The organism is Nocardia sp. CA-135953 (assembly GCF_050955735.1).
Lineage (GTDB): Bacteria > Actinomycetota > Actinomycetes > Mycobacteriales > Mycobacteriaceae > Nocardia.
Window position 1 is genome coordinate 800,189 of record NZ_CP192082.1, and the last position, 226,728, is coordinate 1,026,916.

Sequence of the window (226,728 nt, forward strand, 5' to 3'; positions counted from 1 at the left end):
CGATTATCAAGCGCCTCAACTGGAAGAAGCAGGGGCCGGCACCGCGCGCCGAGGTGATCGAGCCGCGGTACGACCAGGAGGATCTGCTCGGCATCGTCCCGTCCGATCTGAAGATTCCGTTCGATCCGCGCGAGGTGATCGCCCGCGTCGTCGACGGCTCCGATTTCGACGAATTCAAACCGCTGTATGGCAGCAGCCTGGTCACCGGATGGGCGGAGCTACACGGCTATCCGGTCGGCATTCTGGCCAATGCGCGCGGCGTGTTGTTCTCGGAGGAGTCGCAGAAGGCGACCCAGTTCATCCAGCTGGCCAACCGGTCGAATACGCCACTGCTGTTCCTGCACAACACCACCGGCTACATGGTCGGCAAGGAGTTCGAGCAGAAGGGCATCATCAAGCACGGCGCGATGATGATCAACGCGGTCTCGAATTCGAAGGTGCCGCATATTTCGCTGCTGATGGGCGCGTCCTACGGTGCGGGCCATTACGGCATGTGCGGTCGCGCATACGATCCACGGTTCGTCTTCGCTTGGCCAAGTGCCAAATCCGCCGTCATGGGCGGCGCGCAGTTGGCCGGTGTGATCTCGATCGTGGGCCGGGCGGCCGCCGAGTCCAAGGGCATTCCGTTCGACGAGGAGGCCGATGCCGGGATGCGCGCAATGGTGGAGGCGCAGATCGAGGCCGAATCGCTGCCGATGTTCATGTCGGGGCGGCTGTACGACGACGGTGTGATCGATCCCCGTGATACCCGCACGGTATTGGGAATGGCGTTGTCGGCCATTCACAATGCCCCCGTCGAGGGCGCCGATGGCTTCGGCGTCTTCCGGATGTGAGGGCCATGTCTTTCACGAATGTTCTAGTGGCCAACCGTGGTGAGATTGCCCGCCGGGTATTCGCCACCTGTCGTCGCATGGGTATCGGCACGGTCGCGGTCTACTCCGATGCGGATGCCGCGGCACCGCATGTCGCCGAAGCCGATGCGGCGGTGCGTCTTCCGGGCAATACCCCGGCCGAGACCTACCTGCGCGGCGAACTGATAATCGAGGCGGCCTTGGCCACCGGTGCCGACGCCATCCATCCGGGTTACGGATTCCTTTCCGAGAATGCGGAATTCGCACAGGCTGTGCTGGCGGCCGGACTGGTGTGGATCGGCCCGCCCGTCGAGGCCATCGAGCAGATGGGCTCGAAGGTCGCTGCCAAGAAGATGATGGACGCGGCCGGCGTCCCGGTACTCGCCGAACTCGATCCCGACGAGGTCACCGCGGCGCAGCTGCCGGTGCTGATCAAGGCTTCCGCCGGTGGTGGCGGACGCGGCATGCGAGTGGTGCGCGAACTCGACGATCTGGAACCGCAGATCGCCGCCGCGCGCCGGGAAGCCGAATCGGCATTCGGTGATCCGACGGTGTTCTGCGAGCGGTACCTGGAGACCGGCAGACATATCGAGGTCCAGGTCATGGCCGATACCCACGGCACCATCTGGGCCGTCGGCGAACGGGAATGCTCCATTCAGCGCCGCCATCAGAAGGTGGTCGAGGAGGCGCCGTCGCCGCTGGTCGAGCGGATCGACGCCATGCGCACGTCAGGCGCGGAGGCGGTAGCGGAGCGTGACCACGTAGGACCCGCGCGCGTGGCCGATGGATCGAGCATGCGCGAGCGGCTGTTCGAGGCGGCCAGGCTGGCGGCCGGTGCGATCGGCTACACCGGTGCCGGGACCGTGGAATTCCTCGCCGACGAGGCGGGCGACTTCTTCTTCCTGGAGATGAATACCCGCCTGCAGGTGGAACATCCGGTCACCGAATGCACCACCGGACTCGATCTGGTGCGGACGCAGCTGGAGGTCGCGGCGGGCGTCGAGTTGGCTGCCGCGCCGCCGCCGCTGCGTGGGCACTCGATCGAGGTACGGCTGTATGCCGAGGATCCCGCGAACGAGTGGCAGCCGCAGAGCGGGACGGTGCATCGTCTCGATATCCCTTCGGTGGCAACCGAATTCGATATTCTCGATCGACCGGGCGTGCGTCTGGATACCGGTGTGGTGGACGGTTCGGTCGTCGGTGTGCACTACGACCCGATGCTCGCGAAGGTCATCTGCTACGCCGAGACGCGCGGCGATGCGGCACGGCTGTTGGCAACGGCCTTGCAGCGGGCCAAGATTCACGGTCTGGTGACCAACCGCGATCTACTGGTGCGAGTGCTGCGGCATCCGGCATTCCTGGCCGGAGACACCGATACCGCATTCTTCGAAACGCACGGATTGGATTCGCTCTCCGCACCTTTGGCAACCGAAGCCGATGAGGCATTGTCCATCGTCGCCGCCGCGCTCGCGGATGCCGCGGCGAACCGGAAGGCGGCCAGGGTCGGCGGCGGGCTGCCCGCGGGTTGGCGGAATCTGCCGTCGCAGGCACAGCACAAGTCGTACGAAAGCCACACCAGCGGAACACATGACATCGGTTACCGCTTCACCCGAACCGGTGTCGCGGTGGACGGTCACGATGGACTCGAATTGGTGCAGGCCGAGCCCGAGCATGTCGTATTCACGGTTCCGGGCGAACGCGGCCCGGTGCGCAGACAATTCGACATCGCCCGCTACGGCGAACTGGTCTGCGTCGATTCGCCACTCGGACCCGTATCGGTGCGTAGACTGCCGCGCTTCAGCGATCCGGCCGATCAGGTCGCGCACGGTTCACTGCTCGCACCCATGCCGGGCACCGTGATTCGCATCGGTGCCGAGGTCGGCAGTGCCGTCGAACAGGGCCAGCCGATTCTGTGGCTGGAGGCCATGAAGATGGAGCACACCATCTCCGCGCCCGCCGCCGGCGTGCTCAGCGCCCTCAATGTCACCGTCGGCCAGCAGGTCGATGTCGGAGCCGTGCTCGCCGTCGTCGATCCCACCGAATCCCAGGAGTTCTGATGAGTTTTATCGAAACCGAAGAGCAGAAGGCGCTACGGGCCGCGGTCGCCGGGCTCGCCGCGAAGTACAGCTTCCGCGATTACGTGCTGCCGAAGGCGCGCAAGAACGAACCGCTCACCGAATTATGGGATGAGGCAGGCAAACTCGGGTTTCTCGGCGTGAATCTGCCCGAAGAGTACGGCGGTGGTGGCGCGGGCATGTACGAGCTCGCGCTGGTCATGGAGGAGCTGTCCGCACAGGGCGCGGGCCTGCTGCTGATGGTGGTCTCACCGGCCATCTGCGGCACCATCATCACCAAATACGGTACCGATGAGCAGAAGCGGCAGTGGCTGCCCGAACTCGCCGACGGCACCGCCAAGATGGTCTTCGGCATCACCGAACCCGACGCGGGCTCGAACTCGCACCAGATCACCACCACCGCGCGCCGCGACGGCGACGACTGGATCCTCAACGGCCGCAAGATCTTCATTTCCGGTGTGGACCAAGCCGAGGCCGTGCTCATCGTGTCGCGCACCGAGGACCACAAGACCGGCAAGCTCGTCCCCGCGCTGTTCATCGTGCCCACCGATGCCCCCGGCTTCGTCAAGACGCCGCAGGAAATGGACATCATCGAGCCGGACCATCAGTTCACACTGTTCCTCGATGACGTGCGCCTGCCGTCGGATGCCTTGGTGGGCAAGGAAGACGCCGCGCTCATGCAGCTGTTCGCAGGCCTCAACCCGGAGCGCATCATGGGCGCGGCCATGGCCGTCGGCATGGGCCGGTACGCCATCGATCGTGCCGTCGAATACGCCAAGGAACGCACGGTGTGGAAGACGCCGATCGGTGCGCACCAAGGCATTTCGCATCCGCTCGCCGCGGTGAAGGTCGAGGTGGAGCTGGCCAGGCTGATGATGCAGAAGGCCGCGACGCTCTACGACGCGGGCGATGAGATGGGTGCGGCCGAGGCCGCGAACATGGCGAAATACGCTGCGGCGGAAGCCAGTATCAAGGCGCTCGATCAGGCCATCCAGACGCACGGTGGCGCGGGCCTCACCAAGGAATACGGCCTCGCCGCTATGCTCGCCGCGGCCCGCATCGGCCGCATCGCCCCGGTCAGCCGGGAGATGGTCCTGAATTTCGTCGCCCAATACTCGCTGGGCCTGCCGAAGTCCTACTGACACCCCGCCCTCGTCGCCCGATGCCTGGTCGACGAAGGATCGGGTCCAATGCCGCTACCGGAGGGACGATGACCGAGACATCAACCGCACCATACGTGCGTTACGACATCAGCAATGGATTCGCCACGCTGACCCTGGATTCGCCGCACAACCGCAACGCGCTGTCGTCGCGGTTGGTAGCCGAGTTGCTGCAGGGCCTCGACGACGCCGCGGCGGATCCCGCCGTCCGCGGCATCGTGCTCGCGCACACCGGCAATACCTTCTGCGCGGGCGCGGACCTCACCGAGGCCAGCAATGCCGATCCGGCGGTGGCCGCCGATGAGCGCACCCGGATGATGATCGGCGTACTGCGCAGACTCGTCGAAACGCCGAAGCCGATCATTGCGCGGATCGACGGCAATGTGCGCGCGGGCGGTATGGGCATCGTCGCGGCCTGTGACATCGTCGTCGCCGGTCCCGGCAGCAGTTTCGCACTCACCGAGGTGCGAATCGGGTTGGCGCCGTTCATGATTTCGCTGACCCTGTTGCCCCGGCTCAGCCCGCGCGCCGCGAGTCGCTACTACCTCACCGGCGAGAAGTTCGGCGCGGATATCGCCGAGCTGATCGGCCTGGTCACCATCACCGCCGACGATCCGGCGGCCGAGGTGACCCGGCTGTGCGCGGAACTGCGCAAGGGGTCCCCGCAAGGGCTCGCCGAGGCCAAACGATTGGTCAACGCGGGCATACTGGCGGAGTTCGACAGCTCCGCCGAGGAACTCGCCAGCCGCTCGGCGAGCTTCTTCGGCACACCCGAGGTGCACGAGGGCATGCTGTCCTTTTTGCAGCGCCGTGCACCGAGCTGGGCAGAATAGCGCCATGGCAGCGATCTCCAAGCCCCCAGTGCCGCCGCACGAACCCAAGCAGGACCGCAGCCGGGCCACCCGGCAGCGCTTGCTCGAGGCGACCATCGATTGCCTGGCCGGAATGGGCTGGGCGGCGGCCACGGTCTCGGTCGTCGCGGAACGCGCCGGGGTGTCACGGGGCGCTGCCCAGCACCACTTCCCGACCAGGGAAGACCTGATCACCGCCGCACTCGAGTACATGTTCGACACCCGCACGCAGCAGGCCAAGGACGAGGCGAAGTCGGTGGCCGCGCTGGCCGAGGGAGTCGAGCGCACCGAGGCGGTGGTGGCGGGGTTGGTCGAATCCTTCACCAGCCCGCTGTTCAAGGCGGCGCTGCAGGTGTGGACGCATGCGGCCGCCGATCCCGCGCTGCGGGAGCGAATTGTGCCGCTGGAAGCCAAATTCGGGCGCAGATCGCATCGGCGGGCAGTGGAGGCGCTCGGCGTCGACGACGCTGATCCGGTTGCCCATCACCTCGTTCAGGCAACGCTCGATATGGCGCGCGGACTCGGGCTGGCCGATATCCTGACCGATGACTCGGCGCGCCGCAAGCAGATCGTCTCCCAATGGGCGGCCACGCTGCACGCCGCCCTGCATGCACCTAGGCCGTGAGCCGCCAGTCCTCGTCGAATCCTTCGCCGGTGACACATGCCGGAATCAGGCGGCCGTCTCGTCCGCGGTAAGCACCCGCGCCAGCTCATACCCGCGCGCTAACAGCTTGCCACTAAAGGGAATTCGCTGTCAGCAGAGCCCTGCCTGCTGCATGTGGCTTTCGTCGATCGCGTAGGAGGTGGAACCGATGAGGACACCGAGCAGCCCACCGATGACAAGTCCAGGAATAGCGCCGACGAGGAAAAGGGGCAGACCCGCGATGCCGCCGATGGTGGCGCCGACCAGACCGCCGACCAGTGTCCTGACCTCGATGGTGTCGCCGGGTGCCACGCACTGCCCGATGAGGTCGGCCTGCGGGGTCGGTTCGACCGCCGCAGCGATCGGCGCGGTCGCGACCGGTGCGGTCGGCTGGGGCGCTTCACCCGGTGCGGCCGATGCGGTCGAGGCGAAGCCGACGGTGAGCGCGATGGCGACGAGCGCGCCGATGACGGTTAGGACGAATCTCGAAATGCTTCTCACGTTTTTCCTGATGGTCGGAGTTGGCAACTGGATCATCATTCCCGGAGTTCGCGGCGTGCGAAAGGGTTTCGAATGAATGCCGCATTAAGAGGATTTCGAGGAAGCGGGTGGATCAGCGGGCGGCGGTCAGATCGTAGAGGGTGATGCCATCGACTTCGGTCGCGGTGAAGTGCTCTTCCACCCACTTGCTGATCTCACTGCTGGTGCCGGAGCGACCGAAACCGAAACCGCCGTCCTCACCGCCGCGATTGCCACTGCCGATGAAGTAGTGGATCTTTCCGTCGGCGACATACTGCTCGAACTGATCCAAGGTCGGCGACGGATCGCTGCCGTTGAAGCCGCCGACCGGCATGACCGGCAGTTCGGTGGCCAGCTGGAATCCGGCGGCACTGTTGGAGCCGGTGGCCGCGGCGACCCAGGTGTAGTCGGAGCCATTGTTTTCCAGCAGTGCGATGACTTTCTCGCTCGGCCTGCTCGCGCCGAGCAGACCGCCGGCGGGACCGCCCATCATCGGATTGCCCGCGGCCTCGTTGCCACCTGGCATGTTGGCTTGTCGACCCGGAGCGCCATTCGTATTGCGGCCGTCAGTGTTTCGTCCACCGGGCATTCCGCCGCCGGGACGGCCTGGGTTACCGAAGCCGCCCGACCCGCCGAAGCCGCCTGGCCCACCGAAGCCGCCTGGCCCACCGAAGCCGCCCTCGTCGCCGGGACGATGGCCGAACATCCCGAACATCCCGACGTTCGGTCCCGCCGACGGGATCCCGCCCTCGTGTCCGGTCGAAATGGTCTGGACGGAATACGCGACGGGCCCGGCGAATCCGGTGAATGCGGCGGCCAATGCCGCGACCAGCGCCACCTTCCTCGGTGCGGGCAGCAGTACCGCGATGGTCGCGCACACACCGACCACCAGCACCGCCCAGCGCAACCACGGCACGAAGCTCGAGCTGCGCGACAACAACATCCATGACGTCGCGGTGGTCAGGCCGACCGCGAGCCCCGCGAACAACCGGACCCACAGCCGGTGCCGATCCCGCCACAGCTGAACTGCGCCGATACCGACCAATGCGGCGACCGCCGGAGCCAGCGCCACCGTGTAGTACTGGTGGAAGATGCCCGCCATGAAGCTGAAGGTCAACCCGGTCACCAGCAGCCAACCGCCCCACAGGATCAGCGCCGCGCGCCTGCCATCGGTGCGAGCAGCCTTGCCGCGCAACAGAATTCCCGCTACCAGCGCGACCGATGCGGCGGGGATGAGCCAGGCGATCTGACCGCCCTGCGCCGGTTCGAACATCCGGGTGATGCCGGTGCTGCCCCACATGCCACCGCCACCGCCACCGCCACCGCGCGGCATATCGCCACCGCCCGGGGTGACGCTGCCGTGTTCATTGCCGTTCAAGCGACCGAGACCGTTGTAGCCGAGAGTGAGCTCGACGATCGAATTGTTTTGCGACCCACCGATCCACGGTCGCGAAGATGCGGGCCACAGCTCGACCGTGAGCAGCCACCAGCCGGCCGCGACGATCATCGCCAAACCCGCCGCGAGTAGCTGCAGGATCCGCTTGCCGAGTTTGGGCGGACCGGCGAACAGATAGGTCAGCGCCAGTGTCGGCACTACCAGCAGCACCTGCAATTGCTTGGTGAGGAATCCGAATCCGATGAAGACACCGGTGAGTACCAGCCAGCGGGTGCGCCCGTCCTCGACCGCCCTGGTCATCGCCCAGGCCGCCGCGATCATCAGGAATACCAGCAGCGCATCCGGGTTGTCGAACCGGAACATCAGTGCGGCGACGGGCGTCACCGCGAGCGCCAGGCCGGCGATGAGTCCGGCCGCCGGGCCGAAGGGCCTGCGCACCGTCGCCCACACCAGTGCCACCGAGGCGACGCCGAGCAGCACTTCCGGAACCAGAATGGTCCAGGAATTCAGTCCGAATGCCCGCACCGACAATTCCATAAGCCACAGCGAGGCCGGTGGTTTGTCGACGGTGATCGAGTTCGCGGCATCCGAGGAGCCGAAGAAGAAGGCCTTCCAGGACTTCGAACCCGCCTGTACCGCGGCGGAATAGAAGGAATTCGCCCACCCGCTGGCACTGAGGTTGCACAGGTAGGCGATTCCGGTGCCGAGCAGCAATACCGCCAATGCGGGGTATTCCCAGCCGATCTTGCGCTCGGGGCGCGATTGAGGCGGCACCGCGGTCGATGGTGGCGTGAGTGTAGCCGTCACTGCTGTCCGCCCTCGGTGACCAGCGCCGCGCGGATGGCGGTCGGGTTACGGAAGACCCAGCGCAGGCCGACGAATCGGATCAGCGTGGCAATGAGATTGGCGACCACGAGTACCAACAATTCCAGATGAACGGCGGCGTCGGGTGCCCAACGGTGCAGGGCGAACAACGATCCGCTGGTGACCGATAAGCCGAAGCCGAAGATCAGCAGACCTTGGAATTGGTGTGACACAACGTCATTCGACCCACGCACCCCGAAGGTGAAGGCGCGGTTGGCGGCGGTATTGCCGACCGCGGTGATCAGCAGCGCGACGAAGTTCGCCACCTGCGCACTGGTCATGGGCTGCAACACCAGGTACAGCAGCATATAGGCGAGGGTGGAGATGACGCCGACTATCGCGAACCGCACCACCTGCCCGACCATCCCCAACGGCACACCGGGAACCAGTGGTTCACGGCCGACGGAGCGACGCAGCTCGTCCAATGGCAGCGCACCGGTCGTCAGCCCGCGCAGCAGTCGCCACACGCCGAGCAGATCTTTGCGCGCGGTATCGATGATGTCGACCCGGCTGTCCGGATCATCGATCCAGTCGACCGGCACCTCGTGAATGCGCAGCCCGGCCCGCTCGGCGAGCACCAAGAGCTCGGTGTCGAAGAACCATTCACCGTCCTGCACCAGCGGCAGCAGCCGCCGCGCCACATCGGTGCGCATCGCCTTGAACCCGCACTGCGCATCCGAAAAGCGTGCCTGCAGTGAGGCTTTCAGAATCAGGTTGTAGCAGCGCGAGATGATTTCGCGCTTGGGTCCGCGCACGACTCGCGACGCCGCGTCGAGTCGGGTGCCGATGGCCAGATCGGAGTGGCCCGAGATCAGCGGCGCGACCAGGGGCAGCAGCGCATTGAGGTCGGTGGACAGATCCACGTCCATGTAGGCGACCACCTCGGCGTCGGAGTGCTCCCACACCGCGCGCAGCGCGCGGCCACGGCCCTTGGCGTCGAGGTGCACGACGCGCACGTCATCGAGTTCATCGGCGAGCAACTGCGCGACCTGCATGGTGTCGTCGGTGCTCGCATTGTCGGCTACAGTGATCCGCGCCGGGAACGGGAACCCGTCGCGCAAGTAGGCGTGCAGCCGCCGCACGCAGACACCCAGGTCGGCCTCTTCGTTGTAGACGGGGATCACGACGTCCAGCACGGGCGTGATCACCGTTTCGGTCATTTCCGCCCGGTGCGCGGCGGTCGTCGATTCGGTCATGGTGACTACCCTCGCGAACCGCGCTGGACCCTAGCTGGGCTCTACCTGTGAGGTTCCTGGGGACCGCGGCTACCGCACTCGCCGAATCCGCAACACAGTGTCGGTACGCATCCCCACCTGGCCCTCCGGCCACGTGACTTCCCGCTCGACCGCATCCTTGGTCTCCACGTTCCAGTCCGGCCCGAGAGCCAGGCCGTCGAGCACCTCATCCATCGTCGGAAAGTGCACGTCATGCCGATCCTCGACAAACGACGGCCATCCCGCATGCCCCGCGATCAACAAGACCCCGCCGACGCCCACGGCCTCGGCGGCCCGCCGCAGAACCTTCGTCCGCTCCTGGTCCCGCGCCACCGGCGAATGAAAGAACTGCGCCGAAACCAGATCGAACTCTCCCTCCGGAAACGATTGCGCCAGATCATGTTCCGCGAACGCAATGCGCTCCCCGACGCCCGCCTCGTCGGCATGCGCAGCCGCACGCCGCAGCGCTGTCGGGGACACATCGACCGCGGTCACGCGCCACCCACGCCGCGCGAGCCAAACAGCGTCCGCACCCTCACCACATCCGAGGTCCAATGCGGTCCCCGGCTCGAGCCCCACGGCCTCCCGCACCAACAATGGATTGGGATTCCCGGTCCACACCTGATCCCGGTCCTGATAGAACCCCTCCCAGAACTCCTGGGTGTTGCCAGAAGTGGTGCTCTCGGTCATGCGTCGTTCTCCCATCGAAATCACGTATCTCGGTCCATCGACCCTGTTCGCATGATGTACGCAGGGTCCGCGACGGCGCCAACTTTGTTGCCGTTTCGGCAACCGCGTCTACCTGGGTCGGGTGCAGGTATTGGTACGGTCGGATTTGTGATGCGCAGTGGGCGGGGAGTGGATGCGGGGACGCCCAGGCGGGTCGATGCTCGGACCGAGCGGTGGCGGGAGCATCGGGTGCAGGTTCGGGCGGAATTCGTCGATGCGGCGTTTCGGGCGCTGGACAAGTTCGGACCCGAGGTGAGCATGGGCGATATCGCGAAGGAAGCCGGGGCGGCCAAGCCCAAACTTTATCGGCACTTCGAGGATAAGACCGATCTGTACAACGCGATCGTCGACCGGGTTCGCGACATGCTGTGGGAGCGAATCGTTTCCAGTGCCGATCTGACGAATGATTCCGCGCGGGAGTTGATTCGGCGTGGCGCGGCCGAATATGTGCTCGTGGTTTCCCAGCACCCCAATGTTTTCCGGTTCATGCTGCACAGCCACTTCACGCGGCGGGCCGATGAATCCGAGCGGGCGCTGCAGTCGGCTCGGCAATCGGCCAAGCGGGCCGCGGATCTGTTCACCGGACTGCTCGCCGACAAATCCGTCGAAGTATCCAGCGTCGAACTCGTCAACTATTCGGTATTCGGTGCGGTGGCCTCGGCCACCGACTGGTGGCTCGGCGCGAACCGGCTACAGGCACACACCATGCCGATCGAAAAGTTCGTCGCCTACCTGGCCGAGATCATCTCCGCACTGGCCGAGGCCAATGCGCGACTGAACGGCATCCGCATGGACTCGGCCCAACCGCTGCACCTCGCGTTCTCCAGCGACTGACTTGTGCGCACCGACCGCGAGCGCGCCATCAGCGGTCGGCTCCCGCATCCACTTCGAACCCCATCGTTCTCGTCAACCGCATCATCGAGGCCAACGGTGTCTGCGATGCCCACAGTATGACCCCACCCACCGACAAGTTTCGGAACCCACTGGCACCACTGAAGCCCATGGCAAGTGACGGCGGCACACCTGGTACAGCGGTGCGCCGGGGTCAGGAGGCGGACAGCCGCCATAGCGGGGAAACGGGGCCGTGACCTGCGCCGAGGTCGTAGGAGGCGGCCAGGCAGCGGTAGGTCCAGTCCTTGGCGAATTCGACGGCATCGGGGACCGAGTAACCATTGGCGAGTGCGCACGCGATGGCCGCGGCCAAGGTGTCGCCGCCGCCGTGGTCGTTGCCGGTGGTGATGCGTGGCGCGGTGAACTCGAGGAAGCGATCGCCGTCGAAGAGCAGGTCGGTGCTCACCGTCGAGGACCGCAGATGGCCGCCCTTGACGATGGCCCACTGCGCTCCGAGCTTGTGCAGCGCCTCCGCCGCCTTCCGCGCCGAGGCATCGTCGATAACCTCGATCCCGGTGATCAGCCGCACCTCGTCGAGATTCGGCGTCACCACCGTGGCCAGCGGAATCAGCGTGTGCCGCACCGCGTCCAGGGCCTCCTCGTGCAGCAGCGGATCGCCGTGCATGGATGCCGCGACCGGATCGACCACCAGTGGCGTCCGATCCCGTCCGATCCCGACTTCCTGACATGCCGCCGCGACCGACTCGATGATCGCGGTCGAGGCCAGCATTCCGGTCTTGGCCGCTCCGACCCCGATATCCCCGACGACCGCGCGTACCTGATCGGCCACGACCTGCGGCGGAATCTCGTGGAACCCGCTCACCCCGACCGAGTTCTGCACCGTAACTGCGGCCACCGCCACGCATGCGTGCACCCCGCACATGGCCATGGTCCGGGAATCGGCCTGAATACCCGCGCCGCCACCGGAATCGGTCCCAGCGATAGTGAGGACGCGAACTGGAGTCTGCCCGTCGGGCACGAGCGGCAGGAATTTCACATCCCAGACCCTACCCAGCGTCGCCCGAAGGTGACCCTGCTCGCTCCGGCACCGCCGGCGGCGGTGATCGCCACCACGACGGCGGTGGCGGCCGCGCCGATCCGGAAATCGTCTTCATCGGCATAAAACTCGACACCACCCACATCCGCGCCCTCCTCGACGGCGCCCTCCTCACCGACGACGAACTCAGCGCAGGCCCCACCACCTGGACCACCTACCCCGACCCCTTCCCCACCTGGGGCACTCTCGACCAGCACTGACCTGGACGACCGATCACCACGCATCCACGCAGGCAAACGTCGAGAGCACCCCTCCACCACCGGATTCTCGGTCGCTAGTTGGAGATGCCGGGGGCCTGGTGGGTGTAGGTGGGGTCGGTGAGTTGGGTGAGCATGAAGGCGGCTATGTCGGCGCGGGCGATTTTGAGGGAGAGGCCCTTGGCGTCGGCGGGGAAGCCCTGGCGGTAGGCGTCGGTGCGGGGGCCGTCGGTGAAGGCGCTCGGGCGGACGATGGTCCAGTCGAGGTTGCTTGCCCGGACGTATTCTTCCTGCTTGACGTGGTCGGCGTAGGCCTCGCGCAGCAGCATCCCGAACATCACGTACTTCCAGAGGAAGTTCAGGTTGCCGCGGCTGTCGCCGACACCCAGGGTGGTCTGGCAGATCAACCGCTTGACGCCGGTCCGGTCCATCGCCTCGAGCACCGCTCGGGTGCCTTCGGCCCGGATGACGCCCTTGCGGCCCGCACCCAGCGAGATCAGCACCGCATCCTGCCCGGCAACGGCCCGCTCCACCGAATTCGTGTCGAGCACATCGCCCTCGACGATGTGCAACCGCTCGTGCCGCTGCCCGACGCCGGCCGCATCGCGCGTGAACGCGGTGACCTCGTGCCCCTGCTCGAGCGCCTGCTCGACGACCAGCCGACCGACGGTGCTGGTGGCTCCGAAAACTGCGATACGCATGATGTTCTCCTGTGTTGAATTCGCGGTGCTGCCGGGCCCTACGTGATTACGCAGGCTGCCGCCTCCGGGCCTGACGCTCGCACCGCGGGGGTTGAAAACTGTTGAGCTGTTGGTGAATCCAGTACATCAACGGAGAACGAGACGAACCATGGCCGTCCGTCTCGAAGACATACGACAGGGTCTCTGCCGGGAAACGCGCAACGGCCCGCGTCCGAAAACGGATGCGGGCCGTTGCGCTGTGTGCGCTCAGCCGAGCTTGGCGAAGAACTGCCGGATATCGGCGACGATCACCTGCGGTGCCTCATGCGCGGCGTAGTGTCCTGCCGCATCGTTCGGGCCACTTTGGACGGAGCCGACGTCGTAAGAATTCCAGCTGACGATGTTGCTGTGATCGCGCTCGGCGAACCGGCGAATCGACTGGAAATCACCCTTGAACATCGCCAATCCGGTCGGCACCGTGGTCGGTCCACTCGGCTGCTGCGCGGTGTGCGCGTCCTCGTAGTAGAACCGCAGCGACGACCCGGCCGTTCCGGTCAGCCAGTAGATGGCCACATTGCCGATCACGAACTCCTCGTCGAGGCTTTCGCCGAACAGTTGCGCATTCCAGCCGAGCAACCCGACCGGCGAATCGGCCAGCGCGAACGCGAGCGTCTGCGGCTGCTGGCTGTGCAAGGCGTTGAAGGCCATCTTGTTCTCGTGGAACCACTGCAGGTGCTGCAGCGCCGCCATATCCTCCTCGGACAGCCCCTCGAACTCCGATGGATCACCGGACGGGAACGAAAACAGCTGCGTCACATGCACTCCGACGACATGATCGGAAGCCAGCCGTCCGATCTCCGGTGAGACCATCGAGCCACCGTCGTTGCCGATCGCGCCGTAGCGGGTGTAGCCCAGTCGGCCCATCAGCTCCGCCCAGGCCGCGGCGGTGCGGACCGTGCCCCATCCGGTGCTGCGGGTCGGCCCGGAGAATCCGAATCCCGGCAGCGACGGGATGACCAGGTGGAAGGCGGGCTCATCGGCCGATTCCGGCTCGGTCAGCGGCGCGATGACATCGAGGTATTCGAGCACCGAACCCGGCCAGCCGTGGGTCAGGACCACCGGCAGCGCATCCGGCCGGGAGGACCTGATGTGCATGAAGTGGATATCTTCGCCGTCGATCTCGGTGGTGAACTGCGGGTAGGAGTTCAGCTTCGCCTCCAGCGCGCGCCAGTCGAAGCGTTCCAGCCAGTACTCGGCGAGATCCCGCACCCGCTCGTTCGGAACGCCGTAGGCATCGCCGACGCCGGGCAATTCGTTCGGGTAGAGGGCCCGGGACAGCCGGTCGGCCAGGTCGTCGAGCTTTGCCTGCGGGACGTCGATGCGGAAGGGGGTGATTGCGGTCATCGCTACTCCTTTTGAAACGGAATGCTTCGTTCTGTTTAAACTTTACCAGAACGGATCATTCCGTTTCAAGTGCTAGTCTGAACCTATGCCGAAAACATCCGATGCCCCAGCTCAGAAGGGTCTGCCCGGACGCAAGGCGCAGGCCGCCCGCAACGACGGGCTCATCCTCGAGGCGGCCCGCGCGGTCTTCCTCGCCGACGCCAACGCCCCCATCGCCGCCGTCGCCGAGCGAGCCGGAGTGGGCATCAGCGCCCTCTACCGCCGCTACCCGAGCAAAGACATGCTGTTGCGCACCCTCTGCCACGAGGGCCTACGCCGCTACAACGCCGAAGCCGATGCCGCACTGGAGGATTCGGACGGGTGGCGTGGTCTGGTGGGATTTCTGGAACGCGTGGTCGACGCGGATGTGCACTCGTTGACCGTGCATTTGGCGGGCACCTTCACTCCGGACGAGTCGATGCTGCCGGACGTCACGCATTCGGGTGAGGTCACCGAGGAACTGGTCCGGCGGGCGCACGCCTCCGGTCGGCTGCGCGCGGATGCCAATGCCAACGACCTCGGTCTCGTCCTGGAAGCATGTGCGGCCGTTGCCATGCCGGACCAGGTCCGAACCGCTGAACTGCGCCGACGCGTGCTCGCCATGCTGATCGCTGGGCTCTCGGGAAAAGGTGAACTGCCCGGTCCGCCGCCGGAGGCGGGTGAATTCGCGTGGCGGTGGGAACCGCGCAGTCAGCGATGATTTCCACCGCGACGCGACGTCTGCACGTTCAGGCATACCCATGTCCACAGCAGCGAAGGGAATCGCCATGAACTGGACACTCGAGGTTGTGATCGTGCCGGTGTCGGATAGTCCCGTGATCTCGCGACCGGGGCCTCAGACGTGCCTGTAGCCGGTGGATATCCAGGGTGCACCGGGCCGGGCGAGGGGGTGGATCGCGCGGCCGTCGACCCATGCGGTCCAGCCGTTGTCGCAGGCGATATGCGCCCAGTCCCCGGCGCGGCCGAGGATCTGGAGCTCGACGCCGGGATCGATGCTGGTGATGGGGCCGAGGCTCGGATCGGGCGCGGCCCATGCGTCCAATCCGCCCTCGGGTACCAGGTGGGTCGGGTACCAAAGGGCGGCAAGGGGTTCGATGGCGCGGCCGTCGACCCATGCGGTCCAGCCGTTGTTGCAGGCGATATGCGCCCAGTCGCCGGAGCGATCGAGGATCTGGAGTTCGACGCGCGGTTCGATGCGGGCGACAGGCGGCCGGGTCGAGTCGGGAGTGGCCCATGCGGGCATGCCGTTGGCGGGCACCTGGTGGGTCGGATGAAATGCCGGAGTGCGGCCGCGCTCTACCGCCGGCACCGCTTCCGTGGGTGCGGCAGACGCGTCGAATGCCGGTATGCCACCGGCGAACGGCTTGACCACGGCGGGATCCAGCACATCGCGCACCAGCCGGAGCGCGACTTCGGTTGTGGTCTCCAATAATTCGGCACGCGGATTGCGCGCCGCGAGTTCGCGCCAGCATGCGAACCGGGTCGAGAACGTCGAACGGAACACCGTGAAATGGGCGAGCGCGTCCTGTTTCTTTGTCGCACCGTTCATTACGGCAATGCTCCCGGTCGTCAACAGTTGACCGAATGACCGTGCCACCGCGGTCCCGGCATCGGTGAATCGGTAGCTGCCGAGCGCCTCGAGTCGAACAAGGCTCAGCGACGCCAGCCGCGCCAGTCCCTCCGTCATCCGGCCGGCCGCCGCCGCGAGTGAGACCGGTGTGGCGCCCTGGGCGGCGGACAAGGCCCAACGAGTGTCGCCCGCGGCCAGCCCCTTGGCGAGTTGCTCCTCCAGCTCGAGCGCTCGCAGCTCGAGCGGTCCGGCCGCCACGTTTCGCCGCAGGACCCCGGCCAGGCGGGCCTCTTGTGCCGCATCGGCGGCGGCGAGAAGTGCGGCGAATGCGATGAGATCGAGGTCGATCGGGGGTGATGCGAATCCGGGGCCGTAGGAAGTGAGATCGAGCAGTTGGTCGACCAGCATGGTCGCCTGGTCGAGCGTCGGCACGACGGTGAAATCGAAGCCGTCCTCGCCGGTCCCGGCCTGCATGACGAAGGTGCCTTCTTCGTCTCCGCGCAGTAGCAGCGCCGCTGTCCGGTTGTGTTGCCCGACGCGGTCGGCGGTGACGGCGGTGGTGTCGGAGGGATCGGCGGCGATCCGCAATGCTCCGGTCGCCGGTCCGGTGAGTCGATCGTCCGCTTCGAGCAGTCCGGTGTCCCGCAGCGCCGCCGCCGGGTCGGACGGCGGGGTCGTCAGCGGCAGCGCGGAGCGTGGTCCCGGCTTCAGCCCGGCGATGGACATGGCCGCGGCGAGTTGGTCCGGGTCCAGTCGGAAACGCATCAACATCGTCGACTCCTTCCCACATCCGGATCGGCCGCGCGAAGGCGGCTCGGTGGGCGTCTCGGGTCGACCGAATCACTTTTATGTTTTCACATGCGGCGATTGCTCAGCAACAGGCCGAGCGGCGGTCTCGACCTGCGAAGTTCGGACCGCTCGCGACATCGATGCGGTCTGCCGGTCAACCCGATCCGACGGCATGCACCAGGCGTACGCACGGCCTCGATCTTCGACCGCGCAGATTGCAGCCGAGCTAGCGCGGGCCGAGGAACAGCGTTTGGGTGCTGCGGCCGAGCGGGCCCTTCTCGTCGAAGAGCGCGGACTCGGCCAAGCCGATGCCGTGCGGTTGCGGATAGGTGGCGGCGTCCAGGCAGACCCATTCGCCGACCGGCTGTCGGTGCAGCGTGACGGTGAGATCGGTATTGATGAACAGGTATCGGTTCCAATCCAGCACTCGGCTGACGCCGTTGCCCGAATCCGCCGCGGCGAGTGTGCGTTCCAGCGGACTCGGCGTGGTACCGGCGACGATCGGATACTTCAGCCGGATCCAGCAGATCGCCGGGCCGGGATCGGCGAAAGAACCGGACACGAAGCGGTAGTCGATGCCGGTGTGGAAACCGATGGGCTGGGTCGACGGAAAGTGGGACGGCACCGCCTGATCCGGTCCGGGACGGGCGCCGGTCGGCAGGAACTGTTCGGGCAGTTCGAGCTCCGGCTCGGCGAGTTTGAAGCGCCAGGCGTTCGCCCGCATGACGGGTCCGCGATCGGTGGACAGCGTCGCTTCGATCAACTCCACACTGCGTCCGGGCCGTGCCACCCGCGTCTGCACCGTCAGCGGCTCCAAGGGAACCGGGCCGAGGATTTCCACCGCGACCCGGCCGACCTGGAATCCGGCCCGCGGCTCACAGCGTTCGATCGCGTGCCCGAGCAGCGCGGATGGTGGTCCGGCGTGCTGAGCGTCGGGTGACCACGGCCCGCGGGTCAGTTCGGTCGAGACGAACCGGCTCGGGTTCGCCGGATCTGTAGTGTAGAAGGCGTCGGCCACGTCGTTGTCCCGTTCCGCTGGATTGTTCGTACGGTTAACGATTCTGCTACGACGCTACCCCGCGGCAACGAGCAGCCACCGAACCCGTCGCGATCCCGGTCGAATGGTCGCGCTGCTCGCTCCGGTTCGTTATTGCGCGTGCTTATCGCCCGCATCATGGCGAAACTCGCGATCGGCACCGCATCAGCGAAAACCCTGTGTCGGCCGCACCTGCAAGGTGTGGCCGACACAGGGTTTCGATGGGATGCGTCAGGCGAGGGCGATCGCGGCGCAGAGCGCGGCGATGGCGGTGAACTGCAGGGCCACCCGGCCGTTGATCACGCTGTTCCACTTGTCTTGCAGCGCACGGGCATTCGTCGGAATGACGCCGGAGTGCGCCGCGGCGGTCTGCTGGGTGTTCACCGGCTTCGCGACGCGAACGTAGATGCCGAGCCAGGTCACCAGCGCCACGACGGCGATACCCGCCGTGATCGCCGCTGCCGCGTGGCCGCCGATCGCCGCGAGAGCCGTTGCCACAACGGCGGTTACCACACCGCTGATCCCGACGATCGGCATCCGGCGGTCGCCGTAGTAGTGCCCCCAGCCCGCCGAGATGGTCACGGTCCGGTCGTCCAGCTTGTCGTACACCGACCGCGTGATCAGTGCGAAGCAGGCGTCGGTGCCGTAGACGACGGCGTTCGCGAGGACCGAGACGATGGCGACGACCTGGATGAGTGTGGTGCTCATGAGTTCCTCCGTTCTGTGCATGTAGCGTTGATAGAGAATCTAGCAACGCTAGAACTCGTAGTCAACCGATACCGGGATTCCGTATGCCGTCGGATTGATCGGCCCGGTTGTCGTCAGTTACCGACCCCAGCCGTTGTCGAGCAGGTCGAACAACTCGTGGAACGCGCTCGCCGGATCTTCCCAAGTACTCGCGACTTCGGCGGCTTCCAGTGCGAAGTGAGCGAGTCCCGCGGCCGCGAGATCACCCGCCGGTGCGCCGGTCGCTTCGGCGATCGCCGCCGCCATCTGCGCAATCGGCTTCCTGGTTCATCGAAGAAGTTCCGTTGCGCGGCAAGGCTCCCGAGCCGGTTGCCATCGACAAGCCCGAATGCAAGGCCGTTGCCTGATGCGGTACGGCGTCTGCTCAGGAGCGCAGGCGCCACGCCGCGATCTCGGTTCGATTCTGAAATCCCAACTTGGCCAGGATGCTGCGGACATGCGTCTCCACTGTGCGCTCGGAAAGTACCAGCCGAGTGGCGATTTCGCGGTTGGCGAGGCCATCCGCGACCAGGTCCGCGACCTCGGTTTCGCGGGCGGTCAGCGGGTTCGCGGTGCGGCCCGCTCGGTCGATCTCGGCGAGCAGCGCATCGGCGGCCCGCAGTCGGTGCGTCATATCGAGTCGCCGAAATTCCTGTGCCGCTTCGGTTATCGCCGACCGGGCGGCGCGCAGATCCCCGGGCGCGCCCCGGGTGCGCAGTGCGTCGGCCAGCCCGAGGCGGCTCAGCGCCAGAAATGGGCGCGCGCCGATCCGGCTGTCCATCGCGATCGCACGCTGGTAGTGCTCGATCGCGGCGTCGACTCGTCCGGCAGTGAACGCGAGGTCGGCGATCGGGCGGGCGATCGAACCGGAGCACAGCACAGCGCCGCCGTCGCCGAGGTAGTAGCCGTCGTCGGGGCCGAACGCCTGGTAGGTGCGCTCCGCGGTTTCCTTGTCGCGCAACAGCACCGCGGTGAAACCGAGGTTGTAGAGCAGCCCGAGCCAATGCGGTCCGATCTGGAAGGTGCCGGGCAATTCCCGGAACTCCTGGAACAGCGCGCGTGCCTCGTCCAGATCGCCGGCCAGGGCGCGTGTCATCGGCAGGAAGATCCGGATCAACGGTATCTGCGGCGCATGGCGCATCGCCGCCAATCGCTCGGCGGCTTCGGTTTCGGACACATATCCCTGCACCATGTTCATCAGCCCGCGGAACGCGTGGTGCAAACCGAGCAGCGACTCGTCGCCCATCCGGATGGCGAGTTCGAATGCGGCGTTATTGCTTTCGTCGGCCGTGACAAAGTCTCCGGTCAGTGCTGCGCGGGTGGCATCGAGTCGATGCAGATGCCAGCGGGCGATCGGCAGGCGTCCCCGCTCGGCGACCTGCTCCAGCTCGATGATCGCTCGGTCGACCAGGCCGAGATCACCGAGTTGGAAGGCGGCCGAGGCCTGCCATAGATAGCCCCACAGCCGGGCCAGCGGCTGACGCGCCCGGTCGCCGATTTCGATGGCGCGTTCGACGAGGTCCATCCGCTCGGCGAGGAACTGCGGCGCCGAAAGGGCGAGGTGGCGGGCGTGGATGGCATCGAGCAGAGTGTCGGGGTCGCCGCTGCGTTCGGCGGTCGCCATGGCCGTCGCGGAAAGCTCTCTGGCACGGTCGCATTCGCCGATCTGTGCGGCTGCCATGGCACGATGCGCGGTGAGCCGGGCGATCGACGCGCCGTCGGTGTCGGCCGATAAGCCGCGTAATGCGCTGCGGCACAGTTGATCCACAGTGGCGACTACCCTCGGGGTACCGATACCGTGCACTACCAGCGCGGCCGCCGCCACGAGGTCGGGGCGGGTCGCCTGCTCCGCGATCGCCCCGGCCCGTGCGCAATGGCCGATGCTGTCGTCGATGCGACCGGCCTCGAATTCGCTGCGCGCGAGTTCGATCAACAACTCGGCCCGCAACGGGCCGGGTGCGCTCGGTCCGGTCGCCTCGATCGCCCATTCGTGGAAGCGGATCGCGTCGTCGTAGGCGGTCGTCGCGCGGGCGGATTCGGCGGCAATGCGAGCCCAATGTGCGCAGTCGGCGTCGGTGTCCTGGCCGCTCGCTCTTCGCAGGTGGGTAGCGATCGGTCCGGCCGCGGAAGGATCGCCGTCGGCGCGGGCGGCGAGCAACTCGGCGGCGCTGCGGTGCAATGACAATCGCTCCGACGGCGACAATTCGGCGTAGATCGCATCGCGGATCAGCGCGTGCACGAATGCGACTGCGCCGTTGTCGGGGTGCCGGACCACACCGGCGGTCACTGCCGTATCGAGCGCCGTTTCGACATCGGCGCCCGTGAGCTGTTCGAGTAATTCCGGTTCGATCCGCTCGCCCAGCACGCTCGCGGCCCGCAGCACGGTCCGGGTCACCGCGTCGAGCCGATCCACCTGCGCCAATGCCAGCCGTCGAAAACCCGGACGGGACAATGGATCCGGATCGGATTCGCCGGACGATTCGACGACGAGCCGAACGTAGAGCGGGTTGCCTCCGGTGCGTTCGTGTAGTCGGTCGGCGGCCGCGGTATCCAGGGTGGGCGCGGTGTGGCGCAACCAATGCCGGACCTCCTCGACCGATAGTCCGGTCAGCGGCATCGTCTGGGTGTGCGGCATCCGTACCAGGTCCGGCAATTGTTCGAGATAGGGCCCGTCGGCGGTGTCGCGTGCGGTGGCGACCAGGAGCAACCGCTGGTGCGGGAGTTCGGCGGCGATGTGCCGCAGCAGCAGTAGTGAGGTCCGGTCGGCCCAGTGCAGATCCTCCAGCACCACCGCGAGTCCGGCCGGGGCCGCTGCCGCTTCGAGCGCGGCGGCGAAGACGGTGAACATCCGAAACCGTTGCGAGGCCGAATCTTCCCACCGCACGGCGTCGCCACCCGCCAGTGCTTCGGCCAACTCCGGAAGGTCGCGGCCGAGCCGATGCCACGGCCACAGCGGCGGCATCCCCGCATCGTCTACCGCGAAGCCACGGCCGACGCGCAGCCCGCACTCGGCGGCCAGCGCCGCGGTGTGCTCGGCCAGCCGGGTCTTGCCGATTCCGGCCGGTCCGTCGATCAGGACCAAGCGCCCCGGTCCCGCGGCGGCCGCGAGCACATCGGCCCGCAGGCGGGCGAGTTCGCGATGACGACCGATCAGCGGGTCCTGCATAGCCAGCAGTATCCACGGGCTCGGCGGGCCGCGCGCGAGGTTCAGTACCGCGCATACGTGGTGACACTGATTCGCACTGCTGCCGTTCCACCGAAGCTGAGTACATCATTCCCGCAGATCAGGAGCGTTTCGGATGTATGCACAACTCGTCTATTTCGATGGACCACGCGGCACCGACCAATTGGTCGCGGCGGACTTCGCGTCCCGGCACCGCATCGAACCGGCGCTCGCCGGTGTCCCAGGACTGCTCACCACTTACGAGCTGCGCCGCCACGACGGGTCCGGGATGATCGTGGTGTTCGCCGAATCCGAGGATGTGCTGCTCGCCGCGCAGCGCGCGATCCTCGCCACCGAACTGCTGCCCGGCGAGGATATGGCACTGCTGCCCGGCCCCGACCGGGTGGAGACCTATCCGGTGATCGCCCATCGAGGCTCCGCCGACATCTATGCGGATCGGGGCTAGCCATGACGTGGACACTGCTCGTCGAGCCACAGCTGCAACGCGGCCAACGACACTGGGTGGTCGATCCGGCGCACAGCCGAGCCGAATTCACTGTCGCCAACTTCGGCCGCACCGTCTACGGCCGGGCGCCGATCCGGGACGGTCGGTTGACCGCCGGACCCGGCGGTAGGCCCGAAACCGTCACCGGCACGGTCGATCTGGGTGCGATCGACACCGGGCATGCCCGGCGCGACCGGGATCTGCGTGCCCGCCGCCTGCTCGATCTGGACCGTTATCCGCTGATGACGTTCACCGCCGACCACATCACTGAGCCGGCTGGTGAGTGGCGAGTCGCCGGGACGGCACAGGTGCGCGGACGACGGGTCGAACTCGTCTGCACCGTAACCAGATTCGTCCTCGGTCCCAACGACACCGTCCGGCTGTCCGCTCATGCCGTGCTGGACCGGCGGGAAATCGGTATCCGGGCACCGGAGTTGATGATCGGACGGTATATCGCGATCGACCTGAATGTGCTTTTGCGCCCGGAGGCCGAGTCGGACTGACGGATCTCCGGCGCGGGCCGACGAGGGGTCAGTCCGCGCCGGAGTTCGGGTGCGTGTGCTCGAACAACCGAAGCAACATGTCCGACAGCGCAATTCGCTCCTCTTCACCGAGTGGCGCGAGGATCTCCTCACGCACCTGCCGCGCCTCCCTCTCGAGTGCCCGCAGCAGGGCCCGGCCGGTCCTGGTGATCCGCACCGACATTCGACGGCGATCGGCGGGATCGCGGGTGCGCTCGACCTGACCGGAACTTGCCAATTCGTCGACGATCTTCGCCACATCGCTCGGATCGATATCGAGCCGAATGCCTAGATCGCGCTGCGCATGCGGCCCGAAATCGGCGAGCGCGGCGAGTACCGCCACATGCCACAGCCGAAGCCCGTGCGCCGCGAGCCGATCGGCGAACCGACCCCGCGCGACCTTGCCCACCCGCGACAGCAGGTAGGTCTCGAGGCCGAGCAGGCTCGGCGGAAGTGCACGCGGCGAGTCCATGCGACAAATTATAGGGTGGGACCTACGATAGGTTCACACCTACTAATAAGGAGACGCGTGGACGCCCTGTACCAGAGACTGCTCGTCACCCGTTTCGCCGAATGCTTCGACTTCTACCACGCCGTCCTCCCGGAGCTCATCGGCGCGAAGCTGATCAAAGGCACCGCGGCGGGGCCCTATGCGAACTGGGATGTCGACGACCAAGCGGTACTCGTGCTCTTCGATCGCGGCGCGATGTCCGAAGTCGTCGGCACCGCCGATCTACCCGTCACCGCCGCACCCGCGCAAGATGCCGTGATGTTCGTCTGCCGAGTGCCCGACGTCGACACGGGCCTCGACCTGTGCCTGCGCAACGGCGCGACGCTGGCCGCCGCCGCGACCGATCGACCGAACTGGGGTCCGAACCTGCGCACAGCCCACTTGCGCGACCCAGCGGGTACCCTGATCGAGCTCCAGTCCTACTGACGGGCGATGAATTCCGTCCGCCAGCACCGTCGGCACTAATACAGGCACACCGATCGGGAGGACCACCACCATGCAGAAAATCGTCACGAACCTCTGGTACGACACCCAGGCCGAGGAGGCCGCCGAGTTCTACTGTTCGTTGTTCGAGGATTCGAAGATCACCAATGTCGTGCCCTACTCCGAGGTGGGTCCGCGCGAGGCCGGGCTGACGATGCTCGTCGATTTCGAACTCAACGGACAGAAGTTCACCGCCATCAACGGCGGCGGCGATTACCACTACACCCACGCCATGTCGCTGCTGGTGAATTGCGACAGCCAGGACGAGGTGGACCGACTCTGGACGGCACTGCTCGCCGACGGCGGCCAGCCGATCGAATGTGGTTGGCTCAACGATAAATACGGTATTCCCTGGCAGATCTGGCCCGTCGAAGCCGACACCCTGTTGGCGAGTACCAACCGCGCGGCCGCGAACCGCGCCATGCAGGCGATGCTCGGTATGCAGAAGATCGACCTGCAAGGCATGCGGGACGCCTACGAGGGCAAGATCAGCTGATCTGCCAGGAGCCGACCTCGCGGTATCCGGAGTTGTAGATCGCGGAGCTGTCACCCTCGGTGATCTGGTAGTGCTTCATATTAGGTTATCGTCGGGCGGGAAAATTTCACACACCAACGGGGGCTCGCACCAGCGGGCTGAGAGGACGGCTAGCCCAATTCGGGCGTTCAGGGCCGTCGACCGTATGAACCTGACCGGGTAATGCCGGCGTAGGGAGGATATTCATGGGCACACCTGTAGATTCCGTGACCACCGGTCCGATCGAAGGCAGCGTCAAGCACTACCGGCAGGTCGATGACCTGCGCATTCCGGTGCGTCGGATCAATCTGACCAATGGCGAGCACTTCGACGTCTACGACACCTCGGGCCCGTACACCGATGACACGGCGTCCATCGATCTCGAGGCCGGGCTACCCGAGCTGCGCGATGGCTGGACCAAGCCCGACGTCGACGGTCCGCTGACCCAGCTGGCCTGGGCGCGGCAGGGCATCGTCACCCCCGAGATGCGCTTCATCGCCGCGCGCGAGGGCGTCACGCCGGAAATGGTGCGCGACGAGGTCGCCGCCGGTCGCGCGGTCATCCCGGCCAACCACAGGCATCCGGAGCTGGAGCCGACCATTATCGGCAAGAAGTTCCTGGTGAAGATCAATGCCAATATCGGCAATTCGGCCGTGTCCTCCTCGATCGCGGAGGAGGTGGAGAAGATGGTATGGGCCACCCGCTGGGGTGCGGACACCATCATGGATCTGTCCACCGGCAAGAATATTCACGAGACGCGCGAATGGATCATGCGCAACTCGCCCGTCCCGGTCGGCACCGTGCCGATCTATCAGGCGCTGGAGAAGGTGAACGGCGATCCGACCGCGCTCACCTGGGAGATCTACCGCGACACCGTGATCGAGCAGTGCGAGCAGGGCGTCGACTATATGACCGTGCACGCCGGTGTGCTGCTGCGCTATGTGCCGCTGACCGCCAAGCGGGTCACCGGCATCGTCTCGCGCGGCGGATCCATCATGGCCGCATGGTGTCTGGCGCATCATCAGGAGTCGTTCCTGTACACCAACTTCGCCGAACTCTGCGAGATCCTGGCGCGCTACGACGTGACCTTCTCCCTCGGTGACGGCCTGCGTCCCGGCTCCATCGCCGATGCCAATGACGAGGCCCAGTTCGCCGAGCTGCGTACCCTCGGTGAGCTGACCAAGATCGCGAAATCGCATGGCGTGCAGGTCATGATCGAGGGCCCGGGTCACGTGCCGATGCACAAGATCGTGGAGAACGTGCGGCTGGAGGAGGAGTTGTGCGAGGAGGCGCCGTTCTACACCCTCGGCCCGCTCGCCACCGATATCGCACCCGCCTACGACCACATCACCTCGGCCATCGGCGCGGCCATCATCGCCCAGGCGGGCACCGCGATGCTCTGCTACGTCACGCCCAAGGAGCACCTCGGCCTGCCCGACCGCGACGACGTGAAGGTCGGCGTGATCACCTACAAGATCGCCGCGCACGCCGCTGACCTCGCCAAAGGCCATCCGCACGCCCAGGACCGGGATAACGAGCTGTCCAAGGCACGGTTCGAATTCCGCTGGCGCGACCAGTTCGCCCTCTCCCTCGATCCGGATACCGCCCGCGAGTATCACGACGAAACCCTCCCCGCCGAACCCGCCAAGACCGCTCACTTCTGCTCCATGTGCGGACCGAAGTTCTGCTCCATGCGCATCTCCGCCGACGTGCGGGAATACGCCGCGCGGCAGGGGCTTTCGGATACCGAGGCGCTGCAAGCCGGTATGGCGGAGAAGTCCGCCGAGTTCGCCGACCACGGGGCACAGGTGTATCTGCCGGTCGTGTCGTAAAGATGGCGATAGCCCCGGACCAACGAGTGGTCCGGGGCTTCTCTCTGGAAGGTACACGAAGAATCCGCCGCTCAGGTGTGGATTCGCACAAAAAATCAGCTTCTCGGCCTTGAAGGGCCGAGCTGGCAGCTCTTACCCGCGCCTGGCTGGGGTGGGTTCGGCCGCCCCGGGGGTCTTGCGGATGCAATACAGCGTCTCCCTTGCGTTGAACCTCATTCGCGCGCATGCCAGATGCGCCCGCGGACCTCGCCGAGGCCGATGCGCCGCGAACTCGCACCCCGGGCCGATGCCGTGATTACCACCTCGTCGCCGTCCTCCAGGAAGGTCCGGTGCAGCCCGTTCACTGTGACGGGTTCGGTTCCGCCCCAGGATAATTCGATGAACGAACCGCGTTGGTCCGGTTCCGATCCGGAGATGGTGCCGGATGCGTAGAGGTCGCCGGTGCGCGTGGCAGCGCCGTTCGCGGTGAGATGCGCCAGCATCTGCGCCGGCGACCAGTACATCCGGGAATACGGTGGATGCGAGACGGTTTGGCCGTTCCAGTGCACGGCCAGGTCGATGTCGAGGCCCCACCGCTGGCTGCCGCGCAGATAGGGCAGTGGTTCGGGTTCTTGCTTCGGCAGTCGAATGCGGGCGCTTTCCAAGGCGGCCAGCGGCGTTATCCACGCCGAGAGCGAGGTCGCGAAGGACTTGCCGAGGAACGGTCCGAGCGGCTGATACTCCCAGGCCTGGATATCGCGCGCGGACCAATCGTTCACCAGCGCGACGCCGAAGACGTGCTCGGCGAACTGGTCGATCTCGATCGGTGTGCCTAGTTCGGATCCGACGCCGACTACGAATCCGAGCTCGGCTTCTACATCGAGTCGTTGCGAAGGCCCGAAATCCGGTGTGCCGGAGGTGGTTCGGAGTTGGCCGTGCGGCCGCACGACCTCGGTCCCCGAGACGACGACGGTGCCCGCGCGCCCGTGATATCCGATCGGCAGATGCCGCCAATTGGGCAGCAGCGGTTCGGCATCGGGACGGAACAGCCTGCCCAGGTTGGTCGCGTGGTCGATGCTGGCGTAGAAATCGACATAGTCACCGATCTCCACTGGCAGTTTGGTACGCACATCGTGCAGTAGATGTACTGCCTCCCTGGGGATTTCGTCGGCGATCAGCCTGCGGATCCGCTCGCGCACCTCGCGCCATCGACGTGGCCCCGCCGCCATGAAGGCATTGAGAGTCGGCTCGGCGAATACCGGATCCTCCAGTGCCGCAGCCAGATCGATGACTTGCTCGCCGAGTCGCACACCCACTCGGAAGTCGCGGCCCTCCGGCGCGAAGACGCCGTAGGGAAGATTGTTCGGACCGAAGAGGGTGTTGTCGGGAACCTCGATGCGGGTCTTCATGCTGGCCCATGGCGCTGATTCGCGTGCGGGCGCTGATTCGGTTGCCGGACATCGACGGACTGCGGTGCGCGACCGGACCAGGTCCACGCATATCCGGGATCCTCGCACGCCAGCGCGCCTTCGCCGAGTTCGAGCGGTCGGAAAGTATCGACCATGACCGCGAGTTCATCGAAGAAGTCGATGCCGATGCTGCGCTCATACGCGCCCGGCTGCGGACCGTGCGCATAACCGCCGGGATGTACCGATACCGAACCCTGCCCGATGCCGGAACCCCTGCGCGCCTCGTAGTTTCCGCCGCAGTAGAACATGATCTCGTCGCTGTCGACATTGGAGTGGTAGTACGGCACCGGAATCGATAGCGGGTGATAGTCGACCTTGCGCGGTACGAAATTGCACACCACGAAATTGATTCCCTCGAATGCCTGATGGGCGGGCGGCGGCTGGTGCACCCGGCCGGTGAGCGGTTCGAAATCGGCGATATTGAAGGTGAGCGGATAAAGGCAGCCGTCCCAGCCGACCACATCGAACGGGTGCGTCGCGTAGATCATCCGTGTGCCGACCACCTGACCGCCGGGTCGATGCTTCACCAGCACCTCGATATCGGTTCCGGTGGCGACCAGCGGTTCCCCAGGCCCGTGCAGATCCCGCTCGCAGTACGGCGAATGTTCCAGCAGCTGACCGAATTTCGAGAGATAGCGTTTCGGCGAGGTGATGTGGCTGGATGCTTCGATCACGTACGCGCGCAGCGGTTCCGGGCCGCTCGGTAGCCAGCGGTGCGTGGTCGCGCGCGGAATCAGCACCTGGTCGCCCTGCCGGGCCGGGATGGTACCGAAGACCGTTTCGACAACGGCCGCACCGGATTCCACATACACCAGCTCGTCGCCGATCGCATTGCGGTACAGCGGTGACGCACCCTTGGCCACCACATACGAGATCCGCACATCCGCGTTGCCGAGTAGCAGTCGACGGCCGGTAACCGGATCGGCTCCGGCCGGGGTATCGCCGGGGAAGAGTTCGTGCAGGCGCAGATGTCGATGGCGCAGTGGATGATTAGGGGTGAGTGTCTGGTCCGGCAGCTCCCATATCGTCGAATCGACAATGGCGGGCGGCAGGCCGCGGTGATACAGCAGCGAGGAATCGCCGGAGAAGCCCTCTTCGCCCATCAGCTCTTCGTAATAAAGCCGTCCCCGGTCGTCTCGATGCTGGGTGTGTCGCTTCGGCGGCACCGCTCCCACCTGCCGATAGAACGCCATGACCGCACCTCCGGCTGTAGCGCTGGATTTGCTTCCATCGTAGTGCTGGAACGCACGGTCCGGTGGACATTTTGTCAGTCCTCTGCCATCTTCTGCGGCATTTCGCCTAGCGACGGGGTGAAGTGCTGAACAATTGTCAGGCGTGACGCAATGCGCGGTACACGGCCGGCCCGACAAAGGCTCCGAGGCTCCGCGGATCCCATCCGTCCTTGTCCGCAAGCAGCGTGCGCACCGCGCCCTCACCGGCGGACACCCACAGCTCGACCAGCACCGGCAACTTGCGCTCGGCGTCCTCGGTGCCCCACGCGCGCAGCGTCGTTACGAGCAGATCGTTACGGTGCCGTGGTGAAACTGCCCGAGCCAGTCGACGTCGAGCTGAAGACGGAACCGTTGAAGAACTGGGTCCGCTGACCTTCAGTCGGTGAATTCGGCGATCACCGGGGCGTGGTCGCTGGGGCTCTTGCCTTTTCGTTCCTCGCGGTCGACCATCGCGTCCTTGGTGCGGGCGGCGAGGGTGGGGGAGGCGAGGATGAAATCGATGCGCATGCCTTCTTTTCGGGGAAAGCGCAGTTGGGTGTAGTCCCAGTAGGTGTAGACGCCGGGGCCAGGGGCATAGGGACGCACGACGTCGGCGAAGCCGGTTTCGACGATGGCGTCGAAGGCGTCGCGTTCGGGTTGGGAGGTGTGGGTTTTGTCGGCGAAGAATTCGACGGACCAGACGTCGTCGTCGGTCGGGGCGATATTCCAGTCGCCGACCAGGGCGATCTGCGCCTCCGGATTCTCGGCGAGCCACTGGGCGCCGTTGGCGCGCAGGGCGGCAAGCCATTCCAGTTTGTAGGTGTAGTGCGGGTCGTGCAGGGTGCGGCCGTTGGGGATGTACAGGCTCCACACTCGCACTCCGCCGCAGCTCGCACCGAGTGCGCGCGATTCCACGATCGGGGCGCTGATCAGCGATTCGGCCGCATCCTTGTCGAAGCCGGGCTGGTCCGGGAATGCGGCTTCCACATCGTCGAGGCCGATGCGAGAGGCGATGGCGACACCGTTCCACTGGTTCAACCCGATATGGGCGACCTCATAGCCGAGTTCGTCGAAGCGCTCGAACGGGAACTGGTCGTCGCGGCATTTGGTTTCCTGCATCGCGAGCACATCGATGTCCTGGCGGTCGAGAAAGTCCGCGACCCGGTCGAGGCGGGAGCGGATCGAATTGACGTTCCAGGTCGCGAGACGCACGGATGCCTTCCTTCGCAATGGGCTATAGGTCTGTTGTACCGCAGGTTCAGCGCGAGCCGTCCGGCACGGCATAGCGGTAGGTGTGGTGGTCGAGGAAGCCCAATTCGTGATACATCGCGATGGCCCCGGTATTTTCGGCCTCGACCTGGAGATAGGCGTGGGTGGCGCCGCGGTCGGCGCCCCAGCGGATCAGCTCCGCGCAGATCAGCGAACCCAATCCGTGCCTACGGTGTTCGGCCGTCACCGCGACGCAGGTCAGGCCGATCCAGCGGCGGCCGTCCGGTGCGCTGGTGAGCGCGCCGCGGCCGATCGCGATGGGCCGCGGCAATCCGAGCGAGGCGAAACCCACTTCGCCGTCGTGCACGGCCGTGAGTACCTGCACCACCGGCGGCGGCGAAACAGGCTGTGTCGCAGGATCTTCGCCGCTGTAGCGGTGCATCGACAACCAGGCGTCATCGGGTGCGGGCACGATGCGCACCATCCGCGGCCCCTGCGGCAGTACGAAATTGTCGATATCGATCGCCAGCAGCTGGGTTTCCCGCCAACTGCGCCAGCCCGGTGGCAGCGCCGCCAGCCGATCCGGCAGCGCGAGCTGCACCGGCAGTCCGTGCGCGGTGTACCACTCACCGATCCGCTGCAGCGTATCCGCGCCCAGCCTCGCCGGACCGTCCGAGCTGCCGAGCGGCACAGCGGAATTGGCGCGGTTGGTATAGCCGTTTCCGGCCCGCAGCAGCCAGCCGTCGATCCAACCCTGTTCGATACCTGGCCAGCCGTAGGCCGCCGCGGCCTCCAGCGCCCGAATCTCCCTGGTGCGAATCGGCCTCGGCCCCAACGCTTTCATCGCGACCACGCGATCCACCGCGACCGCGACGACCTGCCCGTCCGCGGCCCGCACGGTAGGCGGATCCAGCGAAACCAGTTCGCCGATCACATCTGTGAGTGGTTGTGGATAACCAGCAGGCAAGCGGTACCGCAGCACCACGCGCCGACCCAACTGGATATCGGGCGATGGCGAATCACCCGCAGGATCAGTCATCGTGGCCGAACGGGTCGGGCACGGTGCCCGGAATCCAGCTGAGTCCCGGTGTGCCCCAACCGTTCCGCTTGATCGCCTTCTTGGCCGCACGGGCATTGCGGCCGATCAGCACGTCCACATAGAGGAATCCGTCGAGATGTCCGACCTCGTGCTGCAGCATGCGGGCGAAGAAACCCTTGCCTTCGATCTCGACCGGTTCCCCGTGCTCATCGGTTCCGGTGACGCGGGCCCATTCGGCGCGACCGGTGGGGAACTGCTCACCGGGCACCGACAGGCAGCCCTCGTCATTGTCATCGGGATCCGGCATGGTCTCCGGAATCTCGGAGGTCTCCAGCACCGGATTGATCACCGCGCCCTTGCGTCGCACGGCCGAACCATGGGGACCGACATCGGGGCAGTCGTAGACGAACAGCCGCAGCGGCACGCCGACCTGGTTCGCGGCCAGTCCGACGCCGTTGGCGGCATCGAGCGTCTCGTACATATTCGCGATCAGCTCGGCCAGTTCCTCCGGCGTCCGAGTGACCTGCTCGGTCGGATTGTGCAGAACCGGGTCACCGACGATCACGATGGGGAGGATTGCCATGGGGGCAATTATTGCCGATCGGCTCGCACGGGTCGCAGCCGCCGCGATCGCGGGTGGTCGCGACTCGCTACCGACCGGTAGCGAACACGCCGGTACGGTGCTGGGGCAATCCCGCGGCCCGTGGTTCAATGATCCGCGACGTACAAGCATCATTTTCCTCTGGTGGTCACTCGGCGAGGGAGCAAGATGGACGGCGCAGCGGCGCGGAATCTTTCCGGGATCCAGGACGGCCCTTCTGCGAGCGAAGATGTCACGGCAGCCCAGCAGGTCGATGGTGACGGTGACGGTCTCAGCCGTCGCGAACACGACATCCTGGCCTTCGAACGGCAATGGTGGAAATACGCCGGGGCTAAAGAAGAGGCCATTCGTGAACTGTTCGGCATGTCGCCGACCAGGTACTACCAGGTACTCAATGCGGTAGTGGATCGGCCGGAGGCACTTGCGGCAGATCCCATGCTGGTGAAGCGGTTGCGTCGACTGCGAGCGAGCAGGCAGAAGGCGCGAGCCGCTCGGAGGCTCGGCTTCCAGGTATGACGCGCCGCCGTAAAAGCGGACCCTGCGCAGAGACCACAGGGGCCGGTTTGCGGATAGGGTCGATAGCGTGAGCGAGCGTCAGCGAGTGAACCAAAGACCCAGCGCGTCGTGGCGCACGGTGGAGCCGAGCGCCAGCGAGGCGCAGCCGTGAACTACCCGAATCCCACCTCCGGCGGGCCGCCGTTGCGCGCGCTGGCGATGGTGTTGATCGCGCTGGCCATCGTTTTCGCGGGGCTCGGCGCGATGTCGTTATCGAGTTCGGATTCCGACACCTCGGGGGCGGGTGATGCCTCGAGCACAACGAGTCGGGCCGCCGCCACCACGGCGGTCGCGACGACCAACGCGCCGGTGCAGACCACGAGTGCGGCACTGACCAGTTCGGCGCCGGCCACCACGAAGCCGTCGACCACGACGACGTCGCCGACGACAACCACGGCGAATCGTGCTGTCCCGGTACATGTTCTGAACAACAGCACCATCGCCGGACTGGCCTCGCGCACCGCGGGCGAGCTCACCGCCAACGGCTGGACGGTCGCCGAGGTCGGCAACTATCCCGGCCCCAATCTCGCGAATACGACTGTGTACTACGGCAATAACCCCGGCGAGAAAGAAGCCGCACTGGCCATAGCCGATGAACTGGGCGCGACCGCGGAGCCGCGCTCCGGTGGGTCGGGTTCAGGCGTGACGGTAGTTGTCACGGGCAACTGACCAGTCCGGGGGCTCGCGACACGGCCCGGTCACGGGTGCGACACGGCGGGCGTGGCATCATCTTGTCCGGTAACGAACGTGTCCACCCAGCTTTACTCGTAAACTCGGTACTCGTAAAGGAGTTCCCCCGATGGCCCCGTCCACAACTCGTCGCCCGTCCTGGCGCACTGTGACCCCGGTGCTCGCTGTCGCGGTCTTCGGCCTCGCCGCCTGCTCGAACAGTCAGGAGTCGAGCGACGTCCAGGGAACTACGCCGCCCGTGTGGACCGGTGCGTCCGCCCCGCCGGCCGGCGAATCCGGCACCGTGACCGGCGCCCCGAATGCCAACACCGGGGTGAAGGTCGACCTCGAGGACCCCGCGGGTTCCTCGGTCGCCGTCGCGAACATCACCAAGGACGGCAACCACCTCCAGGTCAGCATCGAGGCGCACGGCCTGCGTCCCGGCTTCCACGGCCTGCACATCCACCAGGTCGGCAAGTGCGAGCCCAACTCGGTCGCGCCGACCGGCGGACCCGCGGGTGACTTCCTGTCGGCCGGCGGCCACCTGCAGGTCGGCAGCGCCAACGCTCATCCGGCCAGCGGCGACCTGACCTCGCTCGAGGTCCGTGCCGACGGTTCGGCCAAACTGGTCACCACCACCGATGCGGTGACGCTGGACGACATCAAGGGCAAGGCCCTGATGATCCACGCCGATGCCGATAACTTCGGCAATATCCCCAACCGTTATGTCCGCGCCGACGGCGTTGCCGGCCCGGACGACACCACACTGGCGACGGGCGACGCTGGCGGTCGCATCGCCTGCGGTGTAATCCAGTAGCAAGGTCACCGATATGGCCGGGACAGCAATCGCGCGGGTTCCCTTCCCCGGGTCGCCCCGGCCGACCATCGGTATCGAATGGGAGATCGCGCTCGTCGACAAGGTGACCCGCGATCTGTCGAATACCGCTGCGGCCGTATTCGATTCGCTCGGTGACCTACACGCCTACGACGGAACCCCGCAGGTCACCAAGGAGTTACTTCGCAATACCGTCGAGCTCGTCACCGGTGTGCACAACACCGTGGGCGAGGCGGTCGACGATCTGCGCGGCACCATGGATACCGTGCGCCGTGCCGCCGATCCGCTCGGCGTCGATCTGTTCTGCGCGGGCACCCATCCGTTCGCCCAGTGGTCGGCCCAACAATTGACGCGCTCAACGCATTACGACGAACTGATCGATCGCACCCAGTGGTGGGGCCGCCAGATGATGATCTGGGGCGTCCATGTGCATGTCGGAGTTTCACACGGCGAGAAAGTTTTTCCGATCCTCAACTCCCTGCTGCTGTCGTATCCGCATCTGCTGTCGCTGTCCGCGTCTTCGCCGATGTGGGCGGGTTCGGACACCGGTTATGCGAGCAACCGGACGTTGATGTTCCAGCAACTGCCCACCGCAGGTCTGCCGTTCCAATTCGAAAACTGGACCCAGTTCGAGCATTTCGTGCACGACGAGATGAAGACCGGGGTCTTCGAACAGCTCGGCGGAATGCACTGGGATATCCGGCCCGCACCGAAATGGGGCACCATCGAGGTGCGCGTCTGCGATGGGATCTCGACCCATGCGGAGCTGGCGGCCATGGCCGCGCTCATCCACTGCCTGATCGTCGATCTCGATCAGCGCCTCGACAATGGCGAGACGCTGCCGACCATCCCGCCGTGGCATGTCCAGGAGAACAAATGGCGCGCGGCCCGCTACGGCCTCGACGCGATCGTCATCGTGGACGACGACAGCAACGAGCGGTTGGTCACCGATGATCTGATGGATCTGCTGCAGCGGTTGGAGCCGACCGCCAAGCGGCTCGGTTGTGCGGACGAACTCGCACTGGTGGCGGAGATCCCACGGCGCGGCGCGTCGTATCAGCGGCAGCGCAAAGTGGCCGCGAGCACCCAGGGCGATCTGGTCGCGGTGGTCGATGCCCTGGTCAAGGAGTTGGACCCGTAGTTCTGCCTGGTCGAAAAGTCGGCTGACGTTCAGCTGGCCAGGGGTATGGCGTTCATCCGCCGTTTACTATGGTCGACGTGCTTGTCGAAGATCCGAGTCAAAAGGCTGGCAGCGTCTCCGCGGCGCGAGCGACGGGCCCGGAGGCGGTGGCGGTAGCGGAGCGTAACCACGGAGGGATCCGGGAGCGCCGCAAATCGAATACCGAGTGGGTGCGCGTGCCGCGCTCGCGGATCTGGACGGCGGCCGCGATCGCGGCGGTGCCGGTGCTGCTCATCGCCCTACAGGTGGGTTCGATCGGGCACGATTTCGAGGGGCCGCTCGGCAGTCTGTGGCACGACTACGTCGGCACACCCAAGTCCATGTCGGTGCCGTGGGCCGGACTCGTTCTGGCCCTGGTCGGAATCTCCAAGCGCCGCAGGATGATCGCGGTCGGCATCGCGGCGGGTATCGACGTGGTGTGGGCGAGTATTCGACTGCTGAGCGGCGAGTCGTTCGCCATCGGCAATGGGCCGACGCTCGTGCTCACCGGTCTGGCGCTGGTCGCCGGATTCCGCTGGAGCGGAGCCGAGCGACGCAATGCGCTGCACGCCGCCGCGCTGGGTGCGTTGCTGGTGCTGGCCACCAAGGTCGGTGATGTGTGGCTGCACATTACGGTCGTCGGCCGGCCGCAGGTCTACGACGTCTATGTGGCGCTGGCCGACCATGCGCTCGGCGATCCGTCCTGGGTGATGGGCCGCGTGGTGGATGCGCTCGGGCCGGTGGTCTGCGCGGTGCTGCACTGGGTCTATATCGAACTGCCGGTGGCGGCGATCGTCGTCGCGGTGTGGCAGCTGCGCCGGGTGGTATCGAGCGGGGTGTGGCCGACCCACTATCTGGTGCGAACCTTCCTGGTGCTCGGACTGATCGGTCCGGTCGGCTATGTGATCTTCCCGGTGGTCGGCCCGATGTTCGGCTATGGCGCCGACGGCCACGGCATGCAGGTGGGCAACTTCTGGCCCGATTTCGTCCCGCCGATCGATCGCAATCCGACGCCGCTGTCCTTCGACGCCTTCACGCCACGCAACTGCATGCCCTCCATGCACACGGCTTGGGCGCTTTCGGTCTTCGTGCACACCCGCCGGGATACGGACGGCTCGCAGGCTCCGCTGTGGCTGCGCTGCCTCGGCGCGTTCTGGTTGGCCGCCACACTGACCGCGACGCTGGGCTTCGGCTACCACTACGGCGTCGATCTGGTCGCCGGTGCGGTGCTGTGCCTGACCGTCGAATCGGCATTGCGCGATCCCGAGCGTGGTTGGGGTTGGTTCCGGGTGCGCCTGGTGCTGTTCGGTGTGGTGATCCTCGGCGCGCTGTTGCTCTCGTTCCGCTATCTGGCGGTTTCGATGGCCGAATATCCGGTGCTGGCCGGGACAGTCGTGCTCGCGCTGCTGGCCGCGATGGCCGCGGCATTCCACGCGACGTGGTTTGCCGACGCTCCGGTGGTCGAGGCGGAAGAGGTTCCGGTCGGCGCTGCTCGATAGCTCTGAGCGCTATCTCGCTTACAACGTGTCGTCCCGCAGTTCGTTCACCCGCAACAGCCCGTCACGGTAGCGCTGCTCGCGATACGCCGTCCGCCCGATCAGATGCGCGATGACCGGCGCGGTGAGCAGCGTGAACAACCCGACCAGCGCCAGCAGCCAGATATTGCCGTGCCCGCGCAACTGGATCGCCGCACCTTCCAGAACCAGGATCAGGCCGACGACCTGGGGTTTGGTGGCGGCGTGCATGCGCGAGAGCGTGTCAGGAAAGCGCACGATGGCGATCGATGCGGTCAGCGCGAGCGCCGCGCCGCTCAGGATGAGGACGCCGGCGGCCAAGTGCCACAGATTCATACATTATCCCGAACGCGGAATCGGGATACCGCCGCGGAGCCGAGGAAGCCGACCAGCGCCAGCGCGACGATCGCGGGAACGACCGTGGTGTCGTCGCTGTAGGCGGCCCAGACCGCCAGGCCGGAGGCGGCGATGGCCATCAGCGAATCGATGCCGACAACGCGGTCCAGGGTGCTCGGACCGGCCAGGATGCGGTAACTGACGATCACCGCCGCGGCCATCAGCATGATGCCCGCCACAATCGCGACAACATTCACGACTCCACCTCCGGAGTTGTTCGGGCCGAACGCCATTCGGTGGGGCGTTCGAACGACGAGATGAGCAGCCGCTCCAGCCGCCGGGTGATCCGATAGAACGTATCGACCGCCTTTTCGCTGCTCACGTCCAGGACGTGCACATAGAAGACACAGCGCTGCCGGTCGATCTCCAGCACCATGGTGCCCGGAATCAGATTGAGCACATCGGCGCACAGCACCAACACCAGATCGGATCGCACACTCAGATTCACCCGCAGCACACCGGAGACCGGCGGCGGCGCCGGACGGATCGCGAACCAGGCCACCTGCAGACTGGATTCCAGTGCGTAATACGAACTGACGACGATCAATTCGATCAGCGACAGCGGATGTAGGCGGCCGGATACCGGCACGCGCGGCAGCGGCAAGGTCAACATGATCAACGCACCGACAACGAGACCGGCAAGCAGATTGCCCACAGTGAGATCGCCCCAGAGCGTCAACCACACCGCCGTCAGCCACCACAGCACGCCTATGCGCACGACCGTCGATCGATTCGGGACACGGCGACGGGCGCTGCTCACCGGCTCGTTCCCTTCGCCTCGGCATGCGAATTGCCGAGCACCGCACCGACATACACCGCCGGATTGCTCAGATCATCGGCGGCGCGGTCGGCGATGCGCAGGATCGGACCGGCGAATACGGTCAGGCACAGACCGACCACCACGAGTGCCGCCGTCGAGCCGACCATCAGCAACGGCATCCGCCCCGGATCGGTGCGCTCGTCATAGCGCACGTCGGTCGAATCCTCCACCAGCGTAGGCGGTTTCGCCGCGGTGAGATGTCCCTCCGGCGCCTCGGCGCGCGGTCGCCAGAACGCCTTGCTCCACACCCGCGCCATGGCATACAGCGTCAGCAGGCTGGTCAGCACCGACCCCGCGACCAGCACCCAGGCCAGTATGCTGCCGGCCGCCGCACCCGCCTGCAGTAATGCCACCTTGCCGATGAATCCCGAGAACGGCGGTATACCACCGAGATTCAAGGCGGGCACCAGGAACAGGATCGCCAGCAGCGGACTTGCCACGGCCAGACCACCCAGTCGTCGCAGCGATACCGATCCCGCCTGCCGCTCGATCAGTCCGACCACCAGGAATAGCGCCGTCTGCACCAGAATGTGGTGCGCCACATAGAACACCGCGCCGGAAAGACCTGCGGCGGTGGAGAGTCCGATGCCGAATACCATGTAGCCGATGTGGCTCACCAGGGTGAACGACAGCAGGCGCCGGATATCGCTCTGCGCGATGGCGCCGAAAATACCGACCACCATGGTGAGCAGGCCGCAGACCAGCAGCACATCGTCGAATCCACCGTTCGGGAACAGCAGAGAGTGCGTCCGGATGATCGCGTACACACCGACCTTCGTCAGCAGGCCCGCGAAAACGGCGGTCACCGGTGCGGGTGCGGTGGGGTAGGAGTCGGGCAGCCAGTTCGAGAGCGGGAAGACCGCCGCCTTGATACCGAAGGAAACCAATAGCACCGCGTAGACGGCCATTCGAATGCCGTCGGGCACCTGGCCCATTCGCACCGCCAGCTGGGCCAGGTTCAGTGTTCCGGTGGCGGCGTAGGCCAGCGCGATGCCGGTCAGGAAGATGAGCGACGACACCATCGAGACCATCACATACGCGACACCGGCGCGGATCCGGTCCGCGGTCGCGCCGACGGTGAGCAGCACGAACGATGCGGCGAGCAGGATTTCGAAGCCGACGAACAGGTTGAACAGATCACCGGCCAGGAATGCGGCCGAAACACCCGCGGTGAGTACGAGATACGTCGGTCGATAGATCGAGGTCGGCTGGCGCTCGTCACCGTCGCGGATGTTCTGGCCCGCACCGTAGACCGAAACCGCGAGCAGCACGATCGCGGAGACGAGCAGCATGGCCGCGGATAGTCGATCGACCACCAGCGTGATGCCGATCGGCGTGCCCCAGCCGCCGACCTGCAACGCGGTGGTCCCGTCGCGATCTACCAGATACAGCAGCACCCCGCAGATGCCCAGCACGATCGACAGCACGAAAATCATGACGAAGCGCTGGATGCGCGGCCGCCGCCCGAACACCAGCGTGCCCGCCGCCCCGAGCAGGGGCACCAGGACCGGGAGCGGCGCGAGCGTGGTCAGCGGACTCAATGCTCCGGATCCTCTGCCTCGCGCCGGGCCGCGACCTCGGCGTCCTCCGGGTCGTTCTGCACGGTGTCGGTGGTGGTGAGGATGTAGGAGCGATAGGCGAGGGCGAGCACGAAGGCCGCCAGACCCATGGTGATCACGATCGCGGTGAGCACCATGGCCTGGGCCAGCGGATCGGCCGTATCCTCGCCCGCACCACGGATCGGTGGCCGACCGTCCCGCCCGCCTGCGGTCAGGATCAGCAAATTTACCGCGTTGCCGAACAGGATCATGCCGAGCAGCATTTTCGAGACCGCGCGTTCGAGGATCAGATAGACACCGCACGCGACGAGAATCCCGATCAGGATCAGCAGGGTCAGATTCGCACTCACTGGAAACGTCCTTGCGCCGAAGCGGATTCGTCCTCATCGGTGGCCAGCTCACTGTCCAGGCGCGCGCCGAGGCTGCGCAGCACGTCCAGGACCAGACCGACCACGATGAGATAGACGCCGAGATCGAAGAACAATGCGGTGACCACCTTGACGTGCCCGATCACCGGCAGCGTCACCTCCACGATCGCCGACGACAGCGGTGGCGCGCCGAGCAGCAGTGAGGTGCTCGCGGTTCCCGCGGCCAGCGCAAGCCCGCCGCCGAGTAGATGACCCGCATCGACGGGCAGTGCCTCGCCGAGTTCGTAGCGGCCGCCCGCGAGATAGCGCAGCGTCAGTGCCAGTCCGGCGGTCAGTCCGCCCGCGAAACCGCCGCCCGGCGCATTGTGGCCGGAGAAGAAGAAATACACCGACAGCACCATGACGGTGGGGAAGACCAGTCGGGTGGTGACCTGCAGGACCATCGATCGTTCGCGACGATCCACCAGCCGCCCCGCGGGCAACCAGCTGATCAGGTCCGGATCGTAGTCCGGGGAGTCCGCCGCGCGCGGCGCGCTGCCGAAACGTCTGCTGCGGAACACCAGCGATGCCACACCGGTCGCGGCCACGACGAGCACCGAGATCTCGCCGAGGGTATCCCAGGCCCGGATATCGACGAGCAGAACATTGACGGCGTTCTTACCGCCGCCGAATGTGTATGCGGCATCGGGGATCAGGCGCCAGATGGGTTCGGCGGAGCGGGCCGCGACCGCGAAGGCGGCCAGCACCGCGACCGACGCACCGACCAGTGCCGACAGGATCGCCCGACGCACTTTGAATGCGGCCGTGCGGCTTTCATCGATGTCGGCCGGGAAGGCCCGCAGCACCAGTACGAAGATCACCAAAGTCAACGTCTCGACCAGGAATTGGGTCAACGCCAGATCGGGCGCACCGTGCAGCGCGAAGATCACACCGCAGCCGTAACCGGTGACGCCGACGACGAGCACGGCGGCCAACCGGTTGCGCAGCACCGTCGCGGCCAGCGCCATGACGGCCATGATCGCGCCGATGGCGACCTGGAACGGCGAATCCCAGAGGCGTAGCCGAACTCCGGTGCGCGTGCCGAGCGCGAGCAGCACCGTCGGCAGCAGGATCAAGGTCACCAGGATCGCCGCCTGACTCAGCGGCAGCGAACCACGCTGCACCGCACCGGTCATCCGCAGCGACAGCCGGTCCATGGCGCGCAGGGTGGCGTCGTAGGCGCGATCGGCATTGCCGAGCATGGTCGCGGATTCGCCGATGCGGCCACGCAGCCGGAACACCACGAAGCCCGCGCAGATGATCAGTATTGTCAGTGCCAGTGGAACATTGAAGCCGTGCCAGAGTGCGAGATGCGAATCGAGCACGCCGGGAAGGGTTTTCGCGTAGGGGCTGAGCAGTTCGTCCATCCGTGGCGCGCAGAGTCCCGCTGCCAGGCCCGCAACCGCGAGCACGGCGGGCGCAGCTGTGAACTGCGCGCCCGGCGCATGCCAGTGACCAGTTTCCGAATAACCCTGCCCCGCAAGGCGCACGTCCCCGTGCAGATCTCCACCCTCGGGCTCGCGGGACGGCAACTCCCGGTCCGCAAAAGCTCCCCAAATGAACCGCATGCTGTAGCCGACGGTCAGCATGGATCCCAGCACCACCCCGACCGCCAACGCGACCCTGGCCGGTTCGGCAAACACATCCGCATCCAACACCGCGGCCAGTGCACTTTCCTTGCCCACGAATCCGAGCAGCGGCGGAATCCCGGCCATACTGAGCGCCGCCAACACCGCAACCCCGCACAGCACCGGCGCACGCCGCCCCAGCCCCGACAACTCGCGCAGATCCCGCGTACCGGCCCCGTGATCGATGATCCCGACCACCATGAACAAACACGCCTTGAACAACGCATGCGCCACGATCAAGGCCGCACCGGCCAGTGCGGCATCCGGCGTCCCCAGCCCGACCAGCATGATCAGGAACCCCAATTGGCTCACCGTCCCGAAGGCGAGCACCAGCTTCAGATCCGTCACCTGCAATGACCGCAATCCTGCCAGCACCGTCGACGCCACGCCGAGGGTGAGGATCAGCGGATGCCAGGCCGGGCTTTCGGCGAATGCCGGGGCCAACCGCGCCACCAGATAGACGCCCGCCTTCACCATGGCCGCCGCATGCAGATACGCGCTCACCGGTGTCGGCGCCGCCATCGCACCCGGCAGCCAGAAGTGCAACGGCACGATCGCCGACTTGCTCAATGCCCCGACCAGCAGCAGCACCACCGCGACATCCACCGCGATGCCGGAAGGCGGTCCGGCGAGCAGATCCGACAGCAGATAACTGCCGCTCACTTGACCGAGGATGACGATCCCGACCAGCATCGCCAGCCCGCCCGCCCCGGTCACCAAGAGCGCCTGGATCGCGGCCCGCCTGCTCACCGCCTGTTCGGCATGGTGGCCGACCAACAGGAACGACAACACCGTCGTCATTTCCCAGAAGACGAAGAGCAGCAACATATTATCGCTGGTGACCAGGCCGAACATGGCCCCGGCGAAGGCGACCAACTGGGCCGCGAACACCTGCAGCCGCGGTTCGTCGTCCTCGAAATATCGTGCGCAATAGGCCAGAATCAGCGCACCGATGCCGAGCACCAGCGCGGACATGATGGCGGCCAGCGAATCGAAGCGCAGCTCGATATTCATCCCGATGCTCGGCGCCCAACCGACCCGAACCCGCTGCGTCCTATCCCAATTCGCGACCACCCAGCCGAGACAGCCGAACGGTACGAGCGCGAGTACGTAGAAACCGTTGCGCCCCAATGCCCGCACGCACAACGGTGCCGCAAGTGCGGCTGTCACGAGCGCGAGCAGGATTCCGAGCAAACTGCACTCCGTCGGGTAGTTGCGGCGGGGTGATACCGAATGATCCTACTTGGAGCCTGGGGGGTCGGCCGAGCGAATATGGCGTATGCCATCTCCTGCCGGTGGGCTATATATCCGCTAATGTTTCGTCGTCGACGGATCGCCCCGGCCTCGGTCGGCTGCGCGGCCGGAATCGGCGCAGCACCAACAACCCGACAGCCGAACCGAGGGCGATCGCGAGCGCGATCCGGCCGCCCAGCGCTTGATGGTCTGCGCCCCCGTTCAGCGGCCATTCGGCGCTGTCGTGTGGCAGCGCCGTGATGATCGACGGCAGATACAGCGCGGAAATGGCGAGCACCCCGCTCGGTGCGTAGCGAGGACGCGCGGTGCCGCAGCAATAGCCGGCCGTGAGTGCCAGGACCGCGCTGCCCGCCGCGGTCACATAGCGATGGGCGTCGGCGGATTTCACCAGGGCGAATACCGCGAGTCCGGTGATCAGCAGGATGGCGATGAAGGTCGAGGGCAGGCGGACCCCGATCAGCAGTCCGACGGCGGTGGCAGCGATCAGCGCGGCGACGCTCCACCCGGGTCGCGGATTGCCGCCGATCGCCTCGGCGGTGGCCACCAGACTCACCGCGAGATACACCCCGGTGCCGTCGCGCCCGGGTAGCAGCATGGCCGCGGCGGTGGCGGCGATGATCGTCGCGGCCACCGCCATCCCGATTTCGACCGCATGGCTGACGTTCGGCGCATGTTGATACTGCCGCGCCAGCCATTCGGTAATGGCCAGGATGACCAGTGCCAGCACCATCGAGGCCAGGATCGGCGTGACCGGAAGCTCGACGTCGATCCGCGGCGGCTTCGATCTCTCGGGCTGGGACCGATTGCGCAGCGTACTGATGATCAGCAGGACCACCGCGACGCTGACGAGCCAGCGTGGCGGTGTCTCGAGCACCGCGTATGGATTGTTGTCGGCGATCTCCAGCAGTTCCGCGAGGTCACCGAAGACGAAGAACCCGGCGGCGCCGATGGCGAAGCCGGCCGCGGGACCCGGTCGGCGCAGCACCGCCGCGCCCAATGCACCGAGCAGCACACCGGCCAGAATCGAATCCAGATAGTTCTGGGTGGTCAGCAGGTCGGCCGAGGAAACATGGTGTCCGGCGAAGTGATTGATGTCCATGGCGATCGCGCCGAACAGTGCTGCCGCCCATGCCACCAGCGGCTTGTGGAAGGTGATCACCAGGACCGAGACGGCCACCGCGACGATCACCCCGATCGCGGCGCCGCGCGGGACGCTGTTGTTCAGGCTGGCCAACCGATACGGCGAAGTGTCGGCGCTCCAACTGAAAGTGATCGGCAGGAACATTGCGACGCCCGCGACCGCGGCCCCGAAGAAGGCCGTGATCGTGTCGATCGCATTGCCGATCTTGCGCACCTGGTCGAACTTACCCGCGCTCGACGCGGGAACCGGTGATTGCGCCCATATTGCCCGAATATGTCGGATATGCGTAAAGCGCAGGAAGGCGGCAATTACCAGGAGATTGCGCCGATCGCCTATCGACGGTTGTCCGCGTACCGGCGCAACGACTCGACCTGCTCGGCATCGAGCGACGGACGCACCACCGCCCTGGCCGCCGCGACATCCCCGGCGGTGACATCGGCGGCGTTCACATCCCGGCGCATCGCGGCCAATGCGGCTTCGCGCAGCAGCGCACTGCAATCGGCCGCGGAATAGCCGTCCAGATCGGCGGCGAGCGCGGCCAGGTCGACATCGGCGGCCAGCGGCACCGATTTCCCGGCGGCCCGCAGGATCTCCAGTCGGGCATCGCCATCCGGCGGCGGCACGAAGATCAGCCGTTCCAATCGGCCGGGGCGCAGCAGTGCGGGATCGATCAGTTCCGGACGGTTCGTCGCGCCGAGCACCACCACATCACGCAGCGGTTCCACACCGTCGAGTTCGGTGAGCAGTGCCGCGACCACGCGGTCACCGACGCCGGAGTCGCTGTTCTGACCGCGCCGCGGCGCGAGTGCGTCCACCTCGTCCAGGAAGATCAGCGATGGCGCGGAATCGCGTGCGCGCTGGAACAATTCGCGCACCGCACGCTCGGAAGCGCCGACCCATTTGTCCATCAACTCGGCGCCCTTGACCGCGTGCACGCTGAGCTGACCGGTCCCGGCCAGTGCACGGATCAGGAAGGTCTTGCCGCAGCCCGGCGGGCCGTAGAGCAGGACGCCGCGCGGCGGACGAATACCGAGGCGGGCGAACGAATCCGGGTGGCGCAGTGGCCAGAGCACGGTTTCGGTGAGCGCCTCTTTGGTTTCGACCATGTCCCCGACGTCGTCCAGGCTGAGGCTGCCGATCGCGAGTTCCTCGGTCCCGGAACGTGATAGCGGCCGGATCACCTCGGTGGCGCCGAGCAGGTCGGGTTGGGTCAGCTCCGGTTCCGACTGTTGTTTGCTGGCCCGCGAGGCCGCGCGCAGTGCCGCCTCCCGGCACAGGGCGGCCAGATCGGAGACCACGAATCCGGGTGTGCGCGAGGCGATTTCGTCGAGCTTCAGATCCTTGGTCGGTACCTTGCGCAACAGCTGCTCGAGCAGTGCCTTGCGTACGGCCGCGGTCGGCAGCGCGAGTGCGAGTTCACGATCGCAGAGATCGGGTGCGCGCAGCCGCGGATCGGCACCGGCCGGATGCGCGGTGGTAGCCAGCAGTGCCACGCAGGGCTCGGCGATCGCCGCGCGCAACTGGTCCAGGATCAGCGTGGCGACCGGTTCGGCGGGTGTGGGCAGCAGTGCGTCGATATCGGTGACGAGCAGGATTCCGCCTCGCCCGGAACCGATTTCGGCGACCGCGGCCGCGACCTCGCGCAACCGTGCACCGCTTTCCGCAGCGCCGACCGTCGGACCATCCAGTTCGACAATGCGTCGTGGCGCTGCCACCGCACGCGCCAGCGTGGCCTTGCCGACCCCGGCCGGGCCGGTGATCAATACCCCGAGATGCGGTGTGGCGCCTAGGGCCTTCAGCAGTTCCGGTTCGTCGAGCGCGAGGCTGAGCCACTCCTGGAGTTTCGCCGCCTGCCCGTGCGCACCGGCCAGGTCCTCGACCGGAATGGCCGACTCGCCGACGGTCGCGTTCCAACCCGCGCCCGCCCCATTGGTCGCGGCCAGCGCCGCGGCATCGGTGGCCCAGTGTGCACCCACCCCGCCGGCTCCGCCTCCTTGCCATCCCCCACGCGCGGCCTCACCCGCCGGTACCGGCAGCCCGGCCGCCGCCCGATCGGCGGAATCCCGGGCCGCCACCGCACTCGCGCCCCAGACCACCGCGGTATTCGGCTGCACACTCACCGGAGCACGGCCGGGATCGGTCGCGGTGACGGTCAGCAGCTCGGTGGTCCACGCGATGCCGAAGGTGCGCGAAAGTGCCTGGGTGGCAGCCGAAGAACTGATGTCCGGACCGAGGTCGCGGGGCAGTAGCGATACCGCGTCGCCGACCGTGACCACCTTGCCGAGCAGCGCCTGCCGCAGCGTCGCCGCCGGAATGGTCCTGGTGGCATGCACCGAACCGCTCACCGAGATCTGCTTGGCCCCGTACACCGTCGCGGGCGAGACAACCACATTCGCGTCCTCACGCAGTCCCGCGTTGGACAGCGTGACGTCGTCGAGCAGCGCGACCCCGGCCGGTGTGCCTGACGGGGCCACCCCGACCACCGCGGCGGTGCGCCGTGCCCCGATCAGCGCGATACCGTCCCATTCCCGCAGGCCGAGCGCGGTCAGCGCCTCCGGATGTAACCGGACCACCCCGCGTCTGGCATCCGCGGCGGAGGGATTCAGTCGAGCGGTGAGCGCGAGTTCTGCCACCGTGCCATTCTGCCCGCGTCCGGCTCCGGTTGGTCGGCGGTCCGTCGGATAGATCCGAGATTGTGCGGGAAATCGTCGATGACGAGTGCCCCGCTAATGCGCCCTGAATCAATGCGCCCTGAATCAATGCGCCCTGAATCCGAAATTGTGAATGTACTCACGGAACCGAAAACGTCCGCGAAACGTCGTCGATATTGCCGATCGGACCTGCAGTCGCGGCAGTGCGCTCTGACCAGTGATTTCGCCCCGGAGACTGGTACATGTGTCCGAGTTGAGCTCATTGGACTCGGCTAATCACGCCGCCTCGCCGTGGATCGACCGGTATCTACGGCCTACTCGCGATATGACGGGCGACCGTTGCCGAGCTAGCACTTCGGCTCGAGCAAATGTGAAACGTCACTCACGTTGCCTGACCGCATCTCAAATCGAACCGCGGAACTGCGGACAGCTAAAGTTCGGCAATTGTCACGATTTCATGATTTACGAACCCCGATGTGCGACAACGAATTCCGCGCGCTAACGTTCTGGTCCCGCCCCATGTTCGGGCGGGACGACAAAGTGGAGGGAATTCAAGAAATGAAGTTCGGAAAGATCACTACTGCTGTCTTCATGGCCGTCACCGCGGTGGGGATTACCGCGGCTACCGCCAATGGGCAGCCCGCCGTGGCGACCGACCAGCCGGCGGCAGTGACGCGGGGGGACGTGACTTCTGGTGTTGTACACGGAATCAACTACCACACAACGGTTTCCCCAACCGATAAGACCATCACCTGGGCCGTTGACAGCGGCCGGTTCGAGCTCGCCTCGGACGGTGCCGCGGTGTTGCTGAAGTCCGACGACGGCGCGACGGTGGACCAGGTGCCGCTGCACTCCGAGGTCGCGGGCCTCCCGATCGCGGTGAGCCAGCAGATCAGCGCGGACGGCCGCACCGTCGCGCTGGCTTCGACGATGACCCCGGCGGACACCGCGAAGCTGAACGACATTGCCGGGCTGAAGGACATCAGCTCCTACGACCGGCTGATGGAGCAGGTCAACAAGAACCTGCCGGGCATCGTCATCGGTGCCGTCATCGGGGCTTTCATCCCCTTCCTGTGGATCATCAGCATCCCGGCCGGTGCGCTGATCGGCGGATACGTCATGGGCGGCCAGGAGTTCCTCGACGCCGTGATCGCGTTCGCCACCGGTCAGCCCTGATCGTCGCGCCATGAGTAGAACGCGCGTACACAGCGCCTGCCCGCTGTGTACGCGCGTTCTGTGTGTGCCGTCGATGCCGCCACCGAGCAGCGCGGCCCTACTTGTCCTTTGCGACGATTCCGGCGGCCACCGCGACCGGGGTATCGGCGTAGGTGGGGGCCAGGCAGACGAGTTTGGCGGTGCCGAGTGCGACGTTCGGACTGCCCTCGAACTCACTGCCCGGATTCTCCGCGACCACCTTCTCGATCAACTCCTTCTCCTCGGTGCTGTCCAACTTCTTGAACTCACCGCAGGTGGTGCTCGACGCGGGGCCGAGCGAGGGGTAGCTCGCTGTGGTCTTGGTGGTGGTGGTCGGTGCGGCGGCGGCCGTGGTCGGCGCCGCACCGGTCGCGGACGTGGTGCCGGCGGGCGTGCTGGTGCCCGTCGCGCCCTGGCGCAGACCGTTCGCGTCGGAGCTGGAATCGTCCGAACTGCCACATCCGGCCAGCGCCACGGCCACCGCCCCGGTGGCCAGGACGATGGCGGTAACTCGCTTGATCACGTGCGTTCCCCGGTGAGTCGCGGCGCCGGAGTCTCCGGCGCGTCCGGAGCAGGGTACCGGGCGGGAGCGTGATCAGTGGACGCGACTCTGCCAATCGGCGGGCACCCGGCCGCGCGGCCCCGGGGCGGGCTGGTCCACCGGATGATGTGTCGGCGGTGCCAGTTCCGGTCCGCCGCTGTACATCTCGTCGGAGCGGAAGTCGAAGAACCAATCCTCGCCCGGCTCATAGCTCTGGATGAACGGATGTCCGGTGTCCTTGGCGTGTTTGGAGGCGTGCTGCTCCGGCGAGGTGTCGCAGCAGCCGATATGGCCGCACTGCGCACAGCGCCGCAGGTGCACCCACCAGCCCTGGGCCGCTTCACATTCCATACACCCCGGACCGCTCGGCGCGACCGCGGGATCGATACCCTCCAAGTCCTGCGTCATCACTGACCTCCTGCATCGGCTTCGGAACGGTCGCCGGGGTCCGGCGTTTCCTCGGGACGGCTCAGCGGGAGCCAGACCGTGAATCGGGTATTGCCCGGCTCGGAATCGAGCTGGATATCGCCGTGGTGCTTGTTCACCACGATCCGGAACGAAATGTCCAGGCCGAGACCGGTTCCCTCGCCCACCGGCTTGGTAGTGAAGAACGGTTCGAAGATACGGCTGCGCACGTCGGCCGGAACGCCGGGCCCGGTATCGCCGATCTCGATCACGGCGCAGTCGTTTTCGTGCCTGGTGCCGATGGTGAGCGTGCCCTCGCCGTTCATCGCGTACACCGCGTTATCGATCAGGTTGGTCCACACCTGATTCAATTCCGCCGCGTAGCAGGGCACTTCGGGCAGTGTCCGGTCGTACTCCTTGACCACGGTGATGCCGTCGCCGATCTTGCGACTCAGCATCACCAGCGTGCTGTCGAGCAGTTCGTGGATGTCGACGACCTGGAACGGCGCCCGGTCCATCTGCGAATACTGTCTGGCCGCGCCGATCAGGGTGGAGATGCGCGTGGTCGAATCGGCGATCTCGTTCATCAGCAGTTCGGTCTCGATGGTGTAGTTCAGCCAGCGGATCGCGCCATGGAAGACCTGTTCGGGGCAGTCCTCCAGGGTGGCCGAAACCCGTTCCAGCCAGTCCACATCGAAGCCGGCCTGCACGAAATTCGGGGCCAGGTTCCAGCCGTCGTCGATGCCGTGGTCCTCCAGCCATTCGCTGAGGATGTCCTCGCGCTCGGAGGCCTCCAGCGTCGTCAGCTCCGGGGCCTTCGCGACCTGGGCCGCGGCGTCCTCCTGCAGGCGCACCAGCGCCTCCAGGGATGCGGTGTCGAATTTGCCCTGCGCGATCATGGCCAACTTGTGCCGCATGCCCGTGATCCGGTCGCGCAGGCCGGAGGTGGCGCGCACCGCGGCGGCGGCCGGGTTGTTCAGCTCATGGGTCAGTCCCGCCGACAGCGAGCCCAATGCGAGCAGGCGCTCGCGCTGGGCGATCCGCTCGGCGGAGTTGCGGTTACCGAAGAACGCGCCCTCGAGCAGGTGCACGGCCATCGGGAACCAGTCGTGCATCATCCGCGCGAACGTGCCCGCATCCAGTACGAAGAACCGCGAGCGACGGGTTACATACATCGAGCCGGTGTAGACCTGGTCGACCTTGTCGCCGAGATAGGCCGTCCACGCCCCCGCGTACGCACCGCGATAGTCGGTGCGCGCTGTCTCGATCTCGGCGCCGCCGGACAGCTTGGTGAGCTGCACCTCGCCCTCGATCATCACATAGAAGCAGGTGGCCGGATCGCCTTCGCGGAATACCAGTCCCGGTTCGACGATCTCGATGCGGCCGTCGGCGCACAGCAGATTCAGCTGTTCGTCGGTGAGCTTCTCGAAGAGAAAGAGGCTGCGCAGCTCCGCCGGATCGCAGGCCAGATGACTGCCGCGATCCGCTGTCTCGTTCGAATTCATGGTCCAGCCTCCTATCACGCCAGGTACCGATGCACGAGCATGACCGCCATCGCACCCTCGCCGACCGCCGAGGCGACCCGCTTCGCCGAATCGGCGTGCACGTCACCCGCGACGAAAACCCCGGGCACGCTGGTCTCCAGGTGATGCGGCGGTCTGGGTAGCTCCCAGCCCGCGGGTCTGGTTCCGTCGACGAGCAGATCGGGACCGGCCAGCACATAGCCCGCCTCGTCCCGCTTGACCACGCCGTCGAGCCAGTCGGTCTGCGGTGCGGCACCGATGAACAGGAACAACCGTTCGGCCTCGGCTTTTTCTTCCGCGCCGGTCCGGTTGTTGCGCACCACGATCTGCCGCAGGTGGTCGTCGCCGTCGGCGGCGATCACTTCGGCATCGGTATGCACGCGGATATTCGGTATCTGCGCGATCTGCTGGATCAGGTAGTGCGACATGGACTTCTCCAGCGAATCCGCGCGGACCACCAGATGCACCGTGCGCGCGTTGCGGGACAGGAATACCGCCGCCTGCCCCGCCGAATTCGCCCCGCCGACGATGTAGACATCGTGGTCGGCGCATTCGGAGGCCTCGGTCATGGCCGAGCCGTAATAGACACCGCGCCCGGTGAAATCGTCCACACCCGGGGCGGGATGACGCCGGTAGTCCACACCCGTCGCGATGATCACCGTGTGCGCGCACAGCCGCCCGCCGTCGGCGAACCGCACGGTGCGCGCGGATCCGTTGACCTCGAGTCCGACCACCTCGCGTGTGGTGATCACCTCGGCGCCGAACTTCGCGGCCTGCCGCCGCGCCCGATCGGCCAGCTGCGCACCGGACAGCCCGTCCGGGAAGCCCAAATAGTTCTCGATGCGCGAACTCTGACCGGCCTGGCCGCCGGTCGCGGTGCGCTCGACGAGCACCGTGCGCAGTCCCTCGGAGGCGCCGTACACCGCCGCGCCGAGTCCGGCGGGTCCGCCGCCGACCACGATGAGGTCGTAGAAGTCACCGGTCGGATTGGTGTTCAGCCCGACACTTTCGGCGAGTTCGCCATCGCTCGGTTGCACCAGCGCCTGACCACCCGGAGTGATCACCACCGGACAGATATCGGGATCGGCGCCCGCCGCCTCCAGCAGCCGTGCGCCTTCCGGTTCCTCGGCCAGGTACCAGCGGTAGGGCAGTTGATTACGGGCCAGGAATTCGCGCACCTCCGACGACCGCGGGGACCAGCGGTTGCCGACAACCTTCGTCTCGGTGACGGGTTTGTGGTCGTTGCTGCGCCAGGCCTCGAGCAGTCCGTCCAACACCGGATACAGCTTCTCCTCCGGCGGGTCCCACGGCTTGAGCAGATAGTGGTCGAGGTCGACGACATTGATCGCGTCGATCGCTGCGCTGGTGTCGGCGTAGGCGGTCAGCAGCACGCGACGGGCATACGGGTGCAGGTCCATGGCCTGCTCCAGGAATTCGATGCCGTCCATGCCCGGCATCCGATAATCGGCGATCAGGACCGCGACCGGCTGGCCGCGCAGTTTCATTTCACGCAGTGCGTCGAGTGCGTCCGCGCCCGACTCCGCGCGCAGAATCCGGTACTCGGCCCCGTAGCGGCGGCGCAGGTCGCGAACGACCGCGCGGGAGACTCCCGGATCGTCGTCGACACTGAGGATGGCCGGTTTCGTAGCAGCGGGTGCAGTCACCTATCGAGTATGGAACGCTCGTCAAACGCGATGCTCGCGTACCAAGTCGAGTTCGGTGGGCGTGAGCAGGCGCTCCAGTTGTTCGTCGGGAACTGCCGGGCGTGCGATACGCGGCGCGAAGATGTCTCGAGTAGCGGGCGTCTCGGGTGTGATGGTGGGAAGCAGCGGGACCTGATCCCCGTGCCGATGATGTAAGAGCGAGCGCAGTTTCACGGCCGATCACCTCACGCTTGACGGAAAAGCTTGTGGCAGTGTCTGATGCTTCGTCTATCCGCCATTGTGCGCGCGCCATTACACGGCCGGGTAAACAAATCGCGAAAAAGTGACACATTTGTCTTCCAACAGCCGCCGACTAGGCTGTTGCCAAATCGTCAGGTCGTGCTAGACGGACGTCCGTCGCACAGTTCTCCGGAGGCAGCGTTGCCAAAAAATATCGAAGCCACGATCGAGATCGCCGCAACACCGGAACAGGTCTGGGCCGTCGTCGCCGATCTCGGGCGGATGCCGGAGTTCAGCCCACAGTGCGTCCGGATGCTCGCGCTCGGCAAGCCGAAGGCGGGCACCTGGACGATCAACCTCAATACCGACGGCAAGAAGTACTGGCCGACCACCGCGCGCATCGTGCGCTATGAGCCCAATCAGGCCTTCGCATTTCGGATCAACGAGAATCGCAGCATCTGGAGCTACACGCTGGAGCCGACCGCCACCGGCACGCGGCTGATCGAGCGCCGCGATGTGCCCAACGGCACCAGCTGGTTCTCCCGCAGGGCCATCGATGCCGCGCTCGGCGGCGAGGCGCCGTTCGAGGAACTGCTCGAGCAAGGGATGAACGAAACGCTCGGCAAGATCAAGTCCGCGGTCGAGGCCGCCGCCTGAGCGTGCCTTCCCCTGACCGATCCGTGACATGTCGCGACCGGTGTCGGAGAATGATGGTGGACGTCGCCGACTTCGAGTGATCACCGTCGGTGGGTTTATGCGTTACATCGCGCTGCGGTAGACATCGACGATGCTGCCGCAGTCTTCTGCAGCTCGGTGCACCCGTAGTTTCCGTTTCATCTCCACAACGACCCCAGGTCTCACTGCCGTCACCTGTTAGGTCACCGACACGGGGGTACATCTCGTCCAGGTAGATCGAACTGGCAGCAGCTGCTGGAGCCGCCCTTCGGCACGTGGGCACCGTCCCAGTGTTCGCGATGGTATGCCTCAGCCTCTCGATCACCGTCCCACTATCTCAGACAGTCCCGGAACACCTCATCCAGGTGGTGAAGTGGGCGATGAGGTTGTCCGGGGTGCTGGGGTGGATCGCGTGGTGTTGGTCCTGGAGTTCGGTGTAGCGGCCGTCATCGGTGATGTCGTGCCATTGGATGGTCGCGCGGGGTTTGTTCGGCTTGTCGAGGGGGCCGGTGTAGAGCAGGGCGGATCCGCCGCCGTCTGCGGGTCGCTGCAGGAGGCGCTGACAGCGTTCGTGTGGGGTGTCGCTGTCGGGGTGGCAGGTGCCCTGTTCTCGGGTGCCGGGTTTGGCGGGTGGTAGGCAGTCGGCGAGCAGTGCGGGGAGGTCGTGCGTGGGGAGCAGGCGGCAGTGGATCGGGCCGTTGGCATCGCCGAGGGTGGCTTGGGCCAGACACATTGCGCGCTGGTCGGTACGTCCTCCGACGATGCGGTAGACGCGGACGCCGCCATCGGGGCTCGGGTATCGGGTTGTGCCGCCGAAGATTTGGATGCGCACCAGCGAGGTGGCCAAGGTGTCCAGGGCGAGTTCGATTTCGGTGAGTTCGTCGCGGGAGTAGCGCTCGCGCACGGTGGCGTGGTGGGCGTCGAAGTCGTCGCGGTAGGCGAAGCGACTGGTGAAGCGAAGCGGATCGGGGAACCGGTCGTTCCCGAGGTTGAACCACAGTGCCGCGAAATCGTCGGGCTCCCAAGTCCATTCGGTCATCAATACGTTCCGATCTATCGTGCGGGTGTTGGGTGTGAGTGCGGTTGGCGAGCGGAGTCGAAAGGTCGTCTCCGGGAAGGCTGGAGCCACCTTTCGACTCGGCTCGGCCACAGACGGCCGCTGGATTGCTGTTTGTGCCGCTACGAGGTCGGCGCGTCGATGCGGTCCGGGCTGGCGCTGTACGTTGTGCCCGCTCACCAGGGTTTGCCCCAGAGTCGGTGTCGGCGTGTTGTGCCGCTACGAGGTCGGCCGGGCGTCGATGTGGTCCGGGCTGGCGCTGTACGTTGTGCCCGCTCACCAGGGTTTGCCCCAGAGTCGGTGTCGGCGTGTTGTGCCGCTACGAGCTCGGCCGGGCGTCGATGTGGTCCGGGCTGGCGCTGTACGTTGTGCCCGCTCACCAGGGTTTGCCCCAGAGTCGGTGTCGGCGTGTGGAATCGGGGTGGATGCGACCTGCCGCGACCAGCGCGTCGAATGCGGCGTGCTTGCGCTCGCAATCGTGTTCGCGGTGCAGTTGCATCGCGACGTGAGCGTCGGCGAGTGTGAACGGTTGTTCGGGTGGGCCGCATGTCCATGCCTTCGGCCATTCGATCGGGTGTAAGCGGCAGCGGCGTGCGGCGGGTCGGTCGCGGCGTGGCTGGTTTATCGGCCACACGCATGCCACGCCGACCATCGCGAACGCACCGCCGCCGACGACCGCGAGGATGCTGTGCACTATTTGCCACGGCCCCATAGCCATTCAACGCTTGCCGCCATTGCCGGGGGGCCTCGGCGGTAGTGCCAGTTGGGTGAGCCCGTCGAGTACTTGGTGCAATGTGCGGGGTTCTGGTATGCCCTCGGTGAGGGGGTGGTCGGTGGTGTCGATAGGAAAGTCGATGCCGCGCAGTCGGGCTCGTTCGCGTGGGCTCGACCGCGGTGGTGTGATCCGGCCGCACCGCACGAGCGTGTAATAAGCGACCCGCTTCCACGCGCACCGCTGGATCCGGCAGGCCCGATGACGGCGCATTTGCGCGTGTGCCAACTCGATTTCGGCGAGGCCGCAGATATTCGGTGGGTTGAGCAGTGCGTCTTCGTACATCACGCCGCCCCCGTCTCGACGCCGGGCATGGGCTGCGCTGAGCGTGTCCAAGTGCCTTGTGGGCAAACAGTTTCCAGGTCGAATCCGGCGTCGCAGATCAATGCGGGCTGACAGTCGACGTGGCCGAGGTCGAAGACGACGATCGCTTGGACCTCGAGCCCGGCCACTATGGCGAGCGTGTAGGTGATCGAGTCGTCGATATCGGCGGGTGGGCGAAGCGTGTAAACGTACTGGTAACCGAGTGTGTTCGCATGTCGCTGCACGTCGAGGGCATGTCGTGGGGAATGCGGGCCGGATACGTCGTTGCGAACTAAGCCAATGGCTTTCGGTTTGTTCGGTTTGTCGGTTGGCCGAAGGTTCGGCACATCGTCTGTAACTCGCGCGGTCATCGGTACCCCCAGCATCTTCGATGTGGTCGTTGTGGCTTGCCGCAGCGGCGGCCAGGGCCCGGGGACGTGGAGGTCTTCCGATATACGTTGCGGCGGTTCAAGGTTCGGCATGATCACTCCCGTCTAAGGTGGCCTGGCCCTGGCTGCTGATGGGCCAGCCAGGGCCGGGAGAGCCGAAACGGTGGGAAGTTCTCCCGTCCGGGCCGAAACAGCACACCACTGGTGCTCTACCTGGCATAGTGCTTTCTGGGGGTTCAAATCAACTGGTTCAAATCTCCAGGAACGTGCTCGTTTCAATCGACAAGATGCACTCAGAATCGCGGTCTTTCAGATTCAGAATCGAGGAATACAGATGCCTGACGACGAGTCGCCCACCCTGCTGCGCCGCCAGCTGGGGCGCTTCCTTCGCGACCAGCGCGAGATCAAGGGGCTGATCATCGCGACTGCCGCACAGGAAATTCAGCTGAGTCCTGCTGCGCTGCAACGGCTGGAGACCGGGCGGCCGCAAAAGCTACGCAAACAAGATGTTCGCGCACTGTGCGAGTTGTATGAGGTGGACACCGACGAGACCGAGAAGGCGATCGACCTCGCGGCACAGGCCGCGAAGAATCCGGACATCACGGCGCTCGGTGGGTTGTTCTCCAATGCCTTCAATATGTATGTGGGCATGGAGCGATCAGCGCGCAGCCTCATTACGTACCACGAGCAGGTACCTGGACTACTGCAGACCGCAGACTATGCACATGCCTTGATCAGCGCGTTCTACCGCGACGCCAGCCCCGAGGAGATCGGCCGTCGGGTGGCCATTCGCAAAACGCGTCAGGCGATGGTCACTCGGAAACGTAGTCCCCTCGCCATGGAGGTCCTACTGCACGAGTCCGCACTGCATCGTGTGATCGGCGGACCACGCGTGATGGCTACGCAACTCCACGAGCTCGCAGAGCTCAGCAAATTGCCGAACGTGAAACTGCGACTGCATCCGTACTCGGCGGGTATGACCTGGGGAATCCTGCACGGCCCGTTCGTGATTCTCGACTTCGGGACCGACCGTAATGGCAAGCAGGTGGAACCCCCCATCGTCTATGTAGAAGGTCGGTTGAGCAGCGACCTGTATGTGGAGAGGCCCGACGAGGTCCAGCGCTACCATGAATTGGCTGACGCCGTTCGGGCCGAGGCGCTGGACGAGATCGGAACGCGAGACCTGCTTCGCCGGGTAGCAAGGGAGTTTCAAGCGTGAACGTTGACCTGACGAAGGCGCGCTGGTTCAAGAGCAGTCGTAGCGAGAGCGGCGGTCAGTGCGTGGAGGTCGCGTTCCTCGACGGCGGCCACATCGGCGTCCGTGACTCGAAGAACCCAACCGGCCCGGCGTTGGTCTTCACGCCCGGCGAGTGGGACGCCTTCACCACGGGCGTCGAGGACGGAGCGTTCGACCACCACGCCTGAGCCTGGTTATTACCGAGTAGCGCAGCGGCCCCATCCCGACGAGCCCAACGTCGCGATGGGGCTGTCTGTTGTCTCGACATCGGCCGAATCGTGCTCACGCAGAACTTCGGGTTTCCCGAGCGGCGTGTTGCGCGGAGAGCCGATATGCGACAGCGTCAAAGGTGTGCGCGAACCGGTAGTCCTCCGGGTTCGGCACCGTCATTCGAGGTCGGTAGCCCTCGCCATGGTGAGCTATGGGGGACCTCAGCTTCCGGCCAGCGGCTCTCGGTGGTGGCCGAGCAGGTCGCGGGGTCGGCGGCTACGGCTACAAATTGGCCGAAACACCGTGCAGGGCATTGGATTCCGCCGTTCACCGAGGTTGGATGCGGTGACCAACAGCAGTTGGACCTATGGCGCGGCAGCGGACACATCGAGTTCGGATTTGTCGTGAGCGAGTTCTCGGTCGATCTCGATGACCTCGACCGGATCGTGGCCCGGTTGTCCGGCCTTGCCGGTTTCGCCAGCGATCATCTCGATGACATCGATGGCAAGGTCGCGGCGCTGACCGGAACTGGTTGGGAAAGCGTTGCCGCCCAGGCATATTCCGAAGCGCACCAGCAGTGGATGACGGGAGTGCGTCAGTTCGCCGGAGGCGCGCGAGATGAGCGACGCGGCCCGCAAAGTGCACACGCGGTACAGCACGTCCGCCGACGTCAACAAGCTGATGCTGCAATCACCCTGGCGGCCAGGCAATTTCAAGGATAAGAAAGATCATCGTCACCCTTGACAAACCGGACGATGCCCGAGAGGGTGACAGGCAGTCGTCGCCGTGGGGGTGCAGCCAACTGCAGGGGAGGGTTCGATGTCAGCTCAAACCACAAAAGGCTACTGTGCTGCGCAGTGGTCAGAAGGCTACGAGGTGATGTGATGGCGGCGGGGGGATACTTCAATCACTACGACGACCCCGATGAGTACTGGGACGAAGAGCCGCTTGTACCGAAGAGGTCCAATGCTGCCCAGCCTGTTTCGGCGCCACCTCCGGTCGAGCCGAAACCAGTACCGGCCCTCACCGAGTCGACGTCGCCACAGGGTGAGGCCCCCTTCGCAGTGGCTAACTCATCCGCAACTCCAATTCGTGTCGGATCATCCTTCGCCTCAATGGAACTCGACCGCGGCTGCCTGCCGATCCGCATTCTGATTCGTCCGCAATGGAGCCGCTATGTCGCTCCCCACGAGGTCGGGGCCGAACTCATGGCGGCCTACAGAGCCGCTGTGGAGCAGCGTCTAGACCAGCTGTACGCGTCTGGTCGTCGGCCGACTCCGCAAGAAATTTCGGAGGCCGCGATCCCGGATCACCGGATAATTCTGATGGTGTTGCTCGAGACTCGGACCTGGGAGGAATACAGCATCGCGTCCAGCGGCATGATCAATAGCGGACACTTCCAAGCATCGGGTCAAGTCATATTTCACGGACAAAATCCCGTCAAGTTGACCGCTGACGTATCCCAGCTGCTGTCGATCGAGGTGCGAAATGATTGGGCAGCGACCGCACAGTCCGATCGGATCGTAGACGAAATCCTGTGGTGCGCCGATCAGATCCGTTCCATGCGCCCAAAGCGCATCGTACGGGGAGACTATTCACCTTATACAGACGATGATCTGGAATATCAGTTGGACCAGCATCGGCTGCGGCTCCTAGAAGAACGGATGCGTGATGGCAGATAAGCTGACACTTAACCTGCGAGCGATGAGATTGGCTGCCACCAGCTGGGGTGAAGCTGCCGGCCACCTCAAAGTGGGAGTTGAGACAACCCGAAACCTTGAAATCACTGCGTCAGAAGCGGGCACGTTCGCGGAAGCGCTGTCGAAGTATCAACCGGCCCCTGGCTACTTCCGAGACAGGTTGAATGAAGGTGTCACCGTTTTCGAGGATATCGGCAAAGTCCTCAAATCCGCGGCAGATACGTATGAAGCGGAAGACCTCGCCAGTAAAGGAAAGCTGGCGAAGCTCGAGGGGGAGATATGACCGCCCCAGATAATCGGCAAAGCTTGCTCGAAAAGTCAACTTATCTTCGTGCGAAGGTAATCGAAGTGGGGGATCTGCCGGCGAAGGTGGACTCAGGCTGCGGGCACCTAGTCAAGCTTGTTCGAGCAAACGGGTATGCTGGTGCCGCCACCAACCCCGTGGGGGTATTGACCGGGTCGGTTGAGGATGCCGTCGATGAGATTTGGGCCGAACGTGACAAGGCAAACAGTGCCATTCGTGAAACCTGGGAGAAGCTCAAGCAACTCGAACCCGATCTGGACGTTCCGGTCAAGTTCATCGATGTCGCGAACGAGTGGCGCAACCTCAAGAATAATCTGGTCGCCGCAAGCGGCGACTTCGCTGACACCAAACTCTCCGAGTGGTCGGGCGATGCGGCTACCAGATACGAAGAAATGCGCACAATCAGGCAGCAGCCCGCATTGGACAACTTGCAGATAGAATTCAGTAATATCGCACTCAGCTTGGAAAGTATTGCTGCGGCGGAGTTGACTCTATACGGCGAGATCGCCACGAAAGTGCAGGAGTTGATCTCGAAGGTTGAGGACGGCTTTTTCAATAGTGTCAAAAGTATGTTATCCATAACGTTCTCGGGCGCGCTCTCTGTTGCCCAGGAGTTGGTAAAGGTGGTAGAGGCTGCAAGGGCCTTCATTATCGGTATTGTGAAGAGTATGGGGGATGCCGCCAAGACTCATATGATTGAAGGTAACAAGATATCGCAGATTATAGATATTCAAAAGGGTCTTCCTGACAATAAATGGCCCAGTGGTGTCAAATCTTCCTACGGAACTGGAATCGAAGGAATCCGGGAAGCGATCGGCGACGCCTCAACGAAAGACGGGGACAAGTCGGATTGGACGGTGCCCCAGTGAGGATTGGCTTGCTAACCGTGGTCGCCACTGCTGCGCTGGCCTTGACGGCGGGATGCTCTCCGTCGCAGCCCGCTGCAACACCCGTGTCGTCTCAGGCTCGACCGACGATGACACAGGGAGAAATGTGCGATGTTCTGAAGGACTTCTTCACAACCGAGTTGCACGCCGTCGATGCGCGAGCCACCGACTTAATCCTCTCGACAGACGTCGTCCTTACGGTCGGCGGAGTGTGCACGCTCGCCCAGGGCCAGAAGCTGGTTGGGGCCTGCGTAGTGCGAAATGCACCGAACGATGATCCAACAGAGGGTCGCCGTGGGTTTGCGAAGACGCCAGAGCTGGGCGAGGCAGTATGGGTGTACGATCTGCGAGCAGATAAAGGAGACCATACGGTACGGTTCGCTACCCGAATCAACACGTGGATCGCCATGCTCGAGATCCGGGAGGCCGACACCCAGACGGCTGAGGGCGACCTCCACCTGACCGACGACGACAAACGCAAATCCGTTCAATTCCTGACCGAGCTGACCACAAAATTCGCAGTCAATGGATAGCCGGTCCGGTGAGAACCAAGCTACGGCACGGGGAAATGTCGTGCGCGTCGATCGCATCACGGGTGTGGTGGAAGATGGGGCGGGCCTACATGGATCAGCAGTTGCAGCCCAGCTTCCGGGCAGGCGCATTTACGTCCGACCAGATCGAGGGCCTGCAAAGCCTCGGCGTCGACTGGCAGCTCGCCGGGCTGCCAAGCAGCAGTACCCCGTGCAGGGAACAATCCGGCTGTTTCCCGAGCCATGGTGCCGGGCGGCAGGTCGTCGATGTCGACCGACCATGTAAGTGGGCCGGAATCCTGGACCGATATTCCTTGGCGACCAATGCCCAGTGCTGATTTGCGGAGACATCGCCAGCAGCTCACAAGGTGAGCTGCGAATGCCTCAGTCCGTACTGCGGCTGCCTGGGGCGTCGATGACCTTGCTGGCGGCGAAGTCGTGCGCCGCTTGCACGCTTGTCTGGTGGTCGGTACGGTCGATCCAGCTGAATGGGGCGGGGAGCCGGGCCGACCCCGATCGATGCCATCGACGCAGTCGGCGACCGAGAGGGACTACATGAGTAGCAGGGGGAATGCGCTGTGTGGCATTGCATCGGCTGTTGGCGCGGTATTGCTGCTGTCGGGGTGTGGGTCGTCGACCGATGGGGAGGCCAAGCCTGCTAGCACTTCGACCAGCGCAGGGCCGTCACTGGCCGCAGACGTGCCGCGTACTTATGACCCGTGCAAGGACGTTCCGCAAAGTGTGCTGGATTCGGAGAAGCTCGGTATGAAGTCAACCGCCAATGGCGATGCAGGTGGAGAGGTCAAGTGGCGCGGCTGCGCGTGGGTGCGGCCCAGCAGCTATGGAGTGAGCATCCGTACTACAAACCTTACTATTGACGTCATTCGCAGCCGCAACTTTCCTGAGACCACCGAGTTCACCATCGATGGCAGGCGGGCGATCTCGACACGCCAGTTCGATGGCCCGTTCATCAAAGAGGCGTGCACGGTGGACGTGGAGATGAGGGGTGGCAGTCTTGAATTCAATCTGACCAACCCGAAGTCGACCAACACGGGAAGCCTCGACTCATGCAACTTGGCTCGTGATTTAGCGGAGAAGGTTGTGCCCAGCCTGCCCGCCAACGCCTGACCACTGATTCACTGACCGAACTGGGGGCGGCGACATGGCAAACGACGACAAGAGCCCGTTGGCGAATCTGATCACCGAGGCCCGCGAGGGTCGGCTGACGATCCGGATGGATCTCGAGAAGTTCGTCTATGTCGACCGCGACTGCGAATACTTCAAGAGCGTCATCCTGAACATCCAGAGAACGATGACCGAAATCTCACAGCAGGATAAATGGGGTCTTGGTGACAGATTCGAGAAGCAGGGCGACCGGGATCTGGTATCCGCCAAGACGATGGTCCAACGCTGGCGGGATAAGTCCAGGGGGTCGGAGAACAGTGTCTTCGCCGTGATGGAGTCGCACTACAAGGTCATCGAGGACTTCCAAACCTTGTTCCGCACCGTCCGCGAACGCATTACCGGCACTGACACCGACCAGGCCGCCCGCTACTCGGACCTCGAGGCGAACATGCCGCAGCAGGCTCCGGCCACGCCCAAGATCTTCTCCTGGCCGGGCTTGTAGAAAGGCGAATCGCGATGAGCGGCAACGAGTCAACGAAGATCCCTCCGCACGGAGAGAACGTATTCCATTGGGAACGCAGTGATATCGAGGATGCGTTCAAGCCATTGGATCCCAAGGTCGCGCATGATTCGGCCATGAGCTATTCGAATGTGGCCACTCAGTGGGACCAAGGCCTGGAAACCTTCGCCCGTTCGGTGCAGAGCTCGATCGCCGAGGCGTGGGAGGGCTCGGCCGCCGACAGCGCCAAGAACTCGATCACCCGCTACGTCACCGACGCCCACAACCTGACTCCGCTGATCACCCAGATGTCCAACGATATGCAGTCCGCCGCCGAAGGTGTCCGCGCCGTCGCCAATGGAATCCCCGAGGCCAACCACCACTCGTGGACCGCGAACGTCTGGCCACCGCGCGCCCATGAGGAAGAGAACACCAAGAATGAGGCGACTGCCGGTGCCCGCAGCGCCATGCTCACCAACTATGTGAACAAGTTCGCCGAATTCGACGGACGTGTTCCCGTGTTGCCGACCGCGCTCGACCCCGCCGAACCGCTGGATATCTCGGGACCGACCAAGTCCAGCGACGACTCGGGACCGAACGGGCCCGGTGGAACAGCAGGCCCTGGCACGACCGGCGGTCCTGGAGACTCGGGCAGCGAGAATCCCGAACAAAAGCCCGAGGACAAGACCACCGAAGAACCCACGTCCACCGATACCAACACGTCCGGGACCACTCCGACCACGACCAACTCGAGTACAACACCCACTGCCACCACATCGGACACCCCGACTACGACCACGCCGAGCACCGCTACGACGCCGAGTTCCACAACGACCGGCACCGGTTCGCCAGGTACTGCGGGGAGTTCTGGTTCGACGACGCCCAGCCCCGGTCGCACCGTCTCCGGTATCCCAGGTACGACCAGCACGACCACGCCCGCCGCGGCGGCCACGTCGACCACCGGCAGATCCGGAATGTCGGGCATGGGCGGGATGGGTGCCGGTGCGGGCAAGGGCAAGTCCGATGAGGACAGCACCCACAAGATCCCGGATTACCTCATCAACGCCGAAAACACCGAAGAACTCATCGGCGAGATCGCCAAGACCGTCGAGGGCGGTGTGATCGGCGCGAACCCCGACCCGCCTGCGCGCAACTGACAACTCGCTGGCGCGGTAGTCGCCGGAAACCCGCGCGCAGCCGGGCGGTGTCGGCGCGGTCCACGAGATGCGACCTCGTCTCGTCGACGGCCGCCGAACGTATTGGCTACGACCGTGATACCACTCCGGCTCGACGTACGTTCCGGGTGCACACAGCGCACGCACACCCGCATCACCGATTGAAATCTTCAGATAGCTGAATGGACATGGGAGCCCGACGATTTCGCCGCACCAGGTTCGGCCCCGCGAACGACCGCTTTCCCAATCCACTCCGCTTCACCAGCCGCTTCGCCCACCGCGACGACTTCGAGGCGGGCCGGGTCACCATGCGCGAGCGCTACTCCCGCGATGAATTCGAAGAGATCCAACTCGCCCTGCAGACCTTGACCACCCCACCATGCGCATCCAAATCTTCGGCGGCACAACCCAACACAAGAATCCTATGGGTGGCGTGCGGATATCCCGCCTAATCGGTGCCCGCACCGACTATCACGCGATGTCGTTGGCGCAGGCAACTTTCGACGACGTCCCAGGCCCTATCCGATGCCGATTGTTTCCGGTTGACCACCTCCCGGCACAGTTGGTCAGCTCGCTGCCGCCGTGTAACTCCGGCACTCAACCGTCGGCGACCTTCCACCCGGATGACCTGTCCACCCGCGCCAACGGCCACCTCGAAAGCGTCACCCGCAACAGTCCGCGCGAGCGCTATCAACGTCTGCTGCACCGCCCCGCCGACGGTGGCGGCTCGGCCCTGCTGCATATCGGCCCCGCCAATAAACTCACCGCACCCTCGACCACCGTCCAATGGCACGACATCACGGGCGACCCCTGCTACACCGAAACCCACAGACAGCACATCACCGTCCGCCCCACCACCCCAACCGATCTGACTTCCCACTTCACGTCCTGGATCGACCAGGTAACCCAACGTCGGCGCGAAGCCGAAGACCACTGGTAGCCCTGCGGATACGGGCGAGATGCAACGAATCCCAAAGTGCCGATCCCGGATACCTGGTGCATGAGAATGTTCGCTCGATGGAACCGTTTCGAAAGACGGTGCGTCCATTACTGATACAAGGGACTGATCCGACCGGAACTCCATTCCCACCCTGTGAACTGTCCGCACGGACCGGACAGGGTTCTCGGCGGTCGGTATGTACATGATCTCGCGTGAAGGAGAGTGCTGAGTTGGCCGGGTTTCTAGAGGTGGACATCGATGTGTTGAGCAAGACGGTTCAGTCATTACGGGGCGCCGAGCAGGTGCTCAACGATGCGATGAACGCGATGAAGGACGGCAGCCACGGCGACATCGGGACCAAGACTCTCAACGACGCCGCCGACAGCTTCCAACGACGATGGCAATTCGGCATCGAGCGGATCGGCGAGTCCGCGAAGGCAACCGCGGACGGTGTCGCACAGTGCCTCGATGCCTATCGACAGACCGACGAAGCATTCGCCAAGGTGGTCGAGCAAGCCAAGAACGCCGTTGACGGACAGCCGGCCACCTCGGCCACCTCGGCCACAGCATGAGCCAGAACCCGTACCCCTACCTCGGTTTCAACCCCGTCCCGGGCGCTCCCGACGACGTGGCGGGGCTGCGCGGGCAGATCAACACAGCCGCCGACGCGGTCAAGGAAACCAACCAGTTGTTGAACAGCCTGCGCAACAGCAACGACAACGTCTGGCAGGGCGGGGGCGGCGATGCTTTCCGTGCGCATTTCGATGCCACCCTTGCCCAGGACCTTGGCTACGCCCAGAACTCGCTCGAAAAGGCCGTCGGACTGCTCGCCGAATGGCATGCGAACCTCGTGAGCTTCCGGGACACCGCCAACGGCCTGGAAACCGAAGCCGCCGAGGCCAAGGGGCAGTACAACAGCGCACTCCAAACATTGCAGCAAGCTCGGTCGAACACAGACCTGGGTCTGGGCAGCATGACCTTCACCGATCCAGTCGAGTTGCAAGCCGCGCAGACCCGCCTCAACGCCGCCACCGCCCAGGTCAATGCCGCCGTCGCAGCGGTCAACACCTGGGAAGGGAACGTCGATTCGATCATCCGCCGCGCACGCGATCTCGAAAGCACACACGACAGCTTGGCCCGACGGATTGCGAGCGAACTAGACGGGGCTGCAAAGGATTTCGCGCCCAGCCCGCCTGACAAGAGCATCTGGGACCGCATCGCCGACGCGATAAAAGGTGTCGGTCAGTGGATCGGCGATCATCGACAGCAGATCCACGATGTGTTGGCAGGAATATCTGCGGTTACGGGTCTTCTCGCACTGGTGACACCCCCGCCGGCGGATGCGATCTTCGCAGGTATCGCGCTCGTCGCCGGTGCGGGCGCACTCGCAACGGATTTCCTCGATCCTGATGTCCGCGGTGCATTCAAGGATGTCTTTTCCGGCGATTTCAATAGTGATGCGCTGACGAAGATAGGGATGACTGTTGGACTCGATAGCCTGGGTGTTATACCTGGCGTCGGAGGCGCAATAAAAGGGGTGAAGGCATTTACTGAACTTGGAGAATTCGCTCCGGCTATCAGAGCATTCACCGAGGGCGCGCAAGCCCCGGGAATAATGACGAAAATCATCGACGGAGTTCCGAACGCGGTCGACAAGATTCCACTGATGCCATCGGCGGTATCCCGGTCCATGAACGACTTCAGTAGCGTCTTCGAGGATTTCGGTCAGGTCAGCAAGCTCGAGCCGGGAACCTCGGCGGCTGGCATTGAACTGTTCTCGCGCGCCGGAAAGGCTGGCCTAGGACTTTTCAAGATAGGGAATATTGGCAATGAGTGATACAACGGTGGATATCTGGATTCCACACGGCTTCATGGCTATGCCCCTAACCGATATAGAGAGCCGGATAGGCGTTGTCCAAGGGATTGTCGGTGAAATGGAGTCATCGACAACGAAGGCCATGGCCGAGGCAATCCTGCCCGCTGCCCTAACACTCTTTGCCGAACTAGCGCACAGGGACACGAGGTATTGCGGAATAGGTCGACACTTGTCGTCGGACGGAAATCTGATCACGTCATGCATCACTGTTTGCGTCTATGAAACCGGTGGTGATAAGTTGAATCCACGATTGAGATTGACGAACCTAGCTGATTCCCGGTCGGAGTCCGGCGAAATATACAATCTCGAAATGGCAGATGTGGGTGGTCGGCCGATGATGTTCACTGAGCGCGTGACGGAGCTTCCATCGCCTGAGTTTCCAGAAAGACCATTCGCGAGCGCCACCACGGCTACGTTCCAGCTCGAAGCTGTTGTTCCGTCGGATGACGGCTCAGCCCTGGCCGCTGTCGAGCTATCGACCGCAGCAGTCGACTATGGTCCAGAATTTCGAAAGATGATCGTGGACATGGCAGAGTCGATCGAATTTCGGGCGAGCGGTCGCACGATGCCTCGACCATCATCACTGGACTTGTGAGGGATTTTATCGTGGAAACGTCATCACCGGCCGCGTCCTGGCCTTCCACGCGTGCCGCCTTGCGAAAGGGAGTGTTGTTGCCGTGGATGGCGCTGCTCGGCGGGGTAGCCAGTCTGCCAGCGACCGTGATCTTCATCAATTTGGGCGATCCTGGCCACAGCCAATTGACCCACCGCCTTGCCGGACCAGGGTTGGTGCTGTCGGTAATCCTTTTCTGCACCGGGATTTTCGGTGCATGCATGGTATGGATCCGGAGGCGGACGCGGACGATATTGCAGCGGTATCCCTGGCTGGAGTATCCGATCGGTTATCTGACCAACCGCCGCTACGAGTGGGTTGAACTGAGGGATATCAACGGAAACCGAATCGCGCAATTGATCGTCAGCAGTTGGGCTCATCAAATAGGTTCAGTGGTGGACGGTAACTCTTCGACAGCGTGGTTCGCAGGCGATCCTCGTAAACACGGTGTCATCTCCGCCCCAGGTGGCGGCGACTTTCGGTACGCGTACTATTCTCCGGCCAGGCAGCCGCCTGAATTCTCGTTCCGAGAGAATCGCTCTGGCACTCGACTCGATTCGAACGGTGCACCGCCGCTGTCCGTTCGCGAATTTCAACTTGCCCGAGACCGCGGTTACGTGAAAATGAAGCCGGTGGGCGAGCCGGTAGTGGTACGGCACGGTAGCTCAGATGACACTCGTTACCCATCGCCTCGCCTATTGCGTCGAGTCTTGGCCTTCGCCATTGATTGGGCCCTACACCTCGGCGTCGGGCTCGGCTCGGCGATCGCCGTCAGCCCCGAGTTCTCGGTCGAGGCCGTTACCCGATTCGATTGGAAGCATCTCGGTGTGAATCCGATTATCGCGCTGGGGTTCTGGGCGCTGGCGTCGGTAGTCGACCGCGTCGGTGTGCAGGCGATCTTCCACGCGACCGTCGGCAAGGCCGTATTCGGATTGCGCGTCATCCGCCCCGACGACGGAACCTCCCCTTCGTTCGGACGGCTGTTGGCCGTGTGGTTGGTAGATCTGTACATGGTGGTCGCGTTTCCGATAGCGCTCGTCGGCAACGGTGATCTACCGGGGCCGGATAGAGTTGACGACTACTTCCTCCCCGCCGTGCGACGCCGCGATATTCGGGCACATCGATGATCGCGAGATCACAAGGTATGGGGTGTGTTTCGAGGCAGTGAGCACCAGGTCGCACGCCTTCGGCGATGCCAAATCGCGGGCCGATCAGTACGTGGTGCCGGCCGGGTTGAAGTTGACCGATGTCGTCACCATCAACGAGGCCGGCAGCCGCGACAACAACACCCCGAAGATCGAGGCGTGCCAGCTGGAAACCGGGCACCCAGGTGGTGACCTTCACGGCGAAGGTCACCTGGGGCCTGAGTTATTGCCAGTTGGGCAGCGTCACGACCTGCGCGGCGTAGGAGAGACCGGCGCCGAAGGCGATCAGCAGCGCGGTATCGCCCGGCTTCGACTCACCCTTGCGCAGCAACGCCTCCATGGCGAGCGGAATAGAAGCGGCGGAGGTATTCCCGGTCTCCTCGATATCGTTGGCCAGCGCGCAGTGCTCGGGCAGCTTCAGCACCCGCGCCATGATCTCGATGATCCGGCCGTTGGCCTGGTGCGGGATCATCGCGTCCAGGTCGTCGGTGGATAGGCCCGCGCGATCGATGGCGTCGCGGCAGACCTTCTCCAATGAATGTGCGGCCCAGCGGAATACCGCCGTACCCTCCATGGCGAGGTAGGGCCGCACCGCGTCGAGGCCCTTCTCCTCGATTTCGGCGAAGTATTCCATCCAATCCTTGTCCTGGCGGATCGCATGGTGCTGAGTGCCGTCCGAACCCCAGACCGTGGGGCCGATGCCCTGTTCTTCCGCGGGACCGACCACCACCGCGCCTGCGCCGTCGGCGAACAGGAAGGCGGTCGCGCGGTCCTTCGGATTGACGGTGTTGGTCAGTTTCTCCACGCCGATCACCAGCACATGGCTGGCGGTTCCGGCGCGCACCAGATCCGAGGCCACCGCGAGCGCGTGGCAGAAGCCCGCGCAACCGGCCGAAATATCGAACGCCGCCGTGCCGTTCATGCCCAGTTCGGTCGCGATCTGCGGCGCGGCGGCCGGAGTCAGCAAGAGGTGAGTGGAGGTGGCGACGATGACGCAGTCGACCTGCTCGACCTCGATTCCCGCGGATTCGAGCGCGCCGCGAGAGGCCGCGACGCTCATGCTCTGAATCGTCTCCTCCTTCGAGGCGAAGCGCCGCGTTTTGATTCCGGAACGGGTGCGGATCCACTCGTCACTCGAGCCGATGGGACCGGCGACCTCTTCGTTGGTGACGATTCGAGCGGGGCGGTAAACGCCGAGCCCGAGGACCGCCGTGTGCTCAGCCCCTGTGGTCTGGGTGATTTGAGCAGCCATAATGCGTCTCCTATGTACCTGCGGCGGCGCCGCCGGGTTGTACCCCGAAAGCATCGAAATGAGTCCCTCATCGGCCGGCCGCCTACGTCACCGTAGACATGAGGCCCCCTCATATTAGCCCGTGTCGCACGTGTTGGGCGTGCGTATTCTCACATTTGGCGGGTATACCTCCGAAGCGCGCCCTGTGGTGCGGCGCGCTGCCCCAACTATTGATTCGAGGACACCATGCTCGGACTCGGGATTATCGGGTGGATCATCATCGGCGGTCTCGCCGGCTGGATCGCCAGCAAGATTATGAAGACGGATGCGCAACAAGGCATCCTCCTCAACATCGTGGTCGGCGTGGTCGGCGGCCTGCTAGGCGGATTCCTCCTCAAATTGCTCGGCGTCGATGTCGAAGGCGGCGGACTCTGGTTCAGCTTCTTCACCTGCCTCGGCGGCGCGGTGATTCTGCTGTTCCTGGTGCGGCTGTTCACCGGCCGTAAAGCCATGAGCTGACCGTGGGTGCCACAGGCTCTGTTCCCGTAAGGTGTGAACGCTTGCGCCGGACCTATCGTTGAAGGCGCAAACCGTCTCTGCATCGAGCACGAAAGAGGAGCCTGTGGCACGCCGTCCCACCCCGCCCGGCACGCCCGAAACGACCGGAGTCGGCCATGTCGTCGATCTCGTCCGGGCCGCGATCCCCCCGCTGCATCCCGCCGGGCTGCCGTTCGTCGCGGCGCCGCTCGCGGTGGCGGTCATCGGAGGTAAGCGCAAGTGGGTGCGCCGCACGGGTCTGCTGGCCGCCGCGGCCTGCGCGACCTTCTTCCGGCATCCGAACCGGGTGCCGCCGAATCGGGCGGGCGTGGTCGTCGCCCCGGCCGACGGCGAGATCGCTCTGGTCGATACCGCGACGCCGCCCGCCGAACTTGGTCTCGGCGATGCGCCGCTGCCGCGCGTGAGCATCTTTCTTTCGGTGCTCGACGTCCATGTGCAGCGCACTCCCATCTCCGGCACCGTGCGCTCCGTGCTGCACCAGTCCGGTCAGTTCCGTTCGGCGGATCTGCCCGAGGCCAGTGCGGTGAACGAGCGCAACAGCATGGTCATCGACACCGCCGGTGGCGCGCAGCTCGTGGTCGTGCAGATCGCGGGTCTGCTGGCGCGGCGCATCGTCTGCGATGCGCAGGCCGGTGACAAACTGACCATCGGCGATACCTATGGCCTGATCCGTTTCGGGTCCCGGGTCGACACGTACTTCCCGGCGGGTACCGAATTACTCGTCGAACCCGGACAGCGCACGATCGGGGGCGAGACCGTGCTGGCCGTACTTTCCACCGACTCATGATGGAGCAGGCCCTGCCCACACCGCAGCGAAGGCACCGGACCATCCGGCTGTTGCCGAGCATCGTGACAATCATGGCGCTGTGCGCGGGACTGTCCGCGGTGAAGTTCGCACTGGACGACAGGCTCGACATCTCCTTGGCGATGGTCGGCGCCGCGGCCGTACTGGACACCCTCGACGGTCGGCTGGCCCGGATGCTCGATGCCACCACCAAGATGGGCGCCGAACTCGATTCGCTCTCCGATGCAATCTCCTTCGGTGTCGCGCCCGGTCTGGTGATCTACATCGCGCTGCTGGACAGCAACAGCGCGGGCTGGATCATCGCGCTGGTTTTCGCGGTGAGCCTTGTGCTGCGCCTGGCCAGGTTCAATACCCTGCTCGACGACGACACTCGACCGCAGTGGGCGCGCGAGTATTTCGTCGGCGTCCCCGCACCGGCGGCGGCGTTGATCGCGCTGGTGCCGATCGGGCTGTACGTGCAGTTCGGCGACGGCTGGTGGGTCGGCTACTACGAGGTCGCGGCCTGGACCTTGTTCGCGGCGGCGCTGGCGGTCAGCACGATTCCGACGCTGGCCATGAAGTCGGTATCGGTGGCGCCGCAGGCGGCTGCCGGCCTGCTGGTGCTGACTGCGCTCGCGACGGCGCTGCTGGTCACCTATCCGATCGTGCTGCTGCTGGTGCTGGTCGCGCTGTACCTCGCGCATATCCCGTTCGCCTGGCATTCGCGGCGCTGGGTGGCCGCGCGTCCGGAAACCTGGCAGCACAAGCCATCCGAACGCCGGGCCCAGCGGCGGGCGCAGCGGCGACGACCCGCACTGCGGCGTCCGGCGATCCGCGGGGCGAGCCGCCTGCGGCTGCGCAGTCCGGGGAAAGAGCGTCGGGCGGACGATCTGCACCAGTGAGCTGTTGGGGCTTGCCTGGTATTCCTCGAGGAATCGTCTGGGTCGCGCGTGAATGCTGCGGCTATGAGCGGCGTTGCGGCACTTGGTGGTTTGGGCTTCTGGGGATTCGATCTGGGTCGGGTTTTCGGTGGTGGCCGGACCATCGGGTCGGTCACCGAACTGTCGAAGGCCGGATGGATCCCGACCGGTACCGTCATCTTCGGCGGCCGAGCACGGAAGAAGGTGGCGGTGAAACCGGATGGATTGCGCGAATTCCAGGCGCATCGCCCGCGCCTGTTCGCGCTCGCCTATCGGATGCTCGGCTCCGCGACCGAGGCCGAGGACGCGGTGCAGCAGACCTACCTGCGCTGGGATGGCACCGACCGCAGCACGATTCGCTCGGCCGAGGCCTGGCTGACCACCGCGGTCGTGAATCTCTGCCGCACTTGGCTGGTTTCGGCCCGGGCCCGCCGCGAGACCTATGTCGGACCGTGGCTGCCCGAGCCGGTACCGACCGCGCGCGGGGAGCTCGGGCCGTTGGAGACGGTGGAGGAGCGCGAGCTGGTGTCGCTGGCGCTGTTGACGGCATTGGAACGGTTGAGCCCGATCGAGCGGGCGGTTTTCGTGTTGCGCGAGGCATTCGGATACGCCCACCGGGAGATCGCGGACATGCTCGCGGTATCCGAGGCCAACTCGCAGCAGATCTTCCGCCGGGCCGGTATCCGGGTGCGTGAGGGGCGGCCGCGCTTCGACGTTCCGGCCGATCAGGCCCGCGAGCTGATCGAGCGCTTCCTCGAGGCGGCACGGATCGGGGATATCGAGGCATTGGAGCGGATGCTCGCGGCCGATGTCGTCTCGACCGCGGACGGCGGCGGTCAGGTTACCGCGGCTCGTCGCCCGATCGTCGGGGCTGCCGCGGTCGCGCGGTATGTGGCGGGACTGTTCCGGTGGGAGGTGCCGCGGATGGTGTTGGCGCTGGAGGAGATCAACGGCGCGCTCGCGGTCATCGTGCGGTTGGCGGGGGAACCCGCGCTGGTCGTCGGCGTGGACACCCTCGACGACGCGGTGACGGCGCTGCGCTTGATTGTCAATCCGGCGAAGCTGTCCTATATCGGGCGGGAGTGACGCGGGTCATCATCCGAGGCTGTCAGGGATCGGCGCATCGGTGACGGACCGTGCTCACCGGACGCACGGCGGCCTGGTTCAAGGAGCAGATCGGGCGTGGTGTGTCCGGGGCGGCGTGTCGCTGAAGATCGTCAACTAACGGTTGACGATACGAGATCGTCAACCTATGGTTGACGCATGACAATCAACGTACGACTCGATGATCTGATCGAGGGCATCAAGAAAGCACGTCCGGACAATGTGCTCGACCAACTCTCCGATGCGGTGGTCACGGCCGGGCATTTCGGCGAAGTGGCCGATCATCTGATCGGCCACTTCGTGGATCAGGCCCGCCGCTCCGGTGCATCGTGGACCGAGATCGGTGCCAGCATGGGTGTCACCAAACAGGCCGCGCAGAAGCGGTTCGTGCCCAAGGGGCCGGGTGATCCGGCGGCCATGGATCCCAATGCGGGCTTCGCGAAGTTCACCCCGCGCGCGCGGAAGATGGTGGTGGCCTCGCAGGAGGCGGCTCGCACCTCCAGCAATCTGGAGATCTCCATCGGACATCTGGTGCTGGCCCTGTTGTCCCAACCGGAAGGCCTCGGCGCCAGGGAGGTCATCGCGCAAGGGGTGCAACTCGAAGCGGTCCGGGATGCGGCAAACGACGCCATTGCCCGACAGCCGGCCGATCCGGCGAAGGTGCCTGCGCTCATTCCGTTCGACGCCGAGGCCAAGAAGGTGCTCGAGCTGACCTTCCGTGAGGCACTTCGCTTGGGACACAACTACATCGGCACCGAACATGTCCTGCTCGCCCTGCTCGAACAGGAGAACGGTTCCGGAATCCTGTCCGATCTCGGCGTCGACAAGGCGAAGGCCGAAGCCGATCTGTCCGAATTGCTGTCGGTGATCGCCGCCGAGAAGTCATGATCGCCCGGGCCGCGTTCATCGCCGGACGACGTCGAATTGCCTGGATAGCCATCGGCATTCGATCTGCGCACGCGGCCAGGACACGGCAGCGCAGGGCCGTCCGATCGCGGGGTATGTCGGTGCGCTCACGGATCCCGCTCGAGTACCGTGAGCCCGTCGCGGCCTGACGGCGGCTCAGTTCTCCGGGACGTTGCGGGCGAGTTCGTCCAACCAGGCGGCGGCGGAGGCGTCGCTCGGCGCACGCCAGTCGCCGCGCGGTGAAAGTGAGCCACCCGAACCGACTTTCGGGGCATTGGGCAGGGTGGAGCGTTTGAACTGGCTCGTCTGGATGAAGCGGCGTAGGAATTCGGCGAGCCAGTATTTGATGATCGGCAGGTCGTAGGTGTTGCGCTGGTCGGCCGGAATGAGGTCCGGCCAGCTGCCGCGGTCGCGCTCGGACCAGGCGTGCCGGGCCAGGTAGGCGACTCGGCTCGGGCGGTAACCGAAGCGCAGCAGGTAGTAGAGGTGGAAGTCCTGCAGTTCGTAGGGGCCGACGGTGGCCTCGGAGCTCTGGCTCGGTGCGGTGGAATCGTGGCTGGGCACCAACTCCGGCGAGATCTCGGTCTGCAGGATCGATGACAGCACCCGGCCCGCCTCTGGGCCGAACTGATCGGTGTCGACCGCCCAGGCGATCAGATATTTGATCAGTGTTTTGGGGACCGAGGCGTTCACGCTGTAGTGCGCCATATGGTCGCCGACGCCGAAAGTGCACCAGCCCAAGGCGAGTTCGCTCAGATCGCCGGTGCCGACCACGAGCGCGTTGTGCTGGTTGGCAAGTCGGAACAGATGCGAAGTGCGCTCGCCCGCCTGCACATTCTCGTAGGTGATGTCGTACTGCGGAATACCTTCGGCGGCAGGGTGATTCAGGTCTCGAAGCATCTGGGTGGCGGATGGGCGGATATCGATCTCCTGCGCGGTCACGCCGAGCGCGTCCATCAACGCGTGCGCGTCGGTGCGGGTTCGGGTGCTGGTCGCGAAGCCGGGCATGGTGTAGGCCAGCACATTCGCGCGCGGCAGTCCGAGCCGGTCCATGGTTTTGGCCGCGACGATCAGCGCCTGGGTGGAGTCCAATCCACCGGATACGCCGATGACCAAGCGCTGACTGCCGGTCGCACGCAACCGGGTGCTCAGGCCCTCGACCTGGATGTGATGCACCTCTGCGCACCGTTCGTTGCGTGCGGCCGGATCGCTGGGAACGTAAGGGAAGCGCTGGATTTCGCGCCCAAGGGGGATAGCCCTCGTCGGAACCGGCAACTCGACCTCGATACGCCGCAGCCGCACCAGCCGGTCGCGGTGATCGTGCACATTGTCGGCGAAACTGGTGGTGCGAATGCGATCAGCGGCCAGCCGCGGCAGATCGAGATCTGCGGTGACCAACTGGGGATGGTCGCAGAACCGCTCGCCCTCGGCGAGTAGATCGCCGTTCTCGCAAACCAGCGCCTGTCCGTCCCAGGCCATATCGGTGGTCGATTCACCGTGTCCCGCAGCCGAATACAGATAGGCGGCCAGATAGCGCGCGGAATGCGAGGTGCACAGCGCGCGCCGGTAGTCGGCCTTACCGATGACGATATTGCTCGCCGACAGATTGACCAGCACCGTCGCACCGGCCAGCGCGGCATATCCACTGGGCGGCAACGGAACCCAGCCGTCTTCGCAGATTTCCAGGTGGAATACGAAGCCGTCGAGATTGGTCGCGGTGAACAGCAGATCGGATCCGAACGGCACCCGCTGACCCGCTATCGTGATGTGGTCGTCCAAGGTCTCGCGTGCCGCCGCGAACTGGCGCTTCTCATAGAACTCGCGATAGTTCGGCAGATAGCTCTTGGGTGCGGCGCCGAGCACCGTGCCGCGGCAGACCGCGATGCCGCAGTTGAACAGTCGCCCCTGCGTCCGCACCGGCGCACCGATCACCAGCACCGTATCGATCTCCGCGCTCGCCACGACGACCTGCTCGATTGCCGCGGCGACCGCGTCGTCGAGCGCATCCTGGTGGAATAGATCGTCGGCGGTGTAGCTGGAGAGTCCGAGTTCGGGAAAGACCGTCAGCACCGCGCCGTCGGCGGCCGCTTGCCGGGCGAGCTCGAGCGTCTGCTCGACATTGAACGCGGGATCGACGACCCGGATCCGCGGCACCGCGACCGCCACCCGCGCGAACCCGTGCCGATAAAGCGAATCGAACGGCAATGCGGGCACAGGCGTCCCCCTTCGGGATCGTTGATCTTCCTCCATCGCGAAATCTACGCCCGCCCGGTCAGGCCCCCGCCCCAGCGCGGCCATTTCGCCTTGGCCTTCGGTTCCTCCATGAGCGGTCCGCGCTCGATATCGGTGACCAACAGCGGCAGCCGCGGCGCGAGCTCGTCGAGCACCGCCAGCGTGTGCCCACCCTGCGCGGCTCGGTACTCCGGCATGGTCAGGCCGACGACCTGCAGGAACTGCATCCGCCCGTGCGGTGTGTCGATGGCGCCGAGTTCCGGGTCGACGGTGAAGGCGACGGCGTGGATATCCGAATCCGGATGATCCGCGGCGATCGGGCCGTTCGACTTGATGGTATGGCCCGGTTCGAACCAATTCCCGGATTGGAACACGTAGCGGGCCAGATTCTGCAAGAAGTTCGCGGGCCAGACCGGCGGTTTCTCGTCGGCCGGGGTGCGCAGCAGGCGGAAGGTGAATTCGAATCCCCAGCCCGATTCGTCCGGGTTATCCCATTCCTTCTCGTACAGCTCGGTCATGCCGTAGCTGATGTAGTGCCAGTGTGGGACCGGTTCGGTGCGCGGATAGGCGCTGATGCCGTCCAGCGGATCGGGCCCGCCGAGCGACCAGGGGACCCCCGTCCCCCAATGGCTGGGTGCGGTGTCGTGGTATAGCTGCTCCAATGCGGCGTCGATAGCGTTCCAGCCCGGACTTTCACTCACCTGGACACCATAAGGTCGGCGCCGAGCATGCGCCGCGCTGTGCTGGATCGGCGGCGTTCGCGGGACCCTCCATGGGCCCGCTGCGCTACCTCCTCCGGGGCCGTCGCTCACGCCGCGCCAGCCGATCGTAAGCCATTGGCGGACAGAGATTTGCTGCTCGCGCGACCTGGGCGGGCGCCGCGCGGATCCCGGACTGGTCGGCCTGTCGGGAAGGGCCGATCCGGCGCACCGGTAAGCTATAGCAATGGCGGATGGCATGGATTCCGACCTAGTTGCGGGGGAGCGACGCGCTGATCTCGAGCGTGCGCTGACCTATGTCTCCACCGAATCGCAGCCCGACGGCAGCTACATAATCAACGGCGATCTGCCGCCCGATGTGGCGCCACCGTTCATTCGGGCGATCATGCGGGTGGAGGCGGAGTTGCTGCTGAACGACGCGGAACTCGTAACGGTCGATGAGGGTGAACCACGCACGCCCGAGGAGCGCCGGGCCGATGCTTTCGTCGCATTGATACTCCGGGTGGACGACCGCAGCTCGGCCTGAGTCGGCGCCGAGCAGCGCGGCGGACCTTGCACTCGATACCCCTGAGTGCTAAAAAGGGCTTGGCACTCTCGACGTGTGAGTGCCAGGTCGGGACGGTGAGACCGGGTCACATCGACACCCTCGGTCGTCCGTCGCGGGCACCGAACCTGGCCAGCGTAAATGGGGCGATCCAACCTGCGATCGACCTGTGTGTCAGCCATATACATGTGGAGGATCTCAACGCAATGGCCAAGACAATTGCGTACGACGAAGAGGCCCGTCGCGGCCTCGAGCGGGGTCTGAACGCCCTCGCCGACGCGGTCAAGGTGACGCTGGGCCCCAAGGGTCGCAACGTTGTCCTGGAGAAGAAGTGGGGCGCCCCCACGATCACCAACGATGGTGTTTCCATCGCCAAGGAGATCGACCTGGAGGACCCGTACGAGAAGATCGGCGCCGAGCTGGTCAAGGAAGTCGCCAAGAAGACCGACGACGTCGCGGGCGACGGCACCACCACCGCCACCGTGCTCGCCCAGGCGCTCGTACGTGAGGGCCTGCGCAACGTTGCGGCCGGCGCCAACCCGCTGGGTCTGAAGCGCGGCATCGAGAAGGCCGTCGAGGCCGTCACCACCAAGCTCCTCGCGACCGCCAAGGAGGTCGAGACCAAGGAGCAGATCGCCGCCACCGCCGGTATCTCGGCCGGCGACGCGTCCATCGGTGAGCTGATCGCCGAGGCCATGGACAAGGTCGGCAAGGAAGGCGTCATCACCGTCGAGGAGAGCAACACCTTCGGGCTCCAGCTGGAGCTCACCGAGGGTATGCGCTTCGACAAGGGCTACATCTCCGGTTACTTCGTGACCGACCCGGAGCGTCAGGAAGCGGTCCTCGAGGATCCGTACATCCTGCTCGTCGGTTCCAAGGTTTCCACCGTCAAGGACCTGCTGCCGCTGCTGGAGAAGGTCATCCAGGCCGGCAAGCCGCTGCTGATCATCGCCGAGGACGTCGAGGGCGAGGCCCTGTCGACCCTGGTCGTGAACAAGATCCGCGGCACCTTCAAGTCCGTTGCCGTCAAGGCGCCTGGCTTCGGTGACCGTCGCAAGGCGCAGCTCGCCGATATCGCCATCCTGACCGGTGGCGAGGTCGTCAGCGAAGAGGTCGGCCTCTCCCTGGAGACCGCGGGCATCGAGCTGCTCGGCCAGGCCCGCAAGGTCGTCATCACCAAGGACGAGACCACCATCGTCGAGGGCGCGGGTGACGCGGAGGCCATCAAGGGCCGCGTCGCGCAGATCCGCACGGAGATCGAGAACTCGGACTCGGACTACGACCGGGAGAAGCTGCAGGAGCGTCTGGCCAAGCTGGCCGGCGGTGTCGCGGTGATCAAGGCCGGCGCCGCGACCGAGGTCGAGCTCAAGGAGCGCAAGCACCGCATCGAGGATGCCGTGCGCAACGCCAAGGCCGCCGTGGAGGAGGGCATCGTCGCCGGTGGTGGCGTGGCCCTGCTGCAGTCGGCTCCGGCGCTGGACGACCTGAAGGTCACCGGTGACGAGGCGACCGGTGCGAACATCGTGCGCGTCGCGCTGTCGGCTCCGCTGAAGCAGATCGCCTTCAACGCGGGCCTCGAGCCCGGCGTTGTCGCCGAGAAGGTCTCGAACCTGCCGGCGGGCCACGGCCTGAACGCCGACTCGGGCGAGTACCAGGACCTCCTGGCCGCCGGTGTCGCCGACCCGGTCAAGGTCACCCGTTCGGCCCTGCAGAACGCGGCCTCGATCGCGGCCCTGTTCCTCACCACCGAGGCCGTCGTCGCCGACAAGCCGGAGAAGGCCGCCGCACCCGTCGGCGACCCGACCGGTGGCATGGGCGGCATGGACTTCTGAGTCCCGCCTCTCGGCAACACATCTAGACCCGAAGGCCGGTCCACCAATGGTGGACCGGCCTTCGGTCTTTGGTCAGCCGATCAGAACGATGAGTGGAATCGCGACAGCCGAACGGATCCAGACTTATCGGTTCGGTGGAAGTGGGTTGGGGCGGGGGTCAATTCGAGGCGGCGCTCAGGTCTGGGGTGGGGCTTTTAGAGGTGCCCTTGGCCGCTGGGGTGGGGGGTTCGATTTGTTGATCAGCGGCTGTCTCGGGCGCGTCGTCGACTGTCGGATCGGAGTCGAATACCAGGGTGGGTGGATCGGGTTCGGCGGCCGGTGTGCCGGTCGGCAGTTCGGGATCCGCGGGCTCGGTTGCGGCCGATTCGGCGGCGAACTCCGCGGCGGCGGCCAGGCGCAGGCGTTCGGCGAGTTCGTTGAAGATGTAGAAGTTGGGGATCTGACCTACGGGGGTGAGGGAGACCCAGTTGCCGTCGACCTTCATGCGGACCAATCCGCTTCGGGCGTCGATCAATTGGATCTGCTCCCAGGCGTAGGCCCGACTGTGGAAATAGAGTGCGGCCAGGTCGAGGGCGATTTCGCCGAAATGGGCGGTCGCGCCGTCATCGATGGCGGCAACGGCGCGGGGGAGCTGGGCCAGGGTGACGGCCGACTGGATGGCCCTGCCCCACTCACGCGCGTCCCCGAACAGGGTGTCGTCGAATGCGGCTTCGGCGCCGTCGGGGCCCGACATCCGCAGCGAGTACTCGGTGTGAGCGGAATTCTGGAACGGGATGACCTGCTGGCGTACTTCGGCGCTGTCCCAGCGGAACCCGGCCACCTGCTCACCGGAGCGGTACACGGTCATGCCGACATCGAAAAGATCCAGCCGCGCGGCGCGGTGCCGCCGATTGTGCCGCCCGCGGAAGAATGCCAGCGATGCGGGCACCAGGCCGAGGAGACCGACCGCGAGCGCACCGGGATAGGCCCCGACCGTCACACAGATGACTCCCACGGCCGTGAACCCGCCCGCGACGATCCCGCAGCCGCGCATGAACGTATCGCTCGCAGGCGCCGGTAGAAAGGTCTGTCGGTGCGTGCCGAGCTTCTGATATTCGGCCATCAAGTGGATGAGCTGCGACAGTGGAACCTTTTGTGGCCCGCCGGTTCCGACATCGCCATGGCTCGGAGTGGTCAATTGTCTCTCCATGAGGCGGTTTTCCTCCGCGGCGAAGCGTATGACACTCGCCCGAAGGTCGCCACCCCAGCCGCGTGCCCGGTCAGTCGGCCGAGCTTACGTCATCGCGGCGGTATACCTGCGATGGGTTCGGGCGTTTCGTCGTGATTTAGATCAAGTTGTCATATGGCGAATAGGCCGATGGCCGGTCCGCTGAACGAACCGGCCGCGCGGCGGGATCAGATTCCGTCGACTGTCAGGACGGCGAACGGCGTGGTCGGGGTGCCGGGCACTGCTGTTCCTCACCGAAAACCCGGGCATCAATGCCGCCGCGCTGGCCCGGCTGTGCGAGGTGACCCCGCCGACCACGAATACGATCCTGACCGATCTCCGGGAGCTATTGGGGTACAGGCGACCGCCTGCTGTTCAAACGCCCCAAAAGTATTGGCTTTACCGGCGATCCCGTAACAGGTGCACTTGGGGTGGGCAGAAGTCTTGAACGTCACTCGGGGGGCGACAATGAATGGATTCATGATTGTGATCGTGATCGGCATCGCGCTGTTGTTCGGCGCGCTCGTGATCATCAATCTCGGGAACCGCGACAGTCGGCGGCGCCGCAACCGTCGCAGTAGAAGTCGATGGGCCGCAGGTGGTGGTGGCGACGCAGGCGGTGGTGGCGGTTCGAGTTGCGGTGGCGGTTCGAGCTGCGGCGGCGGTTCGAGCTGCGGAGGCGGTGGTGGTGGTTGCGGCGGCAGTAGCTGATTCAGTCCGGCAATAGACTCTGAAATGCGCTGTCCACCAACATCCTGCGCTGTGCCTCGGTACTGGGGAGCGTGTCGGGGGAGACGCGGGCCAGTTGGTTGAAGCCGTGGTAAATGCTCACGGCGACAACCGCTCTGGTCCGCGCCTGCCCGGCGTTAAGCCCCAATTCGCGCAGCAATTCCGCGACGTATTCGATGCGCCGGTCCGCTACTCGGCGCAGTGTCGCGGCGACCGACGGCTGGTCCGCCGACGCCAATAGCGCCAATTCGATGCGTCCGGTGGCCGCGTAGTCGATGACCTGGGCGAAGAGTCGATGCAACCGCTCGGCCGGATCGGTCTCGATGGCGATTTCGGCGATCACATCGTCGGTGCTGCGCTGCTCCCAGCGCGCCAGTGCCGCCTCGACGAGGGCCGCACGGTCCTTGAAATGCCAGTAGAAGCTGCCCTTGGTGGTGCCGAGCCGCTTGGCGATGGGCTCGACGGCGACCGCCGCCAGACCGCCCTCCGCCAGCGCGTCCAGTGCGGCCTGTGCCCAATCGTCGGCGCTGAGCCGCGTCTTCGCGGTCGCATCCCCTTGTGCCATTCCCGTACGCTATCGTATGGTCATTCCATACGCTCCCGTATGGATAACCGGAGGAATACCATGCCTCGTTATCGACCAGTCGAAATTCCCGAACGAGCCACGCTGGCGCGTTCGACGAAGGTCGATTGGGATTACATCGATTCCTACGCGATAACGTTGCCACCCGGCGCACCTATCGATCCTCGGAATTGGACCCGAAAGATATTCTTCGGCAACCCTTTTCCCGATCGCGAATGCGACGAACGCGAGCATGTGACCGCCGATGCGATGGCGGTCCTCGACTTTGTCGTCTCGGTTCTCGTAGACGACGGCGCGGTCACCATCACTTCACTGGTCAGGTATCGAAATCACTGGGGCCGAAGGTATTTCACCGTCGTGCGCCCATTCCATCGTCGGCTCGTACCGTGGATGCTCGAGCGCGCCGCTCGCGGTTTCGCCCGCTGACGCGCCGTTTCGAACGGATGCGGGCACGACTCTGTCCGCGGTCGTAGGCTGAACCCATGTCTGGCGACATACGCGGTGTGCTCTACGACATCGACGGCGTGCTGGTGACCTCCTGGCACGAGATCGACGGTGCGGTCGACGCCGTGCGCCGCGTGCGCGAAAGTGGTTTGCGCCGAAGGTTTCTCACCAATACCACCTCCCGCACCTGCGATGAGATCGCCGAGCGGCTGCGCGCCGCCGGGTTCGATGTCGATGCCGCGGAGATCGTCACCGCCGCCCGGCTCACCGGCGAATATGTGGGCCGCCGCTACCCGGATGCGGCAGTGTGGGTGCTCAATCACGGCGATATCGCGGCCGACCTCGCCGAGCTGACTCTCGACGACGAAGATCCGGATGTCATCGTAATCGGCGGCGCCGGTGCGGAATTCACGCATGATGCGCTGAGCCGGGTGGCCGAGCTGATGCTGGACGGCATTCCGGTCGTCGCGATGCACAGCGGCCTGAGCTGGGCCACCGATACCGGGCTCCGCATCGACGCGGGCGCGTATCTGCCGGGTCTGGAGGCGGCGGGCAATGCCGAGATCGCGGTGGTAGGCAAGCCCGCGGCGGCCGGATTCCGCACCTGCGCGGACCTTATGGACCTCGAGCCGGCCGAGGTGTTGATGATCGGTGACGATCTGCACTCCGATGTGCTCGCCGCCCAAGATGCCGGTATGACCGGAGTTCTGGTGCGCACCGGCAAATTCCGGCCCGCCGTTCTGGCGGCGGCTGCGGCCGCACCGGAACACGTCATCGATTCCGTCGCGGAACTGCCCGCGTTGTTGAAAGGTCTGTCGAAAGAATTATTCTAAAAAAGTCCTGCAAAACACTTTCGGCGTGCCGAACCTCTCAGTATCCTCCGTTGTGGCAAACAGTCAGCGCCGCCCACTCTGGTAGCGGTTAGATCGGAGATCGGCATCCGGTAAGCGCAATAGCAACCGGGCGGCCAACTTTCGGCTAACACCTGTTTCGCCGAAGGTTGAGACGAACGGCCCGATCGATGACGAGGGGATCGGGCCCTTCGGTATTGTCTGCCCCAATGTCACAGGATGCGAATACGGGACGAATGTATGCCGGGCAACCCGTAGAGGACCGGCAACGTCAGCGGCGTGCGCGTTTTCTGGAATCGGGCCTGACGGTCTTTGCGCGCGATGGCTACGCCAATAGTTCGGTCGGCGCTATCTGTAAGGACGCCGGACTGTCCTCGAGGCAGTTCTATGAGGAGTTCACCGGCCGCGAATCCCTCCTACTCGAGCTCTACGAGCAGATCGATAGGGAATCGCGCGATGCGGTGACCGCCGCCCTCGAGAAGAAATCCGATGCGACCGCGCTGGAGATCATCGACGCCTCGGTGCGCGCCTACGTCGAATCCATCGGCGCCGATCCGCGCAAGGCGCGGGTGGCGCTGGTAGAGGTCGTCGGCGCCGGGCCGAAGGTGGAGAAGTTCCGGCTGGAGTTGCGTCGCGTCTGGGGTTCGCTACTCGCCGGCGCCGCGGAGGACGCCGCCTTGCACGGCGAAATCCCAACGGGCGATTACGAGATGCGGGTGCTGGCCATCATCGGCGCGGTCAACTACGTGGTGGATTCCTGGAGCGGTTCGGACCCGCGCCCGCCACTGGACGACGTGATCCGGGTGCTCAGCCGAGTGATCATGGGTGCGGTCGGCGCGTAGTGCGGCGACCGTCGGTTAGCGTTCGCTCTATGGAGACGGTTCCCATCCAGATGCCGGACGGCACCACCGTGCCGGTGCGGCTGTTCCCGGCAATCGGTGCGCATCGGCATCCAGTGCGCCCGGATGCGCCGCGTCCGGTGGTGGTGATAGTGCCCGGACTCGGTGTCCCGGCCGGGTACTACGAACTGTTCGCCCAGGAGCTGGCCGCGCGCGGCTTCGATGCCGCGATCGGTGAGTTGCGCGGCGCGGGTGACAGTCGCCCGCGCCCGAGCGCCGCGAGCACCTTCGGCTACCACGAACTGGCATCGGTCGACTTCCCGGCGATCTTCTCGGTGGTGCGTGACCGGTTTCCGGACAGCACCCCGTATCTGCTCGGCCACAGCATGGGCGGCCAGCTCGCGGTGTTGTACGCGTCGCGGATCCGCGGCCGCCTGGGTGGGCTGATCCTGATCGCCTCCGGCACCCCGTATCACCGTGGATTCCGGGGTATTTCGGGTCCTGGCATGCTGGCAGGCAGCGCGGTCATGTCGCTGACGGCCAATCTGGCCGGCTTCTGGCCCGGCGACCGCATCTCGTTCGGCGGCTTCGGACGGCAGTCGAAGGTGCTCATGTCGGACTGGGCCCGGTTGGCCCGCACCGGCCGCTTCGTGCCCGTCGACGCGGATATCGACTACGAGGAGCGGATCGCCAGACTGAAGTTGCCGGTGCTGTCCGTCACCATGACCGGCGACGATCTCACGCCGAGCAGTTCGGCCGCACATCTGCTGGCCAAGATGCCCGAGGCCGAGGTGACCACCTGGGTACAGCCGGAACCGTTGGGGCACAACGGCTGGATCCGTCGATACGGCAGCACGGTCGATCAAATCGAGAAATGGCTGCGGGACCGTTGATCGGACGGCCTGACGGTGACCGCAGGCTCGGCGCTCATCGACCAGGCGCACAAGCTGATCGCCACACCGCTGCAAGTCCTTTGAAACGACACGATCGCCGCAACCTCTCACATCGAGAGTGTTGCGACGACTGCGTGAACCCGCCGGGCACCAAGCCGTTTTGGACGTGCTTTACGACTCCATCAGCATCTGGGTGAAGAACTCATAGATGAGTCCGGCCTGGAATGCCGACTGCTTGTTGTCGGCCGCACCGCCGTGACCACCCTCGATATTTTCGTGGTACCAGATGGTGTGGCCCTGTTCCTCCAACAGCGCCGCCATCTTGCGGGCATGGCCCGGATGGACCCGGTCGTCGCGGGTGGAGGTGGTCAGCAGGATCGGCGGGTAGGCTGCGTCGGCGCGGACGTTCTGGTAGGGCGAGTACTTGCTGATGTACTCCCACTCCTCGGGCTTGTCCGGATCGCCGTATTCGGCCACCCACGACGCGCCGGCCAGCAGCAGGTGATATCGCTGCATATCGAGCAGCGGGACCTGGCAGACGATGGCGCCGAACAGTTCCGGATAGCGGGTCAGCATGACACCCATGAGCAGGCCGCCGTTGCTGCCGCCCACCGCACCCAGTTGTTCATGTGTGGTGATGCCGCGAGCCACCAGATCCTTGGCGATCGAGGAGAAGTCCTCATAGACCTTGTGCCGGTTGGCCTTCTGCACCGAGGTGTGCCACTGCGGGCCGTACTCGCCGCCGCCGCGGATATTGGTCATCACCCAGGTGCCGCCGCGTTCCAGCCAGCCCATGCCGGAGGCGCCGCTGTAGGCGGGGGTGCGGGATACCTCGAAGCCGCCGTACCCGGACATCACTGTCGGGCCGGGGGTGTCCTTGCGGTCGCGGTGGCGGATCACGAAGTACGGCACCATGGTTCCGTCATCGGAACGCGCGAAGAACTGCTCGGTCTCGATGCCATCGGCGTCGAAGAAGCCGGGTTCCTGTTTGAGTTGTTCGGTCCGGCCGCCGACCGCGCTGGCGAGCAAGGTGGCAGGAGTGGTGAATCCGCTTGTGGTCAGCATGAATTCGTCGCCGCCTTCGAGCGGGTCGAGATTCATCACGCTGGTGGTCGCCATCTGCGGGGTGTCGGCGAGCGGCTCGCGGTGCCAGCCGTCCGGACCGGGAGTGAGGACGTAGAGTTTGGTCTGCACATCCTCGAGGGTGATCAGCAGCAGATGGTTCTCGGTCCAGCCGTAGCCGTGCAGTGAAGTGTGCTCGTCCGGGGTGAAGATCACCTCGAATTCCCGTGCGCCGGAAAGGAATTTCTCGAAGTCCATGGCCAGCAGCGCACCGGCCGGATAGGTCTTGTCGCCGATTTCCCACGGCGACTTCAGTCGGACCAGGAACCAATCCTTGTACCAGGACTCGCTGGCGTCGGTCGGTACATCGAGATGCCGCAGACTGCCGTCGCTTTCGAGCAGATACACCTCTTCGTTGAAGAAGTCGGTGGCGCGGCCGACGAAATGCCGTTCATAGCCGGGTGTCCGGTCGTAACCCGCCGAGACCGCGACATCGCCCGCCTCGCCCTCGAATACCGTTTCGGCCTCGGTGAGCGGGGTGCCGCGCCGCCAGCGCTTGGCAATTCGCGGATAGCCGGAGTCGGTGAGCGAACCCGGCCCGAAATCGGTGCCGACGTACACCGAGTCGATATCGATCCAGCGGATCTCGGATTTCGCCTCGGGGAGGAAGTAACCGCCGTCGGCCGGATCGATGAATTCCCTTGTTTCGATATCGAATTCGCGCACGACCTTGGCATCCGCGCCGCCACGGGACAGGCTGATGAGCGCGCGCGACTGTTCCGGCCGCAGCACCGCGGCGCCGCCCCACACCCAGTTCTCGCCCTCGGCGGTGCCGAGTGCGTCCAGGTCGATCAGCACGTCCCAGTCCGGCGCTTCCTTGGCGTATTCGGCGAAGGTGGTGCGCCGCCACAGACCGCGCGGGTGTTCGGCATCGCGCCAGAAGTTGTAGAGCCACTGGCCACGCCGGCCCGGGTAGGCGATCTTGGTGTCGGTGTCGAGCATGTCCAGGATGCGGCGCTCGAGCTCGGTGAACCGATCGGAGCTGGCGAAACGCTCGACAACCACCTCGTTGTGCGCGCGGGCGAAGTCGAGGGCCCGCTCATCGGTTACTTCTTCGAGCCACAGGTAGGGATCGGTCACAGTTTGCTCAACGCCCGTCATGTCCACATTGTTGCCGAGAGGCTTTAAAGGTGAGATATCACTCGATGAATCGGGCAATTCGGGCGGCCTGTTACCGGTTGCTCGACATCGGTCGAGTAGTGACATACGTACCGGTCGGATCAGTAGGATCGCTGCTCCGATACCGAACCGAGGCGGAAGGTGGCCGGTTTGCCACAGTTTCTCTGGGAGCAGCACTGCTGCCTGCCATTACTGCATTCCGCTCGGATCGCCGACCTGGCGCGGTATCCGCTGGGGTCGTATTTATCGGTGAACGTCGGGTATTCGCACCAGTCGACCGAGGATTCGCTCGCGCTACTGCACAAGTTCCGCCGGGATGCGCTGACCGACGGTCGGTTCCGGCTGGTCGAGCGGTTCGCCGATATCGGTGCCACCGATACCATTTCGCTGGCCTTCGACCTGGAGGATTCGGGGCCGCTGGGCGGTGATCCGGGCAATCTCGAAATGTTCTACGAACTGGGCGTTCGCTCAATGCTGCCGACGTACAACCATGCCAATGCGGCGGGTTGCGGCTGCCTTGATACCGATGACACCGGACTCACCGCCTACGGCCGAGATCTGGTCCGCAAACAGAACGAGGTCGGCGTATTCGTCGACGGTTCGCACTGCTCCCGCCGCACCGGACTGGACCTGGCCGAATGCACCGAAGTTCCGATGATCTACAGCCATTCCAATTTCGCCGCGCTGTGGGCGCATCCGCGCAATATCACCGATGAACAGGCGCTGGCCTGTGCCCGGACCGGTGGCGTTATCGGTATCAATGGAGTGGGGATCTTCCTGGGCCAGAATGCGATCGATGGCCGGGCCGAGCGGGTCGGGGCAATGGCCGCGCATATCGAATACGGTGCGGAACTCGTCGGGATCGAACATGTCGGCATCGGATCCGACTACTCCTTCGATGCCGAGGATTTCAACGACATGCTCACGCAGGATCCGGGGGCGTTTTCCGACGCGTATACCAAGTGGGGGCCGCTGCAGTGGGTACCGCCGGAAGATCTATTGGGGCTCAACGAGTTGCCTGGGCTGGACGCGGCACTCGCCGATCGCGGATTCGGCTCGGCCGACCGAGCGGCGGTATTCGGTGGCAACTTCGCCCGGGTCGCACGGCAGGTCTGGCGCGACTAGCGCGGTGCCTCGATCGCCGAGATGCTCGGCGGCGACGCGCTTGGGGGCTCAGCGCGATCCGGCGCACGTCATCGGTGGTCACCACCGGAACGATTATCGTCGGCCGAGCCGAATCGGCCATGGTCGTCGTCGTGTAAATAATGTTCATCCGACCGACGATTCGGCCTGGTGCGCGCACCGATCGATGCCTCTCCGATTCAATAGCTGATGACTATCAATGCTGCTCGCGGGCCGGGGGGTTTAGTTCACCGCTGCCGGGTGCCGCAGCTGCCAGTCGAGGTATCGCCGCCCGGCGCCGCTGCCGGGTCGCAAGAAAGTCGCGGCGTCGTGTGGCGCGCGTCTCATAGTTGCGGGGGGACGGTGGGTGAAGTTCGCTCGACAGAGTTAGGCTCGACGGCGTGACTTCCCATTACGACGTTGTCGTACTCGGTGCCGGTCCTGGCGGTTATGTCGCCGCCATCCGCGCGGCACAACTTGGCCTCCGTACCGCGATCGTCGAGCAGAAGTATTGGGGTGGTGTCTGCCTCAACGTGGGCTGCATCCCTTCCAAGGCACTGCTGCGCAACGCGGAACTCGCGCATATCTTCACCAAGGAAGCCAAGACCTTCGGCATCTCCGGCGACGTGAGCTTCGACTTCGGCGTCGCGTTCGACCGCAGCCGCAAGGTCGCCGACGGCCGGGTCAAGGGCGTCCACTTCCTGATGAAGAAGAACAAGATCGACGAGTTCGACGGTAAGGGCACCTTCACCGATGCGAACACCCTCTCGGTCGCCCTGTCCAGCGGCGGCACCGAGACGATCACCTTCTCGAACGTGATCATCGCGACTGGCACCGTCACCAAGCTGCTGCCGGGCACCTCGCTCAGCGCCAATGTGGTGACCTACGAGGAGCAGATCCTCACCCGCGACCTGCCCGGCTCGATCCTCATCGTCGGCGCGGGCGCGATCGGCATGGAGTTCGGCTACGTCCTGAAGAACTACGGCGTCGACGTGCGCATCGTGGAGTTCCTGGACCGTGCGCTGCCGAACGAGGACGCCGACGTCTCCAAGGAGATCACCAAGCAGTACAAGAAGCTCGGCATCACCATCACCACCGGTGCGGCCGTGCAGTCGATCGACGACGACGGCTCCAAGGTCACCGTCTCGATCAAGGACAACAAGACCGGCAACCTGGAGACGGTCACCGTCGACAAGGTGCTGCAGGCGGTGGGCTTCGCGCCCCGGGTCGAGGGCTACGGCCTGGAGAACACCGGTGTCGCGCTCGAGCGCGGCGCCATCGTCATCGACGACAACATGCGCACCAATGTGGCGCACATCTACTCCATCGGTGACGTGACCGGGAAGCTGCAGCTGGCCCACGTCGCGGAGGCCCAGGGCGTCGTCGCCGCGGAGACCATTGCCGGAGCGCCGACGGTCACGCTCGGCGACTACCGGATGATGCCGCGCGCCACCTTCTGCCAGCCGCAGGTCGCCAGCTTCGGCCTCACCGAGCAGCAGGCCCGCGACGAGGGCTACGACGTGAAGGTCGCCACCTTCCCGTTCACCGCCAACGGCAAGGCGCACGGCCTCGGCGATCCGACCGGATTCGTCAAGCTGGTCGCCGACGCCGAGTACGGTGAACTGCTCGGCGGCCACCTCATCGGTCCGGACGTCTCCGAACTGCTGCCGGAGCTGACCCTGGCCCAGAAGTGGGACCTGACCGTCAACGAGTTGACCCGCAACGTGCACACGCACCCGACGTTGAGCGAAGCCCTGCAGGAAGCGTTCCACGGCCTCGCGGGCCATATGATCAACTTCTGATCCGTGTCGAAGACGGTGGTGGTCGGGCCGGAAAGGTCCGGGCGCCACCGTTTTTCATTGGAGCTGAACAATGCGACGCAAATGGTTGATCGGTAGTGCGCTGGTGCTCGTGGTGGCGTTGGCGCTGGCGGTCGGCGGCTACTACCTGATGAACTCGCGCACCTTCCAACTGACGGGGCGATTGGTGAACCGGGTCGATACGACCGACAAAGTTGTCGCGTTGACGCTCGACGACGGGCCGACGGACCAAGCACCGGAAGTGTTGAAAGTTCTTGCCGAAGCCGGGATTCCGGCCACCTTCTATCTCATGGGCCGGGATCTGGCCGCGCATCCCGAATACGGCAGAGCCATTGCGCAGGCGGGTCACGAAATCGGCAATCACACCTACAGCCATCGCCGCATGGTCCTCGTCTCCGGCGATACCGTCCGCGACGAGATCGAACGAACCGACGCGGAAATCGCGAAAACCGGTTACCAGGGTCCGGTCACCTTCCGCCCGCCTTACTGCAAGAAGCTCTGGGCGCTCCCGAAGTATCTCTCCGACCACGACCGCACGACGATCACCTGGGATGTGGAACCCGACTCCGGCAAGCAGGCCGATACCGACGCCATCGTCGCCGAAACCGTCTCCGAGGTGCGGCCCGGCTCCATCGTCCTCCTGCATGTCATGGGCCGGTCGCACGAATCCCTCGCCGCCATTCCGCGCATAGTCGGCGAACTCCGTTCCGCCGGTTACCAATTCGTCACGGTGTCGGAGCTTCTGAAGCACTGAGAATGGTCAGAGCATGCCGTAGGCGTGGGTGGGTGTCAGGCGAACGAGGGCGCGGCGGTCGGTGACCATGGCCTTGCGGTATTCGTCCCAGTCGGGGTGCTCGCCCGAACCGGCTCGGTAGTAGCCGACCAGTTCGTCGACAGTGGAGTCGTTGGGATCGGCGGCGACGGGCGTGAGATCGACCGTGCCCTCGATGACGGCGTAGGCGAAGAAGTCGTCGCGGGTGACGTGGATGGCGGCCCACGGATCGCGCACCAGATTGTGGTACTTGGCCCGGTCGGCGGTGATGGAGATGCGGATGATCCCGTCGTCACCGACCACATGCAGCACATTGGACAGCTGTGGGCGACCGTTGCGCCGGATCGTCGTGAGCACGGACCGCTTCGTAGTCCGCGCGAAATCAACAGCCGAGGAAATTTCCATACCCACACCAACCCACCACAACGCCCCGACCTTCCCCCTGGTCAGTTGATCACCATGTCATGGTTGCGGCAGCCGCCGAGAGGCCTGCACCACCGGTACATGGTGATCATTCGACCAGAGTGGCCGTGGACGGGCGTATCGGTCGAGCGAGTCGGGTGGAGGTCAGTCGCGGTGGTAGGCAGCCTGGGCTTCTTGGACGCGGGGCATGTTGGTTTCGAGGATCTGGATGAGGGCTTCCAGGCGTTCGGCGACCAGGGCGCCGAGTTCGGTGAGGGTGTATTCGACTCGCGGGGGGATGGTTTCCTGTACCTCGCGATGGACCATGCCGTCGCGCTCCAGGGCCTGCAGGGTCTGCGAGAGCATGCGCTCGCTGACACCGTCGACGCGACGGCGCAGGGCGCTGAACCGGTACGGCCCCTCGCGGAGCGCGACCAGGGCGAGGGTGCCCCAGCGGCTGGCCACATTCTGGAGCACCGGTCGTGACGTGCAGTTCCGGGCGAATACGTCGGCTTCCAGCGTCGGATCGTCGGTATCCACCAACGCCTTGCGCTGAGTGGTCATGGAATCGATAGTACCCAACTTGACCAAAGTGTCTGCGGAGTGCATAGTGCTTACTAATAGTTAGTACTTGATGAAACGTGCAGACCATGGAGGTAAGTCATGACGGTCGCGGTAACCGGAGCCGGTGGGCAGTTGGGCCGCCTCGTCGTCGAGGCGCTGTTGCGCGAGGGGACCACGCCGGTGGTCGCGATCGTGCGTGATCCGCAGAAGGTCGCCGATCTGGCCGAGCGGGGAGTCGATGTCCGGCAGGCCTCCTATGACGACGCCGAAGCGCTCGACCGCGCCTTGGCCGGTGTCGACCGGGTGCTGTTGGTCTCCGGAAACGAATTCGGTGCGCGAGTCGCCCAGCACACCAACGTAATTCGGGCTGCCGAGCGTGCGGGCGTGAAACTGCTCGCCTACACCAGCATTCCGCGCGCCACCGAGAACCCGCTCATCCTTGCCCAGGAGCACCGGGGCACCGAGGCGGTGCTCGCGGAATCGACTGTCCCGCACACACTCCTGCGCAACGGCTGGTACTGGGAGAACTACTTCGGTGCACTCGGGCACACGATCGAGTCCGGCGTGCTGCGCGGCGCCGCGGGTGCGGGTCGCGTCGCCGGCGCAGCGCGCGCCGACTATGCCGAGGCGGCCGCCAAGGTGCTGACCACCGACGGTCACGCGGGTCGGATCTACGAACTCGGCGGCGATGAGCGCCTCACCTATGCCGAACTCGCCCAGGTGATTGCGCAGGCATCCGGCAAGCCCGTGCGCTACGAGAACCTGTCCAAGGAGGACTACAGCGCTGCGCTCGAGCAGGCCGGCCTGCCCAGCAATTACGCCGCTGTGCTCGCGGATGCGGACGCCGGAGTCGGTGACGGCATCCTCGATGTGGACTCCGGCGACCTCCAGAAACTGCTCGGCCGCCCCTCCAGTCCCGCCGTCGAGGTTTTCCGCGCCGCCCTCGCCTGAGATATCCAAAGGTGAGTTCACCGGGTTGCACGCCGCGTCGCGGCATAGCGATGCGCGTGCAAACCTGGTGTGCATCACAAGAATTGGCTGACCAAGACGTCGATGTCGTACGCCGCCCCAGCCCCACGCTCCAAAGGCAGGTCGCCGGGGCCGTATTTCGGCCGCGCATTGTCCGCACTCGTGGTTACGGCGTGCAATCCCGTTATATGTCAATGGAATTGGCAGCTCAGCGGGGCCTTTACGCCGCCGCAGCGTTAAGCGACCATGGGGAGGCCCGGGCGGTGCGGCCGCGAAGCGTTGGCACGATATGCAAGCCCACGTGAATCAACCTCGACTCCCATCAGACCCACTGCACCAATTGCAGAATGATGCCGTTCGGATCGGCCGTCTAGAAGTAGCGCTCACCCCAGGGTTCGGTCTCGATCGGGGTGACGATCGGCACGTCCTCGCCCTGGAGCCGTTCGTACTCGGCATCGATGTCGTCCACGACAAACGCGACAAGTAGTCCCTCGCCCGCACTCCCCGCTTTGTCTTTCGGCTTGAAGCTGTCGAGACCGGTGCGCAGGTAGCACAGGGTAAAACCGGCATCGGGGCGGGCGACCGAGACGAAACCGTCGGCCGACATCTGCTCGGTGAAGCCGAGGTGGTCGATGGCGAATTTTGCCGAGGCCTGCGGGTCGGCGACATTGAGTGAGATGGCGGAAGCGGTGATTTTCACAAGGTCCTCCTCGGGAGCTGGACTCAATCTCTCTACATAGTACGCTGTACGTTGTAGAGAAATTCCCCGAGTAGTCACACTGTTATGTGGATCACGCCGATACGATCGGGATCTCGCGAACACCAGGAGGCGGCATGGCCGAGCAGTCACGGGACCGCAGCAGCGCGGGCGATCCCGTGCGCACCTTGGAATTGCTGTGGCGCGTGCCCGCCGCATCGGTGCGTGGACCGAAGCAGCGCAGCAGTGTGGATGCCGTGGTCGCGGCGGCCATCGACATCGCGGATGCGGATGGGATCGGCGCGCTCACCATGCGAGCCGTAGCCGCGAAGCTGGGCCTGACCCCGATGGCTACCTACACCTACGTGCCGGGCAAGGCGGAACTCGTCGACCTCATGATCGACGCGGTCTATCGGGAGATGTCGCGTGCCGATCTGACCGATCTGCCCTGGCGCGATCGCGTCACGACGATCGCTGCCGAGAATCGCGCCATGCTGGTCAGCCACCCATGGGTCGCTTACCTGCCGACCACGCGGCCACCGCTCGGCCCGGGCGTCGCCGCCAAATATGAACATGAACTGCGCGCTTTCGACGGCCTCGGTCTCGACGATCTCGAGATGGACGCCGCCGTCACCTACGTCCTGGGCTTCGTCACGTCGGTGGCGCGCATCGCTATCGACACCGAACGCGCCGCAACCGAGAGCGCCATGTCCGACCGGCAATGGTGGGAACGCGCCGCCCCGCTACTGGCGCAATTCTTCGATGCCGAGCGCTATCCGCTGGCCGCCCGCGTCGGCGCGGTCGCGGGCCAGGCGCACGACTCCGCCTACAGTGCCGACCACGCCTACGAATTCGGTCTGGTGCGAGTCCTGGACGGCCTGGCCCAGCTCATCGAAAACCGCTGAGGCGCAGGGCTTACTGATCACCGGTCTCGTTGTGGGGTTTCGGATGCCGCGCGGTGTCCGCACCGCTGGGAAGCAGGAAGCTGGTGATCACGATGGACAGAAGAATGAATCCCGCCACGATCAACACGAGGCTGACAGTCATGACGGCCCCTTTCTCTATCGAGCCGACAGCAAATGGTCAGCTAGCTTGATGGAGGGGTTTTCCGATCCTGGTGCCGTCACCCTATGGTGTGCGACACACGTCGGTATATGTCTCGAAAACTGTGGTTACTGCGTGACGACGGGATGAAAATCGTCACTCTGCGCGTGTCGTATTTCAGTTTAGGGGCTGTCGAGTGTGATCGCTCTGGAATTGCTAAATCGAGAATGGGCGGCGTTGGCGAGGGCGAACTGTGCGCCAACGCCGCGGTCGGTCAGACGCCGTCGCGTTGGATCCGCAGCGCGGTGATGGTCGCGGCCAGCCCCTCGTACTGATTGATGAGCAGCACGATTTCGATCAGGCTGCGCTCGTCGTAGTGCTCGGCAAGTGCGGACCAAGTGGTGTCGTCGATATCGCGGGTTTCGACCAACTTGTCGACGGCGGTGAGCAGCGCGCGATGTTTGTCCGACCATTCATCGGCAGCGGGGCCGGTGCGAACCCGGTCCAGGATCTCGGGCGTGACGCCCGCCCGCCCGCCCAGTCGAATGTGATGGTCCATTTCGTAGGCGCAGTCGCGTAGTTGTGCGACGCGCAGGATGACCAGCTCGGATTCGTGCCTGGGCAGCCGGCCGCCCGGCATCAATCGTCCGGAGAAGTGCAGCCAGCCGCGGAACAGCCCCTTGGTGCGGCCGAGTGTGCTGAACAGATGTGCGTCGTCCGTCCCCGCCGCGCGGGAAAGTATCTGCCAGACAACCCAATTGATCGGCCCCAGCTCGCGGAGCCGACCGGGTGAAATGCGTGGTTGCAACGCCGAAACCATGCTCATGCCTCCTTGTCCGCCGCCGGTGGCGGGGTCCGTCCCTCGGGACCGAATCCGAGCGTACCGGTGGTCTTCGCGGCGACGGCAGGTCATCATCAGTACCGGCGCGGTGGACGGTGGGACGCCGGGTCGAACCGGATGAGGGCAGGGAATACGCGATGCTGGTGAAGATCAAGACCGGAGCTGTTCTCTCCGGGGCCGAACAGGAATTCGTGGAATGCCTGCGGTCGTATCCGACGACCGGTGTCGCATTGGTCGGCTTGGAGGTCGGCGATCACGGATCGCGTCGGGTCGATGCGATCATTCTGACCCCGCGCGGCATTACCGTGACCGATATCAAGGGCTTCCGCCGCCGTCAGAGCGGGATCCTGAGCATTCCGGGCGACGGTCCGTGGACGATCAGCGCGGAGCCCGCCGATCTGGACGAGGAGATCTCCGGTAATCTCGTCGATCAGTTGGAACACAGCATGCATGCGGTGAAGACGCGGCTGGAGCGGGCGCTGATCGATCCGGGCCACATCTGCGGCGCCGTCGTGCTCGTGCCGTTCCGCGGGGTCGCGGTGCGGCCTGCTCGAACCAACTTGCGCCCAGGCATGGATATCGTCGTCTCGAATGCTCGCGACGCGACCGAACTCCGTATCTACCTGGAGGGTTTCTCCGCCGGACCGCGCAGTTGGACCGCGGATCGGGTCGCCGCAGCCTGTGCCGCGCTCGGCGTCACCGAAAAGCCTTCCCGCGCCGAGCTGCTCGCGGACGGCTTCGACGAGGTACAGCCCAAAGCGCCGTCGCCGTCGGCGCGCGAGCTGCGCAGGCACGTCATCCCCGCGCCGCTGCCGCCGAGCAGGCGGCAGACGGCGGCGGGGTGGCTGGTCTTCGCGGTTGCCCTGGTCGGAATGGTGGTGGTCCTCGTCGTGATCGCGAGCTCGCTCGCGCACGATTCGGCAAACCCGGCCCATGACCCGGAGACCTCGACGACGAGCGTGACGCCCTCGCCGCCGCCGTACCGTCCGACCGAGTGCTGGCCCCTCCAGACCGACTGCTGATTCAGAACGCGGCTTCGTCCAGCTCCATGATGTCGTTATCGATCGCGGCGATAATATTCTTCACCGCGGTCAATTCGGGCAGTGCGTTCTTCGCGAAGAAGCTTGCGACAGCGACCTTTCCGGAATAGAACGCCCGATCCTTCGCCGGAGCTTCGGCGGCCAGCGCGGCGGCCGCGATCTCGGCCTGCACCAGCAGTCGCCAAGCGATGAGCAGATCGCCGACCGCGAGCAGGAAGCGCACCGAGCCGAGCCCGACCTTGTAAAGCTCCTTCGGATCCTGTTGGGAGGCCATCAGATAGCCGGTCAGCGTGGCGGCCATCGCCTGCACATCGGCGAGCGCGGTGGCCAGCAGCGCCCGCTCGGTCTCGAAGCGACTGGTCTTCGCGTCCAAGAACGCGGCGATCTGCCCGTTGACGTGCGCGAACGCGACACCCTTGTCCCGAATGATCTTGCGGAAGAAGAAGTCCTGCGCCTGGATTGCGGTGGTGCCCTCGTAGAGCGAGTCGATCTTCGCGTCGCGGATGTACTGCTCGATCGGGTAATCCTGCAGATAGCCCGAACCGCCCAGTGTCTGCAGCGATTCGGTCAGGTACTGGTAGGCCCGCTCGGAACCGACACCCTTGACGATCGGCAGCAGCAGATCGTCGACGCGATGCGCCAATTCGGCATCCGCCCCCGAAATCAGTTGTGCTACATCGGCATTCTGATGGGCGGCGGTGTAAAGGTATACCGCGCGCAGACCTTCGGCGTAGGCCTTCTGCATCGCCAGCGAACGCCGCACATCCGGGTGGTGGGTAGTGGTGACGCGTGGAGCGGCCTTGTCGGCCATCTGCGTCAGATCCGCACCCTGCACACGTTGTTTGGCGTAGTCGAGCGCATTGAGGTAACCGGTCGACAGCGTGCCGGTGGACTTGATGCCGACCACCATGCGAGCGTTCTCGATCACCTGGAACATCTGCGCGATGCCGTTGTGCACCTCGCCGACCAGCCATCCCTTTGCGGGCACCTCGGTCGCGCCGAAGGTCAGTTCGCAAGTGGGCGAGGACTTCAGGCCCATTTTGTGCTCGACACCGGTCACGTAGACGCCGTTGCGGTCGCCCAGTTCCAGCGTCTCGTGGTCGAACAGGAATTTCGGCACGTAGAACAGCGAGAGGCCCTTGGTGCCGGGACCGGCACCCTCCGGACGAGCCAGCACCAGGTGGAAGACGTTCTCGGCGGTCTCACCGACGTCACCGCCGGAGATGAAGCGCTTGACGCCCTCGATATGCCAGGAGCCGTCCTCCTGCCGGATCGCCTCGGTGCGTCCCGCGCCGACATCGGAACCGGCATCGGGCTCGGTCAGCACCATGGTGCCCGCCCAGCCGCGGTCGTAACCCTTTGTGGCCCACTGCTTCTGCTGCTCGGTGCCGACATTGAACAGCACCGAGGACATCACCGGACCCATATTGAAGAAGCTCGCGGCCGGGTTGGCGCAGGTGAGCATCTCGTTGATCGACCAGATGACCGCGGCGGGCGCGGGCGTGCCGCCCATGCCCTCCGGCATGCCGAGCCGACTCCAGTCGGCCTCGTGCACGGCCTGGACGGTCTTGCGCAGCGGTTCGGGCACCGAAATCGAGAAGGTGGCCGGATCGTAGACCACCGGATCGCGGTCGGCCGCGGCGAAGGATTCCGCCACCGGCCCCTCGGCCAGCCGCTTCACCTCGGCCAGGATCTCCCGCACGGTTTCCGAATCAAGATCGCCATAGGCACCCGTATCAAGGAGCTTGTCCAGTTCCAACACCTCGAACAGGTTGAACTCGATATCCCGAACGTTCGCCTTGTAGTGACCCACCGGTCCTCCTCGGACTCACGCCTCCACGACCGGGCAGCCGCGGAATCGGCGCTTGGACGTTGTACAAAAAGAGCCTGCCGCACCGCTGTCTTGCTACGCAACCGTAGGCAGGTGGGGGTCCTCACAGTGGTTTGCCGAGTGACTCCGCAAACGTTCACACCGCGGAAACGTGCGAAACGGACTCGTCACCGAGAGATATTCCGGCGCAACAACTTCTGTCTAACGTTCGCATCACGAATACAGCCTTTGTATACAACTCGGTCTACAGGTTCTTTCGAGCCACCTGTAAGCAGTCGCCAGCGGCCGTGACCGGGCCGAAGGCGGGCGTATTCGGCGCGGCGCACGCAGCGCCGCCGAACACCTGATGAAGTGAGAAGGGTGGCGCTCCATGCCAGAATCCCGTGAGATCCGTCGATCGCGTTCGCGCCGCGTCAGCAAGGCGCTGGTCGCGCCGACGGCCGTCGCACTCGCCGGTCTATTGCTGACCGGCTGTGGCGCCAAGGATGACGCCTCCAGCAGCGGCTCCAACGCCTCGTCCTGCGTCGATACCTCGAAGGACTCGATCAAGATCGGCTCGCTGCACTCGCTGTCGGGCACCATGGCGATCTCCGAGGTCACCGTCGCCAACTCGACCAAGCTGGCCGTCGACCAGATCAATGCCGCGGGTGGCGTACTCGGCAAGAAGCTCGACCTGGTGCTGGAGGACGGTGCCTCCGATCCGAAGACCTTCGCGGAGAAGGCGGAGAAGCTGATCAGCTCCGACTGTGTCGCAGCGGTATTCGGCGGTTGGACCTCGTCGAGCCGCAAGGCGATGAAGCCGAAGTTCGAGAGCCTGAATTCGCTGCTCTACTACCCGGTCCAATACGAGGGCCTGGAGGACAGCAAGAACATCTTCTACACCGGTGCGACCACCAACCAGCAGATCCTGCCCGCGCTGGATTATCTGAAGCAGAAGGGCATCAAGTCCCTGTATCTGGTCGGCTCGGACTACGTCTTCCCGCAGACCGCCAATCGGGAAATCAAGGCTTACGCGGCGGCGAACGGCATCGAGATCAAGGGTGAGGACTACACCCCGCTCGGTTCCACCGACTTTTCCACGATTGTGAACAAGGTCCGAAATGCCAAGGCGGGGGCGGTATTCAACACCCTCAATGGCGACTCGAATGTGGCCTTCTTCCGCGAGTACACCAATGCCGGCCTGAAAGCCGCTGATATGCCGGTGGTTTCGGTATCCATCGCCGAAGAAGAAGTCGCCGGCATCGGCGCGCAGAATATCGCCGGACAGCTGACCGCGTGGAATTATTACCAGACGGTCGATACTCCCGTCAACAAGAAGTTCGTCGCCGACTACAAGGCCGCATTCGGCGCCGACAAGCCGACCTCGGACCCGATGGAGGCCGCCTACGCCTCGGTCTTCCTGTGGAAGAACACCGTGGAGAAGGCGAAGTCGTTCAAGGTGGCCGATATTCAGGCCGCGGCCGACGGCGTGACCTTCGATGCACCGGAGGGCCTGGTCACCGTCGACGGCTCCAACCACCACATCACCAAGACCGCCCGCATCGGCGAAATCCGCCCGGACGGACTGATCTACACGGTATGGGACTCGGGCAAGGCCGTGACGCCGGACCCGTACCTGACGTCCTACGACTGGGCCAAGGGCCTGAAGTAGTCGACTAGCGCCGGGTGCGGGCACTGTGAGGGGGTGCCCGCACCCGGCCGACCCCCGTTAGGAATCCACTATGGACGTGTTGATCGGCCAGCTCTTCACCGGGCTGAGTCTGGGATCCATTCTTCTGCTCGCGGCGCTGGGCCTTTCGCTGACCTTCGGTCAGATGGGCGTGATCAACATGGCGCACGGCGAATTCATCATGGCGGGCTGTTACACGACTTATGTTGTGCAGAAGGTCATCTCGTCGGCCGGGGTATCACTGGTCGTTTCGTTGCTCGTCGGTTTCCTGGTCGGCGGACTGCTCGGTGCGGCCCTGGAAATGGGTCTGATCCGGTGGATGTACGACCGGCCGCTGGACACCCTGCTGGTCACCTTCGGCGTCGGACTCGTGCTGCAACAGGCCGCGCGTGACATCTTCGGCGCTCCGGCCAAGAACGTGCTCGCACCCGATTGGCTCAGCGGCGGCGTCACCATTCTCGGTGCGGTGGTGCCGAAGACGCGCATCTTCATCCTCGTGCTCGCGGTCGTCGCGGTGACCGTGCTGGCCCTTGCGCTGAAGACGACCCCGCTCGGTCGGCGCATCCGCGCGGTCGTGCAGAACCGGGGTCTGGCCGAGACCAGCGGCGTCTCCAGCCGCGTCACCGACATCAGCACCTTCTTCATCGGTTCCGGCCTGGCCGGGGTCGCGGGCGTCGCGCTGACGCTGATCGGTTCGACCAGCCCGACCATCGGACAGAGCTATCTGATCGACGCCTTCCTGGTTGTCGTGATCGGCGGGCTCGGGCAGATCAAGGGCACCGTGATCGCGGCGTTCGCACTGGGCCTGCTGAATTCGTATATCGAGTACTCGACGACGGCCTCGATCGCGAAGGTGATCGTGTTCGTCATCATCGTCATTTTCCTGCAGGTTCGTCCGCAGGGGCTATTCACCGTTCGGACGAGGAGTCTGGCATGACCACACTCGGACAACGGTGGCGCGCATATCCTTCCGTGACGGCGTGGGGCGGCTTCATCATGGCCGCGATCCTGCTGTTCGCGGTCGCGCCCGCCGTGCTCAGTGACTTCCGGCTCAACCTGCTCGCCAAATTCCTCTGCTTCGCGATCGTGGCCGCGGGCATCGGATTGGCTTGGGGCCGTGGCGGAATGCTGACACTGGGTCAAGGCGTGTTCTTCGGCATCGGCGCATACATCATGGCGATGCATCTGCAAATGGCCGATGCGGCCCGGCTGCACAATGAGGTGCCGGAGTTCATGGAGATCGCCGGCATTCGCGAATTGCCTTCGTTCTGGCGGCCTTTCGCGTCGGCTCCGGTCGCCTTGATCGGCATTCTGGTGCTGCCCGCGCTGATCGCCGCGGCACTCGGTTACGGCGTATTCAAGCGCCGGGTCAAGGGCACGTATTTCGCGATCCTGAGTCAGGCCCTGGCCGCGGCGCTGGCGATTCTGCTGACCGGGCAGCAGAAGATCGGCGGATTCACCGGACTATCGGACTTCCGTGCCTTCTTCGGCTTCAAGCTCTCGGATCCGGTGAACCGGCAGATGCTGTTCTTCATCGCCGCGGGCACCCTGCTGCTGGTGGTCGCCGCGGTGCGCCAGCTCATGCACAGCCGCTACGGCGAATTGCTTGTCGCCGTGCGTGATCAGGAAGAACGCGTGCGCTTCCTCGGTTACGATCCGGCCAATATCAAGATCGTGGCCTATGTCGTCGCGGCATTCTTCGCGGGCATCGCGGGTGCGCTGTTCACCCCGATCGTCGGCATCATCTCGCCCGCCGATATCGGTGTCGTGCCGTCCATCGCATTCATCATCGGTGTGGCGATCGGCGGACGGACCACACTGCTGGGGCCGGTACTGGGCGCGATCGGCGTCGCGTGGGCGCAGACGGCGCTCTCGGAGGAGTTCCCGTCCAGCTGGACCTATCTGCAGGGTGTGCTGTTCATTGTGGTCGTCGGGTTCATTCCGGCGGGTCTGGCGGGGGTGTGGCCGATGTTGAAAGGATTGCTGGACAGTAAGTTTCGTCGGGCCGCCGTTCCTGCTGCCGTGGTGGTCGATGAACCGCTGCCCGAAGTCGTGACCGAGGAGAAGGTGGAATCCCGATGAACGCGCACGACCCGAAGCTGGGCGGCAATGCGGGCATGTCCAGTGAGTACCTCGAAATCCGCGGACTGTCGGTGAGTTTCGACGGATTCAAGGCCGTCTCCGATGTGGATCTCTCTGTGCTGCAGGGAGATCTACGGTTCCTTATCGGTCCGAATGGGGCGGGAAAGACCACACTCATCGATGCGATAACCGGCCTGGTGCCCGCCACCGGATCGGCGCAGAAGTCCGGTGTCGAATTCCTCGGGAAGAAGGTGCACCAGATCGCTCGGCTGGGCATCGGCCGAACCTTCCAGACGGCAAGCGTTTTCGAACAACTCAGTGTGCTGCAAAACCTCGATATCGCGGCGGGTGCTGGTCGTTCGGCGCTGACACTGTTGCGCCACCGCAAGTCGGTATTGCCGAGTATCGAAGAGGCACTGGAGATCACCGGCCTCGGTGAATTGCGTGATAAGCCCGCCGGAGTGCTGGCGCACGGGCAGAAGCAGTGGCTCGAGATCGGCATGCTGCTGGTGCAGAACGCCTCGGTGCTGCTGCTCGACGAACCGGTGGCGGGTATGAGCGCAGATGAGCGCGAGGAGACCGGAAATCTGTTGCGGCGCATCGGCGGTGAACGCATTGTCGTGGTGGTCGAGCACGACATGGATTTCATGCGGTCCTTCGCGACCTCGGTGACCGTGCTGGCCGCAGGCACGGTACTCAGTGAGGGCACCGTGGAACAGGTGCAGGCCGATCCGAAGGTGCAGGAGGTCTACCTCGGCACCGCCGCGGCCATCGGCACCGAACTCGAAGACGCGCAGACCGCGCAGGAGCTGACCGCGAAGGAGTCCGCCGATGCTTGAACTCATCGACATCCATTCCGGATACGGCCGGACCGAGGTGATCCACGGCGTCTCGATCACTGTTCCCGACGACAGCGTGGTGGCGATCATGGGGCACAACGGCGCGGGCAAGACCACGCTGCTGCGCACGGCCGTCGGCCTGATCGGTACCAAATCCGGACAGATCAACTTCAACGGTGCGGCGATCACCAAGATGTCGCCGTCGCGTCGGGTCAAACGTGGAATCGCGTACGTACCGCAGGGGCAACAGAGCTTCCCGCAGCTGAGCACCGCCGAGAATCTGCAGGTTGTCGCCGACGGCCGCAAGCGCGGTAAGGCCTTGATCGACGAATCTCTCGACCTGTTTCCCGCGCTGCGGGAACTGTTGAATCGCAAGGCGGGCCTGCTGTCCGGCGGCCAGCGCCAGCAATTGGCGATCGCCAGGGCGCTGATCACCGAGCCGAAGTTGCTCATTCTCGATGAGCCGACGGAGGGCATCCAGCCGTCGGTGGTTGCCGAAATCGAGCGCACCATCATCGATTTGACCGGTCGCGGCGGACTCAGCGTGCTGCTGGTGGAACAGCACATCGGCTTCGCACTGCAAGCGGCGCAACGCTATTACGTGCTGCAGTCCGGACGTGTGACGTCCGCCGGCGAGGGCGGAGCGGGCGCGGAGACCTCGGTTCGCTCGGCGATGGCGATCTGAGCTGGCCGCCATGACGCGCAGGGGGCGGGTTCCGCTCAGCGAGCAGGTTTACGAATCGCTGCGGCGGGACCTGGCCACGGGGACGATCGTGCCCACCGAACGGCTCGGCGAGGAACGCCTGGCCGAGACGTACGGGGTTTCGCGCACCCCCGTGCGGGAAGCGCTTGCCCGGCTGCAGGCCGACGGATTGGTGGAGCGGCATGCCGACGGGCTGTATCCCTATCGACCGCGGTTGGAGGAGCTGGACAATCTGTTCGAATTGCGGATCGTGTTGGAGGCCAGGGGAATTCAGCGGGTGATCGGCATCATCGGAGAACCCGCACCGGCACACGAGTTGTCCCTGGTGCGTGCGGAACTCGACATCTGGCGCGGATTTCGCGACGATCCGCCCGAACCGGGCCCCGCGCTGGTCGCCGTGGACGAGCACTTCCACACGACTCTGCTTGCCGCGGCGGGCAATACAGCGCTGGCGGACGCGCTCACCGGTGTGTATGTCCGGGTCCGTCCGGTCCGGACACTGGACCTGCCGACGCCGGAGCGGATCGCCACCATGACCGCCGAGCACATCGCTATCGCCGAACAACTGCTCGATGGCGATCCCGCTGCCGCGCTGCGCACGCTCACCGCGCACATCGGTAGCTCGCGCACCCATGTACTCGCGCGCGCCCAGCAGGCGATCGAGTTCACGAAACTCTCACGCGCCGTCCGGGATTGACTCGTCGGCGAAGAGGTATTTCACGAGCGCTCACTCGGCGAGTAGCTTCAGCACGACGGGGCGGGACAGGGTGCCCGACACCTGGCGGGCGAGTTGGTTGGCGCTGGTGCCTTCGGTGTGGGCGTCGCGCAGCGCAGTGGCGAGTTCGTCGCGGGCGGCGTCGGCGGCGGCCTGGGCCTCGCGCAGACGTTGCGCGGCGCGGCCGACGGGATCGGTCGGCACATCGGCCGCAGGTGCGCTGTCAACGCTGGTCGATTCGGTGGTCAACTCGTTGACCGGCTCGCGGTGTGGGATCGATTTATCCGTTCGCAGCGCCGCCCTGGCGAACTCCATCATGAATTCGCGGGTCGCCTGCTGGTTCTCGGCATCCGCGCCGAGCAGCAGGCGAGTGGTCTGCGGGACGGCGAGGCTCCAGTTGGACAGGCCGCACAGGGCGAGCAGCAGTCGGCCCGCGTGGCTGGCGTCGACGTCGAACTGCTCCTTGGCGCGGTCGAATTTCCGCAGGTAGTGCTGGGCCCGCCAGCCGTCGATATCGTGCGCGTCGGTGCCGCGATGCAGGCCCTCCCAGAGCAAAAGCCGTAGCAGTTGCGGATTTTCGCGGTGGTAGTCGAACAGCTTGCCCACGTACTCGCCGGGTTCGGTCTCGGCCAGGGGCTGGACCACATCCATGAATTCGCGCATGGTGTCGATCAGGATGATGTCGAAGAGCTTGTCCTTGCTGCCGAACAGGCCGTAGATGCGCTCCTTGTTCACCCCGGCCGCCTCCGCGATCCGGTCGACCCGCGCGCCGGCCAGGCCGTATTCGGCGAATTCGTCGCGCGCGGCGCGCAGCAGCGCCTGCCTGGTCGCGTCGCTCCGTTTCATCGTGACCGCCATGACCGCGACTTTACCATCCCATTAAACCAACTATTTGGTTGACAACTGCCCGGCTGTGGGCCTAATTTCGTTCACATGGCAACGCCGACTCTTCAGCTTCCGGCCGGTAACCCGGCTCCGGCACGCACTCGCGGCGCGTCACCACGCGCGCACACCGGGCGTACCCTCCCTGTTTTCGTCCTGTCCGCACTCCTGGCCACCGGCCAGATGTACATCCCGATCCCCCTGTTCACAGCCATGAAGGCCGACTGGAATGTGGGCGCGGGCACGATGACCTGGATCATCAGCGCCTTCGCCTTCGGCTATGCGGGTGGCTTCGTGCTGTTCGGCCCGCTGTCGGATCGCTACGGCCACCGCCGGGTACTGGTCACCGGCATGATCGCCGCTGCGGTGGTCACACTGTTGACCGGCCTATCGTTCAGTGCGCCGATCGCGGTCGGCCTGCGCGTCGCGCAGGGACTTGTCGTCGGATCGATTCCGCCCGCGATCATGGCCTATATCGCCACCCGCATCGCACCGGCGCATCGGGCGGTGGTGACCATGTCGGTCGCCACTTCCTTCCTGGCCGCGACCGTGCTGGCACAGATCGCCTCGCAGGCCGTCGTCGCCGCGTTCCCGTGGCGCACCATGTTCATCGGCTCGGCCGTAGTTTTCGTGGCGCTCGCATTCGTGCTGCGTGCGGTCATGCTCGACGATGCACCCACCGGGCGCGACAAGCCCCTTGTGCACAGTTACGCCGCGATCCCCGCGGTGCTGCGCATCAAGGCGCTGCTGCCGATGCTGGCAGCGGGCGCGCTGGCCATGGCGGTGATGGTCGGGGTGTACACCGGCATCGAAATCACCGGTCTGGTCAAGGGTTCCGGTGAACTGCTCGCCCTGCGTGCGGGCGCGTTGCCGGTGATGTTCGCACTGCCGTTGCTGGCAATCCCGCTCTCGCGCCTGACCAAGCCGGGCCAGATGGTGCTCGGCGTGCTGGTCGCCGCCACCGCCATGGTGATCGCCACCTTCGAGGGCACCCACCTCGCGGTGCTGACCATCCTGCTCGCCGTGCTGGTCGGCGGGCTCGGCGTCATCGCGCCCGCGGTCCTGCAGACCGCGGGGGAGTTGGGTGGTGCGGCGCGTGCCGCCGCATCCTCGGTCGCCATGTTCAGCTTCTACGTCGGTGCCACCGCCGGTCCGCTGGTGGCCGCGGCCGCTGCGCCGCACGGCTTTTCGGTACTGGCATGGACCCTGGCCATCCTGCTGGTCGCGGCGCTCGGCCTGACCCTGTTCGGGGTGCGGATGCAGCGCTCGACGCTGCCTGTGTAGTCGAATGCGCCAGGCCGACATCGGAATTCGCGATGTCGGCCTTTGCGCGTTATCTTGAAGAACTCCGCCCGCGACGCCGTGCCATGGCTCCACGTGCAGGACCGCGAGGATTTCCGTGCGGTGTGCGCAGTTCCGCGTCACTTGAGGACATACGGCGATACCGAGCTTCGATGTTCGCTGATATCGAGCACCTTGCCCAGTGGCGGAAACGCGCGCTGCGGGCAATTGGCGCGTTCACAGACCCGGCAGCCCGCACCGATCGGCGTGGCCTTGGCCACGTCGAGATCGATGCCGTCGGCGTAGACGACGCGCCCCGCGTGCCGCAGCTCGCAACCCAGACCGATCGCAAAGGTCTTGCTGGCCTGGCCGTATCGGGTCGCGCGGCGTTCGACGGTGCGGGCCACCCACAGGTATTTGCGACCGTCGGGCATCTGGGCGATCTGCGTCATGATCTTGCCCGGATAGGCGAAGGTTTCGTAGACATTCCACAGCGGGCAGGTGCCGCCGCTGGAGGAGAAGTGAAAACCGGTGGCGGACTGGCGTTTCGACATGTTTCCCGCGCGGTCGACGCGCACGAAGGAGAACGGAACGCCGCGTAGCTTCGGCCGCTGCAGGGTGGAGAGGCGATGGCAGATCGTCTCGTAACTCTGGGTGAAGAAGGCCGAGAGCCGCTCGATATCGTAGCGGAAATCCTCGGCGACCTCGTGAAAGTGCGTGTAGGGCAGCACGGTTGCCGCGGCGAAGTAGTTCGCCAGTCCGAGCATGGCCAGCTTGCGGGTGTCCTCGGAGGCGAAATTGCCCTCCTCGACCAGCTTTTCGAGCAGGTCGCCGCATTCGAAGTAGGCGAGTTCGGCGGCGAGTTTGAAGGTGCGCTGACCACCGGACAGATGCGGCGCGATCTCCAACCGCTGGGTCTCCGGATCGTAGCGGTGCAATACGCCTTCGCCGAGATCGATGCGCTCGATAATGTGCACGTCGTGTTCGCGCAGCAGGCGGGCGATCTCGCTGTTCACATCGCCGCCGTGGAAGCGGATGCGGGCGGTGAGTTCCTCTGCGGCGGTATCCAATTCGTGGATGTAGTTCTGTCGCTGATAGAAGAAGTCGCGCACTTCCTCATGTGGTTTGCTGATCGCCGCGCTACCGGATCCGTCGGCGAAGCGGTCCTCGGTGGCGGCGGCCAGCTGCGCGGAGGTGTTGCGGTACCGGTTGTGCATATTGACCAGTGCGCGCGCCATGCTCGGATGCGCGGAGACCATATCCGCTATCTCTTGGGTATCGGCCTCGATGCCGAGCTCCTGGTCCATCACGACCTCTTGGAGTTCGGCGATGAGCCGGGTGTCGTCCTGGGAGGAGAAAAACGTCGCGTCGACGCCGAAGACTTCGCTGATGCGCAGCAATACCGGTACGGTGAGCGGGCGCACATCGTGTTCGATCTGGTTGAGGTAACTCGCCGAGATCTCCAGCTTCTGGGCGAGTGAGACCTGGCTCAGCCCTCGTTCGGTCCGCAGCTGACGAAGCCGCGCCCCGACGTAAGTCTTGGCCATATGTCCAGTTTATGAGCGGTTCGCAAACCTGCCAATGGGTAATTAGCAGCAGAGCTGAGCGATATGTCACAGGGGCGGGTTACCGTCGAGTGATGCTGTTCTCGGATGTCGTGCAGGCCTCGGAGACCGTCCGTGCGACCCGGTCCCGGAAGACGAAGATAGCGACCCTGGCCGCGCTGTTGTCCGAGGCCGCCCCGGATGAGCTGGAGCCGGTGGTCGCCTGGGTCTCCGGTGAACTACGGCAGGGGCGCATCGGCACCGGCTGGCGCACGCTGACAGCACTCGAATGCGAGCCGAGTGAGCTGGCGACGCTGACGGTTTCGTCGGTCGACGGCACGCTGAGCGAATTGGCCACCACCTCCGGCCCCGGCTCGACCAACCGGCGCAAGGAATTGCTACGCGGATTGTGGACCGCAGCCACCGCCGACCAGCAGGCCTTCCTGATGCGTCTGCTCGGCGGCGAGTTGCGCCAGGGCGCGCTCACCGCGATCGTCACCGAGGCGGTCGCGGTGGCCGCGGCGGTGCCGATCGAACTGGTCCGGCGGGCGTACATGCTCTCCGGGCAGTTACCGGTCACGGCCGTCGCCGCGCTGACCGGTGGGGCCGAGGCGCTCGGCGAATTCCGGCTCGAGGTCGGTCGCCCGATCCAACCCATGCTCGCCTCGCCCGGCGCCACCCTGGACGAGGCGATGGCCGAATTCGGCGACGAGGTGAGTGTCGAACACAAGCTGGACGGCGCGCGCATCCAGGTGCACCGGCAGGGTTCGCGTGTGTGGGTGTTCACGAGGACACTGCGCGATATCACGGCCGGTGTGCCGGAACTGGTCGATCTGGTCGCCCAGCTCGACTGTAGGAGCGTGGTGCTGGACGGAGAAACGTTGGCGCTCAACGATTCCGGACGGCCACGTCCGTTCCAGGAGACGATGAGCCGCTTCGCCGAGGTCAGCTCGACCAGGGAATTACTGCTGCACCCGTACTTCTTCGACTGCTTGCACCTCGACGGTGCGGATCTGCTCGACGCGCCGCTGCACGAGCGCCGCACTGCGCTGACCGAAGTCGCGGCCGCACATAGTATTCCGGCCTTGATCCGACCCGATGCCGAGGCGGCCGCGGAGTACTTCGACGGTGCGCTGGCCGCCGGGCACGAGGGCGTCATGGTCAAGTCGTTGACCGCGCCGTACGCCGCGGGCCGCCGCGGCCGGTCCTGGCAGAAGATCAAGCCCACGCACACACTGGACCTGCTGGTGCTCGGCGCGGAGTGGGGTTACGGCCGTCGCACCGGTTATCTGTCGAATCTGCACCTCGGCGCGCGCGATTCGGTGACCGGTGATCCGGTGATGGTCGGCAAGACCTTCAAGGGCCTCACCGATGCGCTGTTGCAGTGGCAGACCGCCGAATTCCCGCGGCATGAGCGTGCCCGCGATGAATACACCGTCTACCTCTGGCCCGAACTCGTGGTCGAGATCGCCCTCGACGGTGTCCAGGTGAGTCCGCGCTATCCGGGGGGTGTCGCCCTGCGCTTCGCCCGCGTTGTGCGGTATCGACCGGATAAGTCCGCCGCCGATGCCGACACCATCGAAACGGTCCGCGCGCTGCTGCCGTGATCGGGCGGTCCGCGCTGCCGCGCCCCGCATCGGGATCCGCGTGCGGGCGTCCGAATCGTTATGCGGGCCAGCGGGCCTACTGGCCGAACCTGCTCGGCCGGGTGGCTTTTGGCGACCACACTGGCCGATACCGAATCTGCCGATCCGACAGCCGTTGGCGCCGACTGATCGGTTCCCAGACGATTCACAGCTGGATTGCGAGCATTCTCGAGGTGATCGGAGCAGGATGATCAATGTCGGCGAACGAAGCGGCTCCTCGTAGAACAGGAGCCTTACCCCACGGCTTCCAGCTCGCTCGACCCCGGCGGTTCACTGCTCGGACCGTCTTCCCGCCGACCGGCGGCGCCCATCCCTCGCTCGCGCCGCCGGTCCGCGACCCCCTCGTCGGGCAGCTCCCCGGTGTTCAGCCGGAGCGGAATCAGCCACACGATCGCGGCGACCAGTGCGATGGTGGCGAGCAGGGCATACGAATCGCCGAGTAGGAATTGCCATACCGTCCAACGGAATTCCCGGCCATCGGTCTGCGGTACCTGCCAGATCAGCCCCTGCGGCAGCAGTGGCAGATCCGGATCCCATGCGCCGACCTGGTCGGACCGCAGTGGCCATGCGAAGACGAACAGGTAGATGAGCCCGGGTACGGCGATCCGGACGGCGAGTGGCCGATGGCGCAGCACGTGGATCAGCCACAGCAGTGCCGGTGTGATCCACACCCAGTAGTGGGTCCAGGAAATCGGCGAGACCAGCAGCATTACCGTGGCCGCGAGCAGTGCGCCCAGCAATTGGTCACCGCGCAGGTGGGCGATGCGCGCGGCCGCCATTCCGGCGAGTCCGAGCAGTCCGGCGCAGACGAACGAGGACGTGGTATCGCCCGAGGTCGACCATTCCAGGCGGCCGAACATGCCGTTGATCGACTGATTCTGCACATAGGCGAAGCCGATTCGGTTCTGCGAGGTCATGGTCGTTGTCCAGAACTGCAGTGCCTGGGTCGGCCGGTACCAGAAGCCGATCGCGACCGTGGCGCCGAAGGTCGCCGCGGCCGTCGCGGCGGCTCGGAATTGGCGGGTGACGAGCAGATAGACGATGAAGACCGCGGGGGTCAGCTTCAGTCCGCTCGCGATGCCGATGAGGATGCCCCGATATCGGCTCTCCTTGGGCATGGCGAGATCGGCCAGGACCAAGGCCATCAGGATCGCGCTGAGCTGACCGAACCGGAACGCCTGCTGGACGGGCTCCAACCAGATCGCTGCGCCGGTGACGGCGATGCTCAATGCCAGCAGACCCGTTCCGCGGCGCATTTGCTGGAGTCTGGCCGCGCTCCAGACGCTCACGAACAGCGACGCCATGGTGAGCACGGTGACGCCGGTCCCGATGTAGTTGATCGGGAATCGCGAGAGTTCGGCACAGATCCACGCGGCGAAAACGGGATAGAGGAAGGGCAGGCCCATCGGTCCGCGGCCGTCGTACAGCAGCGCGGGATGAGTCGCCGCGGCCGTACCGCCCCACATATAGACCTGTAGATCTATTTGGTGCCAGTACATCTGCCAGTTGGGCCGCACGAACAGCAGCCAGGCACCGATGGACAGGGAGGCGAATACTATTGCGGCACTGAGCGTTAACTTGTGCGAGACCTCGAGCTGCGTCTCCGCACCGGCAGTGCGCTGTTCTCCTGTTTGCAGGATGACAGCCATGGAGTTGTTATTCCTTCATCAGGTGATACAGCTCTAGCGGACAGCAAATCCTTAGCTAAACTAAAGGCAATTCATCGTATCATCGCTGCCCAACGACGGCTGCGCATACTTTTCCCTGGGGTGGTGAGACCTACCCCGCGAGCACCCGCAGCAGATGTTCGACCTCGGACCGGATCGCATCGCGAGCAGGATTCAGGTACTTGCGCGGGTCGGCAATGGTGGGGCTGTCCGCGAGCACGGTCCGAATCACTTCGGTGGCAACGACATTCAGCCGGGTGGCGATATTGACTTTGGTCATGCCGCACTGGACGGCGGCTCGCAGACCGGCATCGGGGACACCGGAGGAGCCGTGCAGTACAAGGGGGACGGGGACTTTCGCGGCCAGCCGAGCAATCAGGTCGTTATCGAGTTCGGCCGTGCGGGTTTGCATGGCGTGCGAGGAGCCGACGGCCACGGCGAGGGCATCCACACCGGTTGCCGCGACGAATTCGACGGCCTCGTCCGGATCGGTGCGGATGCCGGGCGCGTGCGCACCGTCCTTACCGCCCACTTCGCCGAGTTCGGCCTCTACGAAGACGTCGCGGTCCTGACACCAGCGAGCGATATCGGCAGTGGCAGCAACGTTTTCGGCGTAGCCGAGCGTCGAGCCGTCGTACATGACCGAGCCGATACCGAGGTCGACCGCGGTGCGAACGAGTTCGAACGAAGTGGCATGGTCCAGGTGCACGGCGATATCGGCGCTACTGTCGGCGGCAATGCTCGAGCAGGCCAGCGCGATCGGGGCGAGATTGCCGTGGTAGCGCACCGTATTCTCCGAAAGTTGGAGCACCACCGGCCGTTTCGCCGCCTCGGCGGCCGCTGCGATGGCCTCGGCGTGTTCGATGGTGATCACATTGAAGGCGCCGAGACCGCCCGGACGGGCGGCCGCGATCAGGTTCGCGACTGGTCGCGAGGTCATGGGGAGGTCTCCTGCGGGGTGGCTAGTCGTTCGACGATCACCGTCGGTGCGATCTGGGTGCGCAGGCGGCGGTCGATTTCACCGGCCACCGGGATGACGACCGCGGCGGCCGAGGTGGCGACGGCGTCTACCAGAATGGCGGGCCAGTCGGGGTTTTCCTTCGCATCCGACAGGGCCGCGATCACCGCGGCTGTCGCGGAATCGCCCGCGCCGGTGGGGTTTCCGGCGAGTGGTTCGGGCAGGGCCGCCGACCACGCGCCCTCGGCGGTGACCACGACCATGCCCTCGGCGCCGCGGGTGGCGATGACGGCGCGCACGCCGCGTTCGATGAGCGGAAGTGCGGCCGTGGCGACTTCGCCGGGGGTCACCGGGACTCGTCCGGTGAGACGTTCCAGCTCTTCGGTATTCGGCATCAGCACGATGCCGGGGATCTGCGCGGCCAGGCGCAGTGACTCGCCGTCGACGTCGCAGACGGTCGGGACACCGGCGGCGATGGCGGTGCGCGCGATTTCGGCGGGCAGGCCGTGGGCGATGCCGCCCGGCAGTGATCCCGAGATGACCAGGCCGTTGATATCGGGCAGCATGCCCGAAACGCGGACCGAGAGCTGTTCGGCGGCATGTGGATTCGACACCCGTGCGCCCGGCTCCCACAGTGCGGTCGCGGTACCGTCGCCCGATTCGCTGATCACCACCGTGCGCCGGACCCAGGGCAGTGCGTGCACGAAGTCGACCGGCATCTCCAGCTCGGCGGCGGCCGCGAAGGCGTGGTCGGAGAATCCCGTCGCCCTGGCATATTTTCCGAGCTGATTGAGCACCCGTGTCACATTGATGCCCTTGCCGCCGATGCGCTGCTCGACCGAACGGACCCGATGGGCCTGGCCGCGCTGGAAATGCTCTACCCGGTAGGTCATATCGTAGGCGGGATTCATTGTCACGGTGAGGATCACGTCAACAACTGTCCACGTCTGAGCACCCGGCGCAACTGTAGATTGCCATCGACTATCAGCAGGTCGGCGAAAAAGTCGGCCCTGAGGTCGCCCACATCGGCCAGTCCCGCCGCCGCGGCCGGTACCGAAGTGGCGGCGATCACAGCCTCGCGCAACGGCACACCGCATTCCTGGACCACCCAGGCGAGGCAGCGCAGGAGGTGGGCGGTGCCGCCCGCGATGGATCCATCGGCTATTCGGGCCACGCCATCGGCGACGTGCACGACTTGCGGACCGAGCTGATATTCGCCGTCGGGCATGCCCGCTGCCTGCATCGCGTCGGTGATCAGCGCGACCTGTCCGCGTGCGGTCGCGAAAACCAATGCGCCGAAACCTGAGTCGATGTGTACCCCGTCGCCGATCAGCTCGACGACGACCTGGCGCTGCGCGGCGGCGACGAGTGCGGCGGCCACCGGACCGGGCGTTCGGTGATGCAGTGGCGGCATTCCATTCGCCAAGTGCGTGACCAGACTTCCGAATCCATTGGGGCGCAGGGCCTGTCCGAACCGGGGGAAATCGGTATCGCTGTGGCCCAGCGACACCACCACATCGCTGTCGGAAAGACGTCGGGCGACCTTGTCGAATCCCGGCAGCTCCGGGGCGAGCGTCATGACCCGCAGATGCCCGTCGGCGGCAGCGAGCAGCCGTTCGGTGAGCTCGAGATCGGGATCGCGCAGATATCGGGGATCCTGCGCACCGCACCGCGCGGCGGCCAGAAACGGTCCCTCGGCATGGATTCCGCCGATGGTGCCGTCCGTCGCCAAGGATCGCAGCGTAGCGACCTGCGCGATCATGTCGGGTGCGGCGCCGGTGACGACGCTGGCCAGCACGGTGGTGGAGCCGTGCGTGTGATGGAATTCGGCGGCCGCGCGGGCTTCGGCGCCGTCGACGGTGTCGAACCGATGGCCGAAGCCGCCGTGGTTGTGAATATCGACGAGTCCGGGCAGTACGGTGCCGGAAAACGGCGGCACGGTCGAATCCGGATGTGCGGCAACCCATTCCGCGAGCGCGCGTACCGTGTGGATCCGGCCGGCGCGAATGGATACGACGCCGTCGTCGAATTCGGATGTCGCGGAAACGATCCGTCCGCGAATCTCGAGACTCATCCTGGTCTCGACGCGAGTCACGTGAGCGCTCCCTGTCTGGCGAACAATGCCGCACCCATGAGCCCCGCGCGAACACCGAACTCGCCGAGTACAACCCGGGGCGCGGGCACCACGCGCAGGCGTTCGGCAATGGTGTGGTGCAGGGGTTCGGTCAGCGCGGGTCCGGCCCCGGCCAGGCCGCCGCCGAGAATGATCAGTTCGGGACAGGCCGCATGGATGAGGCCGAGCAGTCCGTCGGCAAGCGCGCTGATCGCTTCGGCGACCACGGCGTTGGCGTCGGAATCGGTATCCAATATCGCGAAAACATCAGCTGCGCTTGCTGTTTCGTGACCCGTTCGGTTCGCGTACGCGCGGGCGATGGCTGCGCCGGACGCCACGGTCTCCACGCAGCCGATATTGCCGCAGGGACAGCGCAATCCGTCGGCGTGCCGCACCGGGATGTGTCCGTATTCGCCGGTCTGTCCGTACGCGCTGCGCATCAAACGGCCACCGACGGAAAGGGTGCCGCTGATGCCGGTGCCAAGAATGACCACGCAGACGTCATCGTGGCCGCGCCCGGCGCCGAACCGCCATTCGGCCCAGCCCGCCACCGCGACATCGTGCTCGATCAGCACCGGCATACCCCAGCGCTCGGTGAACCGATCGCCGATGTGCACATCGCGCCAACCGACATTGCTGCTGAATACCGCGATCGAACGGACCGGATCGACAATGCCCGGCAGCAGGACCGCCGCGCGCGCGACGCGATCGCGCTGGTCATCGGTCAACTCCGCCAGCAACTGATCGCCGAGTGCCCCCATGGTCTCGAAGGCCGCCTCGCCCTGCGGCGTGGCTACCACACCCGAGGCGAGCACCGTGCCCGCGGCGTCGGTGACCTCACCTTTCATCGTGGTGCCGCCGACATCTAGGCCGAGCACCAGCAGATCATCGGTCAACGCCGTGACCGGCTGCTGATGCGCAACCGGCCCCGGCGCCGCCGCGGCGTCCGGCACCGCCGCGACCGCCGCGTCCGTGCGGTCCGCGAGATCGTCGCGGTGCGCGGTGGCCGGGGGCTTTTCCGTTCCCATATCCGCACAGTAGTTCCTGGTAGCGACCGCTCACTGATCCAGAACGACGGAACGGTTGAGGTTGCGCGGATGATCCGGGTCGAGGCCTTGGTCGGCGGCGCGCAGCACACACAGCTGGTGCACCCGCACCAGATCGGCCATCGGATCGATATCGCGATGCTCGAAGCGCGCTCCGGTGACGGCCACGTCCTCCGCGAAATTGGGGACCAGCGGTCCGAACGCCCAGACGGCGCGGCCGGGGGTGGAGATGCTGATCGGCCCGTGCCGGTATTCGGTCTGCAGATACGACTCGGTCCAGGACTGGCAGGATTCGCGCAGCTTGAGCCCCGCCTCCTCGGCGATCGCGGCCGCGAAACCCATCCCGACGAAGCTGATCTGCTCGGCACGACGCACGTCGGCCAGTGCCGTAACTGGATCCTCGGCGAGTACGGCCCTGGCCTGCTCGATGGCCGGACGCAGATCCTCGCCGAGATGCCAGCGCAGAATCGCCAGCGCGGTGGTGGCGAAACGGGTCTGTACCACCGACTGCTCGTCGACCTCGTCGATCAGGATCGGATCGCCCAGGTCGAGCACCGGGGTGCCCGGACTGCTGCAGATGACGGTGCGCGGAATGCGCGCCGGTATCGCCCGCATGGCATCGACCACTTCGGTGGTGGTGCCGGAGCGGCAGATGACGAGGTAGCGGTCGTAATCGCGGTCGCCGCGGATTTCGCTCGCGGGCCAGGCATCGGTAATGCCCTGCCCCGAACTCTCGCGCAATGACGCGATGGCACGGGACATGAACAGTGAAGTGCCGCAACCGATGACGGCGACACGCTCGCCCGGTTGGGGCAGTACGGCGCGGTGCTCGGCGGCGGTGGCCTCGGCGCGAACCCAGTCGTCCGGCTGGGTGGCGACTTCGGCGGCCAGATGAGTCACGGGGGTGGGGTCAGCGGAGATCGGCACAACAACAGGATCACTCTCGGTGATCGTTCATGTCAAATTTACGAGCAAATCAGTCACATGTGATCACAGTTAGGTCTAGCCTGTTGATCAAGCGATTCGTTCGCTCCATCATCGGCGCTTCAGTAGCGCCCGGAGTGAAAATTTGAAAGGTTCTGCTCGTGAAAAGACCCCTCCACGGCGTCCTCGCGGGGATCGCGATGGTCACCGGCCTCGCACTCGCCGTCTCGTCCTGTGGTTTCGGCTCCAAGGATTCGGCCGACTCCGATACGACGATCAACTTCCTGGCTCCCGCCTACAGCGACGGTGCCAATGGCACGAAGGCGCTGTGGGACCGCATCATCGACGACTTCCAGAAACAGAACCCCGACTACAAGGTCAACCTGCAGATGGAGTCCTGGGAGTCGATCAACGATGTGGTGAAGACCAAACTGCAGTCCAAGTCCACCACCCCGGATCTGCTGAATATCGACGCATACGCCAGCTTCGCCGGTGACGGCATGCTCTATCCGGTGTCCGAGGTCGTCTCCCCGAATGTGCTGTCGGACGTGCAGCCCAGCTTCGCGAAGAACGCCTCGCTGAACGGCACGCAGTACGCGATGCCGCTGTTCGCCTCCACGCGCACCCTGTTCTACAACACCGACCTGTTCGCCAAGGCCGGGGTGAGCACGCCGCCCAAGACCTGGGCCGAGCTGACCGATGCCGCCAAGAAGATCCAGGCGCTCGGCGGCGGTGTCTCCGGCTATGGTCTGCCGCTGGGCAGTGAGGAATCGCAGGCCGAGACGTCGCTGTGGACCTTCGGTGCCGGCGGTAACTGGTCCGACGGCGACAAGATCACCGTGGATACCCCGCAGAACCTGGAGGGGGTCAAGGCCATGCGGGAGATCTTCGACGCCGGAGTCACCCAGCCGAATCCGGGTGCGACCAACCGCAAGGACGTCATCAACTCCTTCATCCAGGGCAAGGTCGGGATGATCGAGGGGCTGCCGCCCACCATCGCCCAGATCGCCGATAAGAATCCGGGTCTGAAGTACGCCACCGCACCCACGCCGACCAAGGACGGTGCGCCCGTCACATTGGGCGTGGCCGATCACCTGATGGCATTCAAGAAGGACGGCAAGAAGGCCGAGACCATCAAGAAGTTCCTCGACTTCTTCTACTCGGCGAATGTGTACTCGAACTTCGTCAAGAACGAGCACTTCATCCCGATCACGACCAGTGCCACCGCGGTGCTCGCCGACGACCCGGTGACCAAGGCTTTCGCGGCGACCCTGCCGGTGGCCGAGTTCTACCCCAGCAATAACCCGAAATGGGCTGCGGTGCAGGGCGCCATGCATCAGCAGATGGGCACCATCGCGCAGGGTGCGGACCCGGCTCAGGTGTTGCAGCGGATTCAGGAAGCAGCGAAATAGCGTGAGGCGCCCAGCGGCCCGAGCGACGGGCCCGAAGGAGGTAGCGAAGCGTGACCACGAAGGGCCCCGGGAGGGCCGCGAATTGAGCAGAGCGACCCGGGTACTTTCAGGGAAGAACTCGACACTGCGGGCCGTCCCCTGGATCGGGCCGACTCTGGTGCTGATCGCGGCGATTGTCGCGTTCCCGGTCGGCTATATGGTCTGGACCAGCACCCGGGACCTGAGCGCCTACGGACAGGACCGCGGCCCCGCCGGACTGGCCAACTACCGAAACCTGTTCGATATCAGCGAATTGGGATCGGTATTGGCACATACCGTGGTCTGGGTGGTCAGCGTCGTGCTGATCACCCTGGTGCTCTCGGCGGGGCTGGCGCAGTTCCTGAACAAGGATTTCCCGGGACGCACCGCGGTGCGGATGGCGATCCTGGTCCCGTGGGCGGCCTCGGTCGTGATGACGACGACCATCTTCTATTACATGCTCGACCCCGATGTCGGCATCGCCAACCGGTTCCTGGTCGATATCGGGCTGCTGGACCGGGGCTACGGCTTCACCAAACAGCCGACGCCCGCCTTCCTGGTGGCGATCGGCGTCGCGGTCTTCGTCTCGATCCCGTTCACCACCTACACGATCCTGGCCGGGCTGCAATCGATTCCGGCCGAGATCGATGAGGCGGGCCGGGTCGACGGCGCCAATGCGTGGCAGCGCTATCGGCATCTCACCCTGCCGCAATTGCGTCCGGCGATCGCGGTGGCCACCATCATCAACATCATCAATGTATTCAACTCGCTGCCCATTCTGCAGGTCATCACCGGCGGTATCGCGGGCTTCGGCGCGGATACGACGACGACGTTGACCTTCAAGCTGATTCGGCAGAACCAGCAGCTCGACACCGCCGCCGCCATGAGCGTGCTCAACTTCGCGCTGATCGTGGTCATCATCGCGATCTATGTGAAGGTCATCAAGCCGACCCAGCAGGTGGACGCATGACGACACAGGCCGACATTCACATCGAGGGTGTGGACATCCCGCCGGACGCCACGGATGTCGAGGCCCCGACCGGTCGAACTCGGCGGCGGCGGTGGGAACTCACCGCGGTCGGGGTCGTGCTCGCCGTCATCTTCCTGACCCCGTTCGTGGTGATGGTGCTCGGCTCGCTGAAGAGCCGCGCCGAAATCCTGCGCATCCCGCCGACGTATCTGCCCGAGACCTGGCATCCGGACAACTACTCCACCATGTGGGACACCCCGGAGACGCCGCTGCCGTACAACCTGGTGAGCACGATAGTCATCTCGGTCTGCGCCACCTTGCTGGTGCTCTTCGTGGCCATCCCGGCCGCGTATTACACGGCGCGGCACAAGTTTCCGGGACGCGCGATATTCCTCGCGCTGGTGCTGGTCACCCAGATGTTGCAACCGACGGTATTGGTGACCGGCCTGATCCGGCAGTTCTTCACCCTCGGCATCAATGACACCTGGCTGGCCATGATCCTGGTGAACGCCGCGTTCAACCTCTCGTTCGCGGTGTGGATCCTGCACAGCTTCTTCGCCGCCATTCCGGTGGAGATCGAGGAGGCCGCGCAGCTCGACGGTCTGAGTCGTTGGCAGATCCTGGTCCGGGTGAGCCTGCCGCTGGTCTGGCCGGGCATCGTCACCGCGACGATTTTCGTGGTGGTGGCCTGCTGGAACGAATTCGCGGCGAGCCTGGTTGTGCTGACCACGCCGGAAAACCAGCCGCTGTCGGTGGCGCTGACCAAATTCGTCGGACAGTACGACACCGCATGGCAGTACGTCTTCGGGATCTCCACGGTGGGCATCGTTCCGGTGGTGATCCTGTTCGCATTCATCGAGAAGCGGCTGGTCGCGGGGCTTACCGCGGGCAGCGTGAAGTAATCGTCCGACGGCGGGTGGTCTTGTGCCCCCGCCGTTTTCGACGATGAATGCGCAGGCCGCCGGATGTCCGCGCGCCGGGGTAGGCGCTCGGCGACCGGTAGCATCGAATCCGTGGCACGGCAGGATGACGAACGCAAGGAGGGCCGCAATTACGGCGGGCTGTCCAAGGAGCAGCGGGTAGCCCAGCGGCAGGCGCGACTCATCGATGCGGCGCTGGAATTATTCGGCACCCAAGGCTACGCGGCCACCTCGATCGAACGGCTGTGTGCCGTCGCGAATGTTTCCACCCGCAGCTTCTACGAGGATATGGGCAGCCGCGAGGCCTTGCTGATCGCGCTGGTCAATCGCATCACCTCGCATGCGGTCGAACGGTCGCTGGAAAGTATGTCGAAGACCGCGGGCCAACCGCTTTCGACGCGGGTCGTCGACAGTTTTCGTGCCTACCTCGAGGTGACCTGCGCCGATCATCGGTCGGCGCGGGTGTGTTACGTCGAAGTGGTCGGCGTCAGTTCGGCGGTGGAGGATTGGCGCAGGCAACAGCGCCGCCTGCTGTCATCGCTGCTGATCAGCGAGGCGGAGCGAGCCGTCGAACGCGGCGAGACCAAGGCGCGCCGGTTCGATCTGTTCGCGCTCGCGGTGATCGGCGCGGTGAATTCACTGGCCCAGGAGCTGGTGCGGACCACCCATCCCGATACCGAGGTGTCACTCGATGAAATATGCGAGGAGATCGCCTATTTCGTGAATTCCGGGCTTGCGTTGAATTGACGGCGGCGGTGAGTTGTATCCGGAGGCGGTTCGCTGGGTGGTCGATCTCGTGCTCGATGGGCTGCGGGGCGCGGTGATAAGGGTGTCCGGCTCGGCAATACGGCGGCCGAATCTCTACCGTCGGCACGTGCCTGTGGTCAGATTGTTTGCGTGCATGGAAAAACGGCAGGTCGCCCGCGTGGGCGGGAAGGTATGAAATGACCGGACCGACGGACCGGCCGCAGCGATGGAACCGACTGTTGGAACTGCTCGCCGAAACCGGGCGCCTCTCGGTAGAAGAAGCCGCCGAACGCCTCGGAGTTTCCCCGGCGACGGTGCGCCGCGACTTCACCGCACTCGCCGAACAGCAGTTGGCGACCAGGACGCACGGCGGTGTGGTCGCGACTTCGGTCGCCTACGACCTGCCCGCGCGCTACCGGCAGGGGGCCGACGAGGCGAAGCAGCGGATCGCGGAACATGCTGCGGGACTAATCGAACCGAATGCGGTAGTCGGAATGAACGGTGGCACAACCACGACCGCGGTGGCACGAGCATTGGCCGGGCGGGCAGATTTGGCGAATGCTGCCGGCGACCAACTGACCATCGTCACCAACGCGCTCAATATCGCGGGTGAGATGGTGCTGCGCCCGCATATGCGCACGATCGTGCTCGGCGGGGTGGCGCGGCGGGAATCCTATGAGCTGCACGGGCCGCTGGCCGAGCGGGCATTGGCCGAATTACGTTTGGATGCACTGATTCTCGGCGTGAACGCGATTTCCGCCGAGGGTGGCGCGCAATGTCGGCACATCGACGAAGCGGGGGTGACCACCGAGATGGTGCGGCGGTCCGGGCATGTGATGGTTGTCGCCACCGCGGACAAACTGGAGCGCTCGGCCTTGGCTCGGATCTGCGCGATCGAGCAGGTCGATGTGCTGGTGACGGATTCGGATGCGGATCCGGGCGCGGTGGCGACGATTCGGGCTGCGGGGGTTCGGGTGGACGTGGTCTAGGGCGGACGCCGCGCTGAACAGTGCCAGCCCGCCGACGAGCACCCGTCTGCGGCGTACCGGTCACCGAGCGCCGCCCCTGCCATCAACAGCACCGCGAAACTCAGCTTGTAGGCATTGATCGTCCATTCCAGCTCGCCTATCGATGCGTGCGGATCGAGCTGGATCGCATGCATCGCGGTCGTGACGACCAGTGCGTCGAGCACGATCAAACCCGCGAGCGATGTCAGCGCCAGTACCCAGCGCCGTCCCGTGGTCATCTTCATTGCATTCCGCCGATGGGTTTGCGGGTACATACCGGTGCCGCAGCGCCGATTCATCGGAGGTCGCGAAAAGTTTCTAGCGGGTGACTGACATCGACTCTGATGAAGCCGACAGCGTGTGGGATGCGTTCGTGCGTATCTACAGATGCGAAGGCGCGAGATCGGCGACCACAGGAGCCGATTTGCGCAGGGTGCGCACCCATACGGCGAAGCCCCACGCGACGAAGCCCGCATAGATCAGATACAGCGTCGCGGACGGGTAATAGCCCGCCTTCAGCAGCAAAGGCACGCCGACGAGATCGACGGCGATCCAGATCAGCCAGAATTCGGCGAGCCCGCGCGCCATGCCATAGGTCGCCAGCACCGATCCGGTGAAGATCCACGCTTCCGCCCACGGCCCGTAGGAACCGATCAATGCGAACAATCGGGCGAATGCGGCCGTGCCGACCAACATCGCCGCCACCAGTACCAGCCGTTCGCGCCCGCTGGCCCGGCGCGGCGCGACGCCGCGATGTTCGAGTCCGGTTTCGGCGCGCGCATGCCGATACCAACTCCACCAGCCGTACACGCTGACCGCGATGAACATCAGCTGACGCCCGGCCTGTCCGGCCATATTCAAATGCTGTGGCGTGTTGAAGATTCCGCCGACGAAAACGGTGAACAGCAGCGCATTGCCCGCGATCCCGATCGGCCACGCCCAAACCCGCCGCCGCATACCGCCGACCGCGGAGGCCAGACCGAAACCATTGCCGATGATCTCGCGCCAGAGGATTTCCGAGCCCGCGATATGCAACTTGGCGTCGAGCAGCGCGAAAATTGGGTTCACCTCCGCTGTAACCCGGGCGGGTCGATATCTCATCCCAACCTGCGGGTTCGACGCACGCGGATCGAATGTCGCGTAACGATTGCGCAATCTGGGGTGGCGATTCGCAATATCCGTGCAACGACCTGCTCCTAGTGTTTTGGTCATGATGGCGAGCGGTACCGAGGAGCCCACCGGCGGGACGGGCATCCACATCAGCGGTTTGACGAAGACATTCCGGGTCGGCCGGAAGACGGTGCAGGCGCTCGACGAAGTGGAGCTGCATACCGAACAGGGCGCGTTCCTGTCCCTGCTCGGACCATCCGGCTGCGGCAAATCGACGGTGCTGCGCATCCTGGCCGGACTGGAGACACCGACCGCGGGCAAGACGCTCATCGACGGTGAGACCCCCGCCCAACTGCGCAACCGCCATGAACTCGGCATCGCCTTCCAGGATTCGGCGCTGCTCCCGTGGCGTTCGGTGGAATCCAATATCAAACTGCCCTTACAGGTCGCGGGCATCTCGCCGGACCCGGGACTGATCGCGGATCTGGTGCGGTTGGTCGGCCTGGAAGGCTTCGAGAAGGCCAAACCGGCGCAGCTGTCCGGCGGTATGCGCCAACGTGTTTCGATCGCGCGCGCACTTGTTGTGAAGCCGACCGTGCTGCTGCTCGACGAACCGTTCGGTGCGCTCGACGATATGACCAGGCAGCGGCTGAATCTGGAACTGCTGCGGATCTGGACCGAGAAGCCCGCGACCACCCTGATGGTCACGCACGGTATCGCCGAGGCGGTCTTCCTCTCCGATGTCGTCGCGGTGATGAGTCCGCGGCCCGGCCGGGTGCTGGAACTGGTGAAGATCGATCTGCCGCGCCCGCGCACGCCCGAGATGATGCGCACGCCGGAATTCCACAAGTTGCACGATTACCTATCGGAGCTGCTCTTCGGGAAGTCCGGCAAAGGGGGAGTCGCATGAGCGAGCGCAGCGAGCGAACAATGAACGCAGCCGAGCGCCATGGGACCGGATCGGTGCTGTCCAGCCGACACCGTCGAGGGGGTGTGGCATGAAACGGATCGGCGGACTGATCGGCGTCCTCGGATTGATCGCGATCTGGTGGCTGCTGGCCGCGCTGGAGGTCGCGGGTGGGACGATCCCGAGTCCGTGGACCGTCCTGCACACCATGTACACCGACGGCTGGGATTTGTACGGCCCCAACTTCCGGATCACCGCGCTCGGTGCGCTGAAGGGGTTCATCTGGGGCAACGCGCTGGCCATCGCGCTGGCGATGCTCATCGTGCTGATCCCGTGGATCGAACCGCTGGCAACCCAGCTCGCCATCCTCAGTTACTGCATCCCGCTGCTCGCGCTCGGGCCGATCATCCTGGTTGTTTTCGGCGGCCGCACCCCGACGGTCTTCCTCGCCGCGATGTACTGCTTCTTCACCACCATGGTCGGCACGGTCACCGGACTGCGCTCGGCCGACGTCACCAGCCTCGACCTGATCCGCGCCTACGGCGGCGGTCGCTGGCAACAGCTCTACCGCGTGCAGGCGATCGCGGCGCTGCCGAATCTGTTCGCGGCGTTGAAGATAGCCGCGCCGTCGGCTGTGCTCGGTGCGATCATCGGCGAGTACCTCGGCGGGGTGGACAGCGGCATCGGTGTCGCACTGACTGCTGCGCAGACCGCATACAACGTGCCACGCACGTGGGGGATGGCGCTGGCGGCAGCCGTACTCGCTGGGCTCGGCTACGTGATTGTCGCGCTGATCGCCCGACTGGTCACCCCATGGACCGCGCAGGAGGCCAGATGACCCACACACCAACGCCGCGTTACTTACTCCCACTGCTTGCCGAGCGAAGTGATGTGGCGGTCGAATGCGGCGCGGGCGACCACCATTCGACTACGCCCGGCGGAACTCCCGCGCATCGGGTAGGGCCGAGCGGCGCGTTCGGAGGAATGCGATGACCGACGAACTCGGGCCGGTGGACAACGTGACTGCCCCCGCACCGCCCACCGTGGAGAGCACGCGACCCCGGCGCGGTGCGGCGGCCGGGACGCTCGCTGTGCTGACCAGGATCGGCCGCTTCCTGTTCCCTCTGGTCACCGCACTCCTGCTGATGCTGGTGATCTGGTACGTCTTCCTGAAGGCCTTCCCTCAGGTCGGCCCGCGAGTAGGCAAAACGCCCAGCGATATCTGGAAGTACCTGTTCAACTCCTCCGGTGCGCACACCGCACGTCAGGCGATCTTCGACGACCTGCAGATCACCCTGCGCGACGCCGCGATCGGATTCGGTGTCGGCATGCTGGCGGCGCTCGTCGTCGCGGCGCTGTTCGTCTCGTTCGCGGTGGTCGAGCAGACGTTCATGCCGGTGGCCATGCTGTTGCGGTCGGTGCCCCTGGTGGCGCTGACCCCGATCATCGTGCTGGTCTTCGGGCGCGGACTGGCCGGTGTGACGGTGCTCGCGGCGATCGTGGTGTTCTTCCCGGCGCTGGTGATGATCATGGCCGGATTGCGCAATGCGCCGCGGCAGGCGATGGATCTGGTTGCCGCCTACGGCGGCTCCCGCTGGACCGGACTGCGCATGGTCGCCGTGCCCGCCGCCCTGCCGTCGGTCTTCGCGGCGGCGCGAATCTCGGTGCCCGGCGCGCTGATCGGCGCATTGCTCGGTGAATGGTTGGGTAGCGGAACGGGATTGGGTGCCAGTCTGATTCGCGCCATCCCGACCTTTCAATACAGCAAGCTGTGGGCTTCGATCGTGATCGTGACCGTCGTCTCAGTGCTGCTGTACGCGATTGTCGGCGTCATCGAAAATCTGGTGCTGGCCCGCTTCGGTCCCGAGGCGGGGCGCCGCTGACCGGTCAGTTTCTCGTAAATCAATGCTCGGAACGCCAAAGTAAAGAAATCGAAACGGAATCCCCCTAGATTCGGCCCATGAACCCCGTACAACGCTCTTCGTTCGGGCCGAACCTGAACCGGCGATCCCTGCTTCGTTACTCCGCGCTGGCCGGCGCCGCATTGGGCGGTGCGAGCCTGCTTGCCGCATGTGGCGATGATTCGAAAGACTCGTCGAGCGGGTCGGTGGCGGACGGATCCAAGTACGGTTCCGTCGCGATCCAGCTGTCCTGGCTCAAGAACATCGAATTCGCGGGCGAATATTTCGCCGACTCCAAGGGCTACTACAAAGAGGCCGGATTCGGTTCGGTGAATCTGATCGCCGGTGGCGCGGCCAGCACCTCGGTCGAGGCGGGCCTGGACACCGGCAAGGTCTGGCTCGGCACCTCGGCCCCGCAGACCACCGCGCCCGCGATCCTGGAGGGCCTACCCGCCAAGATCGTCGCGACCACCTATCAGAAGAACCCGTTCTGCATCGTCAGCTCCGCCGCCAAGCCCATCAAGACCCCGCAGGATATGAAGGGTCGCAAGATCGGCGTCCAGGACACCAATCAGCTGATCTTCAACGCGCTGCTGAACGCCAATGGCATGAAGCCGAGCGATGTGACCATCGTGCCCGCGCAATACGATCCGACTCCGCTGGCCAACGGTGAGGTCGACGGCTGGGTCAGCTATGTGACCAATGAGCCGATCACGCTGACCGCCAAGGGATTCCAGAATACGAATTTCCTCTTCGCCGATTACAACCTGCCGCTGGTAGCCGAGACCCTGACGGTCAAGCAGTCCACCATCGATAAGGAACGCGACAAGCTGAAGGCCTTCCTGATCGCCGAGATCAAGGGCTGGAAGGACGCGGTCGCGAATCCGGCCGAATCGGCGCGACTCGCGGTGGAGGTATACGGCAAGGATCAGAAACTCGATCTGAACGAACAGACCCAGGAGGCGGCCGCGCAAAACGGCCTCGTCGTCTCCGCGGATTCGACCGCCAATGGTTTGCTGACTATGACCGATCAGTTGATCGAGCAGAATATCGCCGCGTTGCGCAATGCCAAGATCGATATCAAGGCCGACCAGCTGTTCGACCTCTCGGTGCTGCGCGAGGTGTACGCGGAGAATCCGGGCCTGAAGTAGCGCTCCTGAAGTAGCGTTAGAGCGCCACCGGGGCGTTGGCCGGGAATTCCTTGAATTGCGGTTCGGCGTCCCGGTTTTCGGCGATCCGCCGCTCGGTTCCGGACCGGGCGACAAGCAGTTCGGCGGCGATCGAAACGGCGACTTCGGCGGCGGTGCGTGCCCCGATGTCGAGACCGGCGGGGGAGTGCAGGCGGGCGAGCGTCGCGTTGTCGAAGCCGCCCGCTTGTAGGTCTTCGATGCGTCTCAAGTGTGCGGACCAGGAGCCGTTTGCGGCGAGGTAACCCAGTTCGGGTAGTCGTAGTGCCACGGTGAGCAGCGGGATTTCGAACGTCGGATCGTGCCCGAGGACGACAATCGCCGTGCTGCTATCGATTTCGCCCGCCGCCGACAGGGTGTTCAGGTACCGGTGCGGCCAGTCGACGACCACCTCGGCACCCGGGAAGGCATCGGGTGTTGCGAAGGTGTCGCGGGAATCGCAGATTGTGACGCGGTAGCCGAGCAGTTTGGCCTGGACGGACAGCGCTGCGGCAAAAGCGTTGGCGCCGAATATGATCAGCCGTGGTGGCGGCGGGAACGAGGCGACGAATACATCGGATTCGGGCAGCGCGACCAGTTCCGTCGCGTGACGCTGCGGGGTGATCAGATGCTGTCCGATCAGATCCGGATCCGGATTCCACACCACGGTGAAGAGGCTGACCCTGCGGTGTGCGGCGATTTCCGCGGCTATGGAGGGGAATTCCGGGAAGTCCCGGCGCGAGAACGGTTCGACGAAAACATCGACCATGCCGCCGGAGTCCAATCCGGGCTCGCCCGGCGGGACGCCGAAGCGGTGCAGTCCGCGTCGACCGCTGCGCGCGGCATCGGCGGCCGCCTCGATCACGGTCATCTCGACGCTCCCGCCGAGGAGCGAACCATAGACCGCGCCATTGGCATCTACCAGGATCGATGTTCCTACCGGCAGCGGTCCGGAACCAACAGTTCGCACGACGGTGGCCAGTCCACCTGTCCGGCCCGAATGCCACACCCGCAGTAGGTCGTCGACGATGTCCCGCATCTGTTCAGCTCCGCTCACGCGTGCGGCGTGGCCGGGAAGTCACGATCATCGCCTGTCGCCAAATCGTCGCACGTGACGCACACCATATCGTTATTACCGGCTAAATATGTGCGCCCGCCGGAATCTCTAACAGCTGCTTGATACACCGAGGTCCAGTGCTTATGAGACATGACAACGGGATGGCCGGGCATGGCATGGAACACAGCTCGTGCCAGGCCGGTGGGTGCCGCGATGGCCGCGGCGACCACCCGGGCGACCACATCGGCCCCGACATCGGGGGTATCCACCGGCATGATCGCGACATACTCGGCGGGGGTGTGCGCGGCGGCTCGCAAACCCGTCCGCAGCGAGGCTCCGAGTCCGGTCGCCCAGTCCGCCGCCCACACATGATCGACACCCTCGGGTAGGTCGACAGCTCCCGGTGCAGGTCCGGTCGCGCCGAGCACCACGATCACCGGATCGCAGCCGCCGTCGCGCAGTGCCGCCACCGCCGACCGCAGCCAGGCGCCGCCCTCGGCCAATGCCTTGGGCATCCCGTAACGCGTGCCGGCGCCGGCGGCCAAGACGATGCCCGCGCAGACCGGTTCGGGTGAGGCAGCCATGAAAAGACGGTAGCCCGGCCGCGTAGCCGATGGGTTACGGAAAAGTGCTCTGACGTCGACAGTAGTAGATCCTCCAGATGGAGCCCGACCATCTCCGGAATCCGTGCCCAGGTCGAATACGGCCGCGCCGACGACACGCCGGAGGTGATCTATCTCGTTCGACTGGCGACCGGGGCGGTCGTATTCGATGCTGGTCCGATGACACCCGACGGGTTGGGCCTCGCGGAATTCAACGCATTGCCCGAAGCGGAGGCGAATGCGGCCTTGCTCGAGTGTTGCGCCGCGCCGGAATGGGCTCGTGCGCTGGTCGCGGGGCGGCCGTACGCGAATATCGATGCCGTATTCGATACGGCCGATGCGATGCTGGCCGAATTGTCCGAGGCGCAGATCGATCGCGCACTCGACGGACATCCGCGCATCGGCGCGCGGCCCGATACCGCGGCATCGGCGCGCGAGCAGGCCGGGGTCGCCGGGGCCGAGGATGTGGTGCGGGCAGGGCTGGCCCAGGGCAATCTGGCTTATGAGGCGAAGTTCGGCCATATCTATCTGGTGTGCGCGTCCGGTAAGTCCGGGGACGAGCTGCTGGAATTGCTCACGGCCCGGCTCGAGAATGATCCGGATACCGAAAGGCGGGTTATGCGAACGGAATTGGCGAAGATCAACCGGATTCGGTTGGCGCGGCTGCTGGTCGAGGATGGCGAATGAGCACGATCGGTACGCATGTGCTCGATGCCGTCGCGGGTGCGCCCGCGGCCGGTATCGCGGTGGCGCTCTATCGGGACACCGAGGTGCTCGGATTCGGAGCCACCGATGACGACGGCCGGATCGCCTCGCTCGGTGCCGCATTGCCACCCGGCACATATCGGCTGGTATTCGATACCGGCGCTTACTTCGCCGAGCGCGGGGTCGAATCGTTCTATCCGGAGGTTGCCATTACGTTCGTCGTCATCGAGGAGCGGCACTATCACGTCCCATTGCTGTTGTCGCCCTTCGCCTTTTCGACCTACCGAGGAAGTTGAGCCATTCATGGAGCTGACCGGGCCGATCGTGCTGACCGACAACCGGTACGGAAAGGCGGAGAACCGCATCGTCCGGATCTACCGGGACCAGCCGCGTCACGAAATCCGCGATGTGAACGTGTCCACGGTGCTGCGCGGCGATTTCGCCGATGCCTATATCGCCGGTGACCAGTCCAAGGTGTTGCCCACCGATACCCAGAAGCAGACCGCCTACGCGTATGCGAAAAAGCCTGGGCTGCAACCGATCGAAGATTATGCGCTGACGCTCGCCGCGCATTTCGTAGACGAAATCGCGCCGGTCGACAGTGCGCGCGTCGAGGTCGAGGAGTATGGCTGGCAGCGGGTCACCGTCGACGGTAGCGAGCACGATCACACCTGGGTGCGGCAGGGTTCGGAGGTGCGGACCGCGTCGGTCACGGTGTCGGGCAAGGACGACCGGCAGCAGGCCTGGGTCATCGGCGGGGTCAAGGATCTGGTGATCCTCAAGTCGACCGGCTCGGAGTTCGCCGACTTCCTCACCGACGATTTCACCGTCCTCGCCCCGACGCACGACCGTATGCTCGCGACCTCCCTCGTCGCGCAGTGGCGTTTCGCCGCCACGACCGGCGTGGACTGGGATGCGGTGTACGCGGGCGTCCGGCAGCGGATGGTCGAGGTCTTCGCGACGCTGCATTCGAAGGCGATGCAGCAGACGCTCTTCGAAATGGGCAAGGCCGCACTCGAGGCCTTTCCGGTGCTCGCCGAAATCCGGCTCGCCGCGCCGAATAAGCATCATTTCGACTACGACCTCGGTCGGTTCGGCATCGAGAACCACGGCGAGGTCTTTCACGCCGACGACCGGCCCTACGGACTCATCCATGCCACTGTGCAGCGGGAAGATGCCCCGGCGGCCGGGCCCGCATGGCTACCGTAGGGCACATGACGACAACGACGGTCATCGACGGGTGCGCCGTGGCGACCGTCGATCCGAACGGCACCGAATACCGCCGCGGGTATGTGACGGTGCATGGCAACCGGATCACCGCGGTCGGTGCGGGTGATGCGCCCGATCTCGGCGCGGATGTGCGTCGCATCGATGGCCGTGGCTGCCTGCTCACGCCTGGACTGGTGAACACCCATCACCATCTCTATCAGTGGGTCACCAGAGGTCTGGCCGCGGATAGCACGCTGTTCGAATGGCTCACCACGCTCTACCCGATCTGGGCGGGCATCGATGAAGACGCGGTTCGCGTCGCCGCGACCGGTGCGCTCGCCGCGCTGGCCCGGACCGGTTGCAGCACGTCCACCGACCATCACTACGTATTCCCGCGCGCGGGTGGCGACCTGCTCGGCGCGGAAATCACCGCCGCCACCGAGGTGGGGTTGCGATTCCATCCGACGCGCGGCTCGATGGATCTCGGGCAGAGTTCGGGTGGGCTGCCGCCTGACGAGGTAGTGGAGTCCCTCGACGCCATCCTCACCGCGAGCGCGGATGCCGTTGCGCGCTGGCATGATCCGTCATTCGACTCGATGCTGCGGATCGCGCTCGCGCCGTGCTCGCCGTTCTCGGTGACCACCGAGTTGCTGCGCGAATCCGCGGTGCTGGCACGCGATCTCGGCGTACGCCTGCATACCCATCTGGCCGAGACGATCGATGAAGCCGAGTTCTGTGCGGATAAATTCGGCTGCACACCCGCCCAGTACATGGAGCGCCTCGGCTGGCTCGGCTCGGATGTCTGGTACGCCCATGGCATCCACCTGGACGACGCCGCCATCGGCACAATGGCGGAAACCGGCACCGGAGTGGCGCATTGCCCGACCTCGAATGCGCGGCTCGGGGCGGGTACGGCGCGCACGGCCGATCTGATCGCGGCGGGTGTGCCGGTAGGACTCGGCGTGGACGGTGCCGCGAGCAATGAATCCAGTTCGATGATCGAGGAGCCGCGCAATGCGCTGCTCTACGCAAGGGCCAAGGGTGGGCCGCGCGCGATCAGCACTCGAAAAGCTCTGGAGCTGGCCACTATCGGTGGTGCGCGGGTGCTGGGGCGGGCGGCCGAAATCGGGTCGATCGAACCGGGCAAACTCGCCGATCTCGCTTTGTGGCGGCTCGATACACCCGCCCACGCGGGCATTGTCGACCCGGTGGCCGCGTTGATTCTCGGCTCGGCCCCGCCGCTGGCGGCGTTGATCATAAACGGGCGCACGGTCGTTCGCGATGGCGAGGTGCGCACTGTCGACGAAGAGAAGATCGGCGGCGAAGTCGCGCGGGCACAGGCGGTGCTCGTCGCGAAGGCAGGCTGAGGTCTGCGGATGGAGGAGCGCTAGAACCTGCGGCAGCGCCCGAGCGACGTCGCGGTGTCTCGGTCCGCGGCCGCCGTCCTCCCCTCGGTGACGGCGGCCGCGGCAGCCGCGGGTCCGGCGCAGAACCCGCAGCGCCAGTTGGTCTTCAGGCAAGGGCGGTGGCGTGTTCGATCTCGTGCTCCGGATCCGATTCCAGCCGCGCTCGCAGCGCGAGCAAGCACATCACCTCGTGCAGCGTGAGACCCAGCTCGGCCGCATGCAATTCGGCGATCTCTTGGTCGAATCGACCGGACGGACCCGACTGATCCATCAGAATCATCTCCGCCACAACCATTCCAGCCAGGGCCTGCGCCCGCGTCAGCCGGCGCTCGGTCGGCAGATACGACAGCAGCCATTTCCCGCGGCCGGCCTCGGGCAGATCGATCCGGAAGGCCGCCTCGTGCGCCACATCGCTGGTGATGAGCCATTCCGTGGTTGTAATCGGCATCGCGCGAAACCCTTTCATCCGCTGCGACTTGTCACATTGTTCAGTTGCTGCCCTCTACGGTGTCAGTTCGCCTCGGCGTGGCGCGATCCCAGTGGCACAGGTGATTTCTTCACTCCGGCCGACGCACTTGACCAGCGGAAATACGGCTGATACCAAGGAATTGATCACAGTCGGCGTTTCGATTCTCCGGTGGCGCGCAGCACCGTCGGCCGGGCGCATCGGATGCGGGGAGGGTGGCGCGATGGATCGAGCAGGTCGCCAGGCCCGCCGACGTCCCGGAGGCAATGTCAGTGCCGAGGATCGCCGACGCCTGCGCGAGCGCCTCGCCGATCTCGGATTGACCGATCAGCAATTGCTGGAACCCCTTGCCGCCGAACTGCGTCAGCGCGGGTACCGACCGCGCGCCGCCTGGCGCTACGCCAACGAATTGACCCAGGGCGTGGTCGCCGAGCGCTACAACGAGCTCACCGACAGCGCCACCGCGGCCATGAAGGCCAGCCGGATCTCCGAATACGAGGCGTGGCCGTTCAGTCGTGACGGTGTCGTTCTCGATGATGAACCGGAGCGTCCGTCCGGTGTACGGCCGACGGTCCGCGTCCTGAAGAATCTCGCCACCATCTACGGCACCACCTGGGACCAACTCGTCGATGTCGCCGACCTGGCGCATATGCCCGAACACGAACGGCTGGAGTACCACGAGGCGGTGGCCCGGCGTGCCGTCGGCCGAGTGCCGGTGCCCGCCGGTGGTGACCTGCCCGCCGAGGTCCCGCACTTCACCGGCCGCGACGGCCCGAAGACCCAATTGCGTGACCGCGTAACCGAACACCTGCGCAGCGGCGCGGTCGCGGTACATGTGATCGTCGGGCTGACCGGCATCGGCAAGACCGCGTTGGCGCGCTACGCCGTCGCTGCCTTCGGCCGGCATTACCCGGACGGCACGATCTGGGTCGACCTGCACGGCTACACCCTCGGCCGCGATCCGCGCGAAACCATCGACGTACTCGAGCAGCTCCTGCTGCAGGTCGGGGTCGCCCGCGAAACCATCGAAATGGACCTGGCCGGGCGGGCGAACCGCTGGCGCACCACGATGAGCGATCGCCGCATGCTCATCGTCTTCGACAATGTCCTGGACACCGCGCAGGTGAAAGACCTACTGCCACAGGCCCCCGGCTGTTTCGTCCTGATCACCAGCCGCAGCAACCTCACCGGCCTGGCCGGTGCCGCACCGCTTCGGTTGGAGGTCATGGGGTGGGAGGAGGCCGAGGAACTGCTCGTCAAACTGGGCAATCTGCGCACCGGCTACGACAAGCGCGCGGTACGCCTGATCCTGGAGACGGCGGGCCGACTTCCATTGGCCATCAGGCTGATCGGCGGCCAGATCGCTCACCACGGCGAGGAGATGCTCGCCGACAGCGCGGCCGAAATCGCCAGTTTGACTGCGCGGATCAAGGAGGCGTCGGTGGATCGTCGCGCGACCGACTCGGCCGCCGAACATCTCTTCGATCAGTTCGCCGCGGAAGACGAGTCGCTGCGTGCCGCCTTCGAGATGTCCTATGAGCGCCTACAAGATCCGAAACATCAACGGGCGGTTCGACTTCTGGGCTGGTTTCCGGGTCCCGAGATCACCGCCGAGGCCATGGCGACGATGGCCTCGGTACCGCTCGGTGACGGAATGATGATGGTGCGCAGGCTATTCGAGGCCGGGTTCCTCGACCCGTCTTCCGGTGGTCGCGGTGGTCACCGCTACCGAATGCACGACCTCACCCGATGGTGTGCCCGTATGCACGCCGAACGCGAGGACTCACCCGCCGAACACGCCGCCGTCATCGATCGCCTCGTCGGCGAAAGCCTCGCCGTCGCACGTCAGGCGAGCATCCACCAGATCTTCGATCCCGCAGGCAGCGAACACCTCTGGAACCCCTCCGATGACGCGATCCGAGCGCGCGAATGGCTGACTCGCGAACGCGAAATGCTGCAGGGCTGTGTACAGGCAGCCGAACCGACAAGAGACGCAGCCGAATTGGCCCGTCGCCTGGCCTCGCACCTGTCCGGCACCGGTCACTGGTCCCTGGCCCATCGCCTCTTCGGCCGCGCTCTCGACATCGCGGGCCGAGTCCATGACCGCCGCGCCGAATCCTGGGCCCTGGTCGGCCGCGGCCGCGTCGACCGCCTCATGGGCCACCATGCGGCGGCGGGGGCGGCGTTCGAGCAGGCCAGGGCCATCGCACTGGAATTGGCGGATCAGAATACCGAGGCTGCCATCCTCTGTGAGCTCGGCCAAACCGCAAGGAGCACCGGCGATCACGCGGAGGCACGGGATTACTTCGGACAGGCGCTGAAAATGGCCAGGTCTATCGCCAATCAGCCGACCGAATGCGACGCCCTACAAGGGCTGGCGCATGTGGCCTGGGTGGCTTCGGACTATCGGACCGGTCGCAGCTACTCGGAGGAGGCGCTCGCCATCGCGGGCGATATCGGCGACCCCATCCGGGTGGCCACCGCGCAATGGGGTCTGGCCGAGGTCATCCGGCGACTTGGCGAACAGGCCGAGGCGAAGCATCTCTACCGCGAGGCTTTGCGCATCGCGCAGCAGATGAACCACCGGAGGTTGGCGGGCGACGCGCTACGGGGGCTCGGTCATATCGAAAGGCTGGTCGGGGAGCAGGAAACGGCCCGCGAGTACTTCGACGACGCAATGGCGATCGCCCAGCGCATCCACGACAGGTACGGCGAGGGGTGGACGCTGTGGGGTCTCGGCAATATCGCGCGCAAGACCGGCGACTACGAGAAGGCTCGCAGCATGTTCCAGCAGGCATACGACATCGCGGTCGAGATCGACGATCGGTTCAGCCAGGTGGATACGCTGCGCGGACTCGGGCATATCGAGCGGCACTTCGGCGAATACCGTGGCGCACAAAGGTATTACGAGGAATCCCAGTTGATCGCCGAACGGATCGGTGATCCGCTTGGGCGCGCCGATGCGCTGCGCGGCCTGGCCACGGTCGCGGTCAAGACCGGGCAGGCCGAGCTGGCCGAACAACTGCTGTCCCAGGCACTCGAACTCTACGCGAGAACCGGTGTGCGGCACGGTGAACAGATCACCTCCGAAATTCGGATGCGCAGCGACTGATCCGCGTCATGCGCAGCGCCTGATCGCAAGCGCGGCGAGTGTGCGGGCGCACGCGGTCATCTCGCTGATCAGCACGTGATGTTCGGTGTCCGGCGTGGTTCCGCGCGGTCCGAACAGACAGCATTCGATGCCCGCCCGGCTGAGGTGGGTGGTGTCGTTGCCGCAATACGAATACGGGAGCGCGAGCCCGGTCTCCTCGACGTGGAAATCCGAGACCAGGGGGAGTAATTCGGCGATGTCGCGTACGACGGCGCACTCGGGGGACATGTCCATCGGCGGCATATCCGTCCCGCTGACCCGGAACTGCGGGTCGACCGGATGTTCCAGGTGGATCGTGGCCATCGGAAACCGCGGGCGGAGGCGGTCGAGTGCGGTGTCGATGGCCGCGTGCACATCCTCGGGCTCATACGGTGGTGGGTAGCGCAGATCTATGAGGGCGGTCGCCTTGTCGGCGCAGTAGGAGATGCCCGAAAGATCATGTCCCTCACCACGTCCCGCCAGCAGGCTCGCGACCTGCATGCGAGGCAGTGGTGGAAAGTCTTGGTTGCGCAGTCCGATGTCGGCTGTGTCGAGCAGGTCGAGAACCTGCCGTAGCACCGCAATGGCGTCGACACCTTCGTCCGGCCTGCTGGTGTGGGCACTGCGGCCGCGAACAACCAAGGCGAACTTGTGGACGCCCGCCGTCCGGGTGATGACTCGACGGACCGAATATGGCTCGGGCACCACGGCCGCCGCCGCTGTGAGCCCGGATCGCAGTGCGTGCTTCGTGCCGACCCCGCCCTGAAGTTCGCCGACCACGAACTCCAAGAGCAAACCCTGTCGGAGCTGGATTCCGCTGCGGTGCACGGCGATTGCCGCGCCGATCATGGCGGCGAGACCGCTTTTCATATTGTGCAGGCCGGCCCCGAACAATTGGTCGCCGATTCGTCGCGCGGTGAACGGATTGTCCGGGTGATCGCGGCCCAGCGGATCCATATCCAGGTGTCCGTTCAGCATGAGCGCTGGTGTTGCATGCAATGGGCCGAGCAGGCCGATCGTCTGGAATCGACCTGGCTGCGCCTCCTGTCCGAAGGTATGAATAGCGTTGTCGGCGAGGGTTTTCTGGACCTGGACCGCCAACGGCGTCTCCTGTCCGGTGAAGGATGCGACGGCGGTCAGCTCGGTGGCGATGGCCACGAGCTCGTCTTCCGGGAGCAGTCGGTCCAGGGCGCCGATCATCTTCTCGATCGAGTCAGTCACACCTTCTGAATCCGAGCAGCAGGACATTTCGATACGCCCGCACGAAAGGGATCCTGCGTCGGATCTCGTCGGTGAAGTGCTGGACACGCTCATCGTCGAAGACGTAGGAGTCCAGCGGCCGTCTCAGCTGGAATGACGCCAGCTCGACCTCCGGTTCGGCGCCGTCGTAAATGGACGAGATACCGGTGTCCTTCGCCAGGTTTCGGCGCTCGATCAAATGTGCCGATCCGGCGATCAGCCCGTCGCGGTGCTTACCCTCCGGCGCCGGCTCACCCGGTGCGGTGATTGCCATGTAGTGGGCGTCGACGAGCACCTCGGGGGTGCGCCGCGCCGACAGGACACCGGCCGCCACCAGCGAGCGGGCGACGACGGCCGCGATCTTTCTGGTCGGCTCGGTCGCCGGATGCCGCGGCTCGATCTGCTCGAACCTGCGTTCGATGCCGCCGGCCAGCGGATTGACGTCGACCGACTGCATATACGGCGGCGGTTCGTCGATGGGAGTGAAATGCATATCGGCTACCGAAAGCCCGTAGCAGCCATAAGCCCGCTGTCGATAGGTCTTGCCGGACGGTAGCCATTTATCCAGTTCGGTCGAATCATGGAACGTGCGCTGCAGCACCGACCGTTCGTCGGCGGACAGCCCGAAATCTGCGGCGGCGAGGCGCCAGAAGGCAGCCCCGTTCGGGGTGCGGGATGCGAAGGAGTCGAGATCGGCGTTGACCTCGGGCACCATGTGCTGGTTAATGGCCGGAACCTTCCGACTGAGGGTGTAGTCAGCAATACGAAAGATGACACGACCACGGCGACCGAAGCGCTGAGCCGCGCGGCTCGAACTTAGTGCCAAGTACCGACATATCAAGCATTGCGGTGATCAATCACACCCGTGTCGTCGGCCCGACACCGGACACGAGCGTCTCGTGGGCGCTCACAGGATCAGCCATTGCTCGATGAGGTCGAGCGTCGCTGCCGAGTGCAGCGGTTCGCCGTCCTCGGCGTCCAGCAGGATCCAGGCGTATGGCGGCCAGGGGTCGCGTATCAGTTGGTAGCCTGCCCGTGTTGCACGCTCCGTGAGCAGGTGTACTCGTACGGATTCTGGATCGTGAGTCACCGAGTACCTTTCGTTGCGGGTTTGTCAGAATTTCTGCCTGTCATCCCGGCGTGAGAATCTGCGTCCTTTCAGCGCGCTGTTCGCCGGAATCTATTGGGCGAATGGAGGTCCCGGCTGAACACGCGCCGGGATACCGCGGTCGTGGGCGTGTCGAGGAGACGAGAGTTGTCCGCGTACCCGGACGAGGACAGCTCTCGTTGGAGCCGTCATATCGTGCCCTGTGAATGTTCCTGGGTTATAAAGAATTCCGCCCAATACTCGTGGCGTATCGCATCCCACAGTGGCGACAGGTCCGGGAATCTTTCACGCAGCCGAGCCAGATCCGGCGCGGTGGTGGGCGAGCCGGCCGAAATAAGTGGAGCGGGTTCAGATTGGTTGTGTACCAATATGACGCGAATGCAATGGTGGTCGATCCGCCATTCCGATACCCAGCCGTCGACCTCTGTGCGGTGCTTGCTCATCCGCACCCCCTAGCGGAGGGGTGGTTGTAGCCGCCGTGGGTGATGTCCGCGCGGGGGATCGGTTGCACCAGCTCGGAGAGCTTGTCCAGGACCTCGCGCAGTGTCTGTATCGTTGGTCCGCTCCAGGTGAGTGGCTCACTGTCCGACGGCGGGAACGCGATTCCCCGCGCGGCGGCACGCTCCCGCGGCGTCGCCGTCTGCGGAACGAGTCGACCCGCATCGATCAGGGTGTAGTAGGCCGCTGCCTTCCACACGCAGCGCGCGACTCGGCAGGCGAGGTGCGCGCGCAGTAGTTCGTGCGCCAGCTCGACATCGGCGCACCCGCACACTTGCGGTGGCGTCACGATCATGTCCTCGCCCCGCGTGCCCTGGCTGTCGCGCCCGTATCGAGTGGTGCCGGTCCGTACACATGACCGCCCACGAATTCGGTAGCCTTCGGCCGGTCTGGTCGGTGTGTATCTCGTTCTGCCGCTCGCTGTTTCGTCATAGCTGTGACATTCGTGGCCGGCGCTTCGGTAGTCCGCGTGCCGGTCGGCGGACACCGAAAAGCCGACCTCGTCGTTGTCGTCCAGGACATGGGTGTGAACCTCACTGGTGTGACGGTCGGTTGAAGCGCGGCACTCGGCAGTCCCGCATCGCCCTCGAGCATCCGTTGGTGGGTCTCGCGAACGATGCGGTTTGCTCCCTGCTATCACCGTGTGCCGCGCAGAGACAACGACATCAGCAACTCTGACCAGGCACAACGGAGACTTGGAAATTCATCGGAGGTTTTTCGTTGTGCCAGCGACGTTTCCGCGAACCGTGGCAAACTGGTTCCGCTCCCCGCTGTCCGACATTCCGTCTAATGAGGGGTAACCAGAGATGGCCGAGGAAGACAGCACCCTTGAGGCCCCGGCGACAGCTGGGGCGCATGTTGCGCCAGCAGCGAAGCGGTGGGGATGACAATGGCGCAGTCAGCGAGGTTGGTGGAGATCGGGACGACCACCTTGCACCGGCTGGAGAAGGGCACGGCCGACAAGATTCGAGTCCGCATCGTTCAACATCTGTGTGAGATCTACGAGCGCGGTGCGGAAGAGATCGCTGCGCTGAAACATCTGGCCGAGCAAGCGGCCGTGGAGAATTGGTACGAGGAGTACAGCGATGTGCTGCCTGGAAACTTCGACAACTACGTCGAGTTGGAAGGTGCAGCGCGGCACATGGTTTCGTACCAGGAGCTTATTCCGGGGCTATTGCAAACAGGCCACTATGCACGGACGATGATTCGCAACTTCTTCCATGATCAGAGCGACAACGATGTCCAACGCGCCATCGAAGTCCGAATGAAACGACAGGCGATCATCAGGCGGAGGGTCGAACCGGTCACGTTGGATGTCGTACTGCACGAATCCGCGTTGCGGCGTGTTGTCGGTAACCCGAAGGTAATGAGTGATCAACTGCGTCATCTGGCCGAAGCCAGCACATGGCCGAACGTGGAGATGCGGATATTGCCCTTCGCCGCCGGGATGCCGATGGGGCTGTTACCCGGCCCGTTCGTGATTATGGATTTCGGAGCCGATAGCAAGGGCAGGCCGGTAGAGCCGACGGTGGTCTACGTCGAAGGCCTGGTCACCGCGAATGTCTACCTTCAGAAACAGGTTGACGTCGAACGCTATTGTGCGGTGTCGGTGGCTTTGCATGATGCCGCGCTGAACCACCCCGTGGAAAGCAGGGCGCCGGTGAGGAAGTTAGCAAAGGAGTCTCAACAGTGGACATGAAGCTTCCCGGTGCTGCGTGGTTCAAGAGTAGCTACAGTCAGGGTGCCTCGGAATGTGTGGAAGTCGCCTGGTTGAGCGAGGGCGGCGTCGGCGTTCGCGACTCCAAGAACCCGACCGGTGCGGCGCTGGTCTTCGCTCCGGCCGAGTGGGATGCCTTTATGGCAGGCGTGCAAGACGGTGAGTTCACTCGGCCGAAGGTGTAGGGCTCCCCGAACCGACCACAGGCGACGGCTTCGGTCTGACGTGTATTGAATTGGGGCCGTTCCCCTTTCAGATTTCACTGAACACCATCGCCGTCGAGCGCTGCTGAGGAAGATAGCAAAGGAGTATCAACAGTGGGCGTGAAACTAACCGGTGCTGCGTGGTTCAAGAGCAGCTACAGCCAGGCTGGCTCGGAATGCCTAGAAGTCGCCTGGTTGAGCGATGGCGGCGTCGGCGGTCGCGACTCGAAGAACCCGGCCGGTGCGGCGCTGGTCTTCGCTCCGGCCGAGTGGGATGCCTTTGTGGCAGGCGTGCAAGACGGTGAGTTCGGTCGGCAGACCACGTAGCGACTCCCTGATCCGATCACGGGCGACGGCTTCGGTCCGAATCGTATTGGACTGGGGCCGTGCCTCTTTCATGTTCCACTGGATCCATCGCCGAAGCACGTTGCGGGAGAGCAAAGGGTATCAACGGCCGACGTGCCGCAGCCGTCGTTGATCCAGCAGGTGCCCGCGGCATGCCAAACTCCTGTCCTCTCCTCCCATCCGTGCGCAATCTCGCGATATCGGATGTGGGATGCCGCCGGGCCAGCGCTGTGCCGTCCGAAAACGTTTCACCGGACGACAGCATCTCTAACGCTGCTGAGGCACACGGGTGCCCCGGCAGGCTGCTGTTGCTATCCGCCGAGGGGGCGACGCGGCGGTGCCGGTGTCCGGCTGGGATCGAGATCGCAACCATTGCCGGTGTTGTTCGCGTTCGCGGCGTCTGCGGGCTTCGCGTTCGCGTTCGTTGCGGGTGTGGATGCGTGTCAGCACGGCGGCGAGCAGTTCGTTGGCGTGATGGCGATGGTTGATCGTCGGGGTGCCGGTGGGGTCGATGTGCTCCGGCGCGATCCAGGCGGTGCGGCCCGGAAACGCCGAATCCCTGCCCTCGGCAACGGTTTTCCAGCCGCCGGGGCCATCGTGAACGAGTGCATGACACGCGTCGCAGGCCAGCACCAGATTACCGATGTCGGTACGTCCACCCTTGCCGTAGTCCAGGATGTGGTGGACCGCGCAGAGGCTGGCCGGTGCGTCGCAGCCCGGGCGTGAGCAGCCACGCAGGGCAGCGATCAGCGCCAGTCGTTGCGACCTCGACCCGAGTCGTTTCATCCGGCCGAGATGCAGCGGCAGCCCCGCATGATCGAATACCGCCAGATACGGTTGCGACCGCTCGGCCAGCGCGAGCGCGTCCCGGATCGGCACCACTCCACCGGTGGCGGTGGTCGCTACACCTGACATCTGTTCCAGGTCATCGAGTTTCATCGTCAGGATCGTCGTTACCGGCAGGCCACGGTGGCGGCCCAGGTCCTCGGCAATGAGCCCGGACCGCAGCACGGCGGTGAGCGCATCGTGGTTGCGCTGCGCGGCGCTGCGGTGATCGCGCCGCGCCGCATCGGCCAGCGCGGTGGGATCCACGGCATCGATGTCGAACGCGGGGCTGTCGGGGTCCTCGGGATTGCATACGCCGGGGCGGGCGTACTTGGCCAACACCGGATCCAGCAATGCGCGCAGCACCGGATCGATCTCCCCGCGGATCGGTGACATCCCGTCCGGGCGTTGCCGACCCACCGTGATTCCGCGCATGCGAGCCCGATCGTGGTTATCGGTGAGTCGACCGTCGGGGTCCAGATGGGCCAGGATTCGGTCGCCGATCTTGCCGATATCGTCCGGCGACCCCGACCGGGCGAACTCGGCCAGGATCTGCTCGGCCGCCTCCCGATCTTCCGCGGACGCCCCGCGTGGCACGCGGTTCATCACATGAGCGATACCGCGCACGTGGTCGGCGGAAATCTCACCGCACGCCAAAGCGCCTGCGGTGCAGGGCAACTGCGGCTGCAACTGTTCTCCGCCCATATCGCGGGAAGCGCCGACCCACTGTGCCGCATGCACCCGACTTCCGGCATCGGCGCTCGACAACCGCAGTGTCTGCATCAGGAACCGCTTCAGTGTCTTCGACCCGGTGTGCGCGGGGATCGAGCGTTCATCGGCCTCGACCAGCAGCCGGTGCTGCAGCGCGGTGAGCTTGCGGGCGCATCGCTCCACATCCCGCATCAGATCGAGCACATCATTGTCCGCCAACCCGGCCAACGGTCGCTCGAGCAGTTCGGAGACCGCAGCGAGCAGCGGGTCGACTGCCCGCGCCTCGGGTTCCTCGCTGTTCGAAAGCATGTTCGAATTCTATCGCGAAAAGATCGCCAGGAACACCCCTGGAAACCGTTGTGACGACAGGTTTTAGCTGTCACTTGCAGGTTTTATCTGTCACCAGCCGGTTCCATCCCGGAGGCTGGCCGGTTGGACGAGGTTCTTGGTTTCGTGCGTAGTCGTTGGTCGCGGTTCACATGCCGGGCGACCATGGGCACTGTGCCCTGGCGAATAAAGCGGCGGTGGTTGATGCCAGTCCGGCTCCCGGATGCGCAGCGTGTACCCAGCAGCCGCGAAAGCGAGGACCGTATGCTTCCTCATCGGCTGACCAAAGGATGTCGATCCTGTAATCAATGACAACTATCGCCTGAAATCCCGACCGGTCCGCCCGGACTAGAACCTGTCGTCACACCAATTCGCATGGCCCCGATTCGCGCTGCCGGACTGGCAGGGACGGCTGCTACTATCACTCGCGGCAGCACGAATCACAGTACTGCACTGGCATTTTCGGGGTTTCATGTTCGCTTCATACGTGGTCCTGCTCGCGATCAGCGGCATCGTGCTGGTCACGCTTGCCCTTATCGCCCACGAGCTGCCGATGCGCCACCGCGTATTCAACGGATTGGCCGGCGCGGTGTTCTTCGGCTACGCCGGATACCTCGCGTTCGGGCTCCACGGCGGAACGTACCGAATGTTCTGGGCTGCGTTCATCCTGCCCGTCTTCATGCTCGTGAATTTCGTCCGAACGATCGACCTGAGCGACGTTGAGGGACCGCAGCGCGTCCGGCGTATGCCCCCACCAGAACTGCAACCCCAACGCACGCAAGCGACCAGGGAGCGACATGCCGCCCGTCGCGAAGCCGAGCGGGCCGCGATACGAGCGAGGCATACCGGCAGCCCCGAGTGAACGCACGACGTTCCTTCCGCCAGCGCTTTCGGGTCTTGCTCGCTTAATAGCTGAGGCCGTCAGTATTACAGCCAGTACCACGCTGGAGACTGCTATCACGCCAGGCTCTCAACTCCTGTATCGCGGCCTTGATTCGCTCCAGGCACGGACTGAACTCGCCCCTGGTGATGTAGGCGTACACCCTGTCCGCATGACCCTCGCACGGCGTTCGCCAAGGCGAATCGCTTCCGGCTCACCTGTTGTCGCAACTCGGCGGTGGTCCGCCATGTCCGATTGGCAGTCCTGCGCGCACTGAGCCGCGCTCGACGGTCCGGCAGGTTGTCACGGATCAAGGTAAATGGCCTGATCAGACAGTATTGCTGAATACTGGAACAGAGATGTCTCGGACTGCGCGGTTCAGCGGGCGTCGGTGCTCGATTCGGCGAGTAACGACCGCGCAACCTGCGGCGGTTGTCGCGCAACATCGCGGCAACCCACGGCTTCTACTGTGGCGGCAGCGGTAGTGGAGCGAGGTGTGGCGTGGATCTGGACACGATTCGGGATGTGATTGTGGCGCGGGAGCGGGCTGACCTGGCTGTTGTGGGCGGGAGTTGTGGGGTGCTCGCCGGGGGGACGTTCTTGTTCTCCGAGCCGCAGGAGGAATTGGATCGGCTCGTCGATATCAGCGCGCTCGGGTGGCCTGCGTTGACCGAGACGCGCGAGGGGCTGGAGATCGCGGCCACCTGCACGTTGGCGGAGTTGTCGGGGGCCGGGGCAGGGCGGGAGTTGGGGGTGGAAGAGATGCGGGCGGACTGGCCGGGAACGGCGTTGTTCGCGCAGTCGTGTCGGGCGTTGCTGGCATCGCACAAGATATGGCGGACGGCGACGGTGGGCGGGAATGTGTGCCTGTCGTTGCCCGCCGGGGCGGTACTGGGGGCGTTGGTGGCGTTGGACGCCGACGCGCTGGTGTGGTCACCGGATGGTTCCGATCGGCGGATTCCCTTGCGGGAGTTCGTGCTCGGGCCGGGACGTAATGTCCTCACCTCGGGCGAAGTGTTGCGATCGATTGACGTTCCGATTCGAAGTCTGCACGCGCGCACTGCGTTTCGGAAGATCGCGCTTGCTCCGCTCGGCCGTTCCGGTGCGGTTGTGATGGGCCGCCGCGAGGTGGACGGCCGCTGCGCGCTGACCATAACCGCGGCGACCACCCGGCCGATAGTGCTGGATTTCGATGGGACGCCCGGCGCTGCCGAGGTCCGGGGTGCGGTAGCGGCCATCGACCCGACGCTCTGGTTCGACGATCCGCACGGAGCGCCGGACTGGCGTCGCCATGTCGCCGGGGTGCTTGCCGGTGCGGTTGCGGCCGAGCTGCGCACCGAAGTCGGTGATGAGCAATGAGATTCGAGGTCGACGGTCAGTCGGTAGAGGCCGAACCGCGTCCGGGCCAATGCCTGCGAACCTTACTGCGCGAAAACGGCCATTTCGCGGTGAAGAAAGGTTGCGATGCGGGCGATTGCGGTGCGTGCACCGTGCAACTCGACGGAATCCCCGTGCACTCGTGCATCATTCCCGCCTACCGTGTTGCCGACCGCACCATAACCACCGCCTCCGGCCTCGGCACTCCCGAAGAACCGCACCCGGTCCAGCAACGTTTCGTCGACTCCGGCGCTTTCCAGTGCGGCTTCTGCACCGCGGGCATGGTGGTCACCGCCGCAGGGCTCGGCTGCGGTGGCCCGAACGCCCCGGATCCCGATGCGCTACCGGAGCTCATGAAGGGAAACCTCTGCCGCTGCACCGGATATCGTACGATCTCCGATGCGCTGGGTACGCCTCCTGACACGGGCGGCGGTCATACGACTGGTTGCCTGAGCATGGGGACTAGCGCTCCGGGCATTGGTGCGACTGTTGGGCCTGACCAGGCGAAGGACCCTGTCCACAGTTCTGAAGGTGGCACAGGGATCAACGCCGCAGCGGAGATCCGTCCGGGCCATTCCGCCTATGGACACGCGGGCACCGAGGTCGGTGCGCCCGCCGGACCGCGAGTCGTCACCGGCACCGAGCCGTTCACCTTCGATGTCCGCCCGCGGGATGCGGCCACTGATGTGGATGCCGCAACAGCGCCGCCGACGAGCCCGCTGCATATCGCCGTCTTACCGAGCCCACACCCGCACGCGCGCATCGTATCCATCGACACTTCCACCGCCGAGAACCTGCCAGGCGTGCATGCGGTGCTCACGTACGCCGACGCTCCTGATATCGCCTTTTCCACAGCGCGCCACGAACTTCGAGTCGACGACCCCGATGACACCTACGTGCTGGATCGCACGGTGCGATTCGTCGGACAGCGGGTCGCCGCCGTAGTGGCGGAGAGCCTGGATATCGCTCGCGCAGGTTGCCGAGCGATACAGGTCGAGTACGAAATCCTGCCCGCGGTATTCGATCCGGCCGAGGCATTGCTGCCGGAAGCGCCGAAACTGCATGGTGATAAGCCGGATTCGGCTCGCATCGCCGATCCCGAACGCAACCTGATCGCCGAGATCGAGGGCGAGGTAGGCGACGTTCAGGCGGGCCTCGCCGCGGCGGCGCAGGTGGTCAGTGGTGTCTGGCATTCGCCGCGCGGCCAGCACGTTCATCTGGAAACCCACGGCGGTATCGGCTGGTTGGACGCCGATGGCAGGCTGGTCGTCCGCTGCAGCACGCAGGTCCCGTTCCTGGTGCGCGACGAACTGTGCCAGATATTCGGGCTACCGCGTGACCGGGTGCGGGTATTCGCCAAGCGCGTCGGCGGCGGATTCGGCGCCAAACAGGAAATGCTGGCCGAAGATCTGATAGCACTGGCGGTGCTGCGAACCCGTCGACCCGTGCAATACGAATTCACCCGCTCCGACGAATTCACCAGCGCCACTTGCCGTCATCCGATGCGAGTCGCGGTCACCGCGGGCGCGAATGCCGACGGCATACTGACCGCACTGTCGATCGACGTGCTCGCCGATGCCGGGGCCTACGGCAATCACAGTGTGGGCGTGCTGTTCCACGGCGTCGGCGAATCCATCGAGGTCTACCGCTGCGCCGATAAGCGCGTCGAGGCCAAGACCGTCTACACCAACAACGTCCCCTCGGGGGCATTCCGCGGCTACGGTCTCGGACAGATCATCTTCGGCGTCGAGTCGGCATTGGATGAACTGGCGCGCGCACTCGATATCGACCCATTCGAACTCCGCCGCCGCAATGTCATCGTCCCCGGCGACGCATTCGTCGGCGCGGAGGTCAGCGACAGCGATCTGGACTTCGGCAGCTACGGCCTCGATCAATGTCTCGACCTTGCCGAACGAGCCTTATTGCGCGGCAACGGGATTCGCCCCCCAGGTCCGGACTGGCGGGTGGGCACCGGTATGGCGCTGGCCATGATCGCGACCATCCCGCCGCGCGGCCACCGCTCCGAGGCGACTGTCACCCTGCTGCCCGGCGGACGCTACGAACTCCGTGTCGGCACAGTCGAATTCGGCAATGGCACCACAACAGTGCACGCCCAACTCGCGGCAACGGCACTGAACACCGACGTGCGCCGCATCGTGATCCGCCAGTCGGACACCGACGTCGTCGGCTACGACACCGGCGCCTTCGGATCCACCGGCATCACCGTCGCCGGCAAGGCCTCCTACGCCGCGGCCGTGGCGCTGCGTGAGCACATCCTGGTCCGGGCCGCCAAACTGACCGGTCGTGCCGAAGCGGAATGCGTCCTGGTGGCCGATGGCGTCCGCTGCGGCGATCGGCTGATCGACGCCACCGAACTCCTGGCCGACGGCGAGTTGTCCGGACACGGCGAACACGCGGGCAGCCCGCGCTCGGTGAGCTTCAATGTGCAGGCATTCCGGGTCGCCGTGCAGCCCGACACCGGGTTGGTGCGCATCCTGCAATCGGTCCAAGCCGCCGACGCGGGCACGGTGCTCAACCCGATGCAGTGCCGCGGTCAGGTGGTCGGCGGTGTCGCGCAGGCCATCGGCACCGCGCTCTACGAGGACATGCGCTCCGCGCAAGGCGAGGTAACCACGCGGACGCTGCGGCACTATCACATCCCGCAGTTCGCCGATCTGCCGCACACCGAGGTCTACTTCGCCGAAACCGCCGATGACCTGGGCCCACTGGGCGCCAAGTCGATGAGCGAATCCCCGTACAACCCGGTTGCCCCCGCCCTGGCGAACGCCATCCGCGATGCTGTCGGGGTACGACAGACCGGTTTGCCGATGACAGCGGACCGGATCTGGCGCGCCCTTCAGGAAGGAGACCATGGGTGAGTACCCAGCGCCGTGAGCGTCTGGCCCGGAGGAGGCAGCGTGCGTGACCACGCAGGGAGGGGAGCGACGCGAATCCAACTCAGCGACGTGAGCGTCGGGCCCGGAGGAGGCAGAGCGTGGGTAACCACGCAGGGCCGGGGAGCGGCGCAAAACCAACACAGCGCCGTGAGCGTCAGGCCCGGAGGAGGCAGCGTGGGTAACCACGCAGGGCCGGGGAGCGGCGCAAAACCAACACAGCGCCGTGAGCGTCAGGCCCGGAGGAGGCAGCGTGCGTGACCACGCAGGGCCGGGGAGCGGCGCGAAACCAACACAGCTACCTGAGAATGTCCGCGCTCGCATCGACGCGATGCTCGACGCGGTCGACGCCGAGTTGCGGACCCGGTACCCGGGCCCCGACGGCCGGGTCCAGCCGATCCACACCGCCTATGTCCCGGCCGACCGGGCCACTGCCGCGACCCCCGCCGAGTGGGGTGCGGCCGCGATCGAGCTGCTCGATCGCCATCACGACCTGCTCACCGGAATCGACGGCACCGACACGCTGCCCGCCGTGCGCAGCCGACTCGAGCAGCGGCCGATCCAGGATCTGCGTATCGACTTCGAAGACGGTTACGGCTTCCGTGCGGACGCCGAGGAGGACGAGGCCGCCACCAACGCGGGGACGGCACTCGCCGAGTGGGCGAAGCAACCTGGTGGCCCGACCAGTCTCGGCATTCGGATGAAGGGTCTGGCGGGCACCGAACGCCTTCGCGCCCTGCGCACCCTCGAGTTGGTCTTGGCCGCCGCGGGCGGTGTGCCCGCGGGTTTCGTCTTCACGGTCCCGAAGATTCGTGCGGCGGAACAGGCTTCGGCATTGGTCGCCCTGTGTGACGGACTCGAGCGCGGCTCCGGACTCGCTGCGGGCACCCTGCGATTCGAACTGCAGATCGAGAGCCCGCAGGCGATTATCGCCGCCGACGGCAGCGCCCCGATCGCCAAGATGCTCAGCATGTCCGAAGGCCGTTGCAGTGCTTTGCATTTCGGCACCTATGACTACACTGCCGCGTGCGGTATCGCCGCGCCCGATCAGGCGCTCGACCATCCGGCTGCGGACTACGCGAAGTCGGTCATGCAGGTGGCCGCCGCCCAAACCGGGGTGTGGATCTGTGACGGCTCCACCCAGATCGTGCCGGACCGCGATCCGGAATCGGCACTGCGCAACCATCATCGGCTCGTCGGCCGGGCGCTGCGTCTCGGTTACTACCAGGGCTGGGATATGCATCCGGGCCACTTGATCACCCGCTGGCTGGCCACCTACGAATTCTTCCGCCGCGCCATCGACGTCGCGGTTCCCCGTCTGGTCGCCTACCTCGACCGGCGCTCCGGCGGCGTCATGGACGAGCCCGCTACCGCGGAAGCCTTGGCGGCCACCGTTTTACGCGGTGTGAACTGCGGCGCGCGCACCGTCGATGAACTGCGTGCGCTCGCGCCGGAACTGACTCCCGAGGTGCTGCGGGCGCTCGTTGCGCGCGAGCCGATTCCGCAGGAGACGCTGTGAACGACGACGCAGGAGGCCCATTGAACGCGGATTTCACGCTGCTGCCGGATCTCGCGGTGCGGACGCTCGGCGGATCGGTCATCTGGGCCGATGACGAATTCTTCGCGGAGAAGGAGAATTTGATCAATCCGGGTCCGTCGGAATACCGACCGTCGACCTTCGGACACAAAGGTCAGATCTATGACGGCTGGGAAACCCGCAGGCACCGCGGCCGCCCCGGCGACGACTCGGCCATTGTGCGCTTGGGCGTGCCCGGGGTGATCCGCGGCATCGTGGTGGACACCGCCTGGTTCAAGGGCAACTATCCGCCCGCGGTTTCGGTTTCCGCACTCGAGATCGACGGTTATCCGCCCGCGGAAACCATCGCCGAGCGCGACGATTGGGTGGCGCTGATCGACCGCGCCCCGGTAACCGGCGACAGCCGCAATCCGTTCGCGATCGAGAACGAAAACCGTTGGACCCATGTGAAACTCACCATGCACCCCGACGGCGGCGTCGCCCGGCTGCGCGTACACGGCGCGGGCAGGCCCGATCCGGAGCTGCTCGGTCTCGGCCCGCTGGACCTGGCCGCGCTGGAGAACGGCGCCCTGGTCCTCGACTGCTCCAACCGTTTCTACAGTTCGCCGAACCAGCTGCTCTACCCCGGCCTGGCACGCAAAATGGGCGACGGTTGGGAAACCGCCCGCCGCCGCGACGACAGCAACGACTGGGTGCACATCCGGCTGGCCGGCCCCGGCCTCATCCGCCTCGCCGAGATCGATACCTCGTACTTCCTCGGCAATAGCCCTGGTTCGGCCCGGCTCACCGGGCGCACCACCGACGGCACCGAACTCGAATTGCTCCCGCGCACCGAACTGCTGCCCGACACCAGGCATCGCTTCGCGGTCGTGCCGATGGCGGCATCGGTCGAGGAGGTCCGCCTGGACATCTACCCCGACGGCGGACTCGCGCGACTGCGCCTCTACGGCGAACTGGGGGGTTGAGCGGCATGGGCGAACGAGATTTCGTCGGCTACGGTGCGACGCCGCCGGATCCGCAGTGGCCCGATGGCGCGAAGATCGCGATCCAGTTCGTCCTCAATTACGAAGAGGGCGCGGAGCACAATGTGCTCGACGGCGATCCGCATTCGGAGACGTTTCTCTCGGAAATGACTCCCGCGCAAGCCTTTCCGAACCGTCACATGAGCATGGAATCGCTTTACGAATACGGCTCCCGCGCCGGACTGTGGCGGGTGCTGCGCGCCTTCGAACGCCGCGACCTGCCGCTGACCATCTTCGCCGTCGCCCGTGCCATGCAGCGAAATCCGGAGGCGGTGGCCGCCTTTCGGGAACTCGGCCACGAAATCGCCAGCCACGGCTTGCGCTGGCAGTCCTACCAGCTCACCGACCGTGACACCGAGCGCGAACATATGGCAGAGGCCGTGCGCATCCTCACCGAACTCACCGGCGCGGCCCCGCTCGGCTGGTACACCGGCCGCGATTCCCCGCACACCAGGGAACTGGTGGTAGAACACGGCGGTTTCGTCTACGACTCCGACTCCTACGCCGACGATCTCCCGTACTGGGTCACCGTGCACGGCCGCAACCATCTGGTCGTCCCGTACACCCTCGACACCAACGACATGCGCTTCGCTTCACCCGCGGGTTTCCCCAGCGGCGAACAATTCTTCGCCCACCTCCGCGACGCCTTCGATGTGCTCTATCGCGAAGGTGCGGAGGGCAGTCCGAAGATGCTGTCGATCGGTTTGCACTGCCGTCTGGTCGGTCGCCCGGCCCGCCTCGCCGCGCTGGAACGCTTCCTCGATCACGTCCAGTCGCATGCCGATGTGTGGATCGCGCGCCGCATCGATATCGCCGAGCACTGGCGTCGGGTGCATCCGGCGGTCTAGGGGACGGCAGCTGGCGTGGTGGGTGAGCTCAGCCGAACAGATTCCGCACGAACGGCAGCGAATCCGGCAGCGACGCATTGACGGTCCCGCTGTGATCCTCCGGATACGTGTGCAGCGTGACCGGCTGCCGATTCGCCTCGAGCACCGCGGCGTACCGCAATGTCTCCGGCGTCACCACATCGGTGTCGCGCAGCCCTTGCCCCAGGAACAGCGGCCTGTCGTAACCGGATTCGGGCAGGCCGAGGTATGCGGTCAGCCGTCCGTGCAGGTCCGGGATCTCGAGCAGCGGACGTGCGAACAGGTTACCGATCACCACGCCGTCGGCCGCGAGCGCATCGCTGAGCGGGGTGATGCAGGCCTCGCGGGCGCGGGCGAGCCAGTCGCGGCCGGACTCGGTCAGATACGAATCGATATTCAACGCCGGATAGGTCGTGCGCAGGCCGTTGAGGATGTAGAGCAGGTACGCCGACGAGTGCGGCGACAATTTCACCGGCGGCACATGCGGACCGAGCGGCAACAGAATGTCCTGGATATACGCCGGTGTGCCGGTGCCGACCGCGCCGCGGTAGTCGAGTTCGGGTCCGCCGAATTCGGAGGCGTAGCGCGCCGTGTAGACGGCAGCACCGGCGCCCTGCGACTGACCGACAACCACCCACTTCTTCGCCAGCGACGAGTACTGCCTGGTGGCGGCCCGCACCGCATCGACGACATTGTGGGCGACCACGAGGCCGTTGAGATACGGATGTTCGCCCGGCGTGCCGAGCCCGGCGTAATCGGCCGTCACGATGGCATAGCCCTGCCGCAACCACGTCTCCAGATACGCCCAGTCCCGCGCGACCGCGCTCGGCCCGGCGATGCTGTAGGCGCAGTCGTCGCCGAGTCCGACCGTGCCGTGTGCCCACGCGATCACCGGCCAACCACCCTCGGGTGCGTCCCCGGGCGGGAAGTAGACCGCGGCGCTTGCCACCGTCGGCACATCATTCGCGGTGGTCGTCTCGTACAGGATGCGGCTGGAATTCGCCGAACCGGGCGGTGTCGCCACCGCGGCCAGCGGTGCGACGGATTCCACCGCGCCCGGATCGGCGCTCGCCGCAGGCTGTTGCAGGCCTAGACCACATACGACGGCAACGGCGAAGCACAGTTTCCGCATAACGGCTCCTCTCGGACGCGGAACATCTGTCCGCGATGAACGCGGTCTGCCAATCGAACCATCGGCGCCCATTTCGAGGTGTCGGACGCCACACGGACGCTTGTGAAGGTGCTCACAACCCCGAATGCCGGGCGCATGGGATGGCAGCCCATCGGGCCATCTCAAACAGTACGAGCGTTACGCTAAAACCGCATGTCAGCGCTACCGGCAGGTAGTTTCCGCTCGTGCAATTCGCAGGCAAATTTCGCAAGGTTAGCAAAGGCTAGTGGAAACCTAGCTCGGATTCACACTTGCAACAGGTAGACGGCTATTTCCTGGTATGCCATCGTGTGGAAGTACACCCCATGGGCCTAGCAAGCCTGCAAATTGCCGCCACAGCAGTTCGAGTGATGCTCGACCGTGGGGCACGAAAACCCAAAGAAGTGGAGTCAGAGATGTCGAACGCCGGCACCCCGAAGACCGCTGCGGAGATCCAGCAGGATTGGGACACCAACCCGCGCTGGAAGGGCGTCACCCGCAACTACACCGCCGAGCAGGTGTCGAAGCTGCAGGGCACCGTCGTCGAAGAGGCCACCCTCGCCCGTCGTGGCTCGGAGATCCTCTGGGATCTCGTCAACAACGAGGACTACATCAACTCCCTCGGTGCGCTCACCGGTAACCAGGCGGTCCAGCAGGTCCGCGCCGGCCTGAAGGCCATCTACCTGTCCGGTTGGCAGGTCGCCGGTGACGCGAACCTGTCCGGCCACACCTACCCGGACCAGTCGCTGTACCCGGCCAACTCGGTTCCGTCCGTGGTCCGCCGCATCAACAACGCGCTGCTGCGCGCCGACGAGATCGCCAAGGTCGAGGGCGACACCTCGGTTCAGAACTGGCTGGCCCCGATCGTCGCCGACGCCGAGGCCGGCTTCGGTGGCGCGCTGAACGCCTACGAACTGCAGAAGGCCATGATCGCCGCCGGCGCCGCCGGTGTGCACTGGGAGGACCAGCTGGCCTCCGAGAAGAAGTGTGGCCACCTGGGCGGCAAGGTGCTGATCCCGACCCAGCAGCACATCCGCACCCTGACCTCCGCGCGTCTGGCCGCCGACGTCGCCGACGTGCCTTCGGTGATCATCGCCCGCACCGACGCCGAGGCCGCCACCCTGATCACCTCGGACGTGGACGAGCGCGACCGTGAGTTCCTGGACGGCTCCCGCACCGCCGAGGGCTTCTTCGGTGTGAAGAACGGCATCGAGCCCTGCATCGCGCGTGCCAAGGCCTACGCCCCCTACGCCGACCTGATCTGGATGGAGACCGGCGTGCCGGACCTCGAGGTCGCGCGCAAGTTCGCCGAGGCCGTCCGCGGTGAGTTCCCGGACCAGCTGCTGGCCTACAACTGCTCGCCGTCCTTCAACTGGAAGGCGCACCTCGACGACGCGACCATCGCGAAGTTCCAGCGTGAGCTCGGTGCGATGGGCTTCAAGTTCCAGTTCATCACCCTGGCCGGCTTCCACTCGCTCAACTACGGCATGTTCGATCTGGCCTACGGCTACGCCCGCGAGGGCATGACCGCCTTCGTCGACCTGCAGGAGCGCGAGTTCAAGGCCGCCGCCGAGCGTGGCTTCACCGCCATCAAGCACCAGCGTGAGGTCGGTGCCGGCTACTTCGACACCATCGCCACCACCGTGGACCCGAACACCTCGACGGCGGCCCTGAAGGGTTCCACCGAAGAGGGACAGTTTCACTGATACATGGCGGCGCTCCCCGCGCCGCGTGTTCGCGGCCCCCAAGGTTCGCTTCCGAGCACTCGGGACTCGCGCCTTCGGCGCATGCGCTTCGAGTACTCGGAAGTGAGCCGCCCGCGAACGGTCGGTCGTAAGACTCCCTCCGTGGTTGTCGCTAAGGCAGTTTCGGAGCTTGAACCGGGTAGCTCGCTTCAGGGAATGAGGTTCCCGACGTGAATACCGCTAATCCTCTACTCCAGTAGGGGTGTACCGCCCTCCTGGCTGAACAGCCCCAGCCAGGAGGGCATCCCTATACCTTGGACCATCGAAGGTCGGCTCTTATCGGAGCACCCTTCCAATCAGCCACCCGACAGCCAGACAAAAACAGCAGGAGCGGGACGTGAGCAGCGAGAAGATTCAGCGCGTCGGCATTATCGGTGCCGGCCAGATGGGTGCCGGCATCGCGGAGGTGTGTGCGCGGGCACATATCGACGTGCTCGTCTACGAACAGACCCGGGAGCTAGCCGCCGCAGGTCGCGCCCGCATCCTGCGCTCGCTCGACCGCGGCGTCAGCAGCGGCAAGATCACCGAGCGCGAGCGCGAACAGGCCGCATGGCGGCTGCGGTTCACCTCCGACCTCGGCGACTTCGCCGACCGCCAGCTGGTGGTCGAGGCGGTGCTCGAGGACGAGAAGGTCAAGACCGCCATCTTCGCCGAACTCGACAAGGTGGTCACCGATCCGGACGCCGTACTGGCCTCCAACACCTCTTCCATCCCGATCATGAAGATCGCCGTCGCCACCGCCAACCCGGAGCGCGTGGTCGGCCTGCACTTCTTCAACCCGGTCCCGGTGCTGCCGCTGGTCGAGCTGGTCACCACGCTCAAGACCAGCGAGGCGGTGTCCGCGCGCGCCGAGGCCTTCGCCGGCGATGTGCTCGGCAAGCAGGTCGTGCGCTCAGCCGACCGCTCCGGCTTCGTGGTGAACGCGCTGCTGGTGCCGTACCTGCTCTCGGCCATCCGGATGGTCGAATCCGGCTTCGCCACCAAGGACGACGTCGACAAGGCGATGGTGCTCGGCTGTGCCCACCCGATGGGTCCGCTTGCGCTCACCGACTTGGTCGGCCTCGACACCGTGAAGTCCATCGCCGACTCCATGTACCAGGAGTTCAAGGAGCCGCTGTACTCGGCGCCGCCGCTGCTGATGCGCATGGTCGAGGCGGGTCTGCTCGGCAAGAAGACCGGCGCGGGCTTCTACCAGTACAAGGTCTGATACCGCGTCGCTTCTGGTCTGACACCGCGGTGGTGGCACCACTCGGCCGCGAGCTATCAGACGTAGCAAATCAGACAGAGCAGACGCGATCAGCGGAATAGTCTGTTCAAGAAGTTCTGTCGTAGGTGCCGGCCACCGTTGTGCACCCCTCGCAAGCACCACGGAGCGAGTCTTACGAGCGACCCGTTCGCGGCCCGTCTCGCGTCCGAGCCGTCGAAGCGATGCGACGAAGTCGCCAGTCTCGACGGCTCGGACGCGAGACCCCAGGGGGCCGCGAACCCCGCCGCGCCGAAGGCGCGGCAAATTCGACACAGCAAGGGAGTACCCGCTCATGGTCAACGTTCAGGACGGTTACGGGTCGAGCATTCTCGGCTACCCGAGGATCGGGCCGCACCGGGAACTCAAGCGGGCCCTCGAGGGCTATTGGCGTGGTGGGGTCTCCCGCGACGAGCTGCTCGCGGTCGGGCGCGATATCCAGGAGCGGCAGTACAACGGGCTGGCCGCCACTGGTCTGACCCAGGTGCCCGGCAATACCTTCTCCTTCTACGACCACATTCTCGACAATGCGCTGCTTTTCGGTGCGGTGCCCGCGCGGTTCAAGCCCTACCAGGACGAGCTGCACCCGCTCGACTTCTACTTCCTGATGGCGCGCGGTCGTCCGGATCTGCCGCCGCTGGAGCTGGTGCGGTTCTTCGGTACGAATTACCACTACCGTCAGCCCGAACTCGACGAGAACACCGAATTCTCGCTGCATCCCGAGGCTTTGCTCGACGAATGGGATCGCGCCAAGGCCGGTGATATCGAGCTGCGTCCGGTGGTGGTGGGTCCGGTCTCGCTGCTGCTGCTGTCCAAGGCGGGCCATATCCCCGGTGAGGGAGGCGGTTTCGACACCCTCAGCTTGTTGGACAAGCTGCTGCCGGTGTACGAGGAGCTGTTCGAGATCCTCGCCAAGCGCGGGTCCACCTGTGTGCAGCTCGACGAGCCGTGCTTCACCAGTGAGCGCACTCCGGCAGAGCTGGCCGCGTTCGAGCGTGCCTACCAACGACTTTCGACCTCGGCGCTGCGGCCGCGCCTGCTGGTCACCGGGCAGTACGGCGATTTCGGCGAGGCACTGCGCATTCTGGCCGAAACCAATGTCGAGGCCATCGGATTGGATCTGGCCTCCTACCGGATTCAGCCGGAAGAGCTCGCGGAGATTCCCGGCATTCGGCGCAAGCGCCTGTACGCGGGCGTGATCAGCGGTCTCAATGTGTGGCGCGCGGACCGCTACGTGACGCTGGAATACCTCAATGAGCTAGCCGAAGTGTGTCCCGATCTCGTGGTGTCCACCGGCACGACACTGCTGCACGTGCCCTATGACGTGCTCGCCGAATACGAGATCGAGGGCAATGTCGCCGACCGTCTCGCGTTCGCGCAGCAGAAGGTCGGCGAGGTGGTTTCGCTCGCCAAGGCGCTCACCGAGGGGCCCTCGGACAAGTGGCGCAAGCGGCCGACCGAGGTGCACTTCAAGCAGAAACACGCCGTGCGGCAACGGGTTTACGCGATCACTCCCGATATGCGCTCGCGCGAACCGTACGAGGTGCGCCGCGCAGCCCAGCAGCGCAAGCTGAATCTGCCGCCGGTGCCCGCGACCACGCTGGGTTCCTTCCCACAGACGAACAGGATTCGCCAGGCCCGCTACGACCTCGGCCAGGGCAAACTGTCCTACGACGAATACCGCAAGAAGATCGAGGCCGAGATCGAGGCCACGATCCGCCTGCAGGAGGACATCGGCCTCGATGTGCTCGTGCACGGTGAGCACGAGCGCAACGACATGATCCAGTACTTCGCCGAGCTGCTCGACGGATTTGCGACCACCCACTTCGGCTGGGTCCAGGTGTACGGATCCCGTTGTGTGCGACCGCCGATCATCTACGGTGACGTTTCGCGGCCCGCGCCGATGTCGGTCGAGTGGATCAGCTATGCCCAGTCGCTGACCGATAAGCCGGTCAAGGGCATGGTCACCGGTCCGGTCACCATGATCGCGCGTTCGTTCGTGCGCCAGGATCAGCCGCTGTTCGAGACCGCTGATCAGGTCGCGCTGGCCATTCGCGATGAGGTCGTGGATCTGGAACGGGCCGGGATCTCGATCATCCAGGTCGACGAGCCCGCCATTCGCGAGTTGCTACCCATGCGTCCGCAGGGGCGCGCCGAATATCTGCGGTGGGCGGTCGGGGCATTCCGCCTGGCCACCTCCGGCGTCAAGCCGGAGACCCAGATCCACACGCATATCGGCTATTCCGGTCGCACCGAGGTGGTCGACGCGATCGAGGAACTCGATGCCGATGTCACCGCGATCGTGGCGACCCGCTCGATCGAATGGGTATTGAAGGCGCTCGAGGAGGACTCCGCATCGGGGCACGGCCTGACTCACGGCGTCGGTCCCGGTGTTTACGAGAGCCGTTCGGCGCGGATCCCGGATATCGATGAGCTCGACGAATTGCTCACCGCCGCAGCCGAAGCCATCAGTTCCGAACGCCTCTGGGCGAATCCGGACGGTGGACTCAAGACCCGGCACTACTGGCAGCTGGAGCCCTCGCTGCGCAATATGGTCGCGGCCGCGCGCCGCGTTCGTCGGCGGGCAATGCCGACGGAGTAATACCGCGAATGCTCTGGAATCGGCCATTCATCGAGGCGAGATCTGGCCGCCGGTACCTGGTCCCGCATTCGCCGACGCCATGGCCTGGGTGGCCCAAGAGGTGCTGCCGGAGTTTGGTCAGTCGCTGAGCACAGCCACGACGAGCATGAATGTCGCGCCGGTGACGGTGCAGGCGAGGGTCAGGCGGGACGGGTGTTCGGCGTGGGCCTCGGGGAGGATGTCGGCGGTGGCCAGGTAGAGCAGGAAACCGGCGAAGTAGCCGAGGTAGAGGCCGATGGTTCCGGCGGGCACCCGGACGAGGGTGCCGATTACCGCACCGATCACCGGGGCGACGGCATCCAGGGCGAGCAGGGTCAATGCGCGTCTGTGGGCGGAGCCGTACAGCGTGGTGATGGTGAAAGTGTTGAAGCCGTCGGCGAAGTCGTGACAGATGACGGCGATGGCGACCGCGATGCCAACGGTCGCTCCGGCTTGGAAACCCAATCCGATGCCGAGACCGTCGAGGGTGCTGTGGAAGATCAGCCCGGCCGCCGCGACCAATCCGACGGATTCGAAACCGTGCTTGTGTGAACCGAATTCACCTTCATGGCCGGTGTGGATGGCGACGGCGCGCTCGATGACGTGGATGGTGAGAAAGCCGGCCACTGTCGCGATGAGTGCCGCCGGGACACCGAGCACGCTGTCCCCCGACTGCTCCAATGCCTCCGGCAGCAGGTCGAAGAACACCACACCCAACATGACGCCCGCCGCCAGCCCCAGCACCAGATGTTTGCGGTCGCCGATCCGCACCGCCACCAGCCCGCCGATCAGCGTCGAGCACATCGATACCAGCGCAAGCAGAATCGCCATCGATCCAGCATCTGTCATCCGCCGCCGCCGCGAAGCGATATCCGCCTGCCGCTGAGGCGAATGGTCAACTGACGTGTCCACTTTCGTCGTTTCTTCGGCGGCGGCTCAGGCTTTTCGGTATCGCTGTCCGCCTCGACCTCATAGCGGCGGATGTAGGCGCCCGCGAACGCCTGCACCGTCGCGGTCACCGGAATCGCCAGCAGCGCGCCGGTCGGCCCGAGTATCGCCGCACCCGCTATGACCGCACCGAATGCCACGGCCGGATGCATATCCAGCGTGGTCGCGGTGATTCTCGGTTGCAGGACATAGTTTTCGAACTGCTGGTACACCACGATGAAGCCCAGAATCCACAGTGCGGTGGACGGGCCGTGCACCAGCGCGACGAGCACCGGCAGTGCTCCGGCGAGATAGGTGCCGACGGTCGGAATGAACTGCGAGACGACGCCGACCCACAGCGCGAGGGCGAATGCGGACGGCACATCGAGGATGCGCAGTGCGGCATAGTGCGCGATCGTCGAGCACAGTGCGAGCAGTCCGCGCGAATAGATATAGCCGCCGGTCTTGTCGACGGCGATATCCCAGGCGCGCAATACATGTCGCTGGCGGTGCGGCGGCAGCAGCGAGCAGACCGCATTGCGGAAGCGCGGTCCGTCGGCGGCGAAGTAGTAGGTGAACAACAGCACACCGAGGGACTGGAAGATCGCGCCGATCGCGGCGGTGCCGACACCCCAGGCATTCCCCGCCAGCCCGACCAGATAGCGGTCGATGGTGGAACTCCACTCACCGAGATACTTGCGTAGATCGTTGCCGGACAGATTCGTCTTGAAGGTGCGATTGACCCACTCGACGGCCTGATCCGCGTTATCGGGCGCGTTCTTGACCAGGGTGGTGACCTGATCGACCAGCAGCGCGCCGAGCGTCCACACGAAGGCGACGGTGCCGACGGCCAGCACCAGGAACACCACCCCGGTCGCCAGCCCGCGCCGGACACCGCGCGCGGCAAGCCAATTCACCGCGGGCTCGATGGCGAAGGCCAGGAACAGCGAAACCAGCAGCACCAGGAGGAAACCCTGCAGTTTCTGCAGAACCCAGAAGCCGCATACCAACCCCGCCACCGTCGCCGCCGCGAGCAGGAACGCGCGCAACAGCCACGGCGGCGGCCCCGCGGTCACATCGGCGGTGACCACCGCCGTTTCGGCGGGCGGGGATTGCTCTTCATCCGCAGACACATCGCCAAGCTAGCGAACCGGCGACGAATCGGCGCAGCGACACGGACTAGATCGTTGCGGCGTCGATCACGAACCGGTACCGCACATCACTGGCGACGACCCGGTCGTAGGCGCCATCGATCTCGTCGGCCGAGATCAGCTCGATCTCCGCGCCGATCTCGTGTGCGGCGCAGAAGTTCAGCATCTCCTGGGTCTGTGCGATACCGCCGATACTCGAACCGGCCAGCGCCCGCCTGCGTCCGATGATGAGGGACGGGTTGACGCTCAACGGGTTCTCGGGCAGGCCGAGAATCACCAGGGTGCCGTCCAGCTTCAGCAGGCGCAGGTAGTCGTTGGTCGGCAGATCGGTCGAGACCGTATTGAGGATCAGATCGAAGCTGTTGCGCAGCTGGCGGAAGGTTTGCTTATCGTCGGTCGCGTAGTAGTGGTGCGCGCCGAAGCGTTTGCCGTCGTCCCGCTTGCCGAGCGAATGGCTCAGCACGGTGACCTCGGCCCCCATCGCCGCGGCGATCTTCACCCCGACGTGCCCGAGTCCACCCATGCCGATGATCGCGACCTTCTTACCCGGTCCCGCATTCCAGTTGCGCAGCGGGGAGAACAGCGTGATGCCCGCGCACAGCAGCGGCGCCGCCACATCGAGTCCGATGCCCTCCGGAATCGACAGCACGAAGTTCTCGGTCACCACGACCTGGGTCGAATAGCCGCCCATCGTGTACCCACCCGGCTGGATCGACGAGTCCACCCCGGCGTTGTAGGTCATGGTGGCCCCGTTGTCGCAGTACTGCTCCTCACCGGCCAGGCAGGGAGCGCAGACGCCGCAGGAATCGACCATGCAGCCGACGCCGACCCGATCACCGACCCGATGCTTGGTCACCTCCGGACCGACCGCGGCGACAATGCCCGCGATCTCGTGGCCGGGGACGCACGGGTATTTGGCGCCGCTCCATTCGCCGCGGGCGGTGTGGATATCGGAGTGGCAGATGCCCGCGTATTTGACATCTATCAGCACATCCCGCGGTCCGAGCTCGCGTCGCTCGATCGTGAGCTTCTCGAATTGCCCATCGGGCGCGGACATCGCATACGCAGCAGCAACGCTCATGCCTACATGCCTACCCGCCGCAGCGGAGGTTTGCCAAACTCATCGCCGAATAACGATCTCCGGCCACAATGGAATTGGTCAAAGGCCCAGCCGGAGGCGGGAGAGCGGCATGGACGACGAGCGGTACCGCGCGACCGAGAGGCAGCGAGCCGGTGGCGGGCGTGCGTTGACGCTGTTCGCGACCTTCCTGCTCGCCGTGGCCGCATTCTTCGGTTTCCGCGGTGAACTGCCCGACTGGTCGTCGTCCTCGGGTGCGGACAACTCCCCGCCCGCCCTGCTCGAGCCGCTGCCGCCGCTGGACCCGGTGGCGGTCGCACATGCCGTCGAACCGGCGCTGGTGAATATCAGCACGTCCGCGCGGCCGTTCGGAGTCGGCGCGGCCGGAACCGGGATCGTGCTTACCACCGACGGACAGGTGCTGACCAGCCATCATGTGGTCAAGGGGGCCGAAACCGTGACGGTCACCGATGTCGGCAACGGCATCGTCTACAACGCGACGGTGCTCGGTTACGACGCCGGTGCGGATATCGCGCTGCTGGAACTCACCGGTGCCACCGATCTGACGATCGCACGCATCGGCCGTTCCGCCGAGCTGCGCGTGCACGAGGATGTGCTCGCCATCGGCAATGCGGGCGGCGCGGGCGGCACACCGACCTCGATCCAGGGCAATATCACCGATCTGAACAGCACGATCGTCGCGCTCAATGCCTCCGATCTGACCCGCAAATCGCTGACCGGGATGGTGGAGATCGCGGCGCCGGTCACCGCGGGACAGTCCGGCGGTGCGCTCGCCGATCCCGATGGCACGGTGGTCGGCGTGATCACCGCCGCGTCCGGGGAGACCTCACACGAGGTCGGGCGCACCCCGAACGGCTATGCGGTGCCGATCGACACCGCGATGCGGGTGGTGGGCCAGATCCGTTCCGGCACGCCCACCGAAACTGTGCACATCGGGCCGACCGCGACGCTCGGCGTATTGATCTCCGACGCGAAACCGAGCGGGGCGAAGATCGATATCGCGCTGAACGGATTTCCGGCCTACGCCGCCGGGCTCGTCGAGGGCGATGTCATCACCTCGATCGACGGCCGTGACATCACCACCGCGAAGGCCCTGCGGGCCGCGATCAATGTGCACAAGCCGGATGACACCGTTCAGCTGGATGTCCTCGGCGCAGGCGGAGCACAGCGCACGATCACCGTGGTGCTCGCGCTGGGCACACCGAACTAGACCAGCGACAGCCAGTAATCCTGGAACTTCAGGAAGACCAGCAGCAGCACCACGGCGTAGAACACCGCGACGAACGTCCACCGCCACTCGACGACGATCCGCATCGGCCCGCGCGCACCACCCCACACCTGCTCGGTGGCCACCGCGAGCAGCGGCGTGATGATCGCCCACACCACCATGCAGTACGGGCACAGCGCGCCGATCCGGTACAGGCTCTGGAAGATCAGCCAGCAGATGAAGACCGTGCCGAGCACGGTCCCCGCCCACAGCCCGACCCAGATCCAGCGCGGAAAGCGCACATCGGCGACCGCGAGCACCGCGAGGGTGACGACCACCGAGAAGCCGACGATGCCGATGATCGGATTGGGAAATCCGAATGCGGCGGCCTGCTCGGTGGTCATCACGCTGCCGCAGGACAGGATCGGGTTGATGCTGCACGAGGGCCGGTAGTTCGGATCGGTGAACAGCTTGAACCGCTCGATGGTGAGCGTGACCGAGGCGAGCCACCCGGCCAGCCCGCCGATCAGCAACACCCAGGCGGCCCTGGAAGAGGTGTTGTTCACTTGGCCGCGGCCGCCGCGATGACCGCTGCCATCGCATCGGGCTTGAACTGACCGTTCGACAAGGCGAGGTCCTGGCTGTTCACCTGGGTGCCATTGACGAAGACCGTCGGTGTGGATTGGACGCCGCTGTTCAGCACATCCTTGGTCTTGGCGCCGATGTACTTGTTGTAGCTGTTGTCCTTGATGCACTGCCCGACCGAATCGGGAAGGCCTGCGCCCTTCGCGATGGTGATCAGCTGGTCATCGGTCAGACCCGCACTGCCCTCGGCGGGCTGCAGCTCGTACATGGTGGCCAACCAGCCGAGGTACTTCGACGGATCCGCCTCGGCGACGCAATACGCCGCATTGGCCGCGCGCGAGGAGTACTTCGTGGTCGAGGCCTTGTCCAGGAACGAGATGATGTTGTATTCGACGATGGCCGTGCCATTGTCGACGGCGTCCTTGATGACTTGGGCGTTGGCGGCCTCGAAGGCCTTGCAGGCCGGGCACTGCAGGTCGGCGACGACCCGGACGGTCACCTTCGAATCCGGCTTCCCGATGCGGACCGCACCGTTATCGGTGATGGTCGCGGTGGCGCCATTGGGTAGCTGGCTCACGGCGGCGGCGATGGACGGGGTGGCGCCCAGATCGTTCTTGTTCGCGTTCTTCACCGCGATACCGATGCCGATGGCCGCGATGAGCCCGATCAGCACGACGGCCACACCCACCTGGATCAGGATCTTGCGGTTGCGGTCGGCGCGCTCCGCCGCCGCGAGCGGATTCGTTTTACCACCCGGTTTATTGCTCACCGTGCGTTCACCACGCCTTTCGCTTGCCTGCCGGTTACCTGCCGCCACGATGGTAGATCCGGAACTCCCTAGGGGCGTGGACGGGCACGGCCACATCATCCGTGGTCAACCTGAGAGGAACCTCGGTCAGGCTTCGGCGAGGCGGCGCTGCTGCTCCTCGACATCGAACAAGGCTGGTGGCCAGTCGAGTTTCAGCCCGTCGAGTGCGTCGATCAGCAGTTCGGTGACCGCGAGGCGGGCGAACCACTTGTGGTCGGCCGGGAGCACATGCCATGGGGCGTAGTCGGTCGACGTTCGGTCCAGCATGACCTGGTAGGCCTCTTGATAGGCGGGCCAGTAGCCGCGCTCATCGATATCGGCGGGATTGAACTTCCAGTATTTATCCGGCCGGTCCAGCCGTTCCCGCAGCCGCTTCTTCTGCACGTCGAGGGAGACGAACATGGCGACCTTCACCAGCGTGGTGCCCTGGTCGACCAGTTCCCGCTCGAAGGCGTTGATCTCGCCGTAGCGCGGTTCCCAGACCTCGGGCGGCACCAGATTGTGCACCCGTACGACCAATACGTCCTCGTAGTGCGAGCGGTCGAAGACGCCGAGTTGGCCGGCGCGCGGCAGCGCCTTGCGGATGCGCCACAAGTAGTGGTGGCTCTTCTCGTCCTCGGTCGGAACACCGAAGGAGGCGTGGTCGACGCCGGACGGATCCACCGAACCGATGACGTGGCGGACGATGCCGCCCTTGCCTGCGGTATCCATCCCCTGCAGCACCAGCAGCACGCTGCGGGTATCGCCGGAACGGCCATTGGCGTAAAGCTTCTCCTGCAGATCCGAGAGCACACCGGCGCGTTCGATGAGCAGCTTCTGGGCCTGTTTCTTGTCACCTTTGAATCCGGGCGTGCCGGAGGCGTCGAGATCAGCGATGCGCAAACCATCGGCCCGCAGGGCCTCGACGGGCGGCAGAGACCATTTCTTCGCCATCGGTAAATCTTATGTGGTGTTTTTGGCCGCGTGGCCGCGAACGGTCGCTCGTAAGACATTCCGTCGTGGTCGCTGATGCTGCGGCGGGGCGATTGTCAACTGCCCGGCGGTGGGGTCAGCGGATTTGGGCTAGGCGGAGTAGCTGGTCGGCGAAATCCTCGTCGGTGACCGGGGTCAGGGTCAGCTCATATGCGGTGGTGAGTAGATAGCGTCCATCACCGGTGAAATCGAGCCAGCTGCGGTGCCGGGTGGGCGGCGACATCGGGTTTTCCGGTTCCACGGTCACGGTGATGAAGCCGCGACCGTCCACCGGTTTTCGCAGGATCTGGCGGAACCGGGCGGCGCGGCGATGGCCGTTGGTCGCGCTGTCGCCTTCGTCGGAGTTCAGGACCGCGTCCTGCGGCTCCCGCATGGGCGCGAGCTTGCCCGGCTCGGCCGATCCGATGATCTCCACCAGATGTTTGCCGAGGCTGCGGACGTGGCACATGCGCACCGTCACCTTGTCGATATCGGCGATCAGAATGCCCGCGTGGTTGTGCACCACCGCGGCGAAAACGAGGATTCTTTTGGCGCCCGACTCACCGGAGACGGTGATGGTGGTGGCATCGGAGCGGGCGCACAGCATGAGCGCGGCGGACAGATCGGCATCGGCCTGGCGGGCGAAGCGCTGGGGTAGTCGCAGTGCGGTGTATTCGGATTCGGTGCGGGCCGTGGCGGCCGGTGCAAGATCGATTGGGTAGGGGCGGCGGTCCAGGTTTGTTTCGTTCTCCCAGACGTGCGTGAATTCGTCCGGGGTGAATACCCATTTCACCGTGTGCCCCCGCTGCCGGCATTCGGCCGCGCGATCTGTGGGCCGTCGGGCGGCGGTGTGAATCGAGGGACACGGTCGCCGGACGCGGGCATGATCGGGGTGTAGACATAGGTCATCGTGTCCTGGACATCGGCCTGCGCCGTAGCAGCGGCCATGTCGTGGTCCATCCTGCGTTGTCCGCCGTGGATCGCTTCGGCGGCGGGATCTTCCAGAGCACGATACTGCGGCGGCGGCGGAATCGCCGCTCGGATGGCCTGTGCCGCCTCGGAATTGAGCTCCATCAGGCGCTGCACCGCGCGGCAGACATCATGCGCCTCGGTACCGGCGCGGACGAATTCGCGGGTGGCGCGCAGCGCGGCATCGGCGCAACGACCCGACCAGTGCGCGAATTCGCGATTTGTGGCATCGGAGAAGGCCTGGAATGCCTCGGCGACCACGGTGGCATCGGCGCGCCAGGCATCGGCGACCCGGCCGAGAGCCGCGGGATCCATGACCTCGTGCACCAGATCCCAGATCTCCTGGTGCGTATAGGCGCCGAACAGTTCGCGCTCGGGTGCGTACGGGGGATCGGTTCCGCCGCTTGCCGATCCGGCGGAGGCGGCGACAGCGCGCTGCTGGACCCGGATGGCGTCGGCGGCGGCCCTGGTGACGGAATCGGCCATGGGTCAGTGGCTTCCGTCGATCTGTTCGCCGCGCGGCGACTCCAGGTAATCGGTGATCAGTTGCAGCGCGGCACGATGTGCGGCCTCGGCATCCTCGAAACGTTTTCCCGCGGCCAGATAGGCGGCCTTGTACAGCAGGGCCGTTTCCTGGAATGCGGTGACGGTGTCGAGGAATTGAGTGCCCTTGTCGCCGAAGCCTTTTGCCAGGCCGTGGCCCGTCGGTAGGTCGGGAAAACCGGATACCTCGGTGACGAGATGTCCGGTGGCCGTTGCCTTTTGTAGGTCCTCGACGAGCTTGTCGCATGCGGCGGCGAGGTTTTCGGCGACGTCCTCGGCCAACTCGAAGGGTTCCCCGCCGCTGGTTCCGGTAGCGGCGGCATACAACTGCCTGGCCATCCGCTGACCGGTATCCGGTACCGCCATCTCGGTCGCCCCCTCACGTTCGGTCCACCCACCGCTTGCGGGCACCTTACCGTTCGGTACCGACCGGTGGAACCCGCTTGTGCTCGTCCCTCGACGCCGCACCCATGTGATGTGGCGCACGACAAAGTGGCTCCCTAGAGCGGGCGGGTGGCGTTGATGTATTGCAGGAGGCGGTGGACCTGTTGATCAATATGGATCAGGCCCGCTTCGGCGAAGAGTTTCGGGAAGGTCTCGTCGTCGAAGACGCGCAGTCCGCTCCAGCCGCCGACGACCCGGCTCGCCCGGCCGAACGGGTTGTCGGCGCGGTGACTGGTGGTGATGGCGATGCGGCCGCCGGGGGCGAGGACGCGGATCATTTCGCGGGTCGCCGCGATCGGGTCGGGGATCAGATAGAGCGCGCCGAAGCAGCAGACGGCGTCGAAGGTGCCGTCCGGGAAGGGCAGGGTGCGCGCGTCGCCACGGAGGTAACCGACGCGCGGACCCGCGTTATCGGTGACGGCTCGGGCCAGCATCGGCTCGGAGTAGTCCAGACCGATGGCGAAGCCGTCGCCATCGAGGGCATTGCTCAGATAGCGAGTGAAGTTGCCTGGACCGCAAGCGATGTCGAGCACCTTCTTGGACCCGTCGAGACGCAGTGTGGTGACGGCGTCGCGACGGTCGGCGGCTGTGCTGCGGCCGCTGGCCAGATAGAACAGCGCGGGCCGCCAGGCCTTTTCATAGATCGCGGCGAGGGCGGGTGCGTTCATGGTGCGTCGAGCGAGATTCACCGCACCGCCCTCGGGTCCGCAGGCGGCAATTTCATCCGAGCTCCTCGGTTGGTCTCCGAACTACGTGCGTTCGACGTCGATGGTCATGCCCGCGGCACGCAGGCGATCGGTGAGTGCGTCGCCCATCGCGGCCGCGGGGGTGAGGATGCCGGCCAATTCGGGCTGCTTCGCACCGTCGAATGCCAGGCACAGTCCGGCCTGTCCGAGCATGACGGCGGTGGCCTGGTAGCCGGGATCGCCGGTGCCGGAGAAGGTCGCCACATATTTCGCGCCCGAAGAGGTGTGCGCGTAGGTCTTCATGGTGAACCAGCCACTGGTGCGCGCCTGTTCGCTCGGCCCGGTGCCGGGCTTGGGCACGATCCGGTCGAGCAGCTTGCGCCCCACCGCGACTCGCGACAGCACCGCACCGGCCGCCATCGTCGCCACGATGCCGCCCGCCATACCGGCGGCCACCAGCGGCGCCGCGGCCGACTTGCCCGCGTTCATCACCTCGCGGTAGCGGAAGTTCTTGCCGTAGACCCAGCCGAGCAGGCCGTTGGTGCGGCGCACGATCTTGGTGTTGTGCGCGGCCATGAAAAAGGTGCCGACCCAGCCGTCCAAGCTGGGGTCGATGGAGTTCGCCCGCTGCAGCGCCTGATCGGACTGGCGGCCCACATCGGGGTCCATCGACTTGTCCGGGCTGAGCGAATACGGGTGACTCAACACCCTCCCCTTGGACGGGTCGGCCGTTATGGCCTCCATCATGGCCCGGAGCGAGTCGATGGTGCCGCCGCTCGCCCCGCCCTTCAGCGACGCGATCAGGGTGGTGTCCTCGAGTTCGCCGGTATGGTCCGCGACCGTTCGCTGGTACAGCTGGTACACACTCACATCCGATGGAATCGAGTCGTAGCCACAGGAATTCACGATCTTCGCGCCGGTCTCCACCGCCTGCTCGTGGTACCGATCGATCGCGTCCCGGATGAACAGCGCCTCACCGGTGAGGTCGGCGTAGTGGGTCCCGGCCTTCGCGCACGCGGCCACCAGCGGGATGCCGTAGCGCAGGTACGGGCCGACGGTGGTCACCACAACCGTGGTCCGCGCCGCGAGTGCGTCGAGTGCGGCCTGGTCGGTCGAATCGGCGACTACCAGACCCCAATTCGCGGCGTTCGGGCCGAGTTGGTCACGGACCGTTGTCAATTTGTCGAGCGAGCGTCCCGCCAGTGCGATGCGCGCCTCGGCGGGCGCCGCGCCGAGCAGATACTCCGCGGTGAGCTTGCCGACGAAACCCGTTGCGCCGAACAGCACTAGGTCGAATTCTCGGTTGTCTGCCATGATCTTCCGTTCGATAGCTGCTGTGGTGAATTATTTGGTAGCGGAACCGCGTGTGGTCGGCTTCTTCGCTCGCGCCCGCGGTTTCTTGGTCGGCATCGGCTTGCGCTCGATCAACCACTCCCTGTGCGTCTTACCCAAATCGGTGACCGGCGCCTCGTCGTAGAGCCATTCGCGGGAAATCTTGTGCCAGTTCGCGGTGCATTCGAGCTGACCGAGCATGCCGAAAGTGAGGAAGTCGGCACGCCGCGAAAACAGGTGCTCCGGCGGCAGATTCTGCTGTTTCATCCCGGCGAATTCACTGGCTCGCGGATCCACCGCGAGCAGAAACGCACCGCTGGCCAGCTCCGGAGTAATGGTCAGCTCTTCGTCGAGCAGACACCATTCCGAGGCCGCGAGCACGTATTCCAGGCATTCCTCGGCGCCGATCTCATCGGGCGAGTCGATCACGCCGCGCTCGATCATCAACTGCCGCAGGTCTTCTGCCCGATCCTCGGCCGCCGCGCGCAGGCAGATCGTCTCGAACCGCACATGTTCGGGATCCATCCGATTGAACAGGCCGAAATCGAGGAAGCCGATCCGGCCGTCGTCGGCCAGCAACACATTTCCCGGATGCGGGTCACCACAGAATTCGTTGAAGCTGAACAGCGAACCGACATAGAAGCGGTAGATGATCTCGCCGATCCGATTGCGTTCGGCCGCGGGCAACTGCCGGATCTCCTCGAATCCCTTGCCCGCCACATATTCACTGACCAGCACCCGCGTCGTACTGAGTTCGGGCAGTGAGCGCGGCACGATGATGAACGGATGTCCGGCGTAGAGCTCGGCGATCTGGAGCTGGGTGGCGGCCTCGGCGTGATAGTCGAGTTCGCTCTCCATATTCCGCCGCAGCTCGTCGAGCACGGCGGGCGTGACCCAGGGCATCGCCGATTGCAATACGCGCCGGAACATGGCCAGATTCTCGAGATCCGCGCGCACCGCCGCATCGATGCCCGGGTACTGCACCTTCACCGCGACCCGAGCTCCGTCGTGCAGTCGCCCCAGATAAACCTGCCCGATCGAGGCCGCGGCAATGGGCTCGGGCTGGAATTCGGCGAATACCGCGTCCAGCGGCTGCCCGTAGTCCTCCTCGATCACCTGCCGCATCGACTCGAACGACACCGTTGGCGCGGCGTTGCGCAGCACGGCGAGTCGTTTCTGGAAGCGTTCGCGATGGCTCTCGGGCACCAGATCGAGATCGAGCACCGACATCATCTGGCCGAGCTTCATGGCCACGCCCTTCATGGTCCCGAGGACCGTGACCACCTGCTCGGTGGTGCGGATCATGGACTCCTCGGCCATCTTCGAGCGCACGGCCGCCGACCGGCCCCGCATGGACAGGCGTGTGCGCTGGGTTCGGATTACCGAACTGGCTACCACCGCCCCCAGTTTGGTGCCACGAGCAAGCCGAGAAGTCGGCACTTGCTTCGCCATCGAGGTACCTCCATTGGTGCCGGCGGTCGGCGCGACGGGCGCGCAGGCGGTAGCTTGCGTAACGATGTAGCGCCCGGCGCGGACCGCGATGAGGCAGAGCGCGCGGGGCGGCGACGTGGGACACCCGCGTACCGCTCGGCTTCAGAGTAGCCAACCTCGCGGCAATGTCGAGACCGCCGTCACTATTTCAGCTAGCGCCCCAGCTAGCGCCCTGTTAGCGCGCGAAGTCGGGCGATTGATAAGTTGGCGCTCACGAGCTAGCGCTCATGCCTCCACCTCGCTGACGCTCGGCTCCGGCATGACCGCTATTGCGGCTGTGTCGATTGACCGCTATTGCGGCTGTGTCGATTGATCGCTCGCTCAGGCGCCGGATTGCGGCGGGTCCGGCAGGATGTGCGACTGGGCGTTGAAGATCGCCCGGGAGCCGCCCGCGCGCGCCATGCCCTCGATGGCGCTCCAGGCCATCATGGTCAGGTAGTCGATGACTTCCTCGCGCGACATCGCCTTGTCCGTGCTCCACCAGTGCGTCGCCAGCTGGATGCCGCCGACGAGCACATACGACCACAGTTGTGCGCCCTCGGTCTGGAAGCCGTACTCGGCGCTGCGATCGACGATGATCGTGGTGACGACGTCGGCGAACAGCTTCTCGAATTCGGCGAGCGAGGATTGATCGGTCGAGCCGTTGCCCATGATGAACCGATAGACCTCGGGATCCTCGTCGACCGTGCCGACATACGCGGCGAGGGCCGAACGCACCAGGTGGTACTCGTCCGCGTCGAGGCTGATCGCCTCGTACACCCGCGGCATCAGCGTGGTCTCGATGAACCGCTGCATGGTCGCGTGGACCAGGTCGTTCTTATCCGAGAAGTAGCGGTAGAGCACGGTTTTGGAGACGCCGATCTCCGCGGCGATCTCGTCCATGCCCGCATTGCTGCCCCGCGTGCGAATAGCCGCGAGGGTGCCGTCGACCAGCTCTTCGCGACGGTCGATCTTGTGCTGCCGCCATCGGCGCTTGCGTCCGTCCGTCCGGCCGGTGCGCACCGCCGCCGGTCGTTCGGCGAGCTCGCCGACATCGACAAGGTCATCGGTGGACAGCGTCAGCTCCCTCGTTTGTATGGGTTCGTGGACCACCAGCTTAGGTCCAGGCAAGGACCGACATGCGCGTTTGGGTGTTGGTTGCGACAGGTTGCACATAATCGGGCCATTCGGCGTCGGTTCCGTGTCGCTTGCGATCGGCCCGGAGGCCGGTCGGCAACACACAGCAGAATGGGTGTCATGGAGAAAGCTCCCGGCAACATCGCGGTGCTGGATGCGCCTACGTCGTCCGCACCACCGACCAGTTTCGCGGCCTTCGTCGACGAGGCGGGCAAGCGCCGCGATCTGTTCAAGATGAAGGCCCTGGCCACCGGGTTGTTGGCGTTCGCGACAGCGGTCTATCTGTTCTGCCGCTGGTTGGAATCGCGCGGTGCGGGTGATAACTGGGTCGGTTACCTGCGGGCCGCGTCCGAGGCGGGTATGGTCGGCGCACTCGCCGACTGGTTCGCCGTGACCGCGCTGTTCCGCCATCCGCTCGGCCTGCCGATCCCGCATACCGCGATCATCAGGAAGAAGAAAGATCAGCTCGGCGCCAGTCTCGGCGCCTTCGTCGGATCGAATTTCCTTGCCCCGGACGTGGTCTCGGCGAAAGTGAATTCGGCGCAGGTCTCCTGGCGGGTGGGGCGCTGGATGGCCGATCCCGGACATGCGGGCCGGGTAGCCCAGGAGAGTTCGACCATTCTGCGCGCGGTGGTCGGGGTGCTGCGGGACGAGGATGTCGAGCAGGTCATCGACAACACCATCGTCAAGCGGATCGCCGAACCGCTGTGGGGTCCGCCGATCGGGCGGGTGCTCGCCGAACTGCTCGCCGACAATCGGCAGTTGCCGCTGCTCGACATGCTTGCCGAGCGTGCGCACCAGTGGGCGCTCGGTTCGCAGGAAACGATCGACCGGATCGTTTTGCGGGATGCGCCGCAGTGGGCTCCGAAATTCGTAAACATTCTGCTTTCAGAAAGGATCTATCGGGAACTCGTCGAGTTCACCTGGAAGGTGCGATCGAATCCGGAACACGAGGTGCGGCTCGCGGCGAATCGGTTCCTCGAGGAATTCGCCTACGACCTGCAGCACGACGAGGCCATGATCAAAAAGGCCGAGCGGATCAAGGCGCAGATCATGGGTCGCGAGGAGATCACCGGCATGGCCGAGGCGACCTGGCGCGCGGCCAAGCGGCTGATCCTGGAATCGGCCGACGATCCGAACTCCACGCTGCGGCGCAAGGTCGCCGAGAATGTGCAGCAGCTCGGGGAGCGGCTGCGCGACGATGCCGAGATGCGCGCCAAAGTCGACGATTGGATCGATCGCGGTGCGCGGTATCTGGTGGAAAACTATGCGGGGGAGATCACCACTCTGGTCACCGACACGGTTGCCAGGTGGGATGCCGAGGAAGCTAGCAAGAAGATCGAATTGCAGGTTGGACGTGATCTGCAATTCATTCGCATCAATGGCACGGTCGTAGGATCGCTGGCAGGGCTGGTGATCTACACGATTTCGCATTTGATGTTCGGCGGCTGAGCATCGCGGCGTGAACTCGGGTCCTGGAGGCGGCAGCCTGCATGGTGGGCCGTGAATGCCGCGAATCGGACAGAGCGCGCAGCGCCGGAGGGGTGCTTACAGGGTGCTTGCAATAGCTAGCACTCTGCTTTAGAATTGGAAACGTACAACCGCCAGAAGGTGAGTGATGGCAGACCAGCCCGAAGGTTCCGCCGAGTACACCGATGATTCACAGGAGAGATCCAGCGGCGTCGGCGAAAAGGCGGCGCGTGTGGCCAACGCGGCACACGACATCGGAGGTTTCATCAGGGCACAGCGAGAAGCTGCGCAAGTCTCGTTGCGTCAGCTCGCCACCCTGGCGGGAGTGAGCAATCCGTATCTCAGTCAGATCGAGCGCGGATTGCGTAATCCGTCCGCCGAAGTACTCGCGCAGATCGCCAAGGCACTGCGCGTCTCTTCGGAGGTGTTGTACGTACACGCCGGCTATCTCGAGCAGCGGCCGCACAGTCCGGTCCGGGATGCCCTGATTGCCGATACGTCGATCAGCGAACGGCAGAAGCAGGTGCTGCTGGAAATCTATGAATCGTTTCGCCGGGAAAACGGAGGAAGCGAACCAGGGGGGAACGAGTGGGACAGCGACGTTCCGAGCACATCACCAACTCCGCCACGCCAGGAGAACGAAGAATGACCGAAAACGCAAACATCAAGCCACTGTTCGCAACCGTCGGTGCCGGTGACGCCGTGTACGCCGCGGTTGTCGATGCGGTCACCCAGGTGCGTGAGCGCGCCGCCTCCACCGATGTCAGCGGTCGCGTGGATGAGGCCCGCGAGCGCTTCGCCAACGTGCCCGCCGATGTCCGGGCCCAGTTCGAGACGCTGCGCGAGCGGCTGTCCGGCCTGCCATCGGAGCTGCCGGAGGATCTCGCCGAGCTGCGCGAGAAGTTCACCTCGGAGGAGCTGAAGGCGCTCGCCGAGAAGTACTACACCCAGGTCCTGGACCTGTACGCGGATCTGGCCGTGCGCGGCGAGGAGACCGTCGAGCGGCTGCGCGCCAACCACCTGGTCGAGGATCAGATCGAGCGCGTCGAGACGCTGTACAAGGATGCGGCCAGCCGCGCCGAGGATGCGCTCGCCAAGGTCAACGAGCTGATCGGCCGCCCGGCCAAGGAAGAAGAAGAGGCCGAGGTCGGGCCGGTCGTCGAGGCCGAGGTCGTCGAGGTGACCACCGAGACCGAGCCCGCCGCCGAGGGCGTCGCCCCGGAGAAGGCGCCGGCCAAGAAGGCGCCTGCCGCCAAGAAGGCTCCGGCCAAGAAAGCGGCTCCCAAGAAGGCTTGAGGCCCTTCCCCCTCTCCACGCTGACGACCCCGCACACCGACGTGTGCGGGGTCGTTGCTCCTATGATGGGCTGGTGGACACAGTGCACGGATTGGCCAGCTGGATCTTGTACGGACTGCGGCTCTTGGCGCTCGGCGCGACAATTTTCGCGCTCATCCACGCCATCCGCCAGCGCCCGGACGCCTTCACCGCGGTCGACAAGCTGACCAAACCGATCTGGATCGCCATCCTCGGCGCGGCCCTGCTGTTCCTGTTGCTCTCGCTGAGCGTCACGAGTCTGCTTGCGCTGGTGTCGATTATCGCGACCGGCGTATACCTCGCCGATGTGCGGCCGAAGGTGGATGAGATTCAGCGCGGGCCGCGCTGGTAGTGACTACTCGCCGGAACGAATGATCTCTTCGATATTGCGCTCGGCCAGCGCACTGATCGTCAACGACGGGTTCACTGTTCCGGTGCTGCCGGGCACAGCCGCCCCGTCCATCACGTACAGGCCTCGATAGCCACGCACCCGACCGTAGGGGTCCGTCGCGCGTCCGATCACTGCGCCGCCCAACGGATGTGAGGTGAACGAGGCATCCGCCTCCAAGGCTGGTTGGGCGTTGGACGGGCAGTTGCAGGTCGCCTTGTTGTTGACTTCCCGCGCGTGGGCCAGGTAGCCGGCGGCGCCGTCGGGTGGCCACTGCAGGTTCACGCTCCCGTCGGTGGGGTTGTAGACGAACCGGCCGCGGGTGTCGTCGAGGACTATGCCCAGCGACGCGACAATGCCGACGTCGAAGGGCGTGGTGCCGGGCACGAACCAGTTTTCCAGCGATACGGGTGCGCCCGTCTCGTCCAGAATCCGGCTCGCAGACGGCGTGCCCTGGGTCCCTATCGCGACCGAGCTGGCAGGCCGCGCCAACGCGACATCGCCGTTGCCGCCCCAGCCTTCGCCGATGTGCTCGTTCAGATTCGGCAGCGCGCCCGTCGCCCGCGCGCGCACCAGCAGTTCGGAGGTGCCGACCGAGCCCGCGGCAAGGAACAGCTTGTCGCAGGTCAGTGTGCGGATGCGGAGCACCTCGCCGGTGGGCGCGAGTTTGGTCACGGCGACGGTATAGCGACCCGACTCCTCGCCGATGGCGTCCACGCGATGGCCGGGATAGATCTGGGCACGGCCGGTGTCCTCGGCATAACGCAGGTAGTTCTGGTTCAGATCGAACTTCGCGCCGTTGGAATTGCCGAGGTTCGAACAGCCGACAGTGGCCGACGGCGTCGATCGTCCGGTCAGCTCGTCGCGGATGACGTCCCAATTCCAACTGCCGTCGATGCGCTGCGGTGTATAGCCGGCCGCACGGAACTGTTCGTCCCAGCCCCGTGCGTGGGTGAACGCGAAGGAGTCGTAGATGTCGTTCGGTATCGGGCTCAGCCGCAACGTATTTCGGACCCTGGGGTAGAAGATGTCGTGCATCTCGCGGTAGTCGACCACCCCCTGGAAGACGTGGTCGAAGAACCGCTGCTCCGGCTCGATCATCACTCCGGTGAACACCACCGAGCCACCGCCCACACACGCACCGCGCCATACGTCCATGCCCGGGTAGCTGGAAACGTCGAGAACCCCGCCGAACGGATCGATCTGCACGGTGAGCCTGTTCGCGCCGGTAAAGGTCGTGCGATGCCAGAAGCCGCGGCCATCCGGAATCGTGTCGTTGGCGAAGATATTGCGCCACGGATCGTTCGGCCAGCGTGACCCTCGCTCGAGCACCGTGACCTCGGTCCCGGCTTGCGCCAGACGCAGCGCGGCGATCGCCCCCCCGAATCCGGATCCGATGACGACGGCGGGCAGATGATCGGCCGGATCCGGCAGCGGCGCGAAGATCTCCGGCACCAGCGTGCGGTACACCGGTGATTTCGGGCTCGGGCTGTAATCGTTTGCCCACGAATCATCTGCCCACGCCGCAAACGTGGTGCCACTCGCAAGACCCAGCATCGTCGCCGCCAGGCCAGCGCCCTTGACGAAACCGCGCCTGTCCATGGTGCCTCTCATCTGATCCGAAGGTCGCTCCATCAGCGCCGACAGCGTCGCTGCGCCCATAGCGGCTATCTATCATATGAAAAGGGGGAGTGGGAGGTGACGAGATCTTGATACGCGTATGGATCCGGTGGCTGATGATGCATGGCCTGCCACGGTTCTACCTGCTCTGGGCGGCGCGCCGGGGCGACCCCCTGGGGCAGATCGCCGTCGGTGCGGATCGTTTGCTCGGTTCGTCGCAGTACGTCGAGGAGATCCGGCGGCGGGGCCGGATACCCAGGATGTCGGGTTTGCGCGTGACCGCGGACTACGAACTGTGCCGACTCATCCTGCGCGACCGTCGCTTCAGCCAGGTCAGGCCCGACCATTCGGCCTTGCCCAAGCCGATCCGCTGGGTGATGACCAAAACGGATCCGGGACTGCCCAACCTCGCGGAGCCGCCCTCGATGCTGGTGACCGACCCGCCGGACCACACCCGCTATCGTCGCCTGGTCGGGCAGGCATTCACCCCGAGGGCGATCGCCAAACTGCGTGAGCGGGTTGTCGAAGTGACCGATGACCTGCTCGAACGCCTGGAATCGAAGCCGCGGCCGGATCTGATCGTCGACTATTGCGCACAGTTGCCGGTCGCGATCATCGCCGAGATTCTCGGGTTGCCCGCGCACATGCATTCGACCCTGCTGAAGTGGGGAGATTCCGGTGCGCCGCTGCTCGAACGCGGCCTGAGCTGGAGCACTTACCGCCACGCCATCGAAGATTTGGCCGAGGCCCAACGGTACTTCGACCAACACCTCGACCGGCTCACCGCCGAACCGGCCGACGACGTGCTCAGCATGCTGGTGACAGGTGGCGAGCTCTCCCGTCGCGAGCAGATGGCCAATGCGGCGCTGCTGCTTGACGCTGGATTCTTGACGACGGTGAATATGCTCGGCAATGGAATCGCCCTGCTGACAAGCCATCCGGACCAGCTGGAACTGCTGGCGGCACAGCCGGAGCTGTGGCCACGCGCGGTCGAGGAAGTCTTGCGCTACGACGGTCCGGTGCGGATGACGGGCCGAGTCACGAACTGCGAGGTCGACCTCGCCGATCAGCGCGTCGAATCCGGTTCCCTGGTCCTGCTGTCGTTGGCGGGCGCCAACTACGACCCCGCCGTCTTCCCTGATCCCGAACGATTCGATGTGACCAGGGCCAATGCCGCGGATCACCTTGCGTTCGGCAGCGGGGTGCACGGCTGCCTGGGAGCCACGCTGGCTCGATTGGAGGGCTCCATCGCGCTGCGAGCCCTGTTCGAGCGATACCCGGATCTGTCCTTGGACGGTCCACCGATCCCACATCCCCTGCGCAATCTGCACGCCTACCGCTCCATGCCCGTCAAGCTGCGCGCCTGAGCCCGGTTGGGGATGGCAGGGGCGTATCGAGTGCTCGCTGCGTGCGCGGGTAGCCATCGACGCGACCGCCTGCGCCTGCAGGCCTGGGCCGGACGCTATCCGGATCGCGTCGCGAAGCAGGCATGTGCAGTACTGCTGACCAACACCGCGCCGAGTCGACTGATCGCCGAGACGACTGTCCTGCCGTTCTTCAATGCACCACTCCCGTTGCTCAATCGGCGAATTCGGCTGCCGCACAAGATAGGCCGACTAGGCCTCGGCTCTCCGCTGGTCTTCCCGCCGATGGCCCCGGTCAAGTGGGCCTTCACCCGGCAGATCATGAGCCCGCGCTGCACCGGCGACGTAGTCGACTACAGCCTGGCCGTCGTCCGCTCCTGCCCGGCCCGCGTCCGTGCGAAATTCGGAATCCTGCTCGCCGAACTGGATCTCGGTGAATCGGCCCGAAGCCTCGTCGTGCCGACCACAATCCTGGCCGGTGAGTTCGACGATATGACGCCGCCGGTGCACGCCGAGCGAATCGCCGAAATGCTCAGGGAGACCGGCAGTCTGGTCAAATACGAGGTGCTCCCGCAGGGGCATCTGGGAAATACCGAGATGCACGAGCGGTTCAACGAGGAACTGGAGCTGGTCCTCGATTCGGTGCGTCAGCCCGCAAAGGCAGCGGGGTAGGCCTCCTAGGAGAAGACCACGGTGCGGCGGCCGTGGACCAGGACGCGGCCCTCGAGGTGCCAGCGGAGGCCGCGCGCCAGGACCACGCGCTCGATGTCGCGGCCTTGGCGGACCATATCGCGGACCTCGTCGGCGTGGTCGATGCGGATGACGTCCTGTTCGATGATCGGGCCCGCGTCGAGTTCGGCGGTGACGTAGTGGCAGGTCGCGCCGATCAGCTTGACGCCGCGGGCGAAGGCCTGGTGGTAGGGCCGAGCGCCGACGAACGATGGCAGGAAGCTGTGGTGGATATTGATCGCCTTGCCCGCCCAGTGCTCGCAGAGTTCGGCGGGGAGCACCTGCATGAAGCGGGCCAGGACGACGGCGTGCGGATCGTGAGCATCGACCAGGGCGCGCACCTCCTCGAAGGCCGGGCCGCGTTCGGCCGGATCCTTCGGGAACGGCACGTGGTGGAATTTCACCCCGTGCGCCTCGGTCATCCCGGCGAGGTCCGGGTGGTTGCCGATCACCGCTTCGATGGTGGCGGGCAGTTCACCGCTCGCGGCGCGTCCGAGCAGGTCGTGCAGGCAGTGGCCGTCCTTGCTGACCAGTAGTACGGCCCGGCGACGCTCACCGGAGTCGAGCAGCTGCCACTCGGTCTCCGGGCCGAAGTCGGCCGCGACCCCGGCGAACCGGTCGCGCAGTTCCGCGATACCGAACGGCACCGTCGATGCCTTGATCGCCTGACGGGTGAAGAACCAGCCGATATCCGGGTCGGAGTGGTAGCCCGCCTCCACGATGGACCCCCCGAACTCGGCGATGAAGGAGGTGATCCTGGCAATGATGCCCGGACGGTCCGGGCACCCGAGGGTGAGCACGAAGCGTCGGTCGTCCAGGACAGGTGGAGCGGAACTCATGGGCTAATCCTCCCAGGTCGACTATGCGCACCTGCGGCACCCCGCCCCGGGCAAGTGTTGAGCGAAGGTCGCGGGAAAGCCGACAATGGAAATGTGACGCGGGTGAAGTTCGTACGACAGCTCGATGGGCTGACGTACGAATTCGTCCGCGATGGCTGGGCCTACGGCTACCCGTCCTACAAGCGCATCGATCACGACCTCTGGTGCCGCCGCCTCCCGGACTTCGGCTGGTCGATCTGCACCGATTCCGGCGAAGTCCTGAGCCGCCCCTTCGACGACCCCGGCCAAGGCCCCCTCCCACCCGAAGGCGCCTGGGTCTCCCGCAACCACGAACGCTCCTACCTCTACCACCTCCTCCTCCACCACCACCCCTGACCCGCCGAGAATGTATTCCTGGAGCGCAACTCTCGACGTTTGCCTCCACCATTACATGGTGATCTTGAAGTCGGCCGCCCTGGCTGTATCGGAAGCGCCACCTGGTGAGCTGTTGTGTGAATTCCAGGCCTCGGCGTTCCTGGGGCCGCATCCCAAGCCGCGCCTGCCAACCCACCTGGACCTCCCGATGACCGGGGCGCCCCCGACATCGCGTGGATCCCCAATTCCTGCTGGTGTCTGCAATTCCTGCTGGTGTCTGCAATTCCTGCTGGTGTCTGCAACTCCCGCTGGCATCCCCAACTCCTGCTGGCATCCCCAACTTCCGTTAGGTTCTCCTGGCTCCTGGCTCCTGGCTCCTGGCTCCTGGCTCCTGGCTCCTGGCTCCTGGCCCCAGCCGGACTACAGTTCGTAAAACGGCTCCGCGTAACGGAATTCGCCGGTGATCTGCGAGTCGTACGCCGACAACGCCCGCACCTGGAAGTGGGAAACCCAGGCCGGTTCATCGGGCGTGATGCCGAGGCGGGCGGCGGGGGTGAAGCCGAATTGGGGGTAGTAGTCGATGCTTCCGGCCAAACCGATCAGGGGTTCGTCGAGGGCGTCGGCGGCGCCGATGGCGGCGTGCATCAAGGCCGCGCCGACACCATTGCCCTGATGTTCGGCCAGGACGCCGATCGGGCCGAGCGCGAGCACCGGGAACGGGCCGACACCCGCGCGGGTGAGGCAGACATGGCCGATGACGGTGTCGTATTCGACGGCGACCATCGAGAGGGTGGGGATCCAGCCGGAGTCGCTGCGCAGCCGGGTGACGAGGTCGACCTCGGGTGGGTCCGCGGCGCTGTCGTCGGTGAATTCGGCCGTCTCCCGGTCGTTATCGGTATTCGCGTACTGCGGTCCGAAGGCGCTGCGGTGGACGGCCGCGATCGCGGCGGCATCGTCGGCGCGTTCGCGACGGATCAGCACGGTGTCGTCTCCTCCCGAACGAATGGGCCATCCGCAACTGCGCAACTGTCGGCTGGGCAGTCGCAAAGCGATGTCCGTAGCTCCACCGACAGTATCGAGTGTGCGCGATGTGTCGCCAGGCGCGCAATGGAATTCGCCACCGGTATGCCAGACTCTCACCCTGTGGCAAATTCCGCGTCGCTGACCAGGGCCGAAGTGGCCGCCATGATCGATCACACGCTGCTGGCGCCGGAGGCGACGGCCGCGGAGGTGAACGCTTTGGTCACGGAGGCAAGCGAACTCGGCGTGTACGCGATCTGCGTATCGCCGTCCATGTTGCCGATTCGAGCGTCCGGCGTGGTGGTCGCGGCGGTCGCCGGATTCCCTTCTGGGAAGCACCATTCGCTCGTCAAGGGGGCCGAGGCGCGTCTCGCGGTCGAACAGGGCGCGGCCGAGGTCGATATGGTGATCGATGTCGGAGCCGCGCGCGCAGGCGATTACGGCGCGGTGCTGTCCGACATCGTGACGGTGCGCGAGGCGATGGGGGATCGCGCGGTGCTCAAGGTGATCATCGAATCGGCGGTGCTTTCCGATGCTGCGATCGTCGAGGTCTGCCGCGCCGCCCAACGTGCCGGTGCCGATTTCGTGAAGACCTCCACGGGATTTCACCCCTCCGGTGGTGCCAGCGTGCACGCCGTCCAGCTCATGGCCGAGACCGTCGGCGGGCGGCTCGGTGTGAAGGCCAGCGGCGGCATCCGCACCGCCGAGGCCGCCGCCGAACTGATCGCGGCGGGCGCGACCCGTCTCGGACTCTCGAAATCCCGTGCGGTGCTGGCGGGATTCCCCGCCTGATCCCGAGTCCGACAATCAGGGTTGTGGATTCGACGACGTTCAGCAGCTGACGCTGCCGCTGCTGTCCTGCGCGGCGGGCAGTTCGGTCCGCCCACCCGCGAGCTTCACCGCGATGCCATTATCGGTGACCTTGACCTCGGTGGCCTTCAGACCGAGCGGGTAGCTCTGCAGACTCTGCGTGAACACCTCGACGATGCCCGACACCAGATCGGTCGGTATCCCCATCCCGAGCAGCGCCGCCGACTTCGTCTCGACCTGCACGGTGCCGTCCTTGATCTCCGGCTTCACCTGCAACTGCGCGAGGCCGCCCAGCACATCCAGGGTCAGCATCCCGGTCGACGCGGACGACGACACGCCGCTGACCAGGCCGCCGAGCGTTTCCCGGATGCCGTCGTTGCCCCAGGTGACATCGGCCGACGAGCTGCCGACGGTGCTGCCGCTGCCGCTATTGCTGACATCGACATTGTTGAACCTGGCGTGCACCACCATGCCGACGGCCGGACCGAACTTGGAATCGTCGCTGTCCACCTTCACCTGATCGACCTTTCCGTCGATCCAGGTGATCAGCATGGGTTTGGCTCCGAAGCTCACATCGATCTTCGAACCCATATCCTTCTCGAATTGTGTGCTGATGCACCGTGAAACCTGGTATCGCGCGTATGCCTCCCCGCCGACCAGCACGGTAGCGAGCAGAATCGCTACCACAACGAGGGCGATCACCAGGGCGCGCCGGTTTACCGTCAGGGTGGATGGGCTCTTCGTACTCATGCGCTCGATTCTTCCCCACGTTTCTGTGCTCGTTCTGAGGGCGCTGTGAGGGGTTCGATTGTGACATGCGACACAGAGTTCGAGCGTAGCCTGGTCGACATGGCTGGCGATGCGGCGGGCCGCGCACTCGATTCCACCGAGCACGGGTGGCGTGTGCTGCGGCGATCGGCCGAACGCCATGCCGGGTTCTTCACTACCAGGCAGGTGCTGCGCGCCGGATGTGAGGCCCACGTTCGCGCCGGTCTCGGCGACGGCTCGGTGACGCGGGCCGGGGTCGGAGTATTGCGGCTGGCCGATTGGCCGACCGGCCCGCTCGACGAATACGCCATGTGGGCGGCCTGGTTCGACGGCGCCGCCGCGGTATCGCATCAGAGTGCTGCGGAGTTGCACGGACTCGGGCGACTACGGCCGCGCTTCCTGCATATGTCGGTCGGTGCGGGACGGCCGCCGGTCACCCCGCGACTGGTGGTGCTGCGCCGCCCGCTGATTCCGGCCGATCTCGAACCCGCGGGTGGATTTATGGTGACCACGCCCGTGCGCACGGTGCTCGATCTGGCCGAGGCCGCTATCGGGCAACCCGCATTGAATGAGGTGGTCGGCGACGCGGTCGCCATCCACCGCTGCGGTGCCGATGAAATCCGTTCCGCGAGTGTGCGACTGCCCCCGCGTGCGGCGGCTCGCGTGCGCCGGGCTCTCACCGCCGCGTGATCGGCGCGGTGAAGCCGCGAATGATCCGATTCGGCTATCAATTCGATCGATCTCCGGTTTTGCCCGGCGTCCCGACTCGAAATTCCATTCCGCGGAACGCTATTGGCCGAGGAGGCGCTGTGGCAGCAGCTCACCGACTGGCGTCGCCGTGGCATTATCGAGCCCGCCTTCGCAGCGGCGGTGGAGCGGGTGATCGATCATCCGGAGTGGTTGTCGCTGCCCGGTTTCCGGGTGATCGTCATCGGGGCGGCGGCCGAACTCGCCCCGCTGCGGCCGCTACTGCGATGGGGTGCCGACGTGCTCGCGATAGACCTGCCAGGACCGCGGCGGTGGCGCGAGATTTCGGATATCGCGCAGGCCGGGGCGGGTCGGCTGCGCTATCCCGTCACGGTCGGACCCGGTGCGGATATCACCAGGCAGTTCCCGGCATTGGTGCATTGGATTCGCGCGCAGTTCGACCACGACGCCCGCCCGGTATTCGGCCTGTACGCGAATGGTCTCGGGACCGCAAGGGGTTCGACTGGCCGCCGCAGACTGGAAGCTATGGGCCTGCCCACCTGACTGCGAAAGTAGGCCGGGTACGGCACCGACGCGCCCATCATCACCCAGCAAAACCACAGGACGCCAAACCACCCTGAGCCACCGTACCCGACGAGCACCCCATTTCAAGATCAGGTGGAATCTATGGCGGCATCGGTCGAGAAGCCCGATCCACCAGTGTCACCTGATCTCGATCTAAGGGGTTGTGTTGGGTGCGACGGTGGGCCAGGGGACGGAGAGGACGCAGTCGCGCATGCGGCGGCGGTAAGTGCGGACGGGGAGACCCTCTTGGCGCAGGTATTCCGCGGCGGTGCGCCAGCGGACTCGGGGGCCGAAGGGGGCGAGCGGGGCGGCACGGGCCCATGCGCGATCGGCGGCCGTCAAGAGCGCGTGGATCGGCTCGCCGGGAATGTTGCGGTGGATCAACACCTTCGGCAGGCGCTCGGCGATATCGGACGGACGCTCGACCGTGAACGGATCCCAGGCCAGGGTGAGTGAGCGCGGACCGGATCGATCCAGCAGCACCCAGGCGCAGCGTCTGCCCAGCTCATCGCAGGTTCCGTCGACGAGCAAACCGTCCGGATCCATCCCGGACAGGATGGTGGCCCACGCATCGGGAACGGCGGTTTCCGGATATTGCCGCAGCACATTGAACGCGCGCACCAGCGCCGGTCGCAGCCCGGCCAATTCGAATCCGCCGCGCGCGAAGATCACGCCGTCGCGGCCGGGCACCACCCGTTCCGGATCGATCTCCAGCCCGACCACCCGCACATCCGCGCGGACCCTGCGCAGCCGGACCGCCAACTCCAGCGTGGTCCACGGACTCGCCCCATAACCGAGATCGACGACCAGCGGATCGGCCGCACTGCGCAGTCGACCGGTGACCAGTTCGTCGTGGATCAGCCAGCGGTCGCTGCGTCGCAATCGGTTGACACCGGTGGTGCCCCTGGTGATGGTGCCGACCGGTCTCAGCGGGTCGGGTTTTGCTCTTCCAGCCACTTCACTGTCTGCTCGGCCTCGCCGCGGAACAGGTCGACCAGGTTGACCAGCATCAGCTGTTCGAGTCGCGGGCCGACCATCGGGATGAACACCTTGGCCTCGGAGGAGAACCGCATGGTGCAGCCGGTATCGGTGGGGAACAGGCGAATGGTGCCGCCGAGGCTGCCCGGCCCGGCCGGTATCGAGGCCGAGAACTTGCCGACGGACTCGTTCTCGTCGAACGGTCCCCAGCTCTCCTTGCGGGTGATGACCATGTCCTTGCGCATGACCGCCTGCGCGATCTCCGGCAGCATGTCGCGCGGCAGGATGTGATCGAGCACGACTTCGATACCGGAATCGCTGACATCGAGGCTGACGACTTCACTGCCCGGCGCTAATTTCGACATCTCCGCGCACCGGTCGTCCCAGTACTCCCGGGTCGACAGCGCCGCGTACAGCTCCTTGGTGGTGTGCAGCGGGAAGCGGGCGGAATAGTCCAGTCGGCGGGCCATGAGGGGTTACGTTACCGGGACCGGCTGCCGCCCCATCGCTCGGCGGTAGGTCTGGGGATTCGCACAATCGTCACACCCACGCCACGCGGAATCCGCACATCGTCCGAACAGAATCGCGGTATGAACAGCTCAGCGCTCGGCGAGCCAGTTGTTCGTGAACTCTTCCTCGTTCGCCAACAGTTCGGTCAACCGCTCCGCGATCGCGGTCTCGATCTTCGCGCCGAACAGCGGAATCTTCACCTCGATGGTGCCCTTGGTCTCGGCCACCGAACCGGAGCCGTCGGCTGTGAGCTCGATGGTCCCGTTGACCTCGGCGGGCGCACCCTCGACCCGCGCGGTGAAGGTGGCCGAATCGCCGGTCCAGCTCTCGGTGCGCGGGATGATCAGATCGCCGGGCCGCACCGCGGTGATCGCGGCAGGCAGCAGATCGGCGGCGATGACCTGCACCATCTCGACCTTGACCTGGCCGCCATTGACGGTGACCGAGTCCAGCCGGGCATTATCGCCACCCACCTCGGCGATGCGGTCCTTCCAGTACTGCTCATCGGCGAAGGCCGCGCGTACGGCGGCAACCGGATGCGAGTAGCGAGCCGTGTACGCCAGGGGTGTAGCCATGGTCGAACACGCTACCGTCTGGGGCGTGCAAACTTCACGGGTGGTGTCGGCGGACCGGCTGCGCGAGCTGCTGGTCGATAGCGGCGCGCGGCTGCGCGAATCGGTGCGGCTGGCCGAGCTGACCACATTGCGGATCGGCGGTCCGGCCACTGTCGCGGAATGTGCGACGACCGAAGCACTGGTCGCGACCGTCCGGACGCTGGACACCGCCGGCATTCCACTACTGCTGCTCGCAGGCGGATCCAACCTGCTCATCGGCGACGACGGCTTCGACGGTGTCGTGGTACTGGTGCGCAACGAGACCGTCGAGATCGGCGCGCACGGTGTGGTCGCCGAGGCGGGTGCGAACTGGGACGCGGTGGTCGCGGCCACGATCGAGGCCGGTCTCGGCGGGCTGGAATGCCTGTCGGGCATCCCCGGATCGGCCGGTGCGACGCCGGTACAGAATGTCGGGGCATACGGCGTCGAGGTCGAAAGCCTGCTGCGCGGGGTGCGCCTGCTGGATCGCGCGAGCGGCGAGATCCGCTGGATCGAACCGGCCGAGCTCGGCTTCGGCTACCGCACCAGTGCACTCAAGCATCGCGATACCGCCGTGGTGCTCGCGGTGGACTTCGCACTCAACTCCGACGGCGCGAGCGCACCGCTGCGCTACGGCGAACTCGCGAACGCACTCGGCGCGGGCAACGGCGACTCCCGGCCCGCCGATCAGGTCCGGGCGGCGGTGCTGAAGTTGCGTGCGGGCAAGGGCATGGTGCTCGACACCGCCGATTACGACACCTGGAGTGCGGGCTCGTTTTTCACCAATCCGGTGGTTCCGGTGCACCGCGTCGAGGCAGTGAAGGCTGCGATCATCGCCCATGTGGGCGACGTCACGATCCCGACTTATCCGGCCCACGACGGCGTCAAATTCTCCGCGGGCTGGCTCATCGAGCGGGCGGGCTTCGCCAAGGGATTTCCGGGCCATGACGCGCCGGCCCGGCTGTCCACGAAACATACGCTGGCCTTGACCAACCGCGGCAGCGCGACCGCCGCCGATCTGGTCGCACTGGCCCGCACCGTCCGCGACGGTGTCGCCGAGCGATTCGGTATCCGGCTGGAGCCGGAGCCGGTACCCATCGGAGTCGCTCTTTAAACGGTGAAACGGACACCGCACTCTTCGCAAGGCCGGTCGGACGGTTTTCGCCGCGTAAATTCGATGAAGTGAGCCATCATCCAGTCATCCACAGACCGGCCGCCGCCGTCTCCGCCGTGCTGCTCGTGGTGGTCGCGCTGGTGGCCGGATGCACATCCGACAAAGGCGGAAACAGCAACTCCGCTCAAGACAACACCCCCGTCGCGAAGGTCACGCTGACACCGGGCACCGACACCAAGAACGTCAATCCGACCGCACCGATCTCGGTCACCGTCACCGACGGCACCATCGATCAGATCGCGCTGACCAACGCCAACGGCAAGCAGGTCGCCGGTGAACTCGCCGCGGACAGGCACAGCTACCGGACCACCGAACCGCTCGGCTACGACGCCAAATACACCTGGTCCGGCACCGTGGTCGGCACCGACCACAAGCCGGTCCCGATCGACGGCGCCTTCACCACGCTGGCACCGAAGAACACCTTCCCCGCGACGCTCAATATCGCCGATAACCAGGAAGTCGGCATAGCCGCCCCGATCATCTTGCAGTTCAAGGGATCTGTGCAGAACAAGGCCGCGGTGGAGAAGGCGCTCACCATCACCACCAATCCACCGACCGAGGGCGCGTGGGCCTGGTTCCCGGACGACAACGGGGGCTCGCGCGTGCACTGGCGGCCGAAGGATTACTGGGCGCCCGGCACCACCGTGCACGTCGCGGCCAAGCTCTACGGCCTGGATCTCGGCGGCGGAAACTATGGATATTCCGATCTCACGTCGGATTTCCGCATCGGCCGCAGCCAGATCGTCAAGGCCAGCGCACCGAGCCATCGTATGCAGGTCGTGCGCGACGGACAGGTCGTCGTCGATATCCCGGTCAGCTACGGCGAGGGCAATGAGGCGCGCAATGTCACTCGCTCCGGTGTGCACGTCGTCACCGAGAAGTACGAAGACTTCATGATGTCGAATCCGCCGTTCTACACCAATGTTCGCGAACGCTGGGCCGTACGCATCTCGAACAATGGCGAATTCATCCACGCCAATCCGGAATCCCTTTCGGCACAGGGGTCTTCGAATGTCACCAACGGCTGCATCAACCTGTCGCCGAGTGACGCGCAGGCCTACTTTCCGACCGCGCTCTACGGCGATCCGGTCGAGGTGACCGGCACGTCGATCGCACTGTCGGCCGCCGACGGCGATCTCTACGACTGGACCATCGACTGGAATACCTGGACCGGGCTGTCGGCATTGCAGGGCGAACCCAAGAATCCGGTGTCCGCGACACCGGTGCCGCCGTTGCCCGCCGGCGGTCGCTGAGCTAGGCAAACCCGGCGCGACATGCGACGATCGGTCAGGTGACCAGCAGACCAGCCACGGGGGACAACCTGCGCGAGCTCGCGCGCCTGCGTCGGGTCCGCGACCGGATCGACCGGGAGTACGCGCAGCCGCTCGACGTCGAGCGGCTGGCCCGCGACGAGCACATATCGGCCGGTCACCTGAGCCGCCAGTTCAAGCTCGCCTACGGCGAGTCGCCGTACTCCTATCTGATGACGCGGCGCATCGAGCGCGCGATGTCGCTGTTGCGGCGTGGCGATCTGAGCGTGACCGAGGTCTGTTTCGCGGTCGGCTGCCAGTCGCTGGGCACCTTCAGCACACGGTTCACCGAGCTGGTCGGAATGCCGCCGAGCGCCTACCGGGAGCAGGCCGAGCACACCACGGTGGATCTGCCGACGCTCGTCGTGAAACGGGTGACGAGACCGATCAGGAATAGAGAAGCGCCGGTCAACTAGGGGCAACTAGCGTGAACGCCATGGACATCATCATTCAAGCGAGCTTCCTCCCACAGGACGACCCGGAGGCCGCTCTGGCCTTCTACCGCGACGCCCTCGGCTTCGAGCTGCGCAGAGACGTCGGATTCAACGGGATGCGCTGGCTCACCGTCGGCCCGGTCGACCAGCCGGGCACATCCATCGTCCTGCACCCGCCGACCGCCGACCCCGGCATCACCGACGACGAGCGCCGCACCATCGCCGAGATGATGGCCAAGGGCACCTACGCCAGCATCCTGCTGGCTACCAAGGATGTCGACGCCGCCTTCGAGAAGGTGCAGGCCACCAATGCCGAGGTCGTCCAGGAGCCGACCGATCAGCCATACGGGGTTCGCGATTGCGCCTTCCGCGATCCCGCCGGAAACATGGTCCGTATCCAACAGTTGAGCTGAGCCTTCTGACAATCGCCGCGCTCGACGCCGGTGGCGGCCGCAAGCCACCGGTGTCGACCCCCATGGCGAGCAAATTTGCCACGACAGAACTACCGAACGCACTGCTCGAAGCTGATTAGATCGAGCCAGTCGACTCCGACCCAGACCGCGCACGCGCCCCGCGCAACCAGATGGAGAACCGATCAGTTATGGCCGAGAAGACGGACACGCAAGCTCACGCTGCCGACAGCCACGATCTGATCCGCGTGCTCGGCGCACGCGTGAACAACCTCAAAGACATCAGCATCGAGATCCCGAAGCGCCGATTGACGGTGTTCACCGGTGTTTCCGGCTCGGGCAAGAGTTCGCTGGTATTCGACACCATCGCCGCGGAGTCGCAGCGGCTGATCAACGAGACCTATAGCACCTTCGTGCAGGGCTTCATGCCCACGCTGGCGCGCCCCGAGGTCGACGTGCTCGACGGGCTGACCACCGCGATCATCGTCGACCAGCAGCGCATGGGCGCCGACCCGCGCTCCACGGTCGGCACCGCCACCGACGCGAGTGCCATGTTGCGCATCCTGTTCAGCCGACTCGGCAAGCCGCATATCGGCTCGCCGCAGGCGTTCTCCTTCAATGTCGCCTCGATCAGCGGCGCGGGTGCGGTCGCGATCGAGCGCGCCGGGAAGACAGTGAAGGAGCGCCGCAGCTTCAGCATCACCGGCGGCATGTGTCCGCGCTGTGAGGGGAGGGGGTCGGTCAACGATATCGATCTGACCCAGCTGTACGACGACACCAAATCGCTGAACGAGGGTGCGCTCACCATCCCCGGCTACAGCATGGACGGTTGGTTCGGCCGCATCTTCACCGGTTGCGGCTTCTTCGACCCGGACAAGCCGATCAAGAAGTACAACAAGCGCGAACTCAACGATCTGCTTTACAAAGAGCCGACCAAGATCAAGGTCGATGGCATCAACCTGACCTACGAGGGTCTGATCCCGCGGATCCGCAAGTCGATGCTTGCCAAGGACGTCGACGCGCTGCAGCCGCATATCCGCGCCTTCGTGGAGCGGGCGGTCACCTTCCAGATCTGCCCCGAATGCGACGGCACCCGACTCAGCGAACTGGCGCGCTCGTCGAAGATCAAGGGCATCAGCATCGCCGACGCCTGCGCCATGCAGATCAGCGATCTGGCCGAATGGGTCAGCGGGCTGAAGGAGCCGTCGGTGGCGCCGCTGCTGACCTCGCTGCGGCACACCCTCGACTCGTTCGTGGAAATCGGACTCGGATACCTGTCGCTGGAACGGCCCGCGGGCACGCTGTCGGGTGGTGAGGCGCAGCGCGTCAAGATGATCCGCCACCTCGGCTCCTCACTCACCGACGTCACCTACGTATTCGACGAGCCCACCGCGGGGCTGCACCCGCATGACATCCAGCGGATGAACGAACTGCTGCTGCGGCTGCGGGACAAGGGCAATACGGTGCTCGTCGTCGAGCACAAGCCGGAGACGATCGTCATCGCCGACCACATCGTCGACCTGGGTCCGGGCGCGGGTACCGGCGGCGGCACCGTCTGCTTCGAGGGCAGCGTCGATGGGCTGCGCGGCAGTGGCACCATTACCGGCCGCCACTTCGACGACCGCGCGGCGCTGAAGAAGACGGTCCGAAAGTCGAACGGCGCGTTGGAGATTCGCGGTGCATCGACCAACAACCTGCGGGATGTCGATGTAGACATTCCGCTCGGTGTGCTCGCGGTCATCACCGGCGTCGCGGGTTCGGGCAAGAGCTCGCTGGTGCACGGCTCCATTCCGGCCGGTGCTGATGTGGTGTCGGTCGATCAGGGCGCGATCCGCGGCTCCCGCCGAAGCAACCCGGCGACCTACACCGGACTGCTCGACCCGATCCGCAAAGCATTCGCGAAGGAAAACGGCGTCAAGCCAGCGCTTTTCAGCGCCAATTCGGAGGGCGCATGCCCCAATTGCAATGGCGCGGGCGTCATCTACACCGACCTGGCGGTCATGGCCGGTGTCGCCACCACCTGTGAGGAATGCGAGGGCAAACGGTTCCAGGCCGCGGTGCTCGAGTACCACCTCGGCGGCCGCGATATCAGCGAGGTACTCGCGATGTCGGTGACCGAGGCGCGGGAGTTCTTCAGCGACGGCGCGGCGCGCACACCGGCCGCGGAGAAGATCCTGGACCGGCTCGCCGATGTCGGGCTCGGCTACCTCACCCTCGGTCAGCCGCTCACCACGCTGTCCGGCGGCGAGCGGCAGCGGCTCAAGCTGGCCACCCATATGGCGGACAAGGGCGGCGTCTACGTCCTCGACGAGCCGACGACGGGCCTGCATCTCGCCGATGTCGAACAGCTGCTCGGCCTGCTCGACCGGCTGGTCGACTCGGGTAAGTCGGTCATCGTCATCGAGCACCACCAGGCGGTAATGGCCCATGCCGACTGGATCATCGACCTCGGTCCCGGCGCGGGCCACGACGGCGGCAAGATCGTCTTCGAGGGCACGCCCGCCGACCTGGTCGCCGAGCGGGCCACCCTGACCGGCGAACACCTGGCAGCATACATCGGCGCCTGAATGAAAACGCCCCCGCTCGGGAGAACCGTGCGGGGGCGAAACATATTCGGCGCGTGGCAATTACCGCGCGTTCTCCTTGACGAGCGAACCGTCCTTACCGAACGATTCGGTGTCGACGACCGCATCCTTGTGCCGCTCGGCGAGCAGATCGCGAATTTCGATGAGCAATTCGATCTCGGACGGCTCGGCCACCTTGGCGGTGCCGAAGCGGTTCTTCAGTGTCTTCATCGGCACCATCAGCACGAAGTACAGCACCGCCGCGACCAGCACGAAGTCGACGAGCGCGGTGATGATCGGCCCGATGGCGACGAAGGTGGCCGGCTTACCCGAGACCAGCTGAACGCCGAGTCCCAGCTCATTGGTCTTACCCAATACCGCGAGCAGCGGATTGATGATTCCTTTTGTCACCGCCGTCACCACCGAGGTGAACGCGGTACCCATGACCACCGCGACGGCGAGATCGATGACGTTCCCGCGCATCAGGAAATCTTTGAAACCCTTGAGCATGAGCCGAGTTACTCCAATCTGGTCAAATGCGTTTCAAACACCCGATGCTAGCGCTCGCCCTACTCCGGAGCGAACTCACAGCAATCGGGAAACGCTCATTCGGATGGAGTATCGTCGATTCCCTCAGCCGCGGCGAGCGAAGCGTCCGGGACCGGCCTGGTCACGGGGCTTGACGATGATCTGGTCCAGATTCACATGGGACGGTCGCGACGCCACGAACCCGATGATCTCCGCGATGTCCTGAGCGACCAGCGGATCAATGCCCTCGTACACCTTGGCGGCACGCTCCTCGTCTCCGGCGAATCGCACCAGCGAGAACTCGGTTTCCACTGCGCCGGGCGCGATTTCGGTGAGCCGCACCGGCTGTCCGAGCAGTTCGCCGCGCAATGTGCGGTGCAGTACGGCCTGCGCGTGCTTGGCCGAGGTGTAGCCGGAGCCGTTGTCGTAGGCCTCGAAGGCGGCGACCGAGGTGATGGTCACGACGAGCCCGTCGCCCGAGGCGATCAGCTTCGGCAGCAACGCCTTGGTCACCCGCAGCGTGCCGAGCACATTGGTTTCCCACATCCAGCGCCAGTCGTCCAGATCCGCCTCGGCCACCGGTGCCAGACCCTTCGCGCCGCCCGCATTGTTGACGAGCACATCGGCGTTCTCGATCGCTTCGGTGAACGCGCCAACGGAATCGTCCGAGGTCACATCGAGTTCGATTGCGGTGCCACCGATTTCGTCGGCGAGGCGCCGCAGCCGATCGAGCCTGCGCGCACCGACGACCACGTGATAGCCCTGTTCGGCGAGTTCCCGGGCGGTGGCCTCCCCGATTCCCGAGCTGGCTCCGGTGACGACGGCAGTGCGAATGCTCATGATCGCGATCCTAGGATCCCGCACCGGCCCGGCCGCCGTTAGCCTCGGTGGCATGGCTATTCGGGAAGCGGTCAGTGCGGACGGGACGAGCATCGTCTATCGGGTCGGCGGCCCGGCCGACGGCAGGCCGCTGGTGCTGGTACACGGCTGGTCGGCCAATTTGCGGTGCTGGGGCGCGGCCGCGGACGAGCTGGCCGAGCGCTTCCGGGTGCTCGCCGTCGACCTGCGCGGCCACGGCTACTCCGACGCCCCGGAAACCGGCTACGACGATCCGAAGAACTGGGCCGCCGATATCGCCGCGGTGCTCGGCGCCGAGGGCATCCGATCCGATGCGGTGCTGCTCGGCTGGTCCTACGGCGGCATCGTGATCAGCGACTATCTGACCGCCTACGGCACCGGCGCGGTCGCGGGCGTCATCTACTCGGGTTCGATGGCCAATATTGGTCGCGCACCCGGTGCGGAGACCGGTTCGGCCATGCAGGAGGCCATTCCCGGTGTATTCGAGGAGAGTGCGGGTAGGGCGTTGCGCGCGTTCGGCGCCTTCGGCAATGCCAATACCGGACCCGGCCCGGACAAAGGCGTCGATGCGCAGCGCATCTTCGGTGCGAGCCTCGGCACACCGCCCCGGGTGCGCAAGGCGCTGTTCTACCGAACCGTCGACAACACCGAAACGCTACGTGCCCTGGACATTCCGGTGCTGGTCCTGCACGGAACCAAGGATCCGGTCGTGCCGATCGAGAACGGTCGCTACATCCTCGACGCGGTGCCCGACGGCCGCGGTTCGTTCTGGGAGGGCGCGCAGCACGGGCTGTTCATCGAGGATCGGGCGCGCTTCGTCGCCGAGGTGAGCGCGTTCGTCGACGGTCTTGATTAACCGTCCGAAATTCGCTGGCGCCGCACGCTCGGCTCGAGCAGACTTGTCGTGTCCCGGCGCCGAGATCAGCGCCGGGCAGATATTTGCACCGCGCGTGAGAACCCTCACGAAACTGCTGTGACGACTGTCACTCGGCCCGGATACGGTGTCTGGGTTGGGCAATTCAACGTGCACTATGGATGGTGTGAGTCAACGCCCGGACCTACGGCCGAATCGGATCGCCGTGTTATCGGTGCACACCTCACCACTTGCTCAACCGGGTACCGGCGATGCAGGCGGCATGAACGTCTATGTCCTGCAAACCGCCGTTCAGCTGGCCCGACGCGGCACCGAGGTCGAGATTTTCACTCGGGCCACCTCTTCGAACGTCCCGCCGGTCCAGGAGGCCGCCCCGGGGGTTCTGGTGCGCAATGTGGTGGCGGGCCCGTTCGAGGGGCTGGACAAGCACGACCTGCCGACCCAGCTGTGCCCGTTCACGGCAGAGGTGCTGCGCCAAGAGGCCAGACACCAGCCCGGACACTACGACCTCGTCCATTCGCACTACTGGTTGTCCGGTCAGGTCGGCTGGCTGGCGCGCGACCGCTGGCGGGTGCCGCTGGTGCACACCGCGCACACCTTGGCAGCGGTGAAGAACGCGGCGCTGGCCGAGGGCGACTGCCCCGAACCCGCGACCCGCGAGATCGGCGAGAAGCAGGTGATCGCCGAGGCCGATCGCATGGTCGCCAATACCGCGGAAGAGGCGCACCAGCTGATCGAGCTGTACGGCGCCGATCCCGAGCGCATCGATGTGGTGCCGCCCGGCGCGGATCTGACTCGCTACTGTCCCGGTGAAAGGGCCGCGGCCCGAGCCGAATTGGGCCTGGCCACCGACGAGCGGATCGTCGCGTTCATCGGCCGCATCCAGCCGCTCAAGGCCCCGGATGTGCTGGTCCGCGCGGCCGCCGAGCTGCTGCACCGCGACCCGGCGCGCAAGCTGCGGGTGCTCATCGTCGGCGGCCCGTCCGGCACCGGACTGGAGCGTCCCGATTCACTGATCGAACTCGCGGCCGCGCTCGGCATCGCCGAGCACGTCACCTTCCTGCCACCGCAGCCGCCGGATCGCCTGGTCCAGGTGTATCGCGCCGCTGACCTGGTCGCGGTGCCCAGCTACAACGAATCCTTCGGTCTGGTCGCCATCGAGGCGCAGGCCAGTGGCACCCCGGTGCTCGCGGCCGATGTCGGCGGACTCGGCACCGCCGTGCGTCACGGTGAGACCGGCCTGCTCGTCCCCGGGCATCGGACGCCGGACTGGGCCGATGCCCTCGGCCATCTGCTCGACGACGGCGAGCGACTACGTCGGATGGGTTTGCGCGCGGTCGAGCACGCCGGCCATTTCTCCTGGGAGCACACCGCGGACGGACTGCTCGCCAGCTATTCGGCGGCGCTGGCCGATTTCCGTGCGATGCGAGCCGGTCTCGGTGCGGGCCGCCGCAAGGTCTTCGAGGCCGCACTGGCCGAGCTGCCGGACGAACGCACTAGCCTCACCGGTGAACGCAGTGCTGTTCTCCTCGGCGAGATCAGTCAGACCAGATCGCGGGCGCTGTGGCGGCGCCGGACGGGAGCGCACCGATGAGCACGGCAGCCGCGACCGCACAGCTGATCGACGAAACGCTGCGCGAGCGCGAAATCGAGTACACCCATCCCAGCCAGGAGACGTTCGTCGTCATCCTGCCCGGTGATCGCAAACTCCAGACCACCGTGATGCTCACCGTCGGCAAGCACGGACTGCGGATCGAATCGTTCGTCTGCCGCAAGCCCGACGAGAACTTCGAGGGCGTCTACAAATTCCTGCTGCGTCGCAACCGCCGCCTCTACGGTGTGGCCTACACCCTGGACCGTGTCGGCGATATCTATCTGGTCGGCCGCGTGGCCACCCATGCTGTTACCTCCGATGAACTGGATCGGATCTTCGGCCAGATCCTCGAGGCCGTCGACGCCGACTTCAATGTCCTGCTGGAACTCGGCTTCGCCGAATCCATTCGCCGGGAATGGAAGTGGCGGGTATCGCGCGGCGAATCCTTGCAGAACCTGCGCGCCTTCGAGCATCTGGTCGAGACTGCCGACCAGCCTTGAACCAGCCCGAGCGAGTGTGTCGATTGCGTAGCGAAAACGGTCACCGGTCGAATGCTCACTGTTGGAATGTCTGGACCATCCAACGCAGGGAACCACCGGGGAGCGAGTCTTACGAGCGACATTCGCGGTCCGTCTCGCGTCCGAGTCGTCGAAGCGCATGCGACGAAGTCGCGAGTCTCGACGGCTCGGACGCGAGACACCAGGGGGCCGCGAACACGCAGCGCCGCAGGCGCTGCAAATCAAACACAGAGGCAGCCCGGCGATGATGGTTCTTGCTCTGGATATCGGTGCGACGAAATTCGCCGCCGGGGTGGTCTACGGGGGCCGGAAGGTACGCGATGTGCGGCGGATCGATGTGCCGCGGGAATCGGTGTGGGCGGCGTGCCGCGACCTGCTGCTCGAGGTGGCCGGTGACGCGACGGTCTCGGCGATCGGGATCGGTTCGGCCGGACCGGTCGATGTGCGCACCGGTGTCACCAGTCCGCTGAACATTCCGGAATGGAAGCCGGGCTTTCCGGTCGTGGCCGAGGTACAGCGGCTGTTCCCTTCCGCCGCAGTGCGATTCGCCATCGATGGTGCCTGCCTTGCCCTGGCCGAACATCACGTCGGCGCGCTGCGTGGCATTCCGAACGGCCTGGCCATGACGGTCTCCTCGGGCATCGGCGGCGGCATCATCGCCGACGGTCGGGTGGTGCTCGGGCGCACCGGCAATGCCGGACACGTCGGCCATATCGTGGTGCCGGGTTGGGATGTCCCGTGTGAATGCGGCGGCGTCGGCTGCGTCGAGGCGATCGCCAGCGGTATGTCATCGGTGCGCTGGGCGCGCGAACAGGGGTGGCGCGGCGAGACCGGCGCCGGGCTGGCGAAGGCAGCGCACACCGGCAACGAGATCGCACTCGCCGCGTTGCAGCGGGCCGGAACCGCCCTCGGCACGGCCATTGCCTCCGCGGCCTCGACGCTCGATATCGATCGGGTGGTGATCGGCGGCGGCTTCGCGCAGTCCGGCGAACCCCTGTGGGAACCGCTGCGCGCGGCACTGACCCGGCACGCGGGTTTGGACTTCCTGCGCGAGCTGCAGGTGGTGCCGTCGCGAATCACCAATGGCGCCACCCTGGTTGGCGCGGGTGTACTCGCCGCCGGCCACGATACGGCCGATGCCATCTCCTGAGCAGTGGGAACGGATGCGAGGCCGGTTCGCGTACATGCCAGAATGGCCTGCATGACGTACACCCTCGTGTTGCTGCGCCACGGCGAGAGCGAATGGAATGCCATGAACCTTTTCACCGGTTGGGTGGATGTGCACCTGACCGACAAGGGCATCGCCGAGGGCAAGCGCGCCGGGGAACTGTTGGCCGAGCACGGCATTCTGCCCGATATCGTCTACACCTCCGTGCTGCGGCGCGCGATCAGCACCGCGAACATCGCGCTGGACGCCGCCGACCGGCACTGGATCCCGGTCGTGCGCGACTGGCGCCTGAACGAGCGCCACTACGGCGATCTGCAGGGCAAGAACAAGACGCAGGTCCGCGACCAGTACGGCGACGATCAGTTCATGCTGTGGCGGCGCAGCTACGACACGCCGCCGCCGCCGATCGACCCGTCGAACGAGTACAGCCAGGAGAGCGATCCGCGCTACGACGGTATCGACGTCCCCAAGACCGAATGCCTGCTCGACGTGGTGAACCGCATGGTTCCGTACTGGGAGTCGACCATCTCCAAGGATCTGCTCTCGGGCAAGACCGTTCTCGTTGCGGCGCACGGCAATTCGCTGCGCGCGCTGGTCAAGCACCTGGACCGGATCTCCGATGACGATATCGCCGGGCTGAATATCCCCACCGGTATTCCGCTGCGCTATGAGCTGGACGAGAACTTGCGCCCGGTTCGTCCGCGCGAATACCTGGACCCCGAGGCCGCCGCCGCGGGGGCCGCGGCCGTCGCCAGCCAGGGCGGCAAATAAGCGCCTACCTCGATACATACGCGCCGCGACCAGCCTCGGTCGCGGCGCCTTGTCGTTTCTCGGCGGGACACCGCTGATCCGCTTGCCGGGTCGCGCCGGTGGCACATCGTTTGCCTCGATCCGAAATGGGGCCGGTGCGCGGATCGCGGTCAGTTAGCGGTCGACCGCCACTGAACCAGATCCCCGACGGCGTGCCCCCGGCCCGCCTGGACCGGGCGCGCACGGTCGCGCTCGAAGAGACCGAGCGGCTCACCCGGCAGCGACTCGGTGCGGTCGGCAATGTCGGATTCGCCGGAGTGAAAACGATCCGGACTCTCTCGCGCGAACAACGCGTAAACAAGCGGCTAACGGGCCTGGAAGTGCCCATGACCTGCGTGAAACTTCGCGTACCCCGAGTTAGGTTGTCGGTTGGCGACCGTACGATTCAAGTGTGAGCGTTCCCCAGGCCGTCCTACTGGCAGTCCTCGCGGCTGTCGTCGGCCTGGCAGTCGGCGGGCTACTTATCCCGTTCATGAACGCCAGGCAGGCCGCCCGCAGACAGGCGGATTCCGGTCTCACCATGTCCCAGGTACTCGACCTGATCGTGCTCGCCTCCGAGAGCGGAATCGCGGTCGTGGACGAATACCGCGATGTGGTGCTGGTCAATCCGCGCGCCGAGGAACTGGGCCTGGTTCGCAACCGGCTGCTCGACGAACGCGCCTGGGCCGCAGTGGAGAAGGTGCTCGCCACCGGCGAATCCACCGAATTCGATCTCACCGCGGAGAAGCCGCTGCCCGGCCGCAGCCGGATCGCGGTGCGTGGAGTGGCCAGGCAGCTGTCGCGCGAAGAGACCAGTTTCACCGTGCTGTTCGCCGACGACGATTCCGAGCAGGCCCGCATGGAGGCCACCCGCCGCGACTTCGTCGCCAACGTCAGCCATGAACTCAAGACTCCGGTCGGCGCGATGAGCCTGCTGGCCGAGGCCATGCTGGAATCCGCCGAAGATCCCGACGCGGTCCGACACTTCGGTCAGCGCGTACTCGGTGAATCCCGGCGCCTGGGCAAGATGGTGACCGAGTTGATCGCACTCTCGCGACTGCAAGGTGCGGAAAAGCTACCCGAGCTCGAGGTGGTCGACGTCGACTCCGTGGTCACGCAGGCGGTCGATCGCTCCCGAACCGCCGCCGAGGCCGCTGGCATCACCGTCAGCACCGATCGCCCGAGCGGACTCGAGGTGCTCGGCGACGAAACCCTGCTCGTCACCGCACTGTCCAACCTGGTGGAGAACGCGATCGCGTACTCACTCGCGGGCTCCCACGTTTCGGTGAGCCGCTCACTGCGCGGCGATCACGTCGCGATGGCCGTGACCGATCGCGGCATCGGTATCGCCAAGGAAGACCAGGAGCGGGTCTTCGAACGATTCTTCCGATCCGATAAGGCGCGCTCGCGTGCCACCGGTGGTACCGGGCTCGGCCTGGCTATCGTCAAGCACGTGGCGGCCAACCACAACGGTGAAATCACCCTGTGGAGCAAGCTCGGCACCGGATCGACGTTCACCCTGCGAATACCTGCCCATCATGAAGCCGGCGGCGAAGAAGAGGTCGACGGTTCCGTGGTGAGCATGAGAGAAACACACCCGCGCCCCACGGGGCCGGGCAGACCGAATGGTGTGGAGGCACGCAGATGACGAGTGTTCTGATCGTCGAAGATGAGGAGTCGCTGGCCGATCCGCTTGCGTTCCTGCTGCGCAAGGAGGGATTCGAGGTCACCGTGGTCGGTGACGGACCGTCCGCGCTCGCCGAATTCGACCGCTCCGGCGCCGATATCGTGCTGCTCGACCTCATGCTGCCCGGCATGAGCGGCACCGACGTGTGTAAACAGCTGCGCACCCGCAGCGGCGTACCGGTGATCATGGTCACCGCGCGCGACAGCGAGATCGACAAGGTAGTCGGCCTGGAACTCGGCGCCGACGACTACGTCACCAAGCCGTACTCGGCGCGCGAACTGATCGCCCGCATCCGGGCCGTGCTGCGCCGCGGCGCGGGCGATGAACTCGACGGCGGCAATGAGAGCGGTGTGCTCGAGGCCGGACCGGTCCGGATGGATGTCGACCGCCACACCGTGCACGTCAACGGCAGGCAGGTCACGCTGCCGTTGAAGGAATTCGATCTGCTCGAATATCTGCTGCGCAATTCCGGGCGAGTGCTGACCCGGGGCCAGCTGATCGACCGGGTCTGGGGCGCCGACTATGTCGGCGACACCAAGACCCTCGACGTGCACGTCAAGCGGTTGCGCTCGAAGATCGAGGGCGATCCGGCCAAGCCGGAGCACCTCGTCACCGTCCGCGGCCTCGGCTACAAGCTCGAGGCTTGACCGCCGGCACCCCCCTGAAAGTTCCTACAAAGCGCAGCCGCCGAGGCCCCGACAACCTCGACGTCTGCTGCGTGCGTCCGAATCAGGGCAGGTAGACCCAGGTGGGCCCGAGGCCGGGGACGTCCTGCTTGTGCAGGGTGATCCAGCCGAGATCGTCTTCCTGCATGCACTCGTAGATGTCGGCCGCGCTGGTGCCGCGGCACGCGATGGTGTGGGTGACGCCGTACGGGCTCATGATCAGGTTCTTGCCGTTCGCCTGAGCGTTGATCGCCTCGGGGGTGTTGGCGGGCAGGAAGTCGGCGGTGAAATCGGCGTATTTGGCCGGGTCGCCATTGGGTTCGGCATGCGCGGCACCGGTCAGTGCGGCGGTGGCGCCGAGCGCGATGGCGGTCAGGGTCAGGGCTTTCTTCAACATGACCGCACATCCAACCGTATGTGAGTAAAGCCCGCATGGCGGGCAGGTGAATCGCCCCTACTTCGAGCACAGCCGGACGAAGTCCGCCGATAGTCTCTTGCGCTTGGCCGAGCGCAGGCGAGGCCACCACCTATGCAAGGCTCACGCCGACTGGTCGGCGATGGGTTGGTCGGATTTCATCCGGTCGGCATGCACGGTCGCGGGATGGATCGCGATGAGGCCGAGTCCCTCGCGCCGCTTGCAGTGCCTGGCCAGCTCTTCGTAGGCAGGTACGCCGAGCAATTCCTTCAGCTCGGGAGCGTAGGACTGCCACACCGGACGGGCGCCGACATGCGCGTCAGGGGAGCCGGAGCAGTACCAGTCCAGGTCTTCGCCGCCGGGACCCCAGCCGCGCCGGTCGTATTCGGTGATGGTGGTCTTCAGGATCTGCACGCCGTCTGGGCGCTCCACCCAATCCTGGGTCCGCCGGATCGGCAGCTGCCAGCACACGTCCGGCTTCACCTCGAGTGGCTCGATGCCCTTGCGCAGCGCCATGGTGTGCAGCGCGCAGCCGACGCCGCCCTCGAAGCCGGGGCGGTTCAGGAAAATGCAGGCGCCGTCGAAGCGGCGGGTGCGCAGGGCGGGCTCGTCCTCCAGTTCGTCGAGTTCCAGATAGCCCTTCTTGGTGATCTTGCCCTCGGCATCGGTCGCTTCGTCCATCAGCTGCCAGTCGCCCGGTGTGAGCATTTTCACAGCATTGGTCAGACGCTTGCGGTCGTCCTTGTCGGAGAGGAACGCACCGTGCGAGCAGCAGCCGTCATCGGGGCGGTCGCTCAGAATTCCCTGACAGGCCGGAGTTCCGAAGACACACGTCCAGCGCGACAGCAGCCAGGTCAAATCCGCGACGATCACATGCTCGTCGTTTGCTGGATCCACGAACTCGATCCATTCACGGGGAAAGTCGAGATCGACCTCCGGCGCCGGATCGATCTTCCGCGCTGGTGGGGGTCTCTTGGAGCCGCTGTTCGCTGCGCCTACCGTCACACTTCAGGACGCTAACAGTTCAGTCGCCTGGGCTAAAGGGCCGGTTCACCCAGTACCGTATTCATGTGCGGCTTGGGGTACTCGATGTCGGAAGCAATACCGTCCACCTGCTTGTGGTGGACGCCCATCGCGGTGGTCACCCGATGCCGATGAGCTCGACAAAGGCCACTCTCCGGCTATCGGAGAATATGGATTCCGAGGGCCGCATCACCGTCCAGGGGGCCGAACGGCTGATCGCGACGGTCGCCGAATTCGCCAGCATCGCCGAGACTTCCCGCTGCGTCGAGCTGATGCCGTTCGCGACTTCCGCGCTGCGTGAGGCCGCGAACTCCGATGAGGTACTCGCCAGGGTCCGCGCCGAAACCGGCGTCGAACTGCAGGTGCTCGCCGGTGTCGACGAGGCCCGGCTCACCTTTCTCGCCGTGCGCCGGTGGTACGGCTGGAGCGCGGGCCGGATCCTCAATCTCGATATCGGCGGCGGCTCGCTGGAAATGACCAACGGCGGCGATGAGGAACCCGATCTCGCGGTCTCGCTGCAACTCGGCGCCGGAAGATTGACCAGAGAATGGCTGCGCGAGGATCCACCGGGCAAACGCCGCGTCGCGGTGCTGCGCGATTGGCTCGACGCGGAACTCGTCGCACCCGCGAAACAACTGCTGGACGTGGGGAAACCGGATCTCGCGGTCGGCACATCGAAGACGTTTCGGTCGCTTGCCAGGTTGACCGGAGCGGCGCCCTCTTCGGCCGGGCTGCGGGTGCGCCGTACACTCACCAGCTCAGGTCTGCGCCAACTGATTGCCTTCATCTCGAGAATGACGGCGGCGGACCGTGCAGAATTGGAAGGCGTAAGTTCCGATCGGTCACAGCAATTGGTGGCTGGCGCATTGGTCGCGGAGGCGAGTATGCGGGCACTATCGCTGGACACCCTCGAGATTTGTCCGTGGGCACTGCGCGAGGGGCTGATCCTGCGCAAACTGGATACCGATATGAACGGTGGACCGAGGGCTACGGCATTGCCGGGTGCCGTTGTGGAAACGAGCGGTAAGCCGGTGCCCGGCGGCGATCTATCGGGCCCGATCGAAACGGTGTCGTCATGAGTGAGGATTCCAAGCAGCTATCGGTTGCCGAGCTGCTGGCACGAAACGGCCAGCAGGGCGCGGCATCACCCGGTGGCGGCGGGCGGCGGCGGCGCGGTGGCCGCGGCATCTCGGTTGCCGAGCTGACCGGTGATCTGCCTGCCATTCCGGCGGGCGGCGGCGGCCATTCGGCGCACGCCGCACCCGAGGACGACGAACCGGCGTACGAACCGCCGTCGTACGAATCCAACGGGTACGACGCGTCGGGTTATCAACCCTCCGGTTTCCAGTCCGGCGGGTACGCGGGGTCCGGTTTCGAAACGCCTGCGCCGGAACCCACTTCGTACGCCGCGCCGGATCCGGCGCCGTACGCCGCACCCGAATCATCCAACTACTCGCCGATGTCGGGGCCGATCACGCGGTACGACCCGCTCTCGGCGTACGCCGCTGCGGAGGCGCCCGCCGATCCGCTGCCCGCGCCGGGATATTCGAGCCGGATCATGCCGGGGCGGGAAATGCCGGGCGCGGATTCGTCGCGGCATTCCGCGCCCGCGGATCCGCTGTCCGCGCCGATCTCGGATCTGTACGCCCCGGCGCCCGATCCCTACGCCCCGGCACCGGATCCGTATGCGCGGGACCCGCTTGCGGACGGCGCGGTCGGCTCCGGACGCACCGGCCGCAGACGCCGGCATGCCGAACCGGAGGAAGAGACCACCGACGTACAGCCGCTGCGCGATCTCGGCCGCGGCATCGGCGCGCCGCCCGAAAGCCCGCCGAACGGATCGAGATTCGGCGGCCGGGCCGCCCGGCGACGCGCGGCGGAGGCCGCGGCCGAGGCCGAGGCCGACAACGCCGGACCCTCGACCGCGCCGTGGTCGCCGTCCACCAGCGGCTTCGCACCGGAATCCGCGCCGCTGCCGATGCCCCCGCGGCCGGACGGTCCGGCACGCGGCGCCCATCCCGAGCCGCTGGATCAGCGAAGATCCGCACGACTGGACGGTCCGGCCGATCGGGGACTGCCCGCCTGGTCGGTGCGCAGACATGTACCGCCCAAGGGCAACGCGCCCGAATCCGGGAGCATCCCTACCGCCGCGTGGTCGCTGGCCAGTCAGGATCAGCAACTCGTCTCCGGTCAGACCGTGGCGGGCGACCTGCTGCGCGACGAAGTCGAACGTGCCGAGGCCGAGCGGGCGAACGGGCGCGCCGCTGAACGCAACGGGCGTGGGCGACGTGGCCGATCGCAGCCCGCCGAGCCGGATGTGTACGACGGTCTGACCGATGTGTACGAACCGTTCCCGACCGGTGATGTCCTCGACGACGAGGATTTCGACGACGACGATGTCGATTCGGATCATTCTTTCGCCTCCCGCCTGTCCCCGAGACGTGCTCGCTCGCGGGTCGCACGCAAGTCGGAGTACGACACAAATCGCCGCCAGTGGATGATTCTCGGTGGTCAGAGCACCGGTGCCGCAGTCGCCGGGATGTTGCTCTTCAAGGGCTTCGAGCGCATGTGGGAAATGCTGCCCTGGGTGGCGCTGTGCCTGGCGATGATCGTGATCCTTGGTCTGGTGGCGCTGGTGCGAATACTGCGGCGCACCGATGACATCCTCAGCACGGTGATAGCCGTCGTCGTCGGCATCTTCGTCACCCTGGGACCGCTAGCCTTTCTACTCAGTACGAACTGAGCAGGGAGCAGGCTGTGGGGAATATCGGGCAGGCGGACGACACCAGAACGGCGAACGTGACCGGGGGGCGCGCTCCCGATCCGGACGTGCGCACCGAACCCGATTCGCCGGTCGAAGCGGCCGGCGGATTCGGCGCTCAGCAGATCCTCGTCGGTCTCTCGACGGCCTCGGTCTATCCGCAGAACACCGAGGCGGCCTTCCGATACGCGGCCGAAATCGGTTACGACGGCATCGAATTGATGGTCTGGGCCGAGCCGGCCAGCCAGAGCATCGCCACCGTCCAGGCCTACTCGCGCAAATACGGTGTGCCGGTACTGGCGATCCACGCACCGTGCCTGCTGATCTCGCAGCGGGTCTGGGGCTCGGATCCGGTGGCCAAACTCGAGCGCAGTGTGCGCACGGCCGAGGCGCTCGGCGCGGGCACCGTGGTGGTGCATCCGCCGTTCCGCTGGCAGCGCAGGTATGCGCAGGGCTTCACTGATCAGGTGGCCGAACTGGAGGAGCACAGCCACGTCATCGTCGCGGTGGAGAATATGTTCCCGATGCGCGCGGACACCCTCTTCGGACGCAAAACCGGGTCGGCGAAGCGGCTGGAGCGCCGCGGCGGTCCCGGTCCCGGCGTGACCGCCTTCAGCCCGTCCTACGATCCGACCGATACCGGATTCCGGCACTACACCCTCGATATCTCGCATACCGCGACCGCGGGCGCCGATCCGCTGGCGCTGGCCGCACGGATGGGCACCGGGCTCGCGCACCTGCATCTCGCCGACGGCCGCGGTGCGGCGCACGACGAGCATCTCGTGCCGGGCGAGGGCACGCAGCCGTGCGTCGAGCTCTGCGCGGCACTGCTGCGCTCCGGTTTCGCCGGTCACGCGGTCGCCGAGATCAATACCCAGAATGCGCGTACCGCCCAGGGCCGCACGAGCATGCTGAACCGCACGCTGGACTTCGCCAGAGCACACCTCAACGCGCCCGCTCCGGCCCCGACGCACGCGAATCAGGTGTGACGCCGCACCGATCTGTCCGCAGAAGGGAATGCCGACCCGAATCGCTTCGTTCTACGCTGTACGAACGCTGTGTCCCGCCGACACGGCCGACCGACGACAGGAGTGACGATGCCGGAGCTGACCGCCGAACACGCGCAGGCCACCACGACGGACGCACCCTTCAGCCGGGTGTGCACACTGACCGAACTGCTGTCGGCCAATCCGGATACCGGCCGCTACCTGGGCACCATCGACAAAATCTGGACCATCGGGCCGAAGGTGCACGGCGGCACCATGGTCGCGATCAGCGCCGCCGCGGCCACCCGCTGGCTGCGCGCCTCCGATCCGGCCCTGGTGGTCATGGCGCCCATCGCGGCGAGCTCCGATTTCCTCGGTGCACCGGAGCCCGGCGAGGTCGAGTACGAGGTGCACATCCGCAAGGTCGGTCGCCAGATCTGCCTGGTCGATGTGGACCTGATCCAGAGCGGGCGCACGCTGGTGCGCACCGCGTTCACCTTCGGTCATCTCGATGACGCCGACCCGATCTACGCACAGCGGCATGCTGAAATGCCGATCGAACCGCCCGCCGACGCCGTCGGTTACCGGGATTCGTCGATGGGCAAGGTCGTCCATGTGGCGCGCGGCGCCGAACTATTCATCGATCGGGAGTGGGCCCGATTCCTCGACGGTGCGAAAGGTGAACCGCGCCTGCGTCTTTGGATGCGCCCGTTCGAAGGTGACCAACAGGATCCGGATATCGCCATGTACTTCGCGATCATGTCCGCCGATATGAGCCCGCCGGTCCTGGCGAACCTCGGCCAGACCGGTTGGGCCCCGACCGTTCAGATGACGACCTACCTGCGCCGTCGCCCGGCCCCGGGTTGGTTGCGGATCATCGCGACCAGCCATGAGGTCGGCGAGCGCATGTTCGACGAGGACCAGCTGATTCTCGACTCCACCGGTGCGGTCGTCGCGCAGAGCCGTCAGCTCGCGCTGGTGCCACAGCGGCGATAGGACCCCACAGCGGCGATAGGACCCCCAGCGGCGACAGGACCCTGGCTCTTCCCCAGCGCCGAGCCGATTTGGTCGCGCGACTAGCCTTAAGGCCCATGACGAGAGTTGCGGTGATCGGTGGCGGTCGCATCGGGGAGGCGTTGATCGCCGGATTGCTCGAATCCGGACGGGCGGCGAAGGATCTGGTCGTCGTCGAGACGCATGCCGATCGGGCCGAACTCATCGGCGACCGTTTCGGCGTACGGGTCACCGATTCGATCGCGGACGCGATCGTAGGTGCGGATGTCCTGGTCATCGCGGTCAAGCCGGGGGATGTGGATACGGTCTCGAGCCAGCTCGGCAAGGCCGAACTCGATGCCGATCGGGATCAGATCCTGGTGTCGCTGGCGGCGGGTGTGCCCACGGCGCGCCTGGAGAACAAGCTGCCCGCCGGTTTCCCGGTGGTCCGGGTGATGCCGAATACCCCGATGCTGGTCGGCCAGGGCATGAGCGTGCTCGCGCCGGGCCGCTACGCCCGGCCGGAACAGCTGGCCCAGGTGACCGAGCTGCTCGCCGCGGTCGGCAAGGTGGCGACCGTGACCGAGGCGCAGATGGATGCGGTGACCGCGGTCTCGGGTTCCGGACCCGCGTACTTCTTCCTGGTGGTCGAGGCCATGGTCGATGCCGGTGTCGCGCTCGGCCTGACCCGCGACGTCGCCACCGAACTCGTGGTGCAGACCATGCTCGGCTCGGCCGCCCTGCTCGAGAGCTCCGGACAGACCGCTGCCGAACTGCGTGCCGCAGTGACCTCGCCGGCGGGTACGACCGCCGCCGCGGTGCGTGAATTGGAGCGCGGCGGGGTGCGTTCGGCCTTCTTCGAGGCATTGCACGCCGCGAAGCAACGATCCGCCGAACAGGGTGCCAACGACGGTACTGGCGGCAGCGCTTCCTGAGGTGTCTCGGGTGGGAGTTGATCAAACACCGAACGTCTGCGGGGTGACCGGTCGGTTCCGTGCGTGTAAACCTGATTTCTCACACCCGTCGCAGTAATCCCACTGGTCCCGCTAAGCTTCAAGGAGCACGTGCGTGTCTGTTCCGCCGGTGGGGAAGCCGGCGGCGCGGACGTGCCGGAGGTCAGTGGTGCGATGATGTCTAACAAGATGTCTGCAAATAGTTCAGGGACGTCGCCAGGAAGTTCCGGACCATCGGGTGGCCGGGCCAATTCCCGGACCCAAGGCGGTTCGGGAACTCCGACGCAATCGGTGCTCGGCGGAGGTACTCAGTTCCTCACCGTCGCCGAGGTCGCGAATCTCATGCGAGTGTCCAAGATGACGGTCTATCGGCTGGTGCACTCGGGTGAGTTGCCCGCCGTACGGGTCGGTCGTTCGTTCCGGGTGCATGCCAAGGCGGTGCACGACTATTTGGAGACGTCCTACTTCGACGCTGGATGAGGCGGTTTCATCAGTTTGACGGTGTCCCGGTAGGATGAACCCTCGGTTCGTGTGCGCCTGTCGGCGGCACCGCTTTGTGGTGTCCGGTGCCAGCTGGCGGCGCGGACGCTGAAATATGCGTACGTGATTGGCGTGCGCGCCGAGTAGAGAGAACGCGAGGACAACCCTATGGGTTCTGTGATCAAGAAGCGCCGCAAGCGCATGTCGAAGAAGAAGCACCGCAAGCTGCTTCGCCGCACGCGTGTTCAGCGGCGCAAACTCGGCAAGTGAGTCGCTGCGCGTTAGCTGAGAGGCCCGTCACCGATTGGTGGCGGGCCTTTCTTTTGAAACAGCGAATTTTGAAAGTTGCCCATGTATCGGGTGGCTGAAGTCATCGTTAGATCCTGGTTAATACCCTCTGCGCATCGGAGTCGACCGGTTACTCTGGTACCGCAGCAAATGGAATTGGGGGGCTGTCACAGTTGGGATCCGGTGCGGTGGGTTCTGAAATGCGGGATGGACATACACCCAAGGTGGTGATGGTGACCGGTGCCAGCCGATTCTTCGGCGGCAACGTGGTCGCGCGTTTGGCCCAGGATCAGACCGTCGAACACATCCTGGCCGTCGACACCATGACCCCCAGTCGTGAACTGCAACGACGCATGGGCCGCGCCGAATTCGTTCGCGCCGATATTCGAAATCCCTTGATTCGCAAGGTGATCGGCGGCAATGAGGTCGATACCGTCGTGCACGCCGCGATGCTCACGCATCCACCGGCCGGTGGTGGCCGGGCGGTGATGAAGGATCTCAACGTGCTCGGCGCCATGCAGCTGCTCGCGGTGTGTCAGAAATCGCCTTCGGTGCGGCGCGTGGTGGTGCGCTCGACCTCCGCGATCTACGGATGCAGTGCGAAGGATCCCGCGAAATTCACCGAAGAAATGAGCGCGCGAACTCCACCGAGTGGTTGGTTTGCTCGCGACATGATCGAAATCGAAGGATTCGTCCGCGGACTCGCGCGGCGGCGTCCGGATATCGCCGCTTCGATTTTGCGTTTGGCGCCCATTGTCGGCCCGCGGTTGGCCCGGCGCGGTGTGCAGTATCTGCGCTCACCCGTCGCTCCGACGGTTCTCGGCCGCGATGCCAGGCTGCAGTTGCTGCACGAGGAGGACGCCATCGCCGCGATGGCGCACGCGGCACGGCAGGCGCCCGGCGGCACCTACAACATCGCGGGAGACGGCGCACTGGTGTTGTCGCAGGCGATCCGGCGTGCGGGTCGGATCGAGCTGCCGATCCCATGGTCGGTCTTCCGCACCGCGGGCCGCGCGATCATGGGCCCGATCATGCGGGACTTCACCAGTGAGCAGATCGACTATTTCCACTTCGGCTGTGGCCTCGACACCACCCGTATGCGCACCGAACTCGGTTTCGTCCCGCGCTGGACGACGGTGCAGGCATTCGACGACTTCATCGGGGGCGCAGCGTCGCGGCCCGTCATCGATCCAGCCTGGATCGATGCCGCAGAACATAAACTGCTCGGCCTGCTCGGGGCCGCTACGGGAGCACATACATGAATGACGTAGCGAAAGTCATCCAACTCCACGATCTGAATATCGAAACGCGCCAGCGGAACACGCCGCGGCGCTGGCCGGAACCGGTGACCGGCGAGGTCGCGCCGAGCCAGGTGGTGACGTCGCTGACCGAACGTCTCGCGGCCGCCGAACCCCCGGCGCCGCAGTCGGTGTCGGACATGCTGCGCGGCGCCATCGGCAAGCAGATCCGCACCACCGCGGATTTCCTGCGCCGTCGGGTCACCGGCGACTATCAGGTCGACGAATTCGGCTTCGACGAGCACCTGCTGGAATCGTTGATCCTGCCCGCGCTGCGCCCGCTCTCGGATTATTGGTTCCGAGTGCAGGTCAACGGGATCGAGAACGTTCCAGAAGCAGGCGGTGCGCTGATCGTCGCCAACCATGCGGGCACCATTCCGCTCGACGGGCTGATGCTGCAACTGGCGATCCACGATCGGCATCCGAAGGAACGCGCGCTACGTCTGCTAGCCGCCGATCTCCTCTTCGAGACGCCGGTGCTCGGCGTGCTCGCTCGCAAGGCCGGGCACACCCTGGCCTGCCATCCGGATGCCGAAAGGCTTTTGCGTGCAGGCGAATTGACCGGCGTGTTCCCGGAGGGCTTCAAGGGCGTCGGCAAGCAGTTCACCGACCGCTACAAGCTGCAGCGCTTCGGTCGCGGCGGATTCGTCGCGGCGGCGGTGCGCACCGGCACGCCGATCATTCCGTGCTCGATCGTCGGCTCGGAGGAGATCTATCCGAAACTGGCCGATATCAAGCCGCTCGCCAGGCTGCTCAATGTGCCGTATTTCCCGGTGACGCCGCTGTTCCCGCATCTGGGTCCGCTCGGCGCGCTGCCGCTGCCGTCGAAGTGGTACATCGAATTCGGCGAGCCCATCGCGACCACCGGCTACGCGGCCGAGGACGCCGACGATCCGATGACCATGTTCGAGGTCACCGATCAGGTTCGCGAAACCATTCAGCAGACCCTCTACAAACTGCTCACCAAGCGCCGCAACCCGTTCACCGGCTAGTGCTCGCGGCGCCGGGTGACCGCGGCGGCGACCGCGCCGCCGGCGGCGCCGAGTGCCAGCGCGGTCGGCACGCCGATCTTGGCTGCCTTGCGTCCGGTGCGGAAATCACGGATCTCCCAGCCGCGATTCTTCGCCACCTCCCGTAGGTCCGAATCCGGATTGATCGCCACCGCGGTGCCGACCAGTGACAGCATCGGCACATCGTTGTGGCTGTCGGAGTAGGCCGTACAACGCTTGAGGTTCAAGCCTTCTCGGACCGCCAGCGTGCGCACCGCATGCGCCTTGCCGAGTCCGTGCAGGATGTCGCCGACCAATCGCCCCGTGAACTTTCCGTCGACGCTCTCGGCGACGGTGCCGAGCGCGCCGGTGAGCCCGAGCCGCTTGGCGATCACCTGCGCCAGCTCGACCGGTGTCGCGGTCACCAGCCAGACCTGCTGGCCGGCGTCCAAGTGCATCTGCGCCAAAGCCCTTGTGCCGGGCCAGATCTTGTCGGCGATGATCTCGTCGTAGATCTCCTCGCCGAGGGCGGCCAGTTCGGCGGTGGGGCGGCCCGCGATGAATGCCAGCGCCTTCTCCCGGCCTGCGGCCATATCGGTGCTGTTCTCCTTGCCGGTGACCCGGAACTTCACCTGCTTCCAGGCGACGTCCACCAGATCGGAGGTCTTGAAGTATTTGCGCGCGGCCAAGCCGCGGGCGAAATGCACGATCGACGCACCCTGCACCATGGTGTTGTCGACATCGAAGAATGCGGCCGCGGTCAGATCCCGCGGCACCTCGGGCCCGATGGCCTCGATATCGGCTTCGGCGAGTTCGGCATCGTGCAGCGACAGCGCCGCCTCGGCACTGGCCTCACCGGCCAGATTGGCCCGCAGCTCTTCCTCGCTCGGGCCGAAGGGGCTGCGAGAGATGCGCGCGAGCTGGTCATGCAGACCCTGGCCCAGCCGGCCCTGATTCCACCGCACCGGAAACTCACCGAATCGTCCCGCGATGAAACCAGCTCTTGCCACCTTCGATCGTTCCGGCACCAGTACCTCCGCCCGTCGCGCGAACCACAACCACATTAGCTGGCCGCGGCGACAGTCAAGGCACTACCGCGCGCTCCGATCGGGGCGTGGCGAGGGGATTTAATATCGGCCATGACCAATCCCACACATTCGGTGACGCTGCTGACGAGATCGGGCTGCGGGCTCTGCGTCATCGCGTTCGAGCAACTCCGGGCGATCTGCGCCGATTTCGACATCGAGCCGTCGACCGTCGACGTGGACCAAGCCGCCGGAACCGACCCTGGCCTGCGCGCGGAGTACGGCGACCGGCTTCCCGTCGTGCTGCTGGACGGTCGTGAGCACAGCTATTTCGATGTCGACGAGCCCCGATTGCGGGCCGACTTGACTCGCTGAGCGATTGCTGATCCGGCCCGATTCCGCCGCGCTGCTGGTCGCGGCCGAAAATGAGGCCAAATTCACCGACTTTGTGAAGGGCTGCACAAGCGGTTACGGTGGTGGCACGCGACCCGCTCGCCGAGGCTGCGGATCCACCGCGTAATGAACCCAGCATTCCGAATACTTCGACCATGGCACCGGACCGCCCCGGGCACGAGGTCGAACGACGAACCGGACCTCGCCGGAGGCCGGAACGAGGAGCCGACGACGTGACAGAGCAGCATGAGGCGCCGAGTGGCGTCTCCGGCAGGGCTCTGCAAAAGGACATCCCCCAAGCCACCGTGGCGCGGCTGGCCACATATCTCCGGGTCCTGGCCATGTTGGCCGACGACGGTGTTGCCATCGTATCGAGTGAGGAACTGGCTGTCGCGGCGGGTGTCAATTCGGCCAAGTTGCGCAAGGACCTTTCCTTCCTCGGCCCCAACGGTGTTCGGGGTGTCGGCTATGACGTCGCCAAGTTGCGCACCAGGATCGAGGATGTGCTCGGGCTCTCGCAGGGACATCGGGTGGTACTGGTCGGCGCCGGAAATCTGGGCCGGGCACTGGTCGGGTACGGCGGGTTCCGGCGCCGCGGTTTCACCGTGGTCGGCATGTTCGACAGCCACCCCGAGGTGATCGGCCGGTCGGTCGCCGGTCTGGTGGTGCGCGATGTCGCGGATCTGGCCCCGGCCGTCGACGCCTTGAAGCCGACCATCGCGGTGATCACCGTGCCCGACGACGCGGCACAGGACGTTTGCGATCTGTTGGTCGCCTCCGGGCTGCAGTCGATTCTGAGCTTTGCTCCATGTGAACTGACCGCGCCGGAGACGGTGGAGGTGCGCCGGGTCGATCTGGCGGTCGAGTTGCAGATGCTGTCGTTCGAGACCGCACGCAATGCGCCGCCGCTGCCCGAGGTCGCGCACGCCGTTTCCGGCCGCATCGCCCACCGCGCGCCCGCGCACACTGCTGCCGGACATCCGGTGCTCAAGCACTCGACGTCCTCGCATTCGGCAACGGAGCCATCCAGCAAGGGATCGGTGGTCACACCATGAGTGAGCGCAGCGAACGAATCATGCGGCGGCGCGTAATGCGCATGACGCAGCCGAGCGCCGGCGAGGCGGAGTCATGAGCATTCTTCTAGTCGGGATTTCGCATCGCAGCGCGCCCGTCTCGATTCTGGAGAAGGTCGCGATCACCGACGCGGACCGGCCGAAACTGATCGATCGAATGCTCACCTCGAGCCGTGTGTCCGAGGCGATGATCGTCTCCACCTGCAACCGTGTCGAGGTCTACGCCGTGGTGGACGCCTTCCACGGCGGCCTCGCCGAAGTCGGCGATTTGCTGACCAAACATTCCGGCCTCCCGCTGCCGGATCTGACCAAGCACGCCTATGTCCGCTACAGCGAGGCCGCAGCCGAACACCTGTTCGCGGTGGCCAGCGGCCTGGATTCGATGGTGATCGGCGAGCAGCAGGTGCTCAGCCAGATCCGCGGCGCCTACGCTTCCGCCGACGCACAGCAGGCGGTCGGGCGGACCCTGCACGAACTCGCGCAGCACGCGCTGCGCGTCGGCAAGCGGGTGCATTCGGAGACCGGTATCGATCGGGCCGGCGCGTCGGTGGTTTCGGTGGCGCTGGATCGGGCGCGGCATGTGCTCGGCCCGCTCGCCGGGCAGACCGCCGTGGTGCTCGGGGCCGGGGCGATGGGCGGGCTCGCGGTGGCGCATCTGTCGCGGGCGGGCATCGGCCGCATCCTCGTGGTGAATCGCACATCGGCCCGGGCCAAGCGGCTCGCCGCGACCGCGCGCAGTCACGGTGTCGAGGCTCATTCGATGGAACTGTCGCGCCTGACCGAGGCGATGGCGGCCGCGGATATCGTCGTCACCTGTACCGGCGCGGTCGGCGCGGTGGTGACACTGGCCGATACCCACCGCGCACTCGCCGAACGCGAGCGCGCCAGCCAGGTGGAACGGCCGTTGGTGTTCTGCGATCTCGGTCTGCCGCGCGATGTCGAACACGCGGTAGCCGGACTGCCCGGTGTCACCGTCATCGATATCGAGACCTTGCAGCGCGATCCGGCGGCCGGTGCGGCCGCCGACGATACCGCCGCCGCCCGCTCGATCGTCGCCGACGAACTCGCGAAATACCTTGCAGGCCAGCGCATGGCGGAGGTCACCCCGACCGTTGCCGCATTGCGGCAGCGCGCGGCCGAGGTGGTCGAGGCCGAATTGCTGCGGCTGGATTCCCGGCTGCCCGGACTGGCCGATCCGGAACGTGACGAGGTGGCGCGCACCGTGCGTCGCGTGGTGGACAAGTTGCTCCACGCGCCGACGGTGCGCGTTAAACAGTTGGCCTCCACCCCGGGCGGCGATACCTACGCCGAGGCGCTGCGGGAACTGTTCGAGCTCAAACCCGGTGCGGCGCAAGCGGTCGCGGCTCCGATGGAACTCAGTTCGATCAGCGACGAGCATACGGCGATTCGCTTCTTCGGCGATGTTGCGGTCGACCCGGAAGCGATCGTCGGCGGCAGCGAGATCGCGCTGGCCGACGACTTCACCGCCGGACACCGCGGCGAAGAACAGGGGCAGACGTCATGACAGTTGTGCAGGAAGAGGAAAACGTGACCGCAGGCAGCATTCGCGTGCCGTGGCGGATCGGCACCAGAGGCAGTTTGCTCGCCCGCACGCAGGCGGGCACGATCCGCGACAATCTGATCGCGGCCGGACACGATGCGGAGCTGGTGGTCGTCGAGACCGCGGGCGATCTATCCGCGGATCCGGTGCAGCAGATCGGTGTCGGCGTCTTCACCTCGGCACTGCGCGACGAACTCGCCGCCGGGAAAATCGATATCGCGGTGCATTCGTACAAGGACCTACCGACCGCACAGGATCCGCGTTTCACCATCGCCGCCATCCCGCCCCGCGAGGATCCGCGCGATGCACTGGTGGCGCGCGACGGTCTGGTGCTCGGTGAGCTTCCCGCCGGTGCCAAGGTCGGCACCTCCGCGCCGCGCCGCGCCGCGCAGTTGCGTGCCCTCGGACTCGGTCTGGACATCGTGCCGCTGCGTGGCAACCTCGACACCCGGCTGCGCAAGGTCAGCGAGGGGGAGTTGGACGCGGTCGTGGTGGCCAGGGCCGGACTGGCCAGAATCGGCCGGCTCGACGTGGTCACCGAGGCGCTGGAGCCGGTGCAGATGTTGCCCGCGCCCGCACAGGGTGCGTTGGCGGTCGAATGCCGCAGCGATGACAGCGAACTCATCAAGGCGCTTACCGAACTAGACGACGCCGCGACCCGTGCGTCCGTCATTGCCGAACGGTCGCTGCTGGCCGAACTGGAGGCCGGTTGCACCGTGCCGATCGGCGCGATCGCCGAGGTCGTCGAATCGCTCGACGATGACGGCAGAATTGTCGACGAACTCTCGCTGCGCGGTTGCGCGGCGGCCGTCGACGGCTCCGATGTATTGCGAGCCTCCGTGGTCGGCGCTCCCGAGCGCGCTGCGGAGCTCGGCCGCGAGCTGGCCCGGGAACTGCTCGATCTGGGCGCCCGCGAGTTGCTCAGCACGCCGGAAGCAGCGGTTAGTCCGCCCACTGACTTTTACAATTCCAGCCCAATGGAGAACAGCCAATGAGCGAGCGAATCAACAACACAGTGCCCCCGGCGATGTGCGTGCCGAGCGCTAGCGAGGTACGGGCATGAACCGAGCACACAAGAAGCATCCAGGACGGATCCTGTTTGTCGGGTCGGGGCCCGGCGACGCGGCACTGCTGACAGTGCGTGCGCGCGAGGTGCTGGGGCGGGCGACATTGGCATTCACCGATCCCGATGTCGACAAGGGCGTGCTCGCCCTGATCGGTATCGCGGTCGAGCCGGGCGAGGACGGTGAACGTCCGGTGGACGTGCGGCCCGCGCTCGGCGACCCCGCCGAGGTGGCCAAGACGCTGATCGCCGAGGCCCGCGGTGGCCACGACGTGGTCCGGGTGGTCGCGGGTGATCCGCTGACGACCGATTCGGTGATCGCCGAGGTCAATGCGGTGACGCGTTCGCATATGGTCTTCGAGGTGCTGCCGGGCCTGCCCAATGGTTCCGCGGTGCCGAGTTTCGCCGGTATCGCGCTCGGTTCCGGGCACACCGAGGCCGATGTGCGCGGTGAGGTCGACTGGGCCGCACTGGCCGCCGCGCCCGGCCCGCTGGTGCTTTCGGCGACCTCGGGTCATCTGGCCGAAACCGCGAGTGCGCTGGTCGAACACGGTATGGCGCCGCAGACCCCGGTCGCGGTGACGGTGCGCGGCACCACCCGCCAGCAGCGCACCATCGAGGCCACCCTGGCCACGCTCAACAGTGCGGCCTCCGAGCTGGTCGGTCCGCTGGTGGTGACCATCGGCAAGGTGGTCGCGCAGCGGTCGAAGATGTCGTGGTGGGAGTCGCGGGCGCTGTACGGCTGGACCGTGCTGGTCCCGCGCACCAAGGAGCAGGCATCCGAGATGAGCGAGCGGCTGGTCACCCACGGCGCCATTCCGATGGAGGTGCCGACCATCGCGGTCGAGCCGCCGCGCAGTCCGGCGCAGATGGAGCGCGCGGTCAAGGGTCTGGTCGACGGCCGCTACCAGTGGGTGGTGTTCACCTCCACCAATGCGGTGCGTGCGGTCTGGGAGAAGTTCGCCGAATTCGGTCTGGACGCTCGGGCCTTCTCCGGTGTGAAGATCGCCTGCGTCGGCGAGGCCACCGCGGATAAGGTGCGCTCGTTCGGGATCAATCCGGAGCTGGTGCCGAGTGGTGAACAGTCGTCCGAGGGCCTGCTCGCCGACTTCCCGCCCTACGACGACGTTTTCGATCCGGTGAACCGAGTCTTGTTGCCACGCGCGGACATTGCCACCGAAACTCTGGCCGAGGGTCTGCGCGATCGTGGCTGGGAAATCGATGACGTGACCGCCTACCGCACGGTGCGCGCCTCGCCGCCGCCGGCCGAGACCCGCGAGATGATCAAGACCGGCGGCTTCGACGCGGTGCTGTTCACCTCGTCCTCCACGGTCCGCAATCTGGTCGGTATCGCGGGTAAGCCGCACGCGCGCACCATTGTTGCGTGCATCGGCCCGAAGACCGCCGAGACGGCCATCGAATTCGGTCTGCGTGTGGATGTGCAGCCGGAGGTCGCCCAGGTCGGTCCGCTGGTCGAGGCGCTGGCCGAGCATGCGGCCCGCCTGCGCGCCGAGGGCCTGCTGCCCCCACCGCGCAAGAAGAGCCGCCGCAGCCGCTAGATACCCGTTGGCCTACCCGGTTGGGCGGCGAGAGTGCAGGCTGTTTTGTGCGACCTGCAAGCAGTCGCCAGCGTCGCTCTCTCGCCGCGCAACCGGAGCCGCCGCAACCGTCGAGCTCCGTTGATCAGCGGCTGTAGCGCATCAGGGTCCGCACCAAACGGCAGGTGGTGTCGGACGGCGGGCGAATATCGATGAGTTCGGCTGTGCGCCGGATCCTTTCGTTGCTGGCTTGGCTCGGCAGATAGATCCCGGAGTCCAGCAGGGCGATGGTCAGGCGCATCGCCTTGAGTCGTCGATTGTGCGAGATGTACCACTTGCGCGGTCGCCCGGCGGGCAGCGGCCGCTTCTGCAGCGGAACATAGGGTCGAACTGTGTTGTTTCGAGCGACCTGCAAGCGATCGCTGACCTTCGACTTCGATGCGGTGTTGGGCACGGTGCGTCCTCCCGTCGCAATCGGGAACCTGGAGCGATTCCCTCGAACACTCCTTCGATTTTACTACTGCCCACCGACAAAAACACCCGCTCACAAGGGCTTTCGTACGCTGCGGGGAACCGCGCGGTGATCTGGCCACCCCGAGTTCGAACCGAGGACTCGGGTACGCGGTGCCCGGCCGTGAGACCGGCTATCCGGGCGGATGACTTGTTCGCGAGTGTGTTTCAGAGTCCGTGTAGGAGTTCGAGCGCTTGGGGGTGGCGCAGGATCGCAGCGCGTTCGAGCCAGTAGCGGGCGTCCTTGTGCCCCTGGGCTGCTGCCGCGGGATTGTCCGTCTGCACAGGTCGCTCTCTCAGGAATCGCGCGAGCTGGAACATTGAATCGGCATCTCCCGCTTCGGCGCCGCGACGCAACCACCGCTCACCCTCGACCCGGTCATCGCGTACTCCTGGGACAAGACCGACCACTCCCCACCATCATCCGCTCCTCGCACGGCACTCTTCGAGCGCCGGTAATCGCCGGCGACCGCCGGGTGGTCCGCAGTATCGCCCGGTGGGCTTATCGGATCCTCGAGACATCCTCAACGATGATGGCAAGCCCCTGATCCATCGGCGTACCGCCGCTTGCGACTCGTATTCGGGCCGGGCGTATCGTGCGGTTATGACCGGATTGGACCGCCCGCGGCGGTTGCGCCGTACCCCCGCCCTGCGTCGTCTCGTGGCTGAAACGACTCTCGAGCCACGGCAATTGGTGCTACCGATGTTCGTCGCCGACGGACTGGACGAGCCGCGCGAGATCGGCTCCATGCCCGGCGTACTGCAGCATTCGATGGATTCGCTGCGCAAGGCGGCGGTCGAAGCGGTCACCGCGGGTGTGGGCGGGCTCATGCTCTTCGGTGTGCCGCGGCCCGAGGACAAGGACGCCACCGGCAGCAAGGCCAGCGATCCCGATGGCATTCTCAACCGGGGTCTGCGCGCGCTCGCCGACGAGGTCGGCGATTCGACGGTGGTCATGGCCGATACCTGTCTCGACGAATTCACCGATCACGGCCACTGCGGCGTGCTGTCCGCGGACGGTGCCGTCGACAACGACGCCACCCTGCACCGCTACGTGGAGATGGCGCTCGCGCAGGCCGAAGCCGGGGCGGATCTGCTCGGTACCAGCGGCATGATGGACGGTCAGGTCGGCGCGATCCGGCGCGGCCTGGACGCGGTCGGGCGCACCGATACCGGCATCCTCGCCTACGCCGCGAAGTACGCATCGGCGTTCTACGGTCCGTTCCGCGAGGCGGTCGCCTCCTCGCTGGAAGGGGATCGGCGCAGTTACCAGCAGGATCCGGCGAACCGTCGCGAGGCGATCCGGGAACTGCAACTGGATCTGGCCGAGGGCGCGGACATCGTGATGGTCAAGCCGGCGATGTCGTATCTGGACATCCTGCGCGATGTCGCCGACCAATCGACGGTGCCGGTGGCCGCGTATCAGATCTCGGGCGAATACGCGATGATCACCGCCGCCGCCCAGCGCGGCTGGATCGACCGCCGCGCTGCCATCCTGGAATCGCTGATCGGTATCCGCCGGGCCGGCGCGGATATGGTGCTCACCTACTGGGCGACCGAGGCCGCGCACTGGCTGTCGTGACGAATCCGCTCAGACCCGAGGCGCCGGGTGCGGCGTCTGGCAGTTCGAAGTCGGTCGAGTCGGAATCGATGAGCCCGGAATCGCCCTCAATGCAGTCATCCTCCGAGCCGGAGGGTTCGAAGTCGCCGGATCGCGAGTCGGACGGGGCGAAGTCGCTCGGTTCGAATCCGCAAGGGTCGGATACCGCGGGACCGAATCCTGCGTCACTGCCGGAGGGCGCACATCCAACCGAGGCGTATCCGCCTGGGTCGCAGGGTACCGAGTCGGCCGGCGCGTGGCCGCAGGGCGCCGAGGCGCCCGGGACGGCTGATTCGAACACGCACGGCGCAACTCCGGCGGGCGCGCATCCGCCCGGCGCAACTCCGGCGGGCGCGCATCCACCCGGCTCGAATCCGGTGGGAGCGAATGCGCCCGGCTCGAGTCCCGCGGGCGCGCATAGCCACGGCCCTGCTGCAGCGGGCGCGCGTCCACCCGGCTCGAGTCCGACGGCAGCGCATCCGGCCGGACCGTATCCGCAGGGCGCGATTCCGCCGATGCCGTATCCGCCCGGGGTGTATCCACCGGCCGCGTACCCGCGCGGGCCTGTTGTCGGGCCGCCGCAGCCGCGGCAGGAACCGCCGGAGGATATTCGGACGGCGCGGCAATTGTGGTGGGGTGTAATCGGATTCGGCATTCTGCAGATGATCGGGTCGGTTGTCGCGGCAATTCAGCAGCGCAAGGATTTCGCGCAGAAGATGTTCGACCAGGTGCACGTCGGCGATCCGAATTTCACGATGGCCAATGCGGAGCTGATGGTCTCGTTGGCCTTCGTGGTCGCTGTGGTGATCGGGTTGGCGCTGGCCGCATTCGCCTTGCTGTTCGTGCACCAGTTCGTGCGCGGAAAGCTATGGGCACGGACGCTTTTGACCGCTGTGGGCGTCTGGCTGGTACTGGTGGCGGTCGGCACACTGTTCGCGCTGGAAGCGGTGACGGGAGCGGCCTCGCTGGTAGCGGGTGCGGCGGCGATCGTGCAGGGCGTGCTGGCCGCGGGTGCGGTGTATCTGAGTCACCGTCCGGACTCGACCGAGTACTTCCAGATGAATCGCAGGTGAACGAAAGCTGGAGCCGTCCGCGAGTTTGTCAAGAAATCGGCAGCATGTATCGTGAGGGTTGTCACAGAGGACATGGGAACCGGAAGTCATTTGTTACACGTTGTCTTACGTTTTGTAAGTACGTCGACCAGATGGCTCCGGGAGATCGGAGGCATCGATGCGAGTGGTGATCCAACAGCCGCAGAGCATTCGACGAGATCTGCTTGTACTGAGCCTGCTGGTCCTGTTCGCGTTGGTCACCGTCGCGCTGCTGATCCTGCCCGGCGCGGTCGGCTGATCCGGGACCGGGTGTCGATTCCCGTCACCGTGCTCGACTGGCCCTTTCGAGCGACCTGCAAGCAGTCGCCAGCGGCTGGGAGCATGGTGTGACGGATTCCGCGGATGGCGCGACCATCCTCTTCACCGAACCGGGCGCGCGCTGGCGTTCGGTGGCCTACGGGCCGTTGCTGTGTCTGATCGTGTTGATTCTGGAATTGGTGACCGCTGATCAGGTGCACTGGTTCGCTCTCATTTTCTGTGCCACGCTGATCGCGGGTTTCGTTGTGCTGCAGGTGATCGCAGGACAGCGGCATGTGAGCGTCGAGTTGACCCCCGGCATGCTGCGCGAGGGCACCGAGACCTTGCCGCTGGCGTCCATCGCTGCGGTGATGCCCGAGCGGGACGAGGACTCCTGGGATGATGTGGATTGGGAATCGGCGCGCGCGCTCGGCGAATTGAGCGGGGTGCCACGCCGGCGCAAGGGCATCGGGCTGCGGCTCGTCGGTGGTGAACTGGTGCAGGCGTGGGCGAAGGATCACCGCGGACTGCGGGCGGCGCTCACCGAAGCGCTCGACGGGACCGGTGCCGATCTGCCTACGCGGACCGAGAAAACCGAAGACAGTGAGAACGGAGCGGATCGTTGACGCGCTTGATTGCGCTCGGTGACCGGATGCTTGCGGCATTGGTCGAATCGACGCTCGCGCTGGGGTGCGCGGTTCTCGCGGTGGTGAGTTGGCGCAATGGGCTGATCACCACCACCTTCGCGCCGTCAGGGGACGTGCCCGGCTTCGATTCAACCCGCTACAGCGCTCCGTGGTTGGTGCTCGCCGCTTTCCTGGTCATGGTGGCCGGCGTGCTCGCGATCGATGCTTTCGCGCGCACGGTGCGTGCCGCGCGTTCGCGCTGAACCAGGGCAATCACCGGCGATCCGGATCGCCGCACCAGTTTGTTCGCGAATTTCGCGGGAACATCGCAGGCATGATGCCGACAATTCCATCGTTTTCGCTACTGAATCTGCTGCCGGTTCCGTTGGCCTGTCTGCTGACAACCGGTTTCGTCGGGCTCTGCTTGGGCGTCACCTCGTAGCGCCGCACCTCAGGCGCAACGGCGATCCGAGACGTGCCCTGGCGTATCGGCCACCACTGCACTACCGTGCAAGTGCCGCGCCGCGAGGTGCAACGGTCGGCATTCAGTGAATACTGTTGTGGCCGTTATGCTTTCGGTCGGAATCCGAATTGTGTCGACTGGGAGAAATGCTTGTGATTCGTTTTGCCGGGAAAGTGTGCGCGGCGGTCGTCGCGGCGGCCGCAATCGGTGCGGCGCCCGCATGGGCCGCACCGGGACTGCCGCTGGAGCCCGCTGCCCAGACCGACACTCAGACCGAGGTGGCCCAGCCCGCGCCGATCTTCGTGCCCGATTCGGGTTCGGCCGGTGTGTACAACAACTTCATGTGCCAGCTGCACACCATCTCGGCCTCGGCGCCGTGCATGTACACCTGAGTTCGTCCACACCCGCCGGCGGCCGTCCCTCTAGTCCCAACTCTGATAGATGTCGAGCGTGCGGCCGTCTCTGGTGCCCGGCGCGTTGAGGTACACGGTGACGGTGCCGTCCGGATGCCTGGCCGCCTCCATGATGACCTGGCGCAATGAGGCGTGCACTCCGCCGTTCTCGTCGCGGTAGATCTCGGTGTCACTCTTCAGTCCGGCGCCGATCCGGTTGAGCGGCACCACCATGGTGACCAATGCGGGCAGTGGTCCGTCGCCGAGGGCCGTGGTCTCCGCGTGATCCAGATGCAGCCCGATCCGGTCGGGCTGGCTGACCGGATCCGCGGCCGCTGCGGTCCCGGCGCCGACGGTGACGGCGGCGGCGAGCGCGGCGAAGATCGTGGAGCTGATGACGGCGAACCGCATTGGACCCTCCCGATGGGTTGGATGGTGCGACGACCCACCGAGATTACGCATCGGCAATCGGTCGGCGACCGATATCGGCCGCAACCATGATCGGCGTGTTGCGCCGAAGAGGCTGCGGTGCGTGCGGTCTGCGTCACTCGACTACACCCTGTCGTCGACTCGTTCCAATCGGGCTGAGACACTGGACGTCGTGAGTTCTTCTCCGCGCGTGACCAGGGCATCGGTGCCGGTCTCGGCTCAGCTCTTCGACCGGGCCGCTTCGGTGATTCCGGGTGGTGTGAATTCGCCGGTGCGGGCCTTCAAGTCCGTGGGTGGCACACCGCGATTCATCGCATCGGCCAAGGGCTGCACACTCATCGATGTCGACGGCAATGAGTATGTCGATCTGGTGTGTTCCTGGGGTCCGATGATTCTCGGCCACGCGCATCCCGAGGTGGTCGAGGCGGTGCAGCGCGCGGCCGTCGGCGGACTTTCCTTCGGCGCGCCGACCGAGGCCGAAATCGAACTCGCCGAGCTGATCGCCGAGCGGGTAACGCCGGTGGACCGGGTCCGCCTGGTCAACTCCGGCACCGAGGCCACCATGAGCGCGGTCCGGCTGGCCCGCGGCTACACCGGTCGCACCAAGATCATCAAGTTTTCGGGTTGCTACCACGGCCATGTGGACGCGCTCCTTGCCGACGCCGGATCCGGCGTCGCGACCCTCGGCCTGCCGACCTCGCCCGGTGTCACCGGTGCGCAGGCGGGCGACACCATAGTGCTGCCGTATAACGACATCGAGGCCGTTGCCGCCGCGTTCGCCGCGCATCCGGGTGAAATCGCGTGTGTGATCACCGAGGCGGCCGCGGGCAATATGGGTGCGGTCGCACCGCTGCCCGGTTTCAACGAGGGCCTGCGCAAGCTGACCGCCGACGACGGCGCGCTGCTGATCATGGACGAGGTGATGACCGGGTTCCGAGTGAGCCGGTCCGGCTGGTTCGGCCGCGACGGTGTCGCCGGTGACCTCTACACCTTCGGCAAGGTGATGAGCGGTGGGCTGCCTGCCGCCGCGTTCGGCGGTCGCGCCGAGATCATGAATCACCTTGCGCCACTTGGCCCGGTGTATCAGGCGGGCACCCTTTCCGGGAATCCGGTTGCCGTCGCCGCCGGCCTCGCCTCGCTGCGTGCGGCCGATGACGCGGTGTACGCCGCACTCGATCGCAATGCCGAGCGGCTGGGCGGCTTGTTCACCGAGGCGCTCGGTGCCGCAGGGGTCGAGCATCAGGTCCAGTTCGCGGGCAATATGGTGAGCGTGTTCTTCGCCGACCGTCCGGTCACCGACTACGCCACCGCCAAAGCCAGCCAGACCTGGCGTTTCCCCGCTTTCTTCCACGCACTGCTCGACGGCGGTGTGTATGCGCCGCCGAGCGCGTTCGAAGCATGGTTCGTCTCCGCGGCGCTCGACGATGACGCATTCGACCGTATTGCCGCCGCCCTGCCCGCCGCCGCACATGCGGCCGCGGCCGCCACCCCCGAAGGATCCCGCGCGTGAGTTCCGACCAGCCAGATTCAGAAATGCGCGAACTACCAGATACCCCTGTCGACAGCGCGGAAACGGCCGCTCTCGCCGACGAGTCCGATGCCGCTGCGCCGGTCGGCGCGGTCGAGGACGACACCATCGAGACCATCGTGCATGTGCTGCGGCACGGCGAGGTGCACAACCCGAAGGGCATTCTCTACGGTCGCCTGCCCGGGTTCAGCCTTTCGGTGACCGGTCGGTCACAGGCCGGTGCGGTGGCGCGGTCGTTGGCCGACCACGACATCGCCATGGTGATCGCCTCGCCACTGCAGCGTGCGCAGGAGACCGCCGAGCCGATCGCGCGTCAGCACGGGCTGCTCGTGCGCACCGATGAGAACCTGATCGAGGCTGGCAATACCTTCGAGGGCCTGCGGGTTTCGGTCGGCGACGGTGCGCTGCGCAAGCCGAGGCACTGGTGGAAGCTGCGCGATCCGTTCACCCCGTCCTGGGGCGAGCCGTATCTGCAGATCGCGCACCGCATGCTGGCCGCGGTCAACAAGGCGAGGGTCGAGGCGGCCGGACACGAGGCGGTGCTGGTCTCGCATCAGCTGCCGGTCTGGACCCTGCGGCGGTTCCTGCAGGGCCAGCGGCTCTGGCACGATCCGCGGCATCGGCAATGCTCGCTCGCCTCGCTGACCTCGCTGGTCTACCAGGGCGACACCCTCGTCGACATCGTCTACTCCGAGCCCGCAGGCGGTTCGGATCCCACGGTGCACGGCGCATGAGAACTTCTTCCCGGCCGTCGGCCCGGCGTTTCACGTCGGTCCTGCTCGCGTGCGTGGCCCTGGTGGCCGCGCTCGCGGGTTGTTCGACCGGGAAGGATGCGGTGGCCTCCGGCGGTACGTTCGAATTCGTCTCGCCCGGTGGCAAAACCGATATTTTCTACGATCCGCCCGCCGCGCGTGGCACCATCGGCAAGCTCGCCGGGCCGGATCTGATGACCTCGGGCAAGACCACCTCGGTCGCCGACTTCCCGGACAAGGTGGTCGTGCTCAATCTGTGGGGGCAGTGGTGCGGGCCGTGCCGTGCCGAGGCGCCCGCGCTCGAAAGGGTCTACGAGGCAACCAAGGACAGGGGCGTCGTCTTTCTCGGCATCAATGTCCGTGATTTCCAACAGGACAAGGCGCAGGACTTCGTCGTCGACAACAAGGTCGGTTATCCGTCCGTCTACGACCCGTCCATGCGCACCCTGCTCGCGCTCGGCGGCAACTTCCCGACCAGTGTCATTCCCACCACGTTGGTGTTGGATCGGCAACATCGGGTCGCCGCTGTCTTCCTCCGCTCGCTCTTGGCGGAAGACCTCCAACCAGTTGTCGAACGCATTGCCGCGGAAGGTTCGCAGTGACCCCCGCACACGCCGTTCGGTCCATGTCGTAATTACGTCCCGCTCGATAGCGAGCGGTAGGAAAGGTGCAATCGTGATTCGCGATCGCCGTACTCGTCGCCCGCGTGCCTGTCGCCCGCGGCAGGCCGCCCGTCTCGTCCGCGGTGTCTGGACGGTCGATGACCGGTGGGTCGGCGTTGCCGCCGTGCCACGCAGCGCCGCAGCCGATTCCATGATGGACTTCGCGCCGGAAGCCGCGCCGGTGCCCGAGCGAGCTGATCGACCCCCGGTGGAGACCGACTGATGGTGCTTGCCGCAGTAGGTGATTCGTTCCAGCAGACGGCGGCGACGGGGCCGCTGTTATTGGCGCTCGGCGCATGCGTACTGGCCGGACTGGTCTCGTTCGCCTCGCCGTGTGTGGTGCCGCTGGTGCCGGGTTACCTGTCCTATCTGGCCGGGCTGGTCGGCGCCGCGGCGCCGCCCGCCACTGCGCCGCAGGCCAAAAGCCTTGGCGGCACAGCGGTTTCGGTCGATCGGGCTGCGGCACGTACGGGTCGGATCCGAGTGGCCGGTGCGGCCGGTTTGTTCGTCGCGGGCTTCACCGTGGTGTTCGTGCTCGCCACCGCAACGGTTTTCGGCGTCATCCAGACCTTGAACGTCAATCGTGAACTGCTGCAACGGGTCGGCGGTGTGGTCACCATCCTGATGGGTCTGGTATTCGTCGGCTTGGTCCCCGCGTTGCAGCGCGACACGCGGATGGAGCCGCGCAGGCTCACCAGTATTCTGGGCGCTCCGGTGCTCGGCGCGGTCTTCGCGCTCGGTTGGACGCCGTGTCTCGGGCCGACGCTGTCCGGGGTGATGGCGGTTTCGGCCGGGACCGAGGGTACGACGGCCGTGCGCGGCGTCGCACTGATCGTCGCCTACTGCCTCGGCCTCGGTCTGCCGTTCGTGATCCTGGCCTTCGGGTCGGCGAGTGCGTTGCGCGGGGTCGGTTGGCTGCGGCGCAATTCGCGCACCATTCAGATCATCGGGGGCATATTGCTCGTCGCGGTCGGGATCGCGCTGGTCACGGGGGCGTGGGACCAGTTCGTCGCCTGGGTGCGCGACGGGTTCGTTTCCGAGGTGACGCTGCCGATATGACCGTGATCGACAGACCCGAGGCGGCGGTGACGCCGCCGAAGCAGTCCCCGGTCGGGCGTGCCTGGGCGCTCGTGCGCAATGCCTGGCGTGGGCTCACCAGTATGCGCACCGCGCTGGTATTGCTGTTCCTGCTGGCCCTCGGCGCGATTCCGGGCGCGCTGCTGCCGCAGCGAAATCTCAACGAGGGCAAGGTCGACCAGTACATCGCCGACCGCCCGACGCTCGGACCGTGGATGGACCGGTTCCAGCTGTTCGACGTGTTCTCCAGCTTCTGGTTCACGGCAATCTATGCGCTGCTGTTCATTTCGCTCGTCGGCTGCATTCTGCCGCGCTGCCTGGACCACTATCGCGCGCTGCGCACGCCACCGGTCCGGGTGCCGCGCAACCTGTCTCGGCTGCCGCACCATTACTCCGAGACCATCGATGGCACCCCGGACGCCGCGCTGGAGCACGCTCGAAAAGAGTTGCGCGGCTGGCGGACCGAGGTCCGCGACGGAACTCGTGAAGGTGAGATCACCCTCTCCGCGGAGAAGGGTCACACCCGCGAACTCGGCAATCTCGTCTTCCACCTGGCCCTGGTCGGGCTGCTCGTCGCGATCGCGGTCGGCAAGCTGTTCGGTTACGAGGGCAGCGTGATCGTCATCGCGAACAACGGGCCCGGCTTCTGCACCACCTCGCCCGCGGTCTTCGACTCGTTCAAAGCGGGCAATATCAACGACGGCACCGGTATGGCGCCATTGTGCGTGCGCGTCAAGGACTTCAAGGCCGATTACCTGCAGAACGGTCAGGCCGAGATGTTCACCTCGCATATCGAATATCAGGCCGGCGGCGATCTGCAGAGCGATACCTGGCGTGATGCGCGGATCCAGGTGAACCATCCGCTGCGGGTCTCAGGTGACCGGTTGTATCTGCAGGGCCACGGTTACGCGCCGACGTTCACGGTGACCTTCCCGAACGGCCGGACCCGAACCGAGACCGTCCAGTGGCGGCCCGACAATGCGCAGACCTTCCTGTCCAGCGGTGTGCTGCGGATCGATCCGCCCGGCGGCATGTACGCGACCGATGAAGAGCGCCGCAAGAACCAGATCGCCATCGAGGGACTGTTCGCACCGACCGCGCTACTGCACGGCAGCCTGCTCACCTCCTCGTTCCCGACCATGAACGATCCGGCCGTCGCGGTGGACATCTATCGCGGCGATACCGGCCTCGATACCGGTAAGCCGCAGTCGCTGTTCACGCTGGATCCCGAGCAGGTCAAGCAGGGGCGACTGACCAAGGAGGCCAGGGTCAACCTGCGTCCCGGCGAGTCGTCGACGCTGCCCAATGGCACCAAGGTCACCTTCGACGGTGCGCAGGAATTCGTAAATCTGCAGGTATCGCACGATCCGGCGCAGCAGTGGGTGCTGGTGAGCGCGCTGGCCATGATGGCCGGGCTGCTGGTGTCGCTACTGGTGAAGCGGCGACGCATCTGGATCCGCGGGTACCCGGCCGATGACGAAGCGGGTACCGTTGACAAACGACGCACCGTAGTAGAGATGGGCGGGCTCGCCAGAACCGATCAGGCGGGCTGGGGCGGCGAATTCGATCGCCTGCGCAAGCGCCTGCTCGATGACCGATCCGCCACGGGAGAGTGACCATGCCGATCGACCACACCATCGCCCAGTACAGCGATCTCGCCTTCAAATCGGCGATCGTCGTGTACGCGCTGGTGCTGGTGCTGCTGATCGTGCAGTACGCGGCGGCGCGGACGCAGAAGGTCGTCGCGCGCGAACTGGTAACTGCCGGTGGTGGTTCCGATCGTCCCGCCGGACCCGGTCGGGTCGAGACGCCGCAGGCCAAGCCGTTCGCCGAACGCGCAGGCAATATGGCGTTCTCGGTGCTGTTCGTCGCCATCGCGCTGCATGTGACCTCGATCGTATTGCGCGGCTTCGCAACCCACCGCTTCCCGCTCGGGAACATGTACGAATTCGTCACCATGGCGACCGCCGCGGCCGCCGTGGTCGGCATGGTGTTCCTGCGCGAACAGCGATACCGCTCGATGTGGGTCTTCCTGCTCGTCCCGATCCTTATCCTGCTGTTCCTGGCCGGCACCCTGCTGTACGCCGACGCGGCACCCGTTGTGCCCGCACTGAAGTCGTTCTGGTTGCCCATCCACGTCACCATCGTCAGCATCGGCAGCGGCGTCTTCCTGGTCTCCGGCATCGCCAGCCTGCTGTTCCTCTACCGCCTGCGTCAGCCCGAAGGCGCCGAATCCGACAACATCCTCGGCACCATCGCCCGCCGCCTCCCCGACGCCCGCACCCTGGACCGTCTCGCCTACAAAACCACGATCATCGGCTTCCCCCTCTTCGGCGCAGGCGTAATCCTCGGCGCCATCTGGGCCGAAGCCGCCTGGGGCCGCTTCTGGGGCTGGGACCCGAAGGAAACCTGCTCCTTCATCGCCTGGGTCCTGTACGCCGCCTACCTCCACGCCCGCGCAAC

At 65.5% G+C, this 226,728-nt stretch carries 227 protein-coding genes, 1 pseudogene and 1 riboswitch (2 of these 229 only partly in view); of the genes and pseudogenes, 134 read left to right on the forward strand and 94 right to left on the reverse strand.

Annotated elements, in window-relative coordinates; translation table 11 throughout:
* The 5 genes from ACQPXH_RS03755 to ACQPXH_RS03775 form a co-directional block, all read left to right on the forward strand.
* Positions 1–833, forward strand: the 3' portion of a protein-coding gene (locus tag ACQPXH_RS03755) for an acyl-CoA carboxylase subunit beta (RefSeq protein ID WP_433600923.1). 766 nt of this gene lie to the left of the window's left edge; only the last 833 of its 1,599 coding nucleotides appear in the window; its start codon lies off the left edge, out of view; its stop codon occupies positions 831–833.
* A gap of 5 nt (positions 834–838) precedes the next feature.
* Positions 839–2,908, forward strand: a complete 2,070-nt coding sequence (locus ACQPXH_RS03760; protein ID WP_433600924.1) for an acetyl/propionyl/methylcrotonyl-CoA carboxylase subunit alpha — start codon at positions 839–841, stop codon at positions 2,906–2,908.
* Entirely contained in the window at positions 2,908–4,068 is a 1,161-nt protein-coding gene (locus tag ACQPXH_RS03765) for an acyl-CoA dehydrogenase family protein (RefSeq protein ID WP_433600925.1), read from the forward strand. Before ACQPXH_RS03760 ends, ACQPXH_RS03765 begins: the two co-directional genes overlap by 1 nt.
* Positions 4,069–4,136: 68 nt before the next feature.
* A complete protein-coding gene (locus tag ACQPXH_RS03770) occupies positions 4,137–4,919 on the forward strand; it encodes an enoyl-CoA hydratase family protein (protein ID WP_433600926.1) in 783 nt (260 codons plus the stop codon).
* 4 nt (positions 4,920–4,923) lie between these two features.
* Entirely contained in the window at positions 4,924–5,562 is a 639-nt protein-coding gene (locus tag ACQPXH_RS03775) for a TetR/AcrR family transcriptional regulator (RefSeq protein ID WP_433600927.1), read from the forward strand.
* Positions 5,563–5,691: 129 nt separating this feature from the next.
* Here ACQPXH_RS03775 and ACQPXH_RS03780 read toward each other — a convergent pair whose 3' ends face one another.
* From ACQPXH_RS03780 to ACQPXH_RS03795, 4 genes are all read right to left on the reverse strand, one after another.
* Positions 5,692–6,081, reverse strand: coding sequence for a hypothetical protein (locus ACQPXH_RS03780; RefSeq protein WP_433600928.1), 390 nt, complete (start codon positions 6,079–6,081; stop codon positions 5,692–5,694).
* A gap of 112 nt (positions 6,082–6,193) precedes the next feature.
* Entirely contained in the window at positions 6,194–8,302 is a 2,109-nt protein-coding gene (locus ACQPXH_RS03785; RefSeq protein ID WP_433600929.1) for an ArnT family glycosyltransferase, read from the reverse strand.
* The gene (locus ACQPXH_RS03790; protein WP_433600930.1) at positions 8,299–9,555 is read right to left on the reverse strand and encodes a glycosyltransferase; all 1,257 of its coding nucleotides are present in this window, start codon (positions 9,553–9,555) and stop codon (positions 8,299–8,301) included. The genes ACQPXH_RS03785 and ACQPXH_RS03790 overlap by 4 nt, the downstream gene beginning before the upstream one ends.
* Positions 9,556–9,624: 69 nt before the next feature.
* Positions 9,625–10,263: an SAM-dependent methyltransferase gene (locus tag ACQPXH_RS03795; RefSeq protein WP_433600931.1), complete on the reverse strand. Its 639-nt coding sequence runs from the start codon at positions 10,261–10,263 to the stop codon at positions 9,625–9,627.
* Between the two features lie 150 nt (positions 10,264–10,413).
* On the opposite strand from ACQPXH_RS03795, the gene ACQPXH_RS03800 reads away from it, so the two are divergent.
* Positions 10,414–11,136, forward strand: coding sequence for a TetR/AcrR family transcriptional regulator (locus ACQPXH_RS03800; protein WP_433600932.1), 723 nt, complete (start codon positions 10,414–10,416; stop codon positions 11,134–11,136).
* Positions 11,137–11,347: 211 nt separating this feature from the next.
* Here ACQPXH_RS03800 and thiD read toward each other — a convergent pair whose 3' ends face one another.
* The 4 genes from thiD to ACQPXH_RS03820 all read right to left on the reverse strand — a co-directional run bounded on the left by thiD (position 11,348) and on the right by ACQPXH_RS03820 (position 14,531).
* Positions 11,348–12,190, reverse strand: a complete 843-nt coding sequence (thiD, locus tag ACQPXH_RS03805) for a bifunctional hydroxymethylpyrimidine kinase/phosphomethylpyrimidine kinase (RefSeq protein WP_433600933.1) — start codon at positions 12,188–12,190, stop codon at positions 11,348–11,350.
* Positions 12,187–12,474, reverse strand: coding sequence for a hypothetical protein (locus ACQPXH_RS03810; RefSeq protein WP_433600935.1), 288 nt, complete (start codon positions 12,472–12,474; stop codon positions 12,187–12,189). The genes thiD and ACQPXH_RS03810 overlap by 4 nt, the downstream gene beginning before the upstream one ends.
* Before the next feature lie 50 nt (positions 12,475–12,524).
* Positions 12,525–13,148, reverse strand: a complete 624-nt coding sequence (locus ACQPXH_RS03815; RefSeq protein ID WP_433600937.1) for an NAD(P)-dependent oxidoreductase — start codon at positions 13,146–13,148, stop codon at positions 12,525–12,527.
* Between the two features lie 246 nt (positions 13,149–13,394).
* Positions 13,395–14,531: an epoxide hydrolase family protein gene (locus tag ACQPXH_RS03820; RefSeq protein ID WP_433600939.1), complete on the reverse strand. Its 1,137-nt coding sequence runs from the start codon at positions 14,529–14,531 to the stop codon at positions 13,395–13,397.
* 85 nt (positions 14,532–14,616) lie between these two features.
* Between ACQPXH_RS03820 and ACQPXH_RS03825 the strand changes: the two genes are divergently transcribed.
* Positions 14,617–15,270 (forward strand): TetR/AcrR family transcriptional regulator, encoded by a 654-nt coding sequence (locus ACQPXH_RS03825; protein WP_433600941.1) that lies wholly within the window; start codon positions 14,617–14,619, stop codon positions 15,268–15,270.
* A 135-nt stretch (positions 15,271–15,405) separates the two neighbouring features.
* On the opposite strand, the gene ACQPXH_RS03830 is transcribed toward ACQPXH_RS03825, so the two are convergent.
* The 5 genes from ACQPXH_RS03830 to ACQPXH_RS03850 all read right to left on the reverse strand — a co-directional run bounded on the left by ACQPXH_RS03830 (position 15,406) and on the right by ACQPXH_RS03850 (position 21,857).
* On the reverse strand, positions 15,406–16,911 hold the full coding sequence (locus tag ACQPXH_RS03830; protein WP_433600943.1) for an SH3 domain-containing protein: 1,506 nt from the start codon (positions 16,909–16,911) through the stop codon (positions 15,406–15,408).
* A gap of 244 nt (positions 16,912–17,155) precedes the next feature.
* Positions 17,156–17,947, reverse strand: coding sequence for a thioesterase family protein (locus ACQPXH_RS03835; protein WP_433600945.1), 792 nt, complete (start codon positions 17,945–17,947; stop codon positions 17,156–17,158).
* Between the two features lie 249 nt (positions 17,948–18,196).
* On the reverse strand, positions 18,197–18,673 hold the full coding sequence (locus tag ACQPXH_RS03840; RefSeq protein WP_433600946.1) for a DUF1772 domain-containing protein: 477 nt from the start codon (positions 18,671–18,673) through the stop codon (positions 18,197–18,199).
* 117 nt (positions 18,674–18,790) lie between these two features.
* On the reverse strand, positions 18,791–18,958 hold the full coding sequence (locus ACQPXH_RS03845; protein ID WP_433600948.1) for a hypothetical protein: 168 nt from the start codon (positions 18,956–18,958) through the stop codon (positions 18,791–18,793).
* Between the two features lie 118 nt (positions 18,959–19,076).
* Positions 19,077–21,857, reverse strand: a complete 2,781-nt coding sequence (locus ACQPXH_RS03850; RefSeq protein WP_433600950.1) for an ATP-binding protein — start codon at positions 21,855–21,857, stop codon at positions 19,077–19,079.
* Between the two features lie 133 nt (positions 21,858–21,990).
* On the opposite strand from ACQPXH_RS03850, the gene ACQPXH_RS03855 reads away from it, so the two are divergent.
* The gene (locus ACQPXH_RS03855) at positions 21,991–22,320 is read left to right on the forward strand and encodes a hypothetical protein (RefSeq protein WP_433600951.1); all 330 of its coding nucleotides are present in this window, start codon (positions 21,991–21,993) and stop codon (positions 22,318–22,320) included.
* A 2-nt stretch (positions 22,321–22,322) separates the two neighbouring features.
* The gene (locus tag ACQPXH_RS03860; RefSeq protein ID WP_433600953.1) at positions 22,323–22,862 is read left to right on the forward strand and encodes a YceI family protein; all 540 of its coding nucleotides are present in this window, start codon (positions 22,323–22,325) and stop codon (positions 22,860–22,862) included.
* A gap of 28 nt (positions 22,863–22,890) precedes the next feature.
* Here ACQPXH_RS03860 and ACQPXH_RS03865 read toward each other — a convergent pair whose 3' ends face one another.
* The gene (locus tag ACQPXH_RS03865; protein WP_433600954.1) at positions 22,891–23,352 is read right to left on the reverse strand and encodes a MarR family winged helix-turn-helix transcriptional regulator; all 462 of its coding nucleotides are present in this window, start codon (positions 23,350–23,352) and stop codon (positions 22,891–22,893) included.
* A gap of 57 nt (positions 23,353–23,409) precedes the next feature.
* Here ACQPXH_RS03865 and ACQPXH_RS03870 point away from each other — a divergent pair, with 57 nt between their 5' ends.
* The 3 genes from ACQPXH_RS03870 (at position 23,410) to thiC (ending at position 26,220) form a co-directional block, all read left to right on the forward strand.
* Positions 23,410–23,817, forward strand: coding sequence for a hypothetical protein (locus tag ACQPXH_RS03870; RefSeq protein ID WP_433600956.1), 408 nt, complete (start codon positions 23,410–23,412; stop codon positions 23,815–23,817).
* A 70-nt stretch (positions 23,818–23,887) separates the two neighbouring features.
* Entirely contained in the window at positions 23,888–24,370 is a 483-nt protein-coding gene (locus ACQPXH_RS03875; RefSeq protein ID WP_433600958.1) for a VOC family protein, read from the forward strand.
* A gap of 106 nt (positions 24,371–24,476) precedes the next feature.
* Positions 24,477–24,603, forward strand: a riboswitch (TPP riboswitch).
* Entirely contained in the window at positions 24,595–26,220 is a 1,626-nt protein-coding gene (gene thiC / locus ACQPXH_RS03880; RefSeq protein ID WP_433600960.1) for a phosphomethylpyrimidine synthase ThiC, read from the forward strand. It overlaps the preceding riboswitch by 9 nt.
* 212 nt (positions 26,221–26,432) lie before the next feature.
* Here the strand turns inward: thiC and fahA are convergent, their stop codons facing one another.
* From fahA to ACQPXH_RS03910, 6 genes and pseudogenes are all read right to left on the reverse strand, one after another.
* A complete protein-coding gene (fahA, locus tag ACQPXH_RS03885) occupies positions 26,433–27,608 on the reverse strand; it encodes a fumarylacetoacetase (RefSeq protein WP_433600962.1) in 1,176 nt (391 codons plus the stop codon).
* Positions 27,605–28,861 carry a homogentisate 1,2-dioxygenase gene (locus tag ACQPXH_RS03890; RefSeq protein WP_433600964.1) on the reverse strand — a complete coding sequence of 419 codons (1,257 nt, stop codon included), beginning with the start codon at positions 28,859–28,861 and terminating at the stop codon, positions 27,605–27,607. The genes fahA and ACQPXH_RS03890 overlap by 4 nt, the downstream gene beginning before the upstream one ends.
* Before the next feature lie 136 nt (positions 28,862–28,997).
* Positions 28,998–29,189 (reverse strand): annotated as a pseudogene (locus ACQPXH_RS03895) (TetR/AcrR family transcriptional regulator); the annotation flags it as partial.
* A gap of 86 nt (positions 29,190–29,275) precedes the next feature.
* Entirely contained in the window at positions 29,276–30,091 is an 816-nt protein-coding gene (locus ACQPXH_RS03900) for an exodeoxyribonuclease III (protein ID WP_433600965.1), read from the reverse strand.
* Positions 30,092–30,137: 46 nt separating this feature from the next.
* The gene (locus ACQPXH_RS03905; protein WP_433600967.1) at positions 30,138–31,127 is read right to left on the reverse strand and encodes an N-acetylglutamate synthase, CG3035 family; all 990 of its coding nucleotides are present in this window, start codon (positions 31,125–31,127) and stop codon (positions 30,138–30,140) included.
* Positions 31,120–31,710, reverse strand: a complete 591-nt coding sequence (locus ACQPXH_RS03910) for a peptide deformylase (protein WP_433600969.1) — start codon at positions 31,708–31,710, stop codon at positions 31,120–31,122. The genes ACQPXH_RS03905 and ACQPXH_RS03910 overlap by 8 nt, the downstream gene beginning before the upstream one ends.
* Positions 31,711–31,896: 186 nt before the next feature.
* Between ACQPXH_RS03910 and ACQPXH_RS03915 the strand changes: the two genes are divergently transcribed.
* The 5 genes from ACQPXH_RS03915 to ACQPXH_RS03935 all read left to right on the forward strand — a co-directional run bounded on the left by ACQPXH_RS03915 (position 31,897) and on the right by ACQPXH_RS03935 (position 36,445).
* Positions 31,897–32,244: a DUF3263 domain-containing protein gene (locus ACQPXH_RS03915; protein WP_433600971.1), complete on the forward strand. Its 348-nt coding sequence runs from the start codon at positions 31,897–31,899 to the stop codon at positions 32,242–32,244.
* Positions 32,245–32,391: 147 nt separating this feature from the next.
* A complete protein-coding gene (locus tag ACQPXH_RS03920; protein ID WP_433600972.1) occupies positions 32,392–32,952 on the forward strand; it encodes a LytR C-terminal domain-containing protein in 561 nt (186 codons plus the stop codon).
* Between the two features lie 130 nt (positions 32,953–33,082).
* Positions 33,083–33,769, forward strand: coding sequence for a superoxide dismutase[Cu-Zn] (gene sodC / locus ACQPXH_RS03925; RefSeq protein ID WP_433600973.1), 687 nt, complete (start codon positions 33,083–33,085; stop codon positions 33,767–33,769).
* 13 nt (positions 33,770–33,782) lie between these two features.
* The gene (locus ACQPXH_RS03930; protein WP_433600975.1) at positions 33,783–34,928 is read left to right on the forward strand and encodes a glutamate--cysteine ligase; all 1,146 of its coding nucleotides are present in this window, start codon (positions 33,783–33,785) and stop codon (positions 34,926–34,928) included.
* Positions 34,929–35,158: 230 nt separating this feature from the next.
* Positions 35,159–36,445 (forward strand): DUF5933 domain-containing protein, encoded by a 1,287-nt coding sequence (locus tag ACQPXH_RS03935; protein ID WP_433603294.1) that lies wholly within the window; start codon positions 35,159–35,161, stop codon positions 36,443–36,445.
* A gap of 18 nt (positions 36,446–36,463) precedes the next feature.
* On the opposite strand, the gene mnhG is transcribed toward ACQPXH_RS03935, so the two are convergent.
* The 8 genes from mnhG to ACQPXH_RS03975 all read right to left on the reverse strand — a co-directional run bounded on the left by mnhG (position 36,464) and on the right by ACQPXH_RS03975 (position 46,298).
* Positions 36,464–36,796: a monovalent cation/H(+) antiporter subunit G gene (mnhG, locus tag ACQPXH_RS03940; RefSeq protein WP_433600977.1), complete on the reverse strand. Its 333-nt coding sequence runs from the start codon at positions 36,794–36,796 to the stop codon at positions 36,464–36,466.
* Positions 36,793–37,053, reverse strand: coding sequence for a monovalent cation/H+ antiporter complex subunit F (locus tag ACQPXH_RS03945; protein WP_433600979.1), 261 nt, complete (start codon positions 37,051–37,053; stop codon positions 36,793–36,795). The genes mnhG and ACQPXH_RS03945 overlap by 4 nt, the downstream gene beginning before the upstream one ends.
* Positions 37,050–37,616, reverse strand: a complete 567-nt coding sequence (locus ACQPXH_RS03950) for a Na+/H+ antiporter subunit E (protein WP_433600980.1) — start codon at positions 37,614–37,616, stop codon at positions 37,050–37,052. Before ACQPXH_RS03950 ends, ACQPXH_RS03945 begins: the two co-directional genes overlap by 4 nt.
* Positions 37,613–39,217: a Na+/H+ antiporter subunit D gene (locus ACQPXH_RS03955; RefSeq protein WP_433600981.1), complete on the reverse strand. Its 1,605-nt coding sequence runs from the start codon at positions 39,215–39,217 to the stop codon at positions 37,613–37,615. Before ACQPXH_RS03955 ends, ACQPXH_RS03950 begins: the two co-directional genes overlap by 4 nt.
* Positions 39,214–39,585 carry a Na(+)/H(+) antiporter subunit C gene (locus ACQPXH_RS03960; protein ID WP_433600982.1) on the reverse strand — a complete coding sequence of 124 codons (372 nt, stop codon included), beginning with the start codon at positions 39,583–39,585 and terminating at the stop codon, positions 39,214–39,216. Before ACQPXH_RS03960 ends, ACQPXH_RS03955 begins: the two co-directional genes overlap by 4 nt.
* Positions 39,582–42,464, reverse strand: coding sequence for a Na+/H+ antiporter subunit A (locus ACQPXH_RS03965; protein WP_433600983.1), 2,883 nt, complete (start codon positions 42,462–42,464; stop codon positions 39,582–39,584). The genes ACQPXH_RS03960 and ACQPXH_RS03965 overlap by 4 nt, the downstream gene beginning before the upstream one ends.
* Positions 42,465–42,570: 106 nt before the next feature.
* Complete coding sequence (locus ACQPXH_RS03970) at positions 42,571–43,878, reverse strand: hypothetical protein (RefSeq protein ID WP_433600984.1); 1,308 nt, start codon at positions 43,876–43,878, stop codon at positions 42,571–42,573.
* Positions 43,879–43,997: 119 nt separating this feature from the next.
* Complete coding sequence (locus ACQPXH_RS03975) at positions 43,998–46,298, reverse strand: AAA family ATPase (protein WP_433600985.1); 2,301 nt, start codon at positions 46,296–46,298, stop codon at positions 43,998–44,000.
* A gap of 405 nt (positions 46,299–46,703) precedes the next feature.
* On the opposite strand from ACQPXH_RS03975, the gene ACQPXH_RS03980 reads away from it, so the two are divergent.
* Positions 46,704–47,492, forward strand: coding sequence for a hypothetical protein (locus ACQPXH_RS03980; protein ID WP_433600987.1), 789 nt, complete (start codon positions 46,704–46,706; stop codon positions 47,490–47,492).
* Positions 47,493–47,589: 97 nt separating this feature from the next.
* Here the strand turns inward: ACQPXH_RS03980 and ACQPXH_RS03985 are convergent, their stop codons facing one another.
* From ACQPXH_RS03985 to ACQPXH_RS04000, 4 genes are all read right to left on the reverse strand, one after another.
* Complete coding sequence (locus tag ACQPXH_RS03985) at positions 47,590–48,033, reverse strand: hypothetical protein (RefSeq protein WP_433600989.1); 444 nt, start codon at positions 48,031–48,033, stop codon at positions 47,590–47,592.
* A 72-nt stretch (positions 48,034–48,105) separates the two neighbouring features.
* A complete protein-coding gene (locus ACQPXH_RS03990; protein ID WP_433600991.1) occupies positions 48,106–48,459 on the reverse strand; it encodes a UBP-type zinc finger domain-containing protein in 354 nt (117 codons plus the stop codon).
* Complete coding sequence (locus tag ACQPXH_RS03995; protein WP_433600993.1) at positions 48,459–49,961, reverse strand: ATP-binding protein; 1,503 nt, start codon at positions 49,959–49,961, stop codon at positions 48,459–48,461. Before ACQPXH_RS03995 ends, ACQPXH_RS03990 begins: the two co-directional genes overlap by 1 nt.
* Before the next feature lie 14 nt (positions 49,962–49,975).
* Positions 49,976–51,643: an FAD-dependent oxidoreductase gene (locus ACQPXH_RS04000; protein ID WP_433600995.1), complete on the reverse strand. Its 1,668-nt coding sequence runs from the start codon at positions 51,641–51,643 to the stop codon at positions 49,976–49,978.
* 420 nt (positions 51,644–52,063) lie between these two features.
* Between ACQPXH_RS04000 and ACQPXH_RS04005 the strand changes: the two genes are divergently transcribed.
* A complete protein-coding gene (locus ACQPXH_RS04005) occupies positions 52,064–52,519 on the forward strand; it encodes an SRPBCC family protein (RefSeq protein WP_433603295.1) in 456 nt (151 codons plus the stop codon).
* A 355-nt stretch (positions 52,520–52,874) separates the two neighbouring features.
* On the opposite strand, the gene ACQPXH_RS04010 is transcribed toward ACQPXH_RS04005, so the two are convergent.
* The 3 genes from ACQPXH_RS04010 to ACQPXH_RS04020 form a co-directional block, all read right to left on the reverse strand.
* Positions 52,875–53,576: an ESX secretion-associated protein EspG gene (locus ACQPXH_RS04010; protein WP_433600996.1), complete on the reverse strand. Its 702-nt coding sequence runs from the start codon at positions 53,574–53,576 to the stop codon at positions 52,875–52,877.
* Positions 53,577–54,312: 736 nt separating this feature from the next.
* The gene (locus ACQPXH_RS04015; protein WP_433600997.1) at positions 54,313–54,654 is read right to left on the reverse strand and encodes a hypothetical protein; all 342 of its coding nucleotides are present in this window, start codon (positions 54,652–54,654) and stop codon (positions 54,313–54,315) included.
* Positions 54,651–55,157, reverse strand: coding sequence for a hypothetical protein (locus tag ACQPXH_RS04020; protein WP_433600998.1), 507 nt, complete (start codon positions 55,155–55,157; stop codon positions 54,651–54,653). Before ACQPXH_RS04020 ends, ACQPXH_RS04015 begins: the two co-directional genes overlap by 4 nt.
* Before the next feature lie 235 nt (positions 55,158–55,392).
* Between ACQPXH_RS04020 and ACQPXH_RS04025 the strand changes: the two genes are divergently transcribed.
* From ACQPXH_RS04025 to ACQPXH_RS04100, 16 genes are all read left to right on the forward strand, one after another.
* Positions 55,393–56,277 (forward strand): helix-turn-helix domain-containing protein, encoded by an 885-nt coding sequence (locus ACQPXH_RS04025; RefSeq protein WP_433600999.1) that lies wholly within the window; start codon positions 55,393–55,395, stop codon positions 56,275–56,277.
* Positions 56,274–56,483, forward strand: a complete 210-nt coding sequence (locus tag ACQPXH_RS04030; RefSeq protein ID WP_433601000.1) for a DUF397 domain-containing protein — start codon at positions 56,274–56,276, stop codon at positions 56,481–56,483. Before ACQPXH_RS04025 ends, ACQPXH_RS04030 begins: the two co-directional genes overlap by 4 nt.
* Positions 56,484–56,753: 270 nt before the next feature.
* Positions 56,754–57,227: a WXG100 family type VII secretion target gene (locus ACQPXH_RS04035; RefSeq protein ID WP_433601001.1), complete on the forward strand. Its 474-nt coding sequence runs from the start codon at positions 56,754–56,756 to the stop codon at positions 57,225–57,227.
* A gap of 162 nt (positions 57,228–57,389) precedes the next feature.
* On the forward strand, positions 57,390–58,187 hold the full coding sequence (locus ACQPXH_RS04040) for a hypothetical protein (protein WP_433601002.1): 798 nt from the start codon (positions 57,390–57,392) through the stop codon (positions 58,185–58,187).
* A complete protein-coding gene (locus ACQPXH_RS04045; protein WP_433601003.1) occupies positions 58,177–58,488 on the forward strand; it encodes a type VII secretion target in 312 nt (103 codons plus the stop codon). Before ACQPXH_RS04040 ends, ACQPXH_RS04045 begins: the two co-directional genes overlap by 11 nt.
* The gene (locus ACQPXH_RS04050; protein WP_433601004.1) at positions 58,485–59,378 is read left to right on the forward strand and encodes a hypothetical protein; all 894 of its coding nucleotides are present in this window, start codon (positions 58,485–58,487) and stop codon (positions 59,376–59,378) included. The genes ACQPXH_RS04045 and ACQPXH_RS04050 overlap by 4 nt, the downstream gene beginning before the upstream one ends.
* Positions 59,379–59,485: 107 nt before the next feature.
* Complete coding sequence (locus tag ACQPXH_RS04055) at positions 59,486–59,929, forward strand: hypothetical protein (RefSeq protein WP_433601005.1); 444 nt, start codon at positions 59,486–59,488, stop codon at positions 59,927–59,929.
* Positions 59,930–60,481: 552 nt separating this feature from the next.
* The gene (locus tag ACQPXH_RS04060; protein ID WP_433601006.1) at positions 60,482–61,054 is read left to right on the forward strand and encodes a DUF3558 domain-containing protein; all 573 of its coding nucleotides are present in this window, start codon (positions 60,482–60,484) and stop codon (positions 61,052–61,054) included.
* A 34-nt stretch (positions 61,055–61,088) separates the two neighbouring features.
* Complete coding sequence (locus ACQPXH_RS04065; protein ID WP_433601007.1) at positions 61,089–61,553, forward strand: hypothetical protein; 465 nt, start codon at positions 61,089–61,091, stop codon at positions 61,551–61,553.
* Between the two features lie 14 nt (positions 61,554–61,567).
* Complete coding sequence (locus ACQPXH_RS04070; RefSeq protein WP_433601008.1) at positions 61,568–62,707, forward strand: WXG100 family type VII secretion target; 1,140 nt, start codon at positions 61,568–61,570, stop codon at positions 62,705–62,707.
* 206 nt (positions 62,708–62,913) lie between these two features.
* Positions 62,914–63,177, forward strand: coding sequence for a hypothetical protein (locus ACQPXH_RS04075; RefSeq protein ID WP_433603710.1), 264 nt, complete (start codon positions 62,914–62,916; stop codon positions 63,175–63,177).
* The gene (locus ACQPXH_RS04080; protein ID WP_433601009.1) at positions 63,150–63,665 is read left to right on the forward strand and encodes an ESX secretion-associated protein EspG; all 516 of its coding nucleotides are present in this window, start codon (positions 63,150–63,152) and stop codon (positions 63,663–63,665) included. Before ACQPXH_RS04075 ends, ACQPXH_RS04080 begins: the two co-directional genes overlap by 28 nt.
* Positions 63,666–63,877: 212 nt before the next feature.
* Positions 63,878–64,237 (forward strand): hypothetical protein, encoded by a 360-nt coding sequence (locus tag ACQPXH_RS04085; protein ID WP_433601010.1) that lies wholly within the window; start codon positions 63,878–63,880, stop codon positions 64,235–64,237.
* Entirely contained in the window at positions 64,234–65,502 is a 1,269-nt protein-coding gene (locus tag ACQPXH_RS04090) for a hypothetical protein (RefSeq protein ID WP_433601011.1), read from the forward strand. Before ACQPXH_RS04085 ends, ACQPXH_RS04090 begins: the two co-directional genes overlap by 4 nt.
* Entirely contained in the window at positions 65,495–66,136 is a 642-nt protein-coding gene (locus ACQPXH_RS04095) for a hypothetical protein (RefSeq protein WP_433601012.1), read from the forward strand. The genes ACQPXH_RS04090 and ACQPXH_RS04095 overlap by 8 nt, the downstream gene beginning before the upstream one ends.
* Positions 66,137–66,222: 86 nt before the next feature.
* Positions 66,223–67,281 carry an RDD family protein gene (locus ACQPXH_RS04100; RefSeq protein ID WP_433601013.1) on the forward strand — a complete coding sequence of 353 codons (1,059 nt, stop codon included), beginning with the start codon at positions 66,223–66,225 and terminating at the stop codon, positions 67,279–67,281.
* Between the two features lie 241 nt (positions 67,282–67,522).
* On the opposite strand, the gene ACQPXH_RS04105 is transcribed toward ACQPXH_RS04100, so the two are convergent.
* Positions 67,523–68,551, reverse strand: coding sequence for a beta-ketoacyl-ACP synthase III (locus ACQPXH_RS04105; RefSeq protein WP_433601014.1), 1,029 nt, complete (start codon positions 68,549–68,551; stop codon positions 67,523–67,525).
* Between the two features lie 225 nt (positions 68,552–68,776).
* On the opposite strand from ACQPXH_RS04105, the gene ACQPXH_RS04110 reads away from it, so the two are divergent.
* From ACQPXH_RS04110 to ACQPXH_RS04130, 5 genes are all read left to right on the forward strand, one after another.
* Positions 68,777–69,049 carry a GlsB/YeaQ/YmgE family stress response membrane protein gene (locus ACQPXH_RS04110; RefSeq protein WP_063044923.1) on the forward strand — a complete coding sequence of 91 codons (273 nt, stop codon included), beginning with the start codon at positions 68,777–68,779 and terminating at the stop codon, positions 69,047–69,049.
* Between the two features lie 103 nt (positions 69,050–69,152).
* Positions 69,153–69,875 (forward strand): phosphatidylserine decarboxylase, encoded by a 723-nt coding sequence (locus ACQPXH_RS04115; protein ID WP_433601015.1) that lies wholly within the window; start codon positions 69,153–69,155, stop codon positions 69,873–69,875.
* Entirely contained in the window at positions 69,875–70,774 is a 900-nt protein-coding gene (locus ACQPXH_RS04120) for a CDP-alcohol phosphatidyltransferase family protein (protein WP_433603296.1), read from the forward strand. Before ACQPXH_RS04115 ends, ACQPXH_RS04120 begins: the two co-directional genes overlap by 1 nt.
* Before the next feature lie 63 nt (positions 70,775–70,837).
* Positions 70,838–71,878: an RNA polymerase sigma-70 factor gene (locus ACQPXH_RS04125; protein WP_433601016.1), complete on the forward strand. Its 1,041-nt coding sequence runs from the start codon at positions 70,838–70,840 to the stop codon at positions 71,876–71,878.
* Positions 71,879–72,055: 177 nt separating this feature from the next.
* A complete protein-coding gene (locus ACQPXH_RS04130; protein ID WP_433601017.1) occupies positions 72,056–72,784 on the forward strand; it encodes a Clp protease N-terminal domain-containing protein in 729 nt (242 codons plus the stop codon).
* 174 nt (positions 72,785–72,958) lie between these two features.
* Here the strand turns inward: ACQPXH_RS04130 and ACQPXH_RS04135 are convergent, their stop codons facing one another.
* Positions 72,959–75,016 (reverse strand): NAD(+) synthase, encoded by a 2,058-nt coding sequence (locus ACQPXH_RS04135; RefSeq protein WP_433601018.1) that lies wholly within the window; start codon positions 75,014–75,016, stop codon positions 72,959–72,961.
* 44 nt (positions 75,017–75,060) lie between these two features.
* Positions 75,061–75,735 carry a suppressor of fused domain protein gene (locus ACQPXH_RS04140; protein ID WP_433601019.1) on the reverse strand — a complete coding sequence of 225 codons (675 nt, stop codon included), beginning with the start codon at positions 75,733–75,735 and terminating at the stop codon, positions 75,061–75,063.
* A gap of 256 nt (positions 75,736–75,991) precedes the next feature.
* On the opposite strand from ACQPXH_RS04140, the gene ACQPXH_RS04145 reads away from it, so the two are divergent.
* Positions 75,992–76,279 (forward strand): hypothetical protein, encoded by a 288-nt coding sequence (locus tag ACQPXH_RS04145; RefSeq protein ID WP_245721169.1) that lies wholly within the window; start codon positions 75,992–75,994, stop codon positions 76,277–76,279.
* Positions 76,280–76,503: 224 nt separating this feature from the next.
* A complete protein-coding gene (gene groL / locus ACQPXH_RS04150) occupies positions 76,504–78,129 on the forward strand; it encodes a chaperonin GroEL (RefSeq protein WP_433603297.1) in 1,626 nt (541 codons plus the stop codon).
* 157 nt (positions 78,130–78,286) lie between these two features.
* Here the strand turns inward: groL and ACQPXH_RS04155 are convergent, their stop codons facing one another.
* Both ACQPXH_RS04155 and ACQPXH_RS04160 read right to left on the reverse strand, forming a co-directional pair.
* Complete coding sequence (locus ACQPXH_RS04155; protein WP_433601020.1) at positions 78,287–79,318, reverse strand: DUF6585 family protein; 1,032 nt, start codon at positions 79,316–79,318, stop codon at positions 78,287–78,289.
* 730 nt (positions 79,319–80,048) lie between these two features.
* Positions 80,049–80,630: a TetR/AcrR family transcriptional regulator gene (locus ACQPXH_RS04160; RefSeq protein ID WP_433601021.1), complete on the reverse strand. Its 582-nt coding sequence runs from the start codon at positions 80,628–80,630 to the stop codon at positions 80,049–80,051.
* 60 nt (positions 80,631–80,690) lie between these two features.
* Between ACQPXH_RS04160 and ACQPXH_RS04165 the strand changes: the two genes are divergently transcribed.
* The 4 genes from ACQPXH_RS04165 to ACQPXH_RS04180 all read left to right on the forward strand — a co-directional run bounded on the left by ACQPXH_RS04165 (position 80,691) and on the right by ACQPXH_RS04180 (position 83,675).
* Positions 80,691–81,074, forward strand: a complete 384-nt coding sequence (locus tag ACQPXH_RS04165) for a DUF2867 domain-containing protein (protein WP_433601022.1) — start codon at positions 80,691–80,693, stop codon at positions 81,072–81,074.
* A gap of 56 nt (positions 81,075–81,130) precedes the next feature.
* Complete coding sequence (locus tag ACQPXH_RS04170) at positions 81,131–81,925, forward strand: HAD-IIA family hydrolase (RefSeq protein ID WP_433601023.1); 795 nt, start codon at positions 81,131–81,133, stop codon at positions 81,923–81,925.
* 227 nt (positions 81,926–82,152) lie between these two features.
* Entirely contained in the window at positions 82,153–82,785 is a 633-nt protein-coding gene (locus ACQPXH_RS04175) for a TetR/AcrR family transcriptional regulator (protein ID WP_433601024.1), read from the forward strand.
* Between the two features lie 29 nt (positions 82,786–82,814).
* Positions 82,815–83,675: an alpha/beta hydrolase family protein gene (locus ACQPXH_RS04180; RefSeq protein ID WP_433601025.1), complete on the forward strand. Its 861-nt coding sequence runs from the start codon at positions 82,815–82,817 to the stop codon at positions 83,673–83,675.
* Positions 83,676–83,846: 171 nt separating this feature from the next.
* Here ACQPXH_RS04180 and ACQPXH_RS04185 read toward each other — a convergent pair whose 3' ends face one another.
* Positions 83,847–85,898, reverse strand: coding sequence for a prolyl oligopeptidase family serine peptidase (locus ACQPXH_RS04185; protein ID WP_433601026.1), 2,052 nt, complete (start codon positions 85,896–85,898; stop codon positions 83,847–83,849).
* Between the two features lie 168 nt (positions 85,899–86,066).
* Here ACQPXH_RS04185 and ACQPXH_RS04190 point away from each other — a divergent pair, with 168 nt between their 5' ends.
* The 3 genes from ACQPXH_RS04190 to ACQPXH_RS04200 all read left to right on the forward strand — a co-directional run bounded on the left by ACQPXH_RS04190 (position 86,067) and on the right by ACQPXH_RS04200 (position 89,612).
* The gene (locus tag ACQPXH_RS04190) at positions 86,067–87,041 is read left to right on the forward strand and encodes a dipeptidase (protein WP_433601027.1); all 975 of its coding nucleotides are present in this window, start codon (positions 86,067–86,069) and stop codon (positions 87,039–87,041) included.
* Between the two features lie 398 nt (positions 87,042–87,439).
* The gene (gene lpdA, locus ACQPXH_RS04195) at positions 87,440–88,840 is read left to right on the forward strand and encodes a dihydrolipoyl dehydrogenase (RefSeq protein ID WP_433601028.1); all 1,401 of its coding nucleotides are present in this window, start codon (positions 87,440–87,442) and stop codon (positions 88,838–88,840) included.
* 70 nt (positions 88,841–88,910) lie between these two features.
* Positions 88,911–89,612 carry a polysaccharide deacetylase family protein gene (locus ACQPXH_RS04200; RefSeq protein ID WP_433601029.1) on the forward strand — a complete coding sequence of 234 codons (702 nt, stop codon included), beginning with the start codon at positions 88,911–88,913 and terminating at the stop codon, positions 89,610–89,612.
* Positions 89,613–89,618: 6 nt separating this feature from the next.
* Here the strand turns inward: ACQPXH_RS04200 and ACQPXH_RS04205 are convergent, their stop codons facing one another.
* Positions 89,619–90,035, reverse strand: coding sequence for a PPOX class F420-dependent oxidoreductase (locus tag ACQPXH_RS04205; RefSeq protein WP_387294659.1), 417 nt, complete (start codon positions 90,033–90,035; stop codon positions 89,619–89,621).
* A 162-nt stretch (positions 90,036–90,197) separates the two neighbouring features.
* Positions 90,198–90,596 (reverse strand): winged helix-turn-helix transcriptional regulator, encoded by a 399-nt coding sequence (locus tag ACQPXH_RS04210; protein ID WP_433601030.1) that lies wholly within the window; start codon positions 90,594–90,596, stop codon positions 90,198–90,200.
* A gap of 99 nt (positions 90,597–90,695) precedes the next feature.
* On the opposite strand from ACQPXH_RS04210, the gene ACQPXH_RS04215 reads away from it, so the two are divergent.
* Positions 90,696–91,547, forward strand: coding sequence for an SDR family oxidoreductase (locus ACQPXH_RS04215; protein WP_433601031.1), 852 nt, complete (start codon positions 90,696–90,698; stop codon positions 91,545–91,547).
* Between the two features lie 388 nt (positions 91,548–91,935).
* On the opposite strand, the gene ACQPXH_RS04220 is transcribed toward ACQPXH_RS04215, so the two are convergent.
* Positions 91,936–92,265, reverse strand: coding sequence for a VOC family protein (locus ACQPXH_RS04220; RefSeq protein ID WP_433601032.1), 330 nt, complete (start codon positions 92,263–92,265; stop codon positions 91,936–91,938).
* A 134-nt stretch (positions 92,266–92,399) separates the two neighbouring features.
* Here ACQPXH_RS04220 and ACQPXH_RS04225 point away from each other — a divergent pair, with 134 nt between their 5' ends.
* Positions 92,400–93,167, forward strand: coding sequence for a TetR/AcrR family transcriptional regulator C-terminal domain-containing protein (locus tag ACQPXH_RS04225; protein ID WP_433601033.1), 768 nt, complete (start codon positions 92,400–92,402; stop codon positions 93,165–93,167).
* A 10-nt stretch (positions 93,168–93,177) separates the two neighbouring features.
* On the opposite strand, the gene ACQPXH_RS04230 is transcribed toward ACQPXH_RS04225, so the two are convergent.
* Positions 93,178–93,309, reverse strand: coding sequence for a hypothetical protein (locus ACQPXH_RS04230; RefSeq protein ID WP_281197609.1), 132 nt, complete (start codon positions 93,307–93,309; stop codon positions 93,178–93,180).
* Positions 93,310–93,580: 271 nt separating this feature from the next.
* Positions 93,581–94,114: a carboxymuconolactone decarboxylase family protein gene (locus ACQPXH_RS04235; protein ID WP_433603298.1), complete on the reverse strand. Its 534-nt coding sequence runs from the start codon at positions 94,112–94,114 to the stop codon at positions 93,581–93,583.
* A gap of 128 nt (positions 94,115–94,242) precedes the next feature.
* Here ACQPXH_RS04235 and ACQPXH_RS04240 point away from each other — a divergent pair, with 128 nt between their 5' ends.
* A complete protein-coding gene (locus ACQPXH_RS04240) occupies positions 94,243–95,169 on the forward strand; it encodes a nuclease-related domain-containing protein (RefSeq protein WP_433601034.1) in 927 nt (308 codons plus the stop codon).
* A 1-nt stretch (position 95,170) separates the two neighbouring features.
* Here the strand turns inward: ACQPXH_RS04240 and ACQPXH_RS04245 are convergent, their stop codons facing one another.
* Positions 95,171–97,000: an acyl-CoA dehydrogenase gene (locus ACQPXH_RS04245; protein WP_433601035.1), complete on the reverse strand. Its 1,830-nt coding sequence runs from the start codon at positions 96,998–97,000 to the stop codon at positions 95,171–95,173.
* A 388-nt stretch (positions 97,001–97,388) separates the two neighbouring features.
* Here ACQPXH_RS04245 and urtA point away from each other — a divergent pair, with 388 nt between their 5' ends.
* The 6 genes from urtA (at position 97,389) to ACQPXH_RS04275 (ending at position 103,008) form a co-directional block, all read left to right on the forward strand.
* A complete protein-coding gene (urtA, locus tag ACQPXH_RS04250) occupies positions 97,389–98,669 on the forward strand; it encodes an urea ABC transporter substrate-binding protein (RefSeq protein WP_433601036.1) in 1,281 nt (426 codons plus the stop codon).
* Positions 98,670–98,739: 70 nt separating this feature from the next.
* Positions 98,740–99,624, forward strand: a complete 885-nt coding sequence (urtB, locus tag ACQPXH_RS04255; protein WP_433601037.1) for an urea ABC transporter permease subunit UrtB — start codon at positions 98,740–98,742, stop codon at positions 99,622–99,624.
* Positions 99,621–100,769 (forward strand): urea ABC transporter permease subunit UrtC, encoded by a 1,149-nt coding sequence (gene urtC, locus ACQPXH_RS04260; protein WP_433601038.1) that lies wholly within the window; start codon positions 99,621–99,623, stop codon positions 100,767–100,769. The genes urtB and urtC overlap by 4 nt, the downstream gene beginning before the upstream one ends.
* Complete coding sequence (urtD, locus tag ACQPXH_RS04265) at positions 100,766–101,608, forward strand: urea ABC transporter ATP-binding protein UrtD (protein ID WP_433601039.1); 843 nt, start codon at positions 100,766–100,768, stop codon at positions 101,606–101,608. The genes urtC and urtD overlap by 4 nt, the downstream gene beginning before the upstream one ends.
* Complete coding sequence (gene urtE / locus ACQPXH_RS04270) at positions 101,601–102,293, forward strand: urea ABC transporter ATP-binding subunit UrtE (protein ID WP_433601040.1); 693 nt, start codon at positions 101,601–101,603, stop codon at positions 102,291–102,293. Before urtD ends, urtE begins: the two co-directional genes overlap by 8 nt.
* 10 nt (positions 102,294–102,303) lie before the next feature.
* Complete coding sequence (locus ACQPXH_RS04275) at positions 102,304–103,008, forward strand: GntR family transcriptional regulator (RefSeq protein WP_433601041.1); 705 nt, start codon at positions 102,304–102,306, stop codon at positions 103,006–103,008.
* Between the two features lie 30 nt (positions 103,009–103,038).
* Here the strand turns inward: ACQPXH_RS04275 and ACQPXH_RS04280 are convergent, their stop codons facing one another.
* Complete coding sequence (locus tag ACQPXH_RS04280) at positions 103,039–103,884, reverse strand: TetR/AcrR family transcriptional regulator (protein ID WP_433601042.1); 846 nt, start codon at positions 103,882–103,884, stop codon at positions 103,039–103,041.
* 75 nt (positions 103,885–103,959) lie between these two features.
* Between ACQPXH_RS04280 and ACQPXH_RS04285 the strand changes: the two genes are divergently transcribed.
* On the forward strand, positions 103,960–105,192 hold the full coding sequence (locus tag ACQPXH_RS04285) for an MFS transporter (RefSeq protein ID WP_433601043.1): 1,233 nt from the start codon (positions 103,960–103,962) through the stop codon (positions 105,190–105,192).
* A 137-nt stretch (positions 105,193–105,329) separates the two neighbouring features.
* Here ACQPXH_RS04285 and ramB read toward each other — a convergent pair whose 3' ends face one another.
* Positions 105,330–106,736 (reverse strand): acetate metabolism transcriptional regulator RamB, encoded by a 1,407-nt coding sequence (gene ramB, locus ACQPXH_RS04290; RefSeq protein ID WP_433601044.1) that lies wholly within the window; start codon positions 106,734–106,736, stop codon positions 105,330–105,332.
* Between the two features lie 92 nt (positions 106,737–106,828).
* On the opposite strand from ramB, the gene ACQPXH_RS04295 reads away from it, so the two are divergent.
* The gene (locus ACQPXH_RS04295) at positions 106,829–108,340 is read left to right on the forward strand and encodes an ATP-dependent DNA ligase (RefSeq protein ID WP_433601045.1); all 1,512 of its coding nucleotides are present in this window, start codon (positions 106,829–106,831) and stop codon (positions 108,338–108,340) included.
* A gap of 272 nt (positions 108,341–108,612) precedes the next feature.
* Here the strand turns inward: ACQPXH_RS04295 and ACQPXH_RS04300 are convergent, their stop codons facing one another.
* The 6 genes from ACQPXH_RS04300 to ACQPXH_RS04325 form a co-directional block, all read right to left on the reverse strand.
* Positions 108,613–110,028 (reverse strand): glycosyltransferase 87 family protein, encoded by a 1,416-nt coding sequence (locus ACQPXH_RS04300; RefSeq protein WP_433601046.1) that lies wholly within the window; start codon positions 110,026–110,028, stop codon positions 108,613–108,615.
* A 130-nt stretch (positions 110,029–110,158) separates the two neighbouring features.
* Complete coding sequence (locus ACQPXH_RS04305; protein ID WP_433601047.1) at positions 110,159–110,986, reverse strand: class II fructose-bisphosphate aldolase; 828 nt, start codon at positions 110,984–110,986, stop codon at positions 110,159–110,161.
* The gene (locus tag ACQPXH_RS04310) at positions 110,983–111,921 is read right to left on the reverse strand and encodes a hexose kinase (protein ID WP_433601048.1); all 939 of its coding nucleotides are present in this window, start codon (positions 111,919–111,921) and stop codon (positions 110,983–110,985) included. Before ACQPXH_RS04310 ends, ACQPXH_RS04305 begins: the two co-directional genes overlap by 4 nt.
* 8 nt (positions 111,922–111,929) lie before the next feature.
* A complete protein-coding gene (locus ACQPXH_RS04315; protein WP_433601049.1) occupies positions 111,930–113,099 on the reverse strand; it encodes an N-acetylglucosamine-6-phosphate deacetylase in 1,170 nt (389 codons plus the stop codon).
* Complete coding sequence (locus tag ACQPXH_RS04320) at positions 113,096–114,145, reverse strand: ROK family protein (RefSeq protein ID WP_433601050.1); 1,050 nt, start codon at positions 114,143–114,145, stop codon at positions 113,096–113,098. The genes ACQPXH_RS04315 and ACQPXH_RS04320 overlap by 4 nt, the downstream gene beginning before the upstream one ends.
* A 30-nt stretch (positions 114,146–114,175) precedes the next feature.
* A complete protein-coding gene (locus ACQPXH_RS04325) occupies positions 114,176–115,090 on the reverse strand; it encodes an SIS domain-containing protein (protein WP_433601051.1) in 915 nt (304 codons plus the stop codon).
* Between the two features lie 158 nt (positions 115,091–115,248).
* On the opposite strand from ACQPXH_RS04325, the gene ACQPXH_RS04330 reads away from it, so the two are divergent.
* The 5 genes from ACQPXH_RS04330 to ACQPXH_RS04350 all read left to right on the forward strand — a co-directional run bounded on the left by ACQPXH_RS04330 (position 115,249) and on the right by ACQPXH_RS04350 (position 120,143).
* Positions 115,249–116,499, forward strand: a complete 1,251-nt coding sequence (locus ACQPXH_RS04330) for an extracellular solute-binding protein (RefSeq protein WP_433601052.1) — start codon at positions 115,249–115,251, stop codon at positions 116,497–116,499.
* Positions 116,500–116,581: 82 nt separating this feature from the next.
* Positions 116,582–117,487 (forward strand): carbohydrate ABC transporter permease, encoded by a 906-nt coding sequence (locus tag ACQPXH_RS04335; protein ID WP_433601053.1) that lies wholly within the window; start codon positions 116,582–116,584, stop codon positions 117,485–117,487.
* On the forward strand, positions 117,484–118,389 hold the full coding sequence (locus tag ACQPXH_RS04340; RefSeq protein ID WP_433601054.1) for a carbohydrate ABC transporter permease: 906 nt from the start codon (positions 117,484–117,486) through the stop codon (positions 118,387–118,389). Before ACQPXH_RS04335 ends, ACQPXH_RS04340 begins: the two co-directional genes overlap by 4 nt.
* Positions 118,390–118,500: 111 nt before the next feature.
* Positions 118,501–119,154: a TetR/AcrR family transcriptional regulator gene (locus tag ACQPXH_RS04345; protein ID WP_433601055.1), complete on the forward strand. Its 654-nt coding sequence runs from the start codon at positions 118,501–118,503 to the stop codon at positions 119,152–119,154.
* 197 nt (positions 119,155–119,351) lie between these two features.
* Positions 119,352–120,143, forward strand: a complete 792-nt coding sequence (locus ACQPXH_RS04350; protein WP_433601056.1) for a DeoR/GlpR family DNA-binding transcription regulator — start codon at positions 119,352–119,354, stop codon at positions 120,141–120,143.
* On the opposite strand, the gene ACQPXH_RS04355 is transcribed toward ACQPXH_RS04350, so the two are convergent.
* On the reverse strand, positions 120,140–120,400 hold the full coding sequence (locus ACQPXH_RS04355; protein WP_433601057.1) for a hypothetical protein: 261 nt from the start codon (positions 120,398–120,400) through the stop codon (positions 120,140–120,142). The genes ACQPXH_RS04350 and ACQPXH_RS04355 overlap by 4 nt on opposite strands.
* Before the next feature lie 142 nt (positions 120,401–120,542).
* On the reverse strand, positions 120,543–121,229 hold the full coding sequence (gene pnuC, locus ACQPXH_RS04360) for a nicotinamide riboside transporter PnuC (RefSeq protein WP_433601058.1): 687 nt from the start codon (positions 121,227–121,229) through the stop codon (positions 120,543–120,545).
* A gap of 142 nt (positions 121,230–121,371) precedes the next feature.
* Here pnuC and ACQPXH_RS04365 point away from each other — a divergent pair, with 142 nt between their 5' ends.
* The 4 genes from ACQPXH_RS04365 to ACQPXH_RS04380 all read left to right on the forward strand — a co-directional run bounded on the left by ACQPXH_RS04365 (position 121,372) and on the right by ACQPXH_RS04380 (position 125,230).
* Positions 121,372–122,181 carry an ABC transporter ATP-binding protein gene (locus ACQPXH_RS04365; protein ID WP_433601059.1) on the forward strand — a complete coding sequence of 270 codons (810 nt, stop codon included), beginning with the start codon at positions 121,372–121,374 and terminating at the stop codon, positions 122,179–122,181.
* Between the two features lie 88 nt (positions 122,182–122,269).
* Positions 122,270–123,016, forward strand: coding sequence for an ABC transporter permease (locus tag ACQPXH_RS04370; protein WP_433601060.1), 747 nt, complete (start codon positions 122,270–122,272; stop codon positions 123,014–123,016).
* A gap of 307 nt (positions 123,017–123,323) precedes the next feature.
* Entirely contained in the window at positions 123,324–124,061 is a 738-nt protein-coding gene (locus ACQPXH_RS04375) for an ABC transporter permease (RefSeq protein ID WP_433603299.1), read from the forward strand.
* A gap of 77 nt (positions 124,062–124,138) precedes the next feature.
* Positions 124,139–125,230: an ABC transporter substrate-binding protein gene (locus tag ACQPXH_RS04380; protein WP_433601061.1), complete on the forward strand. Its 1,092-nt coding sequence runs from the start codon at positions 124,139–124,141 to the stop codon at positions 125,228–125,230.
* A gap of 16 nt (positions 125,231–125,246) precedes the next feature.
* Here the strand turns inward: ACQPXH_RS04380 and ACQPXH_RS04385 are convergent, their stop codons facing one another.
* Both ACQPXH_RS04385 and ACQPXH_RS04390 read right to left on the reverse strand, forming a co-directional pair.
* A complete protein-coding gene (locus tag ACQPXH_RS04385) occupies positions 125,247–126,284 on the reverse strand; it encodes an XdhC family protein (RefSeq protein WP_433601062.1) in 1,038 nt (345 codons plus the stop codon).
* A gap of 14 nt (positions 126,285–126,298) precedes the next feature.
* Positions 126,299–126,886 (reverse strand): nucleotidyltransferase family protein, encoded by a 588-nt coding sequence (locus ACQPXH_RS04390; protein WP_433601063.1) that lies wholly within the window; start codon positions 126,884–126,886, stop codon positions 126,299–126,301.
* A 198-nt stretch (positions 126,887–127,084) separates the two neighbouring features.
* Here ACQPXH_RS04390 and uraD point away from each other — a divergent pair, with 198 nt between their 5' ends.
* The 4 genes from uraD to ACQPXH_RS04410 are packed head-to-tail and all read left to right on the forward strand — an operon-like array spanning position 127,085 to position 130,185.
* Positions 127,085–127,591: a 2-oxo-4-hydroxy-4-carboxy-5-ureidoimidazoline decarboxylase gene (gene uraD, locus ACQPXH_RS04395; RefSeq protein WP_433601064.1), complete on the forward strand. Its 507-nt coding sequence runs from the start codon at positions 127,085–127,087 to the stop codon at positions 127,589–127,591.
* Positions 127,588–127,905, forward strand: a complete 318-nt coding sequence (gene uraH / locus ACQPXH_RS04400) for a hydroxyisourate hydrolase (RefSeq protein ID WP_433601065.1) — start codon at positions 127,588–127,590, stop codon at positions 127,903–127,905. The genes uraD and uraH overlap by 4 nt, the downstream gene beginning before the upstream one ends.
* A gap of 7 nt (positions 127,906–127,912) precedes the next feature.
* Positions 127,913–128,818 (forward strand): factor-independent urate hydroxylase, encoded by a 906-nt coding sequence (gene pucL, locus ACQPXH_RS04405; protein ID WP_433601066.1) that lies wholly within the window; start codon positions 127,913–127,915, stop codon positions 128,816–128,818.
* A gap of 5 nt (positions 128,819–128,823) precedes the next feature.
* On the forward strand, positions 128,824–130,185 hold the full coding sequence (locus ACQPXH_RS04410) for an 8-oxoguanine deaminase (protein WP_433601067.1): 1,362 nt from the start codon (positions 128,824–128,826) through the stop codon (positions 130,183–130,185).
* Between the two features lie 145 nt (positions 130,186–130,330).
* Here ACQPXH_RS04410 and ACQPXH_RS04415 read toward each other — a convergent pair whose 3' ends face one another.
* On the reverse strand, positions 130,331–130,672 hold the full coding sequence (locus tag ACQPXH_RS04415) for a hypothetical protein (RefSeq protein ID WP_433601068.1): 342 nt from the start codon (positions 130,670–130,672) through the stop codon (positions 130,331–130,333).
* 241 nt (positions 130,673–130,913) lie between these two features.
* Between ACQPXH_RS04415 and ACQPXH_RS04420 the strand changes: the two genes are divergently transcribed.
* Positions 130,914–133,802, forward strand: coding sequence for a tetratricopeptide repeat protein (locus ACQPXH_RS04420; RefSeq protein WP_433601069.1), 2,889 nt, complete (start codon positions 130,914–130,916; stop codon positions 133,800–133,802).
* A gap of 6 nt (positions 133,803–133,808) precedes the next feature.
* Here ACQPXH_RS04420 and ACQPXH_RS04425 read toward each other — a convergent pair whose 3' ends face one another.
* The 5 genes from ACQPXH_RS04425 to ACQPXH_RS04445 all read right to left on the reverse strand — a co-directional run bounded on the left by ACQPXH_RS04425 (position 133,809) and on the right by ACQPXH_RS04445 (position 136,954).
* A complete protein-coding gene (locus tag ACQPXH_RS04425) occupies positions 133,809–135,041 on the reverse strand; it encodes a M20 family metallopeptidase (protein ID WP_433601070.1) in 1,233 nt (410 codons plus the stop codon).
* Entirely contained in the window at positions 135,034–135,900 is an 867-nt protein-coding gene (locus ACQPXH_RS04430; RefSeq protein ID WP_433601071.1) for a 2OG-Fe dioxygenase family protein, read from the reverse strand. Before ACQPXH_RS04430 ends, ACQPXH_RS04425 begins: the two co-directional genes overlap by 8 nt.
* A gap of 66 nt (positions 135,901–135,966) precedes the next feature.
* A complete protein-coding gene (locus ACQPXH_RS04435) occupies positions 135,967–136,149 on the reverse strand; it encodes a hypothetical protein (RefSeq protein ID WP_433601072.1) in 183 nt (60 codons plus the stop codon).
* Positions 136,150–136,355: 206 nt separating this feature from the next.
* Entirely contained in the window at positions 136,356–136,610 is a 255-nt protein-coding gene (locus tag ACQPXH_RS04440; RefSeq protein ID WP_433601073.1) for a hypothetical protein, read from the reverse strand.
* Entirely contained in the window at positions 136,607–136,954 is a 348-nt protein-coding gene (locus tag ACQPXH_RS04445) for a hypothetical protein (RefSeq protein WP_433601074.1), read from the reverse strand. The genes ACQPXH_RS04440 and ACQPXH_RS04445 overlap by 4 nt, the downstream gene beginning before the upstream one ends.
* A gap of 594 nt (positions 136,955–137,548) precedes the next feature.
* Between ACQPXH_RS04445 and ACQPXH_RS04450 the strand changes: the two genes are divergently transcribed.
* From ACQPXH_RS04450 to ACQPXH_RS04460, 3 genes are all read left to right on the forward strand, one after another.
* Complete coding sequence (locus ACQPXH_RS04450; protein ID WP_433601075.1) at positions 137,549–138,364, forward strand: helix-turn-helix domain-containing protein; 816 nt, start codon at positions 137,549–137,551, stop codon at positions 138,362–138,364.
* Positions 138,361–138,567 (forward strand): DUF397 domain-containing protein, encoded by a 207-nt coding sequence (locus ACQPXH_RS04455; protein WP_433603300.1) that lies wholly within the window; start codon positions 138,361–138,363, stop codon positions 138,565–138,567. The genes ACQPXH_RS04450 and ACQPXH_RS04455 overlap by 4 nt, the downstream gene beginning before the upstream one ends.
* 132 nt (positions 138,568–138,699) lie before the next feature.
* On the forward strand, positions 138,700–138,912 hold the full coding sequence (locus ACQPXH_RS04460; protein ID WP_433601076.1) for a DUF397 domain-containing protein: 213 nt from the start codon (positions 138,700–138,702) through the stop codon (positions 138,910–138,912).
* A 285-nt stretch (positions 138,913–139,197) separates the two neighbouring features.
* Here ACQPXH_RS04460 and ACQPXH_RS04465 read toward each other — a convergent pair whose 3' ends face one another.
* Positions 139,198–140,775: a DUF222 domain-containing protein gene (locus ACQPXH_RS04465; RefSeq protein WP_433601077.1), complete on the reverse strand. Its 1,578-nt coding sequence runs from the start codon at positions 140,773–140,775 to the stop codon at positions 139,198–139,200.
* 490 nt (positions 140,776–141,265) lie between these two features.
* Here ACQPXH_RS04465 and ACQPXH_RS04470 point away from each other — a divergent pair, with 490 nt between their 5' ends.
* The 6 genes from ACQPXH_RS04470 (at position 141,266) to puuE (ending at position 149,351) form a co-directional block, all read left to right on the forward strand.
* Positions 141,266–141,655 (forward strand): hypothetical protein, encoded by a 390-nt coding sequence (locus ACQPXH_RS04470; protein ID WP_433601078.1) that lies wholly within the window; start codon positions 141,266–141,268, stop codon positions 141,653–141,655.
* Positions 141,656–142,174: 519 nt separating this feature from the next.
* Positions 142,175–143,032 carry an FAD binding domain-containing protein gene (locus ACQPXH_RS04475; RefSeq protein WP_433601079.1) on the forward strand — a complete coding sequence of 286 codons (858 nt, stop codon included), beginning with the start codon at positions 142,175–142,177 and terminating at the stop codon, positions 143,030–143,032.
* On the forward strand, positions 143,029–145,929 hold the full coding sequence (locus tag ACQPXH_RS04480; RefSeq protein ID WP_433601080.1) for a molybdopterin-dependent oxidoreductase: 2,901 nt from the start codon (positions 143,029–143,031) through the stop codon (positions 145,927–145,929). The genes ACQPXH_RS04475 and ACQPXH_RS04480 overlap by 4 nt, the downstream gene beginning before the upstream one ends.
* A gap of 346 nt (positions 145,930–146,275) precedes the next feature.
* Positions 146,276–147,463 (forward strand): DUF6986 family protein, encoded by a 1,188-nt coding sequence (locus ACQPXH_RS04485; protein WP_433603301.1) that lies wholly within the window; start codon positions 146,276–146,278, stop codon positions 147,461–147,463.
* Positions 147,460–148,446 carry an allantoicase gene (gene alc / locus ACQPXH_RS04490; protein WP_433601081.1) on the forward strand — a complete coding sequence of 329 codons (987 nt, stop codon included), beginning with the start codon at positions 147,460–147,462 and terminating at the stop codon, positions 148,444–148,446. The genes ACQPXH_RS04485 and alc overlap by 4 nt, the downstream gene beginning before the upstream one ends.
* Before the next feature lie 5 nt (positions 148,447–148,451).
* Entirely contained in the window at positions 148,452–149,351 is a 900-nt protein-coding gene (gene puuE / locus ACQPXH_RS04495; protein WP_433601082.1) for an allantoinase PuuE, read from the forward strand.
* 28 nt (positions 149,352–149,379) lie between these two features.
* Here puuE and ACQPXH_RS04500 read toward each other — a convergent pair whose 3' ends face one another.
* Complete coding sequence (locus tag ACQPXH_RS04500) at positions 149,380–150,501, reverse strand: alpha/beta hydrolase (protein WP_433601083.1); 1,122 nt, start codon at positions 150,499–150,501, stop codon at positions 149,380–149,382.
* 434 nt (positions 150,502–150,935) lie between these two features.
* Here ACQPXH_RS04500 and aceA point away from each other — a divergent pair, with 434 nt between their 5' ends.
* From aceA to metE, 3 genes are all read left to right on the forward strand, one after another.
* Positions 150,936–152,225 carry an isocitrate lyase gene (gene aceA / locus ACQPXH_RS04505; protein ID WP_433601084.1) on the forward strand — a complete coding sequence of 430 codons (1,290 nt, stop codon included), beginning with the start codon at positions 150,936–150,938 and terminating at the stop codon, positions 152,223–152,225.
* A 376-nt stretch (positions 152,226–152,601) separates the two neighbouring features.
* The gene (locus ACQPXH_RS04510) at positions 152,602–153,471 is read left to right on the forward strand and encodes a 3-hydroxybutyryl-CoA dehydrogenase (protein ID WP_433601085.1); all 870 of its coding nucleotides are present in this window, start codon (positions 152,602–152,604) and stop codon (positions 153,469–153,471) included.
* Between the two features lie 331 nt (positions 153,472–153,802).
* Entirely contained in the window at positions 153,803–156,109 is a 2,307-nt protein-coding gene (gene metE / locus ACQPXH_RS04515; RefSeq protein WP_433601086.1) for a 5-methyltetrahydropteroyltriglutamate--homocysteine S-methyltransferase, read from the forward strand.
* A gap of 117 nt (positions 156,110–156,226) precedes the next feature.
* On the opposite strand, the gene ACQPXH_RS04520 is transcribed toward metE, so the two are convergent.
* From ACQPXH_RS04520 to ACQPXH_RS04530, 3 genes are read right to left on the reverse strand one after another with little or no spacing between them, the layout of a single operon-like run.
* Positions 156,227–156,958 (reverse strand): ZIP family metal transporter, encoded by a 732-nt coding sequence (locus ACQPXH_RS04520; RefSeq protein ID WP_433601087.1) that lies wholly within the window; start codon positions 156,956–156,958, stop codon positions 156,227–156,229.
* A 14-nt stretch (positions 156,959–156,972) separates the two neighbouring features.
* Positions 156,973–158,187: an AI-2E family transporter gene (locus ACQPXH_RS04525; protein WP_433601088.1), complete on the reverse strand. Its 1,215-nt coding sequence runs from the start codon at positions 158,185–158,187 to the stop codon at positions 156,973–156,975.
* A 46-nt stretch (positions 158,188–158,233) separates the two neighbouring features.
* Positions 158,234–159,286, reverse strand: coding sequence for an NAD(P)-dependent alcohol dehydrogenase (locus tag ACQPXH_RS04530; RefSeq protein ID WP_433601089.1), 1,053 nt, complete (start codon positions 159,284–159,286; stop codon positions 158,234–158,236).
* Positions 159,287–159,395: 109 nt separating this feature from the next.
* Here ACQPXH_RS04530 and ACQPXH_RS04535 point away from each other — a divergent pair, with 109 nt between their 5' ends.
* Complete coding sequence (locus ACQPXH_RS04535; protein WP_433601090.1) at positions 159,396–160,514, forward strand: S1C family serine protease; 1,119 nt, start codon at positions 159,396–159,398, stop codon at positions 160,512–160,514.
* On the opposite strand, the gene ACQPXH_RS04540 is transcribed toward ACQPXH_RS04535, so the two are convergent.
* From ACQPXH_RS04540 to ACQPXH_RS04585, 10 genes are all read right to left on the reverse strand, one after another.
* Positions 160,511–161,077 (reverse strand): vitamin K epoxide reductase family protein, encoded by a 567-nt coding sequence (locus ACQPXH_RS04540; RefSeq protein ID WP_433601091.1) that lies wholly within the window; start codon positions 161,075–161,077, stop codon positions 160,511–160,513. The genes ACQPXH_RS04535 and ACQPXH_RS04540 overlap by 4 nt on opposite strands.
* Positions 161,074–161,865, reverse strand: a complete 792-nt coding sequence (locus tag ACQPXH_RS04545) for a DsbA family protein (RefSeq protein ID WP_433601092.1) — start codon at positions 161,863–161,865, stop codon at positions 161,074–161,076. The genes ACQPXH_RS04540 and ACQPXH_RS04545 overlap by 4 nt, the downstream gene beginning before the upstream one ends.
* Positions 161,866–161,991: 126 nt before the next feature.
* A complete protein-coding gene (locus tag ACQPXH_RS04550) occupies positions 161,992–162,837 on the reverse strand; it encodes a polyphosphate kinase 2 family protein (RefSeq protein ID WP_433601093.1) in 846 nt (281 codons plus the stop codon).
* A 115-nt stretch (positions 162,838–162,952) separates the two neighbouring features.
* Positions 162,953–163,648: an ESX secretion-associated protein EspG gene (locus tag ACQPXH_RS04555; RefSeq protein ID WP_433601094.1), complete on the reverse strand. Its 696-nt coding sequence runs from the start codon at positions 163,646–163,648 to the stop codon at positions 162,953–162,955.
* Positions 163,645–164,310 carry a hypothetical protein gene (locus tag ACQPXH_RS04560; RefSeq protein WP_433601095.1) on the reverse strand — a complete coding sequence of 222 codons (666 nt, stop codon included), beginning with the start codon at positions 164,308–164,310 and terminating at the stop codon, positions 163,645–163,647. Before ACQPXH_RS04560 ends, ACQPXH_RS04555 begins: the two co-directional genes overlap by 4 nt.
* Positions 164,311–164,313: 3 nt before the next feature.
* Positions 164,314–164,733: a hypothetical protein gene (locus tag ACQPXH_RS04565; protein ID WP_433601096.1), complete on the reverse strand. Its 420-nt coding sequence runs from the start codon at positions 164,731–164,733 to the stop codon at positions 164,314–164,316.
* 134 nt (positions 164,734–164,867) lie between these two features.
* Positions 164,868–165,500, reverse strand: coding sequence for a class I SAM-dependent methyltransferase (locus ACQPXH_RS04570; RefSeq protein ID WP_433601097.1), 633 nt, complete (start codon positions 165,498–165,500; stop codon positions 164,868–164,870).
* A 60-nt stretch (positions 165,501–165,560) separates the two neighbouring features.
* Complete coding sequence (locus tag ACQPXH_RS04575) at positions 165,561–166,814, reverse strand: saccharopine dehydrogenase family protein (protein WP_433603302.1); 1,254 nt, start codon at positions 166,812–166,814, stop codon at positions 165,561–165,563.
* A gap of 27 nt (positions 166,815–166,841) precedes the next feature.
* Positions 166,842–168,281: an ABC1 kinase family protein gene (locus ACQPXH_RS04580; RefSeq protein ID WP_433601098.1), complete on the reverse strand. Its 1,440-nt coding sequence runs from the start codon at positions 168,279–168,281 to the stop codon at positions 166,842–166,844.
* A gap of 360 nt (positions 168,282–168,641) precedes the next feature.
* A complete protein-coding gene (locus ACQPXH_RS04585; protein ID WP_433603303.1) occupies positions 168,642–169,322 on the reverse strand; it encodes a TetR/AcrR family transcriptional regulator in 681 nt (226 codons plus the stop codon).
* Between the two features lie 234 nt (positions 169,323–169,556).
* On the opposite strand from ACQPXH_RS04585, the gene ACQPXH_RS04590 reads away from it, so the two are divergent.
* The 4 genes from ACQPXH_RS04590 to ACQPXH_RS04605 all read left to right on the forward strand — a co-directional run bounded on the left by ACQPXH_RS04590 (position 169,557) and on the right by ACQPXH_RS04605 (position 172,572).
* Positions 169,557–170,888, forward strand: coding sequence for a DUF445 domain-containing protein (locus ACQPXH_RS04590; RefSeq protein ID WP_433601099.1), 1,332 nt, complete (start codon positions 169,557–169,559; stop codon positions 170,886–170,888).
* Positions 170,889–171,054: 166 nt separating this feature from the next.
* A complete protein-coding gene (locus tag ACQPXH_RS04595; protein ID WP_433601100.1) occupies positions 171,055–171,555 on the forward strand; it encodes a helix-turn-helix domain-containing protein in 501 nt (166 codons plus the stop codon).
* Entirely contained in the window at positions 171,552–172,202 is a 651-nt protein-coding gene (locus tag ACQPXH_RS04600; RefSeq protein ID WP_433601101.1) for a heparin-binding hemagglutinin, read from the forward strand. Before ACQPXH_RS04595 ends, ACQPXH_RS04600 begins: the two co-directional genes overlap by 4 nt.
* A gap of 73 nt (positions 172,203–172,275) precedes the next feature.
* Positions 172,276–172,572: a DUF2516 family protein gene (locus ACQPXH_RS04605; protein ID WP_433601102.1), complete on the forward strand. Its 297-nt coding sequence runs from the start codon at positions 172,276–172,278 to the stop codon at positions 172,570–172,572.
* 3 nt (positions 172,573–172,575) lie between these two features.
* Here the strand turns inward: ACQPXH_RS04605 and ACQPXH_RS04610 are convergent, their stop codons facing one another.
* Entirely contained in the window at positions 172,576–174,210 is a 1,635-nt protein-coding gene (locus ACQPXH_RS04610) for a GMC oxidoreductase (protein ID WP_433601103.1), read from the reverse strand.
* Positions 174,211–174,344: 134 nt separating this feature from the next.
* On the opposite strand from ACQPXH_RS04610, the gene ACQPXH_RS04615 reads away from it, so the two are divergent.
* Positions 174,345–175,595, forward strand: coding sequence for a cytochrome P450 (locus ACQPXH_RS04615; RefSeq protein ID WP_433601104.1), 1,251 nt, complete (start codon positions 174,345–174,347; stop codon positions 175,593–175,595).
* A gap of 30 nt (positions 175,596–175,625) precedes the next feature.
* A complete protein-coding gene (locus ACQPXH_RS04620) occupies positions 175,626–176,264 on the forward strand; it encodes an alpha/beta fold hydrolase (protein ID WP_433601105.1) in 639 nt (212 codons plus the stop codon).
* 5 nt (positions 176,265–176,269) lie between these two features.
* On the opposite strand, the gene purU is transcribed toward ACQPXH_RS04620, so the two are convergent.
* Positions 176,270–177,160, reverse strand: a complete 891-nt coding sequence (gene purU, locus ACQPXH_RS04625) for a formyltetrahydrofolate deformylase (RefSeq protein ID WP_040696337.1) — start codon at positions 177,158–177,160, stop codon at positions 176,270–176,272.
* Positions 177,161–177,253: 93 nt separating this feature from the next.
* Between purU and ACQPXH_RS04630 the strand changes: the two genes are divergently transcribed.
* Complete coding sequence (locus ACQPXH_RS04630) at positions 177,254–177,535, forward strand: hypothetical protein (RefSeq protein WP_433601106.1); 282 nt, start codon at positions 177,254–177,256, stop codon at positions 177,533–177,535.
* Between the two features lie 399 nt (positions 177,536–177,934).
* Here ACQPXH_RS04630 and ACQPXH_RS04635 read toward each other — a convergent pair whose 3' ends face one another.
* Positions 177,935–178,495, reverse strand: a complete 561-nt coding sequence (locus ACQPXH_RS04635) for a GNAT family N-acetyltransferase (RefSeq protein WP_433601107.1) — start codon at positions 178,493–178,495, stop codon at positions 177,935–177,937.
* A 144-nt stretch (positions 178,496–178,639) separates the two neighbouring features.
* Here ACQPXH_RS04635 and deoC point away from each other — a divergent pair, with 144 nt between their 5' ends.
* On the forward strand, positions 178,640–179,326 hold the full coding sequence (gene deoC / locus ACQPXH_RS04640; RefSeq protein ID WP_433601108.1) for a deoxyribose-phosphate aldolase: 687 nt from the start codon (positions 178,640–178,642) through the stop codon (positions 179,324–179,326).
* A gap of 39 nt (positions 179,327–179,365) precedes the next feature.
* On the opposite strand, the gene ACQPXH_RS04645 is transcribed toward deoC, so the two are convergent.
* Positions 179,366–180,094, reverse strand: a complete 729-nt coding sequence (locus tag ACQPXH_RS04645) for an LmeA family phospholipid-binding protein (protein WP_433601109.1) — start codon at positions 180,092–180,094, stop codon at positions 179,366–179,368.
* 99 nt (positions 180,095–180,193) lie between these two features.
* Between ACQPXH_RS04645 and ACQPXH_RS04650 the strand changes: the two genes are divergently transcribed.
* Both ACQPXH_RS04650 and ACQPXH_RS04655 read left to right on the forward strand, forming a co-directional pair.
* Complete coding sequence (locus tag ACQPXH_RS04650; RefSeq protein ID WP_433601110.1) at positions 180,194–180,802, forward strand: hypothetical protein; 609 nt, start codon at positions 180,194–180,196, stop codon at positions 180,800–180,802.
* 102 nt (positions 180,803–180,904) lie between these two features.
* On the forward strand, positions 180,905–181,363 hold the full coding sequence (locus ACQPXH_RS04655) for a hypothetical protein (RefSeq protein ID WP_433601111.1): 459 nt from the start codon (positions 180,905–180,907) through the stop codon (positions 181,361–181,363).
* A gap of 174 nt (positions 181,364–181,537) precedes the next feature.
* Here the strand turns inward: ACQPXH_RS04655 and ACQPXH_RS04660 are convergent, their stop codons facing one another.
* From ACQPXH_RS04660 to ACQPXH_RS04670, 3 genes are all read right to left on the reverse strand, one after another.
* Positions 181,538–182,341, reverse strand: a complete 804-nt coding sequence (locus tag ACQPXH_RS04660; protein ID WP_433601112.1) for a class I SAM-dependent methyltransferase — start codon at positions 182,339–182,341, stop codon at positions 181,538–181,540.
* Complete coding sequence (locus ACQPXH_RS04665) at positions 182,311–182,832, reverse strand: DUF2505 domain-containing protein (RefSeq protein ID WP_433601113.1); 522 nt, start codon at positions 182,830–182,832, stop codon at positions 182,311–182,313. Before ACQPXH_RS04665 ends, ACQPXH_RS04660 begins: the two co-directional genes overlap by 31 nt.
* Before the next feature lie 129 nt (positions 182,833–182,961).
* Positions 182,962–183,447 (reverse strand): DUF2505 domain-containing protein, encoded by a 486-nt coding sequence (locus ACQPXH_RS04670; RefSeq protein ID WP_433601114.1) that lies wholly within the window; start codon positions 183,445–183,447, stop codon positions 182,962–182,964.
* On the opposite strand from ACQPXH_RS04670, the gene ACQPXH_RS04675 reads away from it, so the two are divergent.
* From ACQPXH_RS04675 to ACQPXH_RS04695, 5 genes are all read left to right on the forward strand, one after another.
* Positions 183,446–184,579 carry a UDP-N-acetylmuramate dehydrogenase gene (locus ACQPXH_RS04675; RefSeq protein WP_433601115.1) on the forward strand — a complete coding sequence of 378 codons (1,134 nt, stop codon included), beginning with the start codon at positions 183,446–183,448 and terminating at the stop codon, positions 184,577–184,579. The two genes, ACQPXH_RS04670 and ACQPXH_RS04675, sit on opposite strands and share 2 nt — an antisense overlap.
* A gap of 68 nt (positions 184,580–184,647) precedes the next feature.
* A complete protein-coding gene (locus ACQPXH_RS04680; RefSeq protein ID WP_433601116.1) occupies positions 184,648–185,892 on the forward strand; it encodes a L,D-transpeptidase in 1,245 nt (414 codons plus the stop codon).
* 38 nt (positions 185,893–185,930) lie between these two features.
* Positions 185,931–186,365, forward strand: a complete 435-nt coding sequence (locus ACQPXH_RS04685; protein ID WP_433601117.1) for a helix-turn-helix transcriptional regulator — start codon at positions 185,931–185,933, stop codon at positions 186,363–186,365.
* A gap of 20 nt (positions 186,366–186,385) precedes the next feature.
* Positions 186,386–186,796: a VOC family protein gene (locus ACQPXH_RS04690; protein ID WP_433603304.1), complete on the forward strand. Its 411-nt coding sequence runs from the start codon at positions 186,386–186,388 to the stop codon at positions 186,794–186,796.
* Between the two features lie 188 nt (positions 186,797–186,984).
* Positions 186,985–189,360: an ATP-binding cassette domain-containing protein gene (locus ACQPXH_RS04695; protein WP_433601118.1), complete on the forward strand. Its 2,376-nt coding sequence runs from the start codon at positions 186,985–186,987 to the stop codon at positions 189,358–189,360.
* Positions 189,361–189,420: 60 nt separating this feature from the next.
* On the opposite strand, the gene mscL is transcribed toward ACQPXH_RS04695, so the two are convergent.
* Positions 189,421–189,867, reverse strand: a complete 447-nt coding sequence (gene mscL / locus ACQPXH_RS04700) for a large conductance mechanosensitive channel protein MscL (protein ID WP_433601119.1) — start codon at positions 189,865–189,867, stop codon at positions 189,421–189,423.
* A gap of 123 nt (positions 189,868–189,990) precedes the next feature.
* Positions 189,991–190,725, reverse strand: coding sequence for an SDR family NAD(P)-dependent oxidoreductase (locus ACQPXH_RS04705; RefSeq protein ID WP_433601120.1), 735 nt, complete (start codon positions 190,723–190,725; stop codon positions 189,991–189,993).
* Between the two features lie 52 nt (positions 190,726–190,777).
* On the opposite strand from ACQPXH_RS04705, the gene ACQPXH_RS04710 reads away from it, so the two are divergent.
* The 7 genes from ACQPXH_RS04710 (at position 190,778) to ACQPXH_RS04740 (ending at position 198,020) form a co-directional block, all read left to right on the forward strand.
* Positions 190,778–191,599 carry an alpha/beta fold hydrolase gene (locus ACQPXH_RS04710; RefSeq protein ID WP_433601121.1) on the forward strand — a complete coding sequence of 274 codons (822 nt, stop codon included), beginning with the start codon at positions 190,778–190,780 and terminating at the stop codon, positions 191,597–191,599.
* A gap of 175 nt (positions 191,600–191,774) precedes the next feature.
* Positions 191,775–193,211 (forward strand): D-inositol-3-phosphate glycosyltransferase, encoded by a 1,437-nt coding sequence (gene mshA / locus ACQPXH_RS04715; protein WP_433601122.1) that lies wholly within the window; start codon positions 191,775–191,777, stop codon positions 193,209–193,211.
* Positions 193,208–193,711, forward strand: a complete 504-nt coding sequence (locus tag ACQPXH_RS04720) for a YbjN domain-containing protein (protein WP_433601123.1) — start codon at positions 193,208–193,210, stop codon at positions 193,709–193,711. Before mshA ends, ACQPXH_RS04720 begins: the two co-directional genes overlap by 4 nt.
* A 262-nt stretch (positions 193,712–193,973) precedes the next feature.
* The gene (locus ACQPXH_RS04725; RefSeq protein ID WP_433601124.1) at positions 193,974–194,879 is read left to right on the forward strand and encodes an ROK family protein; all 906 of its coding nucleotides are present in this window, start codon (positions 193,974–193,976) and stop codon (positions 194,877–194,879) included.
* 51 nt (positions 194,880–194,930) lie between these two features.
* On the forward strand, positions 194,931–195,668 hold the full coding sequence (locus tag ACQPXH_RS04730) for a phosphoglyceromutase (protein WP_433601125.1): 738 nt from the start codon (positions 194,931–194,933) through the stop codon (positions 195,666–195,668).
* Positions 195,669–196,098: 430 nt separating this feature from the next.
* A complete protein-coding gene (locus ACQPXH_RS04735; protein WP_433601126.1) occupies positions 196,099–197,334 on the forward strand; it encodes a sensor histidine kinase in 1,236 nt (411 codons plus the stop codon).
* Positions 197,331–198,020 (forward strand): response regulator transcription factor, encoded by a 690-nt coding sequence (locus ACQPXH_RS04740; protein WP_040696229.1) that lies wholly within the window; start codon positions 197,331–197,333, stop codon positions 198,018–198,020. Before ACQPXH_RS04735 ends, ACQPXH_RS04740 begins: the two co-directional genes overlap by 4 nt.
* 82 nt (positions 198,021–198,102) lie before the next feature.
* Here ACQPXH_RS04740 and ACQPXH_RS04745 read toward each other — a convergent pair whose 3' ends face one another.
* Complete coding sequence (locus ACQPXH_RS04745; protein WP_433601127.1) at positions 198,103–198,435, reverse strand: hypothetical protein; 333 nt, start codon at positions 198,433–198,435, stop codon at positions 198,103–198,105.
* Positions 198,436–198,576: 141 nt separating this feature from the next.
* Complete coding sequence (locus ACQPXH_RS04750; RefSeq protein ID WP_433603305.1) at positions 198,577–199,404, reverse strand: hypothetical protein; 828 nt, start codon at positions 199,402–199,404, stop codon at positions 198,577–198,579.
* A gap of 119 nt (positions 199,405–199,523) precedes the next feature.
* Between ACQPXH_RS04750 and ACQPXH_RS04755 the strand changes: the two genes are divergently transcribed.
* The 9 genes from ACQPXH_RS04755 to ACQPXH_RS04795 all read left to right on the forward strand — a co-directional run bounded on the left by ACQPXH_RS04755 (position 199,524) and on the right by ACQPXH_RS04795 (position 208,227).
* On the forward strand, positions 199,524–200,555 hold the full coding sequence (locus tag ACQPXH_RS04755) for a hypothetical protein (RefSeq protein ID WP_433601128.1): 1,032 nt from the start codon (positions 199,524–199,526) through the stop codon (positions 200,553–200,555).
* Positions 200,552–202,219 carry a hypothetical protein gene (locus ACQPXH_RS04760; protein ID WP_433601129.1) on the forward strand — a complete coding sequence of 556 codons (1,668 nt, stop codon included), beginning with the start codon at positions 200,552–200,554 and terminating at the stop codon, positions 202,217–202,219. Before ACQPXH_RS04755 ends, ACQPXH_RS04760 begins: the two co-directional genes overlap by 4 nt.
* 143 nt (positions 202,220–202,362) lie before the next feature.
* Positions 202,363–203,226 carry a sugar phosphate isomerase/epimerase family protein gene (locus ACQPXH_RS04765; protein ID WP_433603306.1) on the forward strand — a complete coding sequence of 288 codons (864 nt, stop codon included), beginning with the start codon at positions 202,363–202,365 and terminating at the stop codon, positions 203,224–203,226.
* A 108-nt stretch (positions 203,227–203,334) separates the two neighbouring features.
* The gene (locus ACQPXH_RS04770; protein ID WP_433601130.1) at positions 203,335–204,219 is read left to right on the forward strand and encodes a thioesterase family protein; all 885 of its coding nucleotides are present in this window, start codon (positions 203,335–203,337) and stop codon (positions 204,217–204,219) included.
* 95 nt (positions 204,220–204,314) lie between these two features.
* Positions 204,315–205,151, forward strand: a complete 837-nt coding sequence (gene proC / locus ACQPXH_RS04775) for a pyrroline-5-carboxylate reductase (protein ID WP_433601131.1) — start codon at positions 204,315–204,317, stop codon at positions 205,149–205,151.
* 207 nt (positions 205,152–205,358) lie between these two features.
* Positions 205,359–205,649, forward strand: coding sequence for a helix-turn-helix domain-containing protein (locus ACQPXH_RS04780; RefSeq protein WP_245721189.1), 291 nt, complete (start codon positions 205,359–205,361; stop codon positions 205,647–205,649).
* 168 nt (positions 205,650–205,817) lie between these two features.
* Positions 205,818–205,919: a 30S ribosomal protein bS22 gene (locus ACQPXH_RS04785; protein WP_003402602.1), complete on the forward strand. Its 102-nt coding sequence runs from the start codon at positions 205,818–205,820 to the stop codon at positions 205,917–205,919.
* Between the two features lie 218 nt (positions 205,920–206,137).
* Positions 206,138–207,199: an NAD-dependent epimerase/dehydratase family protein gene (locus tag ACQPXH_RS04790; protein ID WP_433601132.1), complete on the forward strand. Its 1,062-nt coding sequence runs from the start codon at positions 206,138–206,140 to the stop codon at positions 207,197–207,199.
* The gene (locus ACQPXH_RS04795) at positions 207,196–208,227 is read left to right on the forward strand and encodes a lysophospholipid acyltransferase family protein (protein ID WP_433601133.1); all 1,032 of its coding nucleotides are present in this window, start codon (positions 207,196–207,198) and stop codon (positions 208,225–208,227) included. Before ACQPXH_RS04790 ends, ACQPXH_RS04795 begins: the two co-directional genes overlap by 4 nt.
* On the opposite strand, the gene ACQPXH_RS04800 is transcribed toward ACQPXH_RS04795, so the two are convergent.
* Positions 208,224–209,234 (reverse strand): HAD family hydrolase, encoded by a 1,011-nt coding sequence (locus ACQPXH_RS04800; RefSeq protein WP_433601134.1) that lies wholly within the window; start codon positions 209,232–209,234, stop codon positions 208,224–208,226. The genes ACQPXH_RS04795 and ACQPXH_RS04800 overlap by 4 nt on opposite strands.
* A gap of 129 nt (positions 209,235–209,363) precedes the next feature.
* Between ACQPXH_RS04800 and ACQPXH_RS04805 the strand changes: the two genes are divergently transcribed.
* The 5 genes from ACQPXH_RS04805 to ACQPXH_RS04825 all read left to right on the forward strand — a co-directional run bounded on the left by ACQPXH_RS04805 (position 209,364) and on the right by ACQPXH_RS04825 (position 214,898).
* A complete protein-coding gene (locus ACQPXH_RS04805) occupies positions 209,364–209,624 on the forward strand; it encodes a glutaredoxin family protein (protein ID WP_433601135.1) in 261 nt (86 codons plus the stop codon).
* A gap of 251 nt (positions 209,625–209,875) precedes the next feature.
* Positions 209,876–210,697 carry a redox-sensing transcriptional repressor Rex gene (locus ACQPXH_RS04810; protein WP_433601136.1) on the forward strand — a complete coding sequence of 274 codons (822 nt, stop codon included), beginning with the start codon at positions 209,876–209,878 and terminating at the stop codon, positions 210,695–210,697.
* Positions 210,698–210,770: 73 nt separating this feature from the next.
* Positions 210,771–212,240 carry a glutamyl-tRNA reductase gene (locus tag ACQPXH_RS04815; protein ID WP_433601137.1) on the forward strand — a complete coding sequence of 490 codons (1,470 nt, stop codon included), beginning with the start codon at positions 210,771–210,773 and terminating at the stop codon, positions 212,238–212,240.
* Positions 212,237–213,271, forward strand: coding sequence for a hydroxymethylbilane synthase (gene hemC, locus ACQPXH_RS04820; protein ID WP_433601138.1), 1,035 nt, complete (start codon positions 212,237–212,239; stop codon positions 213,269–213,271). Before ACQPXH_RS04815 ends, hemC begins: the two co-directional genes overlap by 4 nt.
* A 64-nt stretch (positions 213,272–213,335) precedes the next feature.
* On the forward strand, positions 213,336–214,898 hold the full coding sequence (locus tag ACQPXH_RS04825) for a uroporphyrinogen-III synthase (RefSeq protein WP_433601139.1): 1,563 nt from the start codon (positions 213,336–213,338) through the stop codon (positions 214,896–214,898).
* Between the two features lie 124 nt (positions 214,899–215,022).
* Here ACQPXH_RS04825 and ACQPXH_RS04830 read toward each other — a convergent pair whose 3' ends face one another.
* Positions 215,023–215,331 (reverse strand): hypothetical protein, encoded by a 309-nt coding sequence (locus ACQPXH_RS04830; protein WP_433601140.1) that lies wholly within the window; start codon positions 215,329–215,331, stop codon positions 215,023–215,025.
* Between the two features lie 660 nt (positions 215,332–215,991).
* On the opposite strand from ACQPXH_RS04830, the gene hemB reads away from it, so the two are divergent.
* The 5 genes from hemB to ACQPXH_RS04855 all read left to right on the forward strand — a co-directional run bounded on the left by hemB (position 215,992) and on the right by ACQPXH_RS04855 (position 219,817).
* On the forward strand, positions 215,992–216,969 hold the full coding sequence (hemB, locus tag ACQPXH_RS04835) for a porphobilinogen synthase (protein ID WP_063045350.1): 978 nt from the start codon (positions 215,992–215,994) through the stop codon (positions 216,967–216,969).
* An 89-nt stretch (positions 216,970–217,058) separates the two neighbouring features.
* On the forward strand, positions 217,059–218,060 hold the full coding sequence (locus tag ACQPXH_RS04840; RefSeq protein ID WP_433601141.1) for a hypothetical protein: 1,002 nt from the start codon (positions 217,059–217,061) through the stop codon (positions 218,058–218,060).
* A gap of 365 nt (positions 218,061–218,425) precedes the next feature.
* Positions 218,426–218,962 carry a hypothetical protein gene (locus tag ACQPXH_RS04845; protein WP_433601142.1) on the forward strand — a complete coding sequence of 179 codons (537 nt, stop codon included), beginning with the start codon at positions 218,426–218,428 and terminating at the stop codon, positions 218,960–218,962.
* Positions 218,959–219,225 carry a hypothetical protein gene (locus tag ACQPXH_RS04850; protein ID WP_433601143.1) on the forward strand — a complete coding sequence of 89 codons (267 nt, stop codon included), beginning with the start codon at positions 218,959–218,961 and terminating at the stop codon, positions 219,223–219,225. Before ACQPXH_RS04845 ends, ACQPXH_RS04850 begins: the two co-directional genes overlap by 4 nt.
* Before the next feature lie 346 nt (positions 219,226–219,571).
* Complete coding sequence (locus tag ACQPXH_RS04855; RefSeq protein ID WP_433601144.1) at positions 219,572–219,817, forward strand: hypothetical protein; 246 nt, start codon at positions 219,572–219,574, stop codon at positions 219,815–219,817.
* A gap of 30 nt (positions 219,818–219,847) precedes the next feature.
* Here the strand turns inward: ACQPXH_RS04855 and ACQPXH_RS04860 are convergent, their stop codons facing one another.
* Entirely contained in the window at positions 219,848–220,228 is a 381-nt protein-coding gene (locus ACQPXH_RS04860; RefSeq protein ID WP_433601145.1) for a hypothetical protein, read from the reverse strand.
* 190 nt (positions 220,229–220,418) lie between these two features.
* On the opposite strand from ACQPXH_RS04860, the gene hemL reads away from it, so the two are divergent.
* From hemL to ccsB, 6 genes are all read left to right on the forward strand, one after another.
* Positions 220,419–221,756, forward strand: a complete 1,338-nt coding sequence (gene hemL / locus ACQPXH_RS04865; protein WP_433601146.1) for a glutamate-1-semialdehyde 2,1-aminomutase — start codon at positions 220,419–220,421, stop codon at positions 221,754–221,756.
* Entirely contained in the window at positions 221,753–222,508 is a 756-nt protein-coding gene (locus ACQPXH_RS04870) for a histidine phosphatase family protein (protein WP_433601147.1), read from the forward strand. Before hemL ends, ACQPXH_RS04870 begins: the two co-directional genes overlap by 4 nt.
* Positions 222,505–223,128 (forward strand): TlpA disulfide reductase family protein, encoded by a 624-nt coding sequence (locus ACQPXH_RS04875; protein WP_433524615.1) that lies wholly within the window; start codon positions 222,505–222,507, stop codon positions 223,126–223,128. Before ACQPXH_RS04870 ends, ACQPXH_RS04875 begins: the two co-directional genes overlap by 4 nt.
* A gap of 282 nt (positions 223,129–223,410) precedes the next feature.
* On the forward strand, positions 223,411–224,247 hold the full coding sequence (locus ACQPXH_RS04880) for a cytochrome c biogenesis CcdA family protein (protein ID WP_433601148.1): 837 nt from the start codon (positions 223,411–223,413) through the stop codon (positions 224,245–224,247).
* Entirely contained in the window at positions 224,244–225,881 is a 1,638-nt protein-coding gene (gene resB / locus ACQPXH_RS04885; protein ID WP_433601149.1) for a cytochrome c biogenesis protein ResB, read from the forward strand. The genes ACQPXH_RS04880 and resB overlap by 4 nt, the downstream gene beginning before the upstream one ends.
* Positions 225,882–225,883: 2 nt before the next feature.
* A protein-coding gene (gene ccsB, locus ACQPXH_RS04890) for a c-type cytochrome biogenesis protein CcsB (RefSeq protein WP_433601150.1) crosses the window boundary here: on the forward strand, positions 225,884–226,728 show its 5' portion. 124 nt of this gene lie beyond the right edge of the window; the window shows 845 of its 969 coding nt (coding positions 1–845); the start codon lies at positions 225,884–225,886; the stop codon falls past the right edge of the window.

Coding starts and splice junctions, on each gene's coding strand:
- ACQPXH_RS03760 (WP_433600924.1), top strand. CDS start 839: ATGTCTTTCACGAATGTTCTAGTGGCCAACCGTGGTGAGATTGCCCGC.
- ACQPXH_RS03765 (WP_433600925.1), top strand. CDS start 2,908: ATGAGTTTTATCGAAACCGAAGAGCAGAAGGCGCTACGGGCCGCGGTC.
- ACQPXH_RS03770 (WP_433600926.1), top strand. CDS start 4,137: ATGACCGAGACATCAACCGCACCATACGTGCGTTACGACATCAGCAAT.
- ACQPXH_RS03775 (WP_433600927.1), top strand. CDS start 4,924: ATGGCAGCGATCTCCAAGCCCCCAGTGCCGCCGCACGAACCCAAGCAG.
- ACQPXH_RS03790 (WP_433600930.1), bottom strand. CDS start 9,555: ATGACCGAATCGACGACCGCCGCGCACCGGGCGGAAATGACCGAAACG.
- ACQPXH_RS03795 (WP_433600931.1), bottom strand. CDS start 10,263: ATGACCGAGAGCACCACTTCTGGCAACACCCAGGAGTTCTGGGAGGGG.
- ACQPXH_RS03800 (WP_433600932.1), top strand. CDS start 10,414: ATGCGCAGTGGGCGGGGAGTGGATGCGGGGACGCCCAGGCGGGTCGAT.
- ACQPXH_RS03810 (WP_433600935.1), bottom strand. CDS start 12,474: ATGCGTGGTGATCGGTCGTCCAGGTCAGTGCTGGTCGAGAGTGCCCCA.
- ACQPXH_RS03815 (WP_433600937.1), bottom strand. CDS start 13,148: ATGCGTATCGCAGTTTTCGGAGCCACCAGCACCGTCGGTCGGCTGGTC.
- ACQPXH_RS03820 (WP_433600939.1), bottom strand. CDS start 14,531: ATGACCGCAATCACCCCCTTCCGCATCGACGTCCCGCAGGCAAAGCTC.
- ACQPXH_RS03825 (WP_433600941.1), top strand. CDS start 14,617: ATGCCGAAAACATCCGATGCCCCAGCTCAGAAGGGTCTGCCCGGACGC.
- ACQPXH_RS03830 (WP_433600943.1), bottom strand. CDS start 16,911: ATGTTGATGCGTTTCCGACTGGACCCGGACCAACTCGCCGCGGCCATG.
- ACQPXH_RS03840 (WP_433600946.1), bottom strand. CDS start 18,673: ATGAGCACCACACTCATCCAGGTCGTCGCCATCGTCTCGGTCCTCGCG.
- ACQPXH_RS03845 (WP_433600948.1), bottom strand. CDS start 18,958: ATGGCGGCGGCGATCGCCGAAGCGACCGGCGCACCGGCGGGTGATCTC.
- ACQPXH_RS03850 (WP_433600950.1), bottom strand. CDS start 21,857: ATGCAGGACCCGCTGATCGGTCGTCATCGCGAACTCGCCCGCCTGCGG.
- ACQPXH_RS03855 (WP_433600951.1), top strand. CDS start 21,991: ATGTATGCACAACTCGTCTATTTCGATGGACCACGCGGCACCGACCAA.
- ACQPXH_RS03860 (WP_433600953.1), top strand. CDS start 22,323: ATGACGTGGACACTGCTCGTCGAGCCACAGCTGCAACGCGGCCAACGA.
- ACQPXH_RS03865 (WP_433600954.1), bottom strand. CDS start 23,352: ATGGACTCGCCGCGTGCACTTCCGCCGAGCCTGCTCGGCCTCGAGACC.
- ACQPXH_RS03875 (WP_433600958.1), top strand. CDS start 23,888: ATGCAGAAAATCGTCACGAACCTCTGGTACGACACCCAGGCCGAGGAG.
- thiC (WP_433600960.1), top strand. CDS start 24,595: ATGGGCACACCTGTAGATTCCGTGACCACCGGTCCGATCGAAGGCAGC.
- fahA (WP_433600962.1), bottom strand. CDS start 27,608: ATGAAGACCCGCATCGAGGTTCCCGACAACACCCTCTTCGGTCCGAAC.
- ACQPXH_RS03890 (WP_433600964.1), bottom strand. CDS start 28,861: ATGGCGTTCTATCGGCAGGTGGGAGCGGTGCCGCCGAAGCGACACACC.
- ACQPXH_RS03905 (WP_433600967.1), bottom strand. CDS start 31,127: ATGACTGATCCTGCGGGTGATTCGCCATCGCCCGATATCCAGTTGGGT.
- ACQPXH_RS03910 (WP_433600969.1), bottom strand. CDS start 31,710: ATGGCAATCCTCCCCATCGTGATCGTCGGTGACCCGGTTCTGCACAAT.
- ACQPXH_RS03915 (WP_433600971.1), top strand. CDS start 31,897: ATGGACGGCGCAGCGGCGCGGAATCTTTCCGGGATCCAGGACGGCCCT.
- sodC (WP_433600973.1), top strand. CDS start 33,083: ATGGCCCCGTCCACAACTCGTCGCCCGTCCTGGCGCACTGTGACCCCG.
- ACQPXH_RS03930 (WP_433600975.1), top strand. CDS start 33,783: ATGGCCGGGACAGCAATCGCGCGGGTTCCCTTCCCCGGGTCGCCCCGG.
- mnhG (WP_433600977.1), bottom strand. CDS start 36,796: ATGAATCTGTGGCACTTGGCCGCCGGCGTCCTCATCCTGAGCGGCGCG.
- ACQPXH_RS03990 (WP_433600991.1), bottom strand. CDS start 48,459: ATGACGCAGGACTTGGAGGGTATCGATCCCGCGGTCGCGCCGAGCGGT.
- ACQPXH_RS03995 (WP_433600993.1), bottom strand. CDS start 49,961: ATGAATTCGAACGAGACAGCGGATCGCGGCAGTCATCTGGCCTGCGAT.
- ACQPXH_RS04010 (WP_433600996.1), bottom strand. CDS start 53,576: ATGACCGAATGGACTTGGGAGCCCGACGATTTCGCGGCACTGTGGTTC.
- ACQPXH_RS04025 (WP_433600999.1), top strand. CDS start 55,393: ATGCCTGACGACGAGTCGCCCACCCTGCTGCGCCGCCAGCTGGGGCGC.
- ACQPXH_RS04040 (WP_433601002.1), top strand. CDS start 57,390: ATGGCGGCGGGGGGATACTTCAATCACTACGACGACCCCGATGAGTAC.
- ACQPXH_RS04045 (WP_433601003.1), top strand. CDS start 58,177: ATGGCAGATAAGCTGACACTTAACCTGCGAGCGATGAGATTGGCTGCC.
- ACQPXH_RS04050 (WP_433601004.1), top strand. CDS start 58,485: ATGACCGCCCCAGATAATCGGCAAAGCTTGCTCGAAAAGTCAACTTAT.
- ACQPXH_RS04055 (WP_433601005.1), top strand. CDS start 59,486: ATGACACAGGGAGAAATGTGCGATGTTCTGAAGGACTTCTTCACAACC.
- ACQPXH_RS04060 (WP_433601006.1), top strand. CDS start 60,482: ATGAGTAGCAGGGGGAATGCGCTGTGTGGCATTGCATCGGCTGTTGGC.
- ACQPXH_RS04065 (WP_433601007.1), top strand. CDS start 61,089: ATGGCAAACGACGACAAGAGCCCGTTGGCGAATCTGATCACCGAGGCC.
- ACQPXH_RS04070 (WP_433601008.1), top strand. CDS start 61,568: ATGAGCGGCAACGAGTCAACGAAGATCCCTCCGCACGGAGAGAACGTA.
- ACQPXH_RS04075 (WP_433603710.1), top strand. CDS start 62,914: ATGGGAGCCCGACGATTTCGCCGCACCAGGTTCGGCCCCGCGAACGAC.
- ACQPXH_RS04080 (WP_433601009.1), top strand. CDS start 63,150: ATGGGTGGCGTGCGGATATCCCGCCTAATCGGTGCCCGCACCGACTAT.
- ACQPXH_RS04090 (WP_433601011.1), top strand. CDS start 64,234: ATGAGCCAGAACCCGTACCCCTACCTCGGTTTCAACCCCGTCCCGGGC.
- ACQPXH_RS04095 (WP_433601012.1), top strand. CDS start 65,495: ATGAGTGATACAACGGTGGATATCTGGATTCCACACGGCTTCATGGCT.
- ACQPXH_RS04100 (WP_433601013.1), top strand. CDS start 66,223: ATGGCGCTGCTCGGCGGGGTAGCCAGTCTGCCAGCGACCGTGATCTTC.
- ACQPXH_RS04105 (WP_433601014.1), bottom strand. CDS start 68,551: ATGGCTGCTCAAATCACCCAGACCACAGGGGCTGAGCACACGGCGGTC.
- ACQPXH_RS04110 (WP_063044923.1), top strand. CDS start 68,777: ATGCTCGGACTCGGGATTATCGGGTGGATCATCATCGGCGGTCTCGCC.
- ACQPXH_RS04120 (WP_433603296.1), top strand. CDS start 69,875: ATGGAGCAGGCCCTGCCCACACCGCAGCGAAGGCACCGGACCATCCGG.
- ACQPXH_RS04125 (WP_433601016.1), top strand. CDS start 70,838: ATGAGCGGCGTTGCGGCACTTGGTGGTTTGGGCTTCTGGGGATTCGAT.
- ACQPXH_RS04130 (WP_433601017.1), top strand. CDS start 72,056: ATGACAATCAACGTACGACTCGATGATCTGATCGAGGGCATCAAGAAA.
- ACQPXH_RS04145 (WP_245721169.1), top strand. CDS start 75,992: ATGGATTCCGACCTAGTTGCGGGGGAGCGACGCGCTGATCTCGAGCGT.
- groL (WP_433603297.1), top strand. CDS start 76,504: ATGGCCAAGACAATTGCGTACGACGAAGAGGCCCGTCGCGGCCTCGAG.
- ACQPXH_RS04155 (WP_433601020.1), bottom strand. CDS start 79,318: ATGGAGAGACAATTGACCACTCCGAGCCATGGCGATGTCGGAACCGGC.
- ACQPXH_RS04160 (WP_433601021.1), bottom strand. CDS start 80,630: ATGGCACAAGGGGATGCGACCGCGAAGACGCGGCTCAGCGCCGACGAT.
- ACQPXH_RS04165 (WP_433601022.1), top strand. CDS start 80,691: ATGCCTCGTTATCGACCAGTCGAAATTCCCGAACGAGCCACGCTGGCG.
- ACQPXH_RS04170 (WP_433601023.1), top strand. CDS start 81,131: ATGTCTGGCGACATACGCGGTGTGCTCTACGACATCGACGGCGTGCTG.
- ACQPXH_RS04175 (WP_433601024.1), top strand. CDS start 82,153: ATGTCACAGGATGCGAATACGGGACGAATGTATGCCGGGCAACCCGTA.
- ACQPXH_RS04180 (WP_433601025.1), top strand. CDS start 82,815: ATGGAGACGGTTCCCATCCAGATGCCGGACGGCACCACCGTGCCGGTG.
- ACQPXH_RS04185 (WP_433601026.1), bottom strand. CDS start 85,898: ATGACGGGCGTTGAGCAAACTGTGACCGATCCCTACCTGTGGCTCGAA.
- ACQPXH_RS04200 (WP_433601029.1), top strand. CDS start 88,911: ATGCGACGCAAATGGTTGATCGGTAGTGCGCTGGTGCTCGTGGTGGCG.
- ACQPXH_RS04205 (WP_387294659.1), bottom strand. CDS start 90,035: ATGGAAATTTCCTCGGCTGTTGATTTCGCGCGGACTACGAAGCGGTCC.
- ACQPXH_RS04210 (WP_433601030.1), bottom strand. CDS start 90,596: ATGACCACTCAGCGCAAGGCGTTGGTGGATACCGACGATCCGACGCTG.
- ACQPXH_RS04215 (WP_433601031.1), top strand. CDS start 90,696: ATGACGGTCGCGGTAACCGGAGCCGGTGGGCAGTTGGGCCGCCTCGTC.
- ACQPXH_RS04225 (WP_433601033.1), top strand. CDS start 92,400: ATGGCCGAGCAGTCACGGGACCGCAGCAGCGCGGGCGATCCCGTGCGC.
- ACQPXH_RS04230 (WP_281197609.1), bottom strand. CDS start 93,309: ATGACTGTCAGCCTCGTGTTGATCGTGGCGGGATTCATTCTTCTGTCC.
- urtA (WP_433601036.1), top strand. CDS start 97,389: ATGCCAGAATCCCGTGAGATCCGTCGATCGCGTTCGCGCCGCGTCAGC.
- urtB (WP_433601037.1), top strand. CDS start 98,740: ATGGACGTGTTGATCGGCCAGCTCTTCACCGGGCTGAGTCTGGGATCC.
- urtC (WP_433601038.1), top strand. CDS start 99,621: ATGACCACACTCGGACAACGGTGGCGCGCATATCCTTCCGTGACGGCG.
- urtD (WP_433601039.1), top strand. CDS start 100,766: ATGAACGCGCACGACCCGAAGCTGGGCGGCAATGCGGGCATGTCCAGT.
- urtE (WP_433601040.1), top strand. CDS start 101,601: ATGCTTGAACTCATCGACATCCATTCCGGATACGGCCGGACCGAGGTG.
- ACQPXH_RS04275 (WP_433601041.1), top strand. CDS start 102,304: ATGACGCGCAGGGGGCGGGTTCCGCTCAGCGAGCAGGTTTACGAATCG.
- ACQPXH_RS04280 (WP_433601042.1), bottom strand. CDS start 103,884: ATGGCGGTCACGATGAAACGGAGCGACGCGACCAGGCAGGCGCTGCTG.
- ACQPXH_RS04285 (WP_433601043.1), top strand. CDS start 103,960: ATGGCAACGCCGACTCTTCAGCTTCCGGCCGGTAACCCGGCTCCGGCA.
- ramB (WP_433601044.1), bottom strand. CDS start 106,736: ATGGCCAAGACTTACGTCGGGGCGCGGCTTCGTCAGCTGCGGACCGAA.
- ACQPXH_RS04295 (WP_433601045.1), top strand. CDS start 106,829: ATGCTGTTCTCGGATGTCGTGCAGGCCTCGGAGACCGTCCGTGCGACC.
- ACQPXH_RS04300 (WP_433601046.1), bottom strand. CDS start 110,028: ATGGCTGTCATCCTGCAAACAGGAGAACAGCGCACTGCCGGTGCGGAG.
- ACQPXH_RS04305 (WP_433601047.1), bottom strand. CDS start 110,986: ATGACCTCGCGACCAGTCGCGAACCTGATCGCGGCCGCCCGTCCGGGC.
- ACQPXH_RS04320 (WP_433601050.1), bottom strand. CDS start 114,145: ATGGGAACGGAAAAGCCCCCGGCCACCGCGCACCGCGACGATCTCGCG.
- ACQPXH_RS04340 (WP_433601054.1), top strand. CDS start 117,484: ATGACGACACAGGCCGACATTCACATCGAGGGTGTGGACATCCCGCCG.
- ACQPXH_RS04350 (WP_433601056.1), top strand. CDS start 119,352: ATGACCGGACCGACGGACCGGCCGCAGCGATGGAACCGACTGTTGGAA.
- ACQPXH_RS04355 (WP_433601057.1), bottom strand. CDS start 120,400: ATGACCACGGGACGGCGCTGGGTACTGGCGCTGACATCGCTCGCGGGT.
- ACQPXH_RS04365 (WP_433601059.1), top strand. CDS start 121,372: ATGATGGCGAGCGGTACCGAGGAGCCCACCGGCGGGACGGGCATCCAC.
- ACQPXH_RS04370 (WP_433601060.1), top strand. CDS start 122,270: ATGAAACGGATCGGCGGACTGATCGGCGTCCTCGGATTGATCGCGATC.
- ACQPXH_RS04375 (WP_433603299.1), top strand. CDS start 123,324: ATGCTGGTGATCTGGTACGTCTTCCTGAAGGCCTTCCCTCAGGTCGGC.
- ACQPXH_RS04380 (WP_433601061.1), top strand. CDS start 124,139: ATGAACCCCGTACAACGCTCTTCGTTCGGGCCGAACCTGAACCGGCGA.
- ACQPXH_RS04385 (WP_433601062.1), bottom strand. CDS start 126,284: ATGCGGGACATCGTCGACGACCTACTGCGGGTGTGGCATTCGGGCCGG.
- ACQPXH_RS04390 (WP_433601063.1), bottom strand. CDS start 126,886: ATGGCTGCCTCACCCGAACCGGTCTGCGCGGGCATCGTCTTGGCCGCC.
- uraD (WP_433601064.1), top strand. CDS start 127,085: ATGACACCCGACGGGTTGGGCCTCGCGGAATTCAACGCATTGCCCGAA.
- uraH (WP_433601065.1), top strand. CDS start 127,588: ATGAGCACGATCGGTACGCATGTGCTCGATGCCGTCGCGGGTGCGCCC.
- pucL (WP_433601066.1), top strand. CDS start 127,913: ATGGAGCTGACCGGGCCGATCGTGCTGACCGACAACCGGTACGGAAAG.
- ACQPXH_RS04410 (WP_433601067.1), top strand. CDS start 128,824: ATGACGACAACGACGGTCATCGACGGGTGCGCCGTGGCGACCGTCGAT.
- ACQPXH_RS04415 (WP_433601068.1), bottom strand. CDS start 130,672: ATGCCGATTACAACCACGGAATGGCTCATCACCAGCGATGTGGCGCAC.
- ACQPXH_RS04420 (WP_433601069.1), top strand. CDS start 130,914: ATGGATCGAGCAGGTCGCCAGGCCCGCCGACGTCCCGGAGGCAATGTC.
- ACQPXH_RS04440 (WP_433601073.1), bottom strand. CDS start 136,610: ATGAGCAAGCACCGCACAGAGGTCGACGGCTGGGTATCGGAATGGCGG.
- ACQPXH_RS04450 (WP_433601075.1), top strand. CDS start 137,549: ATGACAATGGCGCAGTCAGCGAGGTTGGTGGAGATCGGGACGACCACC.
- ACQPXH_RS04455 (WP_433603300.1), top strand. CDS start 138,361: ATGAAGCTTCCCGGTGCTGCGTGGTTCAAGAGTAGCTACAGTCAGGGT.
- ACQPXH_RS04465 (WP_433601077.1), bottom strand. CDS start 140,775: ATGCTTTCGAACAGCGAGGAACCCGAGGCGCGGGCAGTCGACCCGCTG.
- ACQPXH_RS04470 (WP_433601078.1), top strand. CDS start 141,266: ATGTTCGCTTCATACGTGGTCCTGCTCGCGATCAGCGGCATCGTGCTG.
- ACQPXH_RS04480 (WP_433601080.1), top strand. CDS start 143,029: ATGAGATTCGAGGTCGACGGTCAGTCGGTAGAGGCCGAACCGCGTCCG.
- ACQPXH_RS04485 (WP_433603301.1), top strand. CDS start 146,276: ATGCTCGACGCGGTCGACGCCGAGTTGCGGACCCGGTACCCGGGCCCC.
- puuE (WP_433601082.1), top strand. CDS start 148,452: ATGGGCGAACGAGATTTCGTCGGCTACGGTGCGACGCCGCCGGATCCG.
- ACQPXH_RS04500 (WP_433601083.1), bottom strand. CDS start 150,501: ATGCGGAAACTGTGCTTCGCCGTTGCCGTCGTATGTGGTCTAGGCCTG.
- aceA (WP_433601084.1), top strand. CDS start 150,936: ATGTCGAACGCCGGCACCCCGAAGACCGCTGCGGAGATCCAGCAGGAT.
- metE (WP_433601086.1), top strand. CDS start 153,803: ATGGTCAACGTTCAGGACGGTTACGGGTCGAGCATTCTCGGCTACCCG.
- ACQPXH_RS04520 (WP_433601087.1), bottom strand. CDS start 156,958: ATGGCGATTCTGCTTGCGCTGGTATCGATGTGCTCGACGCTGATCGGC.
- ACQPXH_RS04530 (WP_433601089.1), bottom strand. CDS start 159,286: ATGAGCGTTGCTGCTGCGTATGCGATGTCCGCGCCCGATGGGCAATTC.
- ACQPXH_RS04535 (WP_433601090.1), top strand. CDS start 159,396: ATGGACGACGAGCGGTACCGCGCGACCGAGAGGCAGCGAGCCGGTGGC.
- ACQPXH_RS04550 (WP_433601093.1), bottom strand. CDS start 162,837: ATGGCGAAGAAATGGTCTCTGCCGCCCGTCGAGGCCCTGCGGGCCGAT.
- ACQPXH_RS04560 (WP_433601095.1), bottom strand. CDS start 164,310: ATGGCCGATTCCGTCACCAGGGCCGCCGCCGACGCCATCCGGGTCCAG.
- ACQPXH_RS04565 (WP_433601096.1), bottom strand. CDS start 164,733: ATGGCGGTACCGGATACCGGTCAGCGGATGGCCAGGCAGTTGTATGCC.
- ACQPXH_RS04580 (WP_433601098.1), bottom strand. CDS start 168,281: ATGGCGAAGCAAGTGCCGACTTCTCGGCTTGCTCGTGGCACCAAACTG.
- ACQPXH_RS04590 (WP_433601099.1), top strand. CDS start 169,557: ATGGAGAAAGCTCCCGGCAACATCGCGGTGCTGGATGCGCCTACGTCG.
- ACQPXH_RS04595 (WP_433601100.1), top strand. CDS start 171,055: ATGGCAGACCAGCCCGAAGGTTCCGCCGAGTACACCGATGATTCACAG.
- ACQPXH_RS04600 (WP_433601101.1), top strand. CDS start 171,552: ATGACCGAAAACGCAAACATCAAGCCACTGTTCGCAACCGTCGGTGCC.
- ACQPXH_RS04610 (WP_433601103.1), bottom strand. CDS start 174,210: ATGGACAGGCGCGGTTTCGTCAAGGGCGCTGGCCTGGCGGCGACGATG.
- ACQPXH_RS04615 (WP_433601104.1), top strand. CDS start 174,345: ATGATGCATGGCCTGCCACGGTTCTACCTGCTCTGGGCGGCGCGCCGG.
- purU (WP_040696337.1), bottom strand. CDS start 177,160: ATGAGTTCCGCTCCACCTGTCCTGGACGACCGACGCTTCGTGCTCACC.
- deoC (WP_433601108.1), top strand. CDS start 178,640: ATGCCAGACTCTCACCCTGTGGCAAATTCCGCGTCGCTGACCAGGGCC.
- ACQPXH_RS04645 (WP_433601109.1), bottom strand. CDS start 180,094: ATGAGTACGAAGAGCCCATCCACCCTGACGGTAAACCGGCGCGCCCTG.
- ACQPXH_RS04650 (WP_433601110.1), top strand. CDS start 180,194: ATGGCTGGCGATGCGGCGGGCCGCGCACTCGATTCCACCGAGCACGGG.
- ACQPXH_RS04665 (WP_433601113.1), bottom strand. CDS start 182,832: ATGGCCCGCCGACTGGACTATTCCGCCCGCTTCCCGCTGCACACCACC.
- ACQPXH_RS04675 (WP_433601115.1), top strand. CDS start 183,446: ATGGTCGAACACGCTACCGTCTGGGGCGTGCAAACTTCACGGGTGGTG.
- ACQPXH_RS04670 (WP_433601114.1), bottom strand. CDS start 183,447: ATGGCTACACCCCTGGCGTACACGGCTCGCTACTCGCATCCGGTTGCC.
- ACQPXH_RS04690 (WP_433603304.1), top strand. CDS start 186,386: ATGGACATCATCATTCAAGCGAGCTTCCTCCCACAGGACGACCCGGAG.
- ACQPXH_RS04695 (WP_433601118.1), top strand. CDS start 186,985: ATGGCCGAGAAGACGGACACGCAAGCTCACGCTGCCGACAGCCACGAT.
- mscL (WP_433601119.1), bottom strand. CDS start 189,867: ATGCTCAAGGGTTTCAAAGATTTCCTGATGCGCGGGAACGTCATCGAT.
- ACQPXH_RS04705 (WP_433601120.1), bottom strand. CDS start 190,725: ATGAGCATTCGCACTGCCGTCGTCACCGGAGCCAGCTCGGGAATCGGG.
- ACQPXH_RS04710 (WP_433601121.1), top strand. CDS start 190,778: ATGGCTATTCGGGAAGCGGTCAGTGCGGACGGGACGAGCATCGTCTAT.
- mshA (WP_433601122.1), top strand. CDS start 191,775: ATGGATGGTGTGAGTCAACGCCCGGACCTACGGCCGAATCGGATCGCC.
- ACQPXH_RS04720 (WP_433601123.1), top strand. CDS start 193,208: ATGAGCACGGCAGCCGCGACCGCACAGCTGATCGACGAAACGCTGCGC.
- ACQPXH_RS04725 (WP_433601124.1), top strand. CDS start 193,974: ATGATGGTTCTTGCTCTGGATATCGGTGCGACGAAATTCGCCGCCGGG.
- ACQPXH_RS04730 (WP_433601125.1), top strand. CDS start 194,931: ATGACGTACACCCTCGTGTTGCTGCGCCACGGCGAGAGCGAATGGAAT.
- ACQPXH_RS04740 (WP_040696229.1), top strand. CDS start 197,331: ATGACGAGTGTTCTGATCGTCGAAGATGAGGAGTCGCTGGCCGATCCG.
- ACQPXH_RS04745 (WP_433601127.1), bottom strand. CDS start 198,435: ATGTTGAAGAAAGCCCTGACCCTGACCGCCATCGCGCTCGGCGCCACC.
- ACQPXH_RS04760 (WP_433601129.1), top strand. CDS start 200,552: ATGAGTGAGGATTCCAAGCAGCTATCGGTTGCCGAGCTGCTGGCACGA.
- ACQPXH_RS04770 (WP_433601130.1), top strand. CDS start 203,335: ATGCCGGAGCTGACCGCCGAACACGCGCAGGCCACCACGACGGACGCA.
- proC (WP_433601131.1), top strand. CDS start 204,315: ATGACGAGAGTTGCGGTGATCGGTGGCGGTCGCATCGGGGAGGCGTTG.
- ACQPXH_RS04780 (WP_245721189.1), top strand. CDS start 205,359: ATGTCTGCAAATAGTTCAGGGACGTCGCCAGGAAGTTCCGGACCATCG.
- ACQPXH_RS04785 (WP_003402602.1), top strand. CDS start 205,818: ATGGGTTCTGTGATCAAGAAGCGCCGCAAGCGCATGTCGAAGAAGAAG.
- ACQPXH_RS04790 (WP_433601132.1), top strand. CDS start 206,138: ATGCGGGATGGACATACACCCAAGGTGGTGATGGTGACCGGTGCCAGC.
- ACQPXH_RS04795 (WP_433601133.1), top strand. CDS start 207,196: ATGAATGACGTAGCGAAAGTCATCCAACTCCACGATCTGAATATCGAA.
- ACQPXH_RS04805 (WP_433601135.1), top strand. CDS start 209,364: ATGACCAATCCCACACATTCGGTGACGCTGCTGACGAGATCGGGCTGC.
- ACQPXH_RS04815 (WP_433601137.1), top strand. CDS start 210,771: ATGAGCATTCTTCTAGTCGGGATTTCGCATCGCAGCGCGCCCGTCTCG.
- hemC (WP_433601138.1), top strand. CDS start 212,237: ATGACAGTTGTGCAGGAAGAGGAAAACGTGACCGCAGGCAGCATTCGC.
- ACQPXH_RS04825 (WP_433601139.1), top strand. CDS start 213,336: ATGAACCGAGCACACAAGAAGCATCCAGGACGGATCCTGTTTGTCGGG.
- hemB (WP_063045350.1), top strand. CDS start 215,992: ATGACCGGATTGGACCGCCCGCGGCGGTTGCGCCGTACCCCCGCCCTG.
- ACQPXH_RS04840 (WP_433601141.1), top strand. CDS start 217,059: ATGCAGTCATCCTCCGAGCCGGAGGGTTCGAAGTCGCCGGATCGCGAG.
- ACQPXH_RS04855 (WP_433601144.1), top strand. CDS start 219,572: ATGCTTGTGATTCGTTTTGCCGGGAAAGTGTGCGCGGCGGTCGTCGCG.
- ACQPXH_RS04860 (WP_433601145.1), bottom strand. CDS start 220,228: ATGCGGTTCGCCGTCATCAGCTCCACGATCTTCGCCGCGCTCGCCGCC.
- ACQPXH_RS04875 (WP_433524615.1), top strand. CDS start 222,505: ATGAGAACTTCTTCCCGGCCGTCGGCCCGGCGTTTCACGTCGGTCCTG.
- ACQPXH_RS04880 (WP_433601148.1), top strand. CDS start 223,411: ATGGTGCTTGCCGCAGTAGGTGATTCGTTCCAGCAGACGGCGGCGACG.
- resB (WP_433601149.1), top strand. CDS start 224,244: ATGACCGTGATCGACAGACCCGAGGCGGCGGTGACGCCGCCGAAGCAG.